Origin of the sequence: Algoriphagus halophilus (assembly GCF_041729275.1) — a bacterium.
Lineage (GTDB): Bacteria > Bacteroidota > Bacteroidia > Cytophagales > Cyclobacteriaceae > Algoriphagus > Algoriphagus halophilus_A.
Map to the genome: position 1 here is coordinate 3,887,844 of NZ_CP146486.1, position 230,686 is coordinate 4,118,529.

The 230,686-nt window shown below is 39.5% G+C and carries 222 protein-coding genes, 1 tRNA gene, 31 pseudogenes and 1 riboswitch (2 of these 255 only partly in view); of the genes and pseudogenes, 127 read left to right on the forward strand and 127 right to left on the reverse strand.

Annotated elements, in window-relative coordinates; all coding sequences use genetic code 11:
- The 3 genes from V8V91_RS20830 to V8V91_RS20840 all read left to right on the forward strand — a co-directional run.
- Window positions 1-907, forward strand: the 3' portion of a protein-coding gene (locus tag V8V91_RS20830) for a DUF349 domain-containing protein (RefSeq protein WP_373397031.1). It extends 11 nt beyond the left edge of the window; only the last 907 of its 918 coding nucleotides appear in the window; the start codon falls outside the window, past its left edge; the stop codon is at window positions 905-907.
- Complete coding sequence (locus tag V8V91_RS20835) at window positions 904-1,236, forward strand: hypothetical protein (protein WP_373397032.1); 333 nt, start codon at window positions 904-906, stop codon at window positions 1,234-1,236. The genes V8V91_RS20830 and V8V91_RS20835 overlap by 4 nt, the downstream gene beginning before the upstream one ends.
- Window positions 1,237-1,320: 84 nt before the next feature.
- Window positions 1,321-1,542 (forward strand): DUF2795 domain-containing protein, encoded by a 222-nt coding sequence (locus V8V91_RS20840; protein ID WP_008202749.1) that lies wholly within the window; start codon window positions 1,321-1,323, stop codon window positions 1,540-1,542.
- A gap of 36 nt (window positions 1,543-1,578) precedes the next feature.
- Here the strand turns inward: V8V91_RS20840 and V8V91_RS20845 are convergent, their stop codons facing one another.
- The 5 genes from V8V91_RS20845 to queA form a co-directional block, all read right to left on the reverse strand.
- The gene (locus tag V8V91_RS20845; protein ID WP_373397033.1) at window positions 1,579-2,298 is read right to left on the reverse strand and encodes a LytR/AlgR family response regulator transcription factor; all 720 of its coding nucleotides are present in this window, start codon (window positions 2,296-2,298) and stop codon (window positions 1,579-1,581) included.
- A gap of 55 nt (window positions 2,299-2,353) precedes the next feature.
- On the reverse strand, window positions 2,354-3,334 hold the full coding sequence (locus V8V91_RS20850; protein WP_373397034.1) for a sensor histidine kinase: 981 nt from the start codon (window positions 3,332-3,334) through the stop codon (window positions 2,354-2,356).
- Window positions 3,335-3,365: 31 nt separating this feature from the next.
- Window positions 3,366-4,193: a hypothetical protein gene (locus V8V91_RS20855; RefSeq protein ID WP_373397036.1), complete on the reverse strand. Its 828-nt coding sequence runs from the start codon at window positions 4,191-4,193 to the stop codon at window positions 3,366-3,368.
- A gap of 123 nt (window positions 4,194-4,316) precedes the next feature.
- Window positions 4,317-5,000 (reverse strand): 2-C-methyl-D-erythritol 4-phosphate cytidylyltransferase, encoded by a 684-nt coding sequence (locus V8V91_RS20860; RefSeq protein ID WP_373397037.1) that lies wholly within the window; start codon window positions 4,998-5,000, stop codon window positions 4,317-4,319.
- A gap of 109 nt (window positions 5,001-5,109) precedes the next feature.
- Window positions 5,110-6,159 (reverse strand): tRNA preQ1(34) S-adenosylmethionine ribosyltransferase-isomerase QueA, encoded by a 1,050-nt coding sequence (gene queA, locus V8V91_RS20865; RefSeq protein ID WP_373397038.1) that lies wholly within the window; start codon window positions 6,157-6,159, stop codon window positions 5,110-5,112.
- 126 nt (window positions 6,160-6,285) lie between these two features.
- Here queA and V8V91_RS20870 point away from each other — a divergent pair.
- Window positions 6,286-7,532: pseudogene (locus tag V8V91_RS20870) on the forward strand (ABC transporter permease).
- Between the two features lie 70 nt (window positions 7,533-7,602).
- On the opposite strand, the gene recA reads toward V8V91_RS20870, so the two are convergent.
- A complete protein-coding gene (gene recA / locus V8V91_RS20875; protein WP_074222899.1) occupies window positions 7,603-8,625 on the reverse strand; it encodes a recombinase RecA in 1,023 nt (340 codons plus the stop codon).
- Window positions 8,626-8,801: 176 nt separating this feature from the next.
- Between recA and V8V91_RS20880 the strand changes: the two genes are divergently transcribed.
- The 11 genes and pseudogenes from V8V91_RS20880 to tsf all read left to right on the forward strand — a co-directional run bounded on the left by V8V91_RS20880 (window position 8,802) and on the right by tsf (window position 16,566).
- The gene (locus V8V91_RS20880; RefSeq protein ID WP_373397039.1) at window positions 8,802-9,329 is read left to right on the forward strand and encodes a DUF3108 domain-containing protein; all 528 of its coding nucleotides are present in this window, start codon (window positions 8,802-8,804) and stop codon (window positions 9,327-9,329) included.
- Between the two features lie 41 nt (window positions 9,330-9,370).
- Entirely contained in the window at window positions 9,371-9,592 is a 222-nt protein-coding gene (locus tag V8V91_RS20885; protein WP_373400770.1) for a DUF3108 domain-containing protein, read from the forward strand.
- Between the two features lie 151 nt (window positions 9,593-9,743).
- Window positions 9,744-10,432 (forward strand): annotated as a pseudogene (locus V8V91_RS20890) (response regulator transcription factor).
- A gap of 1 nt (window position 10,433) precedes the next feature.
- Window positions 10,434-11,494: pseudogene (locus V8V91_RS20895) on the forward strand (sensor histidine kinase).
- Window positions 11,495-11,582: 88 nt separating this feature from the next.
- A complete protein-coding gene (locus V8V91_RS20900) occupies window positions 11,583-11,789 on the forward strand; it encodes a hypothetical protein (protein WP_373397040.1) in 207 nt (68 codons plus the stop codon).
- Window positions 11,790-11,856: 67 nt separating this feature from the next.
- Window positions 11,857-12,921, forward strand: coding sequence for a 6-bladed beta-propeller (locus V8V91_RS20905; protein ID WP_373397041.1), 1,065 nt, complete (start codon window positions 11,857-11,859; stop codon window positions 12,919-12,921).
- A 103-nt stretch (window positions 12,922-13,024) separates the two neighbouring features.
- Entirely contained in the window at window positions 13,025-13,735 is a 711-nt protein-coding gene (locus tag V8V91_RS20910; RefSeq protein ID WP_074222895.1) for an RluA family pseudouridine synthase, read from the forward strand.
- A 183-nt stretch (window positions 13,736-13,918) separates the two neighbouring features.
- Entirely contained in the window at window positions 13,919-14,362 is a 444-nt protein-coding gene (gene rplM, locus V8V91_RS20915) for a 50S ribosomal protein L13 (RefSeq protein ID WP_074222894.1), read from the forward strand.
- A 10-nt stretch (window positions 14,363-14,372) separates the two neighbouring features.
- A pseudogene (gene rpsI, locus V8V91_RS20920) lies at window positions 14,373-14,758 on the forward strand (30S ribosomal protein S9).
- A gap of 33 nt (window positions 14,759-14,791) precedes the next feature.
- The gene (gene rpsB, locus V8V91_RS20925; RefSeq protein WP_373397042.1) at window positions 14,792-15,553 is read left to right on the forward strand and encodes a 30S ribosomal protein S2; all 762 of its coding nucleotides are present in this window, start codon (window positions 14,792-14,794) and stop codon (window positions 15,551-15,553) included.
- Window positions 15,554-15,735: 182 nt separating this feature from the next.
- The gene (tsf, locus tag V8V91_RS20930; protein ID WP_074222891.1) at window positions 15,736-16,566 is read left to right on the forward strand and encodes a translation elongation factor Ts; all 831 of its coding nucleotides are present in this window, start codon (window positions 15,736-15,738) and stop codon (window positions 16,564-16,566) included.
- 96 nt (window positions 16,567-16,662) lie between these two features.
- On the opposite strand, the gene V8V91_RS20935 is transcribed toward tsf, so the two are convergent.
- The 3 genes from V8V91_RS20935 to V8V91_RS20945 form a co-directional block, all read right to left on the reverse strand.
- Entirely contained in the window at window positions 16,663-17,484 is an 822-nt protein-coding gene (locus tag V8V91_RS20935; RefSeq protein WP_373400771.1) for an IS3 family transposase, read from the reverse strand.
- Between the two features lie 4 nt (window positions 17,485-17,488).
- Window positions 17,489-17,626, reverse strand: coding sequence for a hypothetical protein (locus tag V8V91_RS20940; protein WP_373397043.1), 138 nt, complete (start codon window positions 17,624-17,626; stop codon window positions 17,489-17,491).
- A 353-nt stretch (window positions 17,627-17,979) separates the two neighbouring features.
- Window positions 17,980-18,633: a DUF6090 family protein gene (locus V8V91_RS20945; protein WP_373397044.1), complete on the reverse strand. Its 654-nt coding sequence runs from the start codon at window positions 18,631-18,633 to the stop codon at window positions 17,980-17,982.
- Between the two features lie 955 nt (window positions 18,634-19,588).
- Here V8V91_RS20945 and V8V91_RS20950 point away from each other — a divergent pair.
- The 11 genes and pseudogenes from V8V91_RS20950 to tnpA all read left to right on the forward strand — a co-directional run bounded on the left by V8V91_RS20950 (window position 19,589) and on the right by tnpA (window position 28,081).
- Window positions 19,589-20,512, forward strand: coding sequence for an HlyD family secretion protein (locus tag V8V91_RS20950; RefSeq protein WP_373397045.1), 924 nt, complete (start codon window positions 19,589-19,591; stop codon window positions 20,510-20,512).
- Between the two features lie 20 nt (window positions 20,513-20,532).
- Window positions 20,533-22,684, forward strand: a pseudogene (locus V8V91_RS20955) (peptidase domain-containing ABC transporter).
- A 25-nt stretch (window positions 22,685-22,709) separates the two neighbouring features.
- Window positions 22,710-23,015: an HTH domain-containing protein gene (locus tag V8V91_RS20960; protein WP_373397046.1), complete on the forward strand. Its 306-nt coding sequence runs from the start codon at window positions 22,710-22,712 to the stop codon at window positions 23,013-23,015.
- Between the two features lie 130 nt (window positions 23,016-23,145).
- Complete coding sequence (locus V8V91_RS20965; RefSeq protein WP_373397047.1) at window positions 23,146-23,325, forward strand: hypothetical protein; 180 nt, start codon at window positions 23,146-23,148, stop codon at window positions 23,323-23,325.
- Window positions 23,312-23,521: a hypothetical protein gene (locus V8V91_RS20970; protein WP_373397048.1), complete on the forward strand. Its 210-nt coding sequence runs from the start codon at window positions 23,312-23,314 to the stop codon at window positions 23,519-23,521. The genes V8V91_RS20965 and V8V91_RS20970 overlap by 14 nt, the downstream gene beginning before the upstream one ends.
- A gap of 220 nt (window positions 23,522-23,741) precedes the next feature.
- Window positions 23,742-24,254, forward strand: a complete 513-nt coding sequence (locus V8V91_RS20975; protein ID WP_373397049.1) for a type II CAAX prenyl endopeptidase Rce1 family protein — start codon at window positions 23,742-23,744, stop codon at window positions 24,252-24,254.
- Between the two features lie 995 nt (window positions 24,255-25,249).
- Window positions 25,250-25,579 carry a transposase gene (locus V8V91_RS20980; RefSeq protein WP_373397050.1) on the forward strand — a complete coding sequence of 110 codons (330 nt, stop codon included), beginning with the start codon at window positions 25,250-25,252 and terminating at the stop codon, window positions 25,577-25,579.
- A gap of 55 nt (window positions 25,580-25,634) precedes the next feature.
- A complete protein-coding gene (locus V8V91_RS20985) occupies window positions 25,635-25,778 on the forward strand; it encodes a hypothetical protein (protein WP_373397052.1) in 144 nt (47 codons plus the stop codon).
- A 364-nt stretch (window positions 25,779-26,142) separates the two neighbouring features.
- The gene (locus V8V91_RS20990) at window positions 26,143-26,295 is read left to right on the forward strand and encodes an integrase core domain-containing protein (RefSeq protein ID WP_373397053.1); all 153 of its coding nucleotides are present in this window, start codon (window positions 26,143-26,145) and stop codon (window positions 26,293-26,295) included.
- Window positions 26,296-26,712: 417 nt separating this feature from the next.
- Window positions 26,713-27,354 (forward strand): type II CAAX prenyl endopeptidase Rce1 family protein, encoded by a 642-nt coding sequence (locus V8V91_RS20995; RefSeq protein ID WP_373397054.1) that lies wholly within the window; start codon window positions 26,713-26,715, stop codon window positions 27,352-27,354.
- Window positions 27,355-27,643: 289 nt separating this feature from the next.
- A complete protein-coding gene (tnpA, locus tag V8V91_RS21000) occupies window positions 27,644-28,081 on the forward strand; it encodes an IS200/IS605 family transposase (protein WP_373397055.1) in 438 nt (145 codons plus the stop codon).
- A gap of 497 nt (window positions 28,082-28,578) precedes the next feature.
- Here the strand turns inward: tnpA and V8V91_RS21005 are convergent, their stop codons facing one another.
- Together V8V91_RS21005 and V8V91_RS21010 are read right to left on the reverse strand one after the other, a co-directional pair.
- Window positions 28,579-29,433, reverse strand: a complete 855-nt coding sequence (locus tag V8V91_RS21005) for a metallophosphoesterase (RefSeq protein ID WP_373397056.1) — start codon at window positions 29,431-29,433, stop codon at window positions 28,579-28,581.
- The gene (locus V8V91_RS21010; RefSeq protein WP_373397057.1) at window positions 29,409-29,831 is read right to left on the reverse strand and encodes a hypothetical protein; all 423 of its coding nucleotides are present in this window, start codon (window positions 29,829-29,831) and stop codon (window positions 29,409-29,411) included. The genes V8V91_RS21005 and V8V91_RS21010 overlap by 25 nt, the downstream gene beginning before the upstream one ends.
- A gap of 1,389 nt (window positions 29,832-31,220) precedes the next feature.
- Here V8V91_RS21010 and V8V91_RS21015 point away from each other — a divergent pair.
- Window positions 31,221-32,523: pseudogene (locus tag V8V91_RS21015) on the forward strand (pyridoxal phosphate-dependent aminotransferase).
- 56 nt (window positions 32,524-32,579) lie between these two features.
- On the opposite strand, the gene V8V91_RS21020 reads toward V8V91_RS21015, so the two are convergent.
- The gene (locus V8V91_RS21020; RefSeq protein WP_373397058.1) at window positions 32,580-32,930 is read right to left on the reverse strand and encodes a four helix bundle protein; all 351 of its coding nucleotides are present in this window, start codon (window positions 32,928-32,930) and stop codon (window positions 32,580-32,582) included.
- A gap of 144 nt (window positions 32,931-33,074) precedes the next feature.
- Window positions 33,075-33,926, reverse strand: a complete 852-nt coding sequence (locus V8V91_RS21025; RefSeq protein ID WP_373397059.1) for a zinc dependent phospholipase C family protein — start codon at window positions 33,924-33,926, stop codon at window positions 33,075-33,077.
- Window positions 33,927-34,230: 304 nt separating this feature from the next.
- Here V8V91_RS21025 and rpsT point away from each other — a divergent pair, with 304 nt between their 5' ends.
- The 9 genes and pseudogenes from rpsT (at window position 34,231) to V8V91_RS21070 (ending at window position 43,008) form a co-directional block, all read left to right on the forward strand.
- Window positions 34,231-34,485: a 30S ribosomal protein S20 gene (gene rpsT, locus V8V91_RS21030; RefSeq protein ID WP_074222937.1), complete on the forward strand. Its 255-nt coding sequence runs from the start codon at window positions 34,231-34,233 to the stop codon at window positions 34,483-34,485.
- A 96-nt stretch (window positions 34,486-34,581) separates the two neighbouring features.
- On the forward strand, window positions 34,582-35,277 hold the full coding sequence (gene radC / locus V8V91_RS21035; protein WP_373397061.1) for a DNA repair protein RadC: 696 nt from the start codon (window positions 34,582-34,584) through the stop codon (window positions 35,275-35,277).
- 111 nt (window positions 35,278-35,388) lie between these two features.
- A pseudogene (locus V8V91_RS21040) lies at window positions 35,389-36,005 on the forward strand (DUF1684 domain-containing protein).
- 742 nt (window positions 36,006-36,747) lie between these two features.
- Window positions 36,748-37,437 carry a hypothetical protein gene (locus V8V91_RS21045; protein WP_373397062.1) on the forward strand — a complete coding sequence of 230 codons (690 nt, stop codon included), beginning with the start codon at window positions 36,748-36,750 and terminating at the stop codon, window positions 37,435-37,437.
- A 127-nt stretch (window positions 37,438-37,564) separates the two neighbouring features.
- Window positions 37,565-39,979, forward strand: a complete 2,415-nt coding sequence (pheT, locus tag V8V91_RS21050; RefSeq protein ID WP_373397063.1) for a phenylalanine--tRNA ligase subunit beta — start codon at window positions 37,565-37,567, stop codon at window positions 39,977-39,979.
- A gap of 3 nt (window positions 39,980-39,982) precedes the next feature.
- Window positions 39,983-40,267 (forward strand): hypothetical protein, encoded by a 285-nt coding sequence (locus V8V91_RS21055; RefSeq protein ID WP_373397064.1) that lies wholly within the window; start codon window positions 39,983-39,985, stop codon window positions 40,265-40,267.
- Window position 40,268: 1 nt separating this feature from the next.
- Complete coding sequence (locus V8V91_RS21060; RefSeq protein ID WP_074222941.1) at window positions 40,269-40,553, forward strand: cell division protein ZapA; 285 nt, start codon at window positions 40,269-40,271, stop codon at window positions 40,551-40,553.
- A 69-nt stretch (window positions 40,554-40,622) separates the two neighbouring features.
- Window positions 40,623-42,188 carry a ribonuclease Y gene (gene rny, locus V8V91_RS21065; protein ID WP_373397065.1) on the forward strand — a complete coding sequence of 522 codons (1,566 nt, stop codon included), beginning with the start codon at window positions 40,623-40,625 and terminating at the stop codon, window positions 42,186-42,188.
- A 133-nt stretch (window positions 42,189-42,321) separates the two neighbouring features.
- Window positions 42,322-43,008 carry a zinc-dependent peptidase gene (locus V8V91_RS21070; RefSeq protein WP_373397066.1) on the forward strand — a complete coding sequence of 229 codons (687 nt, stop codon included), beginning with the start codon at window positions 42,322-42,324 and terminating at the stop codon, window positions 43,006-43,008.
- Here V8V91_RS21070 and V8V91_RS21075 read toward each other — a convergent pair.
- From V8V91_RS21075 to kduI, 5 genes and pseudogenes are all read right to left on the reverse strand, one after another.
- Entirely contained in the window at window positions 42,998-44,404 is a 1,407-nt protein-coding gene (locus tag V8V91_RS21075) for a tagaturonate reductase (RefSeq protein WP_373397067.1), read from the reverse strand. The genes V8V91_RS21070 and V8V91_RS21075 overlap by 11 nt on opposite strands.
- Window positions 44,405-44,578: 174 nt before the next feature.
- The gene (locus V8V91_RS21080) at window positions 44,579-45,397 is read right to left on the reverse strand and encodes a LacI family DNA-binding transcriptional regulator (RefSeq protein WP_373397068.1); all 819 of its coding nucleotides are present in this window, start codon (window positions 45,395-45,397) and stop codon (window positions 44,579-44,581) included.
- Complete coding sequence (locus tag V8V91_RS21085) at window positions 45,394-45,516, reverse strand: LacI family DNA-binding transcriptional regulator (RefSeq protein WP_373397070.1); 123 nt, start codon at window positions 45,514-45,516, stop codon at window positions 45,394-45,396. The genes V8V91_RS21080 and V8V91_RS21085 overlap by 4 nt, the downstream gene beginning before the upstream one ends.
- A gap of 50 nt (window positions 45,517-45,566) precedes the next feature.
- A pseudogene (locus V8V91_RS21090) lies at window positions 45,567-46,354 on the reverse strand (gluconate 5-dehydrogenase).
- 2 nt (window positions 46,355-46,356) lie between these two features.
- Window positions 46,357-47,196 carry a 5-dehydro-4-deoxy-D-glucuronate isomerase gene (gene kduI, locus V8V91_RS21095; RefSeq protein WP_373397071.1) on the reverse strand — a complete coding sequence of 280 codons (840 nt, stop codon included), beginning with the start codon at window positions 47,194-47,196 and terminating at the stop codon, window positions 46,357-46,359.
- Window positions 47,197-47,667: 471 nt separating this feature from the next.
- On the opposite strand from kduI, the gene V8V91_RS21100 reads away from it, so the two are divergent.
- The 7 genes from V8V91_RS21100 to V8V91_RS21130 all read left to right on the forward strand — a co-directional run bounded on the left by V8V91_RS21100 (window position 47,668) and on the right by V8V91_RS21130 (window position 52,820).
- Window positions 47,668-48,099, forward strand: coding sequence for a hypothetical protein (locus V8V91_RS21100; RefSeq protein WP_373397072.1), 432 nt, complete (start codon window positions 47,668-47,670; stop codon window positions 48,097-48,099).
- 66 nt (window positions 48,100-48,165) lie between these two features.
- Window positions 48,166-49,341 (forward strand): glycoside hydrolase family 28 protein, encoded by a 1,176-nt coding sequence (locus V8V91_RS21105; RefSeq protein ID WP_373397073.1) that lies wholly within the window; start codon window positions 48,166-48,168, stop codon window positions 49,339-49,341.
- A gap of 93 nt (window positions 49,342-49,434) precedes the next feature.
- On the forward strand, window positions 49,435-50,100 hold the full coding sequence (locus V8V91_RS21110) for a rhamnogalacturonan acetylesterase (protein ID WP_373397074.1): 666 nt from the start codon (window positions 49,435-49,437) through the stop codon (window positions 50,098-50,100).
- Between the two features lie 245 nt (window positions 50,101-50,345).
- The gene (locus tag V8V91_RS21115) at window positions 50,346-50,729 is read left to right on the forward strand and encodes a VOC family protein (RefSeq protein ID WP_373397076.1); all 384 of its coding nucleotides are present in this window, start codon (window positions 50,346-50,348) and stop codon (window positions 50,727-50,729) included.
- A gap of 38 nt (window positions 50,730-50,767) precedes the next feature.
- Window positions 50,768-51,394, forward strand: coding sequence for an Ldh family oxidoreductase (locus V8V91_RS21120; protein ID WP_373397077.1), 627 nt, complete (start codon window positions 50,768-50,770; stop codon window positions 51,392-51,394).
- A gap of 32 nt (window positions 51,395-51,426) precedes the next feature.
- Window positions 51,427-51,780: an Ldh family oxidoreductase gene (locus tag V8V91_RS21125; protein WP_373397078.1), complete on the forward strand. Its 354-nt coding sequence runs from the start codon at window positions 51,427-51,429 to the stop codon at window positions 51,778-51,780.
- Complete coding sequence (locus V8V91_RS21130; RefSeq protein ID WP_373397079.1) at window positions 51,777-52,820, forward strand: Gfo/Idh/MocA family protein; 1,044 nt, start codon at window positions 51,777-51,779, stop codon at window positions 52,818-52,820. The genes V8V91_RS21125 and V8V91_RS21130 overlap by 4 nt, the downstream gene beginning before the upstream one ends.
- Here the strand turns inward: V8V91_RS21130 and V8V91_RS21135 are convergent.
- Window positions 52,817-53,964: pseudogene (locus tag V8V91_RS21135) on the reverse strand (UxaA family hydrolase). The gene V8V91_RS21130 and the pseudogene V8V91_RS21135 overlap by 4 nt on opposite strands.
- A 41-nt stretch (window positions 53,965-54,005) precedes the next feature.
- A complete protein-coding gene (locus V8V91_RS21140; protein ID WP_373397080.1) occupies window positions 54,006-54,458 on the reverse strand; it encodes a UxaA family hydrolase in 453 nt (150 codons plus the stop codon).
- Between the two features lie 284 nt (window positions 54,459-54,742).
- Between V8V91_RS21140 and V8V91_RS21145 the strand changes: the two are divergent.
- The 3 genes and pseudogenes from V8V91_RS21145 (at window position 54,743) to V8V91_RS21155 (ending at window position 57,535) form a co-directional block, all read left to right on the forward strand.
- Window positions 54,743-55,728 (forward strand): annotated as a pseudogene (locus V8V91_RS21145) (TRAP transporter substrate-binding protein).
- Between the two features lie 21 nt (window positions 55,729-55,749).
- Window positions 55,750-56,241 (forward strand): TRAP transporter small permease, encoded by a 492-nt coding sequence (locus V8V91_RS21150; protein ID WP_074222955.1) that lies wholly within the window; start codon window positions 55,750-55,752, stop codon window positions 56,239-56,241.
- Window positions 56,241-57,535: pseudogene (locus V8V91_RS21155) on the forward strand (TRAP transporter large permease). Before V8V91_RS21150 ends, V8V91_RS21155 begins: the two are co-directional and overlap by 1 nt.
- A gap of 122 nt (window positions 57,536-57,657) precedes the next feature.
- Here V8V91_RS21155 and V8V91_RS21160 read toward each other — a convergent pair.
- Window positions 57,658-59,289, reverse strand: a complete 1,632-nt coding sequence (locus V8V91_RS21160) for an ABC-F family ATP-binding cassette domain-containing protein (RefSeq protein WP_373397082.1) — start codon at window positions 59,287-59,289, stop codon at window positions 57,658-57,660.
- Window positions 59,290-59,853: 564 nt separating this feature from the next.
- On the opposite strand from V8V91_RS21160, the gene V8V91_RS21165 reads away from it, so the two are divergent.
- Window positions 59,854-60,450, forward strand: a complete 597-nt coding sequence (locus V8V91_RS21165) for a hypothetical protein (protein ID WP_373397083.1) — start codon at window positions 59,854-59,856, stop codon at window positions 60,448-60,450.
- Between the two features lie 121 nt (window positions 60,451-60,571).
- On the opposite strand, the gene sucD is transcribed toward V8V91_RS21165, so the two are convergent.
- The gene (gene sucD / locus V8V91_RS21170; protein ID WP_373397084.1) at window positions 60,572-61,453 is read right to left on the reverse strand and encodes a succinate--CoA ligase subunit alpha; all 882 of its coding nucleotides are present in this window, start codon (window positions 61,451-61,453) and stop codon (window positions 60,572-60,574) included.
- Window positions 61,454-61,583: 130 nt separating this feature from the next.
- On the opposite strand from sucD, the gene V8V91_RS21175 reads away from it, so the two are divergent.
- From V8V91_RS21175 to V8V91_RS21215, 9 genes and pseudogenes are all read left to right on the forward strand, one after another.
- A complete protein-coding gene (locus V8V91_RS21175; protein WP_373397085.1) occupies window positions 61,584-61,976 on the forward strand; it encodes a hypothetical protein in 393 nt (130 codons plus the stop codon).
- A gap of 44 nt (window positions 61,977-62,020) precedes the next feature.
- Window positions 62,021-62,419: a hypothetical protein gene (locus tag V8V91_RS21180; RefSeq protein WP_373397087.1), complete on the forward strand. Its 399-nt coding sequence runs from the start codon at window positions 62,021-62,023 to the stop codon at window positions 62,417-62,419.
- A gap of 19 nt (window positions 62,420-62,438) precedes the next feature.
- Window positions 62,439-63,134, forward strand: a complete 696-nt coding sequence (locus tag V8V91_RS21185; RefSeq protein ID WP_373397088.1) for a hypothetical protein — start codon at window positions 62,439-62,441, stop codon at window positions 63,132-63,134.
- A 59-nt stretch (window positions 63,135-63,193) separates the two neighbouring features.
- The gene (locus V8V91_RS21190; RefSeq protein WP_373397089.1) at window positions 63,194-63,301 is read left to right on the forward strand and encodes a two-component regulator propeller domain-containing protein; all 108 of its coding nucleotides are present in this window, start codon (window positions 63,194-63,196) and stop codon (window positions 63,299-63,301) included.
- Between the two features lie 71 nt (window positions 63,302-63,372).
- Window positions 63,373-65,013, forward strand: a complete 1,641-nt coding sequence (locus tag V8V91_RS21195; protein WP_373397090.1) for an ATP-binding protein — start codon at window positions 63,373-63,375, stop codon at window positions 65,011-65,013.
- A gap of 51 nt (window positions 65,014-65,064) precedes the next feature.
- Complete coding sequence (locus V8V91_RS21200; RefSeq protein ID WP_074222962.1) at window positions 65,065-66,240, forward strand: ATP-binding protein; 1,176 nt, start codon at window positions 65,065-65,067, stop codon at window positions 66,238-66,240.
- Between the two features lies 1 nt (window position 66,241).
- Window positions 66,242-66,872: pseudogene (locus tag V8V91_RS21205) on the forward strand (ABC transporter ATP-binding protein).
- Window positions 66,869-68,110, forward strand: a complete 1,242-nt coding sequence (locus V8V91_RS21210) for an ABC transporter permease (RefSeq protein ID WP_373397091.1) — start codon at window positions 66,869-66,871, stop codon at window positions 68,108-68,110. The pseudogene V8V91_RS21205 and the gene V8V91_RS21210 overlap by 4 nt, the downstream one beginning before the upstream one ends.
- A gap of 33 nt (window positions 68,111-68,143) precedes the next feature.
- Window positions 68,144-68,580: pseudogene (locus tag V8V91_RS21215) on the forward strand (hypothetical protein).
- A gap of 14 nt (window positions 68,581-68,594) precedes the next feature.
- On the opposite strand, the gene V8V91_RS21220 reads toward V8V91_RS21215, so the two are convergent.
- Window positions 68,595-69,257, reverse strand: coding sequence for an aminotransferase class IV (locus V8V91_RS21220; RefSeq protein ID WP_373400773.1), 663 nt, complete (start codon window positions 69,255-69,257; stop codon window positions 68,595-68,597).
- Between the two features lie 316 nt (window positions 69,258-69,573).
- On the opposite strand from V8V91_RS21220, the gene V8V91_RS21225 reads away from it, so the two are divergent.
- Window positions 69,574-69,879 carry a hypothetical protein gene (locus tag V8V91_RS21225; protein WP_373397092.1) on the forward strand — a complete coding sequence of 102 codons (306 nt, stop codon included), beginning with the start codon at window positions 69,574-69,576 and terminating at the stop codon, window positions 69,877-69,879.
- Between the two features lie 79 nt (window positions 69,880-69,958).
- Here the strand turns inward: V8V91_RS21225 and V8V91_RS21230 are convergent, their stop codons facing one another.
- From V8V91_RS21230 to V8V91_RS21240, 3 genes are read right to left on the reverse strand one after another with little or no spacing between them, the layout of a single operon-like run.
- On the reverse strand, window positions 69,959-70,405 hold the full coding sequence (locus V8V91_RS21230; protein ID WP_205645230.1) for a cytochrome c: 447 nt from the start codon (window positions 70,403-70,405) through the stop codon (window positions 69,959-69,961).
- The gene (locus V8V91_RS21235; RefSeq protein WP_373397093.1) at window positions 70,402-71,055 is read right to left on the reverse strand and encodes an SCO family protein; all 654 of its coding nucleotides are present in this window, start codon (window positions 71,053-71,055) and stop codon (window positions 70,402-70,404) included. The genes V8V91_RS21230 and V8V91_RS21235 overlap by 4 nt, the downstream gene beginning before the upstream one ends.
- 4 nt (window positions 71,056-71,059) lie before the next feature.
- Window positions 71,060-71,599, reverse strand: a complete 540-nt coding sequence (locus V8V91_RS21240) for a CopD family protein (protein ID WP_373397094.1) — start codon at window positions 71,597-71,599, stop codon at window positions 71,060-71,062.
- 54 nt (window positions 71,600-71,653) lie between these two features.
- On the opposite strand from V8V91_RS21240, the gene V8V91_RS21245 reads away from it, so the two are divergent.
- From V8V91_RS21245 to V8V91_RS21265, 5 genes are all read left to right on the forward strand, one after another.
- Entirely contained in the window at window positions 71,654-71,926 is a 273-nt protein-coding gene (locus tag V8V91_RS21245) for a hypothetical protein (protein WP_373397096.1), read from the forward strand.
- Window positions 71,898-72,059: a hypothetical protein gene (locus tag V8V91_RS21250; protein ID WP_373397097.1), complete on the forward strand. Its 162-nt coding sequence runs from the start codon at window positions 71,898-71,900 to the stop codon at window positions 72,057-72,059. The genes V8V91_RS21245 and V8V91_RS21250 overlap by 29 nt, the downstream gene beginning before the upstream one ends.
- 52 nt (window positions 72,060-72,111) lie before the next feature.
- Entirely contained in the window at window positions 72,112-73,041 is a 930-nt protein-coding gene (gene meaB, locus V8V91_RS21255) for a methylmalonyl Co-A mutase-associated GTPase MeaB (protein WP_373397098.1), read from the forward strand.
- A gap of 373 nt (window positions 73,042-73,414) precedes the next feature.
- On the forward strand, window positions 73,415-73,531 hold the full coding sequence (locus tag V8V91_RS21260; RefSeq protein WP_373397099.1) for a hypothetical protein: 117 nt from the start codon (window positions 73,415-73,417) through the stop codon (window positions 73,529-73,531).
- Window positions 73,513-73,788 carry a DUF3298 domain-containing protein gene (locus V8V91_RS21265; RefSeq protein WP_373397100.1) on the forward strand — a complete coding sequence of 92 codons (276 nt, stop codon included), beginning with the start codon at window positions 73,513-73,515 and terminating at the stop codon, window positions 73,786-73,788. The genes V8V91_RS21260 and V8V91_RS21265 overlap by 19 nt, the downstream gene beginning before the upstream one ends.
- Before the next feature lie 11 nt (window positions 73,789-73,799).
- Here the strand turns inward: V8V91_RS21265 and dnaA are convergent, their stop codons facing one another.
- Window positions 73,800-75,218 (reverse strand): chromosomal replication initiator protein DnaA, encoded by a 1,419-nt coding sequence (gene dnaA, locus V8V91_RS21270; protein ID WP_074225041.1) that lies wholly within the window; start codon window positions 75,216-75,218, stop codon window positions 73,800-73,802.
- Between the two features lie 349 nt (window positions 75,219-75,567).
- Here dnaA and V8V91_RS21275 point away from each other — a divergent pair, with 349 nt between their 5' ends.
- From V8V91_RS21275 to V8V91_RS21295, 5 genes and pseudogenes are all read left to right on the forward strand, one after another.
- Window positions 75,568-76,614 (forward strand): methylmalonyl-CoA mutase family protein, encoded by a 1,047-nt coding sequence (locus tag V8V91_RS21275; RefSeq protein ID WP_373397101.1) that lies wholly within the window; start codon window positions 75,568-75,570, stop codon window positions 76,612-76,614.
- Window positions 76,587-76,973, forward strand: a complete 387-nt coding sequence (locus tag V8V91_RS21280; protein ID WP_373397102.1) for a methylmalonyl-CoA mutase family protein — start codon at window positions 76,587-76,589, stop codon at window positions 76,971-76,973. The genes V8V91_RS21275 and V8V91_RS21280 overlap by 28 nt, the downstream gene beginning before the upstream one ends.
- Window positions 76,970-79,091 (forward strand): annotated as a pseudogene (scpA, locus tag V8V91_RS21285) (methylmalonyl-CoA mutase). The gene V8V91_RS21280 and the pseudogene scpA overlap by 4 nt, the downstream one beginning before the upstream one ends.
- A 66-nt stretch (window positions 79,092-79,157) precedes the next feature.
- Entirely contained in the window at window positions 79,158-80,213 is a 1,056-nt protein-coding gene (locus tag V8V91_RS21290) for an AGE family epimerase/isomerase (protein ID WP_373397103.1), read from the forward strand.
- Window positions 80,168-80,488, forward strand: coding sequence for an AGE family epimerase/isomerase (locus tag V8V91_RS21295; RefSeq protein ID WP_373400774.1), 321 nt, complete (start codon window positions 80,168-80,170; stop codon window positions 80,486-80,488). Before V8V91_RS21290 ends, V8V91_RS21295 begins: the two co-directional genes overlap by 46 nt.
- On the opposite strand, the gene V8V91_RS21300 is transcribed toward V8V91_RS21295, so the two are convergent.
- The 7 genes from V8V91_RS21300 to V8V91_RS21330 all read right to left on the reverse strand — a co-directional run bounded on the left by V8V91_RS21300 (window position 80,481) and on the right by V8V91_RS21330 (window position 86,071).
- Window positions 80,481-80,795, reverse strand: a complete 315-nt coding sequence (locus V8V91_RS21300; RefSeq protein WP_373397104.1) for a hypothetical protein — start codon at window positions 80,793-80,795, stop codon at window positions 80,481-80,483. The genes V8V91_RS21295 and V8V91_RS21300 overlap by 8 nt on opposite strands.
- A 1-nt stretch (window position 80,796) precedes the next feature.
- On the reverse strand, window positions 80,797-81,885 hold the full coding sequence (locus V8V91_RS21305; protein ID WP_373397105.1) for an acyclic terpene utilization AtuA family protein: 1,089 nt from the start codon (window positions 81,883-81,885) through the stop codon (window positions 80,797-80,799).
- A gap of 16 nt (window positions 81,886-81,901) precedes the next feature.
- A complete protein-coding gene (locus tag V8V91_RS21310) occupies window positions 81,902-82,123 on the reverse strand; it encodes an acyclic terpene utilization AtuA family protein (protein WP_373397106.1) in 222 nt (73 codons plus the stop codon).
- 55 nt (window positions 82,124-82,178) lie between these two features.
- On the reverse strand, window positions 82,179-82,655 hold the full coding sequence (locus tag V8V91_RS21315; protein WP_373397108.1) for a hypothetical protein: 477 nt from the start codon (window positions 82,653-82,655) through the stop codon (window positions 82,179-82,181).
- Between the two features lie 59 nt (window positions 82,656-82,714).
- Window positions 82,715-83,407, reverse strand: coding sequence for an SLC13 family permease (locus V8V91_RS21320; protein WP_373397109.1), 693 nt, complete (start codon window positions 83,405-83,407; stop codon window positions 82,715-82,717).
- A gap of 138 nt (window positions 83,408-83,545) precedes the next feature.
- Window positions 83,546-84,313, reverse strand: coding sequence for a diphthine--ammonia ligase (locus tag V8V91_RS21325; RefSeq protein WP_373397110.1), 768 nt, complete (start codon window positions 84,311-84,313; stop codon window positions 83,546-83,548).
- A 96-nt stretch (window positions 84,314-84,409) separates the two neighbouring features.
- Entirely contained in the window at window positions 84,410-86,071 is a 1,662-nt protein-coding gene (locus V8V91_RS21330; protein WP_373397111.1) for a M20/M25/M40 family metallo-hydrolase, read from the reverse strand.
- An 87-nt stretch (window positions 86,072-86,158) separates the two neighbouring features.
- Here V8V91_RS21330 and V8V91_RS21335 point away from each other — a divergent pair, with 87 nt between their 5' ends.
- Window positions 86,159-88,018: a TIGR00341 family protein gene (locus V8V91_RS21335; protein WP_373397112.1), complete on the forward strand. Its 1,860-nt coding sequence runs from the start codon at window positions 86,159-86,161 to the stop codon at window positions 88,016-88,018.
- 61 nt (window positions 88,019-88,079) lie between these two features.
- Here the strand turns inward: V8V91_RS21335 and V8V91_RS21340 are convergent, their stop codons facing one another.
- From V8V91_RS21340 to V8V91_RS21395, 12 genes and pseudogenes are all read right to left on the reverse strand, one after another.
- Window positions 88,080-88,457, reverse strand: a complete 378-nt coding sequence (locus V8V91_RS21340; RefSeq protein WP_373397113.1) for a hypothetical protein — start codon at window positions 88,455-88,457, stop codon at window positions 88,080-88,082.
- Between the two features lie 59 nt (window positions 88,458-88,516).
- Window positions 88,517-88,966 carry a DUF4440 domain-containing protein gene (locus tag V8V91_RS21345; protein ID WP_373397114.1) on the reverse strand — a complete coding sequence of 150 codons (450 nt, stop codon included), beginning with the start codon at window positions 88,964-88,966 and terminating at the stop codon, window positions 88,517-88,519.
- 142 nt (window positions 88,967-89,108) lie between these two features.
- The gene (locus V8V91_RS21350) at window positions 89,109-89,852 is read right to left on the reverse strand and encodes a hypothetical protein (protein ID WP_373397115.1); all 744 of its coding nucleotides are present in this window, start codon (window positions 89,850-89,852) and stop codon (window positions 89,109-89,111) included.
- 63 nt (window positions 89,853-89,915) lie between these two features.
- A pseudogene (locus tag V8V91_RS21355) lies at window positions 89,916-90,237 on the reverse strand (2Fe-2S iron-sulfur cluster-binding protein).
- Window positions 90,238-90,251: 14 nt separating this feature from the next.
- Window positions 90,252-90,584, reverse strand: a complete 333-nt coding sequence (locus V8V91_RS21360; protein WP_373400775.1) for an NAD(P)/FAD-dependent oxidoreductase — start codon at window positions 90,582-90,584, stop codon at window positions 90,252-90,254.
- Window positions 90,574-90,798: an NAD-binding protein gene (locus tag V8V91_RS21365; protein ID WP_373397116.1), complete on the reverse strand. Its 225-nt coding sequence runs from the start codon at window positions 90,796-90,798 to the stop codon at window positions 90,574-90,576. Before V8V91_RS21365 ends, V8V91_RS21360 begins: the two co-directional genes overlap by 11 nt.
- A complete protein-coding gene (locus V8V91_RS21370; RefSeq protein ID WP_373397118.1) occupies window positions 90,726-91,256 on the reverse strand; it encodes an NAD(P)/FAD-dependent oxidoreductase in 531 nt (176 codons plus the stop codon). Before V8V91_RS21370 ends, V8V91_RS21365 begins: the two co-directional genes overlap by 73 nt.
- Before the next feature lie 74 nt (window positions 91,257-91,330).
- Complete coding sequence (locus V8V91_RS21375) at window positions 91,331-91,780, reverse strand: MarR family winged helix-turn-helix transcriptional regulator (RefSeq protein ID WP_074222986.1); 450 nt, start codon at window positions 91,778-91,780, stop codon at window positions 91,331-91,333.
- Between the two features lie 122 nt (window positions 91,781-91,902).
- Window positions 91,903-92,067 (reverse strand): hypothetical protein, encoded by a 165-nt coding sequence (locus tag V8V91_RS21380; protein WP_373397119.1) that lies wholly within the window; start codon window positions 92,065-92,067, stop codon window positions 91,903-91,905.
- Between the two features lie 20 nt (window positions 92,068-92,087).
- Window positions 92,088-92,870: an ABC transporter ATP-binding protein gene (locus V8V91_RS21385; protein WP_373397120.1), complete on the reverse strand. Its 783-nt coding sequence runs from the start codon at window positions 92,868-92,870 to the stop codon at window positions 92,088-92,090.
- Window positions 92,871-92,872: 2 nt separating this feature from the next.
- Window positions 92,873-93,898 (reverse strand): annotated as a pseudogene (locus V8V91_RS21390) (iron chelate uptake ABC transporter family permease subunit).
- Window positions 93,888-95,033: an ABC transporter substrate-binding protein gene (locus V8V91_RS21395; protein ID WP_373397121.1), complete on the reverse strand. Its 1,146-nt coding sequence runs from the start codon at window positions 95,031-95,033 to the stop codon at window positions 93,888-93,890. Before V8V91_RS21395 ends, V8V91_RS21390 begins: the two are co-directional and overlap by 11 nt.
- 98 nt (window positions 95,034-95,131) lie before the next feature.
- A riboswitch (cobalamin riboswitch) is annotated at window positions 95,132-95,349 on the forward strand.
- A 16-nt stretch (window positions 95,350-95,365) separates the two neighbouring features.
- Between V8V91_RS21395 and V8V91_RS21400 the strand changes: the two genes are divergently transcribed.
- The 4 genes from V8V91_RS21400 to V8V91_RS21415 are packed head-to-tail and all read left to right on the forward strand — an operon-like array spanning window position 95,366 to window position 98,383.
- Window positions 95,366-97,336: a TonB-dependent receptor gene (locus V8V91_RS21400; protein ID WP_373397122.1), complete on the forward strand. Its 1,971-nt coding sequence runs from the start codon at window positions 95,366-95,368 to the stop codon at window positions 97,334-97,336.
- On the forward strand, window positions 97,333-97,518 hold the full coding sequence (locus tag V8V91_RS21405) for a hypothetical protein (protein WP_373397123.1): 186 nt from the start codon (window positions 97,333-97,335) through the stop codon (window positions 97,516-97,518). The genes V8V91_RS21400 and V8V91_RS21405 overlap by 4 nt, the downstream gene beginning before the upstream one ends.
- Window positions 97,515-97,706 carry a hypothetical protein gene (locus tag V8V91_RS21410; RefSeq protein ID WP_373397124.1) on the forward strand — a complete coding sequence of 64 codons (192 nt, stop codon included), beginning with the start codon at window positions 97,515-97,517 and terminating at the stop codon, window positions 97,704-97,706. The genes V8V91_RS21405 and V8V91_RS21410 overlap by 4 nt, the downstream gene beginning before the upstream one ends.
- Complete coding sequence (locus V8V91_RS21415) at window positions 97,700-98,383, forward strand: YncE family protein (protein ID WP_373397125.1); 684 nt, start codon at window positions 97,700-97,702, stop codon at window positions 98,381-98,383. The genes V8V91_RS21410 and V8V91_RS21415 overlap by 7 nt, the downstream gene beginning before the upstream one ends.
- A 53-nt stretch (window positions 98,384-98,436) precedes the next feature.
- On the opposite strand, the gene V8V91_RS21420 is transcribed toward V8V91_RS21415, so the two are convergent.
- On the reverse strand, window positions 98,437-98,850 hold the full coding sequence (locus tag V8V91_RS21420; protein WP_373397126.1) for a nucleotidyltransferase substrate binding protein: 414 nt from the start codon (window positions 98,848-98,850) through the stop codon (window positions 98,437-98,439).
- Between the two features lie 95 nt (window positions 98,851-98,945).
- Window positions 98,946-100,114 (reverse strand): annotated as a pseudogene (locus V8V91_RS21425) (S1C family serine protease).
- Window positions 100,115-100,612: 498 nt separating this feature from the next.
- Between V8V91_RS21425 and V8V91_RS21430 the strand changes: the two are divergent.
- The 5 genes and pseudogenes from V8V91_RS21430 to V8V91_RS21450 all read left to right on the forward strand — a co-directional run bounded on the left by V8V91_RS21430 (window position 100,613) and on the right by V8V91_RS21450 (window position 108,179).
- Entirely contained in the window at window positions 100,613-101,779 is a 1,167-nt protein-coding gene (locus V8V91_RS21430; RefSeq protein WP_373397128.1) for a 1-deoxy-D-xylulose-5-phosphate reductoisomerase, read from the forward strand.
- Window positions 101,779-103,097, forward strand: a pseudogene (gene rseP, locus V8V91_RS21435) (RIP metalloprotease RseP). Before V8V91_RS21430 ends, rseP begins: the two are co-directional and overlap by 1 nt.
- A gap of 343 nt (window positions 103,098-103,440) precedes the next feature.
- Window positions 103,441-105,884, forward strand: a pseudogene (lon, locus tag V8V91_RS21440) (endopeptidase La).
- A 131-nt stretch (window positions 105,885-106,015) separates the two neighbouring features.
- Window positions 106,016-107,409: pseudogene (gene hslU / locus V8V91_RS21445) on the forward strand (ATP-dependent protease ATPase subunit HslU).
- Between the two features lie 35 nt (window positions 107,410-107,444).
- Window positions 107,445-108,179: an SDR family NAD(P)-dependent oxidoreductase gene (locus tag V8V91_RS21450; RefSeq protein ID WP_373397129.1), complete on the forward strand. Its 735-nt coding sequence runs from the start codon at window positions 107,445-107,447 to the stop codon at window positions 108,177-108,179.
- A gap of 8 nt (window positions 108,180-108,187) precedes the next feature.
- On the opposite strand, the gene V8V91_RS21455 is transcribed toward V8V91_RS21450, so the two are convergent.
- Window positions 108,188-108,664, reverse strand: coding sequence for a histidine phosphatase family protein (locus V8V91_RS21455; RefSeq protein WP_373397130.1), 477 nt, complete (start codon window positions 108,662-108,664; stop codon window positions 108,188-108,190).
- 88 nt (window positions 108,665-108,752) lie between these two features.
- Between V8V91_RS21455 and V8V91_RS21460 the strand changes: the two genes are divergently transcribed.
- Entirely contained in the window at window positions 108,753-108,944 is a 192-nt protein-coding gene (locus tag V8V91_RS21460; RefSeq protein ID WP_074222999.1) for a cold-shock protein, read from the forward strand.
- A 60-nt stretch (window positions 108,945-109,004) separates the two neighbouring features.
- Here V8V91_RS21460 and V8V91_RS21465 read toward each other — a convergent pair whose 3' ends face one another.
- The gene (locus tag V8V91_RS21465) at window positions 109,005-111,530 is read right to left on the reverse strand and encodes a mechanosensitive ion channel domain-containing protein (RefSeq protein ID WP_373397131.1); all 2,526 of its coding nucleotides are present in this window, start codon (window positions 111,528-111,530) and stop codon (window positions 109,005-109,007) included.
- A 229-nt stretch (window positions 111,531-111,759) separates the two neighbouring features.
- On the opposite strand from V8V91_RS21465, the gene V8V91_RS21470 reads away from it, so the two are divergent.
- The 3 genes from V8V91_RS21470 (at window position 111,760) to V8V91_RS21480 (ending at window position 115,272) form a co-directional block, all read left to right on the forward strand.
- Window positions 111,760-112,188, forward strand: coding sequence for an Hsp20/alpha crystallin family protein (locus V8V91_RS21470; protein ID WP_373397132.1), 429 nt, complete (start codon window positions 111,760-111,762; stop codon window positions 112,186-112,188).
- A gap of 166 nt (window positions 112,189-112,354) precedes the next feature.
- The gene (locus tag V8V91_RS21475; RefSeq protein ID WP_373400777.1) at window positions 112,355-113,860 is read left to right on the forward strand and encodes a S1C family serine protease; all 1,506 of its coding nucleotides are present in this window, start codon (window positions 112,355-112,357) and stop codon (window positions 113,858-113,860) included.
- 122 nt (window positions 113,861-113,982) lie between these two features.
- A complete protein-coding gene (locus V8V91_RS21480) occupies window positions 113,983-115,272 on the forward strand; it encodes a serine hydrolase domain-containing protein (protein ID WP_373397134.1) in 1,290 nt (429 codons plus the stop codon).
- Window positions 115,273-115,310: 38 nt separating this feature from the next.
- Here V8V91_RS21480 and V8V91_RS21485 read toward each other — a convergent pair.
- The 10 genes and pseudogenes from V8V91_RS21485 to V8V91_RS21530 form a co-directional block, all read right to left on the reverse strand.
- A pseudogene (locus V8V91_RS21485) lies at window positions 115,311-116,839 on the reverse strand (SulP family inorganic anion transporter).
- Between the two features lie 186 nt (window positions 116,840-117,025).
- Window positions 117,026-120,163 carry a WD40/YVTN/BNR-like repeat-containing protein gene (locus V8V91_RS21490; RefSeq protein ID WP_373397135.1) on the reverse strand — a complete coding sequence of 1,046 codons (3,138 nt, stop codon included), beginning with the start codon at window positions 120,161-120,163 and terminating at the stop codon, window positions 117,026-117,028.
- A gap of 116 nt (window positions 120,164-120,279) precedes the next feature.
- Window positions 120,280-121,701, reverse strand: a complete 1,422-nt coding sequence (locus tag V8V91_RS21495; RefSeq protein WP_373397136.1) for a DUF6600 domain-containing protein — start codon at window positions 121,699-121,701, stop codon at window positions 120,280-120,282.
- Between the two features lie 456 nt (window positions 121,702-122,157).
- On the reverse strand, window positions 122,158-122,496 hold the full coding sequence (locus V8V91_RS21500; protein WP_373397137.1) for a heme-binding domain-containing protein: 339 nt from the start codon (window positions 122,494-122,496) through the stop codon (window positions 122,158-122,160).
- A 307-nt stretch (window positions 122,497-122,803) separates the two neighbouring features.
- Window positions 122,804-123,802 carry a Gfo/Idh/MocA family protein gene (locus V8V91_RS21505; protein WP_373397138.1) on the reverse strand — a complete coding sequence of 333 codons (999 nt, stop codon included), beginning with the start codon at window positions 123,800-123,802 and terminating at the stop codon, window positions 122,804-122,806.
- Between the two features lie 45 nt (window positions 123,803-123,847).
- Complete coding sequence (locus V8V91_RS21510) at window positions 123,848-124,723, reverse strand: DUF1501 domain-containing protein (protein ID WP_373397139.1); 876 nt, start codon at window positions 124,721-124,723, stop codon at window positions 123,848-123,850.
- The gene (locus V8V91_RS21515) at window positions 124,713-125,066 is read right to left on the reverse strand and encodes a DUF1501 domain-containing protein (protein WP_373397140.1); all 354 of its coding nucleotides are present in this window, start codon (window positions 125,064-125,066) and stop codon (window positions 124,713-124,715) included. The genes V8V91_RS21510 and V8V91_RS21515 overlap by 11 nt, the downstream gene beginning before the upstream one ends.
- Window positions 124,979-125,284, reverse strand: a complete 306-nt coding sequence (locus V8V91_RS21520) for a DUF1501 domain-containing protein (protein ID WP_373397141.1) — start codon at window positions 125,282-125,284, stop codon at window positions 124,979-124,981. The genes V8V91_RS21515 and V8V91_RS21520 overlap by 88 nt, the downstream gene beginning before the upstream one ends.
- A 6-nt stretch (window positions 125,285-125,290) precedes the next feature.
- Window positions 125,291-126,124: a DUF1553 domain-containing protein gene (locus V8V91_RS21525; protein ID WP_373397143.1), complete on the reverse strand. Its 834-nt coding sequence runs from the start codon at window positions 126,122-126,124 to the stop codon at window positions 125,291-125,293.
- Window positions 126,103-127,761, reverse strand: a complete 1,659-nt coding sequence (locus tag V8V91_RS21530; protein ID WP_373397144.1) for a DUF1549 domain-containing protein — start codon at window positions 127,759-127,761, stop codon at window positions 126,103-126,105. Before V8V91_RS21530 ends, V8V91_RS21525 begins: the two co-directional genes overlap by 22 nt.
- Window positions 127,762-128,136: 375 nt before the next feature.
- Between V8V91_RS21530 and V8V91_RS21535 the strand changes: the two genes are divergently transcribed.
- Window positions 128,137-128,727 (forward strand): DUF4136 domain-containing protein, encoded by a 591-nt coding sequence (locus tag V8V91_RS21535; RefSeq protein ID WP_373397145.1) that lies wholly within the window; start codon window positions 128,137-128,139, stop codon window positions 128,725-128,727.
- A gap of 153 nt (window positions 128,728-128,880) precedes the next feature.
- Here the strand turns inward: V8V91_RS21535 and V8V91_RS21540 are convergent, their stop codons facing one another.
- The 4 genes from V8V91_RS21540 to V8V91_RS21555 form a co-directional block, all read right to left on the reverse strand.
- A complete protein-coding gene (locus V8V91_RS21540; protein ID WP_373397146.1) occupies window positions 128,881-129,675 on the reverse strand; it encodes an SDR family NAD(P)-dependent oxidoreductase in 795 nt (264 codons plus the stop codon).
- 110 nt (window positions 129,676-129,785) lie between these two features.
- On the reverse strand, window positions 129,786-130,295 hold the full coding sequence (locus V8V91_RS21545) for a DinB family protein (RefSeq protein WP_373397147.1): 510 nt from the start codon (window positions 130,293-130,295) through the stop codon (window positions 129,786-129,788).
- A 109-nt stretch (window positions 130,296-130,404) separates the two neighbouring features.
- Window positions 130,405-131,481, reverse strand: a complete 1,077-nt coding sequence (locus V8V91_RS21550) for an ABC transporter permease (RefSeq protein WP_373397148.1) — start codon at window positions 131,479-131,481, stop codon at window positions 130,405-130,407.
- Window positions 131,482-131,762: 281 nt separating this feature from the next.
- Window positions 131,763-132,839 (reverse strand): ABC transporter permease, encoded by a 1,077-nt coding sequence (locus tag V8V91_RS21555; RefSeq protein ID WP_373397149.1) that lies wholly within the window; start codon window positions 132,837-132,839, stop codon window positions 131,763-131,765.
- Between the two features lie 240 nt (window positions 132,840-133,079).
- Here V8V91_RS21555 and V8V91_RS21560 point away from each other — a divergent pair, with 240 nt between their 5' ends.
- On the forward strand, window positions 133,080-133,238 hold the full coding sequence (locus V8V91_RS21560) for a hypothetical protein (protein ID WP_373397150.1): 159 nt from the start codon (window positions 133,080-133,082) through the stop codon (window positions 133,236-133,238).
- 171 nt (window positions 133,239-133,409) lie between these two features.
- On the opposite strand, the pseudogene V8V91_RS21565 reads toward V8V91_RS21560, so the two are convergent.
- Window positions 133,410-134,877, reverse strand: a pseudogene (locus V8V91_RS21565) (Gfo/Idh/MocA family protein).
- 407 nt (window positions 134,878-135,284) lie between these two features.
- Here V8V91_RS21565 and V8V91_RS21570 point away from each other — a divergent pair.
- From V8V91_RS21570 to V8V91_RS21590, 5 genes are all read left to right on the forward strand, one after another.
- Window positions 135,285-135,920, forward strand: a complete 636-nt coding sequence (locus V8V91_RS21570; protein ID WP_373397151.1) for a hypothetical protein — start codon at window positions 135,285-135,287, stop codon at window positions 135,918-135,920.
- Complete coding sequence (locus V8V91_RS21575) at window positions 135,920-136,408, forward strand: hypothetical protein (RefSeq protein ID WP_373400778.1); 489 nt, start codon at window positions 135,920-135,922, stop codon at window positions 136,406-136,408. The genes V8V91_RS21570 and V8V91_RS21575 overlap by 1 nt, the downstream gene beginning before the upstream one ends.
- Before the next feature lie 14 nt (window positions 136,409-136,422).
- Complete coding sequence (locus V8V91_RS21580; protein WP_074223020.1) at window positions 136,423-136,710, forward strand: NAD(P) transhydrogenase subunit alpha; 288 nt, start codon at window positions 136,423-136,425, stop codon at window positions 136,708-136,710.
- Window positions 136,707-138,068: an NAD(P)(+) transhydrogenase (Re/Si-specific) subunit beta gene (locus V8V91_RS21585; protein ID WP_373397152.1), complete on the forward strand. Its 1,362-nt coding sequence runs from the start codon at window positions 136,707-136,709 to the stop codon at window positions 138,066-138,068. The genes V8V91_RS21580 and V8V91_RS21585 overlap by 4 nt, the downstream gene beginning before the upstream one ends.
- Window positions 138,069-138,398: 330 nt before the next feature.
- Complete coding sequence (locus tag V8V91_RS21590) at window positions 138,399-139,979, forward strand: calcineurin-like phosphoesterase C-terminal domain-containing protein (RefSeq protein ID WP_373397153.1); 1,581 nt, start codon at window positions 138,399-138,401, stop codon at window positions 139,977-139,979.
- A 13-nt stretch (window positions 139,980-139,992) separates the two neighbouring features.
- Here V8V91_RS21590 and V8V91_RS21595 read toward each other — a convergent pair.
- The 8 genes and pseudogenes from V8V91_RS21595 to V8V91_RS21630 all read right to left on the reverse strand — a co-directional run bounded on the left by V8V91_RS21595 (window position 139,993) and on the right by V8V91_RS21630 (window position 146,605).
- Window positions 139,993-141,490 (reverse strand): annotated as a pseudogene (locus V8V91_RS21595) (sodium:solute symporter).
- Window positions 141,491-141,513: 23 nt separating this feature from the next.
- Window positions 141,514-142,446, reverse strand: a complete 933-nt coding sequence (locus V8V91_RS21600) for a dihydrodipicolinate synthase family protein (RefSeq protein WP_373397154.1) — start codon at window positions 142,444-142,446, stop codon at window positions 141,514-141,516.
- Between the two features lie 20 nt (window positions 142,447-142,466).
- Complete coding sequence (locus tag V8V91_RS21605) at window positions 142,467-142,784, reverse strand: exo-alpha-sialidase (RefSeq protein ID WP_373397155.1); 318 nt, start codon at window positions 142,782-142,784, stop codon at window positions 142,467-142,469.
- Between the two features lie 10 nt (window positions 142,785-142,794).
- Window positions 142,795-143,478 carry an exo-alpha-sialidase gene (locus tag V8V91_RS21610; RefSeq protein WP_373397156.1) on the reverse strand — a complete coding sequence of 228 codons (684 nt, stop codon included), beginning with the start codon at window positions 143,476-143,478 and terminating at the stop codon, window positions 142,795-142,797.
- An 89-nt stretch (window positions 143,479-143,567) separates the two neighbouring features.
- Window positions 143,568-144,701 carry an alpha/beta hydrolase family protein gene (locus V8V91_RS21615; protein ID WP_373397157.1) on the reverse strand — a complete coding sequence of 378 codons (1,134 nt, stop codon included), beginning with the start codon at window positions 144,699-144,701 and terminating at the stop codon, window positions 143,568-143,570.
- Between the two features lie 63 nt (window positions 144,702-144,764).
- Window positions 144,765-144,923 carry a hypothetical protein gene (locus tag V8V91_RS21620; RefSeq protein WP_373397158.1) on the reverse strand — a complete coding sequence of 53 codons (159 nt, stop codon included), beginning with the start codon at window positions 144,921-144,923 and terminating at the stop codon, window positions 144,765-144,767.
- Entirely contained in the window at window positions 144,920-146,074 is a 1,155-nt protein-coding gene (locus V8V91_RS21625) for a PhoPQ-activated pathogenicity-related family protein (protein WP_373400779.1), read from the reverse strand. Before V8V91_RS21625 ends, V8V91_RS21620 begins: the two co-directional genes overlap by 4 nt.
- Window positions 146,075-146,254: 180 nt before the next feature.
- Window positions 146,255-146,605, reverse strand: coding sequence for a hypothetical protein (locus tag V8V91_RS21630; RefSeq protein ID WP_373397159.1), 351 nt, complete (start codon window positions 146,603-146,605; stop codon window positions 146,255-146,257).
- A 19-nt stretch (window positions 146,606-146,624) separates the two neighbouring features.
- On the opposite strand from V8V91_RS21630, the gene V8V91_RS21635 reads away from it, so the two are divergent.
- Window positions 146,625-149,084: an alkaline phosphatase D family protein gene (locus V8V91_RS21635; RefSeq protein WP_373397160.1), complete on the forward strand. Its 2,460-nt coding sequence runs from the start codon at window positions 146,625-146,627 to the stop codon at window positions 149,082-149,084.
- Window positions 149,085-149,144: 60 nt separating this feature from the next.
- Here V8V91_RS21635 and V8V91_RS21640 read toward each other — a convergent pair whose 3' ends face one another.
- The 5 genes from V8V91_RS21640 to V8V91_RS21660 form a co-directional block, all read right to left on the reverse strand.
- Entirely contained in the window at window positions 149,145-149,603 is a 459-nt protein-coding gene (locus tag V8V91_RS21640) for a hypothetical protein (protein WP_373397162.1), read from the reverse strand.
- A gap of 84 nt (window positions 149,604-149,687) precedes the next feature.
- Window positions 149,688-150,215 carry a hypothetical protein gene (locus tag V8V91_RS21645; protein WP_373397163.1) on the reverse strand — a complete coding sequence of 176 codons (528 nt, stop codon included), beginning with the start codon at window positions 150,213-150,215 and terminating at the stop codon, window positions 149,688-149,690.
- A 113-nt stretch (window positions 150,216-150,328) separates the two neighbouring features.
- Window positions 150,329-151,468, reverse strand: coding sequence for a hypothetical protein (locus V8V91_RS21650; protein ID WP_373397164.1), 1,140 nt, complete (start codon window positions 151,466-151,468; stop codon window positions 150,329-150,331).
- Window positions 151,469-151,585: 117 nt separating this feature from the next.
- Window positions 151,586-151,954, reverse strand: a complete 369-nt coding sequence (locus tag V8V91_RS21655) for an exo-alpha-sialidase (RefSeq protein WP_373400780.1) — start codon at window positions 151,952-151,954, stop codon at window positions 151,586-151,588.
- A complete protein-coding gene (locus tag V8V91_RS21660) occupies window positions 151,843-152,751 on the reverse strand; it encodes an exo-alpha-sialidase (RefSeq protein WP_373397165.1) in 909 nt (302 codons plus the stop codon). The genes V8V91_RS21655 and V8V91_RS21660 overlap by 112 nt, the downstream gene beginning before the upstream one ends.
- A 164-nt stretch (window positions 152,752-152,915) precedes the next feature.
- Here V8V91_RS21660 and V8V91_RS21665 point away from each other — a divergent pair, with 164 nt between their 5' ends.
- Both V8V91_RS21665 and V8V91_RS21670 read left to right on the forward strand, forming a co-directional pair.
- The gene (locus tag V8V91_RS21665; RefSeq protein WP_373397166.1) at window positions 152,916-154,148 is read left to right on the forward strand and encodes an alkaline phosphatase; all 1,233 of its coding nucleotides are present in this window, start codon (window positions 152,916-152,918) and stop codon (window positions 154,146-154,148) included.
- Window positions 154,149-154,377: 229 nt separating this feature from the next.
- On the forward strand, window positions 154,378-154,731 hold the full coding sequence (locus V8V91_RS21670) for an alkaline phosphatase (protein ID WP_373400781.1): 354 nt from the start codon (window positions 154,378-154,380) through the stop codon (window positions 154,729-154,731).
- 353 nt (window positions 154,732-155,084) lie between these two features.
- On the opposite strand, the gene V8V91_RS21675 is transcribed toward V8V91_RS21670, so the two are convergent.
- From V8V91_RS21675 to V8V91_RS21695, 5 genes are all read right to left on the reverse strand, one after another.
- The gene (locus V8V91_RS21675; RefSeq protein WP_373397167.1) at window positions 155,085-156,563 is read right to left on the reverse strand and encodes a sulfatase-like hydrolase/transferase; all 1,479 of its coding nucleotides are present in this window, start codon (window positions 156,561-156,563) and stop codon (window positions 155,085-155,087) included.
- Between the two features lie 48 nt (window positions 156,564-156,611).
- Entirely contained in the window at window positions 156,612-157,826 is a 1,215-nt protein-coding gene (locus tag V8V91_RS21680) for a glycoside hydrolase family protein (protein WP_373397168.1), read from the reverse strand.
- Between the two features lie 64 nt (window positions 157,827-157,890).
- Window positions 157,891-158,091, reverse strand: a complete 201-nt coding sequence (locus V8V91_RS21685; RefSeq protein WP_373397169.1) for a hypothetical protein — start codon at window positions 158,089-158,091, stop codon at window positions 157,891-157,893.
- Between the two features lie 29 nt (window positions 158,092-158,120).
- Window positions 158,121-158,405, reverse strand: a complete 285-nt coding sequence (locus V8V91_RS21690) for a sulfatase-like hydrolase/transferase (RefSeq protein WP_373397170.1) — start codon at window positions 158,403-158,405, stop codon at window positions 158,121-158,123.
- The gene (locus V8V91_RS21695) at window positions 158,378-159,337 is read right to left on the reverse strand and encodes a sulfatase-like hydrolase/transferase (protein WP_373397171.1); all 960 of its coding nucleotides are present in this window, start codon (window positions 159,335-159,337) and stop codon (window positions 158,378-158,380) included. Before V8V91_RS21695 ends, V8V91_RS21690 begins: the two co-directional genes overlap by 28 nt.
- A gap of 176 nt (window positions 159,338-159,513) precedes the next feature.
- On the opposite strand from V8V91_RS21695, the pseudogene V8V91_RS21700 reads away from it, so the two are divergent.
- From V8V91_RS21700 to V8V91_RS21715, 4 genes and pseudogenes are all read left to right on the forward strand, one after another.
- A pseudogene (locus tag V8V91_RS21700) lies at window positions 159,514-160,310 on the forward strand (carboxylesterase family protein).
- Window positions 160,311-160,345: 35 nt separating this feature from the next.
- The gene (locus V8V91_RS21705) at window positions 160,346-160,558 is read left to right on the forward strand and encodes a hypothetical protein (RefSeq protein ID WP_373397172.1); all 213 of its coding nucleotides are present in this window, start codon (window positions 160,346-160,348) and stop codon (window positions 160,556-160,558) included.
- 59 nt (window positions 160,559-160,617) lie between these two features.
- Window positions 160,618-161,067, forward strand: a pseudogene (locus V8V91_RS21710) (carboxylesterase family protein); the annotation flags it as partial.
- 207 nt (window positions 161,068-161,274) lie between these two features.
- Window positions 161,275-161,562, forward strand: a complete 288-nt coding sequence (locus V8V91_RS21715; protein ID WP_373397173.1) for a hypothetical protein — start codon at window positions 161,275-161,277, stop codon at window positions 161,560-161,562.
- Window positions 161,563-161,632: 70 nt separating this feature from the next.
- On the opposite strand, the gene V8V91_RS21720 is transcribed toward V8V91_RS21715, so the two are convergent.
- The 3 genes from V8V91_RS21720 to V8V91_RS21730 are packed head-to-tail and all read right to left on the reverse strand — an operon-like array spanning window position 161,633 to window position 163,366.
- Window positions 161,633-162,745, reverse strand: coding sequence for a hypothetical protein (locus V8V91_RS21720; RefSeq protein WP_373397174.1), 1,113 nt, complete (start codon window positions 162,743-162,745; stop codon window positions 161,633-161,635).
- The gene (locus V8V91_RS21725) at window positions 162,738-163,094 is read right to left on the reverse strand and encodes an AAA family ATPase (RefSeq protein WP_373397175.1); all 357 of its coding nucleotides are present in this window, start codon (window positions 163,092-163,094) and stop codon (window positions 162,738-162,740) included. Before V8V91_RS21725 ends, V8V91_RS21720 begins: the two co-directional genes overlap by 8 nt.
- A gap of 11 nt (window positions 163,095-163,105) precedes the next feature.
- Window positions 163,106-163,366, reverse strand: a complete 261-nt coding sequence (locus V8V91_RS21730) for an AAA family ATPase (RefSeq protein WP_373397176.1) — start codon at window positions 163,364-163,366, stop codon at window positions 163,106-163,108.
- Between the two features lie 267 nt (window positions 163,367-163,633).
- Between V8V91_RS21730 and V8V91_RS21735 the strand changes: the two are divergent.
- Window positions 163,634-165,327 (forward strand): annotated as a pseudogene (locus tag V8V91_RS21735) (sulfatase).
- Between the two features lie 405 nt (window positions 165,328-165,732).
- Entirely contained in the window at window positions 165,733-167,430 is a 1,698-nt protein-coding gene (locus V8V91_RS21740; protein ID WP_373397177.1) for a sulfatase, read from the forward strand.
- Between the two features lie 86 nt (window positions 167,431-167,516).
- Here V8V91_RS21740 and V8V91_RS21745 read toward each other — a convergent pair whose 3' ends face one another.
- The 6 genes from V8V91_RS21745 to V8V91_RS21770 all read right to left on the reverse strand — a co-directional run bounded on the left by V8V91_RS21745 (window position 167,517) and on the right by V8V91_RS21770 (window position 170,995).
- Window positions 167,517-167,726: a helix-turn-helix domain-containing protein gene (locus V8V91_RS21745; protein WP_373397178.1), complete on the reverse strand. Its 210-nt coding sequence runs from the start codon at window positions 167,724-167,726 to the stop codon at window positions 167,517-167,519.
- Between the two features lie 182 nt (window positions 167,727-167,908).
- A complete protein-coding gene (locus tag V8V91_RS21750; RefSeq protein ID WP_373397179.1) occupies window positions 167,909-168,265 on the reverse strand; it encodes a hypothetical protein in 357 nt (118 codons plus the stop codon).
- Window positions 168,266-168,372: 107 nt separating this feature from the next.
- Window positions 168,373-168,546 carry a hypothetical protein gene (locus V8V91_RS21755; RefSeq protein WP_373397180.1) on the reverse strand — a complete coding sequence of 58 codons (174 nt, stop codon included), beginning with the start codon at window positions 168,544-168,546 and terminating at the stop codon, window positions 168,373-168,375.
- 21 nt (window positions 168,547-168,567) lie between these two features.
- Window positions 168,568-169,656 carry an aminotransferase class V-fold PLP-dependent enzyme gene (locus V8V91_RS21760; RefSeq protein WP_373397181.1) on the reverse strand — a complete coding sequence of 363 codons (1,089 nt, stop codon included), beginning with the start codon at window positions 169,654-169,656 and terminating at the stop codon, window positions 168,568-168,570.
- Between the two features lie 95 nt (window positions 169,657-169,751).
- Complete coding sequence (locus V8V91_RS21765) at window positions 169,752-170,657, reverse strand: sugar phosphate isomerase/epimerase family protein (protein WP_373397182.1); 906 nt, start codon at window positions 170,655-170,657, stop codon at window positions 169,752-169,754.
- 74 nt (window positions 170,658-170,731) lie between these two features.
- On the reverse strand, window positions 170,732-170,995 hold the full coding sequence (locus V8V91_RS21770) for a RidA family protein (RefSeq protein ID WP_373397183.1): 264 nt from the start codon (window positions 170,993-170,995) through the stop codon (window positions 170,732-170,734).
- A 445-nt stretch (window positions 170,996-171,440) separates the two neighbouring features.
- Here V8V91_RS21770 and V8V91_RS21775 point away from each other — a divergent pair, with 445 nt between their 5' ends.
- Window positions 171,441-171,716: a hypothetical protein gene (locus V8V91_RS21775; RefSeq protein ID WP_373397184.1), complete on the forward strand. Its 276-nt coding sequence runs from the start codon at window positions 171,441-171,443 to the stop codon at window positions 171,714-171,716.
- A gap of 31 nt (window positions 171,717-171,747) precedes the next feature.
- Here V8V91_RS21775 and V8V91_RS21780 read toward each other — a convergent pair whose 3' ends face one another.
- Entirely contained in the window at window positions 171,748-171,882 is a 135-nt protein-coding gene (locus V8V91_RS21780; RefSeq protein WP_373397185.1) for a hypothetical protein, read from the reverse strand.
- 23 nt (window positions 171,883-171,905) lie between these two features.
- Between V8V91_RS21780 and V8V91_RS21785 the strand changes: the two genes are divergently transcribed.
- Window positions 171,906-172,121, forward strand: a complete 216-nt coding sequence (locus V8V91_RS21785; RefSeq protein WP_373400782.1) for a transposase — start codon at window positions 171,906-171,908, stop codon at window positions 172,119-172,121.
- A 128-nt stretch (window positions 172,122-172,249) separates the two neighbouring features.
- Here V8V91_RS21785 and V8V91_RS21790 read toward each other — a convergent pair whose 3' ends face one another.
- From V8V91_RS21790 to V8V91_RS21815, 6 genes are all read right to left on the reverse strand, one after another.
- The gene (locus tag V8V91_RS21790; RefSeq protein ID WP_373397187.1) at window positions 172,250-172,513 is read right to left on the reverse strand and encodes a hypothetical protein; all 264 of its coding nucleotides are present in this window, start codon (window positions 172,511-172,513) and stop codon (window positions 172,250-172,252) included.
- Window positions 172,514-172,584: 71 nt separating this feature from the next.
- The gene (locus V8V91_RS21795; RefSeq protein WP_373397188.1) at window positions 172,585-173,265 is read right to left on the reverse strand and encodes a hydantoinase/carbamoylase family amidase; all 681 of its coding nucleotides are present in this window, start codon (window positions 173,263-173,265) and stop codon (window positions 172,585-172,587) included.
- Window positions 173,205-173,867 carry a M20/M25/M40 family metallo-hydrolase gene (locus tag V8V91_RS21800; RefSeq protein WP_373397189.1) on the reverse strand — a complete coding sequence of 221 codons (663 nt, stop codon included), beginning with the start codon at window positions 173,865-173,867 and terminating at the stop codon, window positions 173,205-173,207. The genes V8V91_RS21795 and V8V91_RS21800 overlap by 61 nt, the downstream gene beginning before the upstream one ends.
- A 260-nt stretch (window positions 173,868-174,127) precedes the next feature.
- Window positions 174,128-175,222, reverse strand: a complete 1,095-nt coding sequence (locus V8V91_RS21805; RefSeq protein WP_373397190.1) for a DUF6544 family protein — start codon at window positions 175,220-175,222, stop codon at window positions 174,128-174,130.
- A gap of 82 nt (window positions 175,223-175,304) precedes the next feature.
- The gene (locus V8V91_RS21810) at window positions 175,305-176,417 is read right to left on the reverse strand and encodes an aminotransferase class I/II-fold pyridoxal phosphate-dependent enzyme (RefSeq protein WP_373400783.1); all 1,113 of its coding nucleotides are present in this window, start codon (window positions 176,415-176,417) and stop codon (window positions 175,305-175,307) included.
- Window positions 176,330-176,623 carry a hypothetical protein gene (locus V8V91_RS21815; protein ID WP_373397191.1) on the reverse strand — a complete coding sequence of 98 codons (294 nt, stop codon included), beginning with the start codon at window positions 176,621-176,623 and terminating at the stop codon, window positions 176,330-176,332. The genes V8V91_RS21810 and V8V91_RS21815 overlap by 88 nt, the downstream gene beginning before the upstream one ends.
- A gap of 191 nt (window positions 176,624-176,814) precedes the next feature.
- On the opposite strand from V8V91_RS21815, the pseudogene V8V91_RS21820 reads away from it, so the two are divergent.
- A pseudogene (locus V8V91_RS21820) lies at window positions 176,815-179,499 on the forward strand (glycosyl hydrolase); the annotation flags it as partial.
- A gap of 87 nt (window positions 179,500-179,586) precedes the next feature.
- Complete coding sequence (locus tag V8V91_RS21825; RefSeq protein ID WP_373400785.1) at window positions 179,587-180,090, forward strand: glycosylhydrolase-like jelly roll fold domain-containing protein; 504 nt, start codon at window positions 179,587-179,589, stop codon at window positions 180,088-180,090.
- Between the two features lie 75 nt (window positions 180,091-180,165).
- On the opposite strand, the gene V8V91_RS21830 is transcribed toward V8V91_RS21825, so the two are convergent.
- The 4 genes and pseudogenes from V8V91_RS21830 to V8V91_RS21845 all read right to left on the reverse strand — a co-directional run bounded on the left by V8V91_RS21830 (window position 180,166) and on the right by V8V91_RS21845 (window position 185,330).
- Window positions 180,166-181,605 (reverse strand): TonB-dependent receptor plug domain-containing protein, encoded by a 1,440-nt coding sequence (locus V8V91_RS21830; protein ID WP_373397192.1) that lies wholly within the window; start codon window positions 181,603-181,605, stop codon window positions 180,166-180,168.
- The gene (locus tag V8V91_RS21835) at window positions 181,605-182,339 is read right to left on the reverse strand and encodes a TonB-dependent receptor plug domain-containing protein (protein ID WP_373397193.1); all 735 of its coding nucleotides are present in this window, start codon (window positions 182,337-182,339) and stop codon (window positions 181,605-181,607) included. The genes V8V91_RS21830 and V8V91_RS21835 overlap by 1 nt, the downstream gene beginning before the upstream one ends.
- Window positions 182,340-182,398: 59 nt before the next feature.
- The gene (locus V8V91_RS21840) at window positions 182,399-182,722 is read right to left on the reverse strand and encodes a hypothetical protein (protein WP_373397194.1); all 324 of its coding nucleotides are present in this window, start codon (window positions 182,720-182,722) and stop codon (window positions 182,399-182,401) included.
- 101 nt (window positions 182,723-182,823) lie between these two features.
- Window positions 182,824-185,330: pseudogene (locus tag V8V91_RS21845) on the reverse strand (phosphocholine-specific phospholipase C).
- A gap of 466 nt (window positions 185,331-185,796) precedes the next feature.
- Here V8V91_RS21845 and V8V91_RS21850 point away from each other — a divergent pair.
- Window positions 185,797-186,291: a phosphoheptose isomerase gene (locus V8V91_RS21850; protein ID WP_074223048.1), complete on the forward strand. Its 495-nt coding sequence runs from the start codon at window positions 185,797-185,799 to the stop codon at window positions 186,289-186,291.
- Between the two features lie 87 nt (window positions 186,292-186,378).
- Here the strand turns inward: V8V91_RS21850 and V8V91_RS21855 are convergent, their stop codons facing one another.
- The 13 genes from V8V91_RS21855 to V8V91_RS21915 form a co-directional block, all read right to left on the reverse strand.
- Complete coding sequence (locus V8V91_RS21855) at window positions 186,379-187,260, reverse strand: ammonium transporter (protein ID WP_373397196.1); 882 nt, start codon at window positions 187,258-187,260, stop codon at window positions 186,379-186,381.
- Window positions 187,257-187,721 carry a hypothetical protein gene (locus V8V91_RS21860; protein ID WP_373397197.1) on the reverse strand — a complete coding sequence of 155 codons (465 nt, stop codon included), beginning with the start codon at window positions 187,719-187,721 and terminating at the stop codon, window positions 187,257-187,259. Before V8V91_RS21860 ends, V8V91_RS21855 begins: the two co-directional genes overlap by 4 nt.
- A 237-nt stretch (window positions 187,722-187,958) precedes the next feature.
- Window positions 187,959-189,473 (reverse strand): T9SS type A sorting domain-containing protein, encoded by a 1,515-nt coding sequence (locus V8V91_RS21865; RefSeq protein ID WP_373397198.1) that lies wholly within the window; start codon window positions 189,471-189,473, stop codon window positions 187,959-187,961.
- Window positions 189,470-190,222 carry a hypothetical protein gene (locus tag V8V91_RS21870; protein WP_373397200.1) on the reverse strand — a complete coding sequence of 251 codons (753 nt, stop codon included), beginning with the start codon at window positions 190,220-190,222 and terminating at the stop codon, window positions 189,470-189,472. Before V8V91_RS21870 ends, V8V91_RS21865 begins: the two co-directional genes overlap by 4 nt.
- An 87-nt stretch (window positions 190,223-190,309) precedes the next feature.
- Entirely contained in the window at window positions 190,310-190,807 is a 498-nt protein-coding gene (locus V8V91_RS21875; protein WP_373397202.1) for a GtrA family protein, read from the reverse strand.
- The gene (locus V8V91_RS21880) at window positions 190,788-191,984 is read right to left on the reverse strand and encodes a glycosyltransferase (RefSeq protein WP_373397203.1); all 1,197 of its coding nucleotides are present in this window, start codon (window positions 191,982-191,984) and stop codon (window positions 190,788-190,790) included. The genes V8V91_RS21875 and V8V91_RS21880 overlap by 20 nt, the downstream gene beginning before the upstream one ends.
- Before the next feature lie 20 nt (window positions 191,985-192,004).
- The gene (locus V8V91_RS21885) at window positions 192,005-192,541 is read right to left on the reverse strand and encodes a hypothetical protein (RefSeq protein ID WP_373397204.1); all 537 of its coding nucleotides are present in this window, start codon (window positions 192,539-192,541) and stop codon (window positions 192,005-192,007) included.
- Window positions 192,542-192,543: 2 nt separating this feature from the next.
- Window positions 192,544-193,362: a hypothetical protein gene (locus tag V8V91_RS21890; RefSeq protein WP_373397205.1), complete on the reverse strand. Its 819-nt coding sequence runs from the start codon at window positions 193,360-193,362 to the stop codon at window positions 192,544-192,546.
- Complete coding sequence (locus V8V91_RS21895; RefSeq protein ID WP_373397206.1) at window positions 193,359-194,591, reverse strand: hypothetical protein; 1,233 nt, start codon at window positions 194,589-194,591, stop codon at window positions 193,359-193,361. The genes V8V91_RS21890 and V8V91_RS21895 overlap by 4 nt, the downstream gene beginning before the upstream one ends.
- Window positions 194,588-196,366, reverse strand: a complete 1,779-nt coding sequence (locus tag V8V91_RS21900; protein WP_373397207.1) for a hypothetical protein — start codon at window positions 196,364-196,366, stop codon at window positions 194,588-194,590. The genes V8V91_RS21895 and V8V91_RS21900 overlap by 4 nt, the downstream gene beginning before the upstream one ends.
- A 17-nt stretch (window positions 196,367-196,383) precedes the next feature.
- A complete protein-coding gene (locus V8V91_RS21905) occupies window positions 196,384-197,187 on the reverse strand; it encodes a mannose-1-phosphate guanylyltransferase (protein ID WP_373397208.1) in 804 nt (267 codons plus the stop codon).
- On the reverse strand, window positions 197,163-197,468 hold the full coding sequence (locus V8V91_RS21910) for a sugar phosphate nucleotidyltransferase (protein ID WP_373397210.1): 306 nt from the start codon (window positions 197,466-197,468) through the stop codon (window positions 197,163-197,165). Before V8V91_RS21910 ends, V8V91_RS21905 begins: the two co-directional genes overlap by 25 nt.
- A 140-nt stretch (window positions 197,469-197,608) precedes the next feature.
- On the reverse strand, window positions 197,609-198,172 hold the full coding sequence (locus V8V91_RS21915; RefSeq protein WP_373397211.1) for a glycosyltransferase: 564 nt from the start codon (window positions 198,170-198,172) through the stop codon (window positions 197,609-197,611).
- Between the two features lie 364 nt (window positions 198,173-198,536).
- On the opposite strand from V8V91_RS21915, the pseudogene V8V91_RS21920 reads away from it, so the two are divergent.
- The 9 genes and pseudogenes from V8V91_RS21920 (at window position 198,537) to V8V91_RS21960 (ending at window position 206,025) form a co-directional block, all read left to right on the forward strand.
- Window positions 198,537-199,886, forward strand: a pseudogene (locus tag V8V91_RS21920) (sigma-54-dependent transcriptional regulator).
- Between the two features lie 140 nt (window positions 199,887-200,026).
- Window positions 200,027-200,569, forward strand: a complete 543-nt coding sequence (locus V8V91_RS21925; RefSeq protein WP_373397212.1) for a heme NO-binding domain-containing protein — start codon at window positions 200,027-200,029, stop codon at window positions 200,567-200,569.
- Window positions 200,566-200,895, forward strand: a complete 330-nt coding sequence (locus V8V91_RS21930) for a hypothetical protein (protein ID WP_373397213.1) — start codon at window positions 200,566-200,568, stop codon at window positions 200,893-200,895. Before V8V91_RS21925 ends, V8V91_RS21930 begins: the two co-directional genes overlap by 4 nt.
- Complete coding sequence (locus V8V91_RS21935; RefSeq protein ID WP_373400859.1) at window positions 200,813-201,052, forward strand: hypothetical protein; 240 nt, start codon at window positions 200,813-200,815, stop codon at window positions 201,050-201,052. The genes V8V91_RS21930 and V8V91_RS21935 overlap by 83 nt, the downstream gene beginning before the upstream one ends.
- 14 nt (window positions 201,053-201,066) lie before the next feature.
- Window positions 201,067-203,604: a PAS domain S-box protein gene (locus V8V91_RS21940; RefSeq protein ID WP_373397214.1), complete on the forward strand. Its 2,538-nt coding sequence runs from the start codon at window positions 201,067-201,069 to the stop codon at window positions 203,602-203,604.
- Window positions 203,605-203,612: 8 nt separating this feature from the next.
- Window positions 203,613-204,644, forward strand: coding sequence for a response regulator (locus V8V91_RS21945; protein ID WP_373397215.1), 1,032 nt, complete (start codon window positions 203,613-203,615; stop codon window positions 204,642-204,644).
- Between the two features lie 130 nt (window positions 204,645-204,774).
- Window positions 204,775-204,942, forward strand: a complete 168-nt coding sequence (locus V8V91_RS21950) for a hypothetical protein (RefSeq protein ID WP_373397216.1) — start codon at window positions 204,775-204,777, stop codon at window positions 204,940-204,942.
- Window positions 204,943-204,950: 8 nt separating this feature from the next.
- Window positions 204,951-205,160, forward strand: coding sequence for a response regulator (locus tag V8V91_RS21955; protein WP_373397217.1), 210 nt, complete (start codon window positions 204,951-204,953; stop codon window positions 205,158-205,160).
- Between the two features lie 10 nt (window positions 205,161-205,170).
- On the forward strand, window positions 205,171-206,025 hold the full coding sequence (locus V8V91_RS21960) for a DUF4184 family protein (RefSeq protein ID WP_373397219.1): 855 nt from the start codon (window positions 205,171-205,173) through the stop codon (window positions 206,023-206,025).
- Here the strand turns inward: V8V91_RS21960 and V8V91_RS21965 are convergent.
- Window positions 205,995-206,237 (reverse strand): hypothetical protein, encoded by a 243-nt coding sequence (locus tag V8V91_RS21965; protein ID WP_373397220.1) that lies wholly within the window; start codon window positions 206,235-206,237, stop codon window positions 205,995-205,997. The genes V8V91_RS21960 and V8V91_RS21965 overlap by 31 nt on opposite strands.
- A gap of 12 nt (window positions 206,238-206,249) precedes the next feature.
- Between V8V91_RS21965 and V8V91_RS21970 the strand changes: the two genes are divergently transcribed.
- Window positions 206,250-207,875 (forward strand): tetratricopeptide repeat protein, encoded by a 1,626-nt coding sequence (locus tag V8V91_RS21970; protein ID WP_373397221.1) that lies wholly within the window; start codon window positions 206,250-206,252, stop codon window positions 207,873-207,875.
- A gap of 69 nt (window positions 207,876-207,944) precedes the next feature.
- On the opposite strand, the gene V8V91_RS21975 is transcribed toward V8V91_RS21970, so the two are convergent.
- The 3 genes from V8V91_RS21975 to V8V91_RS21985 form a co-directional block, all read right to left on the reverse strand.
- The gene (locus V8V91_RS21975) at window positions 207,945-208,172 is read right to left on the reverse strand and encodes an N-acetylmuramoyl-L-alanine amidase-like domain-containing protein (protein WP_373397222.1); all 228 of its coding nucleotides are present in this window, start codon (window positions 208,170-208,172) and stop codon (window positions 207,945-207,947) included.
- Window positions 208,084-208,689 carry an N-acetylmuramoyl-L-alanine amidase-like domain-containing protein gene (locus tag V8V91_RS21980; RefSeq protein WP_373397224.1) on the reverse strand — a complete coding sequence of 202 codons (606 nt, stop codon included), beginning with the start codon at window positions 208,687-208,689 and terminating at the stop codon, window positions 208,084-208,086. The genes V8V91_RS21975 and V8V91_RS21980 overlap by 89 nt, the downstream gene beginning before the upstream one ends.
- Window positions 208,690-209,103: 414 nt before the next feature.
- Window positions 209,104-209,685 carry a hypothetical protein gene (locus V8V91_RS21985; protein WP_373397226.1) on the reverse strand — a complete coding sequence of 194 codons (582 nt, stop codon included), beginning with the start codon at window positions 209,683-209,685 and terminating at the stop codon, window positions 209,104-209,106.
- 306 nt (window positions 209,686-209,991) lie between these two features.
- Between V8V91_RS21985 and V8V91_RS21990 the strand changes: the two genes are divergently transcribed.
- The 9 genes and pseudogenes from V8V91_RS21990 (at window position 209,992) to V8V91_RS22030 (ending at window position 222,184) form a co-directional block, all read left to right on the forward strand.
- Window positions 209,992-212,361 carry a peptide-binding protein gene (locus V8V91_RS21990; protein WP_373397227.1) on the forward strand — a complete coding sequence of 790 codons (2,370 nt, stop codon included), beginning with the start codon at window positions 209,992-209,994 and terminating at the stop codon, window positions 212,359-212,361.
- Window positions 212,362-212,481: 120 nt separating this feature from the next.
- On the forward strand, window positions 212,482-214,806 hold the full coding sequence (locus V8V91_RS21995; protein WP_373397228.1) for a type I restriction endonuclease subunit R: 2,325 nt from the start codon (window positions 212,482-212,484) through the stop codon (window positions 214,804-214,806).
- Window positions 214,773-215,552, forward strand: coding sequence for a hypothetical protein (locus tag V8V91_RS22000; protein WP_373397230.1), 780 nt, complete (start codon window positions 214,773-214,775; stop codon window positions 215,550-215,552). The genes V8V91_RS21995 and V8V91_RS22000 overlap by 34 nt, the downstream gene beginning before the upstream one ends.
- Before the next feature lie 3 nt (window positions 215,553-215,555).
- Window positions 215,556-217,154 (forward strand): class I SAM-dependent DNA methyltransferase, encoded by a 1,599-nt coding sequence (locus V8V91_RS22005; RefSeq protein WP_373397231.1) that lies wholly within the window; start codon window positions 215,556-215,558, stop codon window positions 217,152-217,154.
- Window positions 217,147-218,562, forward strand: a complete 1,416-nt coding sequence (locus tag V8V91_RS22010; RefSeq protein ID WP_373397232.1) for a restriction endonuclease subunit S — start codon at window positions 217,147-217,149, stop codon at window positions 218,560-218,562. The genes V8V91_RS22005 and V8V91_RS22010 overlap by 8 nt, the downstream gene beginning before the upstream one ends.
- A complete protein-coding gene (locus V8V91_RS22015) occupies window positions 218,522-218,884 on the forward strand; it encodes a hypothetical protein (protein WP_373397233.1) in 363 nt (120 codons plus the stop codon). The genes V8V91_RS22010 and V8V91_RS22015 overlap by 41 nt, the downstream gene beginning before the upstream one ends.
- 56 nt (window positions 218,885-218,940) lie before the next feature.
- Window positions 218,941-220,013, forward strand: a pseudogene (locus tag V8V91_RS22020) (IS3 family transposase).
- Window positions 219,961-220,833, forward strand: coding sequence for a hypothetical protein (locus V8V91_RS22025; RefSeq protein WP_373400860.1), 873 nt, complete (start codon window positions 219,961-219,963; stop codon window positions 220,831-220,833). Before V8V91_RS22020 ends, V8V91_RS22025 begins: the two are co-directional and overlap by 53 nt.
- A 589-nt stretch (window positions 220,834-221,422) precedes the next feature.
- Complete coding sequence (locus V8V91_RS22030) at window positions 221,423-222,184, forward strand: hypothetical protein (RefSeq protein WP_373397234.1); 762 nt, start codon at window positions 221,423-221,425, stop codon at window positions 222,182-222,184.
- Here V8V91_RS22030 and V8V91_RS22035 read toward each other — a convergent pair.
- The 7 genes and pseudogenes from V8V91_RS22035 to V8V91_RS22065 all read right to left on the reverse strand — a co-directional run bounded on the left by V8V91_RS22035 (window position 222,178) and on the right by V8V91_RS22065 (window position 225,316).
- Window positions 222,178-222,738, reverse strand: coding sequence for a hypothetical protein (locus V8V91_RS22035; RefSeq protein WP_373397235.1), 561 nt, complete (start codon window positions 222,736-222,738; stop codon window positions 222,178-222,180). The two genes, V8V91_RS22030 and V8V91_RS22035, sit on opposite strands and share 7 nt — an antisense overlap.
- 36 nt (window positions 222,739-222,774) lie before the next feature.
- On the reverse strand, window positions 222,775-223,371 hold the full coding sequence (locus V8V91_RS22040) for an ImmA/IrrE family metallo-endopeptidase (RefSeq protein WP_373397236.1): 597 nt from the start codon (window positions 223,369-223,371) through the stop codon (window positions 222,775-222,777).
- A gap of 78 nt (window positions 223,372-223,449) precedes the next feature.
- Window positions 223,450-223,602 carry a hypothetical protein gene (locus V8V91_RS22045; protein ID WP_373400861.1) on the reverse strand — a complete coding sequence of 51 codons (153 nt, stop codon included), beginning with the start codon at window positions 223,600-223,602 and terminating at the stop codon, window positions 223,450-223,452.
- A 53-nt stretch (window positions 223,603-223,655) separates the two neighbouring features.
- A pseudogene (locus V8V91_RS22050) lies at window positions 223,656-223,796 on the reverse strand (helix-turn-helix domain-containing protein); the annotation flags it as partial.
- Window positions 223,797-223,987: 191 nt separating this feature from the next.
- Entirely contained in the window at window positions 223,988-224,647 is a 660-nt protein-coding gene (locus tag V8V91_RS22055) for an ImmA/IrrE family metallo-endopeptidase (RefSeq protein WP_373397238.1), read from the reverse strand.
- A gap of 35 nt (window positions 224,648-224,682) precedes the next feature.
- A complete protein-coding gene (locus V8V91_RS22060) occupies window positions 224,683-225,150 on the reverse strand; it encodes a hypothetical protein (protein ID WP_373397239.1) in 468 nt (155 codons plus the stop codon).
- A 92-nt stretch (window positions 225,151-225,242) separates the two neighbouring features.
- Window positions 225,243-225,316 (reverse strand) — tRNA-Asn (locus V8V91_RS22065).
- 299 nt (window positions 225,317-225,615) lie between these two features.
- On the opposite strand from V8V91_RS22065, the gene V8V91_RS22070 reads away from it, so the two are divergent.
- The 6 genes from V8V91_RS22070 to V8V91_RS22095 form a co-directional block, all read left to right on the forward strand.
- Window positions 225,616-226,209, forward strand: coding sequence for a Gfo/Idh/MocA family protein (locus tag V8V91_RS22070; RefSeq protein WP_373397240.1), 594 nt, complete (start codon window positions 225,616-225,618; stop codon window positions 226,207-226,209).
- A gap of 49 nt (window positions 226,210-226,258) precedes the next feature.
- Window positions 226,259-226,903: a hypothetical protein gene (locus tag V8V91_RS22075; protein WP_373400786.1), complete on the forward strand. Its 645-nt coding sequence runs from the start codon at window positions 226,259-226,261 to the stop codon at window positions 226,901-226,903.
- 49 nt (window positions 226,904-226,952) lie between these two features.
- Window positions 226,953-227,411 carry a (2Fe-2S)-binding protein gene (locus V8V91_RS22080; RefSeq protein WP_373397241.1) on the forward strand — a complete coding sequence of 153 codons (459 nt, stop codon included), beginning with the start codon at window positions 226,953-226,955 and terminating at the stop codon, window positions 227,409-227,411.
- Between the two features lie 104 nt (window positions 227,412-227,515).
- Window positions 227,516-227,863: a molybdopterin cofactor-binding domain-containing protein gene (locus tag V8V91_RS22085; RefSeq protein WP_373397242.1), complete on the forward strand. Its 348-nt coding sequence runs from the start codon at window positions 227,516-227,518 to the stop codon at window positions 227,861-227,863.
- Entirely contained in the window at window positions 227,827-229,500 is a 1,674-nt protein-coding gene (locus V8V91_RS22090; protein WP_373397243.1) for a xanthine dehydrogenase family protein molybdopterin-binding subunit, read from the forward strand. Before V8V91_RS22085 ends, V8V91_RS22090 begins: the two co-directional genes overlap by 37 nt.
- A 438-nt stretch (window positions 229,501-229,938) precedes the next feature.
- Window positions 229,939-230,686, forward strand: partial view of a hypothetical protein gene (locus tag V8V91_RS22095; protein ID WP_373397244.1) — the 5' portion only. 119 nt of this gene lie beyond the right edge of the window; only the first 748 of its 867 coding nucleotides appear in the window; it begins with the start codon at window positions 229,939-229,941; its stop codon lies off the right edge, out of view.

Consider the following 230,686-nt stretch of genomic DNA (forward strand, 5'->3'; position numbering starts at 1 on the left):
GTATGGATATATAAAGGATAACAAAGTTTATTTAAAAGGATTTTTAGGTCAGGATGACAGAGTGATTGGAGAGGTTAAGGAAGACGAAGCCTCCACGATCAGCTATTTTGAAGCGAGATTCGATCAACTCAAGGAGAAGGTCGAAAAGCTAAAATCCGATATTCAAGAAAACCAAAACAAAGGTTCTTTTTTGATGAAGTTGATTCATCTGAGAGATTCCTTGATGCAAGCGGATGCCTTGGGCGATTTTATTCCGCTGATTGAGGAACTCAATAAGGAAGAAGAATACCTAAGTGAAATTATCCAGGCCAACCGTTCCAAAAACTTGGAAGTGAAGAAAGCATTGATTCAGGAAGCGGAAGAAATGAAAGACAACACGGACTGGAGAGAAACCACTGAGGCTTACAAGGATCTCAAAATGCGTTGGATCAAAACAGGTCCGGTGGAAAAAGAGTTGGAAGAGGAGATTGAAATGAAATTCAATGATGCCGTTCAGCATTTCTTCGAGAATAGAAGACATTATTACGAAGGATTGGCTCTACAGGCGGAAGAAAATATCAAAGTATATGAAGCCTTGGTGGTGCAAGCCAGAGAGGCGCATGATTTCCCAGATGCCAAAGTAGCTTTTGAAATCAGTAAAAAAATTCAAAAGGAATGGAAAGCATCCGGAAAAGTCCCTGCTGAAAAACGTCAACCTTTATGGGATGAATTTTCCAGACTTAATAATCGAATTTTCTCCAGATACAAGCGGACCTTGAATCCAGGACCTTCGATGCACCCTAGAGAGATTATTCGAAAGGCGGAGCAGCTGACAGACGAAATCAAGAAGCTGGCAGGTCAGCCAACCACCTATGAATTGATCGGTCAAGCCAAAAAATTCAGGAAGAATGGAAGAAACTTCCGATGAGAAAGCCGAAAGAAGTGAATTTGACGGCAAGATCATACCAATTCTTCATGGATATCGTTTTCGAGAAAGCTTTTTTGGAAAAACTCGTACACGGTAAATACGAGGGTTTTGACGAAAAACCTGCAGAAGAACAAAAACAAATAAAAATTGCTTTATTAAAAGATCTGCTTCATAGAGATCAGACTGAATTGGACACGGCACAGAGTAATTCTGATAATTTCCGCGTTCAGACTCAGGATTTTGAGATTATGATGCGAAAAAAACTTTCAGGACTGAAAAGAAAAGTGGATGTAAAAAATTATATTTTGAGACAACTTTCTTTTAAATAATCAGTACTTGATTACATATTTCAAAAAAAAGATAATTTTGCAACCCTATTAAAATCCGGAACACCTATTAATTAAATAAACACTATGTACTGGACACTTGAACTTGCCTCTTATTTAGAAGATGCTCCCTGGCCTGCGACCAAGGATGAGTTAATTGATTACGGCATCAGATCTGGCGCGCCACTTGAAGTGGTCGAGAACCTCCAGGAATTAGAAGATGACGGCGAACCTTATGAAACAATTGAGGAAATTTGGCCTGATTATCCGACCAAAGACGACTTCTTCTTTAACGAGGACGAATATTAAATCGAGAGCCCTGGCTAGCCTGGGGCTTTCTACTTTTCATAATCCTAGTACCTGCCTAAGTCGAGAATAACCCGATTTACTGACTGGCACTTGCTTCCCATTTCTGAGCTTAACCAAGAAATTCTCCCGCTCATAGGGTTCAATTTGGGTCACTTCATTTAAGTTGACCATAAAAGACCTATGTACTCTTGAAAATTTGGAGGGATCCAATACTTCTTCCAGGGATTTCATGGTCATCTTTTTCAGGTATTTCCCATCTTTCACATGAATGGCGATGTAATCGTCTTCAGCTTCAAAATACAGCACCTCTTTGATCGGGATGATCTTGATTTCATTCTTAACCCGCACTACCAATCGTGTGCTTTTCTCCGCCAGTTGATTTACCCCCTCTTGTAAAACCTCAGGGGATTGATTGAGGTATTTCTCAATCGCCTGATTAAACCGAGTTTGGGAAAATGGTTTCAGTAAGTAATCAATCGCTTTCGAATCAAATGCCTTGAGCGCATATTGATCAAAAGCAGTGGTAAATATGACTACCGGTGGTTCATCCAACAATTCCAGCATTTCAAAGCCGGTGATTTTAGGCATCTGAACATCCAAAAAAATCAGATCCGGTTGATGAGTTTGAATAGCTTTTAATCCCTGAAACCCATCCTGGCATATTTCCAACACTTCAAACTGTGGAAATGCTTTTAAATATTCCTGTACGATGGAAGCCGCTAATGGCTCATCATCTATGATTAGTGTTTTGATCATTTCAATTGTGGAATTTTAAGCGTTACTGTAAATCTCCCTGCATTGGAATCTGTCTTCAGCAAATCCGTTCTTCCAAAAGTAATTCAAGCCTTCGCTTGACTGAACTCAATCCAAATCCCACCCCTGAAGAGGGAGTGCTTTCTTCATCAAAAGGGTTGGCAATCTGGATCATCAGGTAATTTTGTTCCTTGAAAGCTTTGACCTGAATATCCACGTCTCCTGTAAGGCCATATAAACCATGTTTAATGGCGTTTTCCAACAAGGGCTGAACTAAGAGCTGCGGAAGCCTTAACTCCTCTGAGAGCTCTCCGGAATCGATCTCCACATGCAAGCGATGTCCGAACCTGACACGCTCGATGTCCAGGTACATTTTCAGGTAACCCAACTCCTCTTCCAGACTTACCCATTCTTTATGATCTTTTCGAATGGTCCCTCTCAAGAAATCGGAGAGTTGGAGTACCATTTCCCTAGCTTTTTGAGGTTGGGATACCACTAGGGCACTAATGGAATTCAAACTATTGAACAAGAAATGCGGCTGCAATTGCTGCCTGATGGAAGTCAACTCAGCTTCCCTGGAAAGTTGGTTGATTGTGGCTTCTCTTTTTTGCGTTTCCTCCTGGAGCTCCAATTTGGAGATCACTAAGGCAATAACCGCTACCAGAATTTCAGGTACGGCCAAAAATGCCCAACGGAGGTAAAAACTCTCCTGAAGCAGCTCTAAATAAAATACCTCTTCATTAAAGAGCCTTTGAAGAATCATCTTGTGCACCAGGACTCCTACTAAGCTCAATACCAAGGGAATACTGAAAAGCAACCAACTGTTTTTTCCTTTGGGCATGTAAAATCCAAAAATGATCTCCAGTACAAATACCCCAGCCAAAAACACTCCAGTATACGCCAGCGCATCCGGCCAGGCAAGATTGGCTTCCACTCCAAAGTTTCTCAAAATAAAAAAGCATCCCAGAAACCAACCAAAGGCGGTTCCTGAGATGATGTATTTGATAAGCTGGGGTTTTGTAAACGCCTTAAAAATCAAAATTTCTTTGCTTTAGTTGGACCGAATTTCATTAATAAGATTTGATTTCCAAACCTCCGAAGAGCACGGTTCCTTTTAAGATCAGCACTTTCTCCGGATCGATCATTGAATCTCTGTACACACGCTTATCGTCAATGCCAGCAGCGATATTGCTAACCTCCGATCTAACATCCCAGTGCGGCGGTACTACCAATTTCATACCTCCAAAAATAACATCCACCTGAATGGTTACCGGTCCCTGAATATCCGCTTGAGTCAAATCCAAATCAATCCCGCCGAAGGCAGCAGTCAATTTACCTCCTTTGAGGTTCTTGGTCAAGATTCGCTTATTGACCCCGCTTAGGATGGCATCGATGTTTAGCGTATCCGAAAAGGAGGTACCGGACATGTTTCCAAAACTTGATTTAGCTCCAGCTCCGGTATCCGTTTTGGGATCAGAAGGATCTTCTACGACCTCTTCATTGGAACTCCCCAACGTGCTTTTCTTTTGATTGACTTGCCATTTGGCCTGAATATCCCGAATCAAATCTTGTTCTTTTTTCTTTTTGGTAATCAGGTACACTCCCAGTACAATTAAGGCGATTGGGAAAATATATCGGTCTAAGGCGAGACTAAAACCAAACTCATTTCTCAATAAGAAATAGGAACCCAGAAAAAGCATAAAGCCACCAAAAAGACTTTTAAATTCGTGCTTGATCAAGGTAAACAAACCTATAGCGATTAATATCATCGGCCAAGTGAGGACCCAAGAAGGAATAAAAATACCTACTTTTTTAAGTAAAAGAAGAACACCGATTATCAGGATAACAAATCCGAATATGATGCCTCCGTCGTTGCGTGGAGAAGAATAATTTTTCATGAGTGCATTGATTAAAATTAATAATCAAATGTATCTCTATGCTCTTAATCCGGAAACGACAAATAGGTCAGATAAAGTCACGAGTCGGTAAGCGCCACTAAAAAGTCGGTAAAAATGCTAAGGTCATTTTGCTTTTCCCTGAGAAAGCAAAAATTCCCCGTAGGCCAAATCTTCCGGAGTGGTGATTTTGATGTTCTCCAAATTCCCTGCTATCAAAGACACTTGCCAGCCCTGGTGTTCGTAAACAGTGGCATCGTCGGTAAACTGAGGGATTTCAGTCACTTGAAAAGCCTTTTTGATTTTAGAAAGCAAGAAGGTCTGAGGCGTTTGCACCAATCTAAAATCCTGTCTTTCCTGGTAACAAGACTTTCCATCATCTCCTAGCTTTCTAATGGAGTCTTTCAGCGCAATGACGGCGATGCCACTTCCGGATTGCAGAGCTTCGTGGAAGGAATGTTCAATCACCTCTTTTTTCACAAAAGGACGAACCCCGTCGTGGATTGCTACCAACCCTTCTTCCCATGTCAGGGTATCCAAGCCATTTCGTACCGATTGAAACCTTGAATTTCCACCAGCAACTAGTTCGTGTGGTATTTGGAATTGGTATTGGTCGCATAATGCTTCCCAATAAGAAAAATCGGTACCAGGAATGACAAGAATCAATTTGATGGAGGGATCTACCTCATGAAAAACCCGAAGAGTCCTCATCAATACAGGCTCACCTCCAATTGGCAAATATTGCTTGGAAATTGGTGCTCCCATGCGGGTGCCTTTACCTCCAGCAACAATAACCGCTGCTTTGTTCATTTTGTGAATTTTGTAACAAAAATATCTAAATCTGTCCGATTAGATTTTCACTGCAAATTATCAAACCATCAAGAAATAAAAAAAGCTCCCTGAGGGAGCTTTCAATTTATTAGAGGATCAACATGGCATCTCCGTAAGAGAAGAAGCGATATTTTTCCTTGATGGCTTCTTTATATGCTTTCATCACCAAATCATAACCTCCGAATGCTGCTGCAGTCATCAACAAGGTAGACTCAGGTAAATGGAAGTTAGTGATCAGGGCATTTGCAATTTTGAACTCGTAAGGAGGAATGATGAATTTATCGGTCCATCCTGCGCTAGCTTTCAACCGACCGTTAGCAGTTACAGAGGATTCTACCGTCTTCAAAGAAGTAGTACCTACTGCCACCACTCGCTTTTTCTCATCCAAGGCCCTGTTTACCAAAGCTACAGTCTCCTCAGGGATGCTGTAATTCTCTGAATCCATTTTATGCTTGGTCAAATCTTCCACATCAACTTGACGGAAAGTACCCAATCCCACGTGCAAGGTAATTGGAGTTACGTCTACTCCTTGAAGTTCTAATCTCTTCAATAAATGCGGGGTAAAGTGCAAACCTGCAGTAGGCGCTGCCACTGCTCCTACATTCTTTGCAAATACAGTTTGATATCTTTCTCTATCTTCTGCTTCTACTTTTCTTTCGATAAACTCTTTCAACAAAGGAGTTTCACCTAAAGAATCAATGGTCTTATGGAATTCTTCTTCCGTCCCATCAAAAAGGAAACGGATAGTTCTTCCTCTGGAAGTCGTGTTGTCAATGACTTCTGCCACGAGGTCAGAATCTCCAAAGTACAATTTATTTCCTACTCTGATTTTTCGAGCAGGATCCACTAGGACATCCCAAAGTCTCAGTTCAGAATTCAGTTCTCTCAATAAGAAAACTTCGATTTCTGCACCTGTTTTTTCTTTGTTTCCGTACAACCTGGCAGGAAATACTTTGGTGTCGTTGGTGACGAAAACATCACCTTCACCGAAGTATTCTACGATATCTTTGAAAACTCTGTGTTCGATCTCCCCTGTGTCGCGGTGCAATACCATCAGACGGGATTCGTCTCTGTTTTCAGTTGGATAAAGGGAAACCAGTTTTTTTGGAACGTCAAATTTGAAATCCGATAATTTCATAGGAAAGCTTTAGTAGTCTGAGCTTGATTTGTTTATTTTAGATTAACTCTAAAAAATGCAAAGATAATAACAATAATGCCCAATTTCAGCTATCTTAACAAATTGTTTTAACCAACTATATTAAACATGCTCTTTTTCCAATTGACTTGGGAGAGTTTTCGGTTCGCAGTAACTGCCTTAAAAGCCAATATCACTAGAACTATCCTCTCTCTATTAGGGGTTACGATCGGCATCTTTGCCATCATCGCTGTATTTACACTAGTAGATTCTTTAGAGAATAATATTAAATCTTCTTTTTCATTTTTGGGAACCAACGTGATGCGGGTGGATCGCTTTCCTTTTGCCAGCGGACCTCAGGACTATCCTTGGTGGAAATATTTCCGAAGACCTCCGGGACCCTCTCGGAATATCGTTTTCTTCAAGAGCGTTTAAAATCCGCTGAAGCGGTTACTATTTCTGCATCTGCCAGCACTACCGTTCAAGCAGGCAGTAACGCGTATCAAGGTATGCAGTTGACCGGAGTGGAATACACCTACCCTGACGTTTATGACCTACCTTTAGAGGAAGGAAGATTTTTCTTGGAGTCTGAGATCAACGCTTCCAGAAACCTGGCCATCGTAGGTAGAAAAATTGCTAACACCCTGTATCCAAACCTCCCGATTTTAGGAAAGGAAATAAAGATCAAAGGAATCAAATTCACCGTCATTGGAGTTTTTGAAGAGGAAGGCGAAGGACTTTTTGATGCACCATCCAAAGACGAAGCTTGCGTGATTCCGTATGGAGCATTCAGTAAAATGTTTTACACAGGGAAAAATGGAATTGAACCGACCATAGCCGCAAAAGGAAAAGAAGATGATATCGGTTTGGTGGCCTTGGAAAATGAATTAACAGGATTAGTCAGAGCCAAAAGAGGCCTGAAACCTACTGAAGAGGATAACTTCGCCTTGAATAAGACCGAATTTATTCAAAATGCCATCGGCTCTATATTCGATGTAATTTCTATTGCAGGCTGGGTGATTGGAGGATTCTCCATCTTGGTAGGAGGATTTGGTATTGCCAACATCATGTTTGTGTCAGTCAGGGAGCGAACCAATATCATCGGTATTCAAAAATCTTTGGGTGCTAAAAACTACTTTATTCTATTCCAATTTCTTTTTGAATCGGTCTTTCTAAGTTTAATAGGAGGGGCCACCGGAATCTTGATCGTGTTTGGCCTGAGCTTTATTCAGCTGGGTAGTTTGGAGCTGATTTTATCCTTTAAAAATATTGTGCTTGGCCTGGGTGTCTCCTCCATTATTGGGGTAGTTTCCGGGATTGTTCCAGCCACACTTGCTGCCAGAATGGATCCTGTGGAAGCCATCAGAACGACATAAGAATATTAATTATAAGACAAAAAAAGGGAAGCTTGACGCTTCCCTTTTTCATTTCACGAATAGTATTCACTTATTCTTTTATTTCTTCAGCGACCGCTCCTAATCCTGCTGCTGCTTTAATTTTCACTTCCAATTCTTCCATTAACTCAGGATTATCCAAAAGAAGGTTCTTCACAGAATCTCTTCCCTGTCCCAACTTTTCCCCATTGTAGGAGAACCAGGATCCTGCCTTCTTAATAATATCGAACTCTACACCCAGGTCAATGATCTCTCCCACTTTTGATATCCCTTGACCATACATGATATCAAATTCTACGACCTTGAAAGGAGGAGCCACTTTGTTTTTCACCACCTTCACTCGAGTACGGTTTCCTAAAATATTGTCAGCGCTTTCTTTGATTTGGCCGATTCTACGGATATCCAGTCTGACAGAGGCATAGAATTTCAATGCATTACCCCCAGTGGTGGTTTCAGGATTCCCAAACATCACCCCGATCTTCTCTCTCAGCTGGTTAATGAAGATACAGGAACATCCTGTTTTATTGATCGCGCCAGTTAATTTTCTCAAGGCTTGAGACATTAATCTAGCTTGCAATCCCATTTTGGAATCTCCCATGTCTCCTTCCAGTTCTCCCTTGGGAACCAAGGCAGCTACAGAGTCAATTACGATGATGTCGATGGCGCCAGAACGAATTAAATGTTCGGCAATTTCCAAGGCTTGTTCCCCGTTGTCAGGTTGGGAAATCAACAAGTTTTCTGTATCAATCCCCAATTTTTCGGCATAGGTTTTGTCGAATGCATGTTCAGCATCAATAAACGCAGCTAAACCTCCGGCCTTTTGGGCTTCAGCGATACAATGCATGGTGAGTGTGGTTTTACCAGAAGATTCCGGTCCATAAATTTCGATCACTCGGCCACGCGGAATCCCTCCTACACCTAGTGCCATATCCAATCCAAGAGAGCCTGTGGAAATAGCAGGAATATCCAGTACTTTGTTGTCGCTAAGCTTCATCACAGTACCTTTTCCATAGGTTTTCTCCAATTTATCAATGGTAAGTTGGAGCGCTTTTAGTTTTTCTGCGTTATTACTCATGAGTTTTATTTTAAGAATCTATTGTAGGTGAATTTAGTTAAACAACATGCGATAACCAAAGAAGGATCAGCCATTGTTTTCGATGGGCAAATTCGTAATTTTATTCACCAAACGACGCTTTTTCCGTAATACCTTATGAAAAACTTAATTTTTGTCAGGTATTGTCAATAAAATTTATGAGAAAACTATCCGGAATTTTTTTCTTGATCCTAATTCTGTGGAGTTCCAATTCATTTTCCCAACAATACCCATCAAATGAGGCCTTCACTTTTGGTGAAGAGCTCAACTTTGAAGTGAGCTATGGATGGCTGAATCTTGCGGATGCGAAGTTGCAAATCAATAGACGTTCCCAAACTCAAAACAACCGTCCCCATTATAAAATAGATGTGTATGGAAAGACCAAAGGAGCCGCAACGATTTTCGGAAGAGTCAATGACAATTGGGGAACCTACTTGGATACCAATACCATTCAACCTTCCGTATCGTATAGACATATCGAAGAGGGAAAGTACAGGAAACATGAAAAAGTGTACTTTGACCAAGCCAATAATAAAGCATTGGTAGAACTCTATGAAAAGGACAACAGGACGCTCAAGAGCGTGAAAGAATATGATTTGCCAGGAACAGTCCAGGATTTGGTCAGCGGATTTTACTATTTAAGAACACTGGATTTAAGAAAGCTCAAGCCTGAGAAACGGTTTTAATCAAAGGTTTCTTTGACAAAGAGATATATAACATAAAGTTAATATATGAGGGCACTGAAAAGCTGGAAACCGAAATTGGTGAGAAAGAGACTTATATATTCTCTCCCCAACTCCCCAAAAACAAATTGTTTCGAGGAGAGTATCCAGTAAAAGTATGGGTTACTAAGGATCAGAATAAAATCCCTGTTAAAATTAAGGCCAATCTATTTTTAGGTTCATTGAATTTTGACATCATCAATGCAAAGGGATTAAGAAACAATTAAGTAAGATTCACTTAACCTTTGCTTAACCTCTCCTTTTAAAAACAGAATAAATCATTGGAAACCTAAAAAAGCGCTACCATATCCCGCTTTTTATTTGGCTTCAATCTTTAAATATTCCTTATTTTTAAGCGAATTATTAAGAAATGCTAGCATGAGCGATAAGCAAAAGATAAAAGTTCTCGTAGTAGATGATGAGCCAGACATTGTAGAAATCCTAAAATACAATTTGCAAAAAGAAGGCTACGAAGTGGCTACTGCGGAAGATGGAATTAAGGCGGTGAAAGTGGCCTCCAAATTTTTACCGGATGTCATTCTTTTGGACATCATGATGCCAGGGCAGGATGGCGTGGAGACCTGTTTGCAGATCCGTCAAATTCCCGAGTTAAAAAATGCATTTGTCATCTTCTTGACTGCCCGAATGGAAGAATATTCAGAAGTGGCTGCATTTGATGTAGGAGCGGATGACTACATCACCAAACCTATAAAGCCAAGAGCCTTGATGAGTAGGATTGCGGCCTTATTCAGGAGAGAATCCAAAAAGAACAAGAACAAACTCAGATCAAAATCAAAGATTTGATTATTGATAGAGGAAGTTATACGATCGATAAATCGGGAAAAACCATCACCTTGCCGAAGAAGGAATTTGAATTATTGTATTTCCTAGCTAAAAACCCTAATATGGTTTTTAGTAGAGATGAACTTCTTCAAAATATCTGGGGAGCAGATGTGTTTGTTCTCGCGAGAACCGTCGACGTACATATCCGAAAAGTCAGAGAAAAAATTGGAGAGGACTATATCACTACTGTAAAAGGAGTAGGATACAAGTTCGACCTAGGCTAATATGCTAACTAATTCCCGGGGTATTGCGTTAATTTTGGCATTGGCCATCTCTGCGATGGTCGTTGCTTTTCTATCCTTATTAAATGCAGTCGACACCACCATCTTGCTGGTGGCTGGGGCAATCTCCTTCTCTGTTGCCTATTTATTGACCAATATTACATTTGAATTTCTAGTCTTTAAGGAAATCGGAAATATTTATTCCTTATTGGAAAAAATACAAAAGAAGGATTTTTCCGAAATCAGCGACAAGTATTCGAAATCCTCCATATCTCCTTTAAGGAGAATCAATAAAGTGATCAACTCTTATGCCTTGACCAAGCAGAAGGAAATCGAAACGCTTCAAAAAAATGAGGAGTTTCGAAGGGAGTTCATTGCAGATATTTCCCACGAATTAAAAACTCCGATTTTTGCTACCCAAGGATACATCCTCACGTTATTGGATGGTGCAATTGACGATAAACAGGTGCGGATGAAATTTCTAAAGCGTGCCGCAAAGAGTTTGGACTCCTTGGATGTATTGGTTCAGGATTTATTAACTCTAAACCAAATGGAAAGCGGAGTGATTAAATTCACCTTTACCCAATTTGATTTAAAGGATCTCATCCTGGAAGTAATCGATCAATTGGAACACAAAGCCTCCAAAAGAGATGTGGAGATCAAATTCAATTACGAGGAAGGCAAAAATTACACTACGACCGCTGACAGGCAAAAAATTTATCGGGTTTGCCAAAACCTGATTTTCAATGCTGTCAAATACAATAATAATAAAGGAGAGGTCAAGGTAACGTTGAAGACCAGCAAGAACAGTATTCAGGTGGACATCAAGGATGATGGACAAGGAATCCCGCCTGAGGACCTCAAGCGTATCTTCGAGCGATTCTACCGAGTCGAAAAAGTCGATCCAAAAAAGAGGGTGGAACCGGTTTGGGCTTGGCAATTGTCAAGCATATTCTTGAAGGACATAAAAGCAAAATATCTGTGAGCTCTACGGTGGGCAAGGGGTCGATATTTAGTTTTTCACTTCCTTTAGTAAAAGAAACCGTATCTATAGTTAAGGCTTGATTACCATTACAATGAAAATGTTTTTAATTATACACTTTGGATTTTAGTTATTTTTTTAAAAACTTCATTTCACTAAAAATAGTTTACAATGAAGAATTTAATTTCAACTTTTATGTTTTTTGGCACCTTGAGCCTAACGGGAATTGTAAATGCTCAGATTTATAAGCAACCGGATATTTGTGGGGAATATATAAAAGGGTGTAGAAGTGTTGTGGAGAAATGCAGGTTCACTGGAACAGCCTATTGTGTGATCTCGGATCAAGTTCCTTGTGAAGAGGCTTGTCAAATAGCTTAATATGCGGTTTAGTTATTTGTCCATATTCATATTATTGATTTCTTGTCAAAAATCGGACAATGACTCCTTGGAGCGGATTCAAATTGATTTTGGGAATGTAATTGAAAATCTTTGTGAGATAGCTTCCACAATTGAATATATTCCGCTCCAAGATCAACCTCCTCATTTTTTAGGGAATATTGATAAATTGATTTTAACCGATAACCTTATTATTGCTGGGGATATTTCGACTAGACCAAGCATTAATATATACGATACATTAGGGAGTTTTCTTTCATCCATTGATTATTATGGAGATGGACCAGGTGAATATACTCATATCTCAGATTTTGGTTTTGATCCAATAAAACAGATAATTTCTGTTAGCTTGGTCAGTAAAATCATTTTTTATGACCTGAAAGGAAATTTCCTGGGCGAACATCGTACAGATGTAGTTTATTATAAGCATATTCCTTTAGATGATGGTAAATTTCTGATCTATATTCCACAGGTATCAGCACCTGAATTAATTGGCACGGGATATAAAGAAGGCATCCTATTTTTAGAAGATCCTGTTCAAGAAACATCAAAGCAAATATTAAAACACACGTTTCCTAAGGGTATAAGTACACCTTACCTTTTTGAACGAAATGTTTTTCAAATCGGAAAAAATGAAAAATTAGCTTTTTCGCATAGCTTTAATGATACGGTTTATGTTTTTGACAAAAACTACAATTTAGAGAAGAAGATTTTAATTGAACTAGGAGACTTTAAATTAGAAAATAAACATTTTGATAAATTTGACGAGGCTGTGGAAGCACTAAATAATGTAGGGGAAAAAGCATTTAACCAAAATTACCTTATGTTTAATGGAGATTATTTGTCCGGTAAAATCCGAAAGGATGGGTATTCTTATTTTTTTATAAATAACATTCGAAATAAAAAGACATGGCTGGTAGGGGAATATGTCAATAATATTGATGGAATGCTATCCTACTTCCAACTTAGAGGAATGAAAAACAATACAATATTTAGTATTCATAGGTATGAAGAACTAGATCAAGAAATCTCTAAAAGGATAATTAATCCAGCATTAAAAAAGAAAATAGAAGACAACTTATTTTTTATAGCCAAATACAAATTAAAGGATTAATGAAAGAAACATTAAATTTAAGTTACTCAAATCCTTTTGAATACTTTTCTTCACAATGATTTTTACCTACTTTTGCACCCTCTTTGAAGAGGCAGGAGAATCCATGAAGAAAATTGATTTTCAAAAACTTATTCTGTTTGAAAATGCGGATTACCTGGTAATCAACAAACCACCGTACCTATCGAGCTTAGACGACAGGCACGAAGCGCAGAACATACTTGACCTTGCCAAGGCACACACTCCCGATGCCCAACTGTGCCACCGACTGGACAAGGAAACGTCAGGCTGCCTGGTGATTGCCAAGAATCCGGAGGCCTACAGGCATTTGGCTATTCAGTTTGAAAACAGAAAAGTAGACAAAGTCTATCATGCGGTAGTGGAAGGGATAAAGGATTTCCAGAATGAACTGGTAGATCGAAACCTGGCCGCTACTAAAAAAGGAATCGCCAAAGTCACTAAAGATGGAAAGCCTGCGCAGACCTATTTCAATACGTTGAAAACATATTATGCGCATACGTTGGTAGAATGCAAACCTGTCACGGGCAGATTGCATCAGATCCGTGTTCATTTGGCTTACCTGAAGTCACCAATATGTGGGGACACTTTATATGGAGGCAAGCCTTTATTACTTTCTTCACTCAAGCGCCGATTCAATCTTAAGAAGGACACAGAAGAGTTACCTATCATGCAGCGGGTTTCTCTCCATGCCTTTTCTATTGGATTTGAGGGATTGGATGGTAAAAAGCTGAAAATTGAAGCACCTTATCCGAAAGATTTTCAGGTATTGGTCAAACAATTAGCTAAAACCGCTTAACCCAATTAATTCAAAATAAAAAGTATGGAAAATCGATCTCTAGAAGGGGATTTTGGGCTAAGCCAATGAAAATTAGGACTTAGTATTCAAAATATTTTGCATGAAAAATAAAATACTTCTATCTTTGTGTCCCTTTTTGAGGGTGAAATAAATTTAACAAGCTAAAAATTAAACAGTTACACAGTGGATACTTTGAGCTATAAGACCGTATCAGCCAATGCCGCGACTGTAGAAAAGCAATGGGTCGTAGTGGATGCCCAAGCTGCAGTTTTGGGTAGATTGGCAAGTGAGGTCGCAAAAATCTTAAGAGGTAAGACAAAGCCAAGCTTTACTCCTCACGTGGATTGTGGTGACAATGTCATCGTAATCAACGCAGACAAAGTCCGTTTGACTGGTGATAAGTGGAACTCCAAAGTTTATGTGAGACACACTGGATACCCAGGAGGACAACGCATTTCTACACCGAGGTTATTGAAGGACAAGTCTGCTTCTATCTTGGTTGAGAAAGCTGTAAGAGGCATGCTACCTAAGAATAGATTAGGAAGAAAATTATACGGCAACTTGTACGTGTATAACGGATCTGAACATCCGCACGAAGCACAGCAGCCTAAAACTATCACTCTTTAATCGCTAAATCATGGAAATGATCAATACAATCGGTAGAAGAAAGACCTCTGTAGCCAGAATTTACATGGCTCCAGGAAGTGGTCAAATCTCCGTAAACAATCAGTCAATCGAAGTTTACTTCCCATTTGATCTTCACCAGATCGTTGTGAAGCAGCCATTGGCTCTTGTTGGCGTGGAGGGTAATTATGATATTAAGATCAATGTAGACGGGGTGGCATCAAAGGGCAAGCGGAAGCTGCTCGTATGGCTATCTCTAGAGCTTTATGTCAATTTGACGAAGAGCACAGACCAGCATTGAAAAAAGAAGGTTTCTTGACTCGTGACCCTAGAATGGTTGAACGTAAGAAGCCAGGACGTAGAAAAGCAAGAAGAAAATTCCAGTTCTCTAAACGTTAATCCGGAAGTTCTTCCTTTTATAAAAATATTATTATGGCCAAATTAGAATATAAAGACTTACTAGATGCTGGTGTTCACTTCGGACACTTGACGAGAAAGTGGGATCCAAGAATGGCTCCATACATTTTCATGGAGAAAAATGGTATCCACATCATCGATCTAAATAAAACGCTTGCTTGCCTCGACGAAGCATCTAACGCAATCAAGCAAGTAGTACGCTCAGGCAAAAAAGTGATGTTCGTAGCTACTAAGAAACAAGCTAAAGACCTAGTAGCACAAGAAGCTCAGCGTCTTAACATGCCTTATGTAACCGAAAGATGGTTAGGTGGTATGTTGACCAACTTCGCTACTATCCGTAAATCATTGAAAAAAATGTCCGGTTTGGACAAATTGATGAAGGAAGAGTCTTATGCTAACTTAGCTAAGAAAGAGCGCTTGATGATCTCCCGTCAAAAAGACAAAATGGAAGATGTACTTGGTGGTATCTCAGACTTGAGCAGACTTCCAGCAGCACTTTTCATTGTTGACATCAAGAGAGAACACATTGCAATTGCTGAAGCAAAGAAGCTTGGTATCCCTGTTTTCGCATTGGTTGATACGAACTCTAACCCGAACGAGGTTGATTTCCCTATCCCTGCCAATGACGATGCATTCAAATCCGTATCCTTGCTAGTGAAAGCGTTTGGTGCAGCTATCGAAGAAGGTCTTTCCGAAAGAAAGAAGGACAAAGAAGAAGCTAAACTTTCTGAAGAGGAAGAAGCTAAAAAAGCTGTGGACACTGAAACTAAAGGATAATCCACACTTGATTTGAAATATAAAAAATTGAACATGTGGCTTCGGCCTATGTTCAATTTTTTGTTTAAAAGACAATTAGAGTCAATCTAATCGTCAAACATTAATAATACAACCTTCGCCCTTCTTGTAAGGAAAGGTTCTCCAATAAAAATATTCTGTTTACTATTTAAACCGATAATACAATGGCAATTACTGCACAAGAAGTAAATAAACTGAGACAAATGACCGGTGCCGGTATGATGGATTGCAAGAAAGCTTTGACTGAAGCTGAAGGCGATTTTGAAAAAGCTGTGGACATCCTTAGAAAAAAAGGTCAAAAAGTATCAGCTTCTAGAGCTGATCGTGAAACTAAAGAAGGTGTAGTTGTAACAAACGTATCCGAAGACGGAACTAAAGGAACTTTGCTTTCTTTGACTTGCGAAACTGACTTCGTTGCCAAAAACGAAGAGTATGTTGCTTTCGCTAACACACTTCTTGACATGGCTGTTGCAGCTGGAGCTTCTTCTATCGAAGAAATCCATGCATTACCTTTCGAAAACATCACTGTTGCTGAGAAAATCGTTGAGATGACTGGTAAAATCGGTGAGAAAATCGAAATCTCTAATTACGAGGTGATCACTGCTGAAGCAGTAGTTCCTTACATTCACTCTAACGGTAAATTAGGTGTATTGGTAGGATTGGTTAACACTTCTGGTGCTGATGTTGAAGAAGCTGGAAAAGACGTTTCTATGCAGATTGCTGCAATGAACCCAGTTGCCTTGGATAAAGACGGAGTAGATGCCTCTGTTGTCGAAAGAGAAATCGAAGTAGGTAAAGAGCAAGCTAGAGCTGAAGGTAAGCCTGAAGAAATGCTTGAGAAAATTGCGATGGGTAAATTGAACAAGTTCTACAAAGAAAATACTTTGTTGAGCCAAGTATTCGTTAAAGATAGCAGCAAAACTATTGCTCAATACCTTGACAGCGTAAGCAAAGGTTTGACAGTTTCTGCCTTCAAGAGAATCTCTATCGGATAATCCATCCGATTCTGAACTAGCCCCCAAAAGTTGGACGGTTTAAGAATGGTTTAATTTTAGAGAAGAAGCTCGGTATTGCACCGGGCTTTTTCTGTTTTAGCTTGATTTTATTCTGTGGTTATTATAATAATGAATGTATTCGGTGATTTCATTTTTAAGCTCTTGAATCGATTGATATTTTTTGAGGTAAAATAATTCCGACTTTAGCGTTCCGAAGAAGTTTTCGATAACAGCTTTATCCTGGTAGTTTCCTTTTCTGGACATTCTGAACCTGATTCCTTTTTCCTGGAGCAGGCATTGGTATTGTGGGCATTGGTAGTGCCATCCCTGATCAGATTGGATCACCAGGTTTGAGATCTTTTGTCTTTTCTCAGTTGCCTTTTTGACCATGTCCAAGACCGGTTGTAGAGTAGGTCTATCGGCAAGAGTAAAGGAAATAAACACTCGATTATACAGGTCCATCATGGGAGAGAGATAAAGCTTTCTGTCATGGACTTTGAACTCGGTTATATCAGTCAACCACTTCTGTTCAGGTCGGTAAGCTTTAAAGTCTCTGTTAAGGAGATTTTCAGCTATTCTACCCTGCTCTCCTCGGTAGGAGACATACTTTTTAACCCGAATAATATTTTTTAAACCCATTTCGCACATCAAGGAGTAGACAGTCTTGTGATTGATCGTATACCCCCAGTTTTGAAGTTCATCCCGGATTCTTCGGAAATCGTACCGTCCTTTATTCTGTTTATAAATACTACGAATCTCCAATTTGACCGTCGCGTACTTATCCATTTTCTGGAGTTGTTTGAGATGGTAATAAAAGGTGCTCCGCGCCATCCGAGCATGCTTGAGGAGTTCCTTCAACGCATGCCCGCGCCTTAGTTCCTGGATGATTTGCGCTTTTCTTCTTTCTGTTTTTCGGATTGAACTAAGGCATGAAGCTTTTTAAATAAGCATTTTTGGCTTTCAGACTAGCTAGTTCTTCCAGAAGCTGCTCTTCTCGGGTGAGTGGACGTTTTGGCTTTCTAGGCATCTTGATAGGTCTTCCTTTACGTAGCGCCTTCAACCCTTCCGGTCCCTAAGCATCGTAAATCCGAATCCAGTTGAGTACGATAGATTGGCTAGGAACCTTGAAACGTAGACAGGCTTGAAGTAATGATAAGGATTCGACCTTTAGTGTTCTAACAACCCCCAACCTAAAGTCTGCAGTGTAGTGGCTAGAAATAGGCATCAGCCCTTCTGCTCCAAACTTTCTGTAAAAAGCTTCCCAACGTCTGACTTAGGAATGATCGATACACTCTTTTTCTGAGATACTACTAATAGAGTGTCGGTGATGGATAACTTCTTGGACTACCCGAAGTTTGAATTCAAAATTGTGTTTTGTGTTTTTTTTCGCATAAAAATGCCCCCAATAAGTGTCTAACTTTTTGGGGCCACAATCATTCCCACTTGGGTTTTTAAATACGCATTCTGCTGGATGCCTTTCCAATCGATCTGGTATTTTGGAGAATAACCCAGTTCCACGGGATCTTCCAACTCATAAAAATCCCGATACAACAATGGGCTATGGAATTTCACCATTTCATCCCGGTAATCAAACCAGGCAGTTTGAAGAATTCGTTCATTAAATAGCAGTGCCCAATTGTTAGGGATGTAATAGTCGTCCAATAGCCTTTTTAACTGAGCATCTTGAAATAAGTGAAAATGGTTGCTATTGATCAGGTCATTATAGGTGGAGTTGGTAATGGTGGGATTAGGAATGAATGCCGTCATGATAATAGAGCGGGTAAGCCGGAAAGTATCTATTTCCGTGAGTTGATCAGCCAAAAACGCTTCCAAGTATTGCCCCTCTTGTTCTGTATAGGTATTGATCTCCTTTTGTTCTTCGATGGCGAGCATGTCCTTTTGCAAATCCACCAATAAGTTTTCTATATAAGATTGCTTCAGTTGCTGGTTAAGTCTGTCCTGATTCCAATTATTCACCTGTAGGGCCAGCAGAATGCCTATCATCACCAGCACAATTTCACCCAGGGCATATTTCAGGTATTTTCCGGTGTTTCCATTCGTAAGCAATTGATGTCGGATTTTTTTAAAGAACAGGATCATGGGCGAAGATGTAGGTATAGCTAAGCATAAAAGATTTTAGCTATTACTAAATAGCTGATTCGAAGCGATTGATTTGTAGGTGGTTTGGCTTGTTTGTATTAAGATAAGGATTTTGGGGAATTCCTGCTTAGAAGCAGCTCTCTGTGTTGGGGTCAAAGGTTGTAAATAGGGGATGGGGATGTCTCTAGGATTTGAAAAATAGGGTGGTGCTATCAAGGAAACGGAATTATCCGGGGGATTGATTTTGTTTTTTTTAAATCAAAATTCTTTTTTCTGTATTTGATTTTCATTTATCTAACTGTTTTATGACTTTTTACGGAAGTTTAATTAAATAAATGAAAAATAATCAGATTTTTAATTGGTTTTAGTATTGATTATTAACTAAAAATTATAGTTATTGTAATATTAGTTTAACGGTGTTAAAATTAGTTTGATGCTGCTGTATAGCTTATTTTGTAAATGGTAAATCTACTCATAATGTTAAGAAGGATATTCTTTCAAGAGAAGGTTTTTATGTAAGACAAGTTTGAAAATGTTCTTTAAATGATCCTTTTAATTTAAAGTTTTAGGAATTCTTAATTTAAAGAGAGAGGCAAAGAATATTTGAAAATATTGTTTTTAAGAAGAATCTAAAAAAGTGATTTCTTCAAGTTATTGATTCGGGTTTTAAAACTTTTTTAAGATGGACACAAGACTTTTTCCCGAAAGTATAATACATAACTCAATTGAGGTTTATGATTCAAAAATCAGTGTCAAATCACAATTGATATATGTGATATTACTATGCCTGATCATTTCAATTTTCCTGGCTCTTCCATTTGTTTTTGTTGATGTTTCGATTCAATCAAGAGGAACATTCCAATCTTCTTTTCAAAGGAATTCAGTAATAACTACGGTAAATGGAAGGCTGGAATTTTCAGCTATGTTTGAGAATAAGAAAGTAAAGAAAGGCGATGTATTAGCTATTATTCGAGGGGATAAAATTGACCTTCAGATGAATAGATTTGAAGAAAGAATTTCAGAAGTAAATGCTTTTATTGAAGATCTCAATTTTCTTTTGGACTTAGGAACAGCTTCTAATCTTGTTAATGTCAAATTAAATACAAGCATATACCAAACCTCTTATTTGAAATTCAAAACACAAATTCAAAATCAGGATTTAGTGCTTAAAAAGCGTAAAAGAGATTTTGAAAGGGCTAAAATTCTCTATGAAAATAAGTCCATTGCTTTTGTAGATTATGATGAAATAGAAGTTCAATATAGACAGGCTGAGTCACAGCTTGAACTTATCCAAAAGAACCAGTTTAATGAATGGGAACAAGAGCTAAGGAGGTATTCGGATGAGAAAAACCAGTTGAAAAACCAGTTTGAAATTGCAAAGGAAGAATTAGATCAATATGAAATTGTAGCAGGAGTCTCTGGTGCACTTTTAAATGTTTCCAATTTAAGTATTGGTGATTTTGTTTACCCAAATCAAAAACTGGCAGAAATCTCTCCAGACTCTACCTTAATGGCAGTGACTTTTATCTCCCCAACAGATATTGGATTTATTAAAAAAGGTCAGGAAGTAATATTTCAAGTTGATGCCTATAACTATAATGAATGGGGAGTACTAAAAGGAAGTGTTAATTCTATTTCAGATGATTTGACATTGCTAAATGAAAGTAGGGCGGCCTATATGGTCACTTGTACTTTAGATTCAGATTTTTTAAAACTACCAAGTGGTCAGCAAGCAAAAATTAAAAAAGGAATGACATTTAATTCTAGATATGTAGTTGCTAATCGATCATTATTCCAATTGTTATATGACCAAGTAGATGATTGGCTTAACCCAATGGTTAACTAGATCCTTTTAATTTTTGAACTATGGGCATAAAAATTAAACAACGAGATGTGACTGACTGCGGTGCTGCTTGCTTGGCTTCTGTAGCTTCTTATTACAAGCTAGAAATCCCTGTTTCCAGAATCCGTCAAATGGCTTCTACGGATCAAAAAGGTACTAATATCTTAGGGTTAATAGAGGCGGCAAATAAAATGGGATTTTCTGCAAAGGGAGTCAGAGGAGAGTTAGAAGCAATAAAGGATGTTCCATTACCCATAATAGCTCATGTTATAGTAAAAAAAGCTGCATCACTTTGTGGTATTATATAAAGTATCAAATAGGTCTATAGAATATATGGATCCAGGAGATGGTAAAATCCATAAGGTTTCCAAGGAGGATTTTAAGGGGATTTGGACTGGTGTGTTAATCTTACTTATGCCAAATCAAGGATTTATGGAAGCTTGTCATAAGGTAGGTGCTTGGAGTAGGTTTTGGTTTTTGATAAAGCCCCATAGAACTATTATGATTCAATCTTTAATAGGGGCTGTTTTATATACCGTGTTAGGTCTTTCAACATCGATCTATGTCCAAAAAATTATTGATCATGTTTTCATAGGAAGGAATTTAAATCTACTCAACTTATTATCTGTCACTATGATTATACTTTTAATAATCCAAATAGTGATAGGGAGTGTTAAAAGTCTATTTATTTTAAAAGTAGGGCAACGAATCGATGCGCGTTTAATTTTGGGGTATTACAAACATTTGCTAAGCCTTCCTCAACGATTTTTTGATACTATGCGAGTAGGGGAAATAATCTCTCGGGTAAATGATGCTGTTAAAATTAGAGCATTTATTAATGATGTAGCAATTGGTTTTATAGTAAATGTATTTATTGTCGTTTTTTCATTTGCCTTGATGTTTACTTTTTACTGGAAATTAGCCTTGATTATGTTGGCTCTGGTTCCCCTCTATACAGTAATTTATATTGTAGCAAACAAATTGAATAGAAAGGTAGAAAGAAAACTTATGGAGGATTCAGCTGAATTAGAATCACAACTTGTAGAATCTATTACAGCTGCTGGGACAATTAAAAGATTTGGAGCAGAAAGCCATGCAAATATTAAAACTGAGACCAAGTTTGTAAACCTTCTTCAGACAGTATATCATTCGGGGTTAAATAATTTATTTACAGGAGTTTCCTCCGATTCTGTGTCCAAAATTTTTACCATTATTCTTTTATGGGTGGGGGCAGGATATGTTTTGAAAAATCAAATTACTCCTGGAGAATTAATGTCATTCTATGCATTAACTGGCTATTTAACAGGTCCCATTTCTAGTATTATAGGAATGAATAAAATAATACAAAATGCGTTGATTGCCTCTGATCGATTATTTGAAATAATGGATTTAGAGGTTGATAGCTCAGAAAAGACTTTTCCTTTGAAAAAGGAGGATTTGGGAGACATTATTTTCAAAAATGTTTCTTTTCGATATGGATCAAGAGTGACAGTTTTCAAAAACCTTTCTCTAGTATTCCCCAAAGGGAAAATTTCTGGAGTTGTTGGTGAAAGCGGATCTGGCAAAAGTACTTTGGTTTCTCTTTTACAAAATATTTACCCACTTAATTCAGGGAATATTTACATAGGTGAAAATGATATTAAGTTCATTGATAATTCGAGCCTCCGATTACTAGTGTCTGTTGTACCACAAAGAGTAGATCTATTTGCCGGAAATATTATCGAAAATGTGGCCTTGGGAGATTACCATCCTGATATGCAGAGAGTAGTACAAATATGTAATCATCTTGGAATGATGGAGTTTATTGAATCACTTCCAAATGGTTTTGGCACTTACTTAGGTGAAAATGGAGCTTCTCTTTCAGGGGGACAAAAACAAAGAATTGCAATCGCACGAGCATTATACCGTGATCCAGAAATATTAATCTTGGATGAGGCAACAGCATCTTTGGATAATGGAGCAGAAAATTTTGTGCAAGAATTCATTCGATCACTTGCTGACCGAGGTAAAACTGTCATTGTAATCACCCATAGGATAGCTACAGTTAAAGGATTTGATAAGCTATTTGTTCTGGAAAAAGGCGAATTAGTTGAGTCAGGAACTCCTAACGAGCTAATAGCTAAAGAAGGTAAATATTTTCAAATGATAAAGAAACAACTCGAAATAATGAAATAGAAAGAGTCATTTTAAAAAGAAAACCATGGAGTTTATTAAACAAATAGAGCGTATTCAAATCCTAAACAAATTAATTCACGAGCAGAGAACAGGGAGCCCGGATGAACTTGCGAAAAGACTTGGAATAAGCCGAAGGCAGCTATATGTCTATTTAGAGTACATGGAAGATCATGGGTTAAAAATCAGGTTTTCAAGAAAGGTTGGAAGTTTTATTTATTCGAGTGAACAAAGGTTAGAAATTGCATTCAAGTTTGAAGTACTGAATATTAAAAATCAACAAGAAGTTTTTGGAGGAAAGACGATAAAAAATAATTATCTGTGCTGTTTTTAAGCACTGAATATTATTAAATTAGTTATAAGATCAGTGAATAAGAGATATGCTAGCTAAAAACTTTTTGATTTTACTGGTTTGGGAAAGGTCAACGCCCGGGAAAGGTTGAGAATTTTAAATTCTTACTATTATGGAAAAGTTTAAAGAGTTGAGTATTGATGAGATTAAAGAGATTTCAGGAGGACTTGGTTTTTGGGCAACAGTGGGTGCAGGATTAATTGCAGCCACTACTATTGCGATAATTAATGATTGGGATAATTTTAAAGCAGGACTTAAAGGTGAGTATGAAATCAAAAATGATTGTGAATAAAATTAAGATAGATATGAAAGAATTAAATTTAAAAGACTCAATAGAAATAACTGGAGGAGGTTTTTCATATGATGTAGGTTGTGCTTGGAGATATATTGGTCATTTCATGTATGGCTATTTAGGGAGTGGAGGGCCTATAAATCCTACTGCAACATCATCAGGGTACATTATTGCTGAAGTTACGAAATGTCCTTGATTTTTTTGGCTAGAGTATTCTCTAGCCAATTCCTTTTTATATTATTAAAAATGTTTTTATTGAATTGATAAGGAGACAAAAGTTAAATAAATCTGAATTTTCTCAATCAAACTTTTTTAAGATTGAGTTGAAGGATAGACTAAATTATCATTTTTTGATTAAATTGTTTATTCTATTTGTGATTTTGGTTTTATATACTTATTTAATTTCTGACCCAATAATGATTAGATATGGGGTGGAAGGGTTTGATAGTAATTTTTTTGATTATGGTTATTTTGATATTTTTGTAATTATATTACTGGTTCCAATAGTTGAAGAGTTTTTGTTTAGAGGATACTTGAGTGGGAGAAAGGATCAATTGGTTTTTATTGTTCCTCAAATGATTTTTTGTTTGATTATTTTAAAAAACTTTATTTTATACGTATTAATACTGTACTTGATCTTTGGTGTAATATTTTATTTGAATATTTATAAACATTTGAACGAAAAAGCCATCTCAAATTTTTTAATTTTTCTATTATGTTTTTTTAGTTCTATTTTATTTTCAGTAGTTCATTATAGTAATATTTCGCATGATTCAGAGAAGATAAGTATATTATTATCGGTAATTTGCTATTTTCCTGGCGCATTATTTCTTTCTTTTGTCAGGTATAAAGGTGGTTTATTTCTCTCGATTTTTTTGCACATATTAATTAATGTTTCAATTTTATTTATTAATAATTTAGTTTATTGATTATTTCATAATATGTGTAAACGATTGTTGTTTTTTTATTTTTTAGGGTTTTTTATTTTTACTATATTTTTTATTGTGAACAATAAGTTAGTTGAATATGGTTTTCTAATGAAAGAAAATGTTGTTTACTTTAAAAGTTTTAAATTTTGGAATATCATAGAGTCATTTTTTCTAATAGGTTTATTGTTCCCGATTATTGAAGAATTTGGTTTTAGAGCTTTTTTAACGAATGATAAAAATTTAGAAAGATTAGGGTTTTCTTTTTTATTATAATTTTAATTATCGAGTTTATTAATTATTTTATGATGTTGAATATATGGATTTATCTCATTATGGTAATTATTGGGGTTAGTATTATATTCATTAATTCAAAATTGATAAACTGTTTTACAGGTATTATTTCTAAAGATATTTTGACATATTCAATTTTGGCCTCTTTAGTTTTTTCATTTTTACATATGGGCTCTAATTATTCGTCTGATTTTATTATTTGTTTATTTTTTTCAGTTATTCCTTATTTTGTTAATGGCTTAATTTATTGTAGGATTAGATGGAAATATGGTTTGGTTTATTCTATAATTCTACATGTTCTTCATAACTTTACTGTATTATTGTTAAATCTAATTCTAAAATAAAAATTGTGATGGATTTTTTTTATAAACTATATTTTACTTTTATTAGTCTCTTCAAATTTATTTGTAATTTGTTTCTCAAGGTTTTTGTAACTGAAGGTCAAAAAAATATTGTTTCTATACTTTTGTTAATATGTTTTTATTAAAAAAAATATTTTTAAAGTATACTTCCAAGTATTTTGCGTTTTAGATGTTGTATATTTTTTCGTGTCATACTTTTTTTCCTGATTATTGGAAAGCTTATTTTGCATTAGATTTCTTCTCGTGTAAATACTTTTAGAATCTTTTAGTCTTTTTGTAAGCTTCCCTAAAAGTCGGCCATTTGAAAGTTGAATTGAAATTATCAACTTTAAATGGATTATTATGAAAAAATCGAGATTCACAGAAACGCAGATCGTCAAAGCGATCAAAGCTCATGAGGCCGGCAAGAAAGTAGAAGAAATCTGTCGTGAAACGAACACACCGCTTTTTATAAATGGAAGCAGCGTTATGGCGGAATGGAAGCCAGTGAGGTCAAAAGCTGGAAAGGACTTCAGGAAGAGAATTGCTAAAGCGGATGTTTGCCGATCTGGAGTCTGGTGCATGAGGCTCTCAAGGTCTGGTGGCAAAAGCTCGACGCCTGACGAAAAAGGCATGCTGGTTCAGTTCATGGTCGAGAAAAGTTTGTCAGGTGAGCCAACGTCAGGCGTGTAAAACGCTTAGTGTGCCCCGAAGTACTTTCCAGTATCACCCCAAACCAAAAAACGATATGCCCGTGATCCAGGCGCTGGAAGAACTTGGTAGCCAAACACCCTGCCATTGGCTTTTGGCAGTCCCATTACCGGCTTCGCAGAAAAAGGCCATCTATGGAACCATAAAAAGGTCTACCGGATCTATTCTGCCATGGGACTGAACATCAGACGCAGACACAAGCGGCTACCGGCAGGATTAAACAGGCCCTATACAGGCCGGAATCGATCAACCAAGTCTGGTCTATCGACTTCATGAGCGATAGCCTTTGGAGCGGCAGGCTTTCGGGTTCTAACATTCTGGATGACTATAACCGGGAAATGCTGGCTATGGAAGTGGATTTTTCACTTCGGCTACAATATGGGTATCCGAGTGTTGGAGTTTGTTGAGCTGGTCCGGGGCCTCCCCAAAATGATCCGCGTGGACAATGGACCTGGAGTTTATCTCCGTCTGTTGGATCACTGGTGTAAGGAGAAGAACAGAGCTGGTCTTTATCCAGCCGGGCAAGCCGATGCAAAAACGGCTATGTGGAACGCTGTAACGGATCGGTCGGAAAAGACTTGCTTAGCTCCAATGTATTTAATTCTCTGGATGAGGTCAGGGAAAAAGCGATGGAATGGATGGAAGATTATAACCGGGAAAGGCCCCATGAGGCACTTGGATATCGGACTCCCCGTTGACTTATTGAAAGAACTTAAAATGAACATATCTTTTGCTTTTCAAACCGTTAAGCATGCGCAAAAGTGAATGCGGAAGCGGCTCAAGACCGGTTGGCCCAAGCCAACCGCTCGCCTTTGGTCTTGAACACTTGGAGTATTCGCTTACGCTTCGCTTATCGGGTGAAAAGTAAACTTTTGACTGGCCCAATTTTTCGGGGGAGCTTAATTTTTATAGTAATATTAAATGTATTTATAATTTCTTTGTTAAAGAATAGTAGCTAATTCTTTCTCTAAAAAGGTCTTTATTGGATCTAACTGGTATTTTCTAAATTTATTCATTCCTTAATAGTCTACTTCATTTTTTTGAATGGATTTATTAAAAATTTTGGGTATTTGTCTCCTTAATCCTTAGTTTAAGAAATATTTTTAAATACCTATATGAAGATTTTTTACTCACTGAGGGATTTTATAATCCATCCTGAAAAAGCCGCTTCTTTTCAGCCCATATCTTTTTATGACTTTTTTGGACTGTTGTTCCTGGTTATCCTGTTCGTGGTTCCTTATGGACTCCTATTAGAATGGATGGGAATGGATCAGTTTGAAAATGGCTTGATGGATTTGTTTAAGGAAAACAAATGGTTGTTTGGCGTTTTAGGAGTAGTAATCGCTCCTATTATAGAAGAACCCATTTTTAGGCTTCACTTGGATTTAAAGAAATCCTCCATTTGGTGGAGCTTGATACTATCACTTCTGCTTGCGAGTGTATTATGGTTTCCATTAATTTTTATTGGATATATGATCTATTTGCTGGTTTCGGTTAGTAATCATAATCCCCCTCCTCAAAGACTTGTGGTATATGTATCGGCTGCATTATTCGGTTTAATGCATATTACTAATTTCAAGAATTTTGATTTTAGCCAACACTTCTTTTACATTCCATTTTTGGTAGCCATCCAAATTTGGGTGGGATTGGTATTAAGCTATATCCGGCTGAAACACGGCATGATTTGGGCTATTTTGTTCCATGGAGTATACAATGCAGTGCTGATTATCCCGGCGGTTTATTTCTATGAACCTTAAAGATGATTTCAGTTTGGATTAAAATAGTTTTTCTGGTACCCAGGATTATTAATCGACTTATCTGTTCTGTGAGAATTATAATGTCGAAACAGATTCAAAGGATTTTAACTTTTTCATGGTAACATTCACAAATCAATGGGGCCTGAAAAGCACGATGATTTTTAGGTTTTGGGATAAATAAGAGGAATTTGATTCATTGCCCACGGTTTCAACCGTGGGTTGATGTTCATATCGAGCCATGAGAAAAACCATTTTAATGGTTTGAATTTTTGGTTTTTAAATTTTTGAAATGTCACATTCTATTCATAATGTTTGGATTCATGCTATTTGGGCCACCAAGGAAAGAAGAGGATTAATTTCGCCTTCTATAGAAAAAGCAATTCATTCTTTTATATCAGATCAGTTCCGAGAACTGGGTTGTCCTGTTCGGATTATAAACGGAATGCTTGATCACGTTCACGCGTTATTTTTACTCAATCCCCAGAAATCAATTTCTGAAGTAATTAAGCAAATCAAAGGAAGCAGCTCTCATTTTATAAATCAAAAAGATTTGATCCCAGAGAAATTTGCATGGCAAACCGGTTATGCAGCATATTCTGTTTCAGCATCCATTATGGAGAGGGTTTATATATACATTCGAAATCAGAAGAATCATCATCAAAAGATTTCGTTCCAGAAGAAATACGAAGAATTTATAATAAAAAACGGTCTTGATAAGGGAGGCTGAAATGGCTGAAGCCATTCCTATGATCATGGGGATATCATACTAATCTTCGCCCCGGGTTAAAACCCGAGGCTATGTTTATGCAATTTATAGGTGAATTAGGGCTGATCTAATGCCCATGGTTTCATCCATGGGTTGATGGTCAAATTGGGACCTTGGATATTCATACCATCAATTCCATTTAAAAGAATTGAATATTCTATCGTTTGATTTTGAATTGGAATACTTGGCTTAAAAACTAAACCATCGAGGTTTTCAAAACCTCAAAGGTTGGCAAAGGGGCTAATTTAGACTCCAATCTAGTCGACCAATGGGAGACCTATCTGCCCGCAGGCCTATCTTTTTTTAAAATTGCCGTTCTCTCTTTGAATCTCTCTTCTCTTAATCTCTTCCTCACACACTACCCACCTTCCTATTTGATCAATCCTAAAACTGATTAGAAACTTGTTTTTTGTGACCACTGCCTACTGACCACCTACCTTCGGCAGGCAAGCTGATCATTACTTTTTCTTCAACTTAATCACCGTAATCTCTGGCCAGATGCCGACACGTCCGGGGAAGGCTAAGAATCCAAAACCACGGTTGACATGCAAGTAGCGACCCAGCTCCTGATATAAACCGGCCCATTTGGGATAACGGAAGGAGGCTGGACTCCATTTGATAAAGCCGGGAATCTCGATTCCAAACTGCATCCCATGAGTATGCCCACTCAAGGTCAGATGGATCAGCTGAGAAAAGTTCTTTACCTCCTCATCGAAATGGGAAGGGTCATGGCTCATCAGGATTTTAAAACTTTGTTCGCTGAGGTTGGAGACGGCTTTTCCTAAGTCTCCATATTGGGCGAATCCCTTTCCCCAGTTTTCTACGCCGATCAGATCGATGCTGGCTGTGGCTCCTTCGGCTCCGTTGCGAGCAGGTTTTTGGAGTTTGACGTTCTCATTCCGTAAGAGCTGAAATCCCAGTTCTTTCTGAATGTCTGCCAATCGGTTCAGATTTGCCTCTTTGGCTTCTTTACTAGGCCAGGACATGTAATCCCCATAATCATGGTTGCCCAGGATGGAGTATTTGCCCATGGGAGCTTGAAGCTTCTTAAAAGTATCCACCCAAGGTTCCATTTCACGTGCATGGTTATTGACCAAGTCGCCCGTAAATAAAATGACATCGGATTCCTGCTGGTTGATCAAGTCTATTCCGTATTCCAGTTTCTTTTTATCATCAAAGCTGCCTGAATAAATGTCCGAGATCTGAGTGATGGTGAACCCGTCAAACTCTTCGGGCAGGTCCTCAAATTCCAGGGTGTGATTTACTACGCGATAGCGGTATTTCCCTATCAATACTCCATGTAGGATGCCCAAAAAGGAATGGCGGAAAGTGCCAGCGCCGTTTGACTGATGAATTTCCGTCGATCTGGCAAGAAGTCGCCCTCTCTTGTTCCGGTAACCGACTGGAAAGTACCTGTAAGAAACCGGATGATGTCCTCTCCAAACATTAAACCCAGAATAATCAACTTTGGAATCAGAGAAAGCACAAGTAGGGATACCATCCTCCCTAGGTTGATATTATTATTGCTACTTCGGTCGAAGAATAAAAAACCATAAGTAACAAAGATGTAAACGGAGACAGAAAAGACCCAAAACAAGACCTTCACCCAAACTTGGTTTGGAAACACCGTTTTGAACGCTTGGAAGGAATACCAATCGATCAGGAAGAAGAGGGCTAGGACAATTGCAATTCGGATAATCAAAGGAAACACGTGGGTTAGTTTAAATAGGGGCTGTTGAAAAGGAGCTAAATACGTTCCTTTTTTTGGACTAGAGAAATGTAGTTAAATCATGATACGCAGGGAATTACCATGCTGGTTGCGAAAATTGGGAATTATTTGATGTTGGTGCAAATTCGACTGTAAAGGAGATGGTGAATGGGTTAATTTATCTGGGATCTCTTCCCCTGCAATTTGGGGTGTTCTTTAGCGCTTATTGACTTTAGGATTTTTGACACAGTCGACTGTCCACCGATTTAATAATTTGTATTGGCTTCAAAATCCTTTCTGGCTTAAAAAATAGTTTTCATTCCATTGAACATTGTCAATTGACCATTTTAAATTGCTCACCTACCTTCGGCAGGCAAGCTGCCCACTGATTTAATAATTAGTAATGGCTTCAAAATCCCCCTAACCCCCTTTGTTAAAAGGATTGGAATTAAATCGAATTTTTTCTCCAAGGGGAGTTGTTTTCGTTTCAAAATACTTTTGGGCCAGATTTAGGTATTCTTTCTATTGAACATTGTCAATTGACCATTTTTAAATTGATCACCTACTTTCGGCAGGCAAGCTGCTCACTGATTTAATAATTTGTATTACCTTCAAAATCCCCTAACCCCCTTTGTTAAAAGGATTGGAATTAAATCGAATTTTTTCTCCAAGGGGAGTTGTTTTCCTTTCCAATACTTTTGGGCCAGAATTAGGTATTTTTTCTATTGAACATTGTCAATTGACCATTTTAAATTGCTCACCTACCTTCGGCAGGCAAGCTGCCCACTGATTTAATAATTAGTAATGGCTTCAAAATCCCCCTAACCCCCTTTGTTAAAAGGATTGGAATTAAATCGAATTTTTTCTCCAAGGGGGAGTTGTTTTCGTTTTCAATACTTTTGGATGAATCAAAGTTTTCTTTCCATTGGAAATTGTCAATTGACCATTTTAAATTGCTCACCCACCTTCGGCAGGCAAGCTGCTCACTGATCACTGATCACTGAATACTGATCACTGTCTACCTGTCTATGGAGTTGTTTTCGTTTCCAATACTTTTGGATGAATCAAAGTTTTCTTTCCATTGGAATTTGTCAATTGACCATTTTAAATTGATCACCTACCTTCGGCAGGCCAGCTGAATACTGATCACTGTCTACTTGTCTATGGAGATGTTTTCGTTTCCAATACTTTTGGATGAATCAAAGTTTTCTTTCCATTGGAAATTGTCAATTGACCATTTTAAATTGATGATTGATCACCAAGCTGCACACTGTAAAACTCCCATTTCAAGTATCTCTTTTAAATAATTTCTTCTTTCCCTCGATTTGGCAATTTTCTTTTCCTTTTTCGTTTCTTTGTGGCGGATTTATTCCGCACCAAGCCTATTGAACTATGAGACAGTTACTCCTCAGACCCGGAGCAGAAGAATTAAATTATGAAATCCGGGGATCGTTAAAAAGCCCGGCAGATTGAAGCTTTGGGCTATCCCATGACCTGGGAAAATATCGGGGATCCCATTCAGAAAAGTAATCAAGTTCCAGAGTGGATGAAAGCCATTGTGGCTGATTTGGTCAAGGAGAATAAATCCTATGGATATGCCGATTCCAAAGGGGTGTTGGAGACCCGAACCTATTTGGCGGATCTCAACAATGAAAAAGGAGGGACGACCATATCTGCCGAAGATATCTTGTTTTTTAATGGCTTGGGAGATGCCATTGCCAAGCTGTACCAATTCCTCATTCCAACTGCGAGAATCATTGGACCTTCACCAGCATATTCCACACATAGTTCAGCAGAGGCAGCACATGCCAATGCGGCTCCCATTACCTATAAATTAGATCCGGACAACCAGTGGTTACCGGATATGGAGGACTTGTATCTAAAAGTGAGGTATAATCCTTCTATCGTTGGGATTTTGATCATCAACCCGGATAATCCAACGGGTATGGTGTACCCAAAAGAGGTGTTGGAAGCATTTGTGAAAATTGCGGATGAGTATAATCTGCTTTTGATCACGGATGAGATTTATCAAAACATCACCTACAATGGGATCAAAGCGGTTTCTTTAGCGGAGGTAATTGGAGGTCGGCCAGCAATTTCTCTGAAAGGGATCTCCAAGGAATTCCCATGGCCTGGTTCCAGATGCGGTTGGATGGAGTTTTATAATAGAGAGTCTTCCAAGGAATTTTCCAAGTTGTGTACCACTTTGGAGAATGCCAAAATGATAGAGGTGTGCTCTACCATATTGCCCCAATTGGCGATCCCTAAAATCATGTCCCATCCAGAATACTTTAAATATAGAGAGGAAGCCAATGCCCAGATTGGAAAGAGAAGTGATTGGATGTCTGAAATATTAGGCGATATACAAGGCATTAAATTCAATCCTACTCAGGGAGCCTTTTATAATACCATCGTCTTCGATGAAGCTTTGTTGAACCCGCAGCAGTCTTTGCCCATAGAAGATCCAAAGTTAAAATCTTTGCTGGAAGGTTGGTTGACCGATCCCGAAATGCCACTGGATAAGCGATTTGTGTATTATTTATTGGTATCCGAACGAATCTGTGTGGTGCCGATTTCTTCTTTCTGTTCGGATTTACGGGGATTTCGAGTGACTTTGTTGGAGGAAAACGAGGAAGTATTTAAGGATACTTTTAGAAGATTGGGAAGGGCGATTGAGCGTTATTTGAAGTCATAATTTGAATTCAGAAGGCTAAAGTCTAAAAGCTGAAAATCTTGCTAATCAAATATTGGTTAGGAGTTCTTTTTGGCGTTAATAACCATAGTAGTAAAAATAGCGGTGAGTTCGTTTGCCTCTTTGTAGATTGAGTGGACTCGTTCTCTTTTTAATAGCTCTGATTCCAAAATCAGTTCTAACCAAAAGATTGATTCATCAGCCTCCTCCTGTACAATTGATAGCTTAGAAATGAATTCAGCACGAGAACGACCTCTTTGAGAAGAGCGATAATTGGCTCCTATTGATGTTCCAGATCTAACAAGTTGTTTGCCAAGTTCGAATCCAACAGTGTTTTTGGGTAGTTCGGAAACTAATTGAATGATTTCTAAAGCAAATTTCTTTGTCCTAACTTTTAAATCTTTGTCCATTATTTTGTTGTTTAAGATTTTATAATTCAGCCTTCTGATTTTATTTCTATTCTGCTTTCCTACCTTGAAAATCTTTCTACTTTGTCAAATTCAATTCACATGACCACCTACCTTCGGCAGGCAAGCTGACCCCTGCTTATCTACCTACTCATTATCATGCTTTCTAGCTTTGACTTTTGGGTTTGGTAAAAAAATCTCCTCATCCGATTTATTGCCTTCTAGTGTGCTAAGGTCCGGTTGCCCGGCATTGATCCAGGCGGTATACCAAAAATCGGAGATCATCTTAATGGCCTTTTTCATTTGTCGTTCCACTTGATGATCAAGAGCCAAGGCATAGGTCTTGGTGAATTCTTTTGAATACACTCTTACAGTCAGGCTGTTCCGTTCTTCAAATCCATATTTTCGATCAGGATCAAAGTTTTCCGAAAGGGTTTTTTCAAACGTTAAAACCGAATCCACTTGTGTATGAGCTTGAGCGATGGCTTCCCAGATGGCTTGCTGAGGTTGTGAAATGTATTCTGCTTTTCCTACCCAGAGCGCATAGTCGGAACTCATCAGTTCGGGGATCCTACTTTCCCAAAACCCATGAATGCCTTCTTGTCCTGTGAGCTGTCCATTGTAGTTTTGGGTGGTATGTAATGGGACGTTCAAGTCAGCTAAATAATGCCCCAAATCGGCAGACAGTCTCAGGATGCCATTTAAATCCTTGTGTTCAAAAGCTTGGGTGAGCTGAACAAAGGTGAAATAAGCTGCCCATGGACCAATTCCATGAGCTCTAAGGCTATCTTCCGTAAATTTTTCTACGGCATCGGACCAGAATACTGGTATTTTTTCAAGTGGATCATCTCCAAATCGGTCAAGATCTATGTAGTGTTTTTCTGCCTCGCCTTCGACTGCGTACCTTCTTCGATCGGGATTGACTGCTTTTTCACTAATGAATTGAATGTGAGGTTTATAAAACTGAATTAATTCGGGAGGCAGGGAATAAACAGCCATTCGATTGATTAACGAATGAGCGAAAAATCCCCAGGGATTAGGAGGGAAATTATAGAGAAATGGTAAAATCAGAAGGAAAAAGAGGGGCCTCATGGAATAAAAATCTTAAAAGTTTCCAGTGTTAAATCTTTTGAAAACACCTATATTTGTGCCTGGATAGGCGTTTTATCCAGTTTTTTCAATTGGAAGCAGCTTCTATTTATAGTAATCTGAGAAATAAATTGGCAGTGTAAATAATTTCTGATAACTTTGCACTCCAATTCGGAATAGGGGAACGTAAAGAATTTATTTATAATAACTAGATATGGCAAATCACAAATCAGCACTTAAGAGAATTCGTGCAAACGAAGCGAAGCGTTTGAGAAACAGATACCAAGCCAAAACGACTAGAACTTTCATCAAAAGATTGAAAGCTACTACTGATAAAGTTGAAGCAACTGAGCTTTACAAAAAAGTAGTTTCTATGTTGGATAAATTGGCGAAGAAGAATGTGATTCACAAAAACAACGCTAATAATAAGAAATCAAGATTAGCCAAGTTGGTTAACGCTCTTGGATAATCCATAAAGATTTATCTTTATAAAAAACCCTGCTTGTCAGGGTTTTTTTATTGTCTTTAAGTTAGTATTTTTAGTTGAACTTTTTTATACGTTATTATGGAAAATTACTCCTCTATTAAAATTTCCCAACTAGCTGAAGCAGATCGACCCCGTGAGAAATTACTCCTCAAAGGCAAATCCGCCTTATCTGATGCCGAGTTGATTGCGATTTTAATAGGATCTGGAACACCTTCCATGAGTGCAGTAGATTTATCCAGACATATTTTATCCAAAGTCAATGACGACCTCTTTTCATTGGCTCGCTTGACCATTCAAGACCTCAAGAAGTTTAAAGGAATAGGAGAGGCAAAAGCCATTTCCATCATTGCTGCGCTAGAACTGGGAAGAAGGAGAAAGGATTCTGAACCCATCCAGCGGCCTAAAATCACCTGTTCTCAAGATATTTATGAATTGATGAAGCCTGATCTTCAGGATGAGCAGATCGAGTATTTTTACTTGGTGTTGCTAAGTAGATCCAACCAAGTCCTAAAGAAACATCTTATTTCTCAAGGAGGGACTGCTGGAACCGTAGTAGATACCAAATTGGTTTTTAAAGCGGCTTTGGAATACTTGGCTCAATCCATGATTCTGGTTCATAACCATCCCAGTGGCAACCTCAAACCCTCCGAACAAGACAAAAGATTGACAGAAAGACTGGTCAAAGTGGGAAGGGAAATGGATTTGCCCATATTGGATCATGTTATTTTTACAGATGTTGGCTACTTTAGCTTCGCCGATGAAGGAATGATCTAAAAGGATGAAGCCTTGCATGCTGAAACCCTCGCCCTGTTGGGTGGGTTAAAAGGCATGCGGCAATTCCAAAGCAAATTGCAAGGACATCTTTGGGTAGACCAAACTAAACACATGAAGCCAAAAAATATTTTATTCTTATTTGTAGCTGCGGTAATTGTGGCTGCGATCGCCTATACCTTGACGGGGACAGAAAGTCCTGAAGCGTACATTGAAAAAATAGAAGCCGAGCGGGAGCGACAATTTAAATTCATTCGCTTCAACATCGACTCTCCTTTGACAGAGGAGCAAAAGCGGAATTTTAACGAATTGAATTTTTACCCCATCGATCCGACTTATAAGGTGAAAGCATTGATGGTACCCATAGAAAATAAAAAGGTTCGCGAAGTGCCTTTGACAGATGGTTCCAAGGAGCGATATATTGAGCATTCCTATGCGGAATTTGAATTGGCGGGGAAACCTCAAAAGCTGCTGCTCTTGCAATCCATGGATGAGCCGGATAAGCGAAACTTCTTTTGGCATTTGCAGATGAAACCAGTGGTATTGAGACTTATGGAGGAGGACGATACATCAATGCCAGACAAGATGGAAAGAGTAGTATCACCTTGGATTTTAACTTGGCATACAATCCCTATTGTGCCTATAATCCTGATTTTGCTTGCCCTATTCCTCCTCGTGAGAACATCATGGAGATCGCAATTGAGGCTGGTGAGAAAAATTACGAGAAATAACTTGCGTATATTTTTGCTAATTAATTTTGCAGTTCGTTTTTTTTTTTAACTAGGAATGTAATATTTCTTTAAACTAAATTTTATTCATTATGAAAAAAGTTATTTTCAGTCTGCTTTTCTTATTCCTAGCCTCCTTGGTGTAAATTTGTTTGCTTGCGATGCTCAAGCTACATGTCCGGATAATCAGGTTATATATTGTTCTGCGGATTCATATTGCGAATCTGGCGATGGGTATGTAAGCTGTACTTGGGCTAGTGGAGCAAAATCTGAAGCGTCTTGTAGAAATGGGGGAATACCTAACCATTAAAAACTCAAAGTTGTTAATGTATGTTTATTAAGAACAATAACAACTTTGGGTGATTTGTTAAAAAAAACATAATATATTTTTAGTTTAAATCAAGACTTATGAGAGCATTTACTATTCTTTTTTGCTTTAATATTTATCAATTCAGCTTGTTCAAGTGAAAGTATTTCTGAACCAGAATTAATTCGACTAAAACCTATATTTATTTTAGATCAAATTGGAAATGAATTATTTTTTAAAAATGTTTCTTTTTCTACGGATCAAAATCATGTCTATATAATTAGTAAAGATGATGCTTCTATAATCATCACAAACAAGGATTTAGAGCTTGTTAAGTTAATTAAATCACAAGGAGGTGGTCCCGGCTCACTTAAATCACCTACTTTTTCTAAAGTAAAAGGTGATTCATTATATGTGTTGGACCGAGGAAATAATAGATTGAATATCTTTGAAACTTCAAAAGGAGAATTTTTAAGTTCCTTTAAAATGCCCGAATTGACATACAATAAAAGGTTTGAGGTGGATAATTCAGGGAATTCATATTTTTCGATCTATCCAGAAACCGGAAAATCAATAGTGAAAATAGATGTTAATGGAAATGTTATTGAGAGATTTGGTGCTGAAAAAGGTGCTGAAATGCCAGATAATAATAGACTTATTCAACATATAGTTTTAAATGAGAACGAAGAACTTATCCAAATATATTTAAATCAAGGGATTATTGATTTAAGAAACCAGAAAGGTGGTTTATTAAATAGCTTTCATATTGATTCTTTTGAGCCCATTAAGAGATCATTGGATTCATTAGAAATGGACATAAAAAAGAGTCAAAATCAAGGAAATTCTGAATTAGTACCAGTTTTAATTGATAATACTCAATTTTCAGAGGGAAAATTATTTTTATCTTTTACAGACAGGATTGGTTTGGATAGATCCAAAACAAGGCATTTATTGATTTTTTCAATTTCGAATGAAAAATGCGTTCTAGAAAAAATTTTAAAATTTGAGACTGGAACAATTGATGATAATCTTCAACCTTATGATTTTTATTTTGATAAATACACCCAAAGGATCTATGTTCAAGGATTAATTACCAAAAATATTTATGTTTTTGAATTACCTTCCTAGCAATAGAACTTAATTTTTTATAGGGGTTTCTTATAGTAATTTTTATTTTTGTGAGAAAATTGGGGTTTTAGAACCCCTTTTGTTTATCCAAGCGAATCCTTGATTCGTTAGCAATTGCTTTAAATCAATGAAAATTTCAATAAATAGACTCAAGCATTACCTAAACCTCACAGAAAGCCCGGAGGAAATTTCGGCTTTGTTGACCAGGTCAGGGCTTGAGGTAGAAGGTCTGGAAGAATTTGAGTCCATCAAAGGAGCTTTAGAAGGTGTTGTGATCGGAGAACTCCTTACCTGTGAAAAGCATCCCGATGCGGACAAACTGAGTCTGACTACGGTGGATATCGGGGAAGGAAATCCGGTACAAATCGTTTGTGGAGCACCCAATGTCGCTCAAGGTCAAAAAGTGCTCGTAGCCAAAGTAGGTGCCACCATTTATCCTACATCAGGGGATCCATTGACCTTAAGAAAGGCGAAAATCCGTGGACAGGTTTCTGAAGGAATGATTTGTGCAGAAGATGAATTGGGAATTGGTACCAGTCATGCTGGCATCATGGTGTTGCAGACTGAATTGGCAAACGGAACTCCAGCTTCTGAATACTTGGAAATCTCCCAAGATCAAGTGCTTGAAATTGGGCTGACACCAAATAGAGCTGATGCAGCTTCCCATTTAGGGGTGGCAAGAGATCTTCAGGCTTTGTTGGGACAGAAAATCCAGCTTCCAGAAGAGCCTGAGCTAACTGTAGAAGCTTCAGGGCCAAAGATATCAGTAAAAGTAGAAAATTATGATGATTGCCCTCGCTATGCCGGAGTGGTGATTACAGATTTAAAAGTAGGTCCATCTCCACAATGGCTTCAGGATTTCCTGAAATCCCTTGATTTGGAACCTATCAATAACGTAGTGGATATCACCAATTTCATCTTGCATGATTTAGGTCAACCGCTACATGCATTTGATGCGGAGAAAATTGATCAGGGTGAAATCATCGTAGGCAAACTTCCTAAAGACACCAAGTTTACTACCTTGGATGAGAAAGAGCGCAAGCTTTCTGGAGAGGAGTTGATGATCAAGGATCCGAAAGGGGGATTATGTATCGCAGGGATTTTTGGAGGAGAAGGTTCAGGTGTTTCTGATGCAACTACTTCTATTTTCTTGGAATCTGCCTATTTCTCTCCCGATGTGGTTCGAAAAGGAAGCCAGTACCACGGCTTAAAGACGGATGCTTCTTTCAGGTTTGAAAGAGGAACAGATCCAAACATGCCGGTTTTTGCATTGAAGCAGGCAGTAAAACTACTTCAGGAATTAGCAGGAGGGAAAGTAGCTTCCGAGATTATTGATCTTTACCCTAATCCAATACAGGATTTTATGATAGGGGTGGAGTATGGACATGTCAATCGTTTGATCGGTAAGAAGATTGAACCGTCTGAAGTGAGGTCTATTTTGGAAAGCTTGGAAATCAAGGTGGAAAATGAAACAGAGACCGGTTTTACAGCGATCGCAAAGCCTTACCGTGTAGACGTGACGCGTGAAGCAGATATCATTGAAGAAATCTTAAGGATTCATGGATTCCATCAGGTGTTGCTTTCCGAAAATTTAAAAACGGAATATTTGGCTGAGCACCCTGTCAAGGATCTGAATAAACTTCAATACCGAATGACCGAGATTCTCTCTGCTCAAGGGTATTTTGAAATGATTACCAATAGTTTGACGAAGCCAGGCTATGCGGAGAAGTCCGGCTTTTTGGATGCTTCCAAAAGTGTGGAAATCTATAATAAGCTAAGTGAGGATTTAGGGGTAATGAGACAAACCTTGCTCTTTACTGGCTTGGAAGTCTTGGCTAGAAATATCAATAGAAGACAGACCGATTTAAAGACTTTTGAATTTGGAACGGTTTACCATAAAACAGAAGAAGGGTATCAGGAAGGAAGGAAATTATCCATCTTCCTATCTGGCAATAGATCCTCAGAAAGTTGGTTGGAGCCTACTCGGCCATTTGGCTTTTCAGATCTTTATTCTACAGTAGAGAAAATCCTTGAAAAACTGAATATCAGCGTGGGTGATGTTTCCATGGTGGAATCTGCTCCTTATGCCTATGGACTGAAATTAATGTTGGGCCAAAAAGAGATTGGTACCATTGGACTATTGGATGACAAAATTCTTAAGCTGGCGGAGGTAAGACAGGAAGTGTTCTTCGCAGAGTTGGATTGGGACTTATTGTGCAAGAAAGCAAGTGGTCTCAAAAAATACCAGGAGATCTCCAAATTCCCGGAAGTGCGAAGAGACTTATCCTTGGTAATTGATAAATCGATAACCTTTGATCAAGTAAAATCCGTAGGAATTAAGTTCGGAGGAAAATTATTAAGAAGAATTGGCGTTTTTGATGTGTACCAAGGTGATAAAATCGATGCGGGTAAAAAGGCATACGCATTGAGTTTTCATCTACAAGATCAGGAAAATACCCTGACCGATAAGGTAATTGATAAAACAATGAGTAAATTGATTCAAGCCTTTGAAAAAGAAGTAGGTGCATTGATCCGTACTTAGAAAATGATCCACGACGAACTGCAAAAATTAGAAAAACTGGTGCATCAAGCCAGTAAGAAATTGATTCTTTTAACTGAAGAAAATGAGCAATTGAGGTCAAAAATGACCGAAATGGAGTCTGAATTGAGTCAAAAAGAGCAGGAAATCGAATATTTTAAAAATAAAATTAAAATTAGTAACATTGTGGATAGCCGACCGGTGAATTCAGGAGATTCCACCGAAATGAGTGAATTAATCAATAATTATATACAAGAAATCGATCATTTAATCGCCTACTTATCCGAGTGATATGGAGACACTTGCCATAAAAGTAAAAATTGGGGATAGAGAATATCCGATGCGCGTCAAAATCGAGGATGAAGCCAAGATTAGGCATGCAGGCAAGTTGATTAATGAAAAATTGAAAAGGTACAAGGAGGAGTTTGGATTGGATGATAATCAGGATTTGCTAGCGATGGTAGCTTTTGACTGTATGGTAGAGTCATTGGAAACCAATGAAGTGAATGCAGAAGATAGTGAACATATACGCACGAGCTTGTCCCATTTGAATGCTTTGCTGACCAAAGCCTTGTAATTATTTGTTGCCCACTTATTTCAGGAATTTTTAGATTCTCCGCAGGTGAATTTCATATATAAATAACCTATGGGAGATATATTATACATAATCCTAGCCGCCCTGGTAGGGCTTGGTGCAGGAGCCGCGATAGCGGGTTTATTGATTAAAAATAAAAACCAAAAACTCGAAGAGGAGACCAAAGAGCGTGTTAAATCCATGCTTAGAGAGGCAGAAATCAATGCCGAAGCCATTAAGAAAGACCGAATTCTTGAAGCCAAAGAAAAGTATTTGAAGCTCAAATCAGAATTTGATGAAGAGGTAAATACGAAGAAGAATATTATCATTACCAATGAAAATAAGGTCAAGCAGAGAGAACAACATGTATCCAAGGAGCTGGAACAATTAAAGAGAAAAGAAGCTGAACTGGATAGTCAAAAAGAGAATTTAAATGCTCAGCTCCATGCAGTGAAAGTGAAGAAAGAGGAGCTTGAAAAAGTAACTAATCAACGAATCGCAGACTTGGAAAAAGTGGCAGCTTTGACTCGGGAAGAAGCCCGAGAGCAATTGGTGACCATGCTGACCGAAGAGGCTCAAACGAAGGCGTCTTCCCAGATCAAGGATATTTTGGATGAGGCGAAATTGTCAGCAACCAAGCAAGCCAAGAAGATTGTATTGGATACCATCCAAAGAACTGCTACTGAACATGCAGTAGAAAACTGTGTGTCTGTTTTCAATATCGAAAGTGATGATATCAAAGGTAAAATCATTGGTAGAGAAGGTAGAAATATCCGTGCTTTGGAATCGGCGACCGGCGTTGAGATAGTCGTAGATGATACTCCAGAAGCGATCATTATTTCGGGCTTTGATCCAGTTAGAAGAGAGGTAGCGAGATTGTCTCTTCATAGATTGGTTCAGGATGGAAGAATCCATCCGGCAAGGATTGAAGAGGTCGTTGCTAAGACCGAGAAAAACATCGAGGAAGAAATTGTGGAGATCGGAGAAAGAACGTGTATCGATCTTGGAGTGCATGGTCTTCACCCAGAGTTGATCAAAATGGTCGGAAGAATGAGATTCCGCTCCTCCTATGGTCAGAACCTGCTTCAGCACTCTAGAGAAGTGGCGAAATTATCTGCTACGATGGCAGCTGAAATGGGACTCAATGCCAAGCTGGCCAAGCGAGCAGGTTTACTTCATGATATTGGAAAAGTGTGGCCTGAGGAGCAAGAACTTCCTCACGCAGTTTTGGGGATGGAAATCGCCAAGAGGTACAAGGAACACCCTGAGGTTTGCAATGCGATAGGCGCACACCACGATGAGATTGAAATGACTTCCATGATCTCGCCAATCGTTCAAGCTTCGGATGCTATCTCTGGCGCAAGACCTGGTGCAAGACGTGAAGTAATGGATAGTTACATCAAGCGTCTGAAAGATTTGGAAGAGCTTGCCTTAAGTTTCGACGGAGTAAATAAATGTTTTGCAATGCAGGCAGGAAGAGAACTTCGCGTGTTGGTAGATGCAGATAATGTGGATGATTCTACAGCGGGTAAGCTGTCATTTGATATTTCACAAAAGATAGAGAAGGAAATGCAATACCCTGGACAGATTAAAATCACCGTGATCAGGGAAATGAGAGCAGTGAATTACGCGAGGTAATAACTGTTGCTAATATATGATATGGCAGTTACCTTTGGGTATCTGCCATTTTTTTTGAAATTATGATTGGCTATAAATTAGGTAGTACGATTCGTTTTTTTGAGGATTTAAGAACAAGCTTTTTAAACGCAAGTTGGAAGCATCTGATCTTTTTATCCTAGAAAGTAAATTTCCTTATTTTTCAAGGCTTTCTACCGTCCATAAAAAGGAGTTTTGTGAGAAGTTAGAACTGGTACTTACCACCAAAGAATTTATTGGCCGGGGAGGTATCCATATGGTCAGCCAGGAAATGGAATTGTTGATCGGGGCTACTATAGTCATGGTGACTTTTGGCTGGAAAAAAATTAAACTGCCTCATTTCAAAAGAATATTAATTTATCCCAATGTGTATTATAGCTCGATTTCCAAGAGTTATCATAAAGGAGAGGTAAATCCCAAATTGGGAGTCATTGTTGTCTCCTGGAGTAGTTTTCTTGAAGGAATGTCTGATGAAAAGGATGGGGTAAATTTAGGGATCCATGAAATTGCCCATGCCTTGAAACTGGAGAATTTGATCAAAAGTAATGGGGAAAGTGACTTTTTTAATCCTGAAACCTATCGTGAATATTCCCGACTAGCTGAAAAGGAGCTGGAAATCCTTGCTCAAAATTCACCCTCTTTCTTCAGGAAGGAGGGAGGAATTAATGAACATGAATTCTTTGCGGTAGCTGTAGAGAATTTCTTTGAAAGACCCCATGAATTTTTTAGTTATAACCCAGATTTATATGGAGCCATTGTCCGCTTGTTGAGACAAGATCCCCGGGTTTGGATTACGAAGTAAGTAGCGCTTCAGATTCCTTTATTACAAGTTCCGGTAAGCCCTTCAATTCATGGAGATTCTGCCCCCAGAAGTCTTCGTAAGAAAGTAATTTTAAAATGGTCTCTTTGGTGGAAGGCATCTCCCAGGCGGACTTGAATGTTTCTAAAATGTTCGGGTCATCTTTCAGTGGAATACTTTCCCCATCAAGAGTTTTTCCTCTGTAAAACACCAACAATGTAGCTAGGGATTTTACGAGCATCGGAGGCCAGGTTTTGTGTTTTTTATAATATTCCAATAGAGAAGGGAGGACTCTGACTTTAAATTTTGAGATGGAATTTAAAGCGATTGAAATAAGCTCATGATGAATAAATGGATTTGCAAATCGTTCCAATACATCATGGGCAAATTGCTCTAATTCCTCTTGAGGCATGTCCAGGGAAGGAATGATTTCATTGAATATCGCCTCTTTCATGAATTGACCCATTACCGGATCTTCTACCGCCTCGCGTACCGTTCTGATTCCCGATAGGTAGGCAAAGGGAACCATAGAGGTGTGACCACCATTTAAGATCCTGACCTTTCTGGTTCGGTAAGGAGTCAAATCCTTGACAAATTTCACGTCGAGACCAGCCAAGTGTAAGGGAAATTCCTGTTTTATCTGATCTGGGCCTTCAATTACCCAAAGATGAAATGGCTCTGCCATTACGGTCAATTGATCTTCAAACCCTGTTTTGTCCTGAATCTCTTTAATGGCGTCTTTCGGGAACCCTGGCACAATTCTATCCACCAGGGTATTACAAAAAATGCAAGAAGAAAATAGCCATTCGGTAAAATCATTTGGAAGCTTCCAAAGTGTAGCATACCGATCGATGCATTCTTTTAAACTGCCTCCATTGGTCTCTATTAGTTCACAAGGAATAAAAATCAGCCCCTTGCTTGGATCTCCTTTAAAATGTTCAAATCGATGGTATAAAAGCGCAGCAACCTTGGCAGGAAAAGAGTCTGGAATTTTGCTAGGGTCTACATCTGAGGGATCAAACTGGATTCCTGCCTCCGTAGTATTTGAAATGATAAAACGTAAATCAGGGTTTTCTCCCAATTGGAGGTAGGATTTATAATCCTCATTCGGATTACTGATTCCAGAAATAGAGGTGATTAATTTTACTTCATCTACTTTTTTTCCATCTTTCAACCCGCGAATAACCACATGAAACAAACAGTCTTGTGCAATCATTTTGGGATCAACTACCGGAGAATGTACCTGAACTACCTGAATTTTTCCGTCAAAAACTCCTTTCTCATTTGCCTCATCTACCATGAAATCGGTAAACCCCCTGAGAAAATTTCCATTTCCGTACTGGAGAATTTTAACTGGTCTTTCTGTGGTATTGATTTCTGATTTTGAAAGTTGTTTCATTGTTTTTGACGTATTTCAGAGAAGTGGAAAAATTTGTATAAGCTAAGTTATGGATATGGGATTATTGTTCTGTCTTGTAGAATAGGAAGTCAGTTGATTAAGAAGAGGAGCCTCTGATAATCAATTCGGGTTTCAAAATGGTTCTTTTTGCTACGGGGTCAGGTTTGTCATTATTCAATAATTCGAAAAAGGTTTCAGCAGTAATTTTACCCATGGGTATACTTTTTGATCTACCGTAGTGATGGCTGGTTCTGTAAAGGAAGTAAAAGGTTCATTTCCAAAACCTGCTAATTTTACGTCTTGGGGTATTTTAAAACCATGTTCTTTCAATACCTGCATAGCCCCCATGATTGAATAATCGGAGGAAGAAAAGATCGCATCAAATTTAACCCCATTGTTAAGTAGCTCCTCTGTCATTTGCCTCCCATCTTCTAATTGCATTTTACTGTTTATGATTAAATCAGGATCAAGTTTTATTCCATGATCCATCAAAGCTTCTTCATATCCCCTTTTCCTCTCTTTGTAGATATTGATTCTTTGTGAACTGGTAAAATGAACGATTCTTCTAGCGCCATTTTTTATCAGGTGTTCTACGGTTTGGTAGGCTCCCAAAAAATCATCTATGACCACTTGACTAACCTCCAAATCATTGGATACCCGATCGAAAAGCACCAATGGAATACCTTTTTGAATGATTTTTTCGAAGTGTTCAAAATTCTCCGTGGTCTTGCCAATGGAAGCAATGACACCATCCACTCTGGCGTTCAGTAAAGTCTCTACTGTTTGTGCCTCCTTTTCAAACTCATCGTAAGATTGGGAGATCACAATTTTATAATCCAGATTATTCGCAATTTCTTCAATTCCTCGAATGACAGAAGAGAAGAAATTCCGGTTGGCTGTTGGGACGATTACTCCAATGAGCCTACTTTTTCCACTCCTTAATGCGGATGCGATGTGATTGGGTTGATAATTGAGTTGCTTCGCTACTTTCAACACTTTCTTTTAGTAGCCTCAGATATCCTAGGATGATTATTGAGGGCTCTAGATACAGTGCTGGCGGTTATTTCCAGCTTCTCAGCAATATCATGAATCGTTGCTTTTTGTTTCTTCATTACAAGTCTGATGTTTGGGTCTATTGATTCTTGACATGGTAAATGATAGGTTATTCTCCATGAGGTTTTCCAATTGTTGCCAAGATTCCTCCATCAACATAGATGACCTGGCCATTAATGAAATTGCTGGCTTCACTAGCCAAGAAGACCGCTACGCCTCCGAGATCTTCAGGGTTTCCCCATCTTCCTGCTGGTGTTCTGTCGATAATAAAATCGTTGAAAGGATGTCCGTTGACTCTTATGGGAGCGGTTTGTTCTGTTGCAAAATAGCCAGGACCAATTCCATTGACCTGAATGTTGTGTTTTGCCCATTCGGTAGCCAAGTTGCGCGTAAGCATTTTTAAGCCACCTTTGGCTGAAGCATAGGCACTAACTGTATCTCGTCCCAATTCACTCATCATCGAACAAATGTTGATGATCTTTCCTCCCTTCTTTCTGCTGACCATAGATTTAGCTACTCTTTGGGAAACGATGAAAGGAGAGACTAAATCAATATCAATAATTTTTCTAAAGTCGCTAGGGTTCATTTCCAAGGCAGGAGTCCGTTGTATCAACCCCGCATTATTGACCAAAATATCTATATGCCCTACTTCAGACTCTATTTTTGAAATGGAATTATTCACAGCGATTTCATCGGATACATTGAAAAGGTACGGGTGAACTAGAATGCCGGCATTGGTATAATTTTCAATGGCAATTTCCTTTTTGAAGGAGTGTGGCCATTGACTACCAACTTTGCCCCGCTAAGTGCCAACGCCTTTGCCATGGCCATTCCCAACCCATGAGTGGCTCCAGTGACAAGTGCTATTTTTCCTTTTAAATCGAAGTTGGGCTTCATATCTATTTTAAATCCACAGGTTTGATTCCATCCATATCTGTGTAATCCATATTTTCTCCAGCCATTCCCCATATGAAGGTATAATTGGAAGTCCCCGCACCACTATGAATTGACCAAGACGGTGAAATGATTGCTTGATGGTTCTTTAACCAAATATGTCTTGTCTCGTCTGCTTGCCCCATAAAATGGGATACCACATTTTCCGCACTTAGGTCAAAATAGAAGTAGGCCTCCATCCGTCTGTCATGGGTGTGTGCAGGCATAGTATTCCAAACAGACCCAGGCTTTAATTCTGTCATTCCCATTTGAAGTTGGCAGGTTTCAAGAACTGAATTGACCAACAGTTTATAAATCGTTCGATGATTGGAGTTTTCAAGGGAGCCAAGGGTCATGACCTCAGCATCTTTTCTGGTGATTTTCCGAGTTGGATACTCCTGATGGGCAGGAGCAGAATTAAAGTATAAGTAGGTATCTCCCGATTGAGAAGGGTGAAAAACAACTTCCTTCGCTCCTTTTCCAATGTATAATGCTTCTTTATGGTCCAGCTCTATGGACGTTCCCTCGATATCTATTTTGGTCTTTGCTCCGATATTTATAATTCCTATTTCTCTTCGATCTAGGAAATTTTCTGCTTTTAATTGATCTACTGCTTCTAATTGGATAGGGGAATGGACCGGGTGAATACCTCCCACAATTAGACGATCTTCCATGGTGTAAACCCCTGAGATTTTATCGGCCTTGAATAAATCTTCGATTAAAAATTTATTTCTGATTTCCGAAGTTGGGTAGGCTTTGAAATCTTCTGGGTGGGAAGAGTATCGGGTGGTTATTTCAGTATTCATTTGGGGAATTAATGTAATCGTTTGCGCAATATAATCAAATAATCTTGGATGTGCGTACTGAAATTACTATTGACAATTGGTTAAATAGTTTATCTAACTGATTGATAGAATGTGCTTCTAAGTGATTATTTAAATTTTGATTTTTAAATCCAATCAAAAGTTTTTAATATGCAATCGATTGCTCAAAAATAGATTCAATTGTTATCTTTAAACAGGTTTTCTTGTAAATAATTGATAATTAGAAGATTATGTTCAAAAGGGGTAATGGGGAGTTCTCCAAGATTTTGTAGATCTTGGTTTTTGATGAAAATCGAGGTTTCTGCCTAAGGATACTCAAGCCTACCTATTCCCTGAATTGATCTTTAATATAAAGTTTCAAAACAGAAAAAGTAACCTGTGATGTCATGCTTTTGGTTTTTTGATTCAAAAAAACAGGAGTACAAAAAGTAGCAAAAAAATAAGACCCAAAATATGAAGCCATTAAAATGTATTTGCTTTCTGAGCCTTCTGGTCCTAGTAATCAGAAAGGATTTAATTGCCCAGGAATCTATTCAATCGATCTATGATGGAGTAGAGTTTGAAATGCCTAAAGTAAAAGAAACCAGATTTCCTGAATTAGAGAAAAGCATTGTGGAATTTGGAGCGGTAGGAGATGGCTTAACCAAAAACTCAAATGCCTTCAAAGCTGCCATAGAAGAAGTGGCAAGATTGGGAGGAGGAAAAGTGATGGTCCCTAGGGGGATTTGGTTGACTGGTCCTATTACCTTGCTGAGTAACATCAATCTACATTTGGAAGATGGGGCCTTGATAATATTTAGTAAGGATAAGGATGACTATCCATTGGTAGAAACCAGTTTTGAAGGCCTTAATACCATCAGATGTATATCACCCATTAATGCTTAGCGCGTAGAAAATATTGCGATTACGGGAAAGGGGACAATAGATGGAAGCGGAGATGCTTGGAGGTCGGTGAAAAAAGGGAAAATGACGGAGAGCCAATGGAATAACTTAGTGAAATCAGGAGGGATTGTAGAGGGGTCAAACTGGTTTCCATCTCAGTCTTTTTTGGATGGATACAATGCTAGTAGCAGTTTCAATGTGCCAGATATTACTGATCGCAAGGAATTGGGAAAAATGAAAGATTTTCTCCGTCCAGTGATGATCAGTATCCGGGAAAGTAAACGGGTTTTATTGGATGGTCCTACTTTTCAGAATTCACCAGCCTGGAATATCCATCCATTGATGAGTGAGGATGTAATTATTCGAAACCTGAATGTCCGAAATCCTTGGTATTCTCAAAATGGGGATGGCTTGGACCTGGAATCTTGTAAAAATGCACTGATTTATAACAATACCTTTGATGTTGGAGATGATGCCATTTGCATCAAGTCCGGTAAAGACCAAGATGGTCGAGACCGAGCAATTCCTACAGAGAATGTGATCATTAAAAATAACATCGTTTATCATGGACATGGAGGTGTGACAGTGGGAAGTGAAATGTCCAGCGGAGTGAAAAACATTCATGTTTCAAACTGCACTTTTATCGGCACAGACATAGGGTTGAGATTCAAAAGTACCCGTGGACGTGGAGGAGTGGTGGAAAATATCTGGATTTCCAATATAGATATGATTGGAATCCCAACAGAAGCGATCGGGTTTAATATGTTTTATACTGGGAATAGCCCCATCATTGAGGAAGATCAAAGTGAAGAAGATGAGGCGAGAGAAGAGAAGATGATGCCAGTAACCGAGGAAACTCCTGTTTTTCGAAATATCAGCATGAAAAATATCCAGGTGACCAATTCGGAAACAGCAGCTTTCTTTATGGGTTTGCCTGAGATGAAGCTTGAAAACGTGAGATTGGAAAATGCTATTTTAGAGGCCAAAAATGGAATTACGGCCATTGATGCGGCAGGTCTTGAATTGATCAATGTACGTGTTTTGGGTACTGATGAAGTACCACTGACAATCTACAATAGCCAAGGAGTCACTGTTAGTGGTTATGAATTTGAGAAAAATGGAAAACCAGCCGTTCGGATCTTGGGCAATTCTGATCAAATTGAATTAGATCAAGCAGATTTTTCAAGTCCAGATCAGATTTCAAAAGGAAATGGTCTACCAGCCTCTGCCGTAAAATTGAAATAAGATGAAGTTATTTGTGATCCTACTTTCTCTATTCTCACTAGGTTTTGCTGTGATTATTAGTGATAAAGTTTCAAGAGAAGAGATTACTTTTTTATGGTCGGAGACTCGACCATGGCGGATAAACCATATGCTGGAAGTAATCCCGAAAAGGGTTGGCGACAGGTATTTCCTTTGTATTTCAAAGAGGGGATTCGTTTTGAAAATCACGCCAAGAATGGAAGAAGTACCAAAAGTTTTAGGGATGAAGGCAGGTGGGATGTAGTGATGGAACGATTGCAGGAAGGAGATTATGTGATCATTGAATTTGGTCATAATGATCAGAAAATAAATTCTGAGGATCGCTATTCTTTTGCGGATTCTACCTATCGGGATAATTTAATTCGATTCATTAAAGATGTCAGAGGCAAAGGAGGTAATCCCATTTTAGCGACTCCCATTTCGAGAAGAAGCTTCGATGAACATGGAGACTTGATTGATACTCATGGTAGGTATTCGGAAGTAGTAAGAGAGTTTTCAGAGGAATATGAAGTGCCTTTGTTTGATTTGCATGCAAAAACAGTTGAGCTCCTCCATCAATTTGGAGTAGAAAAATCCAAGGAGTTATTCCTTCATTACCGATCTGGTGATTATTCAGCGTTTCCTAAAGGAAAAGAAGATAATACTCATTTGTCTCCAACAGGAGCTTTCAAGGTATGCGATTTAGCAGTGGAAGAATTAAAGAGAGAGCTTCCTGAGCTAGTCAAGTTTTTAAAAGACTAAGTTGATGAGGAAAAGGTCTTTACCCTATTACTAATTTGCCCAAAATACGTTCCTATGAATTTTATTCGAATTCAGTTTTTCTTTCTGCTTTATGAGCCCTGGTTTCAACCTACCATTGATCTGATGGATGGCTTTTTAAGCAAGGTTTTAAACGATTAATATCCCTTGAGTAGGGATTCGAAGCTTGTTCCTGCCAAACTTTTCATTTCTGATGAGTAACTTGATAAAAAAAATCAGACCAATCCATGAAATTTGAACACTTTGCCATCAATGTTCCCGATGCAAAAGCGACTGCTCTTTGGTACGAAGAACATTTAGGTCTCACAGTAAAAAAGAAAATGGAGGAAGCTCCAAATATGATTTTTCTGGCAGACGATAGCGGAACCGTCATGCTGGAACTTTACAATAACCCAAAAGGGGAAACCCTGGAATTTGAAAAATTACACCCCCTTGCGGTCCATATTGCTTTAGTGTCCCAAGATCCTACGGGGGATAAAAACCGGTTAATAGCAGCTGGGGCCACAGAGTTTTCAGATGATATATTACCGGATGGATCCCATTTAGTAATGCTGAGAGATCCTTGGGGCATCTGTTTACAATTATGTAAAAGAGCCACTCCCATGATTTAATAGTCGAGCTTAAGAATGGAGAATTGTTACATCTACCTATGAATGATCTGAATATAAGTTTTGAGGAACTGTCAAAGACATTGGAAAGTGTGCTGCAGCGCTATGGCTTTGATGCCCAAAGAGCTGAAAAATGTGCACTGCTTTTTGCTCAAACGGATCTTGATGGGGTTCGGTCTCATGGCGTAAATCGATTTTTGAAACTTCTGGAATTTATTCGGAAAGGATATGTAAATCCTACAAAGGAACCTGAAATAGAAAGCAATCTAGGGGTGTTTGAGCGTTGGGATGGTCAATTGGGAGTAGGAAATCTAAATGCTGACTTTGCCATGGAGAGGGCGATCAAGATTTCCGAGCAATTAGGGATAGGCTGCGTCGCTTTAAAAAACACCAACCATTGGATGCGTGGGGGAAATTTTGGTTGGCAGGCGGTAAAGGCAGGTAAAATTGGGATTTGCTTTACCAATACCAAAGCAAATATGCCCGCTTGGGGAGGTAGTGAACCTAAGCTTGGGAACAATCCATTAGTGATAGGGATACCCCGATCAGAAGGCCCAGTGGTGTTGGACATGGCCATGTCCCAATTTGCCTATGGGAAACTTTCTGTGTTTTCAATGGCAGGAAAAAAGCTTCCTATGCAGCTGGATTTGATTAGGAGGGGAATCTGACTAATGATCCGAAGACCATCATCGAAAATGAAATGGCACTTCCGGCAGGTATGTGGAAAGGAGCAGGATTGTCCTTGGTTCTGGATCTCTTGGCCGCTTTACTTTCTGGTGGCGATAGTACGCATGAAGTAGATCAATCCGGTGAAGAAATAGGGCTTTCCCAGGTATTTTTATGCTTTGATCCAAAGAAATTGGAATTAGAAGATTGGTTCGATCAAAAAGGAAATGAGATTATTAATGAACTCAAAAGTTCCAAGGTGTTTGAAGGAAAGGAAGTTTTGTATCCGGGAGAGAATGTCCTAAGAACTAGAGAGAAAAATAGAGTAGAAGGAATTCCTGTCAACAGGGAGGTCTGGAGTCAAATTTTAAATGAGTTACAAAAATGAAAAAATTCGGAATTGGAATAGTAGGTACAGGATCCATCGCGGTGAAACATGCACAGGCAATTGAAGAGTTAAAAGGAGCGGAATTGGTAGCACTTTTTAATCCGAACTCTTCCAGTGCCCATGCAGCGAAGGAATTATTTTCAGCTCCTGTATATACCGAATTAGATGAATTTTTAGGCCTTCCGAATTTGGATATAGTTTGCATTTGCACTCCAAGTGGAATTCATTTGGAGCCAGGAGTAGCTGCAGCTAGGGCTGGAAAGCATGTGATGGTAGAGAAGCCTATTGAAATCACCTTGCCGAGAGCCGATCAATTAATTGCAGCATGTGAGGAAGGTGGGGTTCAGCTGGCTGTAATTTTTCAAAATAGATTCGCGGAAGATTTCATCAAACTAAAGAGGGCAGTTGTCAATGGGGTATTCGGAAGATTGTTGGTAGGCAATGCCTATGTCAATTGGTTTAGGGATGATGCCTATTATGCCACCAGTAAGTGGAAAGGTACGTTGAAAGCCGATGGGGGAGGAGCCCTTATCAATCAGGGGATCCATACCATTGATTTACTGTTGGATTTAATGGGGGATGTGGCTCATGTATACGCGCAAGTCCAAACCACCCTCTATCCGATTGAAGGTGAAGATTTGGGAATGGGCTTGGTTCAATTCAAAAATGGGGCCCTGGGGAATGTAACCTCTGCAACCGCCTTGTATCCGGGATACCCAGAACGAGTAGAGATCTTTGGGACCAAGGGAAGTGCAATCCTGGAAGGAGGTAAGCTCATTGCCTGGAATATCAAGGGAGAAGAAGCTTCAGAAATAAAAGGGGAGGCAGGTTCAGGCTCAGGTTCTTCAGATCCTAATGCCATTGGTTACCAATTGCACCTTCAACAATGGGAATTGTTTTTAAAAGACATCAAGAATAACTCAACACCTACAGTAGACGGGAAAACTGCAAGAAAATCAGTAGAGTTGATTCGGGCCATGTATCAATCTTCCAAAACTGGTCAAAAAGTAGAATTCCCTTTCAAAGACAAAGCAGGTTAAAGGGATACTCCTCTTTTCCAAGGAATAAAATCATCTTGCCCCAAGTGCTGGGCTTTGGTCATTTCTCCACTTGCGACAGCAATGACCTGCTCTAAAATTTCCTCCCCCATTTGCTGAATGGATTTCTCTCCAGAAATCACATGCCCCGTGTTGACGTCGATGATATCTGGCATCCTTTCAGCCAAGCGGTGGTTGCTGGATACTTTGATCACTGGTGTGATTGGATTTCCGGTGGGAGTGCCTAGACCTGTAGTGAAAAGAATCACATTGGCTCCAGAACCAGCCATTGCAGTAGTGCTTTCCACATCATTCCCAGGGGTGCAAAGCAAATTTAGACCTGGTTTCCTGACGATTTCTCCGTAGTCCAGTACATCTGTAACCGGAGAGGTGCCGCCTTTTTTGCAGCTCCTGAAGATTTCATGGCATCCGTGATCAATCCATCTTTGATGTTTCCAGGAGAGGGATTCATGTCAAAACCGGAACCTACTGCCTCTGCCGCAGCAGCGTAGGATTTCATTAATGCTGAAAATTTTTCTGCACTTTCATGGGTTACGCATCGGTTGATCAGTTCTTGTTCCACTCCGCATAATTCGGGGAATTCAGAAAGAATTGCCTTTCCACCAAGCGCGACGATAAGATCCGCAGCATATCCCACAGATGGATTGGCTGAAATACCCGAAAAACCATCTGAACCGCCACATTCTAACCCCACCGTCAATTTACTCAATGCAGCGGGTTGCCTGCGTAATTTATTTACCTCAGCTAATCCTAGGAATGTTTCTTTGATGGCATGGGTCAATAATTGCTGCTCAGTTCCTTCCTTTTGCTGCTCCAACATGATCAATGGCTTTTGGAAATCAGGATTCATCTCTTTCAGTTTCTGTTCTAAGATGGAAGCCTGTGCATTTTGACATCCCAAGCTCAAGACTGTTGCTCCAGCGGTGTTAGGATTATTGATGTATCCAGCCAGTAAGGTGCAAAGGGCCTCGGAATCCTGTCTTACTCCACCACACCCTCCCTGATGATTTAGAAATTTAATGCCATCTATCTGTGGAAATAATTTCAAATCTTTCCTTTCTGTAAATGTGGAAACTGAAAGATTGGCGATTGCTGCTTGGTCTCCCGCTTGGTAGTGCAAAGCCATTTCTTTGACCAGTTGCTTGTATGGGTTAGGTTTGGTAAATCCTAATTCTTCCAAAAAGCTTCTTTGATGGTGTCTACATTTCGATTTTCACAAAATACCAAGGGAATAACCAACCAGTAATTACCCGTTCCAACCTGTCCATCACTTCGATGAAAACCTTGAAAGGTCCTATTTTGAAATTTACTTACATCAGGTGCTTCCCAGTGGTAATCTTCCGTTTTTCCCCCAAAGCTTTCAGCTTCATGGGTGACATTGGATGTAGTCAGGGGGTGGCCTGAAGGAATATCTACCACCGCTTTGCCCACGATACCTCCATACATATAAATCAAATCTCCTTGGTGAAGGTCCTCCATTGAGAATTTATGTTTAGCGGAAACCGGTGCCTGTAAGATTCCCTCTACACCTTCAATGGAATAAAGTTCTCCTGCTGCTAAATCCTGTAAGGCTACAAGGACATTGTCTTTGGGATGAATTCGTACTATTCGATGGTTCATGGGTTTAATAGCTTATATTGTGCAATCGATTGCGCAAAGATAAGGTTTCTTTGGTAAAAGAAAAGAATGAAAAATTATTGTATTGCTATCTCGGTGATAGAGTATTCAGGGATTTTGAGGAAAGGAGCTAAAAAGAATAGAATTCAGTTTTCTTTCAGGACATTTTTAAGCTTAGACAAGAAATTACCCTTGTATACCGGTTTTTAAATCGATTCCGTAAATCATCGGGCAACTGAGTCAGGAAAAAGTTATTATTGTTAAATGCCTATATTTCAAATAAACCCATGAAAAGAACCCTCTCCATTTTAGTAATCACCATTTTTTTAGGAGTTCTTCCGTTTTCCTGTTCCTCTCCGCTCAAATTTAAGATCATCAAACTAGGTCATGCCCAGGTGGTTAGCCATCCCGTACATGAGGCAATGCTGTTTATGGCCAAACAAATTGAGAAAAATCAAATGGAAAAATCAAGGTCAAAGTATATCCTAACCAGCAGTTAGGCTCCGAAAGGGAATTGCTCGAACTGCTTCAAATTGGAAGTTTGGGTATGACCAAAGTATCTGCGGCTGCTTTGGAAGGCTTTGCTCCGACCATGCAGGTGTTTGGAATGCCCTATTTATTTAGAGATGATGAGCACCAGCGAAAAGTGTTGGAAGGTCCCATTGGTAAACAACTGCTCCTAGATGGAGAAGAGTTTTGGCTTCGGGGATTATGTTATTACGATGCAGGGAAAAGAAGTTTTTATACCAAGGATAAACCCGTAGAAACTCCTGAGGACTTAGCTGGTCTGAAAGTACGGGTAATGGAGAGTGTGACGGCATCCAATATGGTAAAAGCACTTGGAAGTTCACCTACACCGGTTTCCTATGGGGAATTGTATACGGCTTTGCAACAAGGGATCGTGGATGCTGCGGAAAATAATCCTCCAAGCCTTTATACTTCCAAGCACTATGAAGTTTGTAAATATTACAGTCTGGATGAGCATACAGCCTTACCAGATGTGGTCATTATCAGTACCAAGGTATGGGAAGATTTGACTGAGGAAGAGCAACAATGGGTACAGGAGGCAGCGGACGAATCTGCGACCTATGAATATAAACTTTGGGAAGAATCCTCTGCAGAATCCATGCGTGAACTGGAAGCCGCAGGAGTGACCATTACCTATCCTGATAAAGAGCCTTTCCGGAAAGCGGTGGAAGGTGTTTATGACCAATTGAAAATAGATCAGCCTGAAATTTATGAAATTGTTCAGGCCATTAGAGATGTGAAATAATTAACCCAAGATTCTTTATACATGTTTTCATTAGAAACAAAATCCAAACTTGATAAACTGATCTCGCATCTGTTGGTCATCTTGATGGCCTTGATGGTGATCAATGTGACTTGGCAAGTTACTTCAAGGTATATTTTTAAAGACCCTAGCTCTTTTACAGATGAACTTTCTAGATACATGATGATCTGGGTAGGGATGCTTGGGGCAGCTTATGTGGCAGGTAAAAACGAGCATTTAGCCATCGATATACTTCTGACGAATTTAAAAGAGAAAGCTCAGGATAAATTGATGATCCTGATCAGTGTGTGTATTCTGGTATTTGCCATTGTAGTGATGGTTATTGGCGGATCTAATTTGGTATACATCACTTTTATTCTTGGTCAAAAGTCCGCTACCCTTCAAATTCCCTTAGCCTATGTATATGGTATTATTCCATTTAGCGGGTTGTTAGTCACGTACTACCAGGTAGTATTTATTATTCAATTGTTCCACTCTATCCAAACAGCTGAATAATGGAAATTCTTAGCGTTTTAGTACTGGTATTATCATTTATTTTCTTTTTAGGAATTGGTGTTCCTGTGGCTTGGAGTCTGGGACTTTCGAGCATGTTTACTTTAATGGTAACGGTAGCTTCTATGCCTGCCATTACCACCGTAGCCCAACGAATGGGGACTGGACTGGATAGTTTCTCCTTGCTGGCGATTCCATTTTTTATTTTGGCGGGAGAGCTCATGAATCGAGGAGGGATTGCCAATCGCTTGATAAATTTTGCAAAGGCCCTTACAGGAAGACTCCCGGAGGATTACTTCATGTGAATGTCATTGCAGCCATGTTGATGGGAGCCATTGCAGGTTCAGCTGTAGCGGCAGCATCATCTATGGGAGGTATTCTGGGGAAAAGAATGGAAAAAGAAGGATATCCAAAAGAGTTAGGAGCTGCTGTAAACATCACCTCATCTACAACTGGATTGATCATACCTCCATCCAATGTGTTGATCGTCTATTCTTTGGCCTCAGGAGGGGTGTCCATTGCTGCTCTATTTGTGGCAGGATATCTTCCAGGCTTATTGGTGGGATTGTTGTTAATGATCACTGCAGCGGTGATGGTCAAAATAAAAAAATTACCTGCAGGAGAGGCTAGCTCTTTCAAGCATTTATTGAGCACTTTCTGGAAAGCAATTCCAAGTTTATTCTTGTTGGTTGTGGTGATTGGTGGGATTATCGGAGGAGTATTTACAGCAACCGAGGCCTCTGCCATTGCAGTAGTATATAGCTTAGCTCTTTCCATGATTTATAGGGAAATAGGAGTAAAGGATCTACCTGCTGTATTGTTGAAATCTGCTGAAACTACCGCGGTAGTGATGTTGCTTATCGCTACATCCATGGCCATGTCTTGGGTGATGTCGAGTGAGGAAATTCCTCAAAGCATTTCCAATTCCTTGTTATCCCTGAGCGATAATATTTTCGTGATCCTGATCATGATCAATGTGTTGCTTCTATTTGTAGGGATTTTTATGGATATGACTCCTGCAGTACTGATTTTCACACCTATATTTTTACCGGTTGTTACTTCTTTGGGTATCGACCCTGTTCATTTTGGTATTATGATGGTGCTAAACCTTTGTATTGGTCTTTGTACTCCACCGGTAGGCTCCGTATTATTTATTGGAGTAGGGATAGCCCAAACTACCATACAGAAGGTAATCAAGCCCCTACTTCCGTTTTTCTTTGCGATGATCTTAGCCTTGGCCTTGATTATGATATTCCCTGAAATATCACTTTGGCTACCCAGGGTATTTGGGCTTTAAACCTGAATTAACGGAAAACAAAAAATGCGGAGGCTTTAAACCTTCGCATTTTTATTATAAGGAATAAAACTGATAGAAATAGAATCAATTACGCTTGACTGTAATCTAAAACCTAAGATCTTTTATCTTTCTACCTCTTTCAAGTTCTCCATCTTTTTGTTTCTTAAGAATCCATTGATGTCTTCAAAGTGTTCTTTTACGCGCTTATTTCCGAATTCAAAGACCTTCGTCACCAAGCCATCCAAGAAATCACGGTCGTGAGAAACCACAATCAAAGTACCGTCAAATGCTTTTAAGGCATCTTTGATAATGTCCTTGGTTTTCATGTCCAAATGGTTGGTGGGTTCATCGAGAATCAGCAAGTTGACAGGTTCCAGCAATAGCTTCACCATGGCCAAACGTGTTTTCTCACCTCCGGAAAGTACCTTCACTTTCTTGTTGATGTCATCTCCTTTGAACATGAAAGCACCCAGGATATCCTTTACTTTCGTTCTGACTTCCCCTACAGCGATTTGATCAATCGTTTCGAAAATGCTAAGCGTTTCATCCAGCAAGGAAGCCTGATTCTGGGCAAAGTAGCCGATCATGGAATTGTGGCCTAATTCACATTTTCCTTCAAAGTCTATTTCTCCCATGATCGCTTTGATCATGGTTGATTTACCCTCTCCATTTTTACCGACAAAGGATACTTTTTGACCTCGTTCAATAGTCATAGAAGCATTTTTAAAAACGACATGGTCTCCATAGCTTTTACTCATTTCGTCTACGATTACCGGATAATTTCCAGATCTTGGAGAGGGAGGGAATCGAAGTTTCAAGGCGGAAGTATCCACTTCGTCCACTTCAATGATTTCCATTTTTTCCAGCATTTTTACCCTGGATTGAACCTGTAAAGTTTTGGAATAGGTGCCTTTGAAACGATCTATGAAAGCTTGGATATCGGCAATGGTTCTTTGCTGCTCTTCGTAATGCTTTTGCTGTTGTTCACGACGTTCTTTCCTTAACTCTAGGTAATGGCTGTATTTCGCCTTGTAATCGTAAATACGCCCCATGGTTACCTCTATGGTTCTTGTGGTGATGTTGTCTACAAAAGCCCGGTCGTGGGAAATTACCACTACCGCTTTGGCTTTATTCATCAAGAACTCCTCGAGCCATTGGATGGATTCAATATCCAAATGGTTGGTCGGCTCATCGAGAAGGATCAAATCTGGGTTTTGTAAAAGGATTTTGGCCAATTCAATTCTCATTCTCCAGCCTCCGGAAAATTCTGAAGTTAGCCGAGTGAAATCTTCCCTTACAAATCCAAGTCCTAAAAGAACTTTCTCTACTTCTGCTTCATAATTGACTTCTTCGATCGCGTAGAATTTCTCACTCAATTCAGAAACTTGCTCGATCAGTTTGTAATATTCCTCAGATTCGTAATCGGTTCTCACTGTCAGTTCTTCATTGATCCGATCGATTTCAGTTTTCATATTCAGATAGCTGGCGAAAGCTTTGGAAGTTTCTTCCATCACCGTACAATCATCCGAGGTCAACAAATGCTGTGGCAAATAGGCCACGACAAATCCTTTCGGAGCTGAAACAGATCCTGATGTAGGTTTGGATTGACCGGCAATAATTTTGAGTAGGGTGGATTTCCCAGCTCCATTCTTCCCCATCAAGGCAATTTTGTCGGTCTCATTGATGGCAAAAGAAATATTACTAAAGAGTGTAGAACCGCTATGTTCAACGGCTACATTATCTACTGAAATCATAATTATCTGAATTGAAGCGGCAAAGGTAAGAAATTGAAAATATAAATATTGAAAGATTGAAAAATTGGAAAACCTGAACCCTAATTCCTAAAGGTGGATAGATTAGTTTGAAGTTGTGTCTTTTGGATTCAGATTTTCTCAATGAAAGAGGTTTGGAAAATAAAAACTACAAAAACCATCAATCAGCATTTTGCAGAAAGTAAAGGAAAATTGGTGCTGCGACTAGAGGTTCTATTGAAGAGAGATCTTGGGCGTTTATAATTGCTGAGTTAGTAAAAGGAGTGAGATTCAAAGCGAATTAGTTCGAAAACTCAATGTTAACAGAGCCTATATTTCGAAGATTGAAAGAAATGAGCAGTGATTGGAATCAGAGTCTCAACTCAAAAAAAATGATGGAAAAAGAAGTCGGCGTAAAGCTTAGTATTATAGAGAAATTGTTTTATTCCTACATTTTTAATCGAAATAGAAAGGAGCTTTTTTTTTGGAAAAGAATTGGTAACTAGATTGTTAAATAATCCGGTTTGTAAAAAGATTTTAATTCTCATCTCAACCAAAACCGAGTTCATGATGACAAGATATTATAAATTTTTACTTCTGACCTTAATGTCAGTTTTAGTGCTATCGAAAAATGAGTTAGTTGCTCAAGAGGAGGAGCAAAGAGAATCTAAAGCGGAAATTTTTACTGCCAAAAATTCTGTTTTTGTAGAAACTTTATGGCCTTCTTTTTCTTATTCCTTAAACTACGGTCGGATATTTTACCAAATAGGTAAACTCAAGTTGTCCGCTAGGGCAGGATTCTCTTTGCTATACAACAGTAGAACTGAACCAACTTCATCTTATTGGGCACCATTCATACCATTCGAGTTAACGGGTTTTTGGGGTAAATCAAAGCATCATTTAGAGTTAGGGTTAGGGTTCTTTGCGATTAGAAATAGGCGCTATTTCTTTGATGAAGATTTTCCAAACAATATCAGAGAAGAACCCTACTGGGGTAAAACACTTGTCCCAAGGATTGGATATAGGTATCAAAAGCCTGAAGGAGGTTTCTTTATTGCGGGAGGATATACTCCTACGTTTTCTATTGAAAATTTAGAAGGTGGTGCTGAAAATGGTGAATTTAATCCCTTTGGACTAAGCATAAGTTTAGGATTAAGTTTCTGAAGTGTTAAACCACTTAGTCAATCTACGGAAGTCATTTCCAGAAATAAAAAAAAACCGCTCCGAACTCAATCAAAGCGGCTTTTAAAACATCCGACATCAAACATCGGACATCATACATTTATTAAGCATCTACACCCAAAGCTTTCGCCATGGTAGCACCGATCTCTGCTGGAGATTCTGCTACGTGGATTCCATTTTCTCTCATGATTCTCATTTTAGCCTCAGCGGTATCATCTGCTCCACCGATGATGGCACCAGCGTGTCCCATTCTTCTTCCCGGAGGTGCTGTCTGACCAGCGATAAATCCTACTACAGGTTTTTTGTTTCCAGTTTCACGGATCCACTTTGCTGCTTCAGCTTCGTAGTTACCCCCGATTTCACCGATCATGACGATTGCGTCAGTCTCAGGATCTTCCATTAGCAACTGAACAGCCTGTTTGGTAGAAGTTCCGATGATAGGGTCACCACCGATTCCAATAGCGGTAGAAACACCTAATCCCGCTTTGGCGACTTGATCAGCAGCTTCATAAGTTAAAGTACCTGACTTGGATACAATGCCGATTCTACCTTTTTTGAATACAAAACCTGGCATGATACCCACTTTAGCTTCTCCTGGAGTAATCACTCCTGGGCAGTTTGGTCCAATTAAGGCAGCTCCTCTTTCTTTGATGTAAGGCTTAGCTTTCATCATATCGGCTACAGGAATTCCTTCTGTGATTGCGATGATTACTTTGATCCCAGCATCAGCAGCTTCCATAATCGCGTCTGCAGCAAAAGCTGGTGGTACGAAAATGATGGATGTATCAGCACCAGTCTTCTGAACGGCTTCTTCTACAGAGTTAAAAACAGGTTTGTCCAAATGGGTAGATCCACCTTTTCCCGGAGTTACACCACCGACTACGTTTGTTCCGTACTCGATCATTTGCTGTGCGTGAAAAGAGCCTTCCGACCCGGTGAACCCTTGTACGATCACCTTGGAATTTTTATTTACTAGTACACTCATGATGCGATTTCTAAAGTTTGGCACAAAAATAAAAGAATCGGCTCGCTGACAAAAGAAATGAAGAACATTATCTAGTGAATTTGACGACGCAATTCTTTTTTATCTTAGTCTCCCAAATTACGCCTATTAAATGAGAATATTCCTTACTCTTCTTATTTGTTTTGGATTGACCTTCCTGGGAAGAGCTCAGAATTTCAAATACAACTCTCAACCAAAGGGCGTGGAGCTCCCTGTCCAAAATGTTTTGCAAATGGAACAGGATACTTTGGGAAGAATGTGGTTTTCCACACCCATGGGGATTCATTATTCAGATGGAATTGAGACTTTTTCATTACCTGACTCAATTTTAAAGGAATTCAATTATAGAATGTCCATTCATCTTGACGAAGAGGGAATGATATGGCTTTACAACTCCAATGGATTGCCAAAATTGATAAAAGGAGGGTACGGGACCTGGGAGTATGTGGATCTACCCGTAGAATTTAATGCGAAATTCAGCTCAGGGATAAGTCTTTTTCTTTAGGGAAGGGAAATGAAGCACTGTATTTTCTAGACACCAAATACCAATTGATTGCATGGAATTCATCCAATAAAGTCATCCATGAAGTAGAAAGAAAATTTGAGAATGAAGGGCAATTAGGTTCTGCTCTTATTATTGAAGGTGAAATTCTGTTGTTTTTTGAAAAAGGAGTTTTTACTCTTTCGGGAGATGAGTTGATTTCAAAGGAATTGGAAGGCATTTCTTTACCATCTGCTCCATTTTTGGTCAAATGGAACGAGGCTCAGAAAATGTATTATTTTTTGGGAAGAGAGTATTTGGCAGAAGGTAAGAGTCCACTTATTCCTGAAAAATACTGGACAAGAATTTTTCTGAACAAGAATATTCCTCTTTGGACTTTTATGATCTTTTTTCGATCAAGATGCCATCTTTTATCATTTCAATTCCCAATTATTCAAGTACTCTGAGAAATACAGATATCCTTTAATGATTGATTTAAGAAGTGAGTTGAGAGTATATGCGATCCACAAAGGAATGATTGATAGGGAAGGAATATTATGGATAGGAACTAGTAGGGGACTGGTGAATTTCCATAGCCTGGTTTTTCAGAATTATGGAATAGGGCAAGGAGATTTATTGGCAGAGGAAGTAACAGCCATTGGAAATCTAGGAAATGGTGAATATTTGTTTGGTTTCAATAATGGGATCCAAAAGTATTCCCGTCTAGCCGTAGAAACGATCTATAGAGATCCTTACCCTGATGGGAATCCGACCCAGCGCATCGTCAATTTTAATAACGATGGTCAGGGAACCGTTTGGTTTTCTTCCAATTGGGGAGGAGTTGGAAAATATAATATACGGTCAGGCAAAATAAGCTTGATACAACCTCCTCCTGGTGTAAATATTTCCTTTGTGAAAGTAGAAGGAGATTCACTCATCATCACAGGGCCTGGTAATATTTACATTTCTTCCATCCATAGCCCCTCTTCCAAAATTTATGATCATGATATCCGCGAGGAAGTAAGTGCTCTATTGAATAATAGGATTTTTTACATGAGAAAAGCTGGGAAGCTTTCAGATGGAAGAATTGTAGTAATGAAAGCTAGTCAAACTTCCAATGAAAAATCATTTCATGAAAATGATCGGATGTTGGTGAGTGATGGCTATGATTTTTGGAACTAGAGCCCAATCGAATCCTTTTTGCTACTGAATCTGGCCTAAAGATTCTAGAAGATGGAGAAATGAAGCCATTTAGAATTGATGGACAGATTATTTCAAGGCCAGTATATGCCTTGTTGAAGGATAGCTATGAAAGACTATGGGCGGGGACAGATGATGGAGTGTTCTAATAGAAAACAATACTCTGAATCATTTCAACGAGAAAAATGGACTAATAGGAAATGAAATCAACCGAGGAGCTTTGCTGGAAGCATCTCAAGGAAGAATTATGATAGGGACATTGAAAGGGATTTCTTTGTTTTTTTCAGATGAAAGTTATAATTCCAGCGGATCACCAAGTGTGATTTACCACTCAATAGTTTTGGATGGGGAACGCTTAGATCCAGATGAAGAACTTGAGTTTCCCTATGAGAAAAATTCCTTTGAGGTGGATTACTCGGCGATTGGATTTAATCAAACCAAAGATCTATGGGTGTATTATCGTTTAAATCCCGAAGATGATTGGTCAATCATCAAAGATCCTAAATCCACCGCATTATATTTTACAAATTTACCTTATGGGAATTATCAGCTTGAATTGAAAGCATCCTATGAAGGAGAGAATTTTTCTAAAACGGTGACTTCTGCTCCTTTTTCTATTCTTAAACCAATTTATCTTCAGACCTGGTTTATTTTGCTTTGGGTTTTATTTCTGATTGCTTTAGGGATTTTGATTAGTACATTTTTTAGGCAGTTCCAGAGAGTAGGGGTGTTGAAATCTGCATTCGATCAAAAATCCAAGGAAAAACAAATAGCTGAGGTTCAGTTTAAGAATGTGTGGACAAGTTCTAAAGATGGCTTGATGCTTACGATTGATGGAAGAAAAATCGTGACTGTTAACCCAAGCTTTGCCCAAATTGTAAAAATGGAAGTATCCGAGCTTGAAAACACCCAAGTAATTGATCTTTTCAGTTACCCCGAATATTTCACGAAATACATCAGCTCATTTTTAAAACGGGTACTAAAAAGGAAGAATGAAGGGTTTACCTATGAAAGTATGGTTCCTTGGAAGTCGGGTGATCTGGAGATGGAAGTCTTTTCTATCTTGATTCAAGAGAACTTCGAAGGGAAGAATTTGATATTGAGTGTATTTAGGGATGTTTCCTCTAAAAAGGCCATTGAACAAAAATTACGGGATGCCAAAGATAAAGCAGAGCAGGCCAATCGATATAAAACCAGCATGCTCTCCAATATCAGCCACGAAATACGCACACCCCTGAATGGGATTTTGGGAGGGACGGAACACATTATGATGATGAGAAAAGATGATACTGAACTCATTTCTCAATTGGATATCATATTACAAAGTGGTGAAAGGCTTTTGAACACCATTACATCCCTGTTGGACATTGCCAAGATAGAGGCTAATAAGATGAATGTGGTGTATACTCAAGTAGATATTAATTCATACTTGGCCACTATCGTGACCCCTCTGAAAAATCTTGCCTTGAGAAAGGGATTGGTTTTGAAGACTTCTTTTCTAAAAAGCCCATTCATAGGTAAAATTGATAAGCGATTTATAGAGATGATTTTGAATAACTTGATCAGTAATGCCATTAAATATACGGATCAGGGAGAAATCAAATTGACGGTAGATAGGAGAAAAAATAATATGATATTGTCCATTGAGGATACAGGAGTTGGGATGTCTGAAGAGTTTCTAAGGAAAGCGTTTCAACCTTTTGAGCAGGAAAGCACGGGGAATCAGCGTTTATATGAAGGGACAGGATTAGGTTTAAATATCACCAAAAACTTAGTTTCCTTACTCAATGGAGAAATCTCCATTCAGAGTTCAAAAGACACTGGAACCACCGTCACCTTAGAAATCCCATTGCCAGATTAATAATTTTTGTATTTTCAAACTTGATTAGTTTTACGCCCCCTATTAATTCGAATGTTTAGTTTAAAAATCCTCATCGTTGAAGATGATTCAGTATCTGCTTTATTGCTAAAAAGAGCGCTTGAGAAAAATAATCATGATATCATTGGAATTGCTGATTCTGGTGAAAAGGCCTTGGATATTTTAGAAGAAAATATCGCAGATATCGTGATGATGGACATCAATTTGGCTGGTGAATTGGATGGTATTAAAACCACCGAGATTGTCAATGAAAAGTATGATATCCCAGTTGTTTATTTAAGTGCTAGCTCTGATGCAGAAACACTAAACAAGGTGGTAGGAACGAATCCCAGTGCCTATGTGATTAAGCCTTTTAATATCAGGGAATTGAATATGGTGATCGAACTGGCCATTTTCAAGGACCGAAAAGAAAAGGAATTACAAAAACTCAACAATGAACTGGAGGAAAAAGTAAGGCAACGAACAGCGGATCTTCATGAGGCCAATAAGGAACTGACCAAAGCTTTAGAAAAAGAACGGGAAATCAATGAATTAAAATCCCGAATTGTCCTCAACGTTTCCCACGGATTTAAAACACCTCTTACCTCCATATTGAGTTCAGCTCAGCTACTTCAGATCTACGCGGAAAAAGATCATCCTTTCAAACTGAAAATAAGTAAACATGCCTCCAAAATCGAAAACTCGGTAAGGGCATTGAATAATTTGCTTACAAGTGTCTTGTTCTTTGGGAAAGCGGATGCTGATAAGATGAAGTATAAACCAAAGAAGATGTTTTTAGGTGCTTTTGTCAAAGAAGTGCTGGATACCGTAAAAGCAGGGGTTGAAAATGGTGTTACTATTAAAACTACACTTGGAGAACTACCCAAAACTATTGTTTCTGATTATGATCTTTTATATCAGGTATTTGAGAATTTATTATCTAACTCGGTGAAGTATTCAAAAGATGGGCAAGTAGTGAATTTCTCCCTGAAATTTGAAGACAATCAATTAAAAGCATCCTTTACAGATCATGGAATTGGTATACCTAAAAAGGAACAAGGTCAATTGTTTGACCGATTCTTCCGAGCACATAATGTAGGAATAATAGAAGGTTCAGGTCTTGGACTGTCCATTGTCAAAAAATGTGTGGAGGTTTTAAAAGGAGAGATTACCTTTGAGAGTGTTGAAAATAAGGGGACGACATTTTATGTGTCCATCCCCGTAGAATAATATGCTGCTAAGTTCAAAGAATTTATCCTTTACTTATCCAGGGCAAAAAACACTCTATTTTGAAGATATTCAGTTAAATGAAAAAGAGAGTTTATTGGTGCTGGGAAAATCGGGTAGTGGGAAGACTACCTTGCTCAATTTATTGGCCGGTTTAGCCAAGCCGACAAGGCCAGATTCAGATAGCGAATCAACCTTTTTCTGATTTTTCAGGGCAGAAACTGGATTTGTTTAGAGGGCAAAATATTGGAATCGTATTTCAAAAACCTCATTTATTAGCTCCACTTTCAGTGTTGGATAACCTTCGAATGGCTAATTTCTTTGGAAAGAAAAAGAATGAGAGGCTGGAGCAACTATTAGAGGATTTAGGGCTTTCGCATAGAAAAAATGCCTCGGTGTTAACACTTAGTGAAGGAGAGGCTCAGCGGGTTTCCATCGCAAGAGCATTGGCGAATGAACCAAAATTGATCCTGGCTGATGAGCCCACCTCCAGTTTGGATGATGAAAATACAGAAAAGGTCATTCAATTATTGAAAGAGCAATCCAGTAAAATTGGAGCCGCCATGATTATCGTGACCCATGATCAGCGGGTGAAAAATCATATTTCGAATTTTATGGAAGTAAAGGCCTCATGAATTTGTTCAAGCTGAGTTGGAAATATTTGACTTTTAGACCTTTCTCCACTGGGTTGAATGTATTGTTGTTGGCCTTGGGGCTTGCCATTATTGCAGTTCTTTTACTGATGCAAGATCAGTTGGAAAAGAAAATGAATCAAGATGCTGAAGGGATTGATTTGGTCGTGGGAGCAAAGGGAAGCCCATTGCAGCTGATACTTTCAAGCGTTTATCATATCGACTTTCCTACCGGAAATATTTCTTTAAGTGACGCTCAGTCTTTGACCAGGAACAGATTGGTGAAAAGTACCATTCCTTTGGCCCTGGGCGATAATTACCAAGGATTTCGAATTGTAGGGACCAATTTGGATTATCTGGACCTTTATCAAGTTGATTTTGAAAGCGGGAACTCATGGACCCGGCCTTTTGAAGTGGTAGTTGGATCAGAGGCAGCCTTGAAGCTTGGATTGGATACAGGGGATGAGTTTATGGGAAGCCACGGAATTAGTGAAGGAAGCCATGACCATGATGCTAATTATTTCAAAGTTGTAGGCATTTTAAGGCCCAAAGGGAATGTGATCGATCGATTGATCTTGACTAGTATTGAATCAGTTTGGTATACACATGAAGAGGAAGGTGAGGCTGAAGATCATGAGCCTATGCTTGATTCAGAGATTACTTTGCACGGTCTTCCTAAGACAGCAGGGGATGAAAGAAAAGAAATCACCTCCCTTCTGGTTCAATATCGAAACCCGATGGCAGCCATTCAGCTTCCCCGATTTGTGAATTCACAGACCAACATGCAGGCAGCATCTCCTACTTTTGAAATGTCACGGCTTTTTGAATTATTGGGAGTGGGAGTCAGCATGCTTAAGGGATTAGCTTTTGTATTAATTGGGATTTCTGGCCTTGGGATTTTCATTGCTTTGTACAATTCCCTCAAAGAAAGAAAGTACGATTTGGCGATCTTAAGAGCCATTGGAGCCACACGTTTACAATTGTTGCTTTTGATCTTTTTGGAAGGGTTTATCCTTACCTTTTTAGGAGCGGTGTTGGGGATTTTAATGGGACATGGCTTCTTGGCTCTCCTGATTTCTCAAAATCAATCAGGCGTAATGATGAGTATTCAGCCATGGATTTTCTTAAAATCAGAACTTTGGATAGTAGCTTATGCGTTAATGGTGGGTATATTAGCCTCTGTCATTCCTGCAATTGCTGCTTATCAAACAAGTATTGCAAAGCAGCTTACAAAGGCTTAACTAGCGTAATAATTATTAATGAAGGGTAAAATGATGAAGAAATTAGGGTTTGTTTTTGTAGGATTATTCTTGTGTTTTTCTGCGACTTCTTTTGCGCAGGAGAAAAATGTGTGGCGAAGTCTTTCCGAAGTTTCTTATAAGATAAGTGAAGATCAATTTGGAGAGCTTTATGTCCCTGTCTTTTCAGACGAATCAAAAAACTAGAGGGTACTGTAGTAGAAGCAGACGGGTATATTATTCCTTTTGAAGGGATGTTTAAGCCAGAGCATATAATTTTATCCAGCCTTCCATTGGCGGAATGTTTTTTCTGTGGCTCAGGAGGCCCGGAAACAGTGATGGAGGTGATGTTAACAGACCCAATTAAATACACTTCAAAACGAGTAAAAGTAAGAGGGAAATTGGTTTTAAATGGGAATGACCCAGAAAAACTCATGTATATCCTGAAGGATGCTCAATTGATTTCAGAATAAAAAATGTCCCTTTTTTACAGGGACATCTCTTTTTCCAATATTCTGAACTTTTTCAATATATCCATAGATACTGGACCAGGTCTTCCATTTCCAATGGTATGTTCATCAATTTGGGTAACCGGTAATAAAACTTTGGTGGTACTGGTGATAAATGCTTCGTCTGCCTCAATCGATTCTGTCAGGGTAACAGGTCTGATTTCTACCTTGTCTATTAACTGAAGCACATGTTTTCTGGTGATCCCGAGAAGAATATCTTGATCGGGTGTGATCACCGTGCCATTTTTGACAATGAAAAAATTACTTCTCGAGCTTTCACTCACATAGCCATTGTGATGGTACAAAACATCTTCTGCTCCTTCTTTTTTCCATCGCATACTATCCCAGACTGATAGGGCATAGTTGGTGGTTTTGATGTCGGCAATAGGCCGGATGTAATTCAGGCTTAATAGTTTGATGCCTTTATTATATTTCTCTTCGCTTGGGAATATTAAGGATTCTGGGAAGATGAACAGTTTTCCTTCTGCAGGAGAGAAATGGTTTTCAGAGATGCCGCCCGTTAGAAGCATTCTGAAACCTCCTTGCTCCATGTCGTTTTTGTCAGTAAGTTCTTTGATGATCTGCTTGAGATCTTCTCTGGAATAGGAAAGAGGTAAAAATGTTTTTTCTGCCGAGCCGATAAATCGATCAAGGTAATGCTCTAAAAAAGAGGGGTATAATTTACTGACCTAAAGAAATCAAAAATTCCATAGCCTCTGATTAATCCCAGGTCCATGGGATGAATTTGCGCCTTTGAGGAATCGATGATATTGCCGTCAGCAAAGCAAAATGGTTTCATGTGGATAGATTTTAAGGGTCTTCAAAATTACAGGATACTTTGATATATTTTTAACTTTTTAAAACCTCTTAACTTTTTAGATTTAAAAAAGAATAAATAGTACCTTTGGTGTAGTAATTGCCCTAATCATGATTCGATATATTTCTTCTTTAACTTTTATGTTATTAGTAGTACTAGCTTCCTGTGGACCTAGCATCCAGGAGCAAAATTTGATGATGCGTGAAAAAATTATTGAGATTCATGATGAAGTAATGCCGATGATGGGCAGGTTAAAAAGTCTTGAGAAAAAGGCTAATCAGGAAATTGATCGATTGGAAGAAGAAAATCCAGATACCGCCCGAATTGAAGAATTAAAGGTGTTGGCAGTGGACTTGAATGCAGCATACGATGGAATGTTTGATTGGATGCATCAATATGAGGCAACTGATGGAGATAGAACGCCAGAAGAGGTGAAGGTTTTTTAGATGAACAACTGATCAAGATTTCGGAAGTCAATGCTCAATTTAAAGAGGTGTTGACCAAAGCTGATGAAATGCTTCCCAGTTAAAATTCCGGCTTAGCTTTCAAGTATTTTTCTACATCAGATGAAGTGATCTTCCCCTCTTCTAATCCCCAGATATTATACAGATAGGTGCTGATCTGAGAAATTTCCAAAGGGGTCAACCTAGGACTTGCTGGCATCTCTTGATTGTAAATTTTACCATTGACCGTAATTTCTCCTTTTTGTCCGTATTTCATGATCCAAACACTTCTATGGATGCTTGCTTTGAAATAATCGGAATCCTTAAGAGGAGGAATTAAATTTCCTAATCCCTCTCCATTGCTCTGATGGCAGTTTCCACAATGATTTTCATACAGTGTTTTTCCTGCAATTGCATATTTCATCACTTCTGGATCTGAAATTTTGGCTAGCGTATTTTCTTCATTGGATGATTTTGGAGCACAAGCAAAGAAGAAAATTGGAAGCATCAGGAAAATCAATCCTTTCATTCTCCTAGAATTTTTGGGATATCATTCATTAATTTGGTGACTTGGTCTTCTTTGGTTCCATCGTACACCCCTCTAATCCTACCTTTTTGGTCGATGAGTAAAAACGCACCACTGTGCAAAAAGCCACCGGCTTCATTTTGGTCCTCCATGGCGGTAGTCAAGTAGCTGGTTTGTCCTATTTCAAAGATCTTTTCGGAATCTCCTGTCAAGAAATTCCAAGTGCTTGCATCTGGAATCCCCAATTTGACAGAATAGTCTTTCAAAACTTCCTGCGTATCGTGTCTTGGGTCAATAGAATGACTCAAAATTTTGAAGTTTGAGTGGTCTTTGTATTGTTCATAGACCCTTAACATCTCCTTTTTCATGATGGGACAAATCGTAGGGCAGGTAGTAAAGAAAAAATCAGCTACATATACTTTGCCATTCACATCTGAATTGGTAATGGTGTCTCCGTCCTGATTCACAAATTCAAAGTCGGCTATGGTATGATACACGGTGTCCTTCAGGATTTTTCCCTCGATTTCGATTTCATTGACATGGAAATTACCAAGGATTGGTAATGGTCCTTCGTTTTCCACAGGTGCAGGATTGCATTGCCATAAACTGAAGGCAATTATGGTGAATAATGGGATGCTAACTTTGAATTTCATGGGATCATGAATTTTTATTTCTGTATTTTTTATAAATCCTGATGGCAATCATTAGGGTGATTCCAAGGCCTATCAAACCTAATAAACCCCAAACCATGCTGAGCAGATTTTTAAGAACTATGAGGAAAACTATTGCAAACAGCAATAAGGTAGATGCCTCATTCCATATCCTCAACTGAGTTGAGCTCCATCTAGTTCTACCAGCTTGTAATTCTTTGAATAATTTATGGCAACCAAAATGATAGCCATAGAGCAGAAGAACAAAAGCTAATTTGGCATGCATGAATCCCATTTCTAAATAACCCATTCGGTAACTTAGGACCCAGGTTCCAAAGATTAACGTGAGAATGGCTGAGGGCCAGGTGATAATATACCAAAGTCTGGAAGCCATCAAGTCAAGCTGAGGCTTTAGAATGGCACGTTCCTGTTCCGGTCGCTCCATTGCTTCCGTCTGATAAATAAATAATCGAACGATGTAGAAAAGCCCTGCAAACCAGGTGACTACGAAAATGATGTGTAAAGCCTTTATGTACTCGAATCCCATTGTCAGAATTTTCGGCTAAATTAAGGTCTAAACCTCGTAAACCCTCTTAAGTTCTTGAAAAGCTCAAAATTGATTTTCTATTTATTGACTTTATTGGTCCTTGTTCTTGTTTTTTGGATCGGGATGGAAAGTCTGACTCAACCTGGATTGGAACAGTTTGAAGGGAAATATACTCCCATCTCCAATTATCGAAATGAGAATAATACAGGACCAGTTGTTCGGATTATTGCTGTGAAAGCCTTGGATACGGACCAGGAATGGATGAGGGCATTTGGGGATTTTCAACCGCACACCAAATATGGAAGGACCCTGGTTTTTTTTCTCTGAGGAAGTAACTCAGAAAATTAGTCTTTCTCCAACTCCTCCTTATTTTTCTTCTGGATATATTCCCTACCTCATTGCCACCTATGAAAAAGGTCCCATGGGAGATGTGAAATTTATAGAAGGATATCCAGAATGAAGAAAAGATTAAGCCTAGAAGCATTTAAATCCGGATTTTAAAAGGAGATAGGGTGGTACTAAGCCGCGCCATCACTTTGGTGGAAAGTAGTCTGGAACAAGATGAAAAATTAGCTTCTCAGTTAGTTCAGGATATTTTACCAGCTACAGGAAAATCAATCCGTATCGGGATTACGGGAGTTCCAGGGGTTGGGAAAAGTACATTTATAGAATCCTTTGGGAATCTTTTATTGGAAAAAGGTAAAAAGCTTGCTGTTCTGGCTATTGACCCAAGTAGTCAAAAGAGTAAGGGAAGCATCCTTGGAGATAAAACCCGAATGGAAAAATTGTCTTTGAATAAAAATGCCTTTATTCGGCCCAGCCCTGCTGGAGATACCTTAGGGGGAGTGGCAGCTAAGACTAGGGAAGCCATGCTTTTATGTGAAGCAGCTGGATATGATGTGATTTTGGTGGAAACTGTGGGAGTAGGACAGTCAGAAACTTCCGTCAAAAACATGGTGGATTTCTTCCTATTGCTTGTCTTAGCAGGTGCAGGTGACGAGCTACAGGGAATCAAAAAAGGAATTATGGAAATGGCTGATGGAATCGTGATCAATAAAGCAGATGGGGATAATTTAGTGTTGGCAAAAAAAGCTAAATCCACGTATCAAAATGCCTTGCATTTATTTCCTCTTAGTGAAAGTGGTTGGACACCTCCTGTTTCTATCGCATCTTCCATTACCAATTTTGGATTGGATAAGATCTGGGACATGATTTCAAGTTATGAAGCGATTACTTTGGAATCTGGGTTTAAGGAGAAAAATAGGTCTGAACAACGGATGAAATGGCTGGAGGAGAGTCTTCAGTTTTTATTGATTCACAGATTTCTGGAAAATTCCCAAATTCAAACCAAACTTGCTTCGGAAAAAGTGAAAGTCCAATCAGGTGAAGTGAGCCCACTTTCTTTGGCAAGAGAATTGATGGATTTATTTTTTAAAGATTAACGATTTTTCCCATGAAGGCTTTATCTATCATCATACTTCTTGCTTTGATAAGCTGTCACCCTTCCAAGGAGGAAAGGCAAAGTTTAAGTTTTTCAAAGAAAGAATTTGTCACTGAACCCTGTTCTGCTGAGCCCTGTGCAAAAGTAAGAATTGGCTGGGAGGAAGCTGTTGGGGCCGATGCAGGAACTCACATCAATAAGACTGTCCTTAGCCATTTGTTGGCTTATTTTAGGCAAGACACCGCCTTTGCAGATTTGGAAACAGCTGCAAAGGACTTTGTGGCCTCCTATAATAGGTTCAAACAGGATTTTCCTGATTCTCCAGGGGGTGGACGATTGAAATTGACTCAGAGAAAACGTATGAGTCGGATAGTTTGGTCAGTATCAAATTTACCGAATTCAATTTTACTGGAGGAGCACATCCAAATTCAAGTGTCAATTTTTTAATTTTGATAAGAACTCTGGATCCCTTTTGTCAGAGGAGCAATTAATCCTTGATCAAGAAAAATTTCTAGAATTAGCTGAACAGGCTTTTAGGGAATACCATCAAGTAGAAGAGGGGGTTGCTTTGAAGGATGATGGGCGTTTCTTTTTGCCTGATACTGGATTCTTTATTCCAAATGCCTTTGGGTATGAAGGAGACAAGCTGAAGCTCATATATATCCCATATGAAATAGGCCCCTATTCCTTAGGGTACACAGAGTTAGAGTTTGGTTTAGATGAATTGGAAGGAATGGTAAAAAAGTGAAATCCTCTTTTTTAATAGGACCTCATTTTGAATTTTTTCTTTAATTCATTCACTGCATTTCGGAAAGAGCTATCCGTTTCCATTAAGTCATTTACTGTTTGTACAGCATGGATTACCGTGGAATGGTCTCTACCTCCAAAATGATATCCAATAGACTTTAAAGAGTGGTTGGTGAATTCTTTAGAAAAATACATGGCTACCTGTCTCGCCACCACAATTTCTTTTTTACGTGTTTTTGCTTTGAGGTCATCAAGCGCAATACCATAATATTCAGAAACTGTTTTTTGGATATAATCAATCCCAACCTCAGTTTCTATGTCTTTGATGATGTTTTTCATCACCGTCTTGGCAAGCTCTAGGCTGATTTCCACTCGACTCAAAGAAGCATGTGCAATCAATGAAATAAGAATTCCTTCCAGCTCACGTACGTTGGTGTCGACTGTATAAGCCAAGTATTCTACTACGTCATCTGGAATAGAAATTCCTTCAGACTGCATTTTTCTTCGAATAATTGCTACCCTGGTTTCAAAATCAGGCATTTGAAGATCTGCGGTCAGCCCCCATTTAAAACGAGAAAGTAATCGTTCTTCCAACCCTTTCAAATCCCGTGGAGGACAATCTGAGGTCATGATGATTTGCTTCTTGTTTTGGTGTAAGTGGTTAAAGATATGGAAGAACATTTCCTGTGTTCTGTCTTTACCCGCTAAGAATTGAATGTCATCAATGATCAAGACATCCACCTGCATGTAAAAGTTTGTGAAACTCTTCACATTTCCGTCCTTGATGGAATCCATGAATTGATTCACAAATTTCTCAGAGGAAACATATAGCACAAACTTGTCCTCTGGGCCATTTTTGATTTCGTTTCCGATAGCCTGTACAAGGTGGGTTTTACCAAGTCCAACTCCACCATATACCATTAAGGGGTTGAAAGAAGTAATGCCAGGTTTGGTGGCTACTGCAAACCCTGCTGATCTAGCTAACCTATTACAATCCCCTTCTATGTAAGCAGAGAAAGTGTAATTTGGATTTAAGTTACTTTTTGTCAGGGCCTCCGCATCCAGAGATTTCATCTCAAATGGAGTGCGTTGTTCTTCAGGGGGATTGGGAGCACCTTTTTTGCCATTGTTTCCCTGCGGGTAAGAAACCACATAGGGTTGATTGGCAGAATTTCCACGATCTACCACCACGGCATATTCCAACCTTCCACCCTGGCCTAAAGTCGTTTTAATGGCAAGCTTTAAAACTTGTACATAATTATCTTCCAGCCACTCGTAAAAAAACTGACTAGGAACCTGAATCGTAAGATTTGTTCCTTCGAGTTTAACTGGGTTTATTGGCTTAAACCAAGTTGAAAAGCTCTGATCATTGACGTGTTGTTCGATAACACGTAAACATTCATTCCAAACGGCGCTAGCTTCTGAACTCATTAGAGAAGATTTCTGAAAATCTGATGGGCCCTGAGATAACAGGGGCATCAAATTTGGAGAAAAATCAGGTAAATAAAAAATTCGATTTGACTTGAAATAATGGATTTTTTATCCATTGAAATATTAATAACAAAATGAAATTTTGCCACTAAAATTGAACCAAACTCAATCTATTTTATAGGCAAAAATGGAATTATTATGAGTTTTCATAATTTTGAGGGTTTATTTATAGCTGATAGTCAAATAATTAAACTTTTTAAGTAAGAGTTATTTTTTCATTTAAATTACTATTTATGGCTTTCGTACACATTTGGTTATTTTTGGTAAGAATAAAAAATAGAAACCCAATATGACAAAAGAATCTTTTAATAATTTTTTGGATGTTACGAAAGAGGAATGGGTTGAGCAAGTAAAAAAAGACTTGAAAGGAAAGGATTTCGAACAGACCTTAATCCATAAAGTGTGGAATGATGTGGAAGTTCTCCCGTTTTACTGTTCCGAGGATATCTCCAAACCTATTCCATCGATCAGATTTCACGAAGAAGCTAAATTACCTGGCTTTTCTCCAAGAATCTGGAATAATGCCGTTTCTTTTTATCCGACTGATGATAAGGGTTGTAATCAAGAAATCCTTTCTGTTTTACAGCAAGGGGCAGATGCTATCATCATTCACCTTCGAGGAACGGAAAACTTACATGAAATTTTGAAAGGGGTGATGACGGAGTTTATTCATCTATATTTTGTGCCCCTTTCTTCACCAAGAATGCTATTTAATCAGATTATGGATTGGATTGAATCTCTTCATGTGAAGCCAGGAATGCTACAAGGTGCAATTCTTTGGTCACCTACATCGGATTTAATGAAACGGAATGGAGATTTTCAAGAAAATATAAAACTAGGAGCTGAAATGATCGGAAAGCTTTCAGCTTTCCGTGATTTTTACCCCATGACCTTGAATTTCTCCATGTATGAGGATTCCGGAGCAAATGGTATTCAGCAGAGTTTCTTAGGGTTGGCTGAGATGGTAGAAATGCTGGACGCATTTATTAAAGAAGCGGTGTCTACCGCCATGCTTTTTGATAATATGGCAGTATACTGTAGTGTGGGAGAGTTGTTTTTTCCAGAAATCGCCAAGCTGAAAGCTATTAGAATTTTATTGCAAGAGCTAGCTTTTAACCTTGGGCAGGAAATATCTCCTGCTTCGCTACATTTCATTATTTCCAGTAGTACATGGAGTAAATCCCTGATGGATCAAAATTCAAACTTAATCAGACAAACCTACGAAGCCATGTCTGCCATCTTTGGAGGAGCAGATACTCTTTGGGTTCGTCCAGCATTAGGAGAAAAGGCTTCCGAATTAGAAAAAGAATGGCCAGAAATGTTTCCACCATTCTGAAAGAAGAAAGCTATTTGGATAAAGTGATGGATCCCGCCGCAGGGTCTTATTATATAGATTCTCTGGTAGAAAATCTTAGAAAAAAAATCTTGGAGGAATTAAGGAATTTTGAAGAAAAAGGAGGTTGGCTGAAGAATTTCGAATCTCGGCAAATCCAGGCGATAGTGAGAAAGGAGCGGAGTTTAATTCAAGAATCTTATGTAACCCAGGAGAAAATAAAAGTGGGGGCAAATAAATATGAGGAAAAAGATGATTCAGCTGGAAAAATATCCTTTGAGAAGATAGTTGAGGAATCGCATGAACTGAAGCCTTCCCGAGCTACTTATTTATTAGAAAAGAAAACCCTAGACCAATCATGAGACCTGATTTTAATAATTGGCAGAGAAAACCATCCATAGGAGATAAAACGCAGGTAAAAGAAGAGGTTTGGGATTCTCCTGAACAAATCAAAGTCCCTTCAGAATTTGATCCTCAAGCGAATCAGAAACTCCCTCATATTCATTTTGCGGCAGGTATTCCTCCTTATTTAAGAGGACCTTATAGTACCATGTATGCGATCAGACCATGGACCATACGTCAATATGCAGGTTTTAGCACAGCAGAGGAATCCAATGCTTTTTACAGAAGAAATTTAGCTGCAGGGCAAAAAGGGCTTTCAGTGGCATTTGATCTTCCAACCCATAGGGGATATGACTCAGATCACCCGAGGGTAGTGGGAGATGTTGGAAAAGCTGGAGTAGCGATAGATACTGTGGAGGATATGAAAATTCTTTTTGATCAAATTCCTTTGGATCATATGTCCGTGTCCATGACGATGAATGGTGCGGTGATTCCGATTTTGGCATTTTACATCGTAGCTGCCGAGGAGCAAGGGGTGAAACCAGCCCAGTTAAGTGGGACGATCCAAAATGATATTTTAAAGGAGTTTATGGTTCGGAATACCTATATCTATCCTCCTCAACCTTCGATGAAAATCATAGCTGATATTTTTGAATATACAGCGGAAAACATGCCCAAGTTCAATTCCATTTCCATTTCTGGTTATCATATGCAAGAAGCGGGTGCAACCGCAGATTTAGAGTTGGCTTATACCCTGGCAGATGGTTGGGAATATTTGAAAACAGGGGTAAAAGCTGGTTTGGATATAGATGATTTTGCGCCAAGACTCTCATTTTTTGGGCCATAGGAATGAATTATTTCATGGAGATAGCCAAAATGAGAGCAGGAAGACTATTGTGGGCCAAAATTGTCCAGAAGTTTAATCCAAAGTCTCCAAAATCCTTGGCTTTAAGGACTCATTGTCAAACCTCAGGTTGGTCCTTGACAGAGCAAGATCCTTTTAACAATGTGACCAGAACAGCGGTGGAGGCAATGGGTGCAGTCATGGGGCATACTCAATCTTTGCATACGAATTCTTTGGATGAAGCCATTGCTTTGCCGACCGACTTTTCTGCAAGAATTGCACGTAATACCCAACTTGTCTTGCAGGAAGAATTAGGAATTACGCATGTGGTGGATCCTTGGGGAGGTTCATATTATGTGGAATATTTGACTGACCAATTGGTAATGAGGGCTTGGGAATTGATCGAAGAGGTGGAGAAATTGGGGGGATGGCAAAAGCGATTGAATCTGGACTACCAAAATTGAGAATTGAAGAAGCGGCGGCAAAAAAGCAAGCAAGAATTGACAGTGGGAAGGACATCATTGTAGGTGTCAACCGGTTTCAAGTGGAGGATGAATCGGAGATTGAAGTGAGGGATGTAGATAACCAAGCAGTAAGAGAATCTCAGGTAGCGAGAATTAAGCGAGTAAAATCAGAAAGAGATCCAGAAGAGGTCCAAAAAAGTCTTCAGGCAATTACTGAATGTGCCAGATCAGGAAATGGAAATCTACTGGAGTTAGCTATAGATGCGGCTAGGAATAGAGCGACTTTGGGAGAAATTTCCATGGCCATGGAAGAGGTATATGGAAGACATCAGGCTCAAAATAAATCAATCACAGGAGTTTATGCAGCAGAAGTGAAAAATCAAGAGTCTTTTCAAAAGGCCATTACCCTCTCAGATAAATTTGCGGAAGAGGAAGGAAGAAGACCAAGAATCATGGTCGCGAAAATGGGACAGGATGGACATGATCGGGGAGCTAAGGTCATTGCCACCGGTTTTGCTGATCTAGGATTTGATGTGGATATCGGACCTTTGTTCCAAACTCCAGAAGAGGTGGCAGAACAGGCCATAGAGAATGATGTGCATGTGGTTGGAGTGTCTTCCTTGGCTGCCGGACATAAAACCTTGGTTCCTCAGTTAATTCATGCCTTGAAGGAATTGGGGAGACCAGACATTATGGTGGTAGCAGGAGGAGTGATCCCTTCCAAAGATTACCAATTTCTTTTTGATGCGGGTGTAGCAGCGGTTTTTGGGCCTGGGACTGTGTTGTCAGATGCGGCCATCAAAGTATTAACAAAGTTGTCCGAAGAGTGAAAATTCTAATTCATTGTCCCAAAACCTCATGAGACCCTCCTTTTTCTTACTTTTTCTTCCCTATTGATGCTGTTTTCGTGTAAAGAAAAAGAAAGTGTCAAGAATCCTAAGGAAGTCCTTGCAGACCAAATGGAGCAGCACCTCAAAACAGAGGTTTTGGATCAATGGTATCCCCAAGCAATGGATACCATCGATGGAGGGTTCTTTAGTAATTTTTCCTACGATTTTATTCCTGGAGAAAAACAGGAGAAAATGATTGTGACCCAATCCCGCCATGTTTGGACCAACTCGAAAGCTTCCAAGAAGTATCCAGAGACTTCCTATTATTTGAAGGGAGCCAAACACGGGTATGAATTTTTAAAAGATAAAATGTGGGACCCCGAACATGGAGGGTTTTATTGGTTGGTGGACAAACAGGGGAATCCAATTGGGGACCCGATGAAAACGGCCTATGGAAATGCCTTTGGTATCTTTGCATTAGCGGCCTATTATGATGCTGCCAAGGATGAATCCGCTTTAGAGTTGGCTCAGGAGGCTTTTCAATGGCTGGACCTACATGCCCATGACTCTATCTATGGAGGGTATTACCAGCATTTAGCCCCAGATGGAGCCCCGATTTCTAGATCAAGTTCTACTCCTTCAACCTCTGAATTGGGATATAAGGACCAAAATAGCTCGATCCATATTTTGGAGGCATTTACGGAATTGTACCAGGTATGGCCAGACCCAATTTTGAAAAAGAGATTGGAAGAGATGTTATTATTGATCCGGGATCAGATAGTGACTGAAAAAGGATATTTGACCTTATTCTTGTTACCGGATTGGACTCCCGTAACCTTTAGAGATGCTACAGATGAGGTGATTTTGAATCATCATACCCTCGATCATGTTTCTTTTGGTCACGATGTGGAAACAGGCTTTTTAATGATTGAAGCTTCAGAGGCCTTGGGTTGGGATCATGATGAAACCACCCATCGAATTGCCAAGAAGATGATTGATCATGCCCTGGAAAATGGATGGGATTATGAAGTAGGGGCTTTTATGATGAGGGATATTATTTCAATGATGGGTTCCGGATTACTCATGATACCAAAAATTGGTGGGCACAGGCAGAGGGGATGAATGCACTTCTTTTAATGGCAGAATTATATCCGGAAGATCCCCAAGACTATTTTCAGAAATTCTTAACTCTCTGGGGATATACCGATACCTACCTTATAGACCATGAACATGGAGACTGGTACTCAGGTGGGTTAGATAAACAACCTGAATTAAAGACGTTGGGGAAGGGAAATATCTGGAAAGGAATTTATCATCACTATCGATCATTGGATCATTGTATTTCTCGTTTGAGAGAAATGAGTGAACGAGAAGGGGTTGAATTTGAGGTCAATTGAATTCTATTTCCATTTCCAGCAAGGCATAACTTAGAGATTTGCCGTGGGTGTCCATTGCTATAGAGGTAGTTACTCCAGTCCCCAATGAATCCTGACAAATGAATTGGATAGCCTTTAATTCCGGCAAAACAAATCGTTTGATCTCTCCTTTGAGTTGATGGTGTAAATGATTTTTTACACGTTCTATAGTCACATAATTGACCAGTTTTTCAAAATTGAGAGGATCATAGGGGATCAGTGAAAGCAACAAGGTATTTCCTTTATCTCCGGCTCTTCCATGAGCGATTTTTGAGAGTTTTGTTTTCATGTTAATTGGATTCAATCAGCGTTAGTTTGGGAGTTATTAAAGTCCTTTCCATGAGTACGGAAACGACACCCATTAATTGATGGGTATTTTTTCTTGCTCCGCCACCGCCTGCTGGACCATTGGTATATAAGGCTTCCACTTCTTCACCCACTAGGGTGGATAGCGTAGAATCTTGGGTTTTTCCTGCAACCCTCAAGCGTACCTCATAAGGGACTGAATCCTTAGAAAGTGCTGTTCCGTGTAAAGAGGATAATCCTATGAAGTCCACTCGAAATTCATCAAATGCTCCTGAAATTCTTTTTTCGATAATTTCTCCAGCAAGAAATGCTCGTTCTTTTGCATTGGCTCCTGCATAGGAAATTTCACCTTCACTTAAATATCCGGCTTCATACCCTACGGATACCTTTAAGGTTTCGGGTGCAGGATTACCATCCCCTCCAGAAATTCTGATTTGGTTTGTTCCAATTTCTTCAATTTGAACCTTGGAGAAATCCGCAATTACATCGGGTGTATAATAAGCATATGGATCCAATACTTCATATAGCAATTGTTCCTTTGCAGTTTGGGTAGAAATCAATCCTCCTGTTCCTTGTACCTTGCTAATGATTCCAGTTCCATCTTTTGAAACTTCCAAAATAGGGTGTCCCAAAATATCCATATCTGGAACAGGCTTGGAAACGGTATCGGCAAAGTATCCTCCCGTGATTTGACCTGCACATTCCATCAAATGTCCCAACACAGTCCCTTGGCCAAGTATTGTTGAATCCATCCTATCCCAACCTAATTCTTTGACCATAGGGGCAAGGAATAAAGAAGGGTCAGCCACTCTACCTGTAAGAACAATGTCGGCATCAGTTTCCAAAGCTGGTAGAATGGAGTCAATTCCTAAATAAGCATTTGCGGAAACGATGTTGCGATAGGAAGAGAGAGATGCACCAGATTCTAAGGTTTTTTCATGTAAATCCAATTGGTTAAATACATCATCCCCATGGACAATGGCCACTTTTACCTTAAGTCCAAGTTGATCAGCGATTTCAATGATTTTTTTACCTCCTTCTAAGGGATTTGCTGCACCCATATTGGTGATCAATCGGACCTTTTTTTGATTAGAATTGGGAGTAATCGTTGGATTCTTCTTTCCAATAAGGGATCATATCCAAGTAAAGGGTTTTCTTTTTTCTTTTCTGTGCCAGAGAAATAGTCCGTTCTGCCAGGCATTCCAATACCAGATAATCCAGATTTCCTTTTTCGGCCAGAATTTCTGAAGGTTCTAATCGGTCTCCTGAAAATCCAGCTCCACATCCGATTCTTAGTTTTTCCTTTTCCATTATTAAATACTTATAGCACCTATCAGAACTGAAACGAAAACCATGATCAAGGTGATCAAAAATGCCCAGGGGATTGTTTTTTCTGATGCTCCCCTAATTCCACTCCTGCCAAACCAATAAGTAAAAAGGTCGATCCTGTAAGCGGGCTGACTGCAAAACCAGTAGTCATCTGACCCAATATGGCGGCTCTTCCCACTTCTAAACCCGATGCTTGAAAATGTTCTGCAGTGGTGGATAATAAAGGTAATATGCCAAAATAAAAGGAGTCTGGATCAAAGAGTAAGCTTGCAGGCATAGCGAAAATCCCTGTGATCAAGGGGATCTCTCTTCCTACTTGAGATGGAATCAGATATACTATTTCTGAAGCCATTGCTTCGATCATTCCTGTGCCTTTCAAAATTCCTGTAAAACAACCTGCTGCAAATAGGATGCTGGCCATTAACATGGCTTCTTTTGCATGATTGTCAATTGTTTTTCTTTGGTCTGAGACTTTGGGATAGTTGACCAATAATGTGATTGCAAATGCAATCATAAATACGATATGTGGAGGTGCAAGGCTAAATATAATGCTTCCAATGGCCACTATTACAGTTAGGATATTGAACCAGAAAAGTATTTGATTGGGTGACGTTCTTTCTGTTTTTTCTCTGTTTGGGGATTTTGCGAAGTCAGGGTGATTTTTTTTCGTTCCTGTAAGCCGAATCTATAAGCAATGGCTAGGACGGTGCATAATCCCACTAGAACTGGAATTAAAATCGGATTAAATAGATCTGTAACTGGTATGCTTAATGCGGTAGCAGCTCTTAAAGTGGGACCTCCCCAAGGAAGAATATTCATAGTTCCTGCCGACAATGCCACAATGGAGGCAAGGGTTAATCTGCTCATGTTCATTCGGTCATAAACGGGGGTAAGGGCAGGAACAGCAATTAAAAAAGTTACGGCACCTGAACCATCCAAATGAATGAGCATTGCCAAAATTGCAGTGGCTATGGCAATTTTCACAGGATCATTACCTGCAAAATTCAGAAGTCTATCAATGATGGGGTCAAAAGTTCCGGCATCCATTAAGATTCCGAAAAACAAGATGGCAAAAATAAACATCAGCCCAGTTGGAGCTATGTTGATAAGCCCATCTGCAATTAGGCTTGGCAATTCTTTCCAAAATCCTGCTAAAATACCTGTGGCCACCGGTATTAGGATAAGTGCAATGACCGGAGAAACTTTCTTCCCAATTACCAAAAGAAAGAGTAATACGATGGTGATAAGCCCCCAAACTGCTAACATATATATAAAGTTTTCATCTTTATTTCCGGGTCAGATAGTTTGGAGTCAACTGATTTTTGAGCAGTGAAATTCATCTGATTGGGTTAATTGCTAGGCCCAATTAACTGATAAAATTCATTGTTTCAAAACGATACAATACTAAATCCTTTGCTTGATTTTGATAACTAAATTGGAATCAAATCTGTAAACCAAAATCCATAAGCATAGGGATCTTCTTTTTGTGATCGTCCTGGAAACAATCGTTGGAATTATCTTTTTTGGAGCCTCATATTTCCGATAAACTGTCTCTCCGATGGAATAAGAAATGGGATTTGAAAATAGGGGGCCATCAAAAACGAAGGTGTGAAACTCCCCATTTTCTCCACATGGGTCGACATTTTTTGGGAGCTCTTTTAAAAAATCTTCATCGATTACTCTTCCAGCAAAACTTTGATCTAAGTATTTTTCATTGACGCAGGTGGTGACGGTTTTGAACCCTAAATCAATAAATTCTCTGATAAGATCAGGGGTAGGTTGCTTCCAAATCGGAAAGATTCCTTTTAGGCGGATTTCTGTTAATTTATTTTCTCGATAGGATCGTAAGTCCTCTAAAAATATATCTCCAAAAATACTTGCTTCAGCTCCCTGATCTACCAAAGGTTGAAGGGTATTTCGCATGGCAGTCTCATAACTTTCCATGGTGGGCATTTCAGGAACTTCCATAATAGTCAATGGTAGTCCAATGCTTTTAGCTTGTTGCACCAAGAGCTCTTTTCTGACACCATGCATGGAAATACGTTGAAATTTCTGGCTGATGCTAGTCAGTAATGTTTGGACTTCAAATTCTTTTTTTTGGAGGATTTTATAAAGTGCAAGAGCGGAGTCTTTCCCTCCGCTCCAGTTGAAAATGGCTTTATTGAGAGACATGGGGTGTTTTTTATACCAAATACGAAGGTATTTTAAATTTTGAATGGCAAAAAATAAAAGGCCCTGATAGTTCACAGAGCCTTTGATGAGTTTGGGTTACTCTACTTTAGGGAGTTCTTCCCTAGGAAGTTTTTCATCCCTCTGAGCGGTATTATAAACAAAGGAAGCCACAATGACCGCCATTTGCTTCAAGTCATTCAGCTCTAATCGCTCAAAATTATCCATGTTGGTATGATGAGTCCTGGTCCTGTATTCAATAGGATCTTGAATAAACTGAAATCCAGGTAGACCTACTCCATCAAAACTTTGATGGTCTGTACCTCCGGTATCTCGGATGGTAATGGTTCTATTTTCAATCAAGTCATCTACTGGTTCAAACCATTGATCGAAAATTGGACCTACAGCTTCATTTCCTTGCAAATAAATTCCTCTGATCTTGCCAGTTCCATTGTCAATATTGTAATAAGCAGAAAGTTTTTCATGATCTGGTTTCAATTCCATTGTAGCCCTGTCAGCGAAATGATTTTGAACATAATTTCTTGATCCATGTAGACCTTGTTCTTCCCCTCCCCAAAGTGCGATTCGGATGGTTCTTCTTGGTTGTAATCCTGTGGCTTTCAGAATTCTTACAGCTTCCATCATCACGATACAACCTGCCGCGTTATCTGTTGCACCGTTTGCACCATGCCAAGAGTCCAAATGGCCTCCCAACATCACCAATTCTGATTTCAAGGTTGGGTCGGTGCCAGGGATTTCTGCAATGACATTGTAGCCTTGCAAGTCATCTGTAAGATACCTCGATTTGATTTCTGCTTCTACTTCTACATCCACTCCATTTTCTACCAGCCTTGCCAATAAATTCACATTTTCTGGGGCCGTTTCCAACTCAGGTACACCTACAGGAGTGTCTTTTAAATAACCTCTAGGACTGCTTGTAAAAAGGGTTCCGTGTCGGCCATTAACACCTTTGATGATCAATGCAGCGCCTTCCTGGTTAAGAAACTCGCTTATGCGCAAGGAGAAGGCTCTTGCAGCCCTCAATGCTTGAATTTGTTCTGGAGTGTAACGACTACCACCACCGGAGCTTACCGGGGCAGCCATAGCATTCAACTGCTCTTCAGTAAATCGCACTGCATCCGCTTCAAAAGTGGGAGATTGGTCTCCAGAGGGTTTGATGGCAATGATTGCTCCTTGGAGTTTTCCTTTGTATTGAGCTAAATCCTCTTCGGTTTTGGCATCAAGGAATACTACTTTACCACTGACTTCTCCATTGGTGCTTTCAGTCCAGGCTTTAGGAATGGCAATGAAAGGCATATAGTAAGGTTTGGTCATGGCTATATAGCTTTTTTCCATTTCCCAGCCTCTTCCGAATTCACCCCATGCTTCAGTTTTGGCATTTTCCAAACCCCAAGCAGTTAACTGGTCCACCGCGTAATCTGTGGCTCTTTTATATCCTTCAGAATTACTAAGTCTAGGCCCTGCTTTGTCTACTAATTCGAAGGCAATTTTTTCTACATGTGAATTGTTTAGCCCCTCATTTTTTATTTTTTCTATGGCTTTTAGATCGATTTTTTCTTGGGCAAAAACAAGTGTCGCCACTAAAAATGCCGGGACCAGTAAAAGTGTGTTTTTCATAGGTGTCTGCTTTAGGTAGTTGGAATATAAATATAAATTGAGTGAAATTAATTCTTTCATGTTTTCGATGGATGGCATACTTACTTTGTTTTTGAGGTAGATTGGAAGGATTATGGCAATCATTTATATGAATAATTTCTAAAACCCATGATATTTTTCAGAACTTAAGCTTTGTAGCCTAGCTTGAAAGTGTGGAAAACCTTTTTGAAAATGAATAAACTAATTTTTGTATTTGATAATCAATTGGATAAGGAGGAGGTTTCTAAATGTTTGGAACTTTTTGAAGCCCAGCCATCTAAAGAAATTAGCTTTCCAGACCTAGAGGTCAAGTCTATTGGTAAAGGAGAGATTTTGGTCGGGTTGATTTCGGATGCGCAACTTAAGGAACTTATTCCCCAGCTAAATCAAACGGATATCGCCTTAGCACTTCTTCCGCATCCTGAATTGGTGCATGGGCAAAAAGGTTTTGGGATCAATAAAAACATGCAAGATGCTGTGACCGAAATTCAGGAGGCAGAAAATGTTGGTCCCATAGACCTGATGCAAGTCAATGATGAATTGGTTTTGAATTCCTTGGTGATAGGGGAGTCTTTAAGCATTTTATATGGAGATAAATCCAATGGCTTTTTTGAAGGTCTGAAAAATAGGCTGAATCAATTCATTAAGCTTTTCAGGAGGGTGAAGCTTCAAGCAGTTCAAATTAATTTCCCAAATAAAGAAGAAAACAAAACTGTAGATACTGCTGCCATGGGAATACTGGCAGTTGCGAATTGTCAAAGCAATGTGATTTTTAAGAGGATCGTAAGAGATTCAGGATTGAATGATCAATTGATCCATGTTTTGATTTTGGTTCCCAAAAGTTTGATCACTTTGATTCGCTTTGGATTACAAAATTTATTTTTCCCGATCAAAGGAAATAAGCTTCCAAGGTTTGTCGGGTATGCTGCCGCAGAAGAAGTACAGTTGACCACAGAAGAGGAAATCTCCTATGCGATTGATGGAGAAGAAAAGTCAGGGAAAGAGATCAACGTAAAAGTGATGGAAAATCCCGTTCGGATTCTCCTTGGAGCACAAGTGAGAGAGGAAGAAACAGGGAATGGGAGAGAGGTACAAAATCTAGAAACCTTACCTGTGGGTAGTTTGAGGGATGAGTTGACTAGGGGGTATTTGCCATGGGTACGACATGCTACTTCGGATGAATTTAAAGAGTTGTTCAAGCTCCTAAGGGAAAACTCTCAAACTACCGGGAATTACCTAGTGTTGATGGTACTCTCCACCATGATTGCCACATTTGGTTTGTTTGGAAATTCATCACCTGTGGTCATTGGGGCAATGATTTTAGCGCCTTTGATGGCCCCGATTATTTCCTTGTCCATGGGAATGCTTCGTCAAGATGGATTGCTGATCAAGAATAGTTTGGTCACTATTTTTTGGGGAGTCTTGTTAGGTTTACTCTTTTCCATGATCATTACTTGGATGACCCCTTTACAAATTTTGAATGATCAAATTTTGGCCAGAATTCGACCTAATTTATTGGATTTAGGAGTTGCAGTAGCATCTGGAATGGCAGGTGCCTATGCCTATAGCAAAGAAGAAATTGCAAAAACATTGGCAGGAGTGGCTATTTCCGTGGCTTTGGTTCCTCCTCTGGCTGTAGCAGGAATTGGCTTGGGATGGGCAGATTGGAACGTGTTTTTTGGAGCCATGTTGCTATTGGGGACCAACTTGGCAGGGATTGTAGTTTCAGCTGCTCTGACATTTTTGACCTTGGGATTCAGCCCATTTCGTTTGGCGAAAAAAGGGTTGGTAATTAGTTTGATCTTGTTGGCTGCAATAGCTACTCCATTGGCTTTGAGTTTTACAAAAATGGTCAATGAAAATCGAATCATCCAAGAATTAAGTGGACAGGAAATTCCTCATGGATTACTTCGAAATGTGAAAGTGATCAATATGCAGCCTTTGAGGTTATCTGTAACGATCCTGTCAGACCGAGAGTTGAAAGATGCTGATTTTACGGAAATCCGGAGGAAATTGAAGATAAAATTGGGACTTCTATCGAATTGGAATTAACACTAGGAATCAGTATGGGTCAGATCAATGAAGGAGATAGAAGCAATACCATTTCAACGGATTAATCATATTGAAAAACCGGTTTTCCATTTTCACAGACCACTCGGGTAGGAGGAATGACATACATGCAATCCGAGGCCATATTGTTTTTTTGATTGTATTCAGCCTGGAGTTTGGTATATCGCTCAACGAGATCTAAAAACTCTTTTTCGTTGATATCATTAGGATAGGCAATGTAAGCAGTCGGTCCACCGCAAGGCTTACTTCCAATCGCAGTAAATTTCCAATTGGTGAAATTGGAACAAGTCGTTGATTCAGATAACTCCATGATTTTCTCATAAATCTCATCCATATCATTAAAGTCGACTTGTATGGGCTGTTCATCAGCTACCTGACAGCCTCCGAGGAAAATTAGAACAAGGATGATGAATGATTTCATAGAAACATGATTTTAAAATCAGTAACGAAAATGTGGGACCAACCGCTACATATTAAGCTTCAATTTCCAGCTGGCAACATATTTCGAATGGCTGCTATTTTCCAGCCTTTTCCAGTGTCGACCACGGTAAAACTACTCCACATTTTCCGGATGGACTCATTTTGGTTTTTGATTTCGTAGCGTGCATCTACAAGGGCAATCTCATCTCCGACAAATCGAATTCTCTCTACATGTAAGGTCCTTGTTCCTGGGTTATTGGTCGAACTGGCCATCATTCCTTTAATGGCTTCGTTGATTCCAGTTCTCCATTCCCCCGAAGAAACCAATTGGTCGATTTCTTTGGTCAGGATTTTTTTGAGAAGTACAGTGTCTTTGGTCTCCCGAGATTTGGAGTAGGAATTGATCAGATTTAAAATTTCTTGTGATGTCGCTTTGGATTGAGGGTGGTTTTGTGAGAAAGCGTTGAAACTGAGGAATGTTAAAAAGAATAATAGGCTAATTCGGCACATAGAAATTTCGATTGAATTTAATCTAATCTACATTTTCTTCCGGAAAATAAAGGCTTAAGTACGGTGAAATAGTTAGGTATAGATAAAATATGATCATCTATTCGAGTTGGAAGGGGGGCAACAAGAAGAAAAACAAACAGGTTTAAAATAACACAGACAAGTAAAATGAGTTGGTAGGTTCCCAAAATTCATTTTCAATCACTAGGAAAAATTTCACAATCGTGGGGATCGGGCGATCGGAGTAATAGTCATCCACTATCCATTTTGACTTTTTAATTGAGGTGAGGATTTTTTGGTCCAATTCATCATTGAATCCATCAATAACACGAGCATCTGTCCAAAAATTTAATTGATCTATCTCTATCTCATATATCCCAATACCGGGTGTGTTTGGGTAAGGTTTTAATAGGCTAAAATTTTTAAAGAATTCATTTTTGTAGGTTTCAATAATGAAGCTAGAGGTGTAATTCATCTGGCATTCTCTAACTTTTCTTAGGATTTCGATTTCCTTAGGTCTTTCTTTTAATTCGGAAAGCGTAAAAGCCCGGGAGCACAAACCAAAAGAAGGGAGTTCGTCTTCAATAGAAGTCAAATACACCAACATCTCCTGTCCCTCTTTCAGGTAAACATGACACATTCCACCTGCTTTTTTAGGGTCTAGAATATAAAATTCAGAAAGACTCGAACCTTTAAAGTTCTCATACACCTGAAATTGAACCTTGAGGAGGGAGGGGTTTTCTTCAAAGGTAGAGATGTCCATTATTTTTCCTGAAACTACATGGGAAGATCTTCTGTATGCTTCATCAAATCTCACATTGGCACAATCGCAAGCAAATGATGAGGAGAGGCTTATGAATAAGATGCTTGTAACTAACCATTTCATCATGCCCTAAAATAGTAAAAGCCACCCATTTCTGAGTGGCTTTAAGAATATTTAAGGATGGGCTATTTATTGATCCTCACCTCTAAGTTTGATGACAGCTCCTTCTAGGATTTCCCCAATTCTTATTTGACAAGCTAGTCTGGAGGTAGGATAGTATTCCGGTAAGTTTTCCAACTGATCCAATTCTGATGTCGGTAGCTTCGCCTAATTCGTCTTTTCCTTCCAGTATTTCAATATGGCAGGTAGCACAAAGTGCCATGCCACCACAGGTTGCCAATACAGGGTATTCTGATGCCTTTAGGATTTCCATAAGGCTAAAGCCCATATCGTCTGGAGCTTCTATTTCTTGACGGTTTCCGTCATGATCTTCTACTGTGAAATTAACCATGCTCGAAATTACAATTAAAATGTATTTACACCATTAACTGTGGTGTATTTGAAGCTCAATTTTTGATCTGGATATACATATTTGAAGGCAGAATGCATCATGATTGCTGCCTCATGGAATCCGCAAAGGATCAATTTTAATTTTCCTGGGTAGGTATTGATATCCCCGATGGCATAGATTCTTTCCACTCCGGTAGAATAATCCCTGGTATCCACTTCGATTGCATTCTTATCAATGCTCAATCCCCAATCTGCTATTGGACCTAACTTAGGACTCAATCCAAATAAAGGGATTAAATAATCAGCATCAATTTTGATTTCTTCTTTTGCTTTGGATTCAAGGGTCACAGAATTCAATACACCATTTCCACCTTACATTTTTTAAGTTGGCAGAAAGAATCAAATCAATTTTACCTTCATTGGCCAAGTCAAAAACCTTCGCTGCGGAATCAGGAGCACCACGGAATGTTTCATTTCTATGTACCAAAGTCACTCTTTCGGCAACATTGGAAAGATAAATGGCCCAATCCAACGCAGAGTCTCCACCACCCGCAAGAACCACCTTTTTATTTCTGAAAGTTTCAGGGTTTTTCCCATATAGGTAATTCCTTTTCCTTCAAATGTTTCCAAGTTCTCCAATGCTGGCTTTCTTGGTTCAAAACATCCTAAACCTCCTGCAATGATGATCACCTTTGCATGGACATGCGTTTTATCTGAAGTGGTTACTATGAAAGAACCATCCTCTTGCTTGTCCAAATGATCTACTCTTTCCCCCAAGGTAAAGGTTGGTTTGAAAGGCTTTGCTTGCTCCATCAAGTTATCCACCAATTCCTGAGCCTTTACTTCAGGATATCCCGGAATATCATAAATAGGTTTTTGAGGATAAATTTCAGAAAGCTGCCCGCCTACCTGAGGCAATGCATCGATCAGATGGCAACGCATTTTCAGCAAACCTGCTTCGAAAACTGCAAAAAGGCCAACTGGTCCGGCTCCTATGATACAAAGGTCTGTGTGAATCATGGTATATTGACTTTATGGGTAAACCCTAGATTGAAAGCTTTTGTTCGTATAAATATAATTAGTATAACAACTAGTTATTCTTCTATCTCTTGACCGCCTAAGTTTTTATAGATGGTGTTCAATATTCTTTTAAACTCCTCAAAATCCGTTTCATGAAGATTTTCCCATGCTTTTTCTCGGATTTCAAGTATTTGAGGACGTAAAGCCGTGACTTTGGAAGCTCCTGCATCAGTTAAATGCAGCTGGAAACTTCTTCTGTCTTGAGGATGCGGAATTCGCTCCACATATCCTTTTTTACAAAGCAAGTCAATGATCCGAGTTAGAGTTGGGTGGTCTTTAAATACCAGTTGCGCCAACTCGGTTTGACTAAGCAATTGATTTTCAGAAAGATTTTTCAATACCAACCACTGGTCCACCGTCACATCAAAATCCCCTGATTTAAACTGTTGCTGCGCATATTGTTTCACCTTTCGCGCAGTGCGATCGAGGAGAAACGAATACTTTGCAAATTGCTCTTGTGTCATACAAATAATTAGTATGACAAATATATGAATTTTCTGAATTGTTAAAACAATTCTCTATAAAATTTATAGGGTTTGTGATATAAGTGACAAAAGTATTAAATCTGAGGGATTTAAAAAGTTTTTTATGCCAATAAAAAAGACAAGAAATCTGAAAGGGAAGAATACAGAATTCCTTTGTATTGAATTGAGAAAGGGAATTTTTCTACATAAATGGGTTCAGATACAGGAAGAATACCAGATTTGTCCAGCGCTTTTTCTACCCAGAAGCTACTAATTGGATCTCCCACAATCTTCCATTTTCTGGAGCCTATTTTTTTTCAATTCTTCCTTTTTCTGGATCAAAATGAAATTTATCTCCAGGCAAAAGCTGGTTGATTTCTCCTGATAGCACCAATTCTTCTGGAATTCCTGAAATAAGAGGGAGACCACAGGTTAGCAACCAAAATTGGTCGGCAGTTTCCATGGCAATCTCCAAATCATGGGTAACCACCAATATAGCTTTCTCCTGTTTTTGGCAGATTTCCCGAAGTAAATGCATGATTTCATACCGGTTGATCAGGTCCAAATGAGCGGTTGGTTCATCCAGGATCATGATTTGACCATTTTGTGCCAAAGCTCTTGCTATCATGGCTTTCTGTCGCTGACCATCGCTGATTTCTGATAAACGTTCCTGTTCCAAATAACTGATTTTGGTATCTGCCAACGCTTTTTTGACTGCTTCTTGATCTTTCTTGGAAAGCTTTCCAGTCCATCCCGTGTGTGGAATTCTCCCTAAAGCAACCAATTGTCCCACAGTCATATTGCCCGGAGAAACTGGTTCTGTCAAAACTACCGAGAGGGTTTTAGCCAAGTTGGAACTTGAATACTCCTGAACGTTTTCCCCAAAAAGTTGGATGCTCCCCTTCCAAGGTAGAACTTCCCTTAAGATCGCTTTGACCAAAGTGGATTTTCCTACGCCATTAGGGCCTAATAAACAGGTAAGTTGCCCAGAATAGAGTTCGAAGTTCAATCCCTTCAAAATTTCTTTTCTGAGCTCTCCTCTTTGGTATCCCAAACTAAGATTATTACCGATTACTGCCTTTTTCTTCATGCTCAGAATTCTTTACTGAAGTTTTTCCTCAATACCAAGCTGATGACGATCGGTGCACCGATTAAGGAAGTTACGGCATTAATGGGTAGGGTCTGGGCAGAGCCAGGTAATTGACCAATCGCATCACAGATCAATAATAAAATACCGCCCATCAATGCAGCAGCAGGAAATAGAATTCGGTGATCTGCCGTCTTCCAAATCATTCTGGCTACATGAGGTACTGCAATTCCTATAAAAGCGATAGGACCACAAAATGCGGTCACACTCCCAGCCAATAATCCTGTACTTAGAATCATCAACCAGCGAAGTGGGTGGGGTTGATTCCCATGCTTTTGGCATAACTTTCTCCCAAGAGCATGGCATTATAGGATTTTATTGAAATAATCATGGGGATCACTCCCAGGGTAATCACCAAGCCTAAGACCAAAATTTGATTCCATACCAACCCGCCTAGGCTTCCCATGGACCATACGGTAAAGAGTTTCAAAGCTTCTGCACCTGAAAAGTAGGAAAGGACAGAAATGATCGCTGATACCGCAGAGCCAAACATCAAGCCTACAATCAATAGGGTCATGCTGTCTTTAATTCTCCAAGCAACTAAACTTACGATAACCAATACCAAGGCGGCTCCTAGAGTGCCGGCTATCACTGTTGCCCAAGGACTGATCGCTGTTCCCAATCCTAATCCGAAAGCGGAACTTGCCAGAATCAAAATGGCAACCCCTAAACCAGCTCCTGAACTGATTCTAAAACATAGGGGCCTGCAAGTGGATTTCTAAAAAAGTTTGCATTTGCAGTCCACTGATACTCAGTCCAATTCCAGCTAAAATCGCAAGGATAGCCTTAGGCAACCTGTAGTAGAGAATAATCTGTTCATAAGATGTCTTTTCCCATTCGCCGGTAAAAAAACCTTGAATAATCTCTGAAACAGGAATACTTACTGATCCCAGACTGACATTCAATAGAAAGCAGCAAACTAGGAAGGCAAAAGCCCCGAAAATAAATGTAACAGACCGGTTATTTTTCATGAAGTTGTTCATAAAAATACAACTCATAGTCAGGAAGTAACTTAGGATGAAGGATTTTAATCAAATCTTTTAAGATTAAATCAGGTCTCATATAACCCAATTCAAAATATTCCAACCCTCCTGTTTCACCTCTTTTATGAGTGTAGGAATATACGTTTCCTAACTTCCATGCTTCAAATGCCTTGTATCTCGGTTCAGCTTCCCCCATTGCTTGAATGGATGAGAAATCAGCAGTGCCAATCCAATAAGTACATTTTATGGCCTGATCCAATACAAATTCATAGTTAAGTTGTACACTACCAGTACCTTCTTGATCTTCAAAAACATACTTCCCTCCAGCGTTATCAAGGATTTTTGCCCCCCAACTATCTCTTCCAGGTGCATACCAAATATCTTGGTACATTACTCCACTTAGGACGGATGGTTTTGTTGATTCAGGGATGGATGTTGCAAGTTTTTCAGCTTCCAAGTAGGATTGTTCAACTTGCTCGAATTGAGCTTTTGCGGCCTCATATTTTCCGAGGAGGATTCCAGTAAATTTAATCCATTCAGCTCTTCCCAAGGGGTGTTGCTCCACATATTCACCATTGATGACTGCAGGAATACCAGCTGATTTCAGAACCTCCAAATAGCGAAGATCATCCCCAAGTGTGGAGACCATGATCCAATTTGGATCCGTGTCAATGATAAGTTCAGTATTGGCTGAGGCTCCAGCGCCTAAATCTATGATTTCACCTTCTTTGATCCGGTCTCTTGTAATTGGCGAGGAAATCAAATCCAAGTTGGGGAAACCGATCAATTTTTTGGTTTCATTGAGCAGATCCAAATGTGGGATTTGAGTCGTAGAAGTAAGAATTACTTTTTGGATTGGAAGCTGAATGGTTGCATCAAAATCCCCAATAGGAGGTAATGTATTTTCTTCTAGAATCAGATAGGAAAAAGTTTCTTGAGCACCCGTCCAAGGCTTCAAAACTTTCACGATCCAAAATCCATCTCCTTGCTCCAAAGAGAATCCATTGGCATAAATAGGACTGATTTTTTTAGTTTCAATTTCTTGGATTTGTTCTTTTCTTTGGCAAGAAAAGACATTGATAATCAGTAGGGTTAAGAAGAAAATTTTAAAAATTTTATTCATTGGAGCTTGGTGCAATTCAAGTTCCAAAGTAAGTGTCAGATTTTTCTAGTTCCAAAAAAAGAATTTCAGACTACTTTTTTTTGAATAGAAACCCCGCTATGTTTGCAGCCGAAATAGGTTCCTGAATTCGATGTCGGATTTTGGATTAAAAGGGAATCCGGTGAAATACCGGAGCTGTCCCCGCAACTGTAAGCCCACGTAGGAATTTCCCTACAAAAGATTTTGTCAACCCTCGCCATTGGTCTCTACTGTAAAGACTGAGAAGGCAGGCAAAATTGGGTAAGCCAGGAGACCTGCCATTTCGATGATTCTGTGCTTTCGGAGGAAAAGCAATGAAGGATGCACCAATTCCCGAAACAGGTATGCTGATTTGGGAAAGATTCATTACTTCTATTTTCTCTTCAAGCCCGAGTCGAAAGACATTCAGTTTATTTCGATCAGGCATGATTTTGTTTTTGTGGGTAGTTTCATTTTTCGGGGTACACCCGATTGTCCAGGATACAGTGGTATTGGCTGAAGTAGAAATCTATGCCCCTGCCATTGATCGATTTGCTCATGGACAAAAATTGCAAAATTGGGATAAATCCCAACTTGAAACTTACCAAGGAAGATCCTTAGCTGATTTGCTTCAGGAACAATCACCCGTATTTGTGCGGCAATACGGGGCAGGGATGCTGGCATCTCCCTCTTTCAGAGGGACCTCTGCAGGTCATACTGCCTTATTTTGGAATGGTCTCCCCATCAATAGTCCATCCTTGGGGCAAAGTGATTTGTCTATTTTACCTGTTGCTGCTGTTGATCAGGTGAATTTGCAGTTTGGGAATGCCGGAGCATTGTTTGGGAATGAGGCCATCGGGGGAAGTTTGCATTTGCAGACCAAGCCCAAATTCTCGGATGGATTTCATGTTGGTTTAACGCAACAATTTGGAAGCTTTGGAACATTCAATTCGTATTTGGAAGGGGAGTATTCCAATTCCACGATCAGTTCATCTACCCGAATCTATAGGGAGTTTTCAAAAAATAATTTTCCTTACAAAGACTTGGGGCAAATAGGAACTCCTGAGGTAAATCAGGATCATGCACAATTTGAACAAGTAGGATTGGTGCAGGATTTCGCCTGGAATGTCACCGATAATTCACAACTCAAAGCTGCAGTTTGGTACAATCAAACCGATAGGGAAATTCAAGCAGTGATGGGATCCACTTCCCATGATCTTCAGGAGGATAAAAGTTTCAAAGCAGTTTTGGATTATTACAAGTTTGGCAATCAATCAGTTTGGGATTTCAAAACTGGTCTAGTGAAAGATGATTTGCTATTCAATGGAAGTCTTAGTCAAACGAGGCAATACTTTCTGGGAACAGATTGGGATAGGACATTTTCCGATGTGTGGACAATTAGAGCAGGCGTTCGATTTACCTACATCCAAGCAGATTTGAGTTCCTACAGCACCAGTGACCAGAGAATAGAAGCCTATCAATCGGCAAATTACCAGTTCAATGACAGGTTAAGCTTTTCACTGAACCTCCGTGAATTTGTATATCAAGATCAATTTGCCCCATTTACTCCTAACCTTGGAATGGACTGGGAGCTATTGAAAAAGGAACATCAACAACTCTTACTAAAGTCATCCATTGGTAAAGGCTTCAAGGTACCTACACTCAATGATCGATTTTGGGAACCTGGCGGGAATCCTGATTTATTGCCTGAAGAAAGCTGGAACGGAGAAGTAGGCTTGGATTGGAGGCGAGAAGGGAATGTAAACTGGCGAAATGGCTTGACTTACTTTAGAATGAGTGTGGACAATTGGATTATCTGGTTACCACAGGGGGCTGTTTGGACTCCTGAAAATATCAAGCATGTCAGCAACCAGGGAATAGAGTATTTGGGAGAAGTTTCCGGGGAAATTTATGGCTGGAAATGGATAGGAAATTGGTCCTATAACTGGAGCAGGGCCATTACTACTCAAGGAATTGGAGAGACTGACCCGGCTATCGGGAAGCAACTTCCTTATACACCAAGACACCAAGCGAATGCAAAGTTAACCTTATTGAAAAATGGGTTCTCTGCTTTCTTGGGGACTTTTTATGTGGGGGAGAGAGCCATCACTGCGGATAATCCTCGACTGATGTCCTCTTACCAATTGTTCCACGCAGGTCTTGCTTTCCAAAATATCAAATGGAAAGAGATTTCAGTGCCTATCAGCTTTCAAATCAATAATTTATTCAATACTGAGTACCAAGTGCTCTATCTCCGTGCGATGCCGGGAAGGTCTTTTCAATTTAATTTATCAATAAACTTATGAAGTTAAAATTCAACCAACTATTTGGAGCTTTTGCGCTCAGTTTGCTTCTTTTTGCGTGTAATGATTCAGATCCCGAACAACCATTAGGGGCCTATGAACAAGGTATTTTAATTATGAATGAGGGAATTTTGGGACAAATGACGGAGAAGTTTATCATTTGGACCCAAGCACAGAAACCTTGACACCTACAATTTTTGAAGCTGAAAATTTTAGACCATTTGCAGGTTTGTTGGAAGATATGGTTCCTGCAAATGACAATTTGTATTTAGTAGCAAATACAGGGAAAGTAGAAATTGTTGATGCTGGAACTTTTAAAAGTGTCGGGGCGATATCAGGGGTTTTGACCAACCTCGTTCCCTGGCCGTGGTAGGGAGTAAACTCTTTATTTCTGATTATGGGCCATATGATGCCTCGTATGCCACTCCAGATTCATATGTCGCGGTAGTGGATGGTTTAAATGGAGGAGTTGTTTCCAAAAAAATTGAAGTGTCCAATAAGCCTGAGGACCTATTTGCCTATGGGAAGTATGTGTTTGTGGCAGGTTCCGAAGAAGGGAAAGTTGAAATTATTGATGCCGAAAAAGAAGAAGTGATCAAAACTTTGGAGGTGGATGGACATCCAGCACAGTTCTTTGAGGACAATGGTACCCTTTGGCTATATTCTACCGGTTCAGATGAGGTTTATTTCCAATCTTTTCATTTGGATAATTTGACTAAGGCCACCACCAATGCGCTTCCGGTTGCCAATGCCACAGGAAGAATTGCTTTTGGAAATGATCATGTGTTTTACCTGATTACCAGTACTGGATGGCCTGATTATGAGGACGGGGTATCCAGAGTTTCTGTATTGGGCCCCGAATTGGATCTAGATTGGATAACTGGATCTGGATTTTACGGGATAGGATTTGATCAAGTTCGAAATGAGCTTTATCTCTCCAATTCCAATGGTTTTCAAGGAAATGGTTCGGTAACAGTATATGATGAAGAAGGTACTGAAATCAGGAATTTTGAAGTAGGAAGAGGTCCTTCCGGATTCCTTTTTTATTAATATATCTAGCAAATAAAAACAAAGGCAGTGATTCAGTCACTGCCTTTGTTTTTTTAGTTGAGCTTGTCACTCATTACATCCTCAAATTTCTCCAACATATGAATGTATTTATGTTGAATGTTATCCAAGAATTTATCTTGGGTATCAATGGCATAAACAGGATTATACTGTATCCTATCTATCACAATATCTAGCCAGGCTTTTCCATCATCTATTAGATCTGCATGGAAGGCTTCAGCCGTCAAGTCTCGGGATCCGGAAAAGGGACCTTTCCCTTGTTTTTCAAAATATTTGGTCATGACTTTAAGGGCAAGCTCATGGGCCACTTCAAAATTAATGATCAACTCACGCGCTTGGAATTCATTTAATCCGATTTTTCTGGCTCTTTGAATATAGGAGCGAAGGTCTTCCAAAGCTACTTGGTATTCCTCTAAGCATTGCTCGCAAGTTTGAGGTAAGGTCTTCATGGGCGTTACTTTTAATTAAGATACTAAATTTAAGAGATGCTCCCTAAGGCATAAAGAGAATTTTAAATAATCTTTTTGCCCTAGGGAGCGCCCAATTACCTGATGGTATAGCTCTGCATAAAAGGTTGACCACTGGTAGCTACCCCTTCCAGCAAAAGTTTTCCACTATATTCTTCTAAAAACTTACCTACTATTTTTGGATCTCTGGCAGGTTCACGATTGATCTGAGTAATAATGAAGCCTTCGCGAAGTCCCAAATCCCTCAAGTAGCCTCTGGTCATTCCGGTCAATTTAATGCCATATTCTATTCCCATTTTATCTTTTTCAATGGTATTGACGGCTTCCAATTTAGCGCCTAGTAAGGCAGAGCTATAGTATTCTCTTTTGATAATGCCACTTCCACCTTCCAGGTTTTGGAGTGTTAACTGAACGGTTTCTGGAGATCCATTTCGGAAAAAAGTCACTGGTAATTTCTGCCCTGGGTAATAATAGGAAAGTGCTTCTTCAAAGCTACCCATCCCGGTGATTTCCTGATCTCCTAGTTGCGTAATCACATCGCTTCTTTGTAGTCCAGCTTCTTCCGCTGCTCCGTTTCTTACTACATGCGTGACGATCACACCATCCAAGGTTTTGATATTCATTTCCTCTGCAAGTTCGGGAGTGATTTCCACGGCTTCAATACCTGGAATTGCTTTTTGTACTTCCCCATATTGAATCAGATCATTAGATACTTTCATGGCAATATCTACTGGTACTGCAAAGCCGTATCCGGTATAAGACCCCGTTCTGGAGAGAATGGCTGTATTGATTCCTACGAGCTCGCCATTCACGTTGACCAAAGCTCCCCTGAGTTACCGGGGTTAATAGGGGCATCAGTTTGTATAAAGCTTTCCAATGGAAAATCACCTCCCAAAATATTGATCTGACGTTCCTTCGCAGATACGATTCCGGCGGTAACGGTAGAGGTCAAATTGAACGGATTTCCTACAGCCAACACCCATTCCCCGATTTTCAGATCTCGGCTTTTTCCTCTTTTAATAGCAGGAAGTCCTTCTGCATCAATTTTTAAAACGGCGATGTCTGTATTTTTATCCGTACCGACCAGTCTGGCTTTATAAGTTTTCTTTTGATGGATCACTTCAATGGTTTCTGCTCGGTCTATGACATGGTTATTGGTAACTATGTATCCATCGTCAGAAATAATCACTCCTGAACCGGAGCTTACCTGTTGGGATGGTCCTGAGCCAAAGAAATAATCAAACATACTGTAACGTCTTGGATCTGTACCAGAGAAATTTTTGATAAAGACGACTGATTGAGTACTATTTTCGGAAGCCTCTACAAATGATGTAGGAGGGAGTCTGGTAGCGTCCGATTGGGTGAGTAATCGGAAGCAAAACTCATTTGTTCCATCTTTGGAGATGGGGTAGGTAGTACCTGATCTTTGGAATCTGAAAAACTGAGAGTTGTCCAAATTGCTGCACCAGCTAATCCGGAGAGAAAAGGTAAACCAATTGTTTTAATAAGACTTTTCATAGAATTTCATTTATCAAGTTGACGAGATGAAGAAAAATCAGTTAGCTGCCTTCACATATTTTAAGAAAAGGTGCGATAGTTGTAACGAAATCGAGCAAAAATCAGCCCATCCAATAAAAACTGACGATATGTACAAGGAAAAGTCTGGGCATCTTGTAATTTTGTCAGCTAATTGAGAAAACGTTCGATACGATCCGAAGGTTTATTGCTCAAAATCCCAAATTGAATGACAGAACAAAAGCGCGTAGCCATCTTAGGTAGTACCGGAAGTATCGGAACTCAAACTTTGGAGGTAATTCGCCAACATTCTTCAGACTTCCAAGTCGAAGTCCTTACCGCTCAAAATAATGCAGGTTTGTTGATCCAGCAAGCTTTGGAGTTTAATCCAAATGCTGTGGTGATTGGGAACGAAGCCCATTATGCGCAGGTAAGAGATGCATTAATTCCGAAGGATATCAAAGTATTTGCCGGCCAAAAAGCAATTGCGCAGGTGATGGAAATGGAAACCATTGATGTAGTTTTGACTGCTTTGGTAGGCTATTCTGGTTTGATACCTACGATCCATGCTATCAAAGCGGGGAAACAAATTGCCCTGGCCAATAAGGAAACCATGGTGGTTGCTGGAGAAATTATCACAGCTTTAGCGAAAGAATACAGGGTAAATATCTATCCTGTAGATTCCGAGCATTCTGCAATATTCCAATGTTTGGTAGGAGAGTTTCATAATCCTATAGAGAAAATCATTCTTACCGCTTCAGGAGGACCATTTAGAGGAAAGGACAGAACATTTTTGGAAACCGTGACCAAAGCGCAGGCTTTAAAGCATCCTAATTGGGAGATGGGGGCTAAGATCACCATAGATTCTGCCTCATTGATGAATAAAGGCTTGGAGGTAATTGAAGCAAAATGGCTTTTTGGTCTGAGAACTGATCAGATTGAAGTGATTGTACATCCACAAAGTATCATACATTCTTTGGTACAATTTGAAGACGGATCATTAAAAGCGCAACTCGGCTTGCCGGATATGCGTATTCCCATACAGTTCGCCCTGAGTTTCCCGGATAGATTGAAAAGTGATTTTGAGCGATTTGATTTTATGAATTATCCTCAATTGACCTTTGAGAAACCGGATATTGAGACTTTTCAAAATCTTCAATTGGCCTATGACGCGTTGGCAAAAGGAGGAAATGCTCCTTGTATCTTGAATGCAGCAAACGAGGTGGCCGTAGATGCATTTCTAAAAGAAGAGGTAGGATTTTTGGAAATGTCTGACCTGATAGGGGAGACACTTTCCAAAACAGAGTTTATCTTACAGCCGAATCTGGATGATTATGTGGAGACAGATCGTAGGGCTAGAGAAATTACAGAACAATTAATTAAGCGTAAAGTATAATGGATACATTAATAATGGTGGGCCAACTGGTGCTGGGATTATCCATCCTAGTAGGTTTACATGAGTTGGGACACTTGCTCACTGCCAAAATGTTTGGTATGAGAGTGGAGAAATTTTCAATAGGATTTCCACCAAAAATTGCTGGATTTCAATGGGGAGAAACGGAATATTCCATAGGGGCTATTCCATTGGGAGGATTTGTGAAAATCTCTGGGATGGTAGATGAGTCCATGGATACAGAGCAGATGGCTGCAGAGCCTCAACCATGGGAATTTAGATCCAAGCCCGCTTGGCAACGATTGATTGTGATGCTAGGGGGATTATCGTCAACGTAATCACCGGAGTCCTCATATTTTTTGTGATGGTGTATAATAATGGAGAAACTTATTTCTCCAGAGATCAAGTGGTGGAAAATGGGATTGTTGCCAGAGAAATTGCACAATCCATTGGATTAAAAACGGGAGATAAAATTCTAGATCTCAGCGGACAGCCATACACCAGCATCAATGATTTAAGTAGTGGTTCAGCCTTGTTGGAAGAGAATGGGTATTATACAGTGGATAGAAATGGTGAGATACTAAAAATCGAGATTCCTCGTGGTTTCATTAATTCATTCAACAAAAAGGAAGCGCTTGATGAATTTGTAGACATCCGATATCCATTCCAATTGTCAGTGATTGATAAGGGTGGTGCTGCTGAGAAAGCTGGAATTACCTCTGAGGATAAAATATTGGCAATCAATGGAAAGCAAGTGACTTATTTTGATGAGTTACAATCTGCCTTGGCTGATGCGAAAAGTAAAAATGCCGACATCACTTTATTACGCAATGGGGATACTACTCATACCAGTGTTGAGGTAACTGATCGAGGAACCATTGATATTGCGGTAACTGCATTAATAGAGCCAGTAAGAAGAAGTTATGGATTAGGAGAAGCCTTTATGAAAGGATCAGAGCGTGCATTTACAGTAGTGATTGTCAATGCAAAAGCTTTGGGTAAAATGTTTACAGGAGAAGTGTCTGCCAAAAATGTAAGTGGACCGATCGGCATGGCAAAGATTTATGGAGATACTTGGGATTGGACCAAATTCTGGACCATTACTGGATTAATTTCCATGTTGTTAGCCTTTATGAACCTATTGCCAATTCCGGCTTTGGATGGGGGACACGTGATGTTTTTATTGTATGAAATGATTTCTGGAAGAGCTCCATCTGATAAGTTTTTGGAAAATGCCCAAAAAGTAGGGATGGTTATCCTCTTGGCATTAATGGTATTCGCCATTGGAAATGATGTGCTGAAATTATTTACAGGAGGGTGATTTTCCACAATTGAAAGAATTATCAAACCGGGTCAATTGGCCCGGTTTTGTTTTATGTACCTATTGATTTACCACAATTATGATTCTTTAAAAACGAAATCTGAAAGTGGCATTTCTTTGAGGAGTTATTAGTTGTAATACACAATTTCATTTAACCAGAATTTTAAATCCATATTTTGGATGTTCCTATCACTTCTGTCTGCCATTTTGACCATTTCAACCTTTGGCATACCCCTTGACCTTTTAGGAAGAACCTTCGCTATTGGAAGGTTCTTCTTTTATTTTAGCTAAATCCTGACAGTCAGTCTGTCATAATGTCTATATGAGTCAATTCGAAAAGTCCATGTTTCAAAATTTAATGGTAGGGGAATTTGCAGGTGAGGGAGATCTGATACAGTTGATCACCGAAGATGAAAATGAGGAGCAGGGAACTGAATCTTATGGGGAGGATCTCCCGATCTTATCCGTTCGAAATACGGTGCTCTTTCCTGGTGTGGTAATACCCATTACCGTAGGAAGGCAACGATCGATTCGTTTGGTGAAAAAAGCCCAGAAAGGAGATAAAATGATTGGGGTTTGCGCTCAAATCAATCCAAACAATGATGATCCTTCATGGGACGATATTTACCAAGTGGGAACCCTTGCAAAGATCATTAAGATGATTGTGCTTCCTGATGGAAATACCACCATTATCATTCAAGGCAAGAAACGATTTAAGATCAAAGAACAGATTACAGATGATCCATACTTCATGGCGAAAGTGGATTACCTGGATGAAAATTTCCCAAAAAGCTCAAAGAAGATCAAAGCATTGGAGGAATCCCTGAAAGATGCGGCAACTCGGATTCTACATCTCAATCCAGAGATCCCTAGAGAGGCTCAGGTGGCGTTGGATAATATAGACAATACCCCGTTTTTGACTCATTTCCTATCTTCTAATATCAATGCACCTGTTGAATCTAAACAGCGCTTATTAGAAATCAATGATGGGGTAGATAGGGCAACTTTGCTTTTGGAGTTTATGATGAAAGACATCCAGATGTTGGAGTTGAAATCAGAGATCCAGAAGAAAGTTCATACAGATATTGATCAGCAGCAGCGGGATTACTTTCTCCGTCAACAAATGAAAGTGCTTCAAACTGAGTTGGGAGAAGAAGGCCCGAAAAAGAAGTAGAAGATTTACGTGCGAGGGGTGCTTTGAAAAATTGGCCGGAAGAGGTGAAAAAACATTTTGAAAAGGAATTGGACAAAATCCTTAGAATCAACCCTTCCGCTGCAGAATATCCCATTGCACTCAATTATGCTGAGACCATGGTAGAGTTACCTTGGAATGAATTTACCCAAGATAACTTCGATCTCAAACATGCCAAAGCTATTTTGGATAATGATCATTTCGGACTGGAAAAAGTCAAAGAAAGGATTATTGAATATTTGGCAGTGCTTAAACTGAAGAATGATTTAAAAGGACCGATTTTATGTTTATACGGCCCTCCAGGAGTAGGGAAAACTTCATTAGGCAAATCCATTGCGGCAGCATTGGGAAGAAAATACGTTAGAATGTCCCTAGGAGGTCTTCATGATGAGGCTGAAATCCGTGGACATAGAAAAACTTATGTTGGAGCGATGCCTGGTAAGATCATCCAAAATATGAAGAAGGTGAAAATTTCTAATCCGGTGTATGTGCTGGATGAAATTGACAAACTGTCTTCAGACTTCAGGGGAGATCCTTCTTCAGCATTTCTGGAGGTGTTGGATCCAGAGCAAAATAGTACCTTCTTAGATAACTATCTAGAAGTAGAATATGACTTGAGTAAGGTATTATTCATAGCTACGGCGAATTCTTTGGAAAGTATTCAACCTGCCTTGAGAGACCGGATGGAGATCATCGAGGTGACCGGTTATACCCAAGAGGAGAAAGTAGAGATAGCGAAACGCCATTTGGTACCAAAACAAAGGAAAGAACATGGTTTGAAGTCCAAGCAAGTGACTTTTGAAAAAGCTGCTTTGGTGAAAATCATTGAGGATTATACCCGTGAATCGGGAGTAAGAGGCTTGGAAAGAGCGATTGGTAAAGTGGTGAGAAATGTTGCCAAATCCATCGCAATGGAAGAGGAGTATGATACCAAAATTACCAAGGAAGCCGTTAGAAAGATCTTAGGTTCAGAAATTTTTGATAAAGAAATTTATCAAGACAATTCAGTCGCAGGGGTAGTTACAGGCTTGGCATGGACCAGTGTTGGAGGTGAAATCCTATTTATTGAATCCAGCTTGAGTAGAGGAAAGGGTAAATTGACACTTTCTGGTCAGTTAGGAGATGTAATGAAAGAGTCAGCGATGACCGCATTGTCTTATTTGAAGTCCCAAGCAGAAAATTTAGGGATAGATCACCGGGTCTTCGATCAGTATGACCTCCATATCCACGTTCCTGCTGGTGCAGTTCCTAAGGATGGACCTTCGGCAGGGATTACCATGTTGACAGCCATGGCTTCAGTCTACACCCAAAGAAAAGTGAAGGCCAAAGTCGCAATGACAGGGGAGATTAGCCTGATAGGTAAAGTGATGCCTGTTGGAGGAATCAAGGAGAAAATCCTGGCAGCTAAAAGAGCTGGAATCAAAGAGATTATTCTTTGTAAAAAGAATAGGAGAGATATTGAAGAAATTGATGCTCAATATGTCAAAGGCATTGAATTTCATTTTGTAGAGCGTGTCGATGAGGTATTGGAAATTGCTTTATTGAAATCAAAAGTGGATAGAGCAATAAAATTCAATCTCGAACCAGAAAAATAAATTTAAAGTATGGAAGAGTGTTGCATAGAATTCAATGCATGCTCTTTTAAAACCATATCTAAAATCAACGGCTTGCCAAATCTTGATTTTGTAATAGGCTAAATCAAGGACAAGTCTTTTAACGAAAGAAAATGGAGCATATCATTTCACTTACTCCTAGACAAATAGTCTCTGAGTTGGATAAATATATTATAGGTCAGCACGATGCGAAAAGGAATGTGGCGATTGCCTTGAGAAACAGAATTCGTCGTTTGATGGTGAAATCTGAAATTCAAAAGGATATCGTGCCTAATAATATTCTCATGATCGGTTCTACCGGTGTGGGTAAAACGGAAATTGCTAGAAGACTTGCAAAAGTGGCCAATGCACCTTTTACAAAAGTAGAGGCCTCTAAATTTACGGAAGTAGGTTATGTAGGTCGAGATGTGGAAAGCATGGTAAGAGACTTAGTGGAACAGTCTGTAGCCTTGGTAAGGGAAGTCAAAAATGAAGCGGTGAAGGTAAAAGCTGCTGAGGCAGTAGAAGAACTTATCTTGGATATATTGATTCCACCTGTAAAAAGTGCTGGGTTTACGAGAAATTCGATTCCTGCTGATACGGACTCTGAGCCAAGCAATGATGCTGAATTAAATGAAAGGACTCGAGAGCGTTTTCGTGAGAAGCTTAGAAATGGGGAATTGGATGATCGGAAGATTGAAATCAATGTAAAGGCATCTTCTCCTGTGGGAATAGGAATGATTGGGAATGGAATGATGGATGATGCCAGCATGGCTGGACTTCAGGACATGATTTCAGGAATGATGCCTAAGAAAACCAAAAAAGAAAATTGAGTATTTCTGAGGCGAGAAAAGTATTGTTGGAAGAAGAAGCTTCCAAGCTGATCGATTTTGATGAAGTGAAAGAAGAAGCGATTAAGCTGGCAGAAAACAATGGGATCATATTCATTGACGAAATCGATAAGATTGCTTCAAAATCCGGTAAAAACGGTGGAGGTCCAGATGTGAGTAGAGAAGGTGTTCAAAGAGATTTGTTACCTATCGTTGAAGGGTCTTCTGTAAATACCAAATATGGGGTGATCAATACAGATCATATCCTTTTTATAGCTGCAGGAGCATTTCACGTAGCAAAACCTTCAGACCTCATTCCGGAGCTTCAGGGGAGATTCCCAATTAGGGTAGAATTACAAAGTTTGACACAGGAAGATTTTTCTAGAATTCTTAGAGAACCAAAAAATGCATTGACTAAGCAATACCAAGCTTTGTTTGAGGCCGAAAATGTGTTTTTGGAATTCAATGATGAGTCTATTGAAGAAATTGCGAGGTTAGCTTTTTTGATCAATCAGGAAGTTGAGAATATAGGTGCTAGAAGGCTTCATACAGTAATGAGTCATTTATTAAATGATTTTCTGTTTGATGTGCCTGATACCATTGAAGCCAATTCAAGAATTATGATCACAAAGGAAATGGTTCAGGAACGTCTTACCACCTTGGTGAAAAACAGGGACTTATCCCAATACATCTTATAAGTGAAAAAAGGGCATTATTTTAGTGCCCTTTTTTTATGTCAAAATCACTACTCATAATTACAGGCCATAGTCAGGGCTTAGGACGTGCCATCCTAGATCATTACTTAGGGAATCATTCTTTTCAGATCATAGCGATTTCCAGGACAAAGTTAGATATCGATTCACCCAACCTTCAGCAAATCAGTATGGACCTTTCAGAGCTTGACGTTTTGGAAAGGCAATTGCCAGATATTTTTCCGCAAGTTGAATTTGATAAGATTATTCTTTTGAACAATGCGGGCTGGATTGGTCAAATCAAACCAATAGGCAATCTTGGTCCAAAAGAGATGAGGGTACAAGTAAACCTGAATTTATTAGGGCCAATGTATTTGACAAATGCTTTTATCAAGAGGTATAAGGAGACAGATTCAGAAAAGATTGTTTGTAATATTAGCTCTGGGGCTGCAAGTAGGGTAGTGGAAGGTTGGAGTGGCTATTGCAGTACCAAGGCTGCATTATCCATGTTTACACTAGTTGCAGCGAAGGAAAACAAGTCGAAAAATTTTCATTTTTATAGTTTGGCTCCTGGGATTGTTGATACTGGGATGCAAGGAAAAATTAGAGAGTCAAATGAATCTGACTTTCCTGAAGTTGAAAAATTCAAAGCCTTTAAAGAAGAAGGTAAGCTGGTTAGCCCAAAGGAAGTAGCAGAAAAAATTGCGTATTTATTTGATCACACAGAGCTGTTTAATGAGGTGATCCAGGATGTTCGAACGTTTGAAATCAGTTGACCTTCATTTTAGGATAGTCCACAAACCAAACTTTCGCATTTTTTTGAGACTTTTTCCCATTCATCTGTGTCAAAGGTAAAGCCATATTGACCCGATGTAGGAAGGTTGTCAATCCTTCCACCCAGCAAATAGATTAATTCGTTGAGACCAGGGTTATGTCCGAAAAGCAGGATCGTTTGATGACTGTCCTTTTGATGATGAATAATTTTTAGGATTTTATCGGGACTGGCGTGATACAGGTGTTCATCGGCAAGAATATTTTTTTTAGGATACCCAAAAACTTCAGCAGTCAGCGCTGCGGTAGCCATAGCCCGAGTCGCTGAAGAGCTTAAAAACAGGTCAGGTTCAATGTTTCGGGCCTTTAATCTATCCGCCATCATGGGGACATCCCTTAATCCACGTTCTGCTAAGGGTCTGTTGTGATCTGCTAAAAATGGCTTATCCCATGCTGATTTTCCATGTCTTACCAAAATAATTTTCTTCATTTGCTCAAATAAAAAATGATTGTTTTGTTTTTTTTCAGGTAATATTTACATTTAGCGTACTTTCAATTACAATTTATCAAAATTTATTATGTTTACCGGAACAGTAAAATTTTACAACGAAGCCAAGGGTTTCGGATTTATCGTTGATGACGAAACTCAAAGCGAAATCTTCGTTCATGCAACCGGGCTTATCGACAAAGTAGCTCAAAACGACAAAGTGACTTACGATGTCAAGGATGGCAAAAAAGGACCAAACGCAATTAATGTAAAAATCGCTTAATTGCTGATTTTGAAATTATAGTGTTATGAAACCCCTGTGAATTCCTCTCAGGGGCTTTTTTTATTCTTCTGGATTTTCCGAATCAGGTTTTTCCAAACCATCTCCAGGTTTAGAAACTTTTTCTTTCCATATCTCTGGGAGACTTTTGATATACAAGTCCCGCTGAGGGAAAGGGATTTCTATATTGTTCTCTGCAAATGATTCAAATATTGCAGACATGACTTCTGCGCGCATTTGAATCCAGATATCCATGCTTTCTACCCAAAATAAAACTCTGAAATCTACAGAATTGTCATTGAACGTTTGCATCAGCACTTGTGGAGCGGGTACTTTCATGACCTTGTCCCGTTCCAATACTCCTTCGATCACTGACTTTACCAATTTCATGTCAGAGCCATATCCCACTCCTATGATCAATTCTACTCTTCTCTTCTTGTCAGATAATGTCCAGTTAATAAGACTTTGAGATAATAAATCTCCATTAGGAATGACAATTTCAGACCCATCATAGGCTCGGATTTTACTAGCTCTAATCCCCACATCTTTCACTGTTCCAGCATTGGTTCCTACTTCAATTTCATCTCCAATTTGAATGGGCCGTTCAAAGGCCAGGATAATTCCGGAAACCAAATTGTTGATGATAGTTTGTAAACCAAAACCAATACCTACAGATAAGGCGCCTAATACAATCGCGATGCTGTCTAAGGGGATTTTGGCAGCAGTGGCTCCAATAAAGAAACCTACTAATAGCACCCCTAATCTAATAAGGAGGACAGAGCTACCTAACCGCTGCTTTCTAGTCAAAGAAGTTTTTTGGTCCTGCATGGTAGCGAAATAGGCAATGTTGTTTGCTAAGAATATGGAGATGTAAATAATGATGATGAATAGTAGAATACTTCCATATTGGAAATTGGTATCACCTAAAACCCTGTCCTCAAGTAAAAAACTACTTACTACTTCATAGATATGATCAAAGTAGCCCAAATGCCAAATTACTCCATACAACCAGATGGTGGATGTGAAAAAGATCAAAAAGCCTTTCATTCTCTTTTGAAGGTCTTGAAAATCAAAGAATGAGGTGAACCCATTGGAGCCTTTTTTATTGTATTCTGTAAAAAGGTAAACCGCCTCCATGGTCACCATGATAAATAGAAATAAACCAACAGCTCTATAAAAATTGATTACCCCAGTGACAGCAAAGGTTTTCGAGAGATTGAACCTACCAAAGACATTAAGAATAAAACTGCATAATTGAAAGACGATAAGAAATATAGAAGCACTTCTGAGGAAAATAGAACCAGTGAAGTTTTTATGTTTTAAATCTCTCAAAGTGAGGATTCCCATCGCCAGAAATAAAATTGAATTGAGGAGGATAAACCATCGTTCTTGATAGGCTATTCTCCATTGAAGACCACTGAGAGCAATAAGTATATATGCAGGGAAAAAAGTTAACCAATAGCGATGAAATTTACTCCCAAATTGCTGCTTAACCAGGAACGTCGAGCCAATTGCCAGTAAAAGAGAGAGAATGGAAACAAAAATAAGAGGTGGATTTTTAAAAATAATTAAGCTGAAAGGCATGATCAAAATGATCGTAGAAGCCAACGTGTATTTTCTAAAATATTTTACCCTGTCCAAGATCAATGAAGCGAATTCATTTTCATTGGAAATTTTAGATACAATCCTTTTAATTTTTAGAAATACCGCAACTATGACGGCGAGTACAAGAAAAATAGATATATAATGTCTCCCAAAATAAAGGACAATTATAAGCAAATTGACCAAACTAGACTGCTTGGTTATCTCCATAAAAGTGATGGATTTCTCGAAGTTGGAAGGTTCCCAAATAAAATTGATCTCTTTCCCTAAAGCTTCCTTTTCAAGCCGTTTTTGGTTTTCAGTAATGAACTGCCTCATTTCCATAAGTGAAATGGCGTTTTCACTTGCACTAGCTTGAAACTTTACCAAGGAGATTTCTGAATAGAGAAAAATACTGTCTACACTCCTTAAAGATTTTTTCAGAGAGTTCAGTTCAGAATTAATGATAGGTGCAAGAGTCGTGTCTTTTAGTGATAGGTTAAATAAGCTATCACTTTTTATTTCAATAAGTTTATTTCCAATTTCATTGTAGACCTTTACTCTTTCATTGATATTATTTGCATGCTTTTGGTTTTCTTCATTGACTGTTCTGACTAGATTATCTAAACCCTTTAAATACCTTAGATTAATATAGTTTTTATTCTCAGAAATACTTTGTTTGATCATTTCAGTGAAGGTTTTGATCGTAGGTAATTCTTTGCTGATTTCTGTGGTATCGAGGTTGTCGCCTAACTCCAGTTTTATTTCACTTAAGGAAATAGCGTGCTGTTGTGCTTTATTGATTACCCGGGTTAAAATTGAACCAACTGATATATTGGTTTTTACGCCGATTTTTGTTGAATCCGAAGTAATAAATAGACTATCTAATGTTACTTCTTGGGAAAGTAATTCATTACTAATGCTGTCTGAAACCAATAAGTTTTGTTGCGCATGTAAGATCGGGAGATAACATACTATAAATAGTAATAGAGCAATGAGGCGTTTCATAGAGAAAAGTTTCAAATTCAATATAGAAATAATATGGATTTCCTGCTTAGTGATTGCATATCCAAAATTAGTTATGGTGAAAATTGAATTTTAAATCCCGTCAGAATGACAGTTTTTTCTAGTGAAATCGGTGTTATTATGCCGTAATGACTGGTTTTTTTGAGTTGGAATAGAATTTACTGATAGATGTATATAAAATTTACATGGATCATCTAAACCAATAAAGAAAATGAAACTAGTAAGATTTAACCAAGCGGAACCCTATTTCCCCTCTACCTTCAGTGGGATGTTGGACAAGTTTTTCAACGAGAATATGGGAAGTTCATTGAAACATTTCAGCCCTGCGGTGGACATTTCAGAAGACGATAAGTCCTACGAGATCCAAGTTTCGGTACCGGGAATTGACAAAAAAGATTTCCAAGTTGAATTGTTGGACGGGAAATTGACTATCTCTGGTGAGAGAAAAATGGAAGAGAAGAAAGAAGGAAAAAATTACCATAGCCTAGAGACTAATTATGGAAGATTTAGCCGATCCTTTTTCGTTCCTGAAGATATCCTAGCTGAAGAAGTTTCTGCTACTTATGAGAACGGGTTGTTAACTGTGGTTCTTCCTAAAAAGGAGAAAAAGGTAGTGAAAGCTGCGATTGAGGTAAAATAATTTTAGAGCAGGGAAAACCTGCTCTTATTTTTTTTAGTTTAATTAAGATAGACCCTTAATGCGGTTAATTCTTGTTAATTTGGGTGGAAAACCTGTTTAAAAGGTTCAGTTTTTGGATCGATTTTCAACACCAAACGTTGTGGAGGTATAAAAAATGAAAAACAATATGAGCAAAAAGCAATTCTTTATAGGAATTATCCTTGCCTCACTAATCGGAGGTATTGTCGCCTTGGCAGGCGTGGGCTTTTTGATGCAGCCCCAAAGTGCCAACAGTTTTGATGAAAAGCAGCAAGCAAGCTTTGTTAACTTGTTGTCAGGAGAGGAATTTACCATACCAGATGGTATTAATTTCGTCGCATCAGCAGAAGTAGTCACCCCAGCAGTAGTACACATTACAAGTCAGATTTCTTATACTCAGTCTCCAGGTAGAGGACAAAGAGATCCATTGCAGGAGTTCTTTGGTTTGCCTAGCCCTGAAGGAAGAGATAATCCAAGATCTCCACAGGGAATGAGTTCGGGATCTGGTGTCATTATTTCGCCAGACGGATATATCGTAACCAATAACCACGTGGTTGAAAATGCCACCAAAGTGGATATTTCATTAGAAAATAATAAGAGGTATTTAGCTAAAGTGGTGGGTACAGATCCAACTACTGATCTGGCATTATTGAAAATTGAAGGTGAAAACCTGCCTTTTGTGAAATTTGGAGATTCTGACCAGACTAAAATCGGTGAATGGGTCCTAGCGGTAGGAAATCCATTTAACTTGAATTCTACAGTAACTGCAGGTATTATTTCTGCAAAAGCCAGGAACATCAATATCCTGCAGGATGAAAATAATATGCAGATTGAATCTTTCTTACAGACAGATGCGGTCGTGAACCCAGGTAATTCGGGTGGTGCATTAGTAAATCTTGCTGGTGAGTTGATTGGAATCAATACTGCCATTGCTACTAGAACCGGAACTTTCTCGGGTTATTCATTTGCTGTGCCAAGTACCTTGGTGAAAAAAGTAATGGATGATTTGATGAAGTATGGCACAGTACAAAGAGGTTTGTTAGGAGTAACCATTCAAAGTGTTAGTCCCGAACTTGCTGAGTACTTGGATAAAGACTTCGGTGTAGATCAAGGAGTATATGTGAGTGGTGTGAATGAAAACAGTGGTGGAGCAGAAGCTGGCCTGAAACAGGGTGACATTATCATCGGAGTGGATGGAAGAGAAACCAATAACGTTTCTAACCTTCAGGAGCTGGTTGCTAGAAAACGCCCAGGAGACGAAGTTGAAGTGGAATACTTGAGAGATGGTAAAACCTATAAAACCAAGGCTACCCTGAAGAACTTTGATGGTGATACCAAAATCATAAAGAAAGAAGTTCCTAAGACGTATGAGTTCGGAGGAATGGTATTCGAAGAATTGAAAAGCCAATTAAAAGAAGGCTTGCGAATAGATGGAGGAGCAATGATCAGTGTGGTAGGAGAGTCTGAGTGGAGAGAAGCGGGAGCAAGACCTGGTTTTATTATCACTTCCATCATTAGTGATGAGGGCCGAGTGAGAATCAAATCCGTTGAACAACTTCTAGAAGTGCTGAATGATAAATCTGGAGAAGATGTAGTAGTTCTGGGTATGTTCCAAGACGGTACAGAATATTATTTCGAAGTTGAGTTAGATTGATTGTAGATTGAAAGTGAAGGCAGGCCGGTGAAAACCGGCCTGTTTTTTTGTCTAAACTATTGGAGTGTAGAAGTTTTTGGCTTGATTTTCTTACTTTAAAGGTCCTTTAAACCCAGAACTTCATGAAAATTACCATTCCATTCTTAAGTGGGCTATTGATTTCAGGACTGATTTCAATCCACGCTTTTTCTCAAACAGGGAATGAATTAACTCCTATAGGAAACCAAGATCTTCCTGGTATCTCTGAAGAGAGAATAGAGAGAATTGATCAGATGTTAGAGGAGGCTCTCTCTAAAAATCAAGTTCCCGGATTGGTAGCCATGATTGTGAAAGATGGGAAAATCGTCTACCATGAGGCAAAAGGATTGGCAGATGTCCCTTCTAAAACGCCCATGTCTAAGGACCAAATTTTTAGGATTGCCTCCCAGTCCAAGGCCATTACTTCTACCGCAATTATGATGCTTTGGGAAGAGGGAAAATTTGGCTTGGATGATCCTATTTCTCGCTATATTCCAGAGTTTGCAGACCCACAGGTGTTGACGAGATTTAGCTATGGTGACACCACTTACTCTTCGCGCCCTGCATCAAGAGAAATCAGAATTCGGGATTTATTGACCCATACTTCAGGGTTGGGGTATGGAGTGATCGATGGGAATGAACAGATGAGAATGATTTATCATAAGGCGGGAATTGTGGATTTGTTTACCACGGAACCCGTGAAAATCAGTGATAACATTAAGAAATTGGCAAAACTTCCCCTTCATCATGATCCGGGTACCAAGTATACTTACAGTGAAGGATTGGATGTGATGGGGTATTTGATCGAAATAGTTTCGGGAATGCCATTTGATCAGTTTTTGAAGACCAGAATTTTTGATCCACTAGGTATGGATGATACTGGTTTTTATCTAAATGAGGCCCAAGGTAAAAGATTGGTTACTGTCCATCGTAAAGTAAATGGGATATGGGAATCTTATCCAGTTACCTTTTACGATCCTGATTACCCTAAAACTGGTGCCAAAACGTTTTTTTCTGGAGGAGCAGGGCTGTCATCCACCGCATTGGATTATGCTAAATTTCTACAAATGTATTTGAATGGTGGGACCTATAATGGAGTAAGGATTTTAAGCCCCACCACGATACAAACGATTATGTCTAACCAAGTGGGTGATTTGTTGGGAGACGGAGGTAAAGATTATGGCTTGGCTTTCGGGCTGGTGGATCAAAATGGTGTTGCAAAGGGAGGAATAGGTAGTTTGGGCACTTTCGATTGGGGAGGATATTTCAATACCCAATATTTTGCAGACCCTGTCACCAAGACGATAGGGATTTTAATGAAACAAACGCAAGGAGGAACTGGAGATCAATCCAGCTGGAAATTCCGACAAATGGTCTTTTCAGCAATCGAATAGGCATCAAAAAGGGTAGCAAATCATTTGCTACCCTTTTTTTAGATTTCATCTACCGCCAATTTATAATTTGGATCTTCGATGACATTGATGTCAATCAAAGTATCGGCATTCTGAAGTAGTTTTCTGCAATCTGGGCTTAGGTGTTTTAAATGAACCTTCTTTCCGGCTTTTTGGTACCTCTCTGTGATTTTATTGAGGGCTTCAATTGCTGACATGTCGACTACCCTGCTTTCTGCAAAGTCAATGATTACCTCCTCAGGATCATTGGCTACATCAAATTTATCCGCAAAAGCAGTAGTAGAGGCAAAAAATAGTGGGCCAAACATTTCATAATGTTTTACTCCATTTTCATCTATATATTTTCTTGCTCTAATTCTTTTGGCATTATCCCAGGCAAAGAATAGGGCTGCTAAGATCACTCCTACCAATACCGCCAAGGCTAGGTTGTGTAAAACAGCGGTTACCAGTGTGACCAAAATCATTAAGAATACGTCTGATTTAGGCATTTTATTCCAGGTTTTTAAACTGGCCCATTCAAATGTTCCGATGGATACCATAATCATCAAGCCTGTTAAAGCGGCCATTGGAACCTGCTCAATCAAGCTTGAGCCAAACATAATAAATACCAATAGCATAACAGAAGCCACGATTCCAGACAATCTTGCTCTTGCTCCAGAGGAGATGTTAATCAGACTTTGTCCAATCATGGCACATCCTCCCATTCCTGAGAATACCCCAGAAAGCATGTTGGCAATTCCTTGTGCCACCGCTTCTTTATTTCCTCTACCTCTGGTTTCAGTGATTTCATCAATGATGTTTAGGGTTAGCAAGCTCTCAATTAAGCCTACGCCGGCTACGATAGCCGCATACGGGAAAATGATCTGTAAGGTCTCAAAAGTCAGAGGGACTGCAGGTAAATGAAAAGGGGGAAGCCTCCTTTAATATCAGCCATATCACCTACCGTCTTCGTATCAATATGAAGGGCGGTTACTAAGCCAAATACAACCAAAATAGCTGTCAATGAAGCTGGAATAGCTTTCGTGAGTTTAGGAAGCCCCCATATGATCAACATGGTTAAGGCAACAAGCCCCATCAAGATGTATAGGGTAGATCCTGTCAGCCAATTGCCAGTAGCATCCTTGAACTGGTCTAATTGTGACATGAAAATGATAATGGCAAGACCGTTTACAAATCCAAAAATTACTGGATGAGGTACCAAACGCATTAATTTACCAAGCCTCAAGGTTCCAGCAGCTACTTGAAGAATTCCAGCTAATACCACTGCTGCAAAGACATATTCTACTCCATGAGATGCTGCCAATGAAACAATGACCACAGCAACAGCTCCAGTAGCTCCAGAAATCATCCCTGGTCTTCCTCCCAGGATAGAAGTGACAAAGCCCATCATAAATGCTGCATATAGTCCAGTCAATGGAGATAGGCCAGCTATAAAAGCAAATGCAACGGCTTCCGGAATAAGTGCCATGGCTACAGTAAGCCCGGAAAGAACCTCTGTTTTGTAATCTACTCGTTGGTTGAAATCAAATAAATTGAAGTACTTTTTCATGGAATAGGTTTGAGTATCTCTTTCAAAGATCTGGATTGAGAAAGAGGTGGTGTTTGAAAACGAAATGCAAAGATAGATAAAAAGAATAACCCGAATTTTATTTGGCGAATATCCGGAACTTGGTTCTTGGGAAATAAAAAAAACTCGCAGGCTGAGACTGCGAGTTTGATAGATGTTTCATCCAAATTAGTTTACAAATAAAATACCTATTCCAGCTTCTTGAACGAGTTTGTTAAAGGCAGGAATGGCTTTTTCCAATAATCTCTTTCCTTCGGCTTCTAGACCTTCCCATTCTTTTTCTAATTCTTCTCTTCTCTCCTTTGAGCCATTATTTACTTTAGGGATGGAACTATTGGTTTGGTTGATCAAATACATGTAATTGGCCGTGAATTTATTTGGGAAATTTTCCACATCATCGTAAGCTTTGGATTTTCGTTGGATCATGGATTCATCCCAAACTTTCAATTCTTTTAGTAATTCTTGACCTGTTGAATAAAGACTGGAATAAGTTTGATCGTCTTTTATTTTTTCAAGGAAAGAAATTAATTGAAGCTGGTAATCCATTTCTTTATTGACCATCTGATGCATTTTGGTCAGTTCCTGCTCCATACTCCACATAAATTCATGGTATTCTTCATACTCGTCCATGGAGATCTCATAAAGTGGATTTTTAGAGATCTTCCCCTTGGATTCTGCATTTCCTAGTTCCGAAGCAATCGTAATGGTGTATTCTCCTGGGATGGCTGTATGTCCACTATACCCTGCTTCTATATAGGCATCCTCTACGCCCGGCATCGTTGGATAATTAAGATTCCAGACAAATCGATTGATTCCTTTTTTTACTGGAAGAGTGGGCTCTGGAGATGGACCACCATCGTAGGACTTAAAATCTTCGTCTTTTTTAGAAGTAAAAGTTCTGACCAGTTCACCTTTTGAATCGTGGATTTCCATTTTCAATTCAGTGGAATCAGTGATACTTTCAGGTAGATGGTAGTAGATGACCATTCCACTGGCTGGATTGACTCCTGCAAAATCGTCAGTACCATCAAAATTATCGATGTTGCCATTCATTCTACTATACCAATTTCCCAGAATCACTTCATCGGGGGAATAGACGAATGGAGAATCCACTGTTTCTTTCGCTTCTCTCACCAAGTTTAAATCGTCCAAAATCCAAAATGATCTTCCAGCGGTAGCCACAATTAAATCACCATGGGCCTGGATGAGGTCCGTGATGGGAGTAACCGGTAGATTCAATTGAAAAGATTCCCAGCTTGCACCCCCATCTCGGGATAGATACATGCCTGTTTCCGTACCTGCATAAAGTAAATCTTTTACCTGAGAGTCTTCTCTTACTACCCGGGTAAATGCCCCATAAGGAATGTTTGAACTGATGTTGGTCCAGGATCTCCCGTAATTAGTGGTTTTGTAAAGTCCAGGTGTCTTGTCATCGAATTTGTATCGGGTGGTCGCAATATAGGCCGTGGCAGGATCATGAGGAGAAACTTCAATCGCATTGATCAGACATTCCTCGAGTCCTTTTGGTGTCACATTTTCCCAGGTTTCTCCATTGTCTTTGGTTAAGTAGACCAATCCATCATCTGAGCCTGTCCAGATAAATCCTTTTTCGTGTGGAGATTCTTTGATATAAGAAAGGGTGCCATAGTTTTCTGCACCTACGGCTTCATTGGTGTAAGGACCTCCGCCATTTCCTTGTTTTTCATCAATATTTCGCGTTAAGTCAGGGGATATGACCTCCCAACTGTTGCCCATGTCTTGAGTTTTCAAAACGTATTGAGCTCCGTGGTAGAACGTATTGTTCTCATGCTGTGATCGGATAATCGGGGCATTCCAATTGAACAGATACTTCATCTCCCTTGCTTCCATACCCAGGTATTGGATGGGTTCAATCATGATATTGGTACTCGCATTTGATTTCATATCCAGGACTTCAATCGTGCCCAGATAACTACCTCCTAAGACATACCTTGGGTCATCCGGGTCAAAAGCAAGAAATGCACTTTCACCTCCCGCAGAATAATTCCAATGTTCGGTGGTAATGTTTCCTCTTCCCAAAGCAATGCTGTTGATCACAACAGAGGTGTTGTCTTGCTGTCCTCCATAGATTCTATAAGGAAACTGATTGTCCACATTTACCCGGTAGAATTGTGCTGTAGGCATGTTTTCCTGAGTAGACCAGGTTTTTGCTCCATTAAACGAAATGGCTGCACCTCCATCATCGGCTAGCACCATGTTTTTAGAGTTTTTGGGGTTGATCCAGAGATCATGGTAATCACCATGTGCACTGGGGAGATTTTCCCAGGTTTTTCCTCCATCAATAGATCTGAGAGCGGGTGCGCTCATGACATAAACCGTATGTTCATCGATAGGGTCAGCAAAAACTTCAATATAGTACCATGCTCTTTGCACCAATCTATTGTCACCACTGACCATACTCCAGCTTTCCCCGGCATTATTAGAAACAAAAAGCCCGCCTTGATCTTTATTGGTATCGGACTCTATCAGTGCGTAAACTTTATCTGAATTGGCTCTGGAAACTGAAATAGCCATTTTCCCCTTCTCTTCAGGAAGTCCTTTGTGGATTTTTTTCCAGGTTTTTCCAGCATCAGTTGACTTGTATAATCCAGACCCTGGACCGCCACTGATTACTTTCCAAGGAACCCGCTGATGCTCCCACATAGCAGCATATAATATTTCTGGGTAATTCATGTCCATAGATAATTCTACGGCTCCCGTTTTCTCATCCACAAATAAGACTAATTCCCAAGATTCACCTCCATCTACAGATTTGTAGATTCCTCTTTCAGGATTAGGGGCATGTAGTGCGCCCTGTGCTGCTACATATACAATATCAGGATTGGTAGGGTGAATTTGAATTCTAGAGATATGCTGAGTCGCCTCAAGACCAAGCTTTTTCCAGGTTTTACCTGCATCGGTTGATTTGTATACCCCGTCTCCATGGGAAGTCATGACACCTCTTGGAGCATGTTCGCCCATACCTACATAAATAATGTTTGAATTACTTTCCGAGACAGCGATTGCGCCTACTGATGAGGTGGTAAAAAATCCATCGGAAATGTTTTCCCATCTCTGGCCAGCATCTGTAGTTTTCCAGATTCCTCCGCCAGTATTGCCCATATAATAGGTGAGAGGATCGTCCACTACGCCCGTTGCGGTAACGGAACGTCCACCTCTAAATGGACCGATATTTCGGTATTTCAGAGGAAGGTTATTCTTTTGTATTTCCTGAGCAAAGCAGAAAAATCCTGAAAATATCAGGAGAAGGGTATAGGTGAATTTCATGGTTGAATTGGTGGTTGATGTTCCAAATTACTCAAAAAGTATTAATTCAACCAGATTAGAAAAGGGATAAAAAAATGCCTTGGAATCCAAGGCATTTTTCATTCAGATTATTTGGGTTAGATGTTATTTCCTCTTTTCCTACTGGTAGTGCTTCTTTGAGTAGAAGCTGAAGTAGATGATTTTCTGGAAGTGTTTGTTCTGCTCTTCACTTGAGAGGAGCTTCTACTGGTGGAACCTCTTTGATTAGAACTTGATGATCTCACAGCAGGACTGGATTTTCTAGATTGAGAAGGTTGAGGAACTCTTCCTTTTGTGCTTCCTCCGTTAGAGCCTCTAACAGTAGGAGAAGATGATGTTCTAGTTCTGTTGTTGTTTTGTGGCCTTGCCTGTTGGGTTCGATTAGTTGATTGAGTACTTCTTCCTACATTCCCCTCTCTTGTTGACGTTCTGTTTGGAGAAGATGGTGTAGTTCTGCTTCTAGAAGGTGGAGATGTGGGTTGTTGGGTTTTTGTAGTTCTATCTTGATTATAAGGTTTACTTTCAAAGGATCCATTTCTAGTGGATGGGGCAGCACTTCTTGACCCATTACCTGACCTACTTGGGGAGGTGTTGGTGCTTCTATTTCCTGAATTAGACCTTGTTGTAGGGCTAGCAGATCGTGTAGCAGGAGCACTACCACCACGAGCATTTCTGGAAGGCGAATTTGAATAGGTGTTTCTAGATTGCGCTCTTTGAGTTTTCACTTGCTCTGATGATGCCACTCTACTTGGTCTGGCTTCAACGGTTCTTCCTCTCGAGGCACTCAAATTAGGTTGATACAACTCCACGCTATTTCTAGAGACAGCTGCTCTTCCTGGAGCTTTACTTCCTCTTACCGAATAAACAGGCACCGAAGTTCTGGTTACTCTTTCTACTTCCCTTCTATTTGGTCCAGAAACATAACGGTTGTTGTTATAGACCACCGTATTGTTGATTACAGTAGTATTATTATAAATCTTGATTTTTGTTTTTCGTGGTGCATAGTAGTTATAAGCATAGGGGTGGTAGATTCTATGAGAAGGCAAGAATACCCAATGAAAGCTAGGAATATTAACCCGTACACTTATTGAAACACCAGGTCCCATTGGGGCCCAACCGTAATGACCTCCACCAGTTCTCCAGTTGACCCAAGCAGGTCCCCAATCATAGCCAGGAATCCATGCCCAGCTTTGGTAGTAATCGTCAAAATACCAACGACCATAATGGAAAGGAGCCCAGCCCCAATCATAATAAGAAACCCAAGTGTTTCCATATTCCGTCATTACCCAGTGTCCATTAGTACCATAAGGGTGGAAATCCTGATTGACGGCAGGTAGCCAGATGTACCCATAATTGGCATCTTTTACCCAATCTCCATAGGGCATTAATTCATCATAGAAAACCTGAAATGAGACACCATATGGAGTTTCTGCCATGGATCGTTTGGGGGCAAATAAACTGATTGCCAGCCAAAGCACCAGCGTGCTTGCGAGTCCAAATTTTAAGTTTTTCTGTTTCATTGCTTTGTGGTTTAGTTTGTTGAAATGGTGTCGGTAGGTTTTTTAGCAGGAAAAAGCTTGGTCTTTAGTTCGTCATAGTTTCTTTGGTTAAGTAGATGCAATTTTTTTATAAAAGGATGCATGCATACTAAATCTAAAATCGTTCCAATTTTGAATCTTCTTCAAAAAAAATTCAATTAAGACATAGGAACGGGAGAAATTGAATGGAAGTTTTCGAAATATTCTTAAGATAATCTTAAAAATAGAATCATATTTTTACACTTAATTAAAAAAATTAAATAACTCTGCTAGGAGTGGAATAATTTTTAGTGAAACGAGGGATGATTTTAGGCGTTGTTTTAGAAAGTTTTTATTTCAAAAACCTCGATGTGATTATTTATTTGGTAAAGAGAAAAAATGAAAAAAATAAAAAAGCCATAAACTTTTGCTTATGGCTTCTAGGTTTGAAGTGTTTCTCTATTGTGCAGGAGGTGGAGTTGGTCTACGACGCACCAAACTGTCAGCGGGGTAGGTGGCTTTTAGCATCGCCATTTGATCTTTTGCCCAATCAATTAAAATTTCCCTTTCCTCTGAAGTCATTTTTGCTTCTGGGTGAAGGCCCAGGTAGGTGTAAGATGGCAGAGGCATTTCATTTTCTTCCACCATCTCAATGGTTTCTTCTAGTTTATGATTTTGATAGGCCAACGGGCGGTTGATAAACTCCGAAAAATTTAGATGTCGCTTCCCGTCATTCACATGTCCATTTAACCACAGGCCTATAGGTTGGAGATTACTGTACCAAGGGTAGGTGGTCAAGTTTGAATGACAATCGTTACAGGCATTTTTAGGATGGTGTTCACATTGTCTGGGATATCATATGATTTGGAGATATGATAAGTATCATCATTACTGATGTTTTTTTCAACGGGGATAAATTGAATTGCTATCAAGACGACAACTATTCCAATAGAGATTTTTTGATCATAGCTAGTGTAAAAGGTAGTAAAAAGGTACTCTTTAGACCGAATTTTAACCAATAGGTTTAAGATATTAAGATTTATTTAAGAATATATTGCTGAGCCAATGGTAATGGACAAAAATAAATTAGAAAACAGGGAATATCTTAAATACGGTTCTTGACTAATTGGTCCATTACCCAATTGGTCCTAGCTCCAGTTATGCCGGTGCTTGGGCAGGTGGAGGTTCCCAATAATTCTCCGACTATGGTTTCAATCAAAGGTTGTTGAATATGTTTGGGTAAATCAAAGTGGAACTTTTCTATAGGCTGATTGTCCAATTGAAGGGTGAATTCCCCTTGCCCAAAAGTTTCAAACCGGATAGCTCCTTTATTGCCATAAATAATCACCTCATCAATTTCTGAATTTTCGGAGCTAGTGAAACACCAATTTCCTGTTCCTAATACTCCGGATTCAAAAACAAAGCTTCCTGTGACAATATCTTCTGCTTCATAAGCTTCTCCCTGATTGGAAGAAAAACCAGTTGCTTTAGTAACTGATCCGAAAATGAAGTCCAATAAATCCAATTGATGCGAAGCCAGATCAAAGAAGTAACCACCCCCAGCTATTTCTGGGTCTATTCTCCAATTGTTGTCTAAATTAGCTACAATGGTTGGGGTCAGTACTTGTTTTAAGTTGATGTGAACCGTTCGGATTTCACCAATTCCGCCTTCTTCAAGAATTTGTTTGATTTTTACAAAGTGAGGAAGGGCTCTTCTGTAATAAGCCACAAAAAGTGATACGTTTTCTGACTCGCAGATTTGAATCATTTCTTGGCATTCAGCATAAGTTCTGGCCATTGGCTTTTCTACATAGATGGGTTTTCCCGCTTTGGCTGCTAGTTTCACCAAATCCAAATGGGCATTTGGTGGAGTGGCTATGTAAATGGCATTGACTTCAGGATCATTTATGAGCTCTTGAGCATTTGTATACCATTTTGATACCTGGTGTCTTGATGCATAATCTTTAACTTTTTCTTCATTCCTTCTCATGACAGCTACCAGCTTGCTGTTTGGAATGACTTTCATGGCTGGAGCAGACTTTACTTCGCAAACATTACCTACGCCAAGGACTCCCCAGCGAACTTCTGAATCCTTAAATTTCATGTTTTGAATATACGAAGAGACCTTTGTTTATTTCAGTTTCTAAAATTAGACTTTTGGATTTTCCTTTAATAAATCAAATGCAACCTTTCCATGACCATCCGGAGTAGTGTAAAATGGTCTTCTTTCTATCTCGTAATTGGTTTCCGGAGAAATTCCCAAGGCATGATATATGGTCTGATGAATACTGTCGATTTTAATAGGGTTTTCTATGCTTTTGCAAGGTCTTTCATCGGCAGTTTTACCAAAAACATGACCTTTCTTTATTCCTCCTCCGAACATTAAGATGGAACAGCCATCTGTAAAGTGTCTATGCATTCCATAATTTTTCATATCCTCTATGATATCAGGAACCTCTACTTGATCTTTTACCTTTAGACCCGGTCTGCCTTCGGTTAGCATATCTCTACTGAATTCACTCGCTACAATTACCAAGGTTCTATCCAGCTTTCCACTTTCATCCAAATCAGTGATCAATTGTGCAATAGGAGAATCAATCATTTTCTTCATGTCTTTTAACCGGGTATGACCATTGTCATGGGTATCCCAACCAAAAAATGGCTCGTATTCAGTGGTTACCGTGATATATCTTGCTCCCTGATCTATCAGTCGACGAGCCAATAAGCAACCTTGCCCGAACTTACTGGTATTGTATTTATCATAACTTTCCTTAGGTTCTTTACTTAAGTCAAATGCTTGAGCTTCTGGAGAGTTTAATAAAATATATGCCTGTTCCATAGACCTTTTTAAAGACTCTTTTTGATAATCACTACCAAAATCTCCCAGAGGTCCAGCAGAAAGCAAATCCTCATAGAGTTTGTTTCTAGCCTCAAAACGCTTAGTGGTCATCCCCACAGGTGGCCTTACGCTGTCCAATCCTGAAGTTGGATCCGGAATAAGGAATGGCCCGAATTCACTTCCCAAAAACCGCACTATGAAAGGCTTTGAGTTCTTCCCCTTCACCAACTGTAAATCGTTGCCCGATATTGATAAAAGGAGGGATTACTGGATTTAACGCACCTTTTTCTTTGGCTATCCAAGAACCTAAATGGGGAACCACAACGGACTGAGGAGGTTCATAACAAGTATGGAAATGGTATTGATGTCTTGTGTGAAGAATGTGTCCTAAATCCGCAGCAACATAAGAACGAATCAAAGTTCCTTTATCCATGACTTTGGCTATGGATTCCAAACCCTCTGAAAAATGAATTCCATCCAAAGCTGTAGGGATGCTTGGAAATGTACTGAGTACCTCTTTGGATTCCATTCCTTTTCGGAAAGGAGTGAATTTTTGGGGTCGAATGTTTCCGTATGGGCCATTCCTCCTGCCATGAATAATAAGATCACAGAGTCAGCTGTAGCATTCATAGTAGGGCTGCCGCAGGAACTTAGCAAGCCGCTCACAGGAGCACCCGCTGCCAATGCAGAAAGCATGGCCGCACTGGTCTTTTTTAAAAATTCTCTTCTGTTATATCCTTCTTTCATATGAGCTTAATAGATAAGTTGGAATTCTGGCAATAGCAAAACTGCCCATAGAAAATCTTGTATTTGTTCCTTTTGAGGGTCGCTCCCCATGACTTTTCTTGCCACTTCTAATTCCTTTTCTTCAGGTTTTCGATTTAATGTTTTTTCATAGATCGCTTCAGTAAGTTGATCGGTGTTAGGATAGTTTGCTTCCCAATTTTTTGCCCCCATAATCAATGCAGAGTCCAAAAGGATTCCATTGGTTAACTCAAGAGCCTGCAGTAAACTTGCCTGAGAATCTCTGCTAGTGGAGACGATTTCTCTATTGGGTCTTCCTAAAGCTTTCAAAAAATCATTATTTGCCACTAAAGCTGCTCTAACATAATTGACTGAGCTCCCGCTTTCAGGCGTCAGTTCATAGGGCTTATATCTTTGTTCCTCTGGTTTAAACAGTGGGTACACCACAGTGCTTACAGCATCAGAGAATTGCTCTGCTGTCAACCTCCTCCGTACCATTCCTTCAAATTGAAAGTCCTCAGCCAGGAGCTGATCCGCGGTTTTGTATCCTGTGGATTTGGCTTGGTAAATTTTTGAATTTCCTATTTGGGCAATTAACCGCTTGATATTGTATCCGTTTTCTACAAAGTCTGAAGCAAGCCAATCCAATAAATCCTGACTCCAAGGCTCATTGTCCATTTCGTCCACGGGTTCCACGATTCCCCTTCCCATCATCTGCTTCCATATCCTGTTTACGATGGTCCGGTACATTCTTCCATTGGCAGGTTGTACTAAGTTCTCTGCCAACTGCTTTAGTTTTTCAGATCGACTGGCAGCAGAATCTATATCCCCCGTTCTTCCCATAATATTCTGGTGTCGGCCATTTTGCCAGTTGGCTGCTCGCATCTACTGATTTCCAAAGTAGAGTCTGCAAAAATATTGGCAAAGGCATAAGACTCTTCCAGTTTCCAGTCACTGATAAATGAATCGTGGCAGGAAGCGCATTTTAAATTCAGTCCCAATATAACCTGTCCTACATTTTGGGCAGCTTGCAATTCAGTTCTCTGGCTTGCATTGACCGTGCCTCTCCATCTAATCCCCTCGATAAAACCTTTTGATTTTTCGCTTGGGTTTAACAGCTCTTTGACAAACAAGTCATAAGGCTTGTTTTCTTCCAAAGACTTATACAGCCAATCGGTGATGTTATATCGGCCATTCGTAATGTAGCCAGTTCCGGTATAGTCATTTCTTAAGGCATCGTTCCAAAAGGTTAGCCAATGTGTGGCATAATCCTGATCTCTATTCAACAATTCATTAAGCCAAATACTCCTTTTGTTTGGACGGTTATCCTTGACAAATGATTCAAATTCCGCCTGAGAAGGGATTAGTCCTATCACATCCAGGTAAATCCTTCTTAAGTAAACTCGGTCCGAAACTTCTTCTGGCCAATTGATTCCATGTTGGTTAAAATATTGATTCACCCATAGGTCAATAGGATTGCTTAATCCATTGGAAGGGTTGGGTAATTCGGGAGAGCTAGGAGCCAACTCTGCTACTCTATAGACACTTTGTTGAGCTGCACCGTCCGGCCAAGGTGCTCCTTTTTGGATCCACAATTCCAAAAGCGCTTTTTCTTGATCATTAAGAAGGGTTCCTTTGGCCGGCATTACCTCTTTATGACCTTTTTTTAGATTGATTCTTCGAATCAGCTCACTTTCAGAAGGACTTCCAGGAACAATGACTTTTCCGTTTTCACCTCCTTTAAAAACATATTCTTTTTCATCAAGCCTTAGCTCTCCTTCAATTTTTGCTCCACTATGACATTTATAACAGTTATGTGCAAATACCATTCGAACTTCACCTATCAATTTCATTTCCTTTTCAGGGGAAAGCTCAGATTGATAAGAAGCCAGGTTAATGGTTAACTTTTCAATGTTTTGACTTCTTTCATTACCGGGAATTACTTCCGTCAGAAAATCCTCTCCGTGTGTCAAGGAACCTCCGAAATGACCCGTAATAGAAACACCAATGGTAGTTAGGAATAATACACTTCTTAATGTCCGGACGTTGGATTTGCTTCGGTTTTTATGGATTCGGTAAAGATAGAATAGAAGAAAGACACTCAGACCAGCTGTTACCAAACCCACCTGTTTGTGAAGATCCAAGGTTGCTCCACTGGTTCCTTCTGAGGAGGCAAGCAGAAGTCCGAATATGGCAGAAGCGATAGCACTGATTCCTCCAGCTATCAATAAAGCTGAAATCGCGGGTCTAAATTTGGATTGGTAATTTTTCAATGAAAAAATCTCCAAAGCTGCAGCGAATAGAAGAAGGGCTATTGGAAAGTGCACGACCATTGGATGAAGTCTTCCCAAAAATGTCCAAAGCCAAAAAGGGCTTGATTCTGCAGGGGCTGTTTCTTGGCTAAATACTGGAAGTGCAAGGAATAGCAACGCGAATGCAAGCAGCCTAAAGATGATATGTTTGCCTGTTGTCTTTAACATGTTCACTGATTCAGACTAGAAATTAATGGATTTAGGGAATTATGCTATCCTGATAGAAGCCTGTTTTTATGAATGGTACCAATTTCCTGTATTCATCCTCCACTTTTTCATCATGGAAGGTGATTTTTCTTAGTTCCATATCAAGACAAGAAGCTTTACGTCACATATTACTAATTGCTTGGTTGATATCTTGGCATCCTATTCGCACTATATATGACCTATTCAGCCATAGGCAGAATGATAGAACAGTATCAAGCTGTTAATAAAATTGTTTTTGTATTAGTACGACTTAAAGATGCTAGACAAAAGTTATTCTCATTTAGAGAAACTTCTGTTTGTGGTTTTACATGATTGTTCAATTTAAAACTAAGAGCCATGAAAAACCGATTAAATATTTTAATGATTTCCATTATTGCATTTGCAGCATTTGCTTGTTCACCTTCAGGAATGAAAGTAGTGACCCAAGAAAAAGAGACTGCAGATGTCACCGATTATCAAACCTATAATTGGATTTTTGAGGATGCAATTATCCCTGAAGATAAAATGATTGTCGCTTCTGATGGGATTTTGGTATATAATAACCTATCTGACCGTAAGAAGCTAAAAGATGCCATAGAGCTTCAAATGGAGGCTAGAGGCTTTAAAAAGGATATTTTAAACCCTGATATGCTTGTTGATTTCTCCATTTTGGAAAATGATACCGAACTGAGGAAGTCTGTCATGACCAATGGACAGGATTACTTAGGATTTGGACCAAGGTCTGAAACAACAGAAATGGTACCTGTCGATGAAGGAACTGTTATCATCAATTTTCTTGATGCCAATACAGGATATCAAATATGGCAAGGATTTGCTTCAGGAACTCTTGAAAAAGAGGACATGAATAACCTATCTACTATTAAAAATAAAGTAGGTGCAATCTTTGAAGATTTCAATTTTGATCAATACGGTACTAGTGGGCAATAAGCCACTAAACCTTACCTGAAGTAAAAGGGTAGACGCAATTTATCGCGTCTACCCTTTTTTTATGGATGTGGAATGTTTTCCACAATCTGTTACATTATAAAGACAAGAAACAAATCATATAAATATGATCTTCAATGAATTAGATTTTTTTATTTATAAGATTGACTTGACCAATCCACCTTCTACGCGGATGGAGGCTCCATTGGTCGCAGAGGCTAAAGGACTGGAGAAATAAACTACAGTATTGGCAACTTCCTCCACACTTGCAAACCGTTGAATTAAGGAAGTAGGCCTCATGTTTTTGAAGAAATCTTTTTCTACCTCCTCAGTCGATGTGTTATTGTTTTTTGCCAAATCCTCTATAAAGATTCCTACTCCTTTAGATTTGGTAGGTCCTGGTAGAATAGAATTTACAGTCACATTCGTCCCTTTGGTTAATTCTGCTAAGCCTCTACTTATACTAATTTGAGCTGTTTTGGTCATGCCATAATGAATCATTTCTTCAGGAATAAATACTCCGGATTCACTGGATATGAAAATTATTCTCCCCCAGTTTTTTTGAAGCATTTTTGGAAGGTAATGCCGGGAGAGTCTTACGCCGCTCATGACATTCAATTCAAAGAAACGAAACCAATCTTCATCAGGAATTTCTTCAAATGATTTAGGTTCGAAAATCCCTGCATTGTTAATCAAAATGTCAATTTCTGGAAATGTTGAAATTAATCGATTGACATCTTCCACTTTGGAAAAGTCTGCAGCTACTCCGGATATTTTCGCACTTTTGGTTGAATTTTTTAGGCTTTCAATGGAAGTGTTGACACTTTCTTTCGTTCGACCATTGATGATTACTTCTGCCCCTTCTTTTAAAAATCGTTCAGCAATTGCATATCCTATTCCTGCAGTGGATCCACTTATTAATACCTTTTTATCGATGAGTTCTAAGTCCATTTTTTTGGTTTAGATGGGTTGAAAAATAAAATTTAACTTCTGACTAGTTCTAGTAACCAATAGTCTAAAAGGATAATTCGTTAAAATTTTATTTTTATCAAGAAGATTGCCTACCTCCACCAACCATTTTGTTTCCGGATGTACACTATTTGGCCAGTATGATAGGCATTGTGGGCAGCGATATTAGCCAAGGTTTCTTTCCAGCCAGCAAATTGCTCTTCATTCATTTTTTTGGTTTCTTCTTCTATTTCAGAAAGAATTTGATCCAATTTCTGAGTCATGTTTTTCCAGTCCTCTTCAGATATTTCACTGAAGGTGATATCATTGTTTCCATCAAATTCTGCTACATCTTTTCCTTGCATTGCTTTTAAAAGCCGCTCATTCCAAAATACCAAATGAGAAACCAATTGAGCTATGGAATGATTTCCAGAGTCATCATGCCAATTTGCATTTTTGGCGCTCAAATCATCCATAGCAATATTGACTGGGGCAAACCAGTTTTCATTTGTATGGGAATATTCTAACTGCTTGACCAGAAATTCTTGATCTATTTGTCCAAATGCCTGTTGAAGCCCTCCAAGTAAGAAGGAGAGAATGAAAAGTAGCTGAAGTGTTTTCATGATAATTGGTTTTTGTAGTGTCTTCTTCATGAAAATTACATGATAGTAATGATTATTTCGGGGTTAGCCTTCATGGATGGACAGTTGATATAGTCTTTTTTTTAGAAAATCATCTTTGAAGAGTGTCGTTACTTCCTTCTTGCAATGAAGCAATAGGATTGATTAAATAGCTTCTAAAGGACTGAATTAGAATTAGCAAAATAGAAAGAAATGAAAAAAGAATTACGGGTGCAGATAAGATCCAAAAGGTAATTTTGGTCTGGAAAGCGTAGTTTTCAAGCCATTTATTTCCTAGTAAATAAATGAATGGGATGCTGAAAACCCCAGCAAAAAGGAGTGAGCCAAAGGTGCCTTTCCCAAGAATTTTTGTGATGTCCGTAAATCCCGCTCCTAAGGTTTTTCTTACACCAATCTCCTTAATTTTTGAGGAAGCGAGAAAATAAGTTAACCCGAAAAATCCCAAGGAAGCTACTAAAATAGCCAAGCTTGAAAAGATCTGGAATACCTGGAAAAAGTTCTCATCCCGCTGGTATTGTTGGTTATAAAAATCATCAAGGAAGTAATAACTGAAAGGGTTCTCTGGAAAAGAAGCATTCCAATAATCTTTCATTTCACTTAGTAAAACATCTTCCGAAGCTTCTTTGTATTTGATAAAGACAAACAAATCAGGTTGATCTCTAAGCTCAAAAATGATAGGTTGATAGGCTTGTTGAAGTGAAAATTGATGGAAGTTTTTTACCACTCCAATGATTTCTGGTGTTGAATTTACCCTGTAATGTATTTTTTCACCAATAGCCTCCTCCGGAGAATTGAAGCCCAACAATCTTACTGCCTCTTCATTTATGATAATGGATCGCTTTTCATTTCTTTGTACGTCAAAATCTCTTCCAGCTAAAATTTCGATTTTGAACTGGGAAATGAAATTTTCGTCAATTTGAGTAAATGAATACGTATTTGCTTCTTCTTCCGGACTTCCTAATTTTCTTACATAACCTTCAGCTTGTCCCCTAATAAGTTTTCCAGGAATAAAATTCGCACTTGTCAACCCAATAATCTTTGAGTTTGCAAGAAGTGCATTCTGAAAGCTATTCATTCTTTCCTCTAGGTTGACACCTTCACTTTCTACACTTGGACCAGCAAGTACCAAGGTTTTTTCTAATTCCAACCCAGAGTTCGAGTTCTTCATGAACCTTAACTGGGAAGCAATCAGTAGCGTGAATCCTATGACGAAAATAGAAATTGCAAATTGAAAAATGACTAGAGGACGCTGGATCCGAAGCTGAACTTGGGACTTCGAAGTGATAGACCGAAAGGAACCTTTTGACACCAGCCAGGCAGGATAGATGCCAGAAAAAATGATGGCTAGGGCCAATATCCCCACTTTTAGACTCCAGGAGGTGGAGAATAATAATTGTTGTAAAAGATCGATGCTGGTTATTTTGATTAATAACGGATTAATCAGAATTATTAATAAAACTGCAAACCCCAATGCGATGATGTTGATGAAAATTGCCTCGAAAAATAATTGATTGAATAGATGCCTTTTTCCAGCCCAAAAATCTTTCTAACACCGATTTCTTTATTTCTCAAAATCACCCTGGCAGTTGCGAAATTGATGTAATTACATGCTGCGATTACTAAAATCAAAAATGCCAGAGCCGCCAAAAGGAATAAAACGGGTTCGCTTCCATTGGCTTTAAATTCATTGATAAAATTTGACTTAAGATGTATTTCTTCCAAAGGCATAGCATGAAAACTGATTCCTGTTTCTGGGAAGCCCTTTTCTTCAATTGCACTTAAAGAGGCCTTGAGTTCAGAAGCCTGATTAGAGGAAGAAATTTTGACATAGGTATAAAAATCAGACCCCCAGTTTGAAAATTCTTGATCTGGATTGGGATAAAGGTTTAAAGAGATCAATGCTGAAAAATCCAGGTGTGTATTTGAAGGCAAATCTTCTATGACTCCTGCTACCGTATAGTTTTTGAATTCCTGGTATCCGTTTTCCTGATAAATTCCATAAACCCCATTGATGATTAAACTTCTATTGATGGGATTTGTCTCCCCAAACAATTTCTCTGAAAGTGATTTTGTTAAAATAATTGCCTGAGGGGTATTTTTCCACTGCTCTACAGAACCAGCAATGAATGAAAAATCAAAGAAATCGAAAAAAGTGGTTTCTGCTCCAATAATTCCATCTTGGGCGATTAGGTTTTCACCTGCTTTTATGCTGGTATTTTGACCTGCTTTATGGATTCTTAAGACAGACTCGGTATTACTGAAACTATTTCTGAGTTCTTCTCCTGCTTTTGAATAGATTCTTGCAGAAAAACTGGAACCACCATTTTCCAAGGATTTTTCCTGATAGATTCTGTATATTTTTTCTGAGTCAGAATGGAAATTGTCAAAACTCTTTTCAAAAGCCCAGTAAGAAAAAATCAACAAGCAAGAAGCCAAGCCCAAACTCAAACCAAGTATACTGATCAACGAATAAAATGGATGAAACTTGATGCCCCGAAGCGTTGAGATGAAGTAATGTTTAATCATAATGGAAATTTTTCTCTCCCATGTTATGGCTAAAGCTATGCCAACAAAAAGCTTTTTAAATTGGCGAAATAGCTGATAATCTTATTATTAATTTATCAAGGCGAACAAAAACGTTCGAAAATGGACGAGAATATTTTTGGAGCAGGAGAACAAATTGCTGCTACTAGCAGCTTTTAAAAGGCCATACCCATACTTAGTATAATTGGGCATTTTATTCAAGAAAATCCAGCCAAAAAAAGCGTGTTTTTAGAAATTTTGTCCCAAAACACGCTTTTTCAAAACTTAAAGGTTAGCGTTTTATTCGTTTTGGCAGCACCTACACCAATGAAAGGAATTGCACCTGCTCCCGTTACTTCTGGAAGTATACCGTTCCATTTTTCAATGGCTTTGAGTTCATAGTTTAACCAATCAAGTCTCCGAAAAGGTTATTTTCTACAAACCTAAGTGTCCATTTTTAATACCGATGCGAAATTATTGGATTCTGCTTTACTATAGTTTAAAAAAACAAACCCAGCCAAAATAAGAATGACTGGGTTTGAAATTTCTAGTAAAGATGATGACGGAATTGAATTAACCCATTCCAAAGCCTTCTCGGTAAGTTCTGGTGACAAACTGATTGGCATCCTCGAAATTGGTAATTCTCAAATTATCTCCATCCCACAGCAATTTTTTACGTCCATAGAACTCCATTTGACCTTTGCTGTTTTCCCTTCTTAACATGTAACTTCTGATAGCAAGATTTCCCATTAAAACAGTTTCTGTCATTGGGCCAGCATAATCAAAAGAAGAAGTTAATCCTTTATGTTCCGTACTTCCAAAACCAGCTTTACAAGCATCCACCCAAAGTCTTTGATGTCCATATTCTGGTTCATCATTGGGTTCTGTTTGAGGACCAAATTCTTGGGTTCCGTCATTGAGGTATAGCTTCGGCATGAGTGGTGAGGAATCATTAATATTGGTAGAAATAATTCCTTTGTCTCCTATGATCAATACTCCATTGGCGGAATTTGCTCCTCCTATATCGTGATCAGCAGGAATAATATCAGGGTGTGCTGGTCGAATTCCACCATCCATCCAAGTCATATTGATTGGAGATTTACTTTTGGAGTTGCTGCAAAGTTCAATGAGATGAACGAGGATGCAGGGCAACCATCAGGATGGTAATCAGGGGTCCACATGCCGCTGTATACTGATCCTACGCTACATTCTGCATCAGTAGGATAGTGAAGGCCAAGGGTTCTAAATGGAATATCTATTAAGTGACATCCTACATCACCAAGGGCTCCGGTTCCATAATTCCACCAGCCTCTCCAACTAAATGGAGCCAATCCTGGAGTATAAGGAATTTCAGGAGCGGGGCCTAACCAAAGATCCCAATCCAGAGCACTTGGTTTGGCACTTGGGTCTGGTTTTGGGAATGCTCCTCCTTGAGGCCATACTGGACGGTTGGTCCAAACTTCCACCTTGGAAACCTTCCCTATTTTATCCGAATCAATCCATTCTTGAACCAAATTAAGAAGCGGGTTTGAACCTCCTTGGTTTCCCATTTGAGTAACTACTTTTTGGTCTTTGCCATCTCAGTAAGCATTCTTGCTTCTTTGATGTTGTGGGTCATAGGCTTTTGTACATACACATGCTTTCCTCTTTCCATCGCATATTTTGCAGCAGGTCCGTGTACGTGGTCAGGAGTGGAGATGGTTACAGCATCTATGTCTTTCTCTGTATCCAGCATTTTTCTGAAATCGGCATAAAGTTTCGCATCAGGAAACCTTTCTACAGAGGCTTTCGCGGAGCCTGAAAAATCAACGTCACATAATGCAACCACTCTTTCTCTTCCATTTACCGACGCATTTCGGATATCACTTGCACCTTTTCCTCCTGCGCCTATAGCTGCAAGGTTCAGTTGGTCAGAAGGAGAGGTAAATCCAACGCCTCCTAAAACATGTCTAGGTACAATAAAAAATGAGGATGCAATTGCTGCATTTTTAATAAAATCCCTTCGGCTTTGACCTTCAGAATCTTTCTTGTGCTGTGTCATGGGTTTTTGATTAGGTTAAATAAGTTTATGTAAAATAGAAATTTATCTAATAGGTTGAATCCTGTTTGTCTTTAAACTGCCATACTTTAAGGATTAACGGTAAAGATAATTTTCATGTAAAAGTTTGTCAATTTTTATAGTAGAGGGTTTATTATGACCGATACTGGAGATTTTTTGGAAGATATTTTAGAGTCAAGGTTTAAAATACAGTTGTTTTTGAGTTGATTTTTGATAAATGTAGTTTTTGTAGTTTAATATAGACTTTGGTGAGGATGTAGAATGACCAAAGAAAATATCAAAAAAGTGTAAGAAATCAGGACAATGCAGGTGGGCTAAGCGGTATTTTCAGACTTTCTTTGGATATATTGAATGGATAAAGCATTTAGAATAGATTCAACAGGCCAAAAATGAAAATAGGAGTACTAAAAGAGACAAAAGAGCGGGAAAATAGAGTAGCTCTAAGTCCAGAGGTCATCAAATTATTGGTAAAGAAAGAGTTTGAAGTGTTAGTGGAAGAGGGAGCAGGCAATGCTTCTAATTTTTCTGATGCAGAATACATCTCTGCAGGGGCAAAAGTAGTAAAGGCTCAAGAGGTTTTTGGATCAGATATTTTGTTAAAAGTCAATCTCTTTACACTTGCTGAGATTGATCAAATGCAAACTGGCACAACCTGTATTTCCATTATGTATGCCTATAATCATCCTGATGTCTTGGATGCGATGAATAAAAAATCCATCACTTCCTTCTCGATGGATGCTGTACCTAGGATTTCAAGAGCCCAGAAAATGGACTCCCTTAGTTCTCAAGCCAACTTGGCTGGATATAAATCAGTAATCATGGGAGCCAATCACCTTGGGAAAATCTTCCCTTTGATGATGACCGCCTCAGGTACTATTACTCCTTCTAAGGTATTGATTTTTGGAGCTGGTGTAGCAGGTTTACAGGCCATTGCTACTGCCAAAAGGTTGGGGGCAATTGTTGAAGTAAGTGATGTAAGGCCTGAAACCAAAGAGCAAGTGGAGTCTTTGGGGGGCGGTTTTTGATGGTGGAGGGAGCAGAAACAGTGAAAGTAGAAGGAGGGTATGCAGCTGAAGTTTCAGAGGAGTTTTTAAAAAAGCAAAAGGAACTCATTCAATCTAAAATCAAAGAGTCTGATCTGGTGATTACCACTGCCTTGGTCATGGGTAAAAAATCACCAATTCTTGTGACAGAAGAAATGGTGAAGACTATGAAAAAGGGATCTGTGATCGTAGATATGGCAGTGGAGTCTGGTGGGAATTGTGAGATTTCCGAGAAAGATAAGACCGTAGTCAAGCATGGGGTGACCATCATTGGAGAATCAAATCTACCCTCTTTATTACCTACCAATGCCAGTCAACTTTATGCAACCAATATCAGTACGCTTTTACTGCACTTGGCTAATAAAGATGGCTTTAATCTAGATATGGAAGAAGAAATCACCAAGGGAGTATTAATCACTTATAAGGGTGAGACTGTCCATGAGTTTACCAAGAAAATCTTAAATAACTAGTAACCCTTTTTATCATGAGCTCAGAAGCATTAATTATTCTGATTTATATTCTTGTTTTGGCAAGTTTTCTGGGATTTGAGCTAATCGCTAAAGTTCCCCCCACACTCCATACGCCCTTGATGTCGGGATCGAATGCAATCTCGGGAATCACGATTGTGGGCGCGCTATTAGCCTGCAATGAAATGGGCTATGTAACACTTAGTAAATGGTTGGGAATGATTGCTTTAGTTCTAGCTACCATCAACGTGGTGGGAGGATACACTGTGACAGATCGAATGCTTAAAATGTTCAAGAAGAAATGAGTATTGCCATCCAAATAGCCTATTTGATTTCCTCCATTCTATTTGTGTTGGGAATTAAAATGTTGAACAAAACCAAGTCTGCCAGACAGGGAAACCGCTTATCTGCCTTGGGGATGTTTATTGCAATTTTAGCCACCTTGGTACAGATACAAGTCATTTCCTTTGTAGAGATCTTTGCTTGCATTGTCGTAGGTGCTGCGATTGGTTTATATTACGCCAATAAGGTGGAAATGACAAAGATGCCAGAGATGGTAGCTCTATTCAACGGATTTGGAGGCTTAGCTTCCTTCTCAGTTGCCTTGTCGGATTATTTCCTTCGAACCAACGTAAATCTGGAGTCCATTGAGCTGGTAACTGTCATCAGTATCATTGTATCGGTGTTTATTGGTGGAGTGACTTTTACGGGATCTATTATTGCATTCTTGAAACTGAATGGAAATATCTCAGGATCCCCCATTACCTTCAAAGGGCAACATCCACTCAACTTAGCCTTGTTTCTAAGTTTTTTGACAGCGGCAACCTTTACCGTAATTGATCAAACAGACCCAGTGTTAATCATTGTATTGATCGTGATTTCGCTCGTATTAGGAGTGCTGACGGTAATCCCAATTGGAGGAGCTGACATGCCTGTGGTGATTTCACTTTTGAACTCCTATTCTGGAATGGCAGCCTGTGCGACAGGTTTTATTTTAAATAACAATGTACTGATCGTGGCTGGCTCCTTGGTAGGGGCTTCAGGAATCATTTTGACACAGATTATGTGTAAAGCGATGAACAGGTCATTGGTCAATGTCCTATTAGGTGGTTTTGGTCAGACTGTTTCAAGCGCTGGTGAAGATGGACCTTCCATCACCGTCAAGGAAATAGGAGTGGAAGAAACAGCCATGCTGTTTGATTCAGTGTCTTCTGTGATTGTTGTTCCAGGATATGGGATGGCTGTTGCACAAGCCCAGCATGTGATCCGGGAATTGATGGAACAATGTGAGAAGCGGAATATAGACTTCAAATTTGCGATACATCCCGTGGCAGGGAGAATGCCAGGTCATATGAACGTGTTATTGGCGGAAGCCAATATTTCCTATGATAAATTAATCGAAATGGAATCCATTAATGATGAATTCCCAAATACTGACTTAGTATTGATTGTTGGAGCAAATGATGTGGTGAATCCTGCTGCCAGAAATAATCCTCAAAGCCCAATTTATGGGATGCCTATTTTGAATGCAGACAAAGCAAGAACTGTGATTGTCAGCAAAAGAAGTATGGGTAAGGGATATGCAGGAGTAGAAAATGAACTCTTTGGTTATCCAAACTGCCTGATGCTTTTGGGGATGCCAAACAAACCATTACAAAAGTAGTCTCCGAAATGAAGGAGATGTAAGAATATTTTTTTCTCAAACCTATACCTAGGGCTACCGGAGTGATCCGGTAGCTTTTTTTATTCCATGGAAATTAAAATACTGATAATAAATCCTTGATCTTTAGGTAGTATCCTTTCTCCAGATTCAATCTATTTTTGAAAAACCCTGTATAAAGATTGATTTTCTGATTTTATAAGATTCTGGCTTTTCCTGAATCGATCAGGATAGTGGAGTGATAAGTTTTTGTTATCTAGGGTTTTACCAGTCGGGGTGCCTGATTGGCAGTCAGATTTACTTCAAGGATTTGTTGAAATAATTGATAGAATAATGCGAATAGTGACATTTACTTTAAAACTGGGGTTTGTTGCCGTACTCATGCTGTTAAGTATACATGCCTTCCCTCAAGAATTGGCAAAAGGTTATGTTTTCAATGATGAAAATGGAAACGGAAAGAAGCAACGACGAGAGGCGGGGCTAGCAGGAGTCAGTATATCCAATGGCAAGGAGGTAGTGCAAACAGATGAAAATGGATATTATGAAATACCTATAAAAGATGGTCAATTACTATTTGTTATTAAGCCCTCGGGTTATCGTGTTCCCTTGGATTCTTTGAATAGACCCCAATATTTTTACATCCATAAGCCTTCAGGTTCCCCTGAATTGGTCTATCCTGGTTCGGCTCCCACGGGTGATCTTCCCAAAGAAATCAATTTTGCTTTGACCAAAACAGAGGAAAAAGAAGAGTTTACTGCATTGATCTTTGGAGATCCACAACCTTATACCTTAGAGGAAGTGGATTATTTTGACCGAGGGATTGTCAGTGAAGTGGCAGGTATAGAGGATGTGGTATTCGGACTTTCTTTGGGAGATTTGGTAGGGGATGATTTGACCCTATTTACTCCGTATTCTCAAGCGGTTTCCAGGGTGGGAGTTCCTTGGTACAATGTCATGGGAAATCATGATGAAAACTATGATGTAGCATCAGACGAACTCTCAGATGAAACTTTTGAAGCGAATTTTGGACCGAGTACCTATGCTTTTAATGTTGGCAAAGTCCACTTCATGGTGATTGATGATATCCTTTGGCCAGACCCTAGAGACGGTCAAAGTTATTGGGGTGGATTGAGAGCAGACCAGTTAGAGTTTTTAAGGAATGATTTGAAATTTGTTCCTAAAGACCATTTGATCGTGATGTCCATGCATATCCCGTTCGAGCAAGGAGACTCTTTCCGAGATCAGGATAGACAAGCGATTTTCGATATGCTGGAAGACTTCCCATATACCCTTTCCTTATCTGCCCACACACATCTTCAGAGGCAAGATTACTTCACCAAAGTAGAGGGGTGGAAGCAAGACACTCCACATCATCATTACAATGTGGGTACTACCTCAGGTGATTGGTACAAAGGAGTATTAAATGAAAAAGGAATTCCGGTCTCCACCATGCGTGATGGCACTCCCAAAGGATATGCATTTATTCATTTCACGGGAAATCAATACAAGGTGAATTATCAAGTAGCTGGAAAGTCCAATGCCTATCAAATGGAAATTTTTGCACCCAAGGTATTGGAGAAAGGGAAGCGGACTACTGCTGGAATTTTTGTCAATTTTTTCATGGGATCAACAGGAGATGAGGTCTTAATAGGCATTGATGGAGGTGAAATGAGACCGATGTCCTGGGTGGAAGATTACGATCCTGCCTACTTAATCGATTTGTATCAGTGGGACACGACAGAAACCCTTCTAGACGGAAGAAGACCATCCAACCCTGCTCAGAGTAAACACCTGTGGAGGATACCTATCCCAAATGGATTGGAAGCGGGAGAACATACTGTAAAAGTCCAAGCGACTGATCGTTTTGGACAGGTGCACCTAGGGACACAGAAAATAATGGTAGTAGAAAGGTAAGTTTTGGATCAGTTTAAAATGCCGGGTCAATCGTGGTCCGGCCTTTTTTACTACCTAGTATAAAACCCAGGATAAAAATGGTAAGCGTTCCCACGACTATTGTCATGTTGCTATGTAAAGGGTTTTGAAATGGAGCAAGGTCTCCTAATAGAATATAGGAGGATAAACTCATCCAAATAATTACTAAAACACCCACCGAAACAGCAATAGAAGCATTTCTGCTGTTGCATTTTTTCACCATAAAACCAAGAAGGAAAAGTCCCAGAATTCCTCCGCTGAAAATAGAAGCCAAAGCCCACCAAGCATCTAATGCGCTGGTTACTCCATTGAATGCCAGTCCTACCAAAATACTGAAAATTCCCATGATCAAGGATGCAAGCCAAAGCACTCTCATGGAAGTTTTTTCAGAGGGGTTGGGGTGAATGTATTTTTAAAGTGATCAGAAAGTATAACTGTGGCAGAGCTATTTACACTGGTGGAAACAGAACTCATCCCCGCAGCAAAAATAGAGGCAATCAAAAGGCCTGTAATCCCAGTTGGTAATTGGGATACGATAAAATATGGAAAGACCTTGTCTGAATTTGCTGCCCCTGAAATGTCTGAGGGAAGTAATTCCGGTTGGGCCTGATAATAGGCAAATAAGGCAGTTCCGATAAAAAGAAGATGGCAGAGACAGGAACATATAACAGACTCCCTAGCCAGGTTGATTTAATGGCTTCCTTCTCAGTTTTGGCACTCACGTACCGTTGTACATAATTCTGGTCTATTCCAAAATTCTGCAAGTTGATAAATAGACCATAGACTAGGATCATCCAAAAGGTCGAGGTAGTAAAGTCCAGGTCAAAACTTCCTAAACTGAATTTATTTTGTGAAGCAGCAATAGTAAATACTTCGTTGGCTCCTCCAGGGATATCAATAAAAATCACCAGCAGACAGGCCAAGGCACCAGCAATTAAGACGATTCCTTGAATGGCATCCGTCCAGATTACCGCTTCAATTCCACCAGACATGGAATAGATGATCACGGATATTCCCGTAACAGTGATAATCATTGGAATGCTCCAGCCAAACAAGGCATTCATCGGTAAAGCGAGGAGGTATAGGATGGTTCCCATTCTCGCCAGTTGGGTCAATAAATAGCAAATCGAAGCATAAATCCTTGCCCAAAGCCCAAACCGTTGTTCTAAATAATAATAAGCTGATTCGCTATTTAGTTTACGGTAAAGTGGGACAAAGTACTTGACAGCAATCAGGGCCGCCAAAGGAATGGATAAACTAAAAACAAATCCATTCCAATTGGATAAATAGGCGTTACCTGGTAAAGCCAAGAAACTGATACTACTTACAAAAGTTGCAAATATTGACATGCCTATTGCCCAAGAGGGAAGCCTTCCACCGCCAGTTGTAAAGTCCAATGCGGATCTTTTTCGAAAGGAGAAGGATAGACCAAAACCCACGATTGCTACCATGTAGATTAAAAAAACGACTAAGTCAAAAATGGGAAGATTCATAGGTTGATTGGGCTAAAAGTAAATCAGGTAGATAAAGCCATTTTTACAGCAGTTTTTACAGTTTCATATTTTTTCTTTAACGCAATTTTCTCCCCTTCATTAAAAGCACAAAGAGGAAGGGCTAGTATTCCCTGACACAATCCTTCAAATGAAAGTGAAGCTTTTAGTCCTTTCAAATAATTGGATTGGTAGGTGCCATGACTATATAGGTTTTTGCTTAAAAACTGAACTGTCTCATTGTAAAGCTTGATCTTTTCCAAATCTTGGTATTCAATCGCCTCAAAGAGTTTTACATACAAGGAAGGAAATAAATTGGCACCTCCGGTTACTCCTCCATGGCCTCCCATGTTCATAGTCTCTACAAGAACCTCTTCAGGTCCTACCAAAACCGTAAATTCAGGATCCTCACGAAAATTATCGCAGAGGCTTTCAAAATAGGTTAAATCACCAGAGCTATCTTTAATACCTATAATATTCGGATGCTTGGATAAGCTCATTACAGTTTCTAATTCCAGTTTAATTCCTGTATGGGATGGCATATTATATAGGTATAATGGTAACTCTACGTCGTCAGCAAGTTTGGAGAAATAGTAGACCAATTCATCTTGCCCGACATTCATATAAAAGGGATTTGTGGCTACTAGAATATCAGCCCCAGCGTTTTTTGCAACTTCAGCTAAGCCCAAACTTTCTTCAAAGGAGCAGTCCGTAATGCCTACTAATACTGGGATTCTATGATTTACTTGTTGGCAAGTTTGCTCGATGAGCTTCTTCTTGACTTTGGAACTGATACTTGGGAATTCACCGGTGGTTCCTAAAATAAAAATGCCATGAATTCCACCGGAAATCATATGCTCTAGAAGGAGAGAAAGACTCTTTTCATCGAGCGAAAACTCCGGATGGAGAGGAGTGATCATAGGAGGGATAATCCCTCGAAATGGCTTTGGAATAGGCATGATAAAGATTTGTGAGTTAGTTATTCAAGGGTTAGTGCAACGTACTTAACCTTCTCTCGATTATAGGTATAAGTCAAGTGTACGGTACCATCTTTCGCTTGAATGATGGCAGGATAGCTAAACTCACCTTTTGGTTGATCCTCTAAAACATGGATTTCTTCCCAATTCATCCCATCGCGAGACATCATCAATGAAAGTTTATTTCTACCTTCTTTGATAGGATTACACAATAACAATTGAACTCCATTTTGAAGGGTTACCGCATCAATTCCTGAGTTGTTATGAACCAAGCCTGTAGATTCTACGGTAGACCAGGATTTACCCCGTCCAATGACCAAGTGGTGCCAATTACATGCTCCTGAGTTCGGGCCAATAGTTGGAGCTTGCCATTTGGATAAGATAAAATGGTAGGTTGGATGGCATGGAAATCTCCATTGTCAATTTCATTTTTTTCCAGTCTTGTACATCCTTTGTTGTGGTTTCCACATGCATACTCCAAATGCCATTGGTTTCAAAGCTGCTTGGATGAAGTAAAGTGCCATCTGGCAATAAAACAGATTTGTTTTTCACGGGACCGAGCATTCCTGGAGGAATCTGAACTGCTTTTGACCAGGTTTTTCCGCCATCATCTGAGGTTTTATACAAGCCCCACCATTCTCTTGGATTGGGCCCTTCTTTATAGAAAAGTACGATTTGTCCGCTGTCTGGATTTCTATATAAAACAGGGTTCCAAGTTGGGTTTCTAAAGTCTTTATTTTCAATTCCGTCTGCAACTAGTACAGGAGTACTCCATGTATTGTCTTGGAGCATGGAAGTATAAATACTTACATCAGGATGCCGCTCGTATTGTCCACCAAACCAAGAAGCGAGAATTCCCTCTGGCGTTTCAACCAAAGTGGAGGCATGACAAGAAGGAAAAGGAGCCGTTTCATAGATGAATTCGGACTTTAAAATTTTGACCTCGATTCGTTCCTTCGGAAAAAATAAGGAGCTAAAAGTTGTGAATAAAAAAAGGCTCAAGAGGTATGGCATGAATGAATAATTTAAATGAGGTTGATTTGGAGTTTAAGCTAACAAAAAGCAATAAAAAGTTAAAAGAACTATCTTGTACTCACCTGAATTTATTTACTATTCAGGTCGATGAAATCCATGAAATGCTGCCAATCTTCCAAGGTTAATCCATGCTCCCCTTCTCGGATATGATAGCCCGCACGATCTTGGTGAATTGGGGTTTGCACATTTTCAAAATCCTCTGGAAATGATACTGATTGTTTGTAAATATCCGTATAGATCCTACTTCCAATTTGCATAGAAAGATATTCGCCTTTTGGATCGGCCCAAAGATCTCCTTTGGCACTCGAAATATAAATTGCCCTAGGTGCGATCAGCATGGCAAGCATATGTTGATCTATAGGGAGTAATTCTTCCTGGTTATTGTACTTTTTGAAATTGTCATTAAACCAATGAGGAAATGAATGATTGATGATGTTCACAGTTTCGCCAAATTTTCGACGCGAAAGGGCTGCTCCCCCACATCCGGATTCATTGGATATGACCACTGCCCATCTGGGATCATTGGCACCAGTCCATAAGGCAGTTTTGCCAGAACGAGAGTGACCTACTATCGTTGCCTTTTTTGCATCTATCAAAGGTCTTTGCATAAAATAGTCCATGGCTCTCATGGCTGCCCAACCCCAGGCTCCAAATGTTCGCATGCCTGCAGGGTTTTCTAGCTCCTCCGGATAGAGGGTGGAGAGAATCCCTTGAGTGAACCTTTCTGCATCATCTGGAGCTACTGTTTCGCCATGGAAAGATGCTGTGGCAAATCCTCTGCTTACCAATTCTTCTACCGGCCAATACCCATCTTCTGCGATTCTTCCGTCCTTATATTTTGCTCGATGATTAATTAAAAGAATAACGGGGGCAGGGGTATTGGTTGACTTCGGAAAAAACACATTGAGACGCATGGTATGGGATTTTCCATTTCTACTGACAGAAATATAAAGCTCTTTAAAAAGGGTAGTTTCTGGAAAAGGGTTGGGGTTCTCTGAAACTTCTTTATAGGAAATAGAATCGAAATCAGTTGGGATCTCACCATAGACTTCATCGGTAAAAGCTTTCAAAATTTCAGGTCTTCTAATACCTTCCCAATCTGAGACATTGTTGATGAGCTTTCCATGTTCGCTGACAAAAGGATCTGGTAAACTTAATGAAGGGACTGTACTTTCATCTTCATTCACTTTTTGCTGTGCCATGAGAATTGGGTTTTGTACAAGGAATAGGAGAGAGACAACTAAAATTGATTTGAGCATCTTGTTTTATTTTGAACTGGAACTGGTCAATTGTTCAGGGATGAAGTCTTCGAATGGATAAGCCCTAGGTAAAACTTCAACTCCACTGGTTACTTTCATGGGAGCTTCTCCTGCAAATGTGACCTCCATGAAATATGCTTGATAGCCATTATCTGGCTGTTTCATTTGATATTCATAAAGCCCCCTTCTTTGGACTCCAGGTTAATAAAACTCCATTTTGGACCAAAAACATCTACTCTGAAATCTCGGGCCTCTTCATTGGTAGCAGTCCATACTTTTACAGAAATAGGTTGGTTCTTAGGGTCTGCCTGAAAGCGAATAAACTCATCTTCTATCGCCCATTGGTAGCTTGGTCTCGTATGTTGATTTAAAACAGAAGAATAAAAAGAAATCATATTTGGGAAAGCATCTGATTTACTCAAATCATGCCCAAAATTTGGTACGTATTGCAGGTGTTTTTCTCCTTTTAAATCATTCCAATAAAATTCCCAACTATCCGGTTGGAAAAACTGATCTCCAGCTGCATTGATTAAGAGCTTTGGCATATCCAGGTCAGATAAGAATGAGTAAGGTTCTGTGATTTCCAATAATCGGTCAAACTCAGGTGTCCCCATCCATTCCATTACTCCCTCTCTTACATAATCATTAACCGCAGGTGCCCAAAAACCGTAATTTCTCCAATGATGTTTAAATGAGGGTTCCAGATTTAGCAAATCTATTACGATTGGGACAATTGCTACTACCCGATCATCTACAGCTCCAGTAGTCCAGGTAGTCCAGCCTCTCTTGGAAGCTCCAGCTACCACATATTTTTGGAGGTTCTTATCATAATAGGTTTTTACAAGTTCTGAGGTAGCATCCATCGCCAGTTTGACTGCTTTGGTCATGGGCAGTCTGGCAAGCCAAATTGCATCTTCATCTTTTGCCCCTCCTTCCAGAAACTTTTTCCAGCCGTATGAAATAATCTCGTCTTCATACCGCTCTCCAAAACTGTCATTGGCAAAGGTCAGGGGCTGAAATGGAATGTTGTGCACCTGTGCTACTATTGAATTGGTTTGAGTAGCAGCGGCAAGAATAAGTTCATCTGGGGCTAGAGGCATGTTGGTGTTCGTACTTCCACCGCCTACCCACATCATCCCAGTTTCGTAGGGTGTATCTCTTGGGACCACCACTGAAATCCAATGCCACCATTTAGTTTTATCCACCAGGTCCGGCGTCAACCAATGTTGTGAGGTCATTTTTAAAACATGGTAATCGTAATCGGTACCAGTGACCGTATGAACCACCTCAAATCCATAAGTGCTATCAGCGGCCATCACATACTCTTTGAGGATGCTTTCGTTTTTTTGTGGGGGAGTCGTTTTTGTTTCAACAGGCTGTTCACATGAAGTTATGAACAGCAACAGGAAGAAAGCAAAAATGTGTGAATTTCGGACAGTAGGAAAAAAATACTCATGCAGGTTTGGGTTTTTGTTATTGGTCTAAAATCTAATGATTTATGCGGGGATGAACAATCTAGATTTCTCGAAACTTGAAAGTAGTTCACAAATCCCATTTCCAATTATTGGGTCGATTGGAAATATTCCTCTAATTTTTACCTCCTTTTTGAAGATATGGACTACTGATCCTCTCGAATAATTTCCGGTATGGGTAGTCTTATTATAGTGAACTAAAACCTTCCATATATCCATGAGAGAATTGGATGAATGGGAAAAACCATAAACCATGAAAAGAAGATCTGCTGTAAAGGCAATGGCCTTAAGCTCCATTACACCTTTATTTTTTCCGCAAGGATTTACAGGTATCACCAGGCTGTTAGGCCCCACGAAAACTGCTTTTAAAAGCAATTGGGAAAATTGGCCAACTATGAAATGGATTGGCCCTGAATTTTGGGGGAACAGGCTACAAGATTGGGAATTAGTGGATGGAAAAGCATGTGCAGTGATTTCTGCTCCAAACCGTGCCTTACATATCTTAACCCATCAATTAGGAGAAGACCTTAGGGATTTTAATCAAGCGGTTACCCTCCATTGGGAGAACTCTGAATTAATAAATCATCCTGAGGCGTATGTAGGTTTCCGATTAGGAGCAAAAGGGAGATTCCCGGACTACCGATCAGCAGCAGTTTTTGGGGAAGGACTTGACTTAGGAGTGAATGGGGAAGGAAAAGTGTTTATAAGGGAGCAACGTTCCAATGAGAATTTAGATTTGAATCAACCTATTTTGCTTAGCCTTAAAGCAGAATATCAAGGGAATAAGTATACCCTGACATTGCTTGCCAAACAAAATGAGCTGGAAGTAAAAGTCGTTGACTCTGAGTTGGAATCAGCAAGTTTAGTGGGAAATATCGCTTTAGTAGCTCATTGTCCATCCGATTTAGGAAGTGAAAATCCACTGGTTTCAATTGGTGACTGGATGTTTAGTGGGGATAAAATTGAAGAGTATGCAGACCAGCTATTTGGACCCATTTGTTTTGCTCAGTATACTTTGCATGAGGGATTGTTGAAAATGACGGCTCAGCTAGCTCCGGTGGAAGAAATTGAAGGGGTCAACATCTCCTTGCAGATAAAGAATGGAATGCAATGGGAGACACTCCAGGAAGCAGACATGGATCCACTCGGGAGAATAGCCCAATTCAGGATTCCTGAATGGAGACACCATGAAACGATTGCCTTTAGAGTTCATTTGGAGATTCCTCTAAAAAACAAAATTCAGGATTTTGATTACTATGGTGAAATCGCCAAAGAACCAGAAGCCAAAGAAAATTTAAAGGTGGCAGTATTTAGTTGTAATGCCGATCATGGGTTTCCTGACCAAGAAGTTTCTTACCATGTAAACAAGCATCAACCCAACATGGCATTGTTTCTTGGAGATCAGTTTTACGAGGGAACTGGCGGTTTTGGAATTCAAACGGACCGTATTGAAAAATCAAGCTTAGATTACCTTCGAAAATGGTACATGTTTGGTTGGTCCTATCGGGATATTTTCAGAAGAATCCCTACCGCTTTTATCCCAGATGATCATGATGTCTATCATGGAAATGTATGGGGAGAAGGAGGTGAACATGCTCCTACCGACGAAGGCTGGGGTTATGTAGCACAAGACCAAGGAGGTTATAAAATGTCACCCCAGTGGGTAAATATGGTCCAGGCCACACAAACCAGCCATTTGCCAGATCCATTTGATCCAAGACCTGTCAAACAAGGAATCAACGTATACTATACTGACTGGAATTATGGTGGAGTGAGTTTTGCGATTTTAGAGGACCGTAAATTCAAATCTGCACCTAAAAATGTCCTTCCTGCTGAGGCAAAAGTTCAAAACGGGTTTATTCAAAATACGGAATTTGACATTAAAGAATATTACGATATCGATGCAGAGCTCCTAGGTAAACGACAAATGGATTTTCTTGAAAAATGGGCCGAGGATTGGGGAGCAAATATTCAAATGAAAGCGGTTTGTTCACAGACAAATTTCTGTACGGTAGCGACCTTACCCGAAGGAAGTATTATAGATGAAATTGTGCCCAGATTGCCTATTCCAGAAAAAGGAGAGTATGTAGATGGAGATGCACCAACTTCTGATATGGATTCCAATGGTTGGCCACAAAAGGGTAGGGATGAAGCCTTGAGGACCATTCGCAAAGCCTTTGCTTTACATATTGCGGGAGACCAGCATTTGGCAAGTACCGTTCATTATGGGGTTGATGAATTTAGAGATTCAGGATATGCATTTGCCGGTCCTGCTCTTAATAACTTATGGCCAAGAAGATGGTGGCCCCAAGTTTCTGCTGAGCATCAACCCATTCCTGGAAAAAATAAGAATACTGGAGATTTTATAGATGGTTTTGGGAATAAAATGACGATTCATGCAGTGGCAAATCCTTATAAAACCGGCTTTGAACCATCAAGAATTTATGACCGGGGAACAGGGTATGGCATTATTACGTTCAATAAGGCTGATCGAAAAATAAAAATTGAATGCTGGCCAAGAAATGTTGATCCAATAGCAAATCCATCTGGTCAATACGAAGGCTGGCCAATTGAGATCAGTCAGGAAGATAATTATGCCAGAAAAGCATTCGGGTATTTGCCAGAAGTTCAGGTAAAAGGTGCAGTAAATCCCCTGCTTCAGGTAGTGAATGAAAGCACTGGAGAACTCGAATATGCGATTCGACTCAATTCAATTAGTTTAAAGCCAAAAGTATTTTCAGAAGATACTTTTACGGTAAATCTCTTGGATGCTGATTCGGGGAAGAAAATTTCTATGGGACAAATAAAAATTTCTAAAGGGGGTGAATCCCCTCTATTGTTTGATTTTGCTTAAAACTTGGTGTAAGATTTTGCCCCCAAAGACTTGTGGTATTGGGGGCTTTTTTTTTATCCTTTAGGAGGCCAGTTCTTTTTGATTTCTTAAAATCTTCAAAATGGGCTTTTTCAACTCCTCACTTTTTTCCTGATCATAAGATTTGGTAATAAATAGACCTAAAGAGATCAACGCGAGATTTTTAATGATGTATTGTCCAACTAAGGTGGGGGTAAACCAGGTCTGCCAGATTTCCTCCGTCAATACCAATACCGGAAGAAAAGTAGTAGCCATATGAAAGAACAACAGGTATAAGGCTATTTTACTGAGTTTTGGGAAAAGCCAAAGAATGCCTAACAAACATTCAAACATTCCAAACCCCATGCAAAACAAGGAGAAATCAAACCAGGTGCCGAGAGTTTCTTGGAAGAGGTTTTCAACTAATGCCTCTGCGGGAGATAGTCCAAAGACCTTTAAGATTCCGAACCAGAAATAAATGATAAACAGGGAGAGGCGACCAATTTGTGATGTGATTTTCATGGGTATATTGTTTAGAATGGTGAAACCTAAACTTTCCCAATGAGCCATCCAATGACAAAAATCAGTTTTTGGATTTTTCTTGGCTTAATAATTATAATTAATGAAGGAAGGGGCTTTCACAAAATTGTCTGATTTTCTAAATCGGAGATTTTGGCGTAGCTTGAAGGAAAACTTAGAGCTTCCAAATTCATCCTCCGGAATATAGGTGCCTCTTAATTCGATGGTACCAAAAATCAGGTTTTCATTTCTAATTCTAAGTCCTGTACTGAAACCATAAAATTGGTGGGTGAATTTTATGCATGTCTGGCAATTTAAGGTAGCAGCATTGAGGGAAATAAAAGGAGCGATTCGGAAACCAATCAAGGACCATGGGGTATAGAGTGCTGACTCGATTCTTACAGAATATCGTTCGTCAGCCTCAATTTCTCTCACTCGAAGCCCCGGTATTAATGCAGAGTATATCTCTAGCCAATTATTAGCATACCTGTTAAATAGTTTCGTGTAAGTTAAGCTAGCGGCATTTCTAAGCTTGTAATTCCCCAAAGAAAAAACCCTGGTAAAGTAAGATATGGTGGAATAAATTACCCCGTCTTCAAGACTGGAATTTTTCATGAACGTTCCTGTATTGATACCCATTTCGTAAAAACTTCCAGATTCAAAAACACCTTTGTAATTGAGTTCTAATGCTGCATAAGGTTTATTGGCTCCCAGTCTTCTAACCCATCCTAGGGTAGGAGTGATGGTATAGCCATAGGGAACATCCTCGTTCTTCCGAATCCAAAGATGTATTGGGTCTTATAGAAATCTCGCTTGTAAAATGTCAATGCCGCCAAGACCCCATTGATATTGTTATAATTATTTTCTTTATAAAAATCCTCTTGATCTGGCTTAGTAATAAAGTATCCGTCAAATGCTCTAACAGCTAAAAAAGTACGGCTTCTTTTTTCTATTGGTTTATGGATGCCAAAGTTATAGCCTATCCAAAAATCGGCTAAGTTGTAATGATAGTCCAGAAATACGGAGTCAGGTCTTGAATAGACATTTCTGGACCAGTTTTTACTCCATTGACCTCCTCCGGCTAGTCTGGAATAAGGGGATACTAGTTTACGGTCTATTTTAATCCCTGTAGCGAATTCTCTTTCATCTCCATATGAAAAACCAGTATTCAGTTGGGTGTAGAAGATTTCCAAATCAGCAAAACTTCCTAGGAAGCTAGTTTTTTTAAAAGAGGTACTAAACCCTGTCCTAGGTTTTCTATCTGGGTCAAATAGCATGGTGACTTCCAGTCTTTGACCTCGACCATCCAAGTTAGCGTCATATAATGTGAATTTAGGTGCAGTTGGGATGGTTCCCCCTATGTTCATCCCTATACTGAATACATCCCTGGTGACAATTGTGATATCGACCGAATCAGTTTCTTCAACTGGAGTAATGACGAACCTTGATTCCAGAATAAATTCCTGATTTCGTAAGTGCCGTTCATTGTCTCCGAGTTTATAAGGGTTTATTTTCTCATTTGGCCGTATGAATAAATTTTGCCGAATGGTTTTTTCCCGGGTATTGGTATGAAGTTTATTGGCAGTCCTTCCTATTTTCTGTACAATGGGCTTTTCATTTCCATAGATGGATTTTTCAAACCCAATACTTTGCACATAGATATTTCGGATGATATTTCCAGAGTAGGGTAGAAAACGTTCATCACTTTCTTCGAGCAAGACACTATCACTCCCGGTCCTGGAAATCAGTTTTATTCCTTCCTCCAGGGCTTTTTTTGAAACAGAGGTCTTCGTACTATCCTTTTTGTCTTGTGCTTTAACCTGAACGCAAATAAGGAGTGAAAAAACAAGTATGATGAAAGCCCTCAAGATTTCAATTACGGATTAGTATGTTTTGGATAATTTACAAAAATACTAGGAGATTATATCTTACTATTTATAACCAATTGAAAGAGTAGATTATCAAATTAGATTACGGTATCAACGTTACCAAGAAAAAGTTTTAAAGACTATTTCAGTATAGTCATTCTTCTCATAAATGATACCTACCAGATTATTGCTGATTTCTACCAAATCACTATATCCTGTGTAAGAAGAATTGCTGGGATCTTCTATACCATCCACTAAAAGTGGTTTAGACCAGGTTTTACCCAAATCATCACTGAATTTTAGGCTCAGGTTATTTCGATGCGACGGATCGGAATTATTGGAATGAATTAAAGTAAAGGTTCCTTTAGAATCCCTCATGGAAATGATGGATCCCTGGCAAACAGGATCTGGTAGCTGTTCCTCAAAATATGCCTCATCCCAGGTTTTTCCACCATCCGATGAATAAGCAAGAATTCGCTGACGGATGTCTCCTTTTTGATTTTCACACTCATGATCATTCGATCATTAGGAAGTTCGGCAGCGATGGATTCATTGGATCCAGGGATTTTGACTGACTCGGAAATTTCAAATGTTTTGCCATGGTCATCTGTAAAAAAGCCATGGGCTTGGTATTCAGAAAAACCTTCTTGGGGATCACCTTTTGAATGATTGGCAGCTACAAAAATTCTTCCTTTGTATTTGCCTTCCTGAAATTGAAATGCATGTCCCGGAGTATTTGCATAATGCCTCCAGTCCTCTGGTAAGTTGTAATCTGAATTGAAAGAAGTATTATTCGGTTTGTGAGTTTGAAGGGTGATATTTTGGGGCTCCTCCCAGGTTTTTCCAAGATCGTAAGATTTCATCATCCAAACTTCTCTTACGCCTCGGCCCATCCGAATATCATATTCGTGGTTATTTCCTATATTATAAAACAAATACAGGACCCCTTCAGGGTAATTAGGATCAAATCTATCCACCACAGGAGCGGGATTCCCCGCCTGTAAGGAATCATAGTCCACCAAAATTTCTAATGAAGACCATGTTTTTCCAAAATCCTTGCTTCGCTTTAATACGAGGTTCACATCTCCATAATCATCACTGCCATTGACCCGCCCTTCCGCAAAAGCCAAAAGTTCTTGGTTGGGTAAAGAAATGATTGCGGGTATTCTATAAATTTTATGTCCTTCTGTGCCTCCCTTGAACACCATACTGTTAATCTGAGAGTGGCCTTGAAAATGAATTACTAAAAAGAGTACTGTGAAAAAGGAAATAAATCGAGTCATAGGGATTATTCTTAAAAGATTAGACGAAACTATAATTTTCTTTTCTTGGAGTGAGTTGATCTTGAAAATTATGATAAGATTACAGCTGTTTTATATGATTGTTATGATCAGTGATTAGAATAGTTCTAAGGATTTTGAACTGAAAATTAAAACTATTTTTGAGTATGAATAAAGCCAGTTTGATTTTTACCATTTTGTTTTTTGCCTATTCCATTTCGGTTTTAGCGCAAGAGGAACCCGATTTTAACATCCATTCTCATAACGATTACTTGCAAAAAGCGCCTTTTTGGGAAGCTTTTGGAGCCGGAGCATCCTCTATAGAAGTAGATGTGATTTTGCAGGATGGTCAATTGATGGCAGCTCATGAAAAAGAAAGTATCCATCCCTCAAAAACCATCCAGAGTTTATATTTGGATCCCATTAGAGAGGGACTTCAAAATGGGGTGATTGAGGAAATCAACTTTCATTTACTGGTAGATCTGAAAACATCTGCCTTGCCCACCTTAGAGTTGTTGCAAGAGATCATGAAAGGTTATCAGGACCTGGCTTATAGTAGTGATCATCCAAAAGGCTTGAAATTGATCATTTCAGGAAATAGACCTGAAGTGGAAGCGTATACAAGCTACCCAGAATGGATGTTCTTTGACTATCAAAGTAAAGAATTAACCCAGGAGCTTCCTTGGTCCAAAATCGGAATGGTGAGTTTGAGTTTTAGGCAATTTTCGATTTGGAATGGAAAAGGAAGGATGGTGGAAGATCAACGAGTGGGGCTTCAGAATTTTATTGACTTGGTTCATTCCTTCCATAAGCCCGTTAGATTTTGGGGTACACCAGATTCTAAAACAGCTTGGAAGGCTTTCTACGAAATGGGGGTTGATTTTATCAATACCGATCATCCCTATGAAGCCCAACAATATTTGAAAAACTTAACTTCTACCGTCTATCGGAACCCGTCTATTCAACCCACTTACACTCCAAATTTTCAGTTGGACGGAGTGGAGGCACCAGTTCAGAATATTATTCTAATGATTGGAGACGGGAATGGTTTGGCGCAGATATCCTCTGCACTATTTGCTAATGGAAATGCGTTGACCCTGACCAATCTTAAAAAAATAGGATTAGTTAAAACTCAGGCTGCGGATGATTTTACGACAGACTCTGCTGCAGGTGCCACTGCTTATGCTACAGGTCAAAAAACCAATAACAGAGCATTGGGGCTTGGTCCTGATGGGGAGGTTTTAGTGAATATTCCGGACATTTTGGTAGAGTATGGGTTCAATAGTGGGGTCATCACGACTGATCAATTGACGGGTGCTACCCCGCATCATTTTATGCGCATCATCCAGAAAGAGATGATTCAGAGCAAATCGCATCCTATCTATCAAAAAGTAAATTAGACCTATTTATAGGTGGGGGAAGTGAAAATTTTTCAAATGAAATCAACCATTTAAATCAGGCAGGTTTTACAATGATTGAAGACTTCAACTCGCTAGGTATGGATCGGGTGGGTTATTTTGCCGCTTCTGGTTCTTTGCCAAAAATGCTAGAGGGAAGAGGGGATTACTTAAAAAAGAGTACTGGTTTTGCCTTCGATTTTTTGAGGAAAAACAAGCTCCATTTTTCTTGATGATTGAAGCTGCGAATATTGATTCGGGTGGCCATTCGAATAGTGCTTCAACCATAATTTCTGAAATGTTGGATTTTGATCAAACGATTGGGAAAGTATTGCAATTTGCGGATGAGCATCCCGGTACCTTGGTAATCATTACTGCGGATCATGAAACTGGAGGTGTTTCTATTCCCCAAGGTGATATTGCAAATGCAACTCTTGAATTAGCTTTTCATTCTGATGACCATACTGGAATCATGGTTCCGATTTTTGCATATGGTGCACATTCCAGTGATTTCCAAGGGGTGTATGAAAACACGGAAGTGTTTACTAAAATCATGGGTCTGGTCCAGAAGTACCACCAGAGATAAGCATATATTACCTTCTTCCTACCAGATTGAAAGGAAGCATGAAAATATTTCTGACTAGGTCAAATGAAAGGTCTACCGCAAACCCTAGTAATCTAAAGGGTAATAAGAGTAACCAAACGATGGGGTAAAGAATTAGTGCGATGATGGCTAATGGCCAGCATAGGACAAATAATATGCACCAAAGTAAGAAGCTAAGCATGTGTTGATAGAATAGTTTACTTCAAGTTTGCAAAATATGTTCCATCAGAGAAAAAACACCTCCCCATTGAATGAGGAGGTGTTTTTAGAAAAGTCTATGTTCAATAATGGACAATAGTCTTATTCAAAATCGAACGAAAAACTCAATCTTATTTTCACTTGTCTTTCACTTCAAAATATCGTTTTAAAGTATATTCTGGCTGCCATCTATCTGGCGTTCTCACCAAGGTATCAGGATCATATCCCATTGGTTTGATGACATCTGCAGTAAGCTTGATCTTATCTTGAAACTTTTCTTGCCATTGTTGCATCAATTGAAGCATTTCAGCTTTTTTATCCTGGTATTCTGAAAGCTCCGCTAGGTTGTGGATTTCCAATGGATCATTTTCCAAATCAAAAAGTTGCGTATAATCTCTTTCAGGATATCTGATCAACTTATATTTTTTATTTCTTACCGCCCTTACGGTATGCTTATATGAAGTGTAAAGGGCATCTCTTACTCCATCTTGTTCACCTTTGATGACTGGAACTAGGCTAATACCATCGATGTCTTGAGGATCAGGGATTCCTGCCAAGTCAGCCAAAGTAGGATATAAGTCATGGATATAGGCAAAAGCATCCAACTCTTGATCTTGGGGGACTCCAGGGCCTTTGATGATCAAGGGAACTTTGGAACTATGCTCATAAAGACTCTGCTTTCCCAATAGCCCATGGCTACCTGCTGCTAATCCATTGTCCGCAGCATAGACAATAATGGTATTATCGTACTGCCCCGTCTCTTTCAGTGCGTTTAATATTTTGGCAATTTGCCTGTCTAAATGAGTTACCAGGGCATAGTAATCCGACAAAATCATTTGAATGACTTCGGGTTTTCTTGGCCACCCTGTTAAATTTTCATCCCTTACAGTCAACTGATCAAATTCGAATGGGTGATAAGGCATGTAGTTCCCTGGAAGTGGGAGTGTTCCGTCAGGATAAAAGTTGATGTAATTTGCCTCCGGGGAATAGGGGTCATGAGGTGCAGTAAATGCCACATAGCAAAAGAACGGTTGATCCGTATTTCTCTTCCCATGATCTTTAATAAAGTCAACAGCAGCTTGAGCAAACTGCTCAGTCGAATACCCTTTTTGAGTAGGTTCACCCAATTTACCATCTGCTCCATAATCTCTCAATGGAAGATCATAATGATCGGCCATCCCTCCCAAGTAAACATTTTTGGCTTCTTGAAAACTCGCCTCAAACATTTCCTTTTCATTGTGCCATTTACCTGTTCCAAAGGTTCTATATCCGGCACTCGCAAAGCTCATAGTCATGGTATGTTCTCCACTCAACTGATCATGAACTTTGTATAAGTTTTTGCCACTGAAAAGCATGGCTCTACTTGACATGCAAATGGCACCGTGGACACCACCCATGACATAGGCGTTGGAAAATCTGCTTCCTTCTCTCCCAAGCTGATCAATAGTCGGGGTTTGGATATATGGATTTCCATTGATGCCCAAGGCATCTGCTCGTTGATCATCAGCAAAAATGAAAAGAACATTGGGTTTAGGTTGTTGAGCATTTCCGATGAAGGGAAGAATCAACATAAACAGGAATAAAAAAGGAAGGCTAGAAGTTGTGATGAAGCGCATTTTTGAACTGTTTCTATCTTTTAGTGTACGTATTAAATTTGAAATTACTCAATTTTCGATGGTTAATGGAATTTGAATATTGAAAGAGCTTCCATCGTTTTTAGATCCCAAAGGATCCACAGCAGCTGCACAATACAAGACCAATGGAATACCTTCTTCATTTAACAAAAGTTGTGGACGTTCCAATCTATCCAATGAAATGACTTTTCCATTCTCCAGTTTGACTTCTCTTTTCATGAATAATGGATTTTCATTGGGAGTCCATTGAATCCCATCTTTTGAGTGGAGGATGGCTAAGGATTTTTGCTCTCCATTAGTGAGTTGACCGGTGAAATCCTTGACGATTGCAAAGAATAGCTGATGCTTTTTGGAAAACCATACATAAGGATCTTCGCTACTGGTAAAGCTGCCATCTGGCATTTTGATATCAAAAATAACTTCGTTTCTGGCTTTAAAAGGACCCAGTGGAGTCGGCCCAGTCGCCACTCCATGAACACCTTTCCATTCTGGCTCATAGATGTTGCCTTTGAAAAATAACAAGTACTCACCTGTGTTCGGGTTGAAGTCTACAGTAGGGTTTACTACAATGAGATTATCTGGCTTTGCAACCGTTCCAGCCGGGGAAGGGTTGACCACATGATCCGGCTTGACACGGGTTCTAGGACTTAATAAGGGTTTTTTTGGGCGATCGAATTTTCCTTTCAAAAGGTCTTCAAAGGAATCGAATTGAATCACGCCCATCTGTTGGCTTTGTTGAACTCTATTTCTCTTGTCAACATCTGGAGCAGTTTCTTCTCCTGGATCATTTCCTCCTATATAGTAAAGGTAGTAGCTTCCTTCAAACTCTTTCAGGTGCGGATTATGAACTCCCTGTGCATCCCAAGCATCTGGGTTTCCATCATATCTTGCTCCTTTTAAAACAATTCCTTTAAACTGAAAATTTTGATCAGGAGAGCTTGATACCGCATATCCAATTTTACTTTCCAAAAGCCAACTTGTAGAAAAGACATCTGTTTCCGGTCCACTTTCCCATAAAGCAAAAAGCATATGGTAATTCCCGTCTTTTCCCTTCACGACAGAGCCTCCCCATACAAAATAATTCTCCAGTTTTAGAACGGAGGGACCATCTAAGAATTGACTGACCCCATTGTTTTCAAGTTTGGCAAGGACAGGCTTCCCTTGTATACTTATCTGGGCATAACTGCAATTGAATGAAGCTAAGGCAAGGAAAGTTAAAAGGATAAAGAATTTAGGGGACTGCATGAAGGTTATTGAATTTGGTAATGGATATTCAGGTCGTTCTCTCGGACCTCTTTTAGTTTGTTGGCTAATTTGGATTGCATTTTTTGACCTCAGGAAGATATTCTGGAGAATTGGCCAGATTATTAAATTGCTCAGCGTCTCTTTTCATATCGTACAGCTCTATACCAGACCCTGCATCCTCATCGTATTGGATATATGCATAGTCTTCGGTACGAATCAAAAATGATTTCCCACCTTGAGTGACAGAAAATGCAAAGTCACGCACGTTTTTTCTGGGGTTTTGAAGTACTGGTTTCAGGTTTTTTCCTGGATTTCTTTAGGATAGGAAAGACCAGCCAGATCTGCCAATGTTGGGTATAGGTCTAATAGCTCTACAAAGGAATCCGATTGGCCCGGTTTCATTCCAGGAACCTTGATCATCATCGGGACTAGAACAGATTCTTCATGAAGGCTAACCTTCATCCAAAATTCATGTTCGTCTAAATGAAATCCATGATCAGAGGTGAATACCACAATGGTATGGTCTTCCAGGCCTTCCTCTTTCAAGGTGTTCAATACTTTTGCAACTTGAGCATCCATATAAGATACCGAGGCATAATAAGCCGCAATGGCTTTTGCTTTTGCACCTCATTCATTTCTGAATTGACACTGGTGACATAATTTATACCTCGTTCCGGGATATCATCCCAGTCATTTTCTACCTGCCTAGGTAGCTTGATTCCCTCATAAGGAAAAGGAGTGAAATAATTGGCTGGAGCTACAAAAGGAACGTGGGGCCGGACAAAACCAACTGCCAAAAAGAAAGCCTCTTCTTTGTGTTTTCTGATTAGTTCAGAAGCTTTTTCTGCTGTTTTACCATCCGAGTGGGCCAAATCATCTCCATCGGCTTGCACAATGGTCATGACATTGCCACCTTTTCTTTCAATGCTTCCATCTGGGTTGTTTTGAACCAATTCCGCTTTTCCAGGTGCAGTCCATTCTGGACCTTGGGAATTGAATTTCTCAGTCCAGGAAGCAGGATCGTCTTTTCCATCTGAACCTATTTCAATATCCCCCGGTACCCCCATGTGGTAGATTTTGCTTACTCTAGCAGTATAATAACCGTTTTGTTTGAATAATTCGGCCATAGAGGGTCTTTCTGGCCCTACATTTTCCCTCCCACTGACATAGCCATAGGTTTGGGTGGCGTTGGGATAATATCCAAACATAAAAGAAGCTCTTGAGGGCCCGCATACGGGATATTGGGTGTAAGCTTTGGTGAAAATCATGCTTTCCTTTGCCAATTGATCAATGGCAGGCGTTTGTGCAATTGGATTTCCATAAGCCCCTAAAGCAGTCGTAGTCAAATCATCTGAAATGATAAATAGTACGTTCGGTTTCTTTTTGTTCTGTGCTAATCCTAATTCTATAAATCCAATAGTGATTAAAATGAAAAAGGAGATGGACCTCCAAAAAAAGCGACTATTATTTTTTAGAAAGGATTTGCAAAAGAATGGCAAAGGAAGTGACATGTTCAAATAGTTCTTTTGAACCTGCTAAAATAGGCCAAATGAGAAGTCATCACTAATCAAAATCCCACTTTTTGGATAGCTGATTGGCAATTAGGGGCTAATTCTTTTTTTAACCTATTGTTTCTAAATGAATCAATAATTTTTCATATTTAATTTCCCTAATAACCTTTGTAGCTATGAATCTCAATCCAGCCCTGCTCTTTGGAGTTTTTTTAGTTCTACTAATTTCCTGTTCTCCTAAAGAGGAAACCCTATCCATTGATGTTCATTCTGTCACAGTGACTGGTGGGAAAATCTCCGGAAAATTGGTAGGTACTGATTCCATCAAAACATTTATGGGGGTTCCTTTTGCAGCACCTCCAGTGGGTGAGTTGAGATGGAAATCCCCGCATCCAGTTACACCATGGGAAGGTATTCGGGAATGTGTAAATAATCCTCCTTCTTCGATTCAGAATCCTCCGGTTCCATTTTTTGCATGGTCAGCGGAGTTTTTGATTCCACCTGCACCTATTTCAGAAGATTGCTTGTATCTGAATGTTTGGACGGCAGCAGCATCGCCAGATGAAAATAGACCGGTAATGGTTTGGGTACATGGGGGTGGGTTTTCAGGAGGATCTGGAACCGTTCCACTCTACGATGGGGTAGAATTGGCAAAAAAGGAATAGTCGTAGTGACCATCAATTACAGGTTAGGGGTATTAGGCTTTATGGCACATCCTGAGTTATCCAAAGAGTCCGCAAGTGGAACCTCCGGTAATTATGGAATTCTTGATCAAATCGCAGCACTCCAGTGGGTTCAACAAAATATCCAGCAATTTGGAGGTGATCCTCAAAATGTCACAGTAGCAGGGCAATCTGCCGGTTCAATGAGCGTCAATGCTTTGGTAGGTTCTCCATTGGCCAAAGGACTTTTTTCCAAAGCAATCGCCCAAAGTGGGGCCATGTTTAACTATGAAGGTGGAAGAGGGGGGTAAACAAAGAAATTGCCGAAAAAACTGGGGAAGAATTCATGTCAAAAGTAGGGGCCAAGAATATAGAAGATCTACGGGAAATGCCTGCAGATAGCCTTTTGAAGGCCGGAGGGGCATTTTGGCCTTACAAAGATGATTATGTGATTCCAGTTGATTTTGATGAGACTTTTAAAAAGGGTCAAGCTAATCCAATCCAATTATTGACTGGATGGAATGCTGATGATCATGTTTCTTTTGGAGGTTCTTTTTAAACCCAGCACAATTTAAGGAACAGGCTCAAGAGAAATATGGTAGCAAAAAGGAGGAATACCTCAGGCTATTTCCTGCAGAAAATGAGGAGGAGTTAAATGAGACCAGGAATACGATTTCTGAGCTGATGTTTGGGTATCAAAATTCTACTTGGGCAAAAATCCAGTCTGAATTGGCACCTGGCTCTTCTTATCTCTACTATTTTACAAGGGTGCCTCCCGGAGAACCGAATTATGGGGCCTTCCATTCCGCAGAATTTAGCTATGCTTTCCATACTTTGAAATACTGGGATAGACCTTTTGAATCAGTGGATGATAGATTGGAAAACATTATGTCGGAGTATTGGGTAAATTTTGTAAAAACAGGGAACCCTAATGGAGGGGATTTGCCAGAATGGCCTGTATACTCCAATCGAAATCCTCAAGCGATGGAATTGGGAGTCAATGTAGGGCCGATCAGTCTGCCACATTTGGAACAAATCAGGTTTATGCAATCCATTTATTTGAAGTAGGTTGAACATTAAGGGAAATGGACAGGGTTGAAATAGATGAAAATTTCAACTAGTTTGTTAACGAAATACGTTAATAGTTCGTAGTCATAAACACAACCACGTTTAACTCATGAAAAACCTGTATTTTCTCCCTTTTTTAGTTTTGTTTTTTACATTCAGTTCCTGCTCTGAGGATGAGGATGATATCAATGAACCAATTGTTGGAAAATGGTCACAGTCTTTTTTGCAGAGGAGTGGGATTTGGATGTCGTTACCACCCTGGAGTTTAAGTCGGATGGAAGCATGAGTTATTATGGTACTGTAAGAGAGCCTGGATCTGAAGTGGATCTGGGTTACCAATTTTTTGCAGAGGGCTCTTTTTTGATCGAGGAAGGACGGGTTTCTGTCCCAGATTTTCAATATTTTACTACCATGTATGTAACCAGTGGAAGCTATGCAGCGAAAGAGGAATTGTTTGAATCCCAAGCTTTTTTGGAAACAGGCCTTATGAAGTAATTGAGAATAATCAAGTGCTATTATTCCCTGGTGGTTGCGAAGGTGACATGTGTTCCCATGATGAGGAATTTCAAAGAATTAACTGAGCTGGTCCCAATCCACCACTTTTTCCAATAAGGACTTTTAATTTAAATAGGGCCTTCTGATCTGTAGCAGAAAAAATGCCAAGGGGATTAATGCTAAGAGTAGTCCTGGAATGCTGTAGATAATGGCTAAAAAGCTCCAAAAAACTCCATGTGGGGAGGGATTGAAATCGGGAGGTTTGTAATTTCAATCGGCACATGGCAATCAATCCTAAATTCAACCCTATCCAATAAATAGCCCAAATTAAACATCTCCATAATCCCCATGTTTCCAAGCCTTGAAACAGCATTAACCCTATTTCTGGAAGAATAAAAATACAGGTTGTACGAAGCTCATTTTTCAATTTGAATCCGAGAGAAAAAGGAAGGTTATTGAAAATACTTAATTCCCTATGGGTGAACTCAGATTTATCAAGCCATAATGGGAAGTGAATAAAACTGATAATTAACATGCCGAATAGTAGCCATCTTTCATCATAGCCTCCTTGATTGAAAGTGTAGAAAAATCCATTCATTACAAAAAGACTAAAAAGCTTACTTAGGAGTAATAGTAATGGTCTTTCTTCTTGAAGGTGAAAATAAAACCAAACGATAAAAGGGCGCTTCCTTTTAACTTTTTCACCACTCACCCCACTGTCAATTTTAAATTTTTTTATTTCTATAAACCCCAAGTAGAGATGAGCAAACCCTATTAAAAAGATAAAAACCAGAAGTAGAATTGATCTTTCCCAAAATCCCAAAACGATGCCTTGGTAGAGCACGATTAAGGCATAAAATAAAGGAAATAGATGGTTGGAAATCCAAACTGGAATCAGCCGTTTGCAATATTTTGACAATGACAAAAACGCCAATCTGGAGAAAATCCAATAATTGGGTCTTTGGATAAGTTTACGATAAAATCTGAACTGGAAAGCAGAAAATAGCACCCACAAACAAAGAAAAGAAACAAACCAAGCGGTTCTTTCCAAGATCTTTTCGGCAATCATCAAGTGCTGCCTCATTTCCATAAACACCCCAAACACTAAGGTTGTCAGGATGAAAAAACCCATATTGGCCTTATAAAAAGGGATGGTAAAGGATTTTTGAAAAAGCTTATTCATGAGGATCAATCAAATGCCCATTTTCCATGCTGGTGGTAGAGGAATAATCAAATAATTCTTCAAAATCAGCCAAGTGGGAGGTGATCAGAAAGCTACATTCTTCTAATCTGCGGAGTATTAATTTTTGGAGGCTTTTCTGAGTATCCAAGTCAATAGTGGTAAAAGGCTCGTCCAATATGATCAGTTGGGGTTTACCTAAAAAAGCCAGAATCAACCCGGTCTTTTTCAACATACCAGATGAGTAAGATGCAATAGGTTGGCTCGCATACTCCCCAATGCCAAGTATTTCTTTTAATTCTGTTACCTGGTTGGGATTGAAGGGAGTTACAGTAGATGTGAATAAAATCAACTCGTCCAAGCTTAGGAAATCGGGGAATTGAGGTTCGGCTTCCGAATAGTTGACCAGTTTTCGGTAGGGGATAGGCTGCTTTTTTGAGAAATGTTTTCCAGAACAATATCTCCTTGAAAAGTATGGATTCCAGCAATTGCTTTGAGCAGTGTGGATTTCCCTGAGCCATTCTTCCCCTTGATCAAATGAATACCTTTTTCAAATCCAAGATAATCGATCTCCATATGGAAGCCGGAATCATAAGTCTTTTGGAAATTTTCAATGATGAGCATGCTCAGGAAATAATGGTAGTGATAGCAATAAAATTAATTCAAATTCCCATTCGCGTATAGGTAAAAAAGGTTAAAAAATCAGGAAAGAATGAAACGGGGAGCTGCTACTTGTTATGGCTAAGATCTCTAAAATTTTTTATAAAGGCATGATGATATCATTAAGTTTTTTGAATGAAACACGATAGAATTGGTTCAAATGCGGATGATTTTATACTTTTAACTAGTTTGGTAAATTATATTCCCAATCAATCCAATAAACCTGAAAAAATGAGCAAAACATCTTTGCCGATTTTATTACTGATTCTTCTTTTTGGAGCTGTAGGTTGCAGTCAATCCCAAGAAAAAGCAGAGCGGCCCAACATCGTTTTTATCATGTCAGATGATCATGCCTATCAAGCAATCTCTGCCTATAATGATAAACTCATAGAGACGCCCAATATTGACAGAATTGCTAAAATGGGGATGTTGTTTACCAATGCCTCAGTCACCAATTCCATATGCGCACCATCCCGTGCAACGATTTTAACAGGGAAGCATTCACATATCAACGGCAAGGTGGACAACCATTTCCCTTTTGATACCACGAACGTAACATTCCCTCAAATCTTTCAAAAGGAGGGATATCAAACTGCGATGTTTGGAAAATTACACTTCGGAAATAATCCGAAAGGTTTTGACCAGTTCAAGATACTTCCTGGCCAAGGTAAATACTATAACCCTGACTTTATCACCAAGGACGAAGGAACAATCCAAGTAGAAGGTTACGTGACAGATATCATTACCGACATGACATTGAATTGGTTGGAAAATGAGCGAAAGAAAGATGATCCTTTCCTACTTTTTTACTTACATAAAGCTCCTCATAGAGAATGGTTGCCAGCTGGAAGGCATGTAGCTGAATTTACCCAAAGAACCTTTCCAGAACCCCTACCTTGTTTGATGATTACTCTGGTAGAGGTCGTGCCGCCCATGAGGCAGAAATGAATTTGCTGGAGGATATGCATTGGGCGGGGGATTCCAAAATCCCACCTGCTGTCATGGACCAACTGGGAATCGAACCCAATTCAGGATGGGATAAGGCTGCTTTTGAAGGAGAAGTTGGAAGAATGAACCCTGAGCAAAGAGCAGTTTGGGATGAATCCTACAATAAGATGATTGAGAAGTTCAAGGAAGCTTATCCCAATATGACTGAAGAGGACAAAATGAAATGGAGGTACCAACGCTATATGCAGGATTATTTGGGAACCATTAAGGCCGTAGATGAAAACGTTGGTCGGGTATTAGATTATTTGGAAGCCAATGATTTAATGGATAATACAATTATCGTTTATACTTCTGATCAAGGTTTTTACCTGGGAGAGCATGGTTGGTTTGACAAGCGATTTATCTACGATGAATCTTTTAAAACACCTTTATTAGTGGCTTGGCCTGGAAAAGTAGCGCCAGGTTCCAGATCAGATGAGATGGTGCAAAATCTTGATTTTGCACAAACCTTTTTAGCAGCAGCTGGCATCCAAGCGCCAAGCGATATGCAGGGTGAAAGTTTACTTCCGCTTTTGACTGGTGAAACGGATAAATGGACCCGTGATGCAGTGTATTACCATTATTACGAATACCCTTCTGTCCATATGGTGAAGCGTCATTATGCGATCGTGACGAAGGAATATAAGTTGGTTCACTATTATTTTGATGCGGATGAATGGGAATTAATAGATCGTATCAATGATCCAATGGAGTTGAAAAATGTTTACGGTGATCCCGCCTATGCCGAAATTCAGGCTGAGTTGCATGAGAAATTAGACGGACTGAGAGAAAAGTATGGGGATAACTCCGAAATCTCTCAGCAATACCTCAATGAGTACTTAGACTATCTCCAGGAAAATAATTCCTATGCAGGAGGGAAGAATAAAGAGTTGCTGGATAAGATATTTAAGGACAGAAAGCTTTCTACAGATAACTAGTATTCAATTGGCAGTGTTCCGTGATCAGTCTACTGTCCACAGTCCACAGTCGACCAGGGTCAATCATGCCATTTCGAACGAAGCTTGCGGAGAGGGTGGTCAAAGATCAGTATCAAATCAGAAGGCAGTCACTTTACCTGTCTACAGACAACGGTCGACAGTCGACGGTCAACCTTGGTCATTTTAAACGAAGCCAGCGAAAGGAATAGCCAGTAAGCAGTCAACAGTTAAACAAAAAAGCAATTCGGAGATTGCAATAGCTTTATTAAACCTTTTAGAAATTTGGAACTCTTTAGTCTACCTTTCAATTCAGTTAAACTCAAATTTTCAATTATACCTCTAACTAACTCCCCCTTCTAAAGGGGGTAAGGGGGATTTTAAAACATAATCCATTCACCCAACCCTATGAAATACATCCGTTCAATTTTAATATTCTCTATTGGAGTCACGCTTTTGACAGCCTGCCAGCAGAGTTCTGAGGAGCAAAAACAAGAACGTCCCAATATCATATTTATCATGTCTGATGATCATGCTTACCAAGCTATTTCAGCCTATGATAATCAACTGATCGAGACACCAAATATTGATCGTATCGCAGAAATGGGGATGCTGTTTACCCAAGCATCTGTCACAAACTCCATTTGTGCTCCTTCCAGAGCGACAATTTTAACAGGGAAACATTCCCATATGAACGGGAAAATCGATAACCATTTCCCTTTTGATACCACCAATGTGACATTTCCTCAATTGTTACAAAAGGCTGGTTACCAAACAGCCATGTTTGGGAAATTGCACTTTGGGAACAACCCAAAAGGTTTTGACCAATTCAAAATCCTTCCGGGACAGGGGAGTTATTATAACCCGGAATTCATCACCAAGGAAGAGGGAAATATCAAAGTGGAAGGGTATGTGACGGATATCATTACAGACTTTACCCTGGATTGGATGGAAAATGAACGTAAAAAAGAAGATCCTTTTTTACTGATGTACTTGCATAAAGCCCCGCACAGGGCTTGGTATATGGCAGAGCGGCACTTAGAAGAGTTTACCAATAAGACCTTCCCAGAGCCTGCTACCTTATTCGATGATTATTCTGGAAGAACATCCCCTGCAGGAGAAGCAGAAATGAATATCCTGGAGCATATGGGATGGTCTGGAGACAATAAACTATTTCCGGAGGTGCTGAAGAAAATGGGAATTGCTGATGTAGGTGGATATGATACCAGCCGATTTATTGGGCAAATGAATCGATTTAACCCTTCGCAGGCAGAAAACTTCAAGAAATATTACGAACCCATCAGTGAAGAATTTATCCAAGCTTATCCAAGTATGAGCGAGGAAGATAAAATGCGTTGGAAATATCAGCGATACATGCAGGATTATTTAGGTACAATCAAGGCGGTAGACGAAAATGTAGGAAGGCTTTTGGATTATCTGGAGGCAAATGATCTAATGGAAAACACGATCATCGTGTATACTTCCGACCAAGGGTTTTACCTAGGAGAACATGGGTGGTATGATAAACGATTTATTTATGATGAGTCATTCAAAACCCCTTTGTTGGTTGCCTGGCCAGGCAAAGTAAAAGCGGGTACCAAATCCGATGAGTTGGTTCAGAACCTAGATTTTGCGCAGACCTTTTTGGATGTGGCAGGAGTGGAGGCTCCTGCAGATATGCAGGGTGAGAGTATGGTTCCAGTACTAACTGGTAATTTAGAGAATTGGGATCGGGATGCCGTGTATTACCATTACTATGAATATCCTGCTGAACATATGGTCAACAGACACTATGCGGTCATCACCAAGGATTATAAACTCATTCACTATTATTATGTCACGGATGAATGGGAATTGATTGATCGAAAAAAGGATCCACAGGAACTTAAAAATGTATATGATGATCCTGCTTATGCGGAGATCCGTGCAGAATTACACCAAAAATTAGATGAGCTTCGAGCCAAATACAAAGATAGTGAGGAGGTCAGCCAAGGGTATATTGATCAATATATGGAAGATGCAGGAGAGGACAGGGTATATGGGATTGATAAAGTAACCATACAGGAAATAAAGGCAAGAAAAGAGAAAGCCCTGGAAAACAAATAATCGTAAGGGTAAAAATAGAAAGGTAAAAAATAATGGAGCCACCTAATTTAGGTGGCTTTTTAAATATTTTTGGAGAAGCTCTAGTCTCATTCTTCTGGGATAAATTCCAAAATATCTCCCGGTTGACATGCAAGAACTTGACAAATTGCCTCTAACGTACTAAAGCGAATGGCTTTTGCTTTTCCGGTTTTTAATATAGATAAATTTGAAAGTGTTACACCCACTTTTTCAGAGAGTTCATTTAATGACATTTTTCTCTTGGCCATCATAACGTCCAAGTTTACAATAATGGGCATTTCTTAAACAGTTAGCTCGTTTTCTTTCTGTAATTCCAGTCCTTTTTGGAATATCACGGCAATGATGTAAATAATACCTGCCATCAGAATAAAGGCTTGGCTGTCTTCCCAATAGGGATTTAAGGTATCCGTGATTATTCCTCGTTTTTGAAAATAATTTCCAGATTTAATAGCTAGGTAACTTAATAGACCAATAGAAAAGGTATCAAAGCTGATTCTTGTAATTTTTTGGAGACGAATGAAGTGAAAGGATTTGATAAATCCAGTTGAGTCGTTAGCTGTACTACTCTAAGAAAGAGTACGACTTTAAGAGCCGAAATAGCCAGTACAAAGCCATACATGCTATAGAACGCCCACTTACTTCGTTCATACATTTCTGTTAAATCCAATGTGATAAAGAGCCTGGAAAGGACTTTAGGATTATAAAAATGAAAAATAAAATTGGTCAGAATTCCACCAGCTTGGATACACAAACCCACGAAAATGAGCCCTGCTATGATGGTCATGCCTTTAAAAACGAAGCTGCTTGATTTTGACATAGTTATAAAAGTTTAATTTTTGAGTAATTACAATAAAAAATTATTGAAAAACAATAAAAATAGACTGTTAATCAAAAAAATATTCCTACATGACTACTAAAAGCCAATTAGCCCCTCGACAATTCCTGAATGCCTTTAACCAATCTGTCTAATTCTTCGGTTTTTGTATAGATATGTGGGGTTACCCGCATACCGTGAAACTTCCCTGTTTTATCTCCTTTTTGAGTGACATGGACCTGGTAGTTTTTCAGTAGTTTTTGGACTACTTCTCCATCAGGCATGTTCTTTAAGGAGAAGGAACCCTAAGCACAGGCAAATTCAGGTTTCATGGAAGTTTTTACTTCAACATTTGGGATGTCATGGACTTTTGAGATCCAATAATCTTTCAAATATCTTAATCGGGCTTCTTTTCTTTCGATCCCAATGGCTTTATGAAAATCGATCGCCCTGGCAATGGAAAGTTCAGCCGGTAAATTCCTGGTCCCAAACGTGGCGAATTTGTTGATGTTGTCACTTTGTGGGTCCACATGGGTGAAAAGAGGCCAAAGACCTTGAATTTCAGATTTCTTGACATACAACATACCGGTTCCAAAGGGTGCACAAAGCCATTTATGCAAACTGGTACCATAAAAATCACATCCTAAATCTGAAATCTTGAAATCAATATGGGCAAAGGCATGGGCTCCATCTACCAAGACTTTGATTGCCGGATTGATGTCTTTTATAGCTGCCGTGATTTTCTTTACAGGCAATATATTTCCATTGATATTATTGACATGGGTGATCATAACCACCTTTGTTTTGTCCGTGACAGCTTGGGTATAAGCATTCACAATTTCTTCATCATCCTCAACAGGCAAATCAAGTGAAAGCCATTTTAAAACCACTCCATATCGAGCCTCCGCTTCTTGCCAAGTATTCATCACAGAAGTGTAATCCTGTTCGGTAAGAATGATTTCATCCCCTTTGTTATAATTCATTCCCCAGATCACCGTATTAAGCGCCTCTGTAGTATTGCGGTTTACGGCTATTTCTTCAGGACTACATCCAGCCAATGCAGCCAATTGCTCTCGTACGGCATTGGAAGTGTCCCCTTCGCTCCACATATACATGGAAGGGACCGTATTGAACTCTCGGGTGTAATGTTCCAATACTTCCTGGACCACCTTCGGTTGAGGACTAACACTTCCATTATTGAGATTGGCAATGGTGGAAGAAACTGAATACTCATTTCGAACCCAGTTCCATAGAAAATCATCGTCATTGAACCGAGGAAGTTTTTTCCATAGGTTCAATTCTTTTTCTGTGGCGTGAGAAAAATGGGGGAAGGTAAAGGCCGTGGAGGCTGCAGCCAAGCATCCTTTCTTCAGAAAGTTTCTTCTGTTTGTCATTTAATTAGTGCGTAAGGTTAGAAAAAATAGCGCTTTTTTGGTTTTTATCTTGAATTTGAATTTTGTAGCTAGGGTAGGAAGCTTGCTTATTCCCATTAGGAAATTTTTTCATAAGCTCTTTTAAATAAATTAAACATAGAAGAAATGAGTTGTTTCGGATCCCCTTCACTCAGGCTTTCGAAAGACACATATCCTTGATACCCTTGGTTTTTGATGATGAAGGCAATTTTATTCATATCCACTGGAGTCCTTGTTCCATTTGGAAAAACATGCTCCTTAATAAACCAATAGTTGGCATAGGGAGCTAGTTTTTCGATTTCCGCGTAAGGGTCTTTCGAGTGTAAACTTCCAATGTCTAAAATCAACCCAAACCACTCAGAGTCCACTCTTTTCAGGATGTCAATTACTTCACTACTATCAAATAAAAACTCATTGTGATTTTGTAGACCTACGATTACTCCTTTTTCCTCCCCGTAACCTGCGCAGGTTTTAAATTCATCCACCAACCAATCTTTTACTTCATCCTTGGTAAAGCCTTCATAGGTTTGATTTCCTGTAAAGACTCTCATTATTGATGCTCCTAGGCTGGAAGATACTGATAGCCATTTTCTTATTAATTCTCGATCAGCAGCTCTTCCTGTAGCATCAGGATTCACAAAGTTGTTTCTGACTCCTGTCCAAGAGATATTCAGTCCGAGTTCAAGAGCTTTCCTTTTGAGTTGAAATAGTTCAGTGTCCTCCGGAACTTCAGGATAGGAAGGAAAATAATAACCAGTTAAGTCTACCGCATTCATACCGATTTCAGCAGCAAATTCCATCATATCAAAGAATGACATTTCTCCACTTCTTAACTGGGAGTTAAATGAAAAGGCATTTAGGCTGTATTGTAATCTGTTTTGGGTTAAAGGCTTTGCCTCTGAACTTGCGAATAGGTTTTGGGAGCCAGCTACAATTGGTGAAAAAACCAGACTTCGAATAATATTTCTCCTTTTCTTATCCATGGATAGAATCATTTATTAAAGAACCAAAACATCTTATTCTTAAAAACTATCTATCCGAAAATGGCGATTTTAAATCATTTACTTTTTACATAAGCCATACATTCTATTTCCACTCGAGCATTAAGGGCTAATCCGTTTGTTCCAAAAGCGCTTCTTGCGGGTTTGTTATTAGGGAAAAATTTAAGGTATTCATTATTCAAAACGGGCCATTCGTTCATATCAGCCAGCATGCATGTGCATTTTATGACATTATCCATCGAAGAACCATTTTCTTCTAATATATTTTTAATGTTCAACATAGTTTGTTGAGCTTCTGGAATGATCCTGTAAGCTCTCAAAGTCGGCCATTTGAAAGTTGAATTGAAATTATCAACTTTAAATGGTTATTATGAAAAAATCGAGATTCACAGAAACGAGATCGTCAAAGCGATCAAAGCTCATGAGGCCGCAGAAAAGTAGAAGAAACTTGCCGAAATGGAAGTTACACCTGCCAATTTTTATAAAATGGAAGCAGCGTTATGGCGGAATGGAAGCCAGTGAGGTCAAAAAAAGCTGAAAGAACTTCAGGAAGAGAATTCCCGCCTAAAGCGGATGTTTGCCGATCTGAGTCTGGTGCATGAGGCGCTTCCCGCGATGCGGTGGCAAAAGCTCTGACGCCTGACGAAAAAGGCATGCTGGTTCAGTTCGCGGTCGAAGAACATGGAGTGAGCTAAACGTCAGGTGTGTAAAACGCTTAGTGTGCCCCGAAGTACTTTCCAGTATCACCCCAAACCAAAAAACGATATGCCCGTGATCCAGGCGCTGGAAGAACTGGTAGCCAAACACCCTGCCATTGGCTTTGGCATGTCCGACAATGGCTTCGCAGAAAAAGGCCATCTATGGAACCATAAAAAGGTCTACCGATCTATTCTGCCATGGACTGAACACAGACGCAGACACAAGAAGCGGCTACCGGCAAGGATTAAACAGGCCCTATACAGGCCGGAATCGATCAACCAAGTCTGGTCTATCGACTTCATGAGCGATAGCCTTGGAGCGGCAGGCACTTTCGGTCTTTAACATTCTGGATGACTATAACCGGAAATGCTGGCTATGGAAGTGGATTTTTCACTTCCGGCACAACGGGTAATCCGAGTGTTGGAGTTTGTTGAGCTGGTCCGGGGGCCTCCCCAAAATGATCCGCGTGGACAATGGACCGGAGTTTATCTCCTGTCTGTTGGATCACTGGTGTAGGAGAAGAACATTGAGCTGGTCTTTATCCAGCCGGGCAAGCCGATGCAAAACGGCTATGTGGAACGCTGTAACGGATCGGTCAGAAAAGAACTGCTTAGCTCCAATGTATTTAATTCTCTGGATGAGGTCAGGGGAAAAGCGATGGAATGGATGGAAGATTATAACCGGGAAAGGCCCCATGAGGCACTTGGATATCGGACTCCCGTTGACTTATTGAAAGAACTAAAATGAACATATCTTTGCTTTTCAAACCGTTAAGCAGCGCAAAAGTGAATGCGGAAAGCGGCTCAAGACCTGGTTGGCCCAAGCCAACCGCTCGCCTTGGTCTTGAACCACTTGGAGTATTCACTTACCTTCGCTTATCGGGTGAAAGTAAACTTTTGACTGGCCCAATTTTCGGGGGAGCTTACAATCCCTCCTTCAACAAGTTTAAGACCTATATTTCCAATTTGTCCTGAAACATAAATAATGTCACCATATATAACAGCTTGCGAAAATGGAAGATTGAGAGCTCTAAACTCTTCAGATGCAACATAAATTGCTTCCGAATTGGATTTGCTTTCTTGGGCCATAGCTATTGACACAGAAAAAATAGCTATCGTTACTAGTGTAATGAGTTTCATAAAATAGTCTTGTTTAAAAAGAAGGAACTAGGAAATAAGATTGGATTCAAAAATAAGCTTTGAGGTTTTTTCTACCCTTGCTTATCTAAAGCCAAAATGGAATGCAAAAGCACATTGGCTCCATTCTCCATGTCTTCAGCTTTGGTGAATTCATTAGGCGAATGGCTGATTCCACCCACACTGGGAACGAAAATCATTCCTACGGGAGCAATTAGGGAAATTTGCTGGGTATCATGACCCGCTCCACTTTGCATGTGTTTGGTTTTCAAACCAAGTGCATTGGCAGATTCCTGGATTTTTAGCTGTACTGAAGCATCTGTCAAGGCAGGAAGATTGAAGCTGGGCTCTCTTCTAAAGGTTATAGTTGTCTTTGTTTCCTCTGCGATTTTCTGAGCCCGCACTTGGATTTCACCCAGCAGCATTTCAATTTTTTCAAATGATAAATCACGAATTTCCAGACCCATCATCACCTTGCCGGGTACCACATTGTAGGCCCCTGGTAAAGCTTCGATTTTTCCCACTGTGCCCACTTGTGTTCCTGGAACACTGTTGATGATTTCATTGACTGCAACAGTTAATTTAGAAGCTGCTAACAACGCATCCTTCCTTAGTTTCATGGGGGTGGTCCCTGCATGATTGGCAAATCCCTCTACGGTAATTTCACAATCCAAAATCCCTACAATTCCTTCTACTACCCCGATTTGTAGATTTTCACTTTCCAGGATTCCTCCTTGTTCAATATGTAATTCCAACCAAGCATGAAAGTCCCCTTTTTTCGCTTAGCACTTCCTATTTCCTCAGGATTTCCTCCAATCGCCCGGATTCCTTCTCCCATTACTAAACCACTTTGACTGACCTGTTGAAGTCCCTCTTGGGTCAGTTTGCCAACCATGGCTTTACTTCCGATCAGCCCGCCTTCCTCGTTGCCAAAAACGATGACCTCCAAAGGATGCTCAGTAATGATCTTGTTTTCATTCAGAATTTCAATCACTTCCAAAGCGCTTAATGATCCCAGTGTGCCGTCGTAATTTCCCCCATCAGGGACCATGTCTATATGTGAACCGAAACCAATAGGCTTTAAATTTGGATTTTTTCCATTTCGACTTCCTATAATATTCCCTCCTGCATCGATTCGGGGATTCAGTCCTGCCTTTTCCATCAGGTCCATCAACCATTTTCTCCCTTCAATATCTCCTTGGGTATAAGCCACCCGATAACCATGTCCGTTTTCATCCTGTCCATACTTCGCCAATGCCTGAATACGATCTTCAATTCGCTTTCTGTTTACTTTGGGAAGGCTTTGGGAAAATGAAACTGCATGTGAATCTAGCCATCCAAAAGCAGATAATCCCAATCCTGTCAGCGCGGTTTTTTTATAAAGGATCTTCGACTCATAGTAGGGGAGGTGGTTCAAGAATAAGGTAAGAAATTTTGATTAGAAATGGGGAAGAATTTTGAAGCCTAATCTTAGGTTTTGGCCATTGTGGACTTCATTTCAAATTTGAAGTCGAGGAAAAACAGGAAGTGACTGAAGCGACACCGAGTGGAAAATGGGTTGGGGGAGAAAAAAACCAAAGTCATAAAAGCGATTTTTTTCATGCTTAAAAGCCAAGATTAATTCCGACGATTGAATTTTAGGTCTGTCACTTCCAGTTTTAACCAAGTCCAATCACCTTCATCCAGTCTCCATGTTGCAGTCATTTTAGAAGGTACTTTGATGCCTTCAAATACTTGATAATCTAACATATCCATGATCCACTCTTTTCTTTCAGCTTCTTCATTAGTATCCATATATCTCATGGCAGAAAACCGTACTACATCTCCCTGATCATTGAAATAAAAAGTGCCTGATCCGCTGGTGCCTTGAAATTCCATGGAAGCTTTTGCTGTAGTCTCATCGATCATTTTCCAGGAAATAAAAGGACTTAATGCCAGAGAAGGAAACCACACGGTTTCGCCCAAATACCGCTGCAATGAGCCCTCGTCCAATTTCTCTCCTGCTTCATTGACGATGCTGACAAGGGAGTTCAATTTAATGAGCATTTGGCCTTGCCCGTTTTCAAATTTATCTCTACCCTGGATCTTTAAAAAGGGATTCATTTTCACATCCACTGTCCAGATAAAAGAAGGTAGGTCCATCCGTGTATATTGTTTTGCGCTTGCCTGCATCCAATTTTTTTGATCGGGCTTCATACGCATTTCTGCTTTCTGCATCACTTCACCTACTTGGACTAAGGGTCTTCCCACAGCTCCTAAATTCCGAAGCCATTTTTTTACTGGAGTAGGTAATTCACTTAAGTCATTTTCTTGGAGGTTTTGATGCTCTTGGTCATGAATACCCCGTAAAAGACGCTGAGTCTCTTGATCAACCTTAGATTGAAAATGCCATTGCCCCCATGCCATAAGAGAGATCAATAAAATGAGTAAGTTAGGAAAGGTCCCAAACTTGGCGTCTTTCCAAAATAAGATGATTAAGATTTGGGAAATCAAAACTCCAAGGAGCCCAACTAACCAGGCATATTTTGAATGAATAAGGTAAAGGATTCCATAAGTAATAAGTAGGATTGCAGCAAGCAACCAAGTGACTCCCATGGATTTCGAAATAGGTAAGGTCAATTCCTTTACTTCCTTGATACCTACTCCTTTCACAAACCCCAGCAAGTGAATGGCTCCGTGTAAAGCAACGAGGATAAAAAATGCAATTTTCATGGGTTTTTAGGGTTTGGTTTTGTCTTAATCCAAATCTTCACTAGTTCAGGGAATAAGAAATCTACCTATCTACTGCTTGGAATTAGCCATTTCTCTTCTTTAGAACATATTCCTTTATTCTGCCCATTGCTATCTCTAGATCTGAGTGATCAAAACTAGTGATTACCATTCTAAACAAACCTTTTTGCTGATGACCAAACCCATGGGTTGGAGTTAATAAGATCTTTGTTTGTTGATAAATGTCCAACCATAACTCTTCTTCCCCAGAATCAGATTTCTCGTTTAGAAATTCAGATAAGTCCATCCAAATAAAAAGACTGCCATAGGAAGGATTGAAAGGGATACTAAGTTCCTTGAGCGTACGACTTACAATTAGGTAGGACTCGGTTAGGGCTTTTTGGAAAGAAGAAAAATACTGTTCAAGGAATTCCAAATCATTTAATACTTCTGCAAGCACCCATTGAGTGTAGTTAGAGATTGAATGACTCAATCCGATATTTCTATAGGCTTTGATCAAGTCTTCATTAAGAGAGTGAAGCAGGCCTACTCTAAACCCAGATATTCCAAAATCTTTTGAAAAGGAATACCAGAAATGAAGAAAAGGGCTATGATATTCAGCCATGATTTTACCAAAGGAAACAAATTGGATCGGGTTCGGATAATCATCCTTTATTTCAGGGTGCCGATGGTTGATGGGAGTGAGCCCATAAATTTCATTAACCACTAAATGGATTTGATGTGAAATGCACCAATCTGCAAGTTGACGTAATTGTTCCTCGGTGTAAATAGCTCCAGTAGGATTGTCAGGACTAGTTAAGATTACCATCCTGAATCTGCTACCGGCCGCTTCTATTTCACGTTTTGCTTGTTCTAATTGATCGGTATGAATAGGAATCCCATTATTGAGTTCCTCCATTTTTTGGTGCGTTTGTAGGTCATAGCGCTGGATGCTAGGAAAAACACCAATATCCCCTGTGTACACGGGGTAACTTGGAGCAGGAATCACTGCAGTATCTCCCGGATCTCCCAGTAAAAATGCGGTCATTTCAATTACGGAGGTAGCTCCTACCGAGAAAGCCAAAGATTCAGGATTGACCTCCTCTTTAATTAAAAATTTGGATAAAAAATTGGCGGTAGCCTCTTTAAATTTCGGAATACCAGATGGATCCCCATAGCTAGCAACCCAATTGGGAATGTTTTTTCTCTTGTTACTTTTTGGATTCTATTTTTCAGCAATTCCCAACAAAGGTGATTCTCTGCCACGTTCATTGGAAATGCTCCTTCTGGATTCTCTTGAGCGTGAAATCGGTTTTTCATAGCTTCAAAATAAAGGTCCATGTCAACCCTTGCGGGTTTTTGGGCCGCCGCAGTGCCTTTTTTAGAAAGAAAAGCTGAATTCATTACTTATTAAGATTGTAAAACAAAAACTAATCATAGCTTCATTGAAATCCAATAATATGCAGTAGTAATCTAAAACTTGGTAATTGTGAAAAAATTTGGGAATAAGGATAGTACAGAATAGTTGTATTGTTTCATTTTGTTACATTAATGATTGTTTCTACAACTATGTAAACTTCAAACCCAAAATTTCCATGAAGAAACTAAACTATATCCTATTTTTTGTGGGATTGACCAATTATGCTTTTTCACAATCATCTATTCAACAATCTAGTTTTCTTCAACCTCCCCAAGAAGCAAAACCTAGGGTTTGGTGGCATTGGATGAATGGAAATATTACAAAAGAGGGGATAAGGAAAGATTTGGATTGGATGGAGAAAACGGGGATTGGAGGCTTTCAGAATTTTGATGCCAACTTATTTACGCCAGTAGTTGTGGAGGAGAAGTTAGTTTTTATGACTCCTGCCTGGAAGGAGGCATTCCAGTATGCCACTGATTTAGCAGGAGATAAAGGGCTGGAAATGGCCATTGCGGGTTCTCCTGGTTGGTCGGTCACAGGAGGTCCATGGGTTGCTCCGGAAGATGCCATGAAAAAATATGTCTGGACAGAAACCTTGGTAAAAGGAGGTGAATCCATTCAGGTTTTATTGCCTCAACCTTCTGCACAGACAGGGAAATACCAGGATGCACCCTTGGAAGGAGGAGGAATTTCTGGAGGTTTTATAGGTGAGGAACCCAAGTTTTACCGAGATGCATTGGTCCTGGCATTTCCAGTTCCAGAAAATGAGAAATCAATTCAGGAGTTAGACCCTAAAATCACCAGAAGTGGGGGCGACTTTGACCCCACCTTGCTTTTGGATGGTCAAATTGGCGAGGGTGGATTTTTGCCTCCCATGGAAGTTGGAGAGGATATGTGGATTCAATATGCATTCGACCGGCCGCATACTTTCAAAGCAATGAGTGTTTCTGGAGCAATGAATGGTGCTTTAGCAGAATTCAATGGCGGTCCGGAGAACCGAAGTCTCAAAGTCAGTGAAGATGGTGTGAATTTCAGGACCATCGCCAAAGTTTCGGGAAGTACCGTTCCTTTCAATACCGTTTCATTTGCTCCCGTTACTGCTAAATATTGGAGAATCTGTTTCGAAACTTTACCCGGTGAAGTCAACTTATTTGCTGCGATGGCAGGTGGACCCATGGAAGAGCCCAAACCTGCTGGGGTTCAAGTAGCAGAATTTCAATTGTACACTACATCCAGAATTGATTAGGTGGAGGATAAGGCTGGGTTTTCTCCTTGGACTGAAGATTATGCGTTGGCAGAAATGGAAGTCAACTTATCAAGTGATGAAGTACTGCCAAAGAACCAAATCATGAATCTTACTTCTCAAATGAAGCCAGATGGTTCCTTAATCTGGAATGCACCTGTTGGGAAATGGAAAATTATCCGCTTTGGTTACTCGCTTACTGGCCGCCAAAATCATCCTGCATCTCCTGAAGCCACCGGTTTAGAAGTGGATAAGTTAGACAAGGAAGCAGTACGAAGGTATATCAACCATTATTTGGATTTATACGAAGATGCAACAGGTGGGAAGTTAGGCCCTGAAGGATTGGAATACATGATTTTGGATAGTTATGAAGCAGGGCATATGACTTGGACAGCAGACTTTCCTATTGAATTTGAGAAGAGAAGAGGATATAGCATGGTGCCTTATGTTCCTGTACTGACAGGGATGTTAGTAAGCAGTAGAGAAGATAGCGAGAAATTTCTCTGGGATTTTAGAAAAACCATCGGGGAAATGATATCCGATCATCACTACGATGTGATTGGGGAAGAGCTTCATAAAAGAGGGATGCGCCGCTATACGGAATCCCATGAAAATAAGAGGATTTATTTGGCTGATGGAATGGATGTAAAGCGTCATGCGGATATTCCTATGTCAGCCATGTGGACACCTGGAAGTTTGGCAGGTGGGTCAGATGAAGAAGTAAGAAGTGAGGCCGACATACGAGAATCCGCCTCCGTGGCAAATATTTATGGAAAACCTTTTGTAGCAGCTGAATCCATGACTTCAGTAGGAAGGCCATTCCAGGAATACCCTGAACGTTTGAAAAGGACAGCTGATCTGGAATTGGCCTCAGGCCTCAACCGTTTTGTAATTCATACTTCCGTTCACCAGCCTTTGGATGATAAAAAGCCTGGATTTTCCTTGGGGCCATTTGGTCAGTACTTTACCAGACAAGAGACTTGGGCAGATATGGCCAAACCTTGGATTGATTATTTGGGAAGGAGTTCCTATATGCTTCAACAAGGGAGGAATGTAGCAGATATCCTTTATTACTATGGTGAGAACACCAATATCACCTGGCTGGCTAGAGAGGAGCTGCCCACTATTCCAAATGGGTACGAATTTGACTTTGTGAATTCTACTGTTTTGAAAGAGGCAATTACTGCTGATGGAGGAAGGCTGAAAGCCAAAAGTGGGAACACCTATGAAGTGTTGATGCTGGATGAAAGTGCGAAATTAATGACCTTGCCGGTATTGGAAAAGCTAAAATCTTTAGCTGATGCAGGAGTGAAAATCATCGGAAAAAAGCCTGTTAAGTCCCCCAGTTTGTCGGATAATGAAGAGGTCTTCAAACAGCTAGCCAATGAAATATGGGCGCTGGAAAATGTAGGAGAGAATTTACAACCACCCGTCCAGCCTGATGTAAGGGTAAGCGGAACAGACCATGAAATTCTTTTCCGACATCGAAAATCAGCTACCGCAGATATTTATTGGTTTAATAACAGGAATGTAGATCCAACCCAAGCTTTGGTTAGCGTCAGAACCTCGGGAAAACTTCCTATAAAATGGAACCCGATTACAGGAGAAACAGAAGGGTTATCCTATGAGGTAATAGGAGGAAGGACTGAAATCCCATTGGATTTTGAGTCTTGGGGTGCTTTTTTCATCGTTTTTGAAGGAGATTTGGCCGTCAATTCAATCACTTTTGCAGAGAAAAATGAAACGGAGGTTCAAAAAGTGACTGGACCCTGGAAAGTGGATTTTGGAGGACTAGTTAAAGATTTTTCGACCTTGACTTCCTGGTCAACCAATGAAGATCAAGAAATCAAATACTATTCTGGAACTGCTAATTATACGAACATTTTTAATCTTGCCGAAAAAGAGAGTGAGGCAAAATATGAGTTGGATTTGGGATCTGTAAAGTATCTCGCAGAAGTAATCCTAAATGGACAGAATCTGGGGATTGTATGGAAAACCCCATTCAAACTGGACATCACTAAAGCTTTGAAGCAAGGAGAAAATCAATTAGAAATTAGGGTAGTCAATACCTGGGTCAATAGACTCATTGGCGATGCGCAACCGGAAGCCGATCCATCTACTTTTACCACCATGCCATTTTACCAGGCAGATTCCCCATTAATGGAATCAGGATTGTTGGAGCCGGTTAAAATCATAAAAGTGGATTAGTGATGGCAATTTGAACTTAAAAATCCCTGGAGGAATCCAGGGATTTTTAATCTAAGGTTATAGGTGATTCACATTTTACAAGAGTCTGAATTTGATTCCTCCATTGATCACAAATCCATCCACAGGGGCGTAAATATCCCTGAATTCAGGATTGGAAATACTGCCTGTGTAAATAGTGTCAAACCGGGTTTGGCGGGAATCCAGAAAATTTTCAAAATTCAGGAATATGGAAAAAGATTCTCCAAATTTTTTCTCACTCATCAACCCCACAATCCAATAGGATTTTCCTTCTTCCCCATCATTCAGTTGCTGAGGACTGAAATAATATGCTTCCAGTCCGATCCAAAAATTCTCATGCTTTTCATACATCAACACATTGTTGATCCGGTGTTTTGCCACCAAGGGATAAGTTGATTTAATATCATTGTATTGTTGATGAACATCGGCAAAGGTATATCCTACAAATAGTTTAAAATCCTTGTAATTCCATTTCATGTTAAGTTCTAGGCCTTTGGTCTCCAAGTTTCCTGTGGGCTGTTGAAATTCATAATTATTCCCTTTTGGAGTAAGTAAGAGTGGGTTTTGAATGCGGGTATAAAATAAAAGGGTATTGGCTACCAAAGATAGTTCCTCTCCAAATGCGACTTTATAATTGAGGTCCAGGTTGGCTCCAGATGATTTTTCTGCCTCTAAAAGATCCGGATTTATGGGGGAAATATATTGGAAATGAATCCGCTCGGCATCTTCTGTAAATACGGTTGGGGATTTATATCCCAACCCGCCGCCAAGTCGAAATGTGAGTGCATCGGTAGGTTTGTACATGGCTGAGAGCTTCGGTAAGGGAAATACTCCATACTCTTTCTGATAATCCAGCCTGAATCCTGTTTCAAAAGTCCATTGCTCCGATGCATTCCATAGGTTTTGGACAAAAGCCCCATAGGTATTCAGATTGTAATCAAGGGGAGTGTTCTCATTTCCTTCTTTTTGGACGAATTGATCTGTCCATAAATTCAGACCTCCAATCCATTCTGATTGGTTTCCTTTGGTGTTGATATTTACTTCAGAGAAAGAAGAATATTGCTTTCCCGAAAACAGGAAATCAGGAATTTCTATGCTTCTGTCATAATAGCTGTAACTGTTTTTTACTTGAAATTGAGTTGCTTCATTTAGTTGAAGATCATAGTTCAGGCTAGTAGAGACACGATCTGTGGTGTTCTTTTCATAATACGGGTTTGACACTTCCGCTCCTTTAATAAAATCTAAGTTTCCTCCCAATCTATCCTCCTTCATTAAGTTCAATCCCAGGGTTAAGCTTGAATTGGGATGGATGTCCCAGAAAAGTTTTGGGTTGATGGTCCATCGGTCGAATTGGGGGATGGCAGTCAATCCGATATCTGCAGGATCATAAGCAGTTCCTTTGTTGTAGGAGGTGAAAATGGTAGTGCCTATTTTTCCTTTTTTTGCCGCGTAAAAGGCACTTGCATCTAATCCCAATGCGGAGGTGCCATTAAGCATTACGGACAATTCGGTTCTTCCTGAGGGCTTTTGGAAATCAAATTGACCAATCCAGCGATGGCTCCTCCTCCATATAGGGTAGAGGAGGCTCCTTTGATTACTTCCACTTGAGCTAAGTCCAATGGGGCAATTTGCATCAGGCTCAACCCAGAAGAATACCCTGCATATAAGGGAAGCCCATCTCTCAATAGTTGGGTATATTTTCCATCCAAACCTTGGATTCTAATGCTGGAGTTGTAACTCGTAGCGGAGGTCTGCTGAGTTTGAATTCCCGTACTTTCATTGAGAAGCATCCGGATATCTCCTGGTTTCATGTTTCCTTTTTCTGAGAGTTCTTCTCCTGCAATGATTTCTACCCTTGTCGGAACATCCTCTATGACTCTGGAACTCCGATTGGATTGAACAATCAGTTCTTCCATCTCTTCCTCAGAATGATCAAGAGAAAATTCTTCTGGCATCTCTGAAGGGCCTACAGGAAAAGTCCGTTTGATTCGCAGGGTTTCATACCCCAGGTACCGAATTTCCAAGGTAAAGGTGCCATCTGGTACTTGTTCAAGAAGGATCAAACCATTTTCATCAGAAACAGCTCCGAGAGATAGTTCTTTTAACAATATAGTAGCTCCAACTAAAGGAGCTCCCGAGTCTTTATCACTGATTTTAGCTCGGTAGTCGGTTTGGGAATAGGCAAGGTGACAGATAAATAGGGAAATGCCTACTAATAAATATTTTAGCATGATTGATTGATTGATCGTATGGTAACTAGACGAGAAGTGCTCGGTTTGAGCGAGGCGAGTTAGGAGATTGGATCGCCCGGTGGCTTTTCGATTCTCATGCTATGTGGCTCTGAAATAGGGGCTTTCCAAAAAAGAATCGGTTTGGATTTGATTTCTTCGGAAATGGGAAGAATTGGGAAGGAGAATTTTTCTGAGGAAAATCCAGTACAGGTTCCACAGGAATAGAATGGGGAACAAGGCAGATGATCCTCGCAGTCTTCCTCTGAGCCAACGTCTGATGCTAGGTTGACCTCGGTAGAATCACAACTGTTTTCCATGCTGCAACAAGGCATGCCTGTCAGCCAAAAAGAGAACAGCGCCATTAAAACCGATAAAATCTTCATCCTTCAAATGTAAAAAATTGATCACTAGATAAAAGAATCAAGTCCCAAATAAAAAAGCCCCGTGACTTACGAGGCTTTTGAAAGTATTGGTGGTTTTTAAATCAGGAAATGAGCGGATCTGATATACTTTCTTCTCCATTTTCCAATCTTCCGGCAAAGGTGCTTTCCAGTCCATCGGCTTTGATGGTGAAATCGTACCATCCTTGTGAAGATTCAAAATTCAATTCTTTGAGGATTGATTTTCCTGTTGCCAATGAGAATGAATAATTTCCTTCTCGATAATTGTTTTCTACGACTTGAATGGCAGAAGGTCCTAAGTGACTGGTCAATAGTAAGATTACAGATCTACTGATGGATCCACCCATTTGAATGGGTTGCATGTCAATTTCCAAAATGGATGAAGACGAGGATCCTTTGAACTCTCTGTAAAAGCCATTAGGCCCATATACCCTGAGATGGAAATTTCCGTCTTCAAAATCAGTCAAAGGCCAAAGATATTCCAGTTGGTCCCCAGCTTTCACTGCAAACTGCCAAACTCGTGCTTCTTCCCAATTTTTGGAATCCATGCTTTTGAATTTTCCGGGTGCATACACTTGAAATGGGGCGCCCCATGAATTCTCTCCAAAGAGAGCTTGAGAGGCTTCAAAACTGATTTGAAAAGATTTTTTATCAGCGCTGAGTTTCCCGTTGACCCGAAGATCATAATTCAAAGGATTGGAGGGTCTACTTCCTTTTTCCTGAACTGGGAGACTTCCTTCTTTTTGTAATCGAGCTGTATCCCAATTTTTAGCTTCAGAAGCTGGAATAGCCATAAAATTATCCGGCAATGACTTGAATTGTGCTTTATGAATTTGAGTCATCAACTCATTTCGATCAAGGGGCTTTAACTTTTCCAGTGGTTCCCCATGATAGGGTCTAAAAGCAGAAGTCAAATCCCCGGAAACCATACGTCTCCACTCAGAAATGTTGGGCTCCTCAACCTTTTTACCTGACTTTTTGCTTAGGAACTTTTCCAAAAACTGGATGGTGGAGGTAATGTCTGATACCTGAGAATTAACATATCCACCTCGAGACCAAGGAGAAGCGACGATTAGGGGTACTCTATACCCTAAGCCAACCGGGCTGGTTCTGCAATCTTCCTCCTTAAAACCCGCTGTTTTTTCCTCTTCTTTGTAGACATATTCTCCCTCGGTGTTTACACCATTTGAAATAATGCCTTCTTCTGGATTCTTTGGGTCTGGAACTACAAAAGGAGGCTGATGATCAAAATAGCCGTCATTTTCGTCATAATTCAAAATAAAAATGGTTTTTTTCCAGACTTCAGGATCCTGGGTCAAGATATCCATGACTTCAGATACATACCATGCACCATACCATGGGGCACTGGGATGATCAGAGAATTTTTGAGGGGCGACCAGCCAGGTAACAGCAGGCAAATTCCCCTCTTTCACATCTTTTCTAAATTGATAGAGAATGTCTCCTTTTGGAACTGAAACAGTTCGTTCTTCTCCATTTTCTGAATAATCGATCCGTTCGATTTTTTGAAAATCCTTGTCCCCTGTGTTTCTGGCAAATGCCTTGCGATGAATACTTTTTTCAAATTCAGGGAGCTTTTCAAAATTGTCTGGATGGTATTTGACCAAGTGTTCCTTTACCATTTTTAGCTCTTCTCGCTTTTTCTCAATTTCTTCCAAATAACCTTCTCCAGCACCTTCGGGAATTCCGTTCTTTTCGAAATTGCTCAATTCCTGTTCAATGATGGGCTGTTGCTTCTCCAGAAACTCATAATATCCAGAGCTAAAAAACACATGGTATTGAGAAAACCATTCCAGGTTATTGTCAGTGAAATTTGCCAATAAGGAGGAATCCCCTACCAAGGAAGGAATGCTGATTTCATTTTGATACACTTTCCAGGAGATTCCCAGTTGTTCTAGTCTTTCCGGGAAAGTTGTCCAATTTACTTCCTTACTGTAGGTTGCTTCTCCATTTCTAACTTTGGCTTTATCCCCTTTTTCTCCATGGGTTTTCCCGGTCCAGAAATAACTTCTATTCGTAGTGGTCCCGGTCAATGCTGCACAAAAATGCTGGTCAAAAACGGTAAAGGCATCCGCCAATGCATAGTAGAATGGGATGTCCTCTCTGGTGTAATAGCCCATAGTCAAGGGGATTTCATTAAATTCTTCCCTTCCTGGTCTTTTGGCTTCAATCCAACCATTGTATTTTCCTTGGTTCCTAGCATCTACTTGGTCCTCCCAAGAATGTGGAATGTCACGCATCCAAGTAGCTTTAGTGGCCTGAATGTCCAAACGGAAAGGAGGGAAGTGGGTGCCTTGACTATCCGCTTGCATCCAAACTGGAAGTTTTCCGGAATGGAAATGGCTCTTGGGTCATTGTAGCCTCTTACCCCTCGAAGTGTTCCAAAGCAATGGTCAAATGATCGATTCTCCTGCATCAGCATGACCACATGCTCAGCATCTTCAAAAGTAGTGCCTGGGTCAGGACTGATAGCCAATGCTTTTTCTATAGAACTTGGTAATACTTGCCAAAGTCCCGCGGCTCCACTTAAAAGTGCCGTCTTTTTGAGAAATTCTCTCCTTGATTCTTTCATGGTGGAAAATTACTTGGGTGCCTGATTTAAGGCGGAAAATAAATGGTTAATTAATGGTTAGCTTTTCATGATCAAAAGTGAAAAATCAAAAGAGTTCTTTTTAGCTAATGAAGAAACGGGAAGATAGTATGAAATCCCTTGAGATACAGGCTTGGCCTTAAATTCTTACATATTTGGTGAGTAAACCTTTTGAATTTAATCATTGGATATGCGATCTTAGTGGGCATTAACCAAAGAAATCCGAGAACTTCCAGTGAATAGCCACTGGCTTTTCCGAATCTCTTGATCCAATTTTTTAAGGATTTTAAAATAATTTTTGAAACTGAATCGAGTTAGTATTGGAAAGTGAATTTGTGATTAATAAGGAGAGCTAGAAGTGTGAGGGAACTGTAGGAATCAGGTAGTGAATCCTTTAGAAATCGTTCGGAATTTATCAATAGGTGATCTACAGAAAATCAATAATTGAATGAGAGTAAAAGAAGAAGTTTTTGAAAAAGCAGAGGGCTTAATGGCCGAATTAGGTTTTACCATTGTAAAAGAGGATAGAGAAAGGCCTTGGGGTGGATTTTTAGTAATTGACGAATCTCAAGCAGCACAATTTGCCAAAGAATTTTTTCCAGAGGAGAATTTTGAAGCCTTGAAGATTTCAGAAAAACTGAGTCCAAAAATATTGTTGGTAGCTCCTGAAAAAAGGTTGAGCTGGCAATATCATTTCCGAAGAGCTGAAATTTGGAGATGTATTGAAGGGGAAGTAGCTGTGGCAACGAGTTTGACGGATGAAGAAAGCGAAATCAAGAATTTATCAAAAGGAGATAAAATCAAGCTTCAACAAGGAGAACGTCATCGCCTGATTGGCTTGAAGGATTGGGGAGTTGTGGCTGAAATCTGGCAACATACAGATGCCGAAAATCCATCAGATGAAGAAGATATCGTCCGCCTTCAGGATGATTTTGGAAGATGATTTAAGGAGGTCAGTAACATAATAATTTGCATTAAAAAAGTGCCTCAGACATTCTCTGAGGCACTTTTCTAATGTTAGTTTGATCTATTAGATGGATTCTCCATGTTGAGAAATATCCAGACCTACTTCCTCGTATTCCTCGCGAACGCGGAGTGTGACAAATTTATTGAGTACAAAGAAGATCAAATAGCCCATCCCGAAGGAGAATACACATACTCCGATTAAAACTACCATGTGAGAAGCAAAGACTCCGATTCCTCCATGGAGTAAGCTGGAACCTTCTTTACCAGCAAAAATGGCAGTGAGAATCATCCCCATAATTCCTCCAATCCCATGGCAAGCAAAAACGTCCAAAGTGTCATCAATTTTCTTTAGGAATTTGGCATTCATTGCAAGGTTTGAAACGATCGCCCCCACTGCTCCAAAGAAGAAGCTTTCCGGCACCGTGATGTAACCTGCAGCAGGGGTGATGACGACCAATCCTACCACAGCACCGATACAAGCCTGTAATGCTGAAATCTTTCTTCCTTGTATTCTGTCAAATAAAACCCAGGTCATCATCGCAGTAGCGGAACTGATGGTCGTCGTGGCAAATGCAATGGCTGCAGTTCCATTTGCCCCGAACGAAGAACCTGCATTGAAACCAAACCATCCAAACCAAAGCATTCCGGTTCCAAGCAATACATAGGTGATGTTAGAAGGCTCATGATGGGGTTTGTTTCTTTTACCTAAGAACAAGGCTCCGGCCAGGGAGGCCATCCCTGCACTGATATGCACGACAGTTCCTCCGGCAAAATCCAACACTCCGAAATAGGAACCGATGAGTCCATTCGGATGCCAAACCATATGGCATAGGGGCGCATATACGAAAAGACAGAAAATACCAATGAAGAATAGGTAGCCTATAAACCTTACTCTTTCTGCAAAAGACCCTGTGATGATTGCTGGAGTAATCACTGCAAACTTCATCTGAAATAACGCAAAGAGGATAAATGGAATGGTGCTCCCCAGCGCTTTATGAGGCAATTCAGCCACTTGATCAAAGAATAAATATTGGAAAGGATTCCCAATGATTCCATAGGTGTCACCTCCAATGGTAATGCCGATTGATCCCCAAATGCAAGGCTAAATCCCACGACCACCCAGAGCATGGTTACGACACCAAGGGAAATAAAACTTTGTAGCATGGTAGAAATCAGGTTTTTCTTACCAACCATTCCCCCATAAAATAAAGAGAGACCAGGGGTCATCAAAAGTACCAGACAGGAGGCCGTCAAAAGCCAGGCGATGTCTGCAAATACTAAATCTTCTGCGGTTCCAAAATTTTCTAATACCGGGCTGGCATGCTTCCAAAATAAGCCCAGTACCGGTGCTGCAATTGTAATCAAGAAGGCAAGTTTCCACTTGAACTTCATACCTGTTTTATTCATGGCCCAAAAATAATGGTTTTAATTTTTTATTCTGAATAAATTGATGAATGCAGAATTAAAAACCATTATTTATCGATTCGGGACTATAAAGTAATGAAAAGTATTGTTTTGTAATATGTTTATAATTAAAGGGTTATCATAGATTTTAGCCCCAGATGCCTTGAAGTCATTTTTTAAGGACCGAGATGAAATTCTTTTTACAGGTTTTAGTAAATGCTTTCATAGGTAAAAACGCATTTATTGAACCAGTAATTTTGAAGTCAGTAATTCCAAATTGGATGAAATTTTTAGAATGTAGATTCCTTTTTTTATTCCCCTTCCAAATTCAAGTTGTTGTTGGTTTTGACCAGCTTTTGTTTCAATGATGTGGCGTTCTACCAGATTTCCAGAATCAAGTTGATAAATTCCCAATTCCATTTGACCTCCAAATTGAGATTCAAAGAGGATGTTTGTCTGCTCTTGAAAAGGATTGGGGTATACGTTTATTTCCCTGCTCTTTGAAAGGGAAATTTCTTTTTCATTGGAAAACCGAATGTTACCCAGGTTTATTTCAATGTCTTTTTGGTTTTCTCCGGTAAAAGATAGAATAACCAAGTCATTTAGATTTACTTTCTCTTTTAATTCCGTGGAACTAAAGCGATCCAATGGAATGCTATAAGATTTAGATTCTTGTTGCAAATCAAAGGTATAGCTATAATGAGCATTGAAGTTTTGGATGGAGGATTTGACCAATCGAATCGTCATTTTTCCAGTTCCTGAAGCATTGAAATTCAAATAGGAATAATTGCTTAGATCTGCAGGGATCGCGCCCCCTTTAATGGTTTTGTACACGGTGGCATAGTCGGAACCGGAGGAAGCAAATGCCACATTTCTGAATATGGGGTATTCTCCAGTTTTATGATCCTTATTGGGTTCATTCTGAATTTGGTATTGAAGGAGCTGTCCTCCCTGAGGAAGATAATGTGCCCAGATACCATCACTCTGATAGAGATAGTCGGTTTTACCGGTTTCATTTAAAAGATCAACGGCAACCTCTGCATAATCCTGAATATCTAAAGTTAAGCTAGTGGATCCTAGCGGGTTTATGGAAACCTCTAGTGTACTGATTTCTGGAGTATCGGCATTTTCATTTGGCTTTGAGGTAAGCTGAAGCTTAGCGGAATTTTGAAATGTTCTGTTCCAAATCGTGAGGTGAACTTTGCTAGGATCGGAGAGATCTCTTTCTGTTTTACTTACAAATAATTTTGGATTGGTTTTGGAAACGGTCTGGCTTAGTTTTCCAAAAGAGGTCAACTGAGCAAGTACGTTTTCAATCATCGATTGAAGAAGTTTCCCATCTGCACTCCAAAACTGGAAATTATAAAAGCTTTCTTCATTCTCGTATTCTTCTAATAGCCAAGCAGATTGTAAATGGAGTTCATCGGAATTGTCATTCATTCCAACCGAAAAGGAAATCGCATATTCATTTAATCCAGACATGGGTTTCAATAAGCTTCGGATAAAGTTGAATTTACCCACCTGCACACTGTCGATAGAAAGGATTTCGGCACCTTTAAGCCTATCGCAAACGTATTTGGAATGCTCGTAGACATGGGAAGAAGTTCTGGTGGCAAAGAAAGTTGCCAGATTGTTTCCGGCGGTTACATAGTCTACAGAGATTACTTCTTCAGCATTTGTCATCCCCAATAATTCCTTGGGACTGGTGATATATCCCTTAAAATCTGAACCTAAAACCTGCTCATCTGGTATCAAGGAAGAGAGCTGTAGGCCATTGAGTTTGGCTTTTTTAAAATTTTGAAGACCTTCTTTTTTCGATAATCCAAAGGGGCGATTCCATTTGAAAATCGCTCAAAAACTTGATTGACAACTGCGGTTCCCAAGCTTTTGCTTTCCAATCCGCCGTCACTTCCTGAGCTGACACGTAAGTTTTCCTGATTGATCAATGGACCTTCTGTGGAGGAGCCAGAGGTTAAAGGGTAAGTACAAGTACAAAGTGGCAATCCGTCTTGAGGATCCGTAAATTCAATCGTGATCAAACCAGCCGTAGGAAGGTTATTTTGATAGAATGTGTATTGAACTTCAATTCCTGAAGGGATCCCTGGTGGGTTGAATGGACTTCCGGTGGTATTGTTTCCAAATGCCCAGTCCAAATATTTGTCGCCTGAGGTAGTAGTAATCCAAGATTTGGTGACTACGGGCGGATATAAAATTGGCTCTCCCCAACCAAAGGTGAAATTTCCCTGGTTAAATTTCGTTAGGGCACTTAAGTAATAAATGCTTGCAGGGCTGATATTAGAGGCAAACTCAGTGACTTGCTGCCCATTCCCATTATTTCGTTTATAGACCTGAGGGCATCTCTTATTATCGACTTCCTGACTTAAAGCATTATGACTTAAACAGACTAGTATTGTCCAGATTAGGAGGAAGCGAATGTAGTAAAGTATCTTTTTCACCATGACATTGATTGTTAATCTATTGATATATGCCAATTCAGAAGCCAAATTATAAATAGCTGAAAATCAATACTTAATAAATTTTAATTTTCCGTATTTAGGAATAGTTGATTTGATATTCCATTTTTTGGAAAACTAAACCTCAGATTTTTTGAATGTGAAGTACTTTTGAAGAAGAAAATTAACAGTCAGAACAATTGCAGTCGAGAAGATTTTAGCTACAGTAGGCTCCATATTAAAAAATAGGATTAAACCCTTAAGAATAAGGTAATCGCTACCCAGTCCTTGACCCACCACCAAGATGTATTTGAATAGTTGCTTGGCGGTTTTCTTGCTTCCGGTTGAAACGCTTTTAAAAGCAAAATTTTTACTCAGCCAAAAACCTGTGGGGATAGTAGCCAAGAATGCGATAAACAAGGCGATTGTATAGGAAGCGATGTTATATCCACCGATTGGCCAGCCTGCTTTAGGGAGGATAAACTCATACAAAACAGCAAATAGAACAATGTTTAAAGCTGTATTGATCGCTCCCACAGCCAGGTAGGCATAGACATCATATGCCAACCATTTTTTGAAAATAGGATAGAAAAGCTTCAGAAAGCTTTCTATTCCTTTATTGAGTAATGAGATCATTTCTTTTTTCCAAAAGCTTATGAATGTGACTTAAATACCATTGCGCAAGTTCTCCCATTGGTAGTCCTTTTGCTGCTTTATAATTCTGATCCTCAATGCTTTTTCTCTCTTCAGGATTATCAATGAGGTGCGAAACAGCTTTGGCTAAACTTTCAGCATTATCGGTTTCGAAATATGCTCCCCCGTATCCCTCTTCCTCAACAACTCGCTCTAGGTCATCGATTTTTGGTAAAATACAGGCCCTTCCATAGCTTCCGGCCTGATGAAGAATGCCTGAACTACCGGTTGTTGTGGTGTAAGGAAAAATCACAAAAGAACTGTCCCAGAAAATCTGAGATACTTTTTCCTCAGGGATGTAGCCAGTATATTCCACATTAGGTAAGTGAGCATATTTGCTTCTTAAACCATCGATGTATCCTTTCACATTTGGGTTATCGGTACCGGCCACGGTGGAGGTGAATTTCAGGTGAGGGTATTTTTTCTGCAGAATTTCCATGGCATCAATCATGACCTCTGCTTTCTTGTAGGTTCCAAATTTTCCAAATGCCATTAGGTTAATTTCCTTGGAATCTTCAGGAACATAATTCCGCTCAGGAAGCTCAAAATTCCCATGGGGAAGTAGAATCACGTTTTTCGCTTTGTATTTGTCTTTTAGGATGGTGACATACTGGGAGATGGTCACTCCCACCAAATCCGATTTCAGGATGAATTTCGTCAATTGCTCGCCGATCCATAGAAAAAGCTTTCCTTTCAATTTGCTATTTGCCATGCCAATCGTCTCCAGGTTCACCGTTTCGGTGATGTTATGAAGAATGGTCACGGAAGGAATGCCAAGCAATTTGCACATCCAAGGAGTCAAGAGGCCCAAAGCAGCCGGGATTTTTCCAGCTCCAAACGTCATGAACTGGAGATTTAAAATCACCGCATCTGGCTGAAGTTCTTTCAGTTTTTTGCGAAGGTTCAATACCGTAAACCAACTGTCGAAATCCCAGCAAGGAATGATTTCCAGACCTTCGGTTGCATAACGTGAATAATCAGCGTTATCTTCTAGGTTATTGGTAAGGATGTAGATTTTCTCAATCCCATTTTTGCCCAAAAAGCTTCTGGTTAAATGATAACCGTACTCGTTTAAAGTCACTTGACTTGGAGGGTAAGGGGTAATAAATGCTAATTTCATGATTGTATTTTTTAAATTTTTTAGTCTATAAATCGGATGGCATCCAGTCTCCAGTTGTCTCCTTGAAATAATAGGCTCAGGGCAATTTTGGAGGTTTGAGTCTCTGTCGAGCCATCAGGGAATGTTAAGTTGAATTCGGCACTTTGGTCCAGAATATTGCAAGAGAGTCCGTCTCTAGACCAGGTATGTATCTGAATGGAATGGCTGATATCTTTTCGTTGGATGGAGCCAGAAATTCCTTCTTGGTAGTTTTTTGCAAGATGTAGGTAGAATCGCTCCGTAAATCGTTCCTTGCTAGGTTTTGGGTTGGGGTACTGATAAAGCTGATTTAAATGAGCCCAGATCGCAGCATAGTCCTGTTTCAATTTTTCCAATTGCTCCTCTGTAGGGACTTGGGTAGAAATCACCTCTAGCTCTATGATTGGGTTGGCGTTGGCTGCCAGAGAATCATATCGAAGAAAATAAGGAATGTCATCATTCTTTTCCTGTAACCTGGCCATAGAGGCAAGGAGGATTCCCACGATGATCAAAAAGCCCAAGAATATCCATCTAGTCATGATTAATCGAGCGTTAAAGTTTGAGAGGTGATATGGGCAATTCTTGCAGTGATACTGCTATTTCTAGTTTCCGATACCGGAAGAGTAAATTGACTATAAGCATCCTGCACTACTCCTTCTATTAGTTTCTTTTCTCCTGCTTTTTCCAAGGAGAAAATGACGAGCGTTCCATTGGAAACAGTGTTTTCAAATTGATCCAGTAAAGGGCCAGCCTTGATCGTTACCGTTTGGTTAATGGGATCTGAGAAATAGGTCAAAGGAATCGTTTTGACTGTTCCTGGATCCACATAAAAACTGGATACAGCTGTGCTGGTAATTCCTTTAAATGTGCCTGTTTTCGGAGCTAATTCCAGGTAGTTTTCTTGGAAATACTTACCTTCCTCCAGTTCTGTCAGATTCCCAGACCCGTCAAAAGCATACAAAATTTGCTGTTGGATCATCGATGAATCCGTGTTGACAGTCTTGGGACTTCTCAAATCCTCTAATTGAATTTTAGAAGCCGGGTTTTTAAGATAAATCGGAAAATTAAACTGCTGGGCTGCTGCCTGAAGTGTGACAAAAGCCGGACCTTCAATTACACCTTCTTTTGAAGTAAGATGAACAGTCAATTGGCTGTTTTGCTGGGTCAATGCAGGATAGAATACCTGAACAGGAGTTTGAACCCAAGCAGTCCAGTTTTCTCCCTTAACCTCAAAAGTCAAACTATCTTGGTTGACCACATAGATAGCCTGTGAGTTTAAAACTATAGGTTGGCTCACAGGTTCTTGTTGACAAGCAAAAAGCACCAAAACCAAGAAGAGGATATAAGATGTTCTTTTCATTGTAAGTAGATTTCTTGGGACAAAAAGCAATGCGGCAAGAAGCTGATGCTTTCCTTGGATGTAGTTTGATTTTCAAGCAATTGACGGTCTTGACCATTTATTTTTAACTGAATTGGGATCTGGTTTAAGACGTTGGATTTACTTGCAATTTTTTGGAAAGGAATCTCAAAAGAAGCTTCCAGACCACTTCGGATAGATTTTGGATAAGTCCAAAGATCCACTTGAACAATTCTACCTAGAGAATCCTTTTCCGAAATCAAAACTCCTGGGATAGTGATTTCATTTGTAAAAGGATTTTTCATAGCCGCTTCGAAAAGGGAAGTTTGAGAGCTTTCTGACAGAACTTTGTAAGTAAGTTCTCCTCCCCGGATATAGCCTCGCTCGCTGATGTCAGTTTCCAATTCCAATGAAATGGATTTGATTTTTGCATCTCCTGATAGCGCTTGTAAACCCAAAGGGATCTCAAACCAAGTGGAAGCTTTTGGAGCCAAGTTGTAATGGATTTTCCGTTGTGGGAAAAAGCTGGCTATGCTGTCATTTTCATAGGTGAGTATGGCTTTCAAGGCGAGCGTAACCGGAATGTTGTCCGCATTGATCAATTCTCCAGTGAGGTTCAATTCTTCGCCCACCTGAACCAGGTTTGCTTGATAAAAACCTGCAAATGGTTTTTTGATTCGATCGTCTTTGACAGTTGGAAAACTGCTGACCACGCGTTTCCCCATTTTTTTAAATAGGGTATAGGTATAGGTGATCACCTGCTCTTCCGGAATTTCCAGTTCAAACTGTGGGGGAAGGATGAACCATTTGTTTTCAATCTTTTCCAGGTTCATTTCTTCCTCCTTTTCTCTTGGACCCAATGAAGTTCTCCACGTGCTATGAATCCTCATTTTTGCCGAATTCTCCTCCAGCTTCAAAGTGTCAATCTCCAAATGATCCAGTTTGGCAAAAGAAGGCAGAAGACCTCCGTCACTTACTGATTTTTCAAGTAGATATTGGTCCAAACTATAGGCGGGTCCAGGTTTGAAAAACTGGAATGCGTCCTCAAATCGCTGGAAATCCAAATGGTTAAAATGAGAGTATATGGTGGTTGCTGGGTCTTTTTGCTCATCGATTAACAGCAATTCGTAGATCTGATAGATCAAAAAGCTGCTGAAGAGGATAAATGGAATCCAGGCAGAAGTATGAATAATCGTTTTGGGATAGAGGGAAACTTCTTCCTCTGCGATCAATTCATTTTGGGTTTTTTGAAGTAGAACAAATAGACCAAAGTTAATCCCATTGCCACGATTAGGGTACTGACAGGTAGAATTCCCCATAGTTTTTTCAGTATTGGATTTAACTCCGTTGGTTTGATGGGTTGGATGGTGGAAATATTTCCCTTTTCCCAAACCATGATTCCGTTTTCCAATCGGATAGTCCGATTCCATCCTGAATAAAAAAGCAGCGGATCATAGTAGCGATCATTGCTGAACACATATTTGAGTTGGTATTTTTCCGCCAGGGTAAGGAAATCATTCAAGGAAGCCATTCCATCTTCCATCAGGTATTTCGCGTTTTCCAATCGCTCTACAGCCCTGGAAGTCATTTCAGGAAGTCTTCTTGCAGAGTGGTAATTACCATCGATTGTCGCAGCCAGGGTGTTGGATGAAAGCCAGGCCATTTGGTCACCAAAACCTAGAGTCAGGTATCTCCAACGCATGTGGTCATCCCGGTTCAAGAAGTTGATGATAGGCTCAATTTCAACCGCTTTAGGTTGCAAAGGGCGGAAACTTGCCAAGTGGAAGATATAAATGATAAAGAGTAAGTAAGAAAATCCACTTAATCCGGAAATCAGGAAATGGGAAGTTTCTCCATATTTTCCAGTCCAATAATTTTTGATGGATCCTCCGATGAAGGAAACCAAAAAATGGCTGATGTAAGGAATCGCAATGATGGATGCCCAGAAACCGAACCGGTCCAAGGTCAGGATATTGAAGGCATTTTCTCCTAAAAGCATTTTCGGCAAAGGAGTGGTGCCGCCGCTACCCAATAGCAAACAGGCAAAGAAGGAAACTGCCCAGCCTAAATGTCTTTTCTTTTTGGTGATCAAGAAAGAAATCGCAGGTAATAGCGCGAAGATCAATAACAAAGGAATGATGTAAAATACCAATCCGGAGCTAGTTTCTTCTAGAAAATTGTCTCTTGATCCATGAGGTATAGAGACCTGTGTAATTGGGTCTGTGCGGCTCCAATACCAGTAAGGGAAGATTAAGGCAATGGCCAAGAAAATGGTAGAGAATCCAAAAAGAGGATCTCTTTCTTTTTCTTCCAGGCAAGAACCAAAGCCCGGGAATGAATTTTCCGAATAGACTTTTTTGCCCAATTCAGGATTGCCATCTACCAAGGCCATCAGCATTGCTGGAGCGATGAAAAAAACCATTCCGAAGATGGCCGTCACATGGTGAGAGCTTACAGTTACCGCAATAAATGCAAGTGCCATGATCAAATACCTCCAGTCTGAAGTTTTGAGGTATTGATACAGGAAAGGAAGTGCATTCAACAAAAAGGCAAGACCGGTGAGGGTAGGCACTTGCCCGTACACGTGAAGAGTTTCTACCAAAGAGCTCAACACCACCGCCAAGATCGCCGCTACTCCCGCAGTCTGTTTGGAGTAAAACATCTTGGTAAATCGATATACCCCAAGAATCAACGCTTCGAAGATGGTGATGGCATAGATGGCGAAAGCGATTTTTAGCGGGAAGATTTTACTGATCAGCGCAATCAACTGATGTACCAAAGGCGGATAGCTGATGGTCAGAAAACCAGTGTACCAACGGTATTCCCAAGGCTCAAACCAGAATCTGGAATAATGATCCGCAAAAAACATATGTACATACGCATCATAAGTTTGCGGCAAAGTGAAATACACAATGATACCATGAGTCAGGAGCCCTAGGGATAAGGCTACCAAAAGAAGCCTTTTCCCTAGAAATTCACTCCAAAGCATGTGGTCTTGATTTTTCACTTTTTAAATCGGTTTGATTAGATGTATAAAACTCCTTTGACTTCTTTCACCTTGGCTACGTATTCTTTGATCTGCTGCTCATTTTCTTTCTTGCAGATTAGAAGTGCTTCCGGCGTATTCACAATGATCAGGTCTTCCAAACCTCCAATCACCATTAGTTTCTGTTCGTTGGAATGTACCAAGCAACCTTTACTGTCTACCAGAATGGTGCTTTTGCTATTACTGGCATTCATTTCTTCGTCTTTTTGGAAATTGTCGTAGGCGCTGTTCCAAGTGCCCAAGTCATTCCAAGTGAAGTCAGATGGAATCAAAAACACATTGTTGGCTTTTTCCATGATCGCATAATCAATGGAAGTGGAAGGGCATTTTTCGTAGATTTCAAGGATTGCATCAGCTTCTTTTGGGGTGTTCAGATCAGCATTTTTCTCTTGAAATAAATCGTACATAAATTGGAAATGCTCCCAAAAAGCACCCACGATATCCTCTGCTTTCCAGATGAAGATTCCAGAGTTCCACAAGTAATTGCCTTCAGAAAGGAATTCCTTAGCAGTAGCTACATCTGGTTTTTCTGTAAATCTGTTGACTTTGAAAACTCCGGATTCGCTCTTTTCTTGATCAAATTGAATATAGCCATAGCCAGTGTTGGGATGATTAGGTTTGATACCTAGCGTCACAAATGCATAATGATTGGCCGTGTAATCCAACGCTTTTTTGCAGGTTTTGGTAAACAGCTCCAAATCCCCGATCAAGTGGTCACTAGGAGCCACGATCATATTGGCATTGGGATTCATTTTCTTCAGCTTGAAGGAAATGTAGGCCACACAGGCAGCTGTGTTTTTCTTTCAGGTTCCGCTACGATGTTCTCTTCTGGCAACTGAGGAAGTTGCGCTTTGACGATTTCAACATACTCGGCTGAGGTAACCACAAACATGTTTTCTTCAGGGATGAACGGTGAAAAGCGGTCATAGGTGGATTGGATCAAGGTTCTGCCAGTGTTCAAAATATCCAAAAACTGCTTCGGATAGCTGGTTTTACTCATTGGCCAGAATCTGCTTCCGACTCCTCCTGCCATGATGGCTACGTAGTTATTTTGATTTTTCATGGGTTGTGTGATTTATTAATTGGATGATAAAGCAACTTTCAACTGTTTGTTTGTCAGGATGCTCTTTGGTTTTCTTTTGATTTGGTAGTGATAATAAAGACCTAGTAATTGTAATGGTATTTTGATGGTGTCTTTCAGTTTCAATCTGGAATCTCCAATCTCAGACCACTGAAGTAGGGGGTATTCCAATACTCCTTTTGAAGGGTGGTTTTTCCGAACTTTTGCTGAAGTCTCAAAAAGATCTCTACATCGAAAAGCCAAGGAGTTTCAAACTGATTTTTGAATAAAAAGGGTACCAGGTTCCGTTGGAAGATTTTAGCTCCACACTGAGTGTCTTGAAAGTTGGCTCGTAGGAGGAATTTGATGATTTTTTTGATCATGTTACTTACAAATGATCTGCTGTCATCCCGATTGATATCTGCACCCAATCGCTGGATTCTACTTCCCACGATGGCGCCATACTTTGGATGAGCTTCTTTGTATTTAGCCATTTGTAACCATTCATCAGGATGTGTGGCTAGATCAGCATCTAGAAAACCGATCAACTTGGAGTCATAATTTTGGTGAACAAACAACATCCCCTGTCTCACTGCTTCAGATTTACCGCCGTTTTGGGGCATATCAAAAACCACAATATTACTGGGACTATCGGTCTGGATTCCTCTAAGTACTGCCAGCGTTCTGTCTTTACTTCCATCATTCACCAAACAGAGTAAAACCTCTGGATGCTTTTGGGCAAAGGTTTTGAACTCCTGATAGGCAAACCTTTTTCTTCATTGTAGCAAGGAACTACAATTGCATATTGGTGCTGAATCTCCGGTTTATAATTCAATGCACTTTGGAGCATTTCGGTGATCCCATTTTTTTGTATTTGATTCTGTGAAGTCTTCATCCTTGTTGTTTTTCGGTGTGCCAACAATTATTCAAACCTTAAACCAAACTGTTAAAATATTGATAATCAGTATTTTATTGAATTCAAGAAAGCGTATCTTTCCAGAAAATGGAATAAATTCCAAAAATTGTATTCTTTCTAAACCTTTTTGTAACTTAAAGGACTATTGAAATGCTATGAGCCAGTTTAAAATATTTATCGTTGAGGATGATCCCTGGTATGGACAGATTCTGGAGTATCACCTAAGCTTGAACCCAGATTATGAGGTACATCTTTTTTCCACCGCAAAGGCTTGTTTATTGAAGCTTCAGGAGAAGCCTGATTTGATTACGGTTGATTTTTCTTTGCCCGATATGCCCGGGGATAAACTGTTTCAAAAAATCAAAGAGTTCAATCCTACGATTCCAGTTGTGGTAATCAGTTCTCAAGAAGATATCAGTGTGGCGGTGGGCTTGTTAAAAGCTGGAGTAAGCGATTATTTGGTAAAAGATGATGCAACAAAAGATTTGCTTTGGAACAGTGTCATCAAGATCAGGGAAAATCAATCCTTAAAGAAAGAGGTAGAGACTTTAAAAAAGGAGTTGGGTCAGAAGTACACTTTTGAAAAGACCATTTTGGGAAATAGTCCTGTGTTGAAGGGTGTTTTTACTCTGATTGAAAAAGCAGTTAAGACCAATATTAATGTTTCAATTACAGGAGAAACAGGAACCGGAAAAGAAGTGGTGGCCAAAGCCATTCATTATAATAGTGATCGGAAAAAGAAAAGCTTTGTGGCAGTCAATATGGCTGCTATTCCAAAAGACCTGATAGAAAGTGAACTCTTTGGTTATGAAAAGGGGGCCTTTACGGGAGCAGTAAGCCGGAAAACCGGAAAGTTTGAAGAGGCAATAGGGGGACCATCTTTCTGGATGAAATTGCAGAGATGGATTTAAACCTCCAATCGAAATTGCTTCGAGTACTCCAGGAGCGAGAGCTTACTAGGGTGGGAGGGAATGAGGCCGTAAAATTGGATGTTAGAGTAATCACGGCTACGCATAAAAATTTATCCGAAGAAGTCAGAAAGGGGAATTTTCGGGAAGATCTATTTTTAGAGTGATGGGCTTGCCGATTGAGCTTCCTCCGTTACGGGACAGAGGGTCTGATGTACTGATTTTGGCGAAGCATTTCATCGATGATTTTGTTAAAACCAATAAATTATCCTCACTTTCTTTGGCAGCTGATGCCAAGGAAAAGCTTTTGAAATATCCTTTTCCTGGCAATATCCGGGAACTAAAAGCGGTGATTGAGTTGGCCTCGGTCATGGCTGACGGGCAGGAAATCAAAGCAAAGGACATCAGCTTTTTTCCCTTCAAAAGGAAAATATGTTCTTGATGGAGAATAAGACTTTGAGGCAGCATACCTGCGATATCATCAATCATTACCTGAAAAAGCATCAGGGGGATGTCATAGAAACTGCCAAAGCATTGGATATTGGAAAAAGCACCATTTATAAAATGATCCAGGAGGGAGAGGTTAATCCTGAATGATTCCAGAATCTGGAAGAAAATTCCAAAAAACGGAAAAATGAAATACTTTTTAGTTTAAAACAGGTTCATATGAACTCCTGGTAGGGCTTCATGAATTGGCTTAGTTTTTCTGTATTAGATGCCTATAAAATTGTTAAACTATGTATGGGTTAGTAAATAAGTCGATTCAGGAGCTCATCACCACCAATTATGGACAGGAGAAATGGGAACGGATCAAGCTAAAAAGCGGGATAAATATTGATTATTTTATCAGTACAGAACCTTATGATGATGCTATTACCTACCAATTGGCGACAGCAGCTGCTGAGGAATTGAATATTACAGTAGATGAAGTATTGTTTGCTTTTGGAGAATGGTGGATTCTCAAGACCGGAAGTGAAAAATACGGAGGATTAATGAAGGCTGGAGGGGCTAATCTCAAGGAATTTTTGATTAATCTTCCACTTTTCCATGATCGAATTATGTTGATTTATCCCAAATTGACTCCTCCAGAGTTTAAGGTGGAAGATATTGAATCAAACTCATTGGTGTTACATTATTTTTCCAAAAGAGAAGGGTTAGTGGGTTTTGTCATGGGATTGCTGTCAGGTTTAGGAAAGTTATTTGAAACTAAAGTTGACATTGTTCATATATTTGGTAAATACAATGGTCATCCCAATGAAGCTTTTAAAATTGCTTGGTGAGTAACAATGAATTCCATATCGAAATCAAAAAAAGTCATTTAGACAGGACTTTTCCCTTTCATTTTGCGCTGTCAAAAGAAGGTGAAATCTTATTTATAGGTCCAGGTCTATGGAAAATGCTAGGTGATGTAAGAGGACAAAGAGCAATTGATTTATTTCTAATAAACAGACCTAAGGATACTGATTTTGATGTGGAATATTTGTCTCAAAGTTCCTCTAAAACATTTTTATTGAAGCTGAAAAATGGAAAGGAAACGCTTTTCCGGGGCAATTCGAATATTTCGAAGAGAAAGAGCTACTTCTTTTTTTGGTTCACCTTGGTTTAGTTCTATAGAGGAATTGGTTGCCAATGATTTATCTATCTCAGATTTTGCTCCTTTAGATCCTTTAGTAGACCTGCTGCATTTAATAAAAAATCAGGAATTGGTGACTGCTGATCTCAAGGAACTGATCGGGACCATTTCCCTTCAAAAGAAAGGCTAGAAAATCTCTCTTACGTGGCAAGTGCCAATTTGGATGGGATCATTTTTACCAATGAAGAGGGAATTATTACCTATGTCAATGAAGGATATCTTCGTCAGACTGGATTTGAGAGGGAGAAAGTGATTGGTAAAACACCGATTGAATTAGGAAAAGGGGAGGAAACCCAAAAAGAAGAATTGAAGAGAATGCTGGAGTCCTTTTTTAAAAAGGAACCCTTTAAAGTTGAATTAAAGCACTATAGAAAAGATGGCACTTGGTTTTGGGCCAGGGTGAATGGTCAAGTAATTTTAGATAAAAAAGGAGACTTTTTACATTACTTCACATTGGTAGAGGATGTGACAGAAGAAAAGATATCCAAGAATAAAATACAGGAATTTGAGCAAACATTCCGTCAAGTATTGGAATTTTCTGGTGACAATGTCTGGGAACACGACTTCAAGACCAGAATAACCAGTTTTTCGAATAAGGCAAAAAATTTCCTAGGCCTCAAATTTGACCCATCTACCAATTTGGAAGATGTTTGGTATGGTCATGTGTATGAACCTGATCTTCATTTATTAAATGAAAATGACAAAAATTATAGGCTGGGAAAAATCTCTTCCCATCAGTTGGAATACCGAATGCTTCATGAAGATGGGAGCATTAAATGGGTAAAGGACAGAGGAATCGTCATCGAGAAAGATTCAAATGGACTTCCTTTAAAAATCATAGGTACCCATTCTGATATCACCGAACAAAAAGCCGCGGAGAAAGAACTGATCAACCTGAATAAAAAGCTGGGGAGTGTTTTGAACGAACTTCGGGATGTGATTTGGTCTGTTAGTTATCCAGATCTTAAAGGCATTTTCTTTACCCCTTCCGCTGAGGATCTGTTTGAACTGGATATGGATACCCTGATGAAAGACACCTCTTGGTGGGAAAAATCGATCCATCCAGAGGATCTACATATTTTAGATGAAATTCTCGAGGAAATTAAAGAAAATCAGGAATACACGAAAGAATATAGAATTATTACCCCTTCCCAAAAACTAAAATGGGTTCAGAATAAGGGTAAATTGATAGTTGAGGAGGGAGTGCCCGTACGAATGAATGGGATTTTGGTAGATATCACGGAGCGTAAAAAAACTGAAGCGCTCTTAGAAAATCAGGAAAAGCTCAAAAATATTCTCATTGATATTTCTTCTACCTACATCAATATTGACTTGGATGAGGTGGACTCCAATATTGATGCATCCCTACAAAGAATAGGGGAGTTTGTCGATGCGGATCGAGCCTATATTTTCTCCTATAACCTTTCTGCGTTTACCTGCTCCTGTACGCATGAATGGTGTGCGGAAGGAGTTTCCAAAGAAATTGACAATACCCAGGATGTTCCTTTGGAATATGTGCCACAATGGTATGAAGTTCATTCTCAAGGGAAGCCTTTTTCTGTAGAGGATGTTTCCTTGCTAAAGAGCAAGGGCATGGATGGGCTCTATGAAATCTTAGAGCCTCAAGGCATCAAAAGCCTGATCGCCATTCCTATGATGTTTAAGGATGATCTCCTGGGGTTTGTAGGATTTGATTCAGTCAAAAAGCAACATACTTACTCCAATAAAGAAATTGAGTTGTTGTTTGTTTTTGCTCAAATGCTGGTCAATGTACAGAAAAGAAAGCAATCTGAATTGAGATTGTTTCAGCAAGAGGAGAAATTTAGAAATATCATTTCCAACATGAATCTTGGTTTGTTGGAGGTGGATCTGGAGGAGCATGTCCTGCATGCCAACCAGACATTTTGTAATATGGCAGGTTGGGATTTGGAGGATTTGATTGGGAGAAAAGCCATTGACTTGTTACTAAATGAATCAGATAAAAAGCGTCTAATAGAAAAATCTGAAAGTAGGAAAACAGGGCTTTCCGACTCCTATGAGCTGAAATATCGAAAGCCTAATGGAGAATATCGATGGTGGTTTATCAGTGGTGCACCAAATTATAATGATAAAAATGAATTGATAGGGTCTATCGGAATCCACCTGGATATCACTGATCAAAAAAGGTTGGAGGAAGAATTGATCCGACAGCGGGAGGAAGCAGAAAAATCCAAACGAGCCAAAGAAATCTTCTTTGCCAACATGAGCCATGAGATCAGAACCCCGATGAATGCTATTGTGGGAATGGGTGAGCAATTGGCTAAAACCAATCTCAATGACCAACAGGAAAAATACATCAAAGCGATTCAGAATTCTGCCAGTCATCTGATGGTAATTATCAAAGATATCTTGGATTTATCAAAATTGGAAGCTGGTAAAATGACCATAGAGTCCATTGGGTTTAGGCCAAAAAATATTGTGGAACACGTCTTTGGGATGATGAATTCCAAAGCGGAAAGTAAGGGATTAGAGTTTTCTGTTTTAAACTATGACTCAAAAATCCAAGAGGTATTAATTGGGGATCCAATAAGAGTGAATCAAATCTTATTAAATCTCCTCTCTAACGCCATCAAGTTTACAGATAAGGGAAAGTTATCCTTCAATGCCATCTTCTTTCAGAAACCAAGGATGAACAAGAACTGAAGTTTACGGTGATTGATACAGGTATAGGCATGGAAGAATCATTTGTGAAAAGCAATTTTGAGAAATATGTGCAAGAAGATACCACCATCACTAGAAAATATGGGGGTACAGGCCTGGGACTAAGTATTACCAAAGAACTGGTTCAATTAATGGATGGTGCAATGCAGATCGAATCACAAAAAGGGGTTGGGTCCATCATCTCTGTTGTCTTAAAATTCAAAAAAGGAGAAGAGCGGGACCTACCGAAAGATCAACCTATTTCCATAGAGCCGTCACTTCTTAAAGGAAAAAGAATTCTAGTCGTCGATGACAATGAATTCAATCGGCTGGTGGCATCCACGATTTTGGAGCAGAATGAAATGGAAATTTTTACCGCCAACAACGGAGAAGAGGCCATTGATGCGGTAAAGTCTAATTCCTTTGATTTGATTTTGATGGATGTCCAAATGCCTGTCATGGACGGGATAATGGCTACACACATGATAAGAAATGAATTGAAGTTAGCTATTCCTATTATCGCCTTAACGGCTTTTGCCATGAAAGGTGATCGGGAAAAATACCTTTCACAAGGAATGAATGATTTTCTTGCCAAGCCATTTCAGGAAAAGCAATTATTACATCTCATTTCCCAGCAGTTTCAAGGGATGCCAATTGCTGAAAGAGCGTTGGAGAAAGATCATAAGGAACCCTTAGAGCGCTATTCACTGACAGAACTGGAGGCTATTTCCAAGGGAAATGTTGAGTTTATGGAAAAGATGATCCTTTTATTTCAGACCAATGTGATGAACTCCATGAATGAGGCTGTTCAGGCATTTGAAAGATCCGATTTCGAAGAAGTAAAGAAGTTGATTCACAAAATAAAGCCTTCCATAAAAATGTTGAGAGTTCACGAAGTGGCAGATGAACTGAGTGAAATTGAAACTCAGGTTTTGGAGCAACAGAATTCTGAAAGAATGAATTATTTGATGAAGCATTTAAAAGAAGTCCTTGATTGGGTTTCCATGGATTTGGGAGAAAAGAAAGGAATAAAGCCAAATTAAGGGTTTCCAAAATATGGAATTAAATTCCGTAAACAGGAATTGAAGTTTTAAAAAAGTGCCTTAGAGTCGTTCTAAGGCACTTTTTTGTTTTGGTCTCAAATTGGAATAAGAGGTAGGAAACAAGAAAAAGATGAAAAATATTAAAATCTTACCTGCCTTTATTGTTGATGACGATCCCTTTTGGACTGAAGTCTTAAAACAGATTCTTCAGAAGATCGGGTTTACCAAAATCCACACCTTTGAAGATGGACAAAGCTGTCTAAAAAATATCCATCTCAACCCAGCATTGGTTTTTTAGACTACCAAATGGAAAACTCCAATGGATTGGATATCCTTCAGGAAGTGAAAGGGTACTACCCTGGCATCGAAGTGATCTTTTGTACAGCATTGGAAAACCTGGAAGTGGCGATTGCAGCCATGGAATTTGGTTCCGTAGAATATCTACTCAAAACTACAGTCACTGAGGAATTGGTGACGGAGCTGGTTTCCAATTTCCAATCTTCTCAAGTAGCCTAATCCCATCATCATGCCCTTTACGTTTTCACATCCAGCTGCAATTCTTCCTTTTTCAAATACTTCCAACCGCCTTTCTCAAACAGGGTTGGTCATCGGGAGTATCGTGCCTGATTTGGAGTTTTACCTTCAGCTAAAATTAAATGAAAATATTGGGCATACACTGAAAGGTATTTTGCTTTTTGACCTACCGGTAGCGTTTATGATGGCATTGATCTTTCATTGCCTGATTAAAATCCCATTAGTTAAAGCTTCACCCGTGTGGATTCAATCCAGAACCATCCAATACCTGGGATTGAATTGGTTGAGCTCACTGAAAACAAACTGGATAGGAATTTTGTGCTCCATGCTTCTGGGGATCCTTACCCATTTGAGTTTGGATGGAATGACGCATTACGATGGATGGATGGTGGAGCTATTTCCCGTATTTCAAGAAACATTAGGGGATGGACTGTTAGAGATTCCGATGTACGATTTCTTGCAGTATGCCTTCAGCTTCCTTGGGCTGGTTTGGGTTCTTTATTCCCTAACCCAGTTAGAGGTCTTGATTGTACTAGACTTTAAAAACGCCAAAAAACGTAGATTTTGGAAGATTACCTTCCTAGGATTTGGTTTGGCAGTCCTATTCCGAATGTTATTCTATCCTGAATTTATCTCCTTTTGGGATGTATTTATGATGGGAGTAGGGGCTTTTATTTATGGAGTCATCTTCGCGTCAATAGGCTACCTACTGGCAGGAAATAGAAGCTCAAACCGTGATCGCAAGCTCCACGAATTTGTCAATTCCGGAAGTGTTGATCCAGGGTTCAAAAGCAGATCCCTTTTGATAAAGCAAAATCAATTTTTGGATTGTTCGGCCAGCGTGTAATGAATGTGAATTACCTCGTTGACGAAACCCAGGTCATTATCAGTCAACCCTCGGATATCCAAATAGACGAGATCAGCCTCATTCGAAAGTATATCGGGCAATTTACCTCTCAGGGATTCGGTAGCACTGCCTTTAGCCTCACCGATCACCTCCACTTTCAAGGCGGGTTTTTCGTTTCCAGTTATAGAAAAGTTGCTGATCTGTATTTCCATGTTTGCAAGAGTTTGAAGAAATATATCAATACTCCTCTTAAACTTATAGGCTTTTTGGGATTAATTTTTATTCCGATTGCCGCAAATGGACAGGAAAAGCCTTTTGATCCAGCTCTTAGAGAACAGTTTATCCAGAAAGCAAGTGAATTGAGAGCAGCAGAAAAATATGGGGAGGCGATTAGTCAATTGGATAGCATCCTGCTTCACCATCCAGCCGATGCACAGATTCTGTTATTCAAAGGAGATCTTTGTTTGCAAAACCAGGATTTTCCCAAAGCTGTAGAGGTATTCCATCAATTGATTCCATTGGACTTTGAATCCACCATTGTCAAAATCAATCTTTCTTACGCCTTGTTCATGAGTAAAAAGCCTTCCAAAGCTTTGGAAGCAGCATTTACCGCTTGGAGTCAAGATTCCAAAAACAAAAGTGCCACGGTTAATTACTTCAATGCACTTCTTTGGAATATCAAAACCAAGGAAGCGGAAGCTTTCCTTTCTGAGAATACGCAATTGGTAGATCCGGACCAATCCTTGGTGATGAAAGCCAGATTGTATACCACCGCAGGAAATTATTCCTATGGGCTAGCCTATTACGATTCCCTGGTCCAACAATTTCCGAAAGCTCCTTACATCCAAGAATATGCAGAGGTTTTGATCGGTAAGAAACAATGGAAGAAAGCAGATCATATTCTTAAGAAATACGAAACTGAACTTTCCGCTTCTCAACTCCAGAAATTGAATGGATTGATCAGTGATCGGTCTGTCCAAACAGTGGGAGTCTCCCTCGGGTTTTTTGCAGACGTAGCTAAAAACACAAGAACTGAACAGGCTGCTTTTTGGCAGAATCCAAGAAACGCTCCAGTACAAATCGGATTTAGGGCTGGGGCAAGTCAGGTCAAAGCTCCCGAAGGGCAGGTTACCAATTCCAGTTTTTTAGCGGGGGCTGCTAGTATCAATTGGAGTCAAGCTTGGCAGAGTAGTGGTGAAATGATGGTTCAGCAAGTGAAACCCGGGGCCGAAGATTCTTTCATGGGAATTACCGGGAAATTTGAAACCAAGTTCCAGCCCAATGATCGCCGGATGTTTGGGGTCACCTATGGGTCCGACCTGTTGAACTTCACTGCAGACCTCTTAGGCAAGAATATCAGAAGTCAAAACCTAGGGTATGTAACCCACCTGATGTTTGGCGGGAAAACCGGGTTTTATTCTCAAGGAAGTTACGGGATGCTCAATGATCAGAATTCCAGAATCCAGTTTTTTGGATCAATCTATCGACTGCTAAGAACAGAGCCTACCCTAAAAACAGGGGTAAACTTTTCTGCCTTGAGCTATCGTAATTCTGAAACCACCTTGTATTTCGCGCCGGATCGCTTTATGAGTGCAGAGGTATTTGTGGATTATAGCACACCCATGCCTTTGGTTTCTAAAATGGCTTTCAAAATACAAGCTGCCGGAGGTTTCCAACAAATCGAAAAACAACCATTAGCCCCTTCATTCAGAGCCCAAGCAGAACTGAATTACAGAGTTAATGGGTTTGATTTAGGCCTCAATGGACAGTTTTCCAATGTGGCTGCTTCTTCTGGAACAGGATATAAATTTCAATACTTCACCATGAAAGTATCTAAAAACTTTAAGTAGAGTGAGAAAGTTGCTCTAATCACCCCCGCCCTTCCTTTCTGGGATTTATCTCAGAGGGGAGGGCTTTTTTCATGGGGCTACCAATCTTGCTACCATGATTCCTGATTGGGATTTATTCCCAGCCAAATAATCGCTGAGGGGTTTCTCAGAAATCTCCACTTCTTGATTTTTAGAGCTGGCATGCAGCAAATGGATTCTTCCGTTTTTCTCAATTGCAAAACCCGTATGGACAACGTCCAGATTTGACATGGAAGTCGTGATAGCAATTAGATCCCCTGATTGGATTTCCTTCTCCAATCTGCTGATCTCGGTTTTTGGAATAAAATAATACCCCTTTTTGGATCATGGCTTCCGTGATTTTGATTTCATCCAAGTTTTTAGAATCACTTAACTGAGGATAAAATTGAGGGTTTTCAGACATAAAAGTTGGCTGATTAGGATAAGGTGTGCCACCCACCTCTGCCGTCACATCAGTGATGATTCCCTTCTCCTGGTTATCAAAAATCCAATCCGAAAAATAGTGAAGGCGAGAAGGGTAGCCTTGGTTTTTACCTTCACGGTAGCGGAGTTCTTCCAGTTTTTGCTCAAAAGCTTCAAAGGTAAAATCGCTGTTTTCAGCTAATCTGGTAAAAGTTACAACCGTCTCTAAGAATGTGGTACAATCAAGACCCGTAAGATTAACAACAAGCTTTTCGTTTCCGGGAAGTTCTAAAGTTTTCTCCACATAAGGAGTTTCTAAAAACCATTGACCGATCTCAATATTCAGCTCATTTGGCGATTTATTAGAATATTTACTTTCTGAAAGTTTATCCAAAAAACCTTCTAGTTTTTCCCGACTCTCCAATGAGCAAACGGTTTGGGCTTTAGTGAAAAGTGAGTAAATTAGAAAAAAAACGAGAAATAGACTTCGCATAAACAAATCAAAGTAAATGATGGAATGAAGATAATTGATTTGCAATGATTAGTCCAATATTTGATAGTAGGGATTGAATCAAAGGCAATTGCTATAACCTTTTTTCCATTCACCTTTTTTCTCCCAGTAAAAGTGATTTTAACTAGTAAAAAAAATGATAGGTGCTAGAGAGATAATAATGAAAAAGCCTCAAATCCTGACGAAATGAGGCTTTTTGCTAACATTTATCCATCAATAGAGGGGGTGTTTTTTATTCAGTTTTTTTCAGAATTTGAAGCAAGGTGATAAAAAGCAGTATAAATAATATGCATGGAATTACCTTCTTTCAGGTAGTGCAGCAGAAAGAGAAAGGCCAACTGAACTTGCAGAAAAGGTTTCTTCAAGGGGTGTTTTGTAGTTGATGGCAGTATAGGTTAATGCAAACCACTTGTAACCAAATTCAACTCTTGGGCCAATAGTACTTTTGAATTGGATGTCAGAGACAAATCCATCCCCTTTAAATTTGACCCCTTGGTGTGAAGTTATACCAACACCTAATCTAAAATTATTATTTATTTTCCAATAAGGAACTAGGGTTAAAGGAATTCTAGTCAGCCTAATATTAGCATTTTCAGCTGCGGTTGTGTTGTACTTGAAGCCAATGGTTGTTCGAACAAGTAACTTGTCTATTTCAGAAAATTCAAACTGTCCACCGACTGCAATAGTACCTCCTTGACCGGCTCTCATGACTTGATCTTCTCCATTTGTAAAGAAGATTTTTAGAATTTCATCACCTCCATATTCCAAACCTCCTTCGATAAGAAATTTGGCTAAAAAAGGAGAAGGTGACTCCTGTGAAAAAGCATCCACAGAAATCAATAGGATTGTCAACTGACAAAGTGTAAATAATTTTTTCATTTTAGAATAACATTTTAGAGAAGTAGAAATTTTTAAGCTTTAATCAACTTATAATCAGTTATTTGCTGATTTGCTTTTTAGCATTTAGTAACCTACTTATACCATCTTTAAACTTGATGAACTAAAATATTATACGTCTAAAATTAGCCAGCGAATTAGTAAAAAATTCAGATTTGTTGCAATAGGTCTAGAGGAATATTTTATGAATTTGAGTACTATTTTTTTCGATATTTGAGACTGTATTTCAGTGGGTTTTTGGTTGCCGGAGTAAATCAGAATATTTTGCAGCATATTCAGCGAACCCCTATGAGAACGATTTTAATCAAGGCATCTTTTGCCATCTTTTTATTTTTTACCTTTCAATATTTCAGTACTGCTCAAACCCAGTATTATGTTGCTACAGATGGAAAGGATAGTAATCCTGGGACAGAAGCATTGCCTTTTGCCAGTATTTTGCATGCTAAGGAACAGATCAAAAAGTTAAAATCGGAAAACCCAGATGAAGGAGTTTCCTTAATAATCAATGGCGGGACTTATTACCTGGAAGAACCTTTGGTCTTTGATGCCAATGAATCCGGTACGGAGGATACACCCTATGTAATTCAAGCAAAAAATGGGGAGAAGGTAATTATTAGCGGAGGGAAATCGCTGGACCTAACCTGGAAAAATCAAGGGTCTTTTTGGGTGGCCAAAGTCCCTAAAGGATTGGAATTTTCTTCCCTTTATCTAAATGGGAAAAAGCAGATTCGCGCTCGTTATCCCAATTACCAGGCAGAAATCCTACCTTTCCATGGGTTTGCAGAAGATGCCTTGTCCAAGGAACGGATTGCAAGTTGGAGAGACCCAGAGGGAGGATTTATCCATGCCCTGCATCAGGGAAGGTGGGGAGGAATGCATTATGAAATTATCGGTAAGGTCGGGAAAGATAGCCTGATTTATGAAGGAGGTTGGCAAAATAACCGGGAAAGTGGATTGCATTCCAAATTTCGATTTGTGGAAAATATTTTCGAAGAATTGGACAGCCCACATGAATGGTATTTAGATCGAGAAGAAGGCATGTTGTATTATTTTCCAGAAGAGGGACAGGCCATTGAAGATATCCAACAAGTGGAAGTTGGAGTTCTGGAAAACTTGATTTCTTTCAAAGGAAATGGAGGTAATCCTGTTCATCACATCCAGATCAAAGATATTCTATTCACCCAAACTGCTCCTACATTTATGAAGACTGAAGAGCCCTTGATGCGGAGTGATTGGACCATATATCGAAATGGTGCAATACTGCTCGATGGAACAGAAAACATCCATCTTGAAAAAAACACTTTTCGGGATTTAGGTGGGAATGCGGTTTTTATAAGCAATTATAACCGAAAGGCTTCCATCCGGGGGAATTTGATTGAAGAAATTGGAGGGAGTGCAATCAGTTTTGTAGGCAATCCAGAGGCCGTTCGTTCACCTTCTTTTAATTACCATGAGTTTGTTCCAGAAAAGGAAATGGATACTGTTCCAGGTCCAAAGACAGAGGAGTATCCTGCTAATTCACTAGTGGCGGATAATCTGATCAGGGATATAGGATTGATTGAAAAACAGGTGGCTGGTGTACAGATTGAGATGGCAATGGATTTGCATATCATTCACAACACCATATACAATGTTCCCAGGGCAGGAATTAATATAGGAGATGGTGCTTGGGGCGGACATATTATTGAATACAATGATGTCTTCAACACCGTCATGGAAACTGGGGATCATGGGGCCTTTAATTCTTGGGGAAGAGATCGCTTTTGGCATCCTAATCGAGGTACTATGAATGAGCTTGTTGAGAGACATCCGGATTGGATTAAGTTGGATGCCATCAAAACCACCATCATACGAAATAACCGATTCCATTGTGATCATGGTTGGGATATTGATCTGGACGATGGGTCCAGTAATTACGAGATTTATAACAACCTTTGCTTAAGTGGCGGGATAAAACTTCGGGAAGGGTTTTATAGAACCGTATATAATAATATCACCTTGAATAATGGTTTCCATCCCCATGTTTGGTTTGAAAACAGCCATGATGTTTTTACAAGAAATATCGTAATGACTTCTCATAAGCAGATCGGGGTAAACTTCTGGGGAGACAAGGTAGATGAGAATTTTTTCACCTCTGAAATGGATTTGATGAAAAGCAGGGAGTTCGGAATAGAGCAAAGCGGAGAATTTGGAGAACCTGATTTTATGAATCCGGAGGAAGGAGATTTTAGAATAGAAGAAGGATCTCCGGTTCAATCCTCAATAGGTTTTGAAAACTTTCCAATGGATCAGTTTGGAGTAGCCTCTAAGAAGCTGCAGGATTTAGCTGATTCCCCAAAAATACCGGATCTGTTTACAGAGCGCTTAGATGGAATGGCTGAAATTGAAGAGTGGCGAGGGTTTAAGGTCAAGAATATGGAGACCTTGGGCGAACAATCGGCAGCTGGGGTCAATGAAATTTCGGGAGTGCTGGTTTTGGAAGTCCCCAAAGGAGGAGTTCAAAATACGCTGCAAGTAGGAGATGTGATTCTGGAGTGCTGGGGAGAGCCAGTGGACAAGGTGTTAACACTTAGGAAACTGGAGAAAGGGAACCTTTGGAAAGGAAGAATAGAACTTAAAGTTTGGAGGAATCAGGCGTTGGTTGAGGTAGTTTTTTAATGAAAGTGATTGATATCGGGAAGTGTGAATATCCTATAGCCTTTAGTTTAAAATCACCTTGTCAAAATTGCTGGAATTCCCCATATTGATGAATTCTTACTTTTTACAGTTTTATTTTAGATGGCTTTTAACGAAGATTCTAGGGTTAAAATCCCGGCGATTTTACATTTTATACGATTGGGATATGTCTATATTCCTCAAAGTCAGCAAAATCGAAGGGAAGAGACCAATATTTTTGAACCGATTTTTATTGAAAGTCTACTTCGAATCAATCCTGGGATATCGGAAGATGATATCATTCGCTTATTGGATGAATTGACTTTGGAACTAGATTATGAAGATTTGGGAAGAAAATTTTATCAAAGGCTAACTGCTACCTCTGGAATTAAACTGATCGACTTCAAAAACTTTGATAATAATAGTTTTCATGTAACTACTGAGCTTACTTGTAAGAATAATGAAGAGGAATTTCGGCCTGATATCACAGTCTTAATCAATGGAATGCCTTTGGCTTTTGTGGAAGTAAAAAAGCCGCATAACAAAGAGGGTGTGATTGCTGAAAGAAGCCGGATCAATTCCCGCTTTAAAAACAAATATTTCAGACGTTTTGCGAATATTACCCAGTTGATGATATTCTCCAATAACATGGAGTACGAAGACGGAATTGTAGAACCTGTATTTGGAGCTTTCTATGCCACATCAGCATATTCGGATTTGAAATTCAATTATTTCAGGGAGGATGATGATTACCCCGTCAGACAAAAACTGGGAGATATTTCGGAAGAGCAAGAGAATTTTGTCCTGAAAGACAACAATCTGCTAGTTGTAAAACATAGTCCCGAATTCAAGACCAATAAAAGCGAAAATTCTCCTACAAATAGGATTTTAAGTTCCATGTTTAGCAAAGAGCGACTAGCTTTTATTTTGCGCTATGCCATTGCTTATGTGGAGGAAGAAAAAGGATTAGAAAAGCATATCATGCGCTATCCCCAGATCTTTGCCACCAAGGCCATTGCAGCAAGACTGGAAGAAGGCAAACAGAAAGGGATTATCTGGCATACACAGGGGTCTGGAAAAACTGCATTAGCCTTTTTTAATGTGAAGCATCTGAGGGATTACTATCAAAAGCAAAATGTGATTCCTAAATTTTACTTCATAGTAGATCGGATTGATTTATTAATTCAAGCAAGTGCTGAATTTTCAAATCGAGGTCTGAAAGTAAATCCAGTGAATTCCCGTCAGGATTTTATAAAGGATCTTCAGGTCGTTGGAGCTCTTCACAATGATAGTGGTAAACCTGAAATCACGGTAGTCAATATTCAAAAATTCACAGAGAATGCTACTGCTGTAGCAATACCGGATTACGATATACAGACCCAAAGGGTATTCTTCCTGGATGAAGCACACCGAAGCTATAATCCAAAAGGAAATTACCTAGCCAATTTGATCAATTCAGATCGAAAGGCAGTTATCATTGCTTTGACTGGAACTCCATTGCTTCGTGAAGTAGCAAAAGAGTATGATTCCCGATTGTTGTTTGGTAACTATATCCATAAGTATTATTACAACCGCTCCATAGCTGATGGCTATACGTTGAGATTGATCCGAGAGGAAATCGAGGGAAGTTTCAAGCTAGAGATGAAGGAGATGATGGAGGAGATCAAACTTCTCAAAGGTGATATTAAAGCTTCGGATGTTTATGCCCAACCGAAATTTGCAAAAGGTTTGCTGGATTACATTACTAAAGATCTGATTGACTTTAGAGATTTTTGGCAAGATGAGACGCTGGGAGGATTGGTGGTCTGTGATTCCTCCAAGCAAGCTAAAATGTTGTTTCAGTTATTTGAGGAGCAATATGGAGAACAGGAAATAAGTGTAGAAAATCTACCTGTGGCCGCTGAACCCTCTCTTCCTTACGGAAAAAGAAAGCGGAAAAAGTTGAATGCTGCCTTGATCCTACACGATGAGAATGACAAGAATATTCGAAAGGATTTGATCAAAGCCTATAAGTTTGGGCGGGTTGATATTCTGTTTGTTTACAACATGCTATTGACTGGCTTTGATGCAAAGCGGTTGAAGAAGCTCTATTTGGCAAGAGTAATTCAAGATCACAATTTGTTGCAAACTTTGACAAGAGTCAATCGACCTTATAAAAAATACCACTATGGATATGTAGTTGACTTTGCGGATATCTCCTCAGCTTTTGACAGAACAAATCGGCTTTATTTCGAGGAACTTCAGGATCAATTGGGAGATGAAATGGAAATGTATTCCAATTTATTCAAGACTGAAGAGGAAATTCGAACTGAGATTAATGGAATCCAGGAGACTCTATTTCATTTTGATACTGAAAATCGTGAGCTCTTTTCCCAGCAGATCAGCCAAATTACCGATAAAAAGAATTGCTGGCTTTGGTCAAAGCCTTACGCACTGCCAAAGAGCTGAAAAATTTGATTGCCCTTCAGGGCTATGAGGGACTTGGGGAACTGGTGGACTTTGAGGTGCTCAATCGCCTATTGATCGAAGCTCAAAATAGATTAGACAATCTCAACTTTATAGAAAATATTGGAAACGAGGAAGCTAATCAAAACTTGCTTAATGCAGCTTTGGAGGAGATCGTTTTTCAGTTTATCAAAGTAGGGGAAGAAGAGTTGAAGTTAGCTGATGAACTCAAGGAGCAATTGAGAAAGACTAGGGAAGCTTTGCAAAATAATTTTGATCAAAACGACCCGGTATTTGTAAACCTCAGAGAGGAATTAGAGCGGATTTTTAAGAAGAAAAATTTGACCGAAACCACTCAGGCAGATCTGGTAGAAAACTTACCTTTGCTTCGCAAAATCCATGAGCAGGCCAAAGAACTGAACCGAAAGAATGCTTTACTCAAAGCCAAATACGGCAATGATGAGAAATATGCCAGAATCCATAAAAGACTGACAGAAAAGGGAAGTCTCAGTGCCAAGGAGATGCAATTGCATAGAGCCTTAATGCTTGTCAAAAAAGAGGTGGACGATAGGCTGGAAGGGCAGGAGGACTATTTGCACAATGAAGAATTGTTTGATCGCTATTTAGTGCGTCTCGTCTCAGAAAAATTCGTAGTGGATGAAAAATTAAATTTAGATACCGGGACAAGAAGAAATATCAGTACCCTGATCGCGAAGGAATATTTTCAATTGTACCAAGCTAGAATATAAAAAATGACTCAGGATATTACCTATACCACCAAAACCAAGCAACTCATCGATAACCTGAAGAGTGTCTGTGCCAACTACGGCTTGGGGAATGATGGCAATGAATTTAAGATTATCTCTCAGGTGTTTTTATACAAATTCTTGAACGACAAATTCCGATATGAAGTAAAGAAGAAAAAGCAACAACTTGGTAAGGAGGTAGATGAGGAATTGTTGATGGATTTGCTGGACGAGAATGTGCCTAAATTGAAATCCCATCAACTGATTGCGCATCTGCATAATACCCAAAACACCGATGATTTCGGCAAAACCTTTGACGACACTCTGCGGGATATCTCTGTGGAAAATTCAGGAATTTTCTCTATCAAATCTTTTTCCGGAGCAAAGGATAAACTGTTCGATGAACTGAGCCAATATATCTCAGATTCTTCCCAGAGAGGTGATTTTTGCAGGGCTTTGATCAATAAGCTCTTTGAATTTAGTTTTGAGGAGAGTTTTGAGGATTACTTTGAGGAGAAGTACGATTTCTTTAAGGATATCTTTGAGTATCTGATCAAAGACTACAACTCCGATTCGGGAGGCAAATATGCGGAATACTATACTCCGAATGCTGTAGCGAGGATCATTGCCAATATTCTGGTAGATCCTGAAAATATAGGCAAAGGAAAATGCTATGATCCAAGTGTGGGCTCAGGCTCACTTTTGATGTCTTTGGCGCATCAAATCGGCGAGGATAAGTGTACGATATTTTCAGAGGATATTTCCCAAAAGTCCAGTACCATGCTGAGACTGAATCTGATCCTGAATAATCTGACGCATAGTATCCCCAATGTAATTAAGACCAATACCATTGCGCAACCTTTTTATTGGGAAAAGCAGACCTTTGATTATATCGTTTCTAATCCTCCATTTAAGCTGGATTTTTCTGATTTCAGGGATGATCTGGAGAAGGATAGGTTCAAAGACAACTTCTTTGCGGGCATTCCAAAGGTGCCAAAGGCGAAGAAAGAGTCTATGGCAATCTACCTACTATTTATCCAGCATATTATGGGTAGTTTAAATGATTCTGGAAAGGCAGCCATCGTGGTGCCTACAGGATTTATTACCGCTCAGAGTGGGATAGAGAAAAAGATACGGCAGCGATTGATCGATAAAGGATGGCTTCGAGGTGTGGTCAGTATGCCGAGCAATATTTTCGCCAGTACAGGAACCAATGTGTCTGTAATCATCATAGACAAAAAAGCTGGAACAGAGCAAATCGTGCTCATGGATGCATCCAAGCTTGGGCAGACTGTAAAAGAGGGGAAAAACCAGCGAACAGTACTATCTAGAGATGAAGAGCGCCAGATTATTGAGGTATTCAATTCAAAAGAAGCGGTAGAAGACCTTTCAGTAGTAGTCAGTAAAAATGAAGTTCAGGAGAAAAACTATTCCTTCTCGGCTGGGCAATACTTTGAGGTCAAAATAGAATATGTGGATATCACCGCAGAAGAGTTTCAGGAAAAACTAAGTGGCTTTGAGGATAGACTAAGTGGATTGTTTTCTGATGGAAAGCTATTAGATGGAGTTATTCAAAAGCAATTGAAAGGGCTTAGGTATGAGTAAGATAAAGCTTGGAAAATTTATTGAGGAAATATCAATGGGGCCTTTCGGTTCCGATATTAAGGTCGAGAATTTCATTAATGAAGGTATGCCTGTCCTTAATGGCTCAAATTTAACTAGTCACAAACTTGTAGAGGATGGCTTTAAATATGTTTCGGAGGAGAAAGGGAATTCCTTCGGGAAAGCAATTGCAAGACGAGGGGATATAGTTATAACCCATCGAGGAACTCTAGGGCAAGTAGCGTATATTCCTTATGATTCTAAATTTGAAAAGTATGTAATTTCTCAAAGTCAATTTAGAGTTAGGTTTAAAAAAGAAATAGATCCGATATACTTTTCGTACCTAATGAAAAGTAAGTATGGCCAAGCGAAGCTTTTGTCCTTTAAAAATCATGTAGGGGTTCCCGCTTTAGCTCAGGCTACGACAAATTTCAAGGCTTTGGAGTTAGATATTCATGATATTGGGGCCCAACAAAAAATCGCCTCTTTTCTTTCAGCTTTAGACGATAAAATCGAGCTCAACAACCGTATCAATGCTGAGTTGGAGGCGATGGCGAAGTTGATCTATGAGTATTGGTTTGTGCAGTTTGATTTTCCAGATAAAGACGGCAAGCCTTATAAAAGTTCTGGCGGGAAAATGGTCTGGAATAAGGAGTTGAAGAGGGAGATTCCAGAGGGGTGGGAGGTGAAAGAATTAGGTGAATTGCTTGATGTGAATAGAGGAATATCCTATAGGAGTTCAGAAATTGGTTCAGACGGAATCCCAATGATTAATCTTAATTCTTTTAACCTAGATGGTACTTTTAAATCAGATGGAACAAAATATTTTTCAGGAAAATATCAGGATAAAAATTTGATTCTTGAGGGGGATCTACTTATTGCTATTACCGATGTAACAAGAAATGCTGATATTATTGGAAAAGCGATTTTAGTTCCTAATTACTTTAAAGAATTAGTTTTCTCAATGGATGTTGCTAAAGTTATTCCTAATGAAAAATTAACAAAGACATATCTAATGATGCTTTTTAATACAGACCATTATCATAATTATATTAAGTGGTTTGCATCTGGAACAATTGTACTTCATTTGAATTTAGATGGAATGAAATGGTATAAAACTGAAATACCTCCAGCAAACCTCCTAAATAAATTTGAGTCATTTTATAAAACAATAGCTAATAGAATAAATGAAACAACTGTTCAAAACCAAGAACTAGCATCTCTTCGAGATTGGCTATTGCCGATGCTGATGAATGGGCAGGTGACGGTGGCAGATGCGGAAGAAATAGTGAAGGAAAAGCTTGGGATGGTGGCGGAGGAGAGGGGAGTTATATCAATAAAAAAAGATAAAGATGGCAAAAGGACATACTTTGAAATTAAATTCCTATTCTATTATTCTAAGAAAATATAACGAAAAAGGAAAGAATAAAGCTGCAGTCAAATTTTCAGATTTCTTTGATTCATTTAGAGAGAATAAAGACAAGAAGATCTCTCAAAACACTCTTTTTAATCGATTTTACAAATTTTATATTGAATCTTTTAATTCAGAATTTGTGAAGGACAAAGATGAAGCAAAAGCATATTCTCCTGGGGATAATCTTGAGAGGAATTCTGCCAATTTTTTAATAGATGGGATATTTGAAGGTGGAATTACGGGAATCGAACAAAATTTGCAAGATCAAAAGAGAAAAAGATTGAAATCAAAGATTTCCAAAGATGATGTGGCTTTGTAAGCCTATGTCAAGCCATTTGAAAGTTGAATTGAAATTATCAACTTTAAATGGTTATTATGAAAAAATCGAGAATCACAGAAACGCAGATCGTCAAAGCGATCAAAAGCTCATGAGGCTGGCAGAAAAGTAGAAGAAATCTGTCGTGAAATGGAAGTTACACCTGCCACTTTTTATAAATGGAAGCAGCGTTATGGCGGAATGGAAGCCAGTGAGGTCAAAAGCTTGGAAAGAACTTCAGGAAGAGAATTCCCGCCTAAAGCGGATGTTTGCCGATCTGAGTCTGGTGCATGAGGCTCTCAGCGATGCGGTGGCAAAAGCTCTGACGCCCGACGAAAAAGGCATGCTGGTTCAGTTCATGGTCGAAGAACATGGAGTGAGCCAACGTCAGGCGTGTAAAACGCTTAGTGTGCCACGAAGTAATTCTTCAGTATCACCCCAAACCAAAAAACGATATGCCCGTGATCCAGGCGCTGGAAGAAGAACTGGTAGCCAAACACCCTGCCATTGGCTTTTGGCAGTCCCATTACCGGTTTTCGCAGAAAAGGCCATCTATGGAACCATAAAAAGGTCTACCGATCTATTCTGCCATGGATCATCATCAAGACGCAGACACAAGAAGCGGCTACCGCAAGGATCAAACAGGCCCTATACAGGCCGGAATCGATCAACCAAGTCTGGTCTATCGATTTCATGAGCGATAGCCTTTGGAGCGGCAGGCACTTTGTCTTTAACATTCTGGATGACTATAACCGGGAAATGCTGGCTATGGAAGTGGATTTTTTCACTTCCGCACAACGGGTAATCCGAGTAAGCGAGCTTGTTGAGCGGTCCGCCTTCCAAAATGATCCGCGTGGACAATGATCCGAGTTTATCTCCCGTCTGTTGGATCACTGGTGTAGGGAGAAGAACATTGAGCTGGTCTTTATCCAGCCGGGCAAGCCGATGCAAAACGGCTATGTGGAACGCTGTAACGGATCGGTCAGAAAAGAACTGCTTAGCTCCAATGTATTTAATTCTCTGGATGAGGTCAGGGAAAAGCGATGGAATGGATGGAAGATTATAACCGGAAAGGCCCCATGAAAATTCTGGATATCGGACTCCCGTTGACTTACGAAAGAACCAAATGTAACAACATATCTTTTGTTTTTCAAACTGTTAAGCAGCGCAAAAGTGAATGCGGAAAGCGGCTCAAGACCGGTTGGCCCAAGCTACACTGCCTTGCTCGGGTCTTGAACCAATTTGGAGTATTCACTTACCTTCGCTTACCGGTGAAAAGTAAACTTTTGATCGGCTCCACTTTTGGGGAGCTTACAAGCTTCCTTGCCTTTCTACTTTCTTTTTGGTTTCCTTCAGATGTTAATTATGGAATAATTATGATCCAGAGTTATGGAAGTTCAACAATTAACTCTTTGGTCAAGGAACATCTTAAAAAGGTCTTTAAAACGAAAGGTTTTACTTTTGATGAGCAAATGTGTATTTCAAACAGGGATAGAGAAGATTTTCTTGAACATTCGATTGTTCAAGAATTATCTTATTTGAGTACATATGAGTCAAAGGATACCGGTGGAGAGTTTTCCGCACATGTAGGAAATGCTAAAACTATTCAGGTAGAGGTTAGAATAAAAAATATTAATCAAAATACAAATAAATACTTCAAAGGATTGAAGGATTTGAAAAATGGAATTAATGATTTTGTGAAGCTTAAAGTGAAAGGAGCAAACAAAACTTATGAATCTGAGCCTAAAGCATATTATAAAGGAGATAATTCCCGATCCCATGCAGTTGTAAGTGATTATAAAAATTTTATTCCTTCCTTAGTCTTGGATGAGTCACTAAAAGAGCCTGGTAAACAAACACCAGACTTAGTTTCGATAAGGAGATATTGTAAAAACTATCTTAAAACTCTTCAAAGTGAGAATAATTATACAAGTCAATTTTTATTAAAATAAAGAGTGGGTTTTTTAAAAAATCATATGGAATTATTAGCGAATTGACTCCAATTAATAGTCAGATTGTGATTTCTATTTTAATTTTTATTTCAGTAGTAATTGGTTTTTTTTCTTCGTTTGATCTGAGCCTATTGAGTATTATTGGAACATTTGTGGCACTATTTAGTGGTATCCTTTTTCTTTTTCATTTTTAATGTTTGAAGCTTCAAAGAAGAAAAAAATGAAATAAGCGAAATTTTTGACGAATTAGGGTTTCCTTTAATTTATTTAAAAGTAACCCTGTTATTCCCGATAATGATAAATATAATCAGTCAGATATTTTTAATAAATTGAGGTACATTGAGTTTGCAGACATACTTTTTACTTTGATAATTCTGCTTGTGTTAATTTCTATATTGATTTTTGTTGTTGGAATTTTACTAGGTGTGTCACTTGATTTTGTATTCCTTTACAAATACCAATCTTTTTTATATAAAACAGGAATTACAAACTACGTGTTTTTTGTAAGTGTTTATGTTTGGGTGATTCTAATTTTATCGAGAAGGATATATAGGTTTTATATGTATGAGTTGAAATTTTAGATATGAGGATGTTAAAAATATATTCTGATGACAAAGGAAGCTTTTATAGATTGTTTTTTGATGAAGATGTTGAATTTGTGAATCCTGTTAAATATTTTAAAGAGAGTTCGTTAGCCTCATCATTTTATTTGCTGAAAGATTCAATGTCTTTAAAATTGAAAGATATTCCTGAAGAAATTAGGAATAAGGCATTTGCAAGAAAAGCGAATGAAATTTGGAAGGAAAGACTTGAGCATATTCTTAATGAATCATTGAATAAGGATTTTCTTGATTTGCTTATTGCAAGTAGCAAAAAAGGCCAGTTAAAGATTCTAAAGGGTAAAACACTGTCTCCAAATTCTTTAGCAAAATTTCTATTTTTAGCTTATTCAGAATTTGGCTTTACATTCAGCCGATATATTTCGGAAAGTTTGCCCAAAAATATTGAAAAGACACAACTTCCATTACTTTTTGAATTAAGTGAGGATGAAGAAAATGTTGAAGTAGTTGGAGAGACAGTGCTAAAAGAGGGCGAATTAAAAAATGTTATAAATCATAGAAAGAATATTGTTGCTAATTTTTTGGATAAGGGGAATGAATGGCATTGTTTCTACGTGACTTACAAATCTCTTGCTGGAAAAGAAAGTTGGAATGGAGGTCAGGCCCATTACCATTACTTAAGCAATAAGTTTGGTCTTAGTAGGGATGAGGTTGTTAAAGGGGTTAAAACTGGAAAAATGCCAAGTACCCCAGTACATATAGGGATTGAAAATTATAGAAAAGATCAGTAACTGACCTTCATCAAATCAAAATGAAGCCTCTTATGCTCCTCAATAGATTTGCAACAAAGATGGCTTTCATTGTTATGGGTGATTTTTTTGATCAGGAGATTTGCCTCTACTTCAGATAGATGACCTTTGTGAATGGCCACGCAGAGGATATCCAAGGTGGTCAAATATGCCATTCCGTTTTTCTCGCAGTAGGGCTTGATATCTTTGGTATTACTGCTGGCGATGATGTCTGAATGATGTTTACAGTAAACTAGGCAGGCAGATTCGCCATCGTCAGCTTTTGTTTCTTTTTTCAAGGCCAAAAATTCATGTAGCAATTTTGGGTTGGAAGAAGTTGGGAATTGAAGTTCTTGAATCCCAGAAAAAAGTAAAATACTGTCTATGTTATTTCGGATAGTCCTGTTTTCTTTCAATTCATTTAGAACTATATCGAGGATATAAACTCTTTTGGGGTAGAGTTCATTCAATAGTGAGATCTTTTCAGCTTTGAAAAGGTGGATTAGCACATCGGCATCCACTAAAATTTTTACTATAGGTACTTTACTCTTCCCCATTCTCCAGTTTTTGAAGTGGGTCGATATTTACTGCGTTCAGGTAGGTGAAATATTTCGACTCTGAGATTTTATCCGATTGAAAAGTTCTTTCGCCAACACCGCATAATCTCCAAGGATTAAATTTTGATTTCCAGGATACATAAGCCGGGTATCATATCCGAGATTTCTTATTTTTTCAGTTGATCCTGTTTTATATTTTTCAAAATAGCTATCATCCACAAACCCCAATTCTTTCAATCGAAAAATGGTTGCTTTTACTGAAACGGAATACACTTGCTGAATTTTGAAAATTGTTTGGTCTGAAATTATGCCTCTCCGTTCCTCTTTTGGAATTAAAGAAGTGACCCCAATTTCTGGTAGGAGTAAGCTTGCAGCAAAGAGATCCGCTTTCTTCTCCTCTTGATCGTTTTGTTTAAAAAATAGGCCAGTAACACATTTCTGAGAAGTGAAACCCTCTTGTACGAATAGATGGTAGAGTTCGTGCGCAATTGTGAAGTGTTGTTTTCCTAAAGTATGGCTGTGATTTACCATCATGAATTTTTTACCACCTGCAATCATTGCCATACCAGAGAATCCCCCACTAAGAGGTTTGAACAAGGAAATGACATTTTTCTTCAGCAAGAAACTTCTCAAATGAATTGGATCATCTGGACCATACCCAAATTGATTCCTGAATTGGGAAGCCTTTTCTTTACATTCTAAAAAAGCAGATCATTTCGTTTCATTCAGCAAAGTTTCCATTTCCAAATAATTTTTAACTACACGCTGGAATTCTGCTATTGATTTCAAATCAGTAGTTTCCAATCCACTGCTTCTAAATGCGAATGCGAAATTGGCCTCACGACGCACGGAATCCTCTTCCAAAAGATCTTCAACATCAATATTGAAGAGGTGTGAAAATTTTTCAAATGAATATATGTGACTTCATTAGTTCCATTTTCATACTTAGCTATTAGACTTCTATCTACCTCCAGAAATTCTGCAATTTGATCCTGAGTAAGGCCAAGCCTTGATCTGAATGCCTGAAGATTAGAGCCGATAATGTTTTGGAGTTCCATAGTGTTTGTTTGATTTAAAAAGTGTCACAAAATTAATATAAAAAGTAACAAATTGTAAAATTGTGACAAATCTATTTTTGATAAGTGGCAGATTATCATTTAGAAAAAGAATTCTTTTTTCTTTGTGAAAAATTAAATCAACTGATAGTACCGAACCAAACTCAATAAAGAACTGGTGTCGATCACTGCAATCATCTCAGATATTTTTCGAGTTGCTCAGGTTTGAGATGGAGTGATTTGCAAAGCTCGTATTCATTGATCACCCCATCGTAAAATGCAGTTTGGATCGCTGAGACAAAAAGAGGCGATTGGATAGGTTTTGGCTGACCTGGTATACTTTGCTTGCCCATTTCTTTTTCTAACTCCCGTTTCTTTTTCTCAGCATCTTTTTTGGCCTGAATGGAATCTTCTTGATCACTTTTCATTCGGCCATATATTGCTCCACTCATCTTTTTTGATCTCACTAAATATGTGAGTAATGCTGTGAAGCTTAAATGGGTTTTGTCGGAGATCGCTTTGATTTCTTCAAATGAATAATCATTGGACTTATCTATTTCAGGAAGACTGTCTAGTGTGCGTAACTCGTTTCCTGCCAAAAATGCGAAAGCAAAATTATTACACCAGGTTTCAACTTTTGAAATGTTTTTTCCTGATGCCATGTGATCATAATCCATGGATTCCACCTCTTCTTGATTTAGAAGATAATGGCCTAATTCATGAGCTAGGGTGAAAATCTCCCGCTTGAAATAATCTTGATTTCTTCTAAGTACAATGACATTGGGCTGTAAATAGAACCCATCTATGTTGCTCTTTTGCTTAAGAGAAGGATGCTCTACAAATTCAAAAACCAAAATATTTGACTCAGCAAATTTCGAAATTAAAGACTCTAGAAATTTTTTGGAGTCGGTTTTAAATTTAGGGTATAGTTTTTTCTGACTTCCTCTGCAACTGCTTTTGCTTCTTGAGTTATGTTATAAATAGGCAAAACCCTATCCATTTTCAGATCAGATAGTTTAGCCAAGCCTGATAGGGAGAGCTTCAGTTCTTCAAATTGATTGACAATTTTCTTAGAAGCTAGATTTAGGTCTGTACCGAATTTTTCTTTTCGAAAGAAAATGCTAGAATCTTTTGATTGTACTGGAGGAGTTGGATCCAAATAATAGGATAGACCCTTGTTAAAAATCTTATCAATCCTTTTCAGATGATTGATTTGAATTTCAGGCTTAAATATATCTTCCCAGTCCAATTCTTTCTTTAAACCTTCACTCACTAAACCCAAGAACTCTTCCTTCTCCAGTCTGAACTGACGGATAAGCTGTTCTATTCGGTCAATATTGTAAACAGTGGTTTTCAAGATATCAATTAAAGTTTTAAGATAAATATATCTCGAATAGAATGCAATGAGTTTTAAAATGAAAAAAGCCACTCATTTTTGAGTGGCTTTTGCTCCTCCTCTTGGGCTCGAACCAAGGACCCTCTGATTAACAGTCAGATGCTCTAACCAACTGAGCTAAGGAGGAATTTTGTGTCATTCCGCTCTAACCTCCCGATAGCTATCGGGATGAGTAAGGAGGAATTTTGTGTTTCTTTTCGGAGCGTTTTCCGAATTGGTGTTGCAAATGTAGGGGGCTATATTATTTATTCCAAACCCATTTCTAAAAAACTCTTACTTAATATTTCACTCATTCACTTTTTTGCTTCACAATCAGTTACTTATTTTTTTAAAAATCTTCAAAAAAGGTTTTTGTGGGACAGGAGAGGAATTCCAATCCTATTTAGTAATTTAAATAGCTTTAATTTTTACCCAAGATCTCACTACATGAAAAAATCATTGAATCGCAGAGAGTTTGTCCGCTATTCTGCATTGACCACGCTAGGACTTCAATTTTTACCATTCCAAGGGACGAAAGCAGCACCTTCCGATAAAGTCAGAGTAGCCCATATTGGATTAGGGGGAATGGGCTTGAATCATTTAAACTGGTTTGCCAATTTGCCTGAAGTGGAAATAGTAGCCCTTTGTGATGTTGATGACACCCATGCTCAGGAAGCTTTGGTGAAATTGAAAGCGATTCACCCTGATACAAAAGCACAATTGTATTCGGATTTCCGAAAAGTACTGGAGAGATCAGATGTAGATGCGGTCACCATTGCCACACCGGATCATTGGCATGCCCAGATTACCATTTTAGCTTTTCAGGCGGGTAAGGATGTTTACAGTGAGAAACCTCTTTCTTATGCTAAAAGGGAAGGTGATTTGATGTTGGCCTCCCAAAAAGATACAGGAAGAATTTTTCAACTGGGAACCCAAATCCATGCCGGTGATAATTACCACCGAGTAGCTGAAATAATTCAATCTGGCGTCTTGGGTAAAATTAAAACCGTGCGTCTTTGGAAAACGGGTGAGCCCCTTTGATTGAAAAACTGAATTTTCAGGCTCCTCCATCCCATTTGAATTGGGACATGTGGCTAGGTCCAGCCCCTATGCCGAGTATGCTCCTGAGAAATGTCATTTTTCCTATCGCTATTTTATGGAATATTCCGGCGGGGTATTCCAGGATTTCTGGTGTCATATCGCAGACATTGTGTGGTGGTCCATTGCTCCAACCGGGCTAAAAAAGATCTCAGCAAATGGCGAAGTTTCAGATGGAATTGGGGATACTCCGAAGTGGATTGATGTCGATTTTAAATTCAAGAAACTGGATTTGCATTGGACTTCTGTTCCTCCTGATGTTCCGGGAGCGGCTGGGAAAGGGATAGGAGCTTATTTTGAAGGAACAAAAGGAACGCTGGTTTGCGACTATAGCAGTAGGGAAATAAGAATTGACGGAAAAGTAATGGATGATATTCCTGAAATTCCGAAAACCATTGTTCGATCACCAGGACATCAGCAGAATTTTATAGATGCAGTAAAATCCAGAAGTCAACCGGAATCCTATTTGGAATATGCCCGAAATATGACCATGCCCATGCATTTGGCCTTGATTTCCTTTAAGCTTAAAGAAGAACTAAAGTGGAACGCAAAAAAAGAATTGTTTAAGAATCATTCCGAAGCTAACCAAATGTTATTCAGGCCTTATCGGGAAAAGTGGAATTTAATAGGAGCTTGAGTTCAGAAGCATTAACTTAATAAAAGAAATAACCCCTAACCCATAAAAAATGCCAAACTACACATTAAAAATTAACGGCGAATCTAAGGAGGTCGAGGCGGTGGAGGATATGCCTCTACTTTGGGTGATTCGTGACCTTTTAAAAATGAAAGGAACCAAATTTGGTTGTGGACAAGCATTCTGCGGTGCCTGCACAGTTCATTTGGATGGTAATGCTGTTCGATCTTGTTCCCTGCCAATATCCGCAGTAGGCACAGGTGAAATCACTACGATTGAAGGACTCTCTGAAAATGGAGATCATCCTGTTCAAAAGGCTTGGGTAGAACATATTGTTCCGCAATGTGGCTATTGTCAATCGGGCCAGATCATGAATGCTGCTGCATTACTGAATTCCAATGCTAGTCCAAGTGAGGAAGAAATCGAGCAAGCCATGGCTGGAAACCTATGTCGTTGTGGTACCTATAATCGCATCAAAGATGCGATTGTTACTGCATCTAAGTCCTTATAAAACACCCAAATAAAACCCAATCTCATGCTTCCAAATATTCCATTTATACAAAAGAAAAAAGGGCAGGATAAAAGCAAGGTTTTTGTTCCCTCCCGAAGAGATTTTTGAAATTAGGGTCCCTTGCTACTGGGGGACTTATCCTTGGTGTCAACTTCCAATGTTCAGGACCAAAAGGTGAATTGGTGACGTTTGCACCCAATGTTTATCTCTCCATTGATTCAACTAATCAAGTTTCCTTAGTCGCCCACCGATCTGAGATGGGAACAGGTATTCGAACGTCCCTTCCACAAATTGTGGCTGATGAACTTGGGGCAGACTGGTCCACCATCAAAATTGTTCAAGCGGAAGGGGATGAAGAGAAATACGGAAATCAGAATACCGATGGTTCATTCTCTGTTCGGATGTTTTTGAACCCATGCGAAAAGCAGGGGCCACAGCCAGGCATATGCTGATCACTGCCGCTGCTGCAGATTGGGGAGTGGACCCTTCTCAATGTGATACCCGTGATGGGAAGGTCATTGGGGACGGGAAAGAAATCCCGTTTGGGGACTTAGCGGGTAAATTAAAAGATACCCCAGTACCGGACCCGGAAAGCATTACTCTGAGAGAACTTTCCAGCTATAAATTGATCGGGACGGATGTGCCGATTTACGATTTGAAGAATATTGCCATGGGCAAGGCGGTTTTTGGGGCAGATGTGGATCTTCCGGATATGAAAATTGCTGTAGTCCGAAGAACCCCGGTAATAGGCGCGAAAGTGGTTTCCTATAATGATGAAAAAGCATTGGCTGTACCAGGAGTCGTTCAAGTAGTAAAAATTGAAGGGTCTGGAAATCCTCCTGGTTTGGATAAGGCTTTAGAAGGAATTGCGGTGATCGCTGAGAATACCTGGTCTGCTATCAAAGGGAGAGATGCGCTGGAAATAGAGTGGGAGCTTGGAGAAAATAAAGATTATAGTTCCAAAAAGCAGCTGGTAGAAATGCTTCAAAGTACTCGGAGCAATGGAAAAGTAAGAAGAGAAAGAGGGAATTTTGATTCGGCAAACCGATCCGCATCCAGAAAAATAGAACGCACCTATGAGGCTCCGTTTTATGCCCATGCTACCATCGAGCCACCAGCAGCCATCGCTCATGTAAAACCAGATGGATCCTGCGAAGTGTGGGCACCAACTCAACACCCGCAATGGGCAAGGGGAGCTGTGGCAGGAGCATTAGGAGTAGATGTGAGTCAGGTCAAAGTGAATGTGACACTGTTGGGTGGAGGCTTTGGAAGGAAATCTAAGCCAGACTTTGTAGTGGAAGCAGCCTTGATTTCCAAAGCAGCAAATGGGCCGGTTCGGGTACAATGGACACGTGATGACGATCTTCATTTTGACTTCTTTCATTCCCATAGTGCCCAGCGGATTATTGCGACCTTGGATTCTAGTGGCGGCCTGACGGGATGGAATCACCATACCGTTTTCCCGGCAATTGGTTCTACCAGTAGTAAGGAGGAATTGCATCCTTCAGACGGTGAAATGGGCCTGGGCTGTGTTGACTTTCCTTTCAATGTTCCGAATATTCGAGTGGAAACGCATGAGTCCACTGGAAATACAAGAGTCGGCTGGCTTCGATCGGTAAGTAATATTCACCATGCTTTTGCCATTCATACGATGATGGATGAAATTGCAGAAGCGAGAGGGAAAGATCCATTGGAAAATGCAATCGAGCTCCTGGGAGAAGATCGGGATATCACTTTCCAGTCAGAGATGGTAGGAGGAGAATATGGGAATTATGGGGAAAGTATTGAGAATTATCCTTGGAACACTGGACGAATGAAAAATGTCATTCGGACCTTGAGAGAACAGTCTAATTGGGATGCGAATAAAGCAGCAGGAAAAATAATGGGCTTTGCAGCACATAAAAGTTTCTTGACCTATGTAGGCTGTGTGGTCCTTTTGGAAAAAGGTGCAGATGGAAAAATTCTGATTCCAGAAGTGTATTACGTAGTGGATTGTGGGGTAGCTGTCAATACAGATCGAATCCGATCTCAGTTTGAGGAGGTGCTCAATTTGCAACCAGTTTGGCCACTACTTCTGAAATCACGTTAGAAAATGGGCAGGTGCAACAAAATAACTTCGATACTTATCAAATTATTCGAATGCCTGCTGCCCCGAAAAAATACATGTCCATATCGTAGAAAGCCAGATTAAACCAACCGGAGTAGGAGAGCCTCCTGTGCCACCGTTTATTCCTGCGCTTGCCAATGCCATGTATCAGATGAATGGACAACGAATCTACAAGTTGCCATTTAAAGTTTAAGTTTATTTTAAATGGGCTGTCTCATCATTTACCAATCGTTCATATTTGGATAGAAAATTAATGATGGGACAGCCTATTTTTTTGTCTTCCTGACATCCCTTTATTTTTATCTGGGTGCCATCAATAATGATGAGTATTATCTATTCGTTAAACTCCCTGTAGAGCCTTATCAACGCCTAGTTTGGGAGCTGATTTTCCCTATTTTTGGGTTCTTCTAAGCTAACAATATGAAATCCATCCTTTTTACTATTCTAGGGCTTGCCTTTGTTTTTCAGGTGTTTGCTCAAGATGCTTCCATAGATTCTGTTTTTTCGGTAGGTATTCCTGTCAAAACAATTGACGCCCGGATACTGAATGAGGTGAGTGGGTTGGCCTTTGGCAAAAGCCAACCTGGAATTATCTATGTACACAATGATAGTGGAGGTGAACCAAAAGTCTATATGCTTGATTCCTTGGGGAACGTAATAGGGGATGTGGAGCTATTGGGAGCCACTAATCGAGATTGGGAAGATATCGCTGTAGGACCAGGGAAATATGGAGAAAGTAATGTCTATGTGGCAGAAATAGGAGATAATGTAGCTCAATATGAAACCATTAGAATTTACAGATTTGCTGAACCGATACGTTCGGGAGGCTCTGTAAAAATAACCCCAGAACGAATCGATTTAACCTATCCCAATGGAGCGATGGATGCAGAAACTTTGATGGTGGACCCAGTTTCTGGAGATATTTTTATCCTGTCCAAAAGGGATAAAGAAAACACCTTGTTCCGCCTTCCCGCAGAGAAATTTCAATCTGGAAGTGCCGAATTGGAAGAACTGATGAAGCTTCCTATTACCAGTTCGGTAGCAGGGGATATTTCTCAAGATGGGAGTCAAATCATAATAAAGAACTACCTTGAGGTATTCTATTGGAAGAGAAAGAAGGGAGAGTCATTGATGGAAGCATTATCCAGAGCTCCGGTCATTGTTCCTT

Bases quoted from the DNA above. Each gene is read 5' to 3' on its own strand.
- V8V91_RS20835 (WP_373397032.1), top strand. From the start codon at position 904: ATGAGAAAGCCGAAAGAAGTGAATTTGACGGCAAGATCATACCAATTC.
- V8V91_RS20840 (WP_008202749.1), top strand. From the start codon at position 1,321: ATGTACTGGACACTTGAACTTGCCTCTTATTTAGAAGATGCTCCCTGG.
- V8V91_RS20845 (WP_373397033.1), bottom strand. From the start codon at position 2,298: ATGATCAAAACACTAATCATAGATGATGAGCCATTAGCGGCTTCCATC.
- V8V91_RS20855 (WP_373397036.1), bottom strand. From the start codon at position 4,193: ATGAAAAATTATTCTTCTCCACGCAACGACGGAGGCATCATATTCGGA.
- V8V91_RS20860 (WP_373397037.1), bottom strand. From the start codon at position 5,000: ATGAACAAAGCAGCGGTTATTGTTGCTGGAGGTAAAGGCACCCGCATG.
- queA (WP_373397038.1), bottom strand. From the start codon at position 6,159: ATGAAATTATCGGATTTCAAATTTGACGTTCCAAAAAAACTGGTTTCC.
- recA (WP_074222899.1), bottom strand. From the start codon at position 8,625: ATGAGTAATAACGCAGAAAAACTAAAAGCGCTCCAACTTACCATTGAT.
- V8V91_RS20880 (WP_373397039.1), top strand. From the start codon at position 8,802: ATGAGAAAACTATCCGGAATTTTTTTCTTGATCCTAATTCTGTGGAGT.
- V8V91_RS20900 (WP_373397040.1), top strand. From the start codon at position 11,583: ATGAAGAATTTAATTTCAACTTTTATGTTTTTTGGCACCTTGAGCCTA.
- V8V91_RS20910 (WP_074222895.1), top strand. From the start codon at position 13,025: ATGAAGAAAATTGATTTTCAAAAACTTATTCTGTTTGAAAATGCGGAT.
- rpsB (WP_373397042.1), top strand. From the start codon at position 14,792: ATGGCCAAATTAGAATATAAAGACTTACTAGATGCTGGTGTTCACTTC.
- tsf (WP_074222891.1), top strand. From the start codon at position 15,736: ATGGCAATTACTGCACAAGAAGTAAATAAACTGAGACAAATGACCGGT.
- V8V91_RS20950 (WP_373397045.1), top strand. From the start codon at position 19,589: ATGTTTGAGAATAAGAAAGTAAAGAAAGGCGATGTATTAGCTATTATT.
- V8V91_RS20960 (WP_373397046.1), top strand. From the start codon at position 22,710: ATGGAGTTTATTAAACAAATAGAGCGTATTCAAATCCTAAACAAATTA.
- V8V91_RS20965 (WP_373397047.1), top strand. From the start codon at position 23,146: ATGGAAAAGTTTAAAGAGTTGAGTATTGATGAGATTAAAGAGATTTCA.
- V8V91_RS20970 (WP_373397048.1), top strand. From the start codon at position 23,312: ATGATTGTGAATAAAATTAAGATAGATATGAAAGAATTAAATTTAAAA.
- V8V91_RS20975 (WP_373397049.1), top strand. From the start codon at position 23,742: ATGATTAGATATGGGGTGGAAGGGTTTGATAGTAATTTTTTTGATTAT.
- V8V91_RS20980 (WP_373397050.1), top strand. From the start codon at position 25,250: ATGAAAAAATCGAGATTCACAGAAACGCAGATCGTCAAAGCGATCAAA.
- V8V91_RS20985 (WP_373397052.1), top strand. From the start codon at position 25,635: ATGCCCGTGATCCAGGCGCTGGAAGAACTTGGTAGCCAAACACCCTGC.
- V8V91_RS20995 (WP_373397054.1), top strand. From the start codon at position 26,713: ATGAAGATTTTTTACTCACTGAGGGATTTTATAATCCATCCTGAAAAA.
- tnpA (WP_373397055.1), top strand. From the start codon at position 27,644: ATGTCACATTCTATTCATAATGTTTGGATTCATGCTATTTGGGCCACC.
- V8V91_RS21020 (WP_373397058.1), bottom strand. From the start codon at position 32,930: ATGGACAAAGATTTAAAAGTTAGGACAAAGAAATTTGCTTTAGAAATC.
- V8V91_RS21025 (WP_373397059.1), bottom strand. From the start codon at position 33,926: ATGGCTGTTTATTCCCTGCCTCCCGAATTAATTCAGTTTTATAAACCT.
- rpsT (WP_074222937.1), top strand. From the start codon at position 34,231: ATGGCAAATCACAAATCAGCACTTAAGAGAATTCGTGCAAACGAAGCG.
- radC (WP_373397061.1), top strand. From the start codon at position 34,582: ATGGAAAATTACTCCTCTATTAAAATTTCCCAACTAGCTGAAGCAGAT.
- pheT (WP_373397063.1), top strand. From the start codon at position 37,565: ATGAAAATTTCAATAAATAGACTCAAGCATTACCTAAACCTCACAGAA.
- V8V91_RS21055 (WP_373397064.1), top strand. From the start codon at position 39,983: ATGATCCACGACGAACTGCAAAAATTAGAAAAACTGGTGCATCAAGCC.
- V8V91_RS21060 (WP_074222941.1), top strand. From the start codon at position 40,269: ATGGAGACACTTGCCATAAAAGTAAAAATTGGGGATAGAGAATATCCG.
- rny (WP_373397065.1), top strand. From the start codon at position 40,623: ATGGGAGATATATTATACATAATCCTAGCCGCCCTGGTAGGGCTTGGT.
- V8V91_RS21075 (WP_373397067.1), bottom strand. From the start codon at position 44,404: ATGAAACAACTTTCAAAATCAGAAATCAATACCACAGAAAGACCAGTT.
- V8V91_RS21085 (WP_373397070.1), bottom strand. From the start codon at position 45,516: ATGAAGAAACAAAAAGCAACGATTCATGATATTGCTGAGAAGCTGGAA.
- kduI (WP_373397071.1), bottom strand. From the start codon at position 47,196: ATGAATACTGAAATAACCACCCGATACTCTTCCCACCCAGAAGATTTC.
- V8V91_RS21100 (WP_373397072.1), top strand. From the start codon at position 47,668: ATGAAGCCATTAAAATGTATTTGCTTTCTGAGCCTTCTGGTCCTAGTA.
- V8V91_RS21110 (WP_373397074.1), top strand. From the start codon at position 49,435: ATGGTCGGAGACTCGACCATGGCGGATAAACCATATGCTGGAAGTAAT.
- V8V91_RS21115 (WP_373397076.1), top strand. From the start codon at position 50,346: ATGAAATTTGAACACTTTGCCATCAATGTTCCCGATGCAAAAGCGACT.
- V8V91_RS21120 (WP_373397077.1), top strand. From the start codon at position 50,768: ATGAATGATCTGAATATAAGTTTTGAGGAACTGTCAAAGACATTGGAA.
- V8V91_RS21125 (WP_373397078.1), top strand. From the start codon at position 51,427: ATGGCACTTCCGGCAGGTATGTGGAAAGGAGCAGGATTGTCCTTGGTT.
- V8V91_RS21130 (WP_373397079.1), top strand. From the start codon at position 51,777: ATGAAAAAATTCGGAATTGGAATAGTAGGTACAGGATCCATCGCGGTG.
- V8V91_RS21140 (WP_373397080.1), bottom strand. From the start codon at position 54,458: ATGAACCATCGAATAGTACGAATTCATCCCAAAGACAATGTCCTTGTA.
- V8V91_RS21150 (WP_074222955.1), top strand. From the start codon at position 55,750: ATGTTTTCATTAGAAACAAAATCCAAACTTGATAAACTGATCTCGCAT.
- V8V91_RS21160 (WP_373397082.1), bottom strand. From the start codon at position 59,289: ATGATTTCAGTAGATAATGTAGCCGTTGAACATAGCGGTTCTACACTC.
- V8V91_RS21165 (WP_373397083.1), top strand. From the start codon at position 59,854: ATGATGACAAGATATTATAAATTTTTACTTCTGACCTTAATGTCAGTT.
- sucD (WP_373397084.1), bottom strand. From the start codon at position 61,453: ATGAGTGTACTAGTAAATAAAAATTCCAAGGTGATCGTACAAGGGTTC.
- V8V91_RS21175 (WP_373397085.1), top strand. From the start codon at position 61,584: ATGAGAATATTCCTTACTCTTCTTATTTGTTTTGGATTGACCTTCCTG.
- V8V91_RS21185 (WP_373397088.1), top strand. From the start codon at position 62,439: ATGATTGATTTAAGAAGTGAGTTGAGAGTATATGCGATCCACAAAGGA.
- V8V91_RS21190 (WP_373397089.1), top strand. From the start codon at position 63,194: ATGAAGCCATTTAGAATTGATGGACAGATTATTTCAAGGCCAGTATAT.
- V8V91_RS21200 (WP_074222962.1), top strand. From the start codon at position 65,065: ATGTTTAGTTTAAAAATCCTCATCGTTGAAGATGATTCAGTATCTGCT.
- V8V91_RS21210 (WP_373397091.1), top strand. From the start codon at position 66,869: ATGAATTTGTTCAAGCTGAGTTGGAAATATTTGACTTTTAGACCTTTC.
- V8V91_RS21225 (WP_373397092.1), top strand. From the start codon at position 69,574: ATGTTATTAGTAGTACTAGCTTCCTGTGGACCTAGCATCCAGGAGCAA.
- V8V91_RS21230 (WP_205645230.1), bottom strand. From the start codon at position 70,405: ATGAAAGGATTGATTTTCCTGATGCTTCCAATTTTCTTCTTTGCTTGT.
- V8V91_RS21235 (WP_373397093.1), bottom strand. From the start codon at position 71,055: ATGAAATTCAAAGTTAGCATCCCATTATTCACCATAATTGCCTTCAGT.
- V8V91_RS21240 (WP_373397094.1), bottom strand. From the start codon at position 71,599: ATGGGATTCGAGTACATAAAGGCTTTACACATCATTTTCGTAGTCACC.
- V8V91_RS21250 (WP_373397097.1), top strand. From the start codon at position 71,898: ATGGAAGGACCCTGGTTTTTTTTCTCTGAGGAAGTAACTCAGAAAATT.
- dnaA (WP_074225041.1), bottom strand. From the start codon at position 75,218: ATGAGTTCAGAAGCTAGCGCCGTTTGGAATGAATGTTTACGTGTTATC.
- V8V91_RS21275 (WP_373397101.1), top strand. From the start codon at position 75,568: ATGACAAAAGAATCTTTTAATAATTTTTTGGATGTTACGAAAGAGGAA.
- V8V91_RS21280 (WP_373397102.1), top strand. From the start codon at position 76,587: ATGGCCAGAAATGTTTCCACCATTCTGAAAGAAGAAAGCTATTTGGAT.
- V8V91_RS21290 (WP_373397103.1), top strand. From the start codon at position 79,158: ATGCTGTTTTCGTGTAAAGAAAAAGAAAGTGTCAAGAATCCTAAGGAA.
- V8V91_RS21300 (WP_373397104.1), bottom strand. From the start codon at position 80,795: ATGAAAACAAAACTCTCAAAAATCGCTCATGGAAGAGCCGGAGATAAA.
- V8V91_RS21310 (WP_373397106.1), bottom strand. From the start codon at position 82,123: ATGGAAAAGGAAAAACTAAGAATCGGATGTGGAGCTGGATTTTCAGGA.
- V8V91_RS21315 (WP_373397108.1), bottom strand. From the start codon at position 82,655: ATGATTGCATTTGCAATCACATTATTGGTCAACTATCCCAAAGTCTCA.
- V8V91_RS21320 (WP_373397109.1), bottom strand. From the start codon at position 83,407: ATGTTAGCAGTTTGGGGGCTTATCACCATCGTATTACTCTTTCTTTTG.
- V8V91_RS21325 (WP_373397110.1), bottom strand. From the start codon at position 84,313: ATGTCTCTCAATAAAGCCATTTTCAACTGGAGCGGAGGGAAAGACTCC.
- V8V91_RS21330 (WP_373397111.1), bottom strand. From the start codon at position 86,071: ATGATTGCCATAATCCTTCCAATCTACCTCAAAAACAAAGTAAGTATG.
- V8V91_RS21335 (WP_373397112.1), top strand. From the start codon at position 86,159: ATGAATAAACTAATTTTTGTATTTGATAATCAATTGGATAAGGAGGAG.
- V8V91_RS21340 (WP_373397113.1), bottom strand. From the start codon at position 88,457: ATGAAATCATTCATCATCCTTGTTCTAATTTTCCTCGGAGGCTGTCAG.
- V8V91_RS21345 (WP_373397114.1), bottom strand. From the start codon at position 88,966: ATGTGCCGAATTAGCCTATTATTCTTTTTAACATTCCTCAGTTTCAAC.
- V8V91_RS21350 (WP_373397115.1), bottom strand. From the start codon at position 89,852: ATGATGAAATGGTTAGTTACAAGCATCTTATTCATAAGCCTCTCCTCA.
- V8V91_RS21370 (WP_373397118.1), bottom strand. From the start codon at position 91,256: ATGATTCACACAGACCTTTGTATCATAGGAGCCGGACCAGTTGGCCTT.
- V8V91_RS21375 (WP_074222986.1), bottom strand. From the start codon at position 91,780: ATGACACAAGAGCAATTTGCAAAGTATTCGTTTCTCCTCGATCGCACT.
- V8V91_RS21385 (WP_373397120.1), bottom strand. From the start codon at position 92,870: ATGAAGAAAAAGGCAGTAATCGGTAATAATCTTAGTTTGGGATACCAA.
- V8V91_RS21395 (WP_373397121.1), bottom strand. From the start codon at position 95,033: ATGAATAAAATTTTTAAAATTTTCTTCTTAACCCTACTGATTATCAAT.
- V8V91_RS21400 (WP_373397122.1), top strand. From the start codon at position 95,366: ATGAAGGATGCACCAATTCCCGAAACAGGTATGCTGATTTGGGAAAGA.
- V8V91_RS21405 (WP_373397123.1), top strand. From the start codon at position 97,333: ATGAAGTTAAAATTCAACCAACTATTTGGAGCTTTTGCGCTCAGTTTG.
- V8V91_RS21420 (WP_373397126.1), bottom strand. From the start codon at position 98,850: ATGAAGACCTTACCTCAAACTTGCGAGCAATGCTTAGAGGAATACCAA.
- V8V91_RS21430 (WP_373397128.1), top strand. From the start codon at position 100,613: ATGACAGAACAAAAGCGCGTAGCCATCTTAGGTAGTACCGGAAGTATC.
- V8V91_RS21450 (WP_373397129.1), top strand. From the start codon at position 107,445: ATGTCAAAATCACTACTCATAATTACAGGCCATAGTCAGGGCTTAGGA.
- V8V91_RS21455 (WP_373397130.1), bottom strand. From the start codon at position 108,664: ATGAAGAAAATTATTTTGGTAAGACATGGAAAATCAGCATGGGATAAG.
- V8V91_RS21460 (WP_074222999.1), top strand. From the start codon at position 108,753: ATGTTTACCGGAACAGTAAAATTTTACAACGAAGCCAAGGGTTTCGGA.
- V8V91_RS21465 (WP_373397131.1), bottom strand. From the start codon at position 111,530: ATGAAACGCCTCATTGCTCTATTACTATTTATAGTATGTTATCTCCCG.
- V8V91_RS21470 (WP_373397132.1), top strand. From the start codon at position 111,760: ATGAAACTAGTAAGATTTAACCAAGCGGAACCCTATTTCCCCTCTACC.
- V8V91_RS21475 (WP_373400777.1), top strand. From the start codon at position 112,355: ATGAGCAAAAAGCAATTCTTTATAGGAATTATCCTTGCCTCACTAATC.
- V8V91_RS21480 (WP_373397134.1), top strand. From the start codon at position 113,983: ATGAAAATTACCATTCCATTCTTAAGTGGGCTATTGATTTCAGGACTG.
- V8V91_RS21490 (WP_373397135.1), bottom strand. From the start codon at position 120,163: ATGAAATTCACCTATACCCTTCTCCTGATATTTTCAGGATTTTTCTGC.
- V8V91_RS21495 (WP_373397136.1), bottom strand. From the start codon at position 121,701: ATGAAACAGAAAAACTTAAAATTTGGACTCGCAAGCACGCTGGTGCTT.
- V8V91_RS21505 (WP_373397138.1), bottom strand. From the start codon at position 123,802: ATGAAATTTAAGGATTCAGAAGTTCGCTGGGGAGTCCTTGGCGTAGGT.
- V8V91_RS21515 (WP_373397140.1), bottom strand. From the start codon at position 125,066: ATGGAATCCAAAGAGGTACTCAGTACATTTCCAAGCATCCCTACAGCT.
- V8V91_RS21520 (WP_373397141.1), bottom strand. From the start codon at position 125,284: ATGAAAGAAGGATATAACAGAAGAGAATTTTTAAAAAAGACCAGTGCG.
- V8V91_RS21525 (WP_373397143.1), bottom strand. From the start codon at position 126,124: ATGGGAAGAACGGGGGATATAGATTCTGCTGCCAGTCGATCTGAAAAA.
- V8V91_RS21530 (WP_373397144.1), bottom strand. From the start codon at position 127,761: ATGTTAAAGACAACAGGCAAACATATCATCTTTAGGCTGCTTGCATTC.
- V8V91_RS21535 (WP_373397145.1), top strand. From the start codon at position 128,137: ATGAAAAACCGATTAAATATTTTAATGATTTCCATTATTGCATTTGCA.
- V8V91_RS21540 (WP_373397146.1), bottom strand. From the start codon at position 129,675: ATGGACTTAGAACTCATCGATAAAAAGGTATTAATAAGTGGATCCACT.
- V8V91_RS21545 (WP_373397147.1), bottom strand. From the start codon at position 130,295: ATGAAAACACTTCAGCTACTTTTCATTCTCTCCTTCTTACTTGGAGGG.
- V8V91_RS21550 (WP_373397148.1), bottom strand. From the start codon at position 131,481: ATGAAGAACTCGAACTCTGGGTTGGAATTAGAAAAAACCTTGGTACTT.
- V8V91_RS21555 (WP_373397149.1), bottom strand. From the start codon at position 132,839: ATGATTAAACATTACTTCATCTCAACGCTTCGGGGCATCAAGTTTCAT.
- V8V91_RS21570 (WP_373397151.1), top strand. From the start codon at position 135,285: ATGAAAATAGGAGTACTAAAAGAGACAAAAGAGCGGGAAAATAGAGTA.
- V8V91_RS21575 (WP_373400778.1), top strand. From the start codon at position 135,920: ATGGTGGAGGGAGCAGAAACAGTGAAAGTAGAAGGAGGGTATGCAGCT.
- V8V91_RS21580 (WP_074223020.1), top strand. From the start codon at position 136,423: ATGAGCTCAGAAGCATTAATTATTCTGATTTATATTCTTGTTTTGGCA.
- V8V91_RS21585 (WP_373397152.1), top strand. From the start codon at position 136,707: ATGAGTATTGCCATCCAAATAGCCTATTTGATTTCCTCCATTCTATTT.
- V8V91_RS21590 (WP_373397153.1), top strand. From the start codon at position 138,399: ATGCGAATAGTGACATTTACTTTAAAACTGGGGTTTGTTGCCGTACTC.
- V8V91_RS21600 (WP_373397154.1), bottom strand. From the start codon at position 142,446: ATGCCTATTCCAAAGCCATTTCGAGGGATTATCCCTCCTATGATCACT.
- V8V91_RS21610 (WP_373397156.1), bottom strand. From the start codon at position 143,478: ATGCCATACCTCTTGAGCCTTTTTTTATTCACAACTTTTAGCTCCTTA.
- V8V91_RS21615 (WP_373397157.1), bottom strand. From the start codon at position 144,701: ATGGCACAGCAAAAAGTGAATGAAGATGAAAGTACAGTCCCTTCATTA.
- V8V91_RS21620 (WP_373397158.1), bottom strand. From the start codon at position 144,923: ATGAAACAGCCAGATAATGGCTATCAAGCATATTTCATGGAGGTCACA.
- V8V91_RS21625 (WP_373400779.1), bottom strand. From the start codon at position 146,074: ATGGCCGCTGATAGCACTTATGGATTTGAGGTGGTTCATACGGTCACT.
- V8V91_RS21635 (WP_373397160.1), top strand. From the start codon at position 146,625: ATGAAATGGATTGGCCCTGAATTTTGGGGGAACAGGCTACAAGATTGG.
- V8V91_RS21640 (WP_373397162.1), bottom strand. From the start codon at position 149,603: ATGAAAATCACATCACAAATTGGTCGCCTCTCCCTGTTTATCATTTAT.
- V8V91_RS21645 (WP_373397163.1), bottom strand. From the start codon at position 150,215: ATGAAAAATTCCAGTCTTGAAGACGGGGTAATTTATTCCACCATATCT.
- V8V91_RS21660 (WP_373397165.1), bottom strand. From the start codon at position 152,751: ATGACTCGATTTATTTCCTTTTTCACAGTACTCTTTTTAGTAATTCAT.
- V8V91_RS21665 (WP_373397166.1), top strand. From the start codon at position 152,916: ATGAATAAAGCCAGTTTGATTTTTACCATTTTGTTTTTTGCCTATTCC.
- V8V91_RS21670 (WP_373400781.1), top strand. From the start codon at position 154,378: ATGATTGAAGCTGCGAATATTGATTCGGGTGGCCATTCGAATAGTGCT.
- V8V91_RS21675 (WP_373397167.1), bottom strand. From the start codon at position 156,563: ATGCGCTTCATCACAACTTCTAGCCTTCCTTTTTTATTCCTGTTTATG.
- V8V91_RS21680 (WP_373397168.1), bottom strand. From the start codon at position 157,826: ATGCAGTCCCCTAAATTCTTTATCCTTTTAACTTTCCTTGCCTTAGCT.
- V8V91_RS21690 (WP_373397170.1), bottom strand. From the start codon at position 158,405: ATGGATGCTCAAGTTGCAAAAGTATTGAACACCTTGAAAGAGGAAGGC.
- V8V91_RS21695 (WP_373397171.1), bottom strand. From the start codon at position 159,337: ATGTCACTTCCTTTGCCATTCTTTTGCAAATCCTTTCTAAAAAATAAT.
- V8V91_RS21705 (WP_373397172.1), top strand. From the start codon at position 160,346: ATGTCAAAAGTAGGGGCCAAGAATATAGAAGATCTACGGGAAATGCCT.
- V8V91_RS21715 (WP_373397173.1), top strand. From the start codon at position 161,275: ATGGTCACAGTCTTTTTTGCAGAGGAGTGGGATTTGGATGTCGTTACC.
- V8V91_RS21720 (WP_373397174.1), bottom strand. From the start codon at position 162,745: ATGAATAAGCTTTTTCAAAAATCCTTTACCATCCCTTTTTATAAGGCC.
- V8V91_RS21730 (WP_373397176.1), bottom strand. From the start codon at position 163,366: ATGCTCATCATTGAAAATTTCCAAAAGACTTATGATTCCGGCTTCCAT.
- V8V91_RS21740 (WP_373397177.1), top strand. From the start codon at position 165,733: ATGAAATACATCCGTTCAATTTTAATATTCTCTATTGGAGTCACGCTT.
- V8V91_RS21745 (WP_373397178.1), bottom strand. From the start codon at position 167,726: ATGCCCATTATTGTAAACTTGGACGTTATGATGGCCAAGAGAAAAATG.
- V8V91_RS21750 (WP_373397179.1), bottom strand. From the start codon at position 168,265: ATGTCAAAATCAAGCAGCTTCGTTTTTAAAGGCATGACCATCATAGCA.
- V8V91_RS21755 (WP_373397180.1), bottom strand. From the start codon at position 168,546: ATGCCTGATGGAGAAGTAGTCCAAAAACTACTGAAAAACTACCAGGTC.
- V8V91_RS21760 (WP_373397181.1), bottom strand. From the start codon at position 169,656: ATGACAAACAGAAGAAACTTTCTGAAGAAAGGATGCTTGGCTGCAGCC.
- V8V91_RS21765 (WP_373397182.1), bottom strand. From the start codon at position 170,657: ATGGATAAGAAAAGGAGAAATATTATTCGAAGTCTGGTTTTTTCACCA.
- V8V91_RS21775 (WP_373397184.1), top strand. From the start codon at position 171,441: ATGCCCGTGATCCAGGCGCTGGAAGAACTGGTAGCCAAACACCCTGCC.
- V8V91_RS21790 (WP_373397187.1), bottom strand. From the start codon at position 172,513: ATGAAACTCATTACACTAGTAACGATAGCTATTTTTTCTGTGTCAATA.
- V8V91_RS21805 (WP_373397190.1), bottom strand. From the start codon at position 175,222: ATGAAAATTGCATTTTTTATCCTCGTTGCTTTACACGGAGCCATTCAC.
- V8V91_RS21815 (WP_373397191.1), bottom strand. From the start codon at position 176,623: ATGAATTCAGCTTTTCTTTCTAAAAAAGGCACTGCGGCGGCCCAAAAA.
- V8V91_RS21830 (WP_373397192.1), bottom strand. From the start codon at position 181,605: ATGCTTAATGGCACCTCCGCATTGGGATTAGATGCAAGTGCCTTTTAC.
- V8V91_RS21835 (WP_373397193.1), bottom strand. From the start codon at position 182,339: ATGCTAAAATATTTATTAGTAGGCATTTCCCTATTTATCTGTCACCTT.
- V8V91_RS21840 (WP_373397194.1), bottom strand. From the start codon at position 182,722: ATGAAGATTTTATCGGTTTTAATGGCGCTGTTCTCTTTTTGGCTGACA.
- V8V91_RS21850 (WP_074223048.1), top strand. From the start codon at position 185,797: ATGAGAGTAAAAGAAGAAGTTTTTGAAAAAGCAGAGGGCTTAATGGCC.
- V8V91_RS21855 (WP_373397196.1), bottom strand. From the start codon at position 187,260: ATGAAGTTTGCAGTGATTACTCCAGCAATCATCACAGGGTCTTTTGCA.
- V8V91_RS21860 (WP_373397197.1), bottom strand. From the start codon at position 187,721: ATGAATAAAACAGGTATGAAGTTCAAGTGGAAACTTGCCTTCTTGATT.
- V8V91_RS21875 (WP_373397202.1), bottom strand. From the start codon at position 190,807: ATGATCTCATTACTCAATAAAGGAATAGAAAGCTTTCTGAAGCTTTTC.
- V8V91_RS21880 (WP_373397203.1), bottom strand. From the start codon at position 191,984: ATGAAATTAGCATTTATTACCCCTTACCCTCCAAGTCAAGTGACTTTA.
- V8V91_RS21885 (WP_373397204.1), bottom strand. From the start codon at position 192,541: ATGACTAGATGGATATTCTTGGGCTTTTTGATCATCGTGGGAATCCTC.
- V8V91_RS21890 (WP_373397205.1), bottom strand. From the start codon at position 193,362: ATGAAAAGAACATCTTATATCCTCTTCTTGGTTTTGGTGCTTTTTGCT.
- V8V91_RS21910 (WP_373397210.1), bottom strand. From the start codon at position 197,468: ATGAAAAATCAAAATAACTACGTAGCCATCATGGCAGGAGGAGTCGGA.
- V8V91_RS21925 (WP_373397212.1), top strand. From the start codon at position 200,027: ATGTATGGGTTAGTAAATAAGTCGATTCAGGAGCTCATCACCACCAAT.
- V8V91_RS21935 (WP_373400859.1), top strand. From the start codon at position 200,813: ATGGAAAGGAAACGCTTTTCCGGGGCAATTCGAATATTTCGAAGAGAA.
- V8V91_RS21950 (WP_373397216.1), top strand. From the start codon at position 204,775: ATGAAAAATATTAAAATCTTACCTGCCTTTATTGTTGATGACGATCCC.
- V8V91_RS21955 (WP_373397217.1), top strand. From the start codon at position 204,951: ATGGAAAACTCCAATGGATTGGATATCCTTCAGGAAGTGAAAGGGTAC.
- V8V91_RS21960 (WP_373397219.1), top strand. From the start codon at position 205,171: ATGCCCTTTACGTTTTCACATCCAGCTGCAATTCTTCCTTTTTCAAAT.
- V8V91_RS21965 (WP_373397220.1), bottom strand. From the start codon at position 206,237: ATGGAAATACAGATCAGCAACTTTTCTATAACTGGAAACGAAAAACCC.
- V8V91_RS21985 (WP_373397226.1), bottom strand. From the start codon at position 209,685: ATGAAAAAATTATTTACACTTTGTCAGTTGACAATCCTATTGATTTCT.
- V8V91_RS21990 (WP_373397227.1), top strand. From the start codon at position 209,992: ATGAGAACGATTTTAATCAAGGCATCTTTTGCCATCTTTTTATTTTTT.
- V8V91_RS21995 (WP_373397228.1), top strand. From the start codon at position 212,482: ATGGCTTTTAACGAAGATTCTAGGGTTAAAATCCCGGCGATTTTACAT.
- V8V91_RS22005 (WP_373397231.1), top strand. From the start codon at position 215,556: ATGACTCAGGATATTACCTATACCACCAAAACCAAGCAACTCATCGAT.
- V8V91_RS22010 (WP_373397232.1), top strand. From the start codon at position 217,147: ATGAGTAAGATAAAGCTTGGAAAATTTATTGAGGAAATATCAATGGGG.
- V8V91_RS22025 (WP_373400860.1), top strand. From the start codon at position 219,961: ATGAAAATTCTGGATATCGGACTCCCGTTGACTTACGAAAGAACCAAA.
- V8V91_RS22030 (WP_373397234.1), top strand. From the start codon at position 221,423: ATGTTAAAAATATATTCTGATGACAAAGGAAGCTTTTATAGATTGTTT.
- V8V91_RS22035 (WP_373397235.1), bottom strand. From the start codon at position 222,738: ATGGGGAAGAGTAAAGTACCTATAGTAAAAATTTTAGTGGATGCCGAT.
- V8V91_RS22070 (WP_373397240.1), top strand. From the start codon at position 225,616: ATGAAAAAATCATTGAATCGCAGAGAGTTTGTCCGCTATTCTGCATTG.
- V8V91_RS22080 (WP_373397241.1), top strand. From the start codon at position 226,953: ATGCCAAACTACACATTAAAAATTAACGGCGAATCTAAGGAGGTCGAG.
- V8V91_RS22090 (WP_373397243.1), top strand. From the start codon at position 227,827: ATGCGAAAAGCAGGGGCCACAGCCAGGCATATGCTGATCACTGCCGCT.